Annotated in this window: 156 protein-coding genes and 3 pseudogenes (1 of these 159 only partly in view); 83 read left to right on the forward strand and 76 right to left on the reverse strand. The window is 70.3% G+C overall.

Annotated features, from left to right (window positions below; genetic code table 11):
• Positions 1–1,456, forward strand: the 3' portion of a protein-coding gene (locus IFU11_RS09175) for a carboxylesterase/lipase family protein (protein ID WP_192018749.1). Its footprint begins 62 nt before the window's first position; the window shows 1,456 of its 1,518 coding nt (coding positions 63–1,518); its start codon lies off the left edge, out of view; it ends in the stop codon at positions 1,454–1,456.
• 14 nt (positions 1,457–1,470) lie between these two features.
• Here IFU11_RS09175 and IFU11_RS09180 read toward each other — a convergent pair.
• Positions 1,471–3,843, reverse strand: a pseudogene (locus tag IFU11_RS09180) (DEAD/DEAH box helicase); the annotation flags it as partial.
• Between the two features lie 244 nt (positions 3,844–4,087).
• Here IFU11_RS09180 and IFU11_RS09185 point away from each other — a divergent pair.
• Positions 4,088–5,944 (forward strand): glycoside hydrolase family 15 protein, encoded by a 1,857-nt coding sequence (locus IFU11_RS09185; RefSeq protein ID WP_256430764.1) that lies wholly within the window; start codon positions 4,088–4,090, stop codon positions 5,942–5,944.
• A gap of 54 nt (positions 5,945–5,998) precedes the next feature.
• Here the strand turns inward: IFU11_RS09185 and IFU11_RS09190 are convergent, their stop codons facing one another.
• Positions 5,999–6,484, reverse strand: coding sequence for an NUDIX hydrolase (locus IFU11_RS09190; RefSeq protein ID WP_071262396.1), 486 nt, complete (start codon positions 6,482–6,484; stop codon positions 5,999–6,001).
• A gap of 65 nt (positions 6,485–6,549) precedes the next feature.
• Between IFU11_RS09190 and IFU11_RS09195 the strand changes: the two genes are divergently transcribed.
• Positions 6,550–7,164: an antibiotic biosynthesis monooxygenase gene (locus tag IFU11_RS09195; RefSeq protein WP_191940512.1), complete on the forward strand. Its 615-nt coding sequence runs from the start codon at positions 6,550–6,552 to the stop codon at positions 7,162–7,164.
• A 26-nt stretch (positions 7,165–7,190) separates the two neighbouring features.
• Here IFU11_RS09195 and IFU11_RS09200 read toward each other — a convergent pair whose 3' ends face one another.
• On the reverse strand, positions 7,191–8,159 hold the full coding sequence (locus IFU11_RS09200; RefSeq protein WP_192018751.1) for an AraC family transcriptional regulator: 969 nt from the start codon (positions 8,157–8,159) through the stop codon (positions 7,191–7,193).
• A 99-nt stretch (positions 8,160–8,258) separates the two neighbouring features.
• Here IFU11_RS09200 and IFU11_RS09205 point away from each other — a divergent pair, with 99 nt between their 5' ends.
• Positions 8,259–8,741, forward strand: a complete 483-nt coding sequence (locus tag IFU11_RS09205; protein WP_064294230.1) for a hypothetical protein — start codon at positions 8,259–8,261, stop codon at positions 8,739–8,741.
• Between the two features lie 50 nt (positions 8,742–8,791).
• On the opposite strand, the gene IFU11_RS09210 is transcribed toward IFU11_RS09205, so the two are convergent.
• Positions 8,792–9,547: an IclR family transcriptional regulator gene (locus IFU11_RS09210; RefSeq protein ID WP_191940510.1), complete on the reverse strand. Its 756-nt coding sequence runs from the start codon at positions 9,545–9,547 to the stop codon at positions 8,792–8,794.
• A 114-nt stretch (positions 9,548–9,661) separates the two neighbouring features.
• On the opposite strand from IFU11_RS09210, the gene hutH reads away from it, so the two are divergent.
• A complete protein-coding gene (gene hutH / locus IFU11_RS09215; protein ID WP_192018752.1) occupies positions 9,662–11,278 on the forward strand; it encodes a histidine ammonia-lyase in 1,617 nt (538 codons plus the stop codon).
• A 107-nt stretch (positions 11,279–11,385) separates the two neighbouring features.
• Here the strand turns inward: hutH and IFU11_RS09220 are convergent, their stop codons facing one another.
• Both IFU11_RS09220 and yczR read right to left on the reverse strand, forming a co-directional pair.
• Complete coding sequence (locus IFU11_RS09220; protein WP_192018753.1) at positions 11,386–15,297, reverse strand: efflux RND transporter permease subunit; 3,912 nt, start codon at positions 15,295–15,297, stop codon at positions 11,386–11,388.
• Positions 15,298–15,441: 144 nt separating this feature from the next.
• Positions 15,442–16,884, reverse strand: coding sequence for a MocR-like transcription factor YczR (gene yczR, locus IFU11_RS09225; RefSeq protein ID WP_079001483.1), 1,443 nt, complete (start codon positions 16,882–16,884; stop codon positions 15,442–15,444).
• Between the two features lie 63 nt (positions 16,885–16,947).
• Between yczR and yczE the strand changes: the two genes are divergently transcribed.
• Positions 16,948–17,613: a membrane protein YczE gene (gene yczE, locus IFU11_RS09230; protein WP_192018754.1), complete on the forward strand. Its 666-nt coding sequence runs from the start codon at positions 16,948–16,950 to the stop codon at positions 17,611–17,613.
• Between the two features lie 108 nt (positions 17,614–17,721).
• Here the strand turns inward: yczE and IFU11_RS09235 are convergent, their stop codons facing one another.
• Positions 17,722–19,044: a cation:dicarboxylate symporter family transporter gene (locus IFU11_RS09235; protein ID WP_086474609.1), complete on the reverse strand. Its 1,323-nt coding sequence runs from the start codon at positions 19,042–19,044 to the stop codon at positions 17,722–17,724.
• Between the two features lie 199 nt (positions 19,045–19,243).
• Here IFU11_RS09235 and IFU11_RS09240 point away from each other — a divergent pair, with 199 nt between their 5' ends.
• Positions 19,244–20,902 carry an ATP-binding protein gene (locus IFU11_RS09240; RefSeq protein WP_192018755.1) on the forward strand — a complete coding sequence of 553 codons (1,659 nt, stop codon included), beginning with the start codon at positions 19,244–19,246 and terminating at the stop codon, positions 20,900–20,902.
• Entirely contained in the window at positions 20,899–21,606 is a 708-nt protein-coding gene (locus IFU11_RS09245) for a response regulator (protein WP_064294223.1), read from the forward strand. Before IFU11_RS09240 ends, IFU11_RS09245 begins: the two co-directional genes overlap by 4 nt.
• 228 nt (positions 21,607–21,834) lie before the next feature.
• Here IFU11_RS09245 and IFU11_RS09250 read toward each other — a convergent pair whose 3' ends face one another.
• From IFU11_RS09250 to IFU11_RS09260, 3 genes are read right to left on the reverse strand one after another with little or no spacing between them, the layout of a single operon-like run.
• Positions 21,835–23,487 carry a hypothetical protein gene (locus tag IFU11_RS09250; protein WP_192018756.1) on the reverse strand — a complete coding sequence of 551 codons (1,653 nt, stop codon included), beginning with the start codon at positions 23,485–23,487 and terminating at the stop codon, positions 21,835–21,837.
• Positions 23,484–23,879, reverse strand: a complete 396-nt coding sequence (locus IFU11_RS09255) for a hypothetical protein (protein ID WP_192018757.1) — start codon at positions 23,877–23,879, stop codon at positions 23,484–23,486. The genes IFU11_RS09250 and IFU11_RS09255 overlap by 4 nt, the downstream gene beginning before the upstream one ends.
• A complete protein-coding gene (locus IFU11_RS09260) occupies positions 23,876–24,151 on the reverse strand; it encodes a hypothetical protein (RefSeq protein WP_192018758.1) in 276 nt (91 codons plus the stop codon). The genes IFU11_RS09255 and IFU11_RS09260 overlap by 4 nt, the downstream gene beginning before the upstream one ends.
• Positions 24,152–24,356: 205 nt before the next feature.
• On the opposite strand from IFU11_RS09260, the gene IFU11_RS09265 reads away from it, so the two are divergent.
• From IFU11_RS09265 to IFU11_RS09275, 3 genes are all read left to right on the forward strand, one after another.
• On the forward strand, positions 24,357–24,971 hold the full coding sequence (locus IFU11_RS09265; RefSeq protein ID WP_192018759.1) for a hypothetical protein: 615 nt from the start codon (positions 24,357–24,359) through the stop codon (positions 24,969–24,971).
• A 170-nt stretch (positions 24,972–25,141) separates the two neighbouring features.
• Complete coding sequence (locus IFU11_RS09270) at positions 25,142–25,999, forward strand: DUF4097 family beta strand repeat-containing protein (protein ID WP_192018760.1); 858 nt, start codon at positions 25,142–25,144, stop codon at positions 25,997–25,999.
• Positions 25,996–26,628 (forward strand): PadR family transcriptional regulator, encoded by a 633-nt coding sequence (locus IFU11_RS09275; RefSeq protein WP_086474617.1) that lies wholly within the window; start codon positions 25,996–25,998, stop codon positions 26,626–26,628. Before IFU11_RS09270 ends, IFU11_RS09275 begins: the two co-directional genes overlap by 4 nt.
• Before the next feature lie 59 nt (positions 26,629–26,687).
• Here the strand turns inward: IFU11_RS09275 and IFU11_RS09280 are convergent, their stop codons facing one another.
• Together IFU11_RS09280 and IFU11_RS09285 are read right to left on the reverse strand one after the other, a co-directional pair.
• Positions 26,688–27,197, reverse strand: a complete 510-nt coding sequence (locus IFU11_RS09280) for a septum formation family protein (RefSeq protein ID WP_191940500.1) — start codon at positions 27,195–27,197, stop codon at positions 26,688–26,690.
• 182 nt (positions 27,198–27,379) lie between these two features.
• On the reverse strand, positions 27,380–27,886 hold the full coding sequence (locus IFU11_RS09285; protein WP_229940073.1) for a septum formation family protein: 507 nt from the start codon (positions 27,884–27,886) through the stop codon (positions 27,380–27,382).
• Positions 27,887–28,147: 261 nt separating this feature from the next.
• On the opposite strand from IFU11_RS09285, the gene IFU11_RS09290 reads away from it, so the two are divergent.
• Together IFU11_RS09290 and IFU11_RS09295 are read left to right on the forward strand one after the other, a co-directional pair.
• Complete coding sequence (locus tag IFU11_RS09290) at positions 28,148–30,151, forward strand: APC family permease (RefSeq protein WP_085511822.1); 2,004 nt, start codon at positions 28,148–28,150, stop codon at positions 30,149–30,151.
• A gap of 59 nt (positions 30,152–30,210) precedes the next feature.
• Complete coding sequence (locus tag IFU11_RS09295) at positions 30,211–30,501, forward strand: hypothetical protein (protein ID WP_079001460.1); 291 nt, start codon at positions 30,211–30,213, stop codon at positions 30,499–30,501.
• A gap of 69 nt (positions 30,502–30,570) precedes the next feature.
• Here the strand turns inward: IFU11_RS09295 and crcB are convergent, their stop codons facing one another.
• From crcB to IFU11_RS09315, 4 genes are read right to left on the reverse strand one after another with little or no spacing between them, the layout of a single operon-like run.
• Positions 30,571–30,951 (reverse strand): fluoride efflux transporter CrcB, encoded by a 381-nt coding sequence (gene crcB, locus IFU11_RS09300; RefSeq protein WP_192018761.1) that lies wholly within the window; start codon positions 30,949–30,951, stop codon positions 30,571–30,573.
• Entirely contained in the window at positions 30,948–31,325 is a 378-nt protein-coding gene (locus tag IFU11_RS09305; RefSeq protein WP_192018841.1) for a fluoride efflux transporter FluC, read from the reverse strand. The genes crcB and IFU11_RS09305 overlap by 4 nt, the downstream gene beginning before the upstream one ends.
• Before the next feature lie 53 nt (positions 31,326–31,378).
• A complete protein-coding gene (locus tag IFU11_RS09310) occupies positions 31,379–31,903 on the reverse strand; it encodes a universal stress protein (protein WP_192018762.1) in 525 nt (174 codons plus the stop codon).
• Between the two features lie 4 nt (positions 31,904–31,907).
• A complete protein-coding gene (locus tag IFU11_RS09315; protein WP_064294211.1) occupies positions 31,908–32,492 on the reverse strand; it encodes an HhH-GPD-type base excision DNA repair protein in 585 nt (194 codons plus the stop codon).
• 207 nt (positions 32,493–32,699) lie between these two features.
• Here IFU11_RS09315 and IFU11_RS09320 point away from each other — a divergent pair, with 207 nt between their 5' ends.
• The gene (locus IFU11_RS09320) at positions 32,700–32,915 is read left to right on the forward strand and encodes a DUF3073 domain-containing protein (protein ID WP_064294210.1); all 216 of its coding nucleotides are present in this window, start codon (positions 32,700–32,702) and stop codon (positions 32,913–32,915) included.
• Positions 32,916–33,049: 134 nt separating this feature from the next.
• Positions 33,050–34,219, forward strand: coding sequence for a 2TM domain-containing protein (locus tag IFU11_RS09325; protein ID WP_192018763.1), 1,170 nt, complete (start codon positions 33,050–33,052; stop codon positions 34,217–34,219).
• 3 nt (positions 34,220–34,222) lie between these two features.
• On the opposite strand, the pseudogene purF reads toward IFU11_RS09325, so the two are convergent.
• The 3 genes and pseudogenes from purF to IFU11_RS09340 form a co-directional block, all read right to left on the reverse strand.
• Positions 34,223–35,675: pseudogene (gene purF / locus IFU11_RS09330) on the reverse strand (amidophosphoribosyltransferase); the annotation flags it as partial.
• A gap of 71 nt (positions 35,676–35,746) precedes the next feature.
• Positions 35,747–36,859 carry a phosphoribosylformylglycinamidine cyclo-ligase gene (gene purM, locus IFU11_RS09335; RefSeq protein ID WP_192018764.1) on the reverse strand — a complete coding sequence of 371 codons (1,113 nt, stop codon included), beginning with the start codon at positions 36,857–36,859 and terminating at the stop codon, positions 35,747–35,749.
• Positions 36,856–37,335: a DUF2273 domain-containing protein gene (locus tag IFU11_RS09340; protein ID WP_192018765.1), complete on the reverse strand. Its 480-nt coding sequence runs from the start codon at positions 37,333–37,335 to the stop codon at positions 36,856–36,858. The genes purM and IFU11_RS09340 overlap by 4 nt, the downstream gene beginning before the upstream one ends.
• 84 nt (positions 37,336–37,419) lie before the next feature.
• On the opposite strand from IFU11_RS09340, the gene zapE reads away from it, so the two are divergent.
• Positions 37,420–38,565, forward strand: coding sequence for an AFG1/ZapE family ATPase (zapE, locus tag IFU11_RS09345; RefSeq protein ID WP_192018766.1), 1,146 nt, complete (start codon positions 37,420–37,422; stop codon positions 38,563–38,565).
• Positions 38,566–38,571: 6 nt separating this feature from the next.
• On the opposite strand, the gene IFU11_RS09350 is transcribed toward zapE, so the two are convergent.
• The 3 genes from IFU11_RS09350 to IFU11_RS09360 form a co-directional block, all read right to left on the reverse strand.
• A complete protein-coding gene (locus IFU11_RS09350; protein WP_137242320.1) occupies positions 38,572–39,576 on the reverse strand; it encodes an NAD-dependent epimerase/dehydratase family protein in 1,005 nt (334 codons plus the stop codon).
• Between the two features lie 90 nt (positions 39,577–39,666).
• On the reverse strand, positions 39,667–40,668 hold the full coding sequence (locus tag IFU11_RS09355; protein WP_229940067.1) for a glycosyltransferase family 2 protein: 1,002 nt from the start codon (positions 40,666–40,668) through the stop codon (positions 39,667–39,669).
• Positions 40,669–40,689: 21 nt separating this feature from the next.
• Positions 40,690–41,055 (reverse strand): sterol carrier family protein, encoded by a 366-nt coding sequence (locus IFU11_RS09360; RefSeq protein ID WP_064294203.1) that lies wholly within the window; start codon positions 41,053–41,055, stop codon positions 40,690–40,692.
• Positions 41,056–41,093: 38 nt separating this feature from the next.
• Between IFU11_RS09360 and purD the strand changes: the two genes are divergently transcribed.
• Genes purD through IFU11_RS09375 form a run of 3 tightly spaced genes read left to right on the forward strand, consistent with a single transcriptional unit; the run spans position 41,094 to position 43,750 of the window.
• Positions 41,094–42,359, forward strand: coding sequence for a phosphoribosylamine--glycine ligase (gene purD, locus IFU11_RS09365; RefSeq protein ID WP_192018767.1), 1,266 nt, complete (start codon positions 41,094–41,096; stop codon positions 42,357–42,359).
• A gap of 11 nt (positions 42,360–42,370) precedes the next feature.
• Positions 42,371–43,249, forward strand: a complete 879-nt coding sequence (locus tag IFU11_RS09370; RefSeq protein WP_192018768.1) for an alpha/beta fold hydrolase — start codon at positions 42,371–42,373, stop codon at positions 43,247–43,249.
• Between the two features lie 3 nt (positions 43,250–43,252).
• Positions 43,253–43,750, forward strand: coding sequence for a 2'-5' RNA ligase family protein (locus tag IFU11_RS09375; protein ID WP_192004537.1), 498 nt, complete (start codon positions 43,253–43,255; stop codon positions 43,748–43,750).
• A gap of 30 nt (positions 43,751–43,780) precedes the next feature.
• Here the strand turns inward: IFU11_RS09375 and IFU11_RS09380 are convergent, their stop codons facing one another.
• Together IFU11_RS09380 and IFU11_RS09385 are read right to left on the reverse strand one after the other, a co-directional pair.
• Positions 43,781–45,361, reverse strand: coding sequence for a DHA2 family efflux MFS transporter permease subunit (locus tag IFU11_RS09380; RefSeq protein ID WP_192018769.1), 1,581 nt, complete (start codon positions 45,359–45,361; stop codon positions 43,781–43,783).
• Positions 45,362–45,449: 88 nt separating this feature from the next.
• A complete protein-coding gene (locus tag IFU11_RS09385) occupies positions 45,450–46,091 on the reverse strand; it encodes a PadR family transcriptional regulator (protein ID WP_192018770.1) in 642 nt (213 codons plus the stop codon).
• 94 nt (positions 46,092–46,185) lie between these two features.
• Here IFU11_RS09385 and IFU11_RS09390 point away from each other — a divergent pair, with 94 nt between their 5' ends.
• Entirely contained in the window at positions 46,186–47,124 is a 939-nt protein-coding gene (locus IFU11_RS09390; protein ID WP_192018771.1) for a phosphoribosylaminoimidazolesuccinocarboxamide synthase, read from the forward strand.
• A 12-nt stretch (positions 47,125–47,136) separates the two neighbouring features.
• Here IFU11_RS09390 and IFU11_RS09395 read toward each other — a convergent pair whose 3' ends face one another.
• The 7 genes from IFU11_RS09395 to IFU11_RS09425 all read right to left on the reverse strand — a co-directional run bounded on the left by IFU11_RS09395 (position 47,137) and on the right by IFU11_RS09425 (position 55,024).
• Positions 47,137–47,841 carry a hypothetical protein gene (locus tag IFU11_RS09395; protein ID WP_192018772.1) on the reverse strand — a complete coding sequence of 235 codons (705 nt, stop codon included), beginning with the start codon at positions 47,839–47,841 and terminating at the stop codon, positions 47,137–47,139.
• Positions 47,842–48,052: 211 nt separating this feature from the next.
• Complete coding sequence (locus tag IFU11_RS09400) at positions 48,053–49,180, reverse strand: zinc-binding dehydrogenase (protein WP_124768656.1); 1,128 nt, start codon at positions 49,178–49,180, stop codon at positions 48,053–48,055.
• Between the two features lie 19 nt (positions 49,181–49,199).
• On the reverse strand, positions 49,200–50,000 hold the full coding sequence (locus IFU11_RS09405) for an HAD family hydrolase (RefSeq protein ID WP_371742750.1): 801 nt from the start codon (positions 49,998–50,000) through the stop codon (positions 49,200–49,202).
• Positions 49,997–51,259: a TIGR03364 family FAD-dependent oxidoreductase gene (locus IFU11_RS09410; protein ID WP_371742751.1), complete on the reverse strand. Its 1,263-nt coding sequence runs from the start codon at positions 51,257–51,259 to the stop codon at positions 49,997–49,999. Before IFU11_RS09410 ends, IFU11_RS09405 begins: the two co-directional genes overlap by 4 nt.
• Positions 51,256–53,013, reverse strand: coding sequence for a phosphonate ABC transporter, permease protein PhnE (gene phnE, locus IFU11_RS09415; protein ID WP_192018773.1), 1,758 nt, complete (start codon positions 53,011–53,013; stop codon positions 51,256–51,258). Before phnE ends, IFU11_RS09410 begins: the two co-directional genes overlap by 4 nt.
• The gene (gene phnC / locus IFU11_RS09420; protein WP_192018774.1) at positions 53,013–54,008 is read right to left on the reverse strand and encodes a phosphonate ABC transporter ATP-binding protein; all 996 of its coding nucleotides are present in this window, start codon (positions 54,006–54,008) and stop codon (positions 53,013–53,015) included. Before phnC ends, phnE begins: the two co-directional genes overlap by 1 nt.
• Positions 54,009–54,103: 95 nt before the next feature.
• Positions 54,104–55,024, reverse strand: a complete 921-nt coding sequence (locus IFU11_RS09425; RefSeq protein WP_192018775.1) for a phosphate/phosphite/phosphonate ABC transporter substrate-binding protein — start codon at positions 55,022–55,024, stop codon at positions 54,104–54,106.
• Between the two features lie 262 nt (positions 55,025–55,286).
• On the opposite strand from IFU11_RS09425, the gene IFU11_RS09430 reads away from it, so the two are divergent.
• Together IFU11_RS09430 and IFU11_RS09435 are read left to right on the forward strand one after the other, a co-directional pair.
• The gene (locus IFU11_RS09430; protein ID WP_342365646.1) at positions 55,287–56,432 is read left to right on the forward strand and encodes an alpha/beta hydrolase fold domain-containing protein; all 1,146 of its coding nucleotides are present in this window, start codon (positions 55,287–55,289) and stop codon (positions 56,430–56,432) included.
• A gap of 58 nt (positions 56,433–56,490) precedes the next feature.
• Complete coding sequence (locus tag IFU11_RS09435) at positions 56,491–57,921, forward strand: alanine--tRNA ligase-related protein (RefSeq protein WP_192018776.1); 1,431 nt, start codon at positions 56,491–56,493, stop codon at positions 57,919–57,921.
• Positions 57,922–57,935: 14 nt separating this feature from the next.
• Here the strand turns inward: IFU11_RS09435 and IFU11_RS09440 are convergent, their stop codons facing one another.
• Together IFU11_RS09440 and IFU11_RS09445 are read right to left on the reverse strand one after the other, a co-directional pair.
• Complete coding sequence (locus tag IFU11_RS09440) at positions 57,936–59,987, reverse strand: bifunctional lysylphosphatidylglycerol flippase/synthetase MprF (protein ID WP_192018777.1); 2,052 nt, start codon at positions 59,985–59,987, stop codon at positions 57,936–57,938.
• A 54-nt stretch (positions 59,988–60,041) separates the two neighbouring features.
• Positions 60,042–61,637, reverse strand: coding sequence for a PucR family transcriptional regulator (locus IFU11_RS09445; RefSeq protein WP_192018778.1), 1,596 nt, complete (start codon positions 61,635–61,637; stop codon positions 60,042–60,044).
• Between the two features lie 156 nt (positions 61,638–61,793).
• Between IFU11_RS09445 and gabT the strand changes: the two genes are divergently transcribed.
• The 11 genes from gabT (at position 61,794) to IFU11_RS09500 (ending at position 75,564) form a co-directional block, all read left to right on the forward strand.
• Positions 61,794–63,158 carry a 4-aminobutyrate--2-oxoglutarate transaminase gene (gene gabT, locus IFU11_RS09450; protein ID WP_192018779.1) on the forward strand — a complete coding sequence of 455 codons (1,365 nt, stop codon included), beginning with the start codon at positions 61,794–61,796 and terminating at the stop codon, positions 63,156–63,158.
• A 115-nt stretch (positions 63,159–63,273) separates the two neighbouring features.
• Entirely contained in the window at positions 63,274–64,740 is a 1,467-nt protein-coding gene (locus IFU11_RS09455) for an NAD-dependent succinate-semialdehyde dehydrogenase (RefSeq protein WP_192018780.1), read from the forward strand.
• A gap of 225 nt (positions 64,741–64,965) precedes the next feature.
• Positions 64,966–66,324, forward strand: a complete 1,359-nt coding sequence (locus tag IFU11_RS09460; RefSeq protein ID WP_192018781.1) for a flavin monoamine oxidase family protein — start codon at positions 64,966–64,968, stop codon at positions 66,322–66,324.
• 215 nt (positions 66,325–66,539) lie between these two features.
• Positions 66,540–67,436 (forward strand): universal stress protein, encoded by an 897-nt coding sequence (locus IFU11_RS09465; RefSeq protein ID WP_192018782.1) that lies wholly within the window; start codon positions 66,540–66,542, stop codon positions 67,434–67,436.
• Positions 67,433–69,010, forward strand: coding sequence for an APC family permease (locus tag IFU11_RS09470; protein ID WP_079705048.1), 1,578 nt, complete (start codon positions 67,433–67,435; stop codon positions 69,008–69,010). The genes IFU11_RS09465 and IFU11_RS09470 overlap by 4 nt, the downstream gene beginning before the upstream one ends.
• Positions 69,011–69,115: 105 nt before the next feature.
• Positions 69,116–69,376, forward strand: coding sequence for a phosphoribosylformylglycinamidine synthase subunit PurS (purS, locus tag IFU11_RS09475; protein WP_064294182.1), 261 nt, complete (start codon positions 69,116–69,118; stop codon positions 69,374–69,376).
• Entirely contained in the window at positions 69,373–70,074 is a 702-nt protein-coding gene (gene purQ, locus IFU11_RS09480) for a phosphoribosylformylglycinamidine synthase subunit PurQ (RefSeq protein ID WP_137242334.1), read from the forward strand. The genes purS and purQ overlap by 4 nt, the downstream gene beginning before the upstream one ends.
• A gap of 256 nt (positions 70,075–70,330) precedes the next feature.
• A complete protein-coding gene (locus IFU11_RS09485) occupies positions 70,331–71,038 on the forward strand; it encodes a FadR/GntR family transcriptional regulator (protein WP_192018783.1) in 708 nt (235 codons plus the stop codon).
• 475 nt (positions 71,039–71,513) lie between these two features.
• Positions 71,514–72,785, forward strand: a complete 1,272-nt coding sequence (locus tag IFU11_RS09490) for an HNH endonuclease signature motif containing protein (protein WP_192018784.1) — start codon at positions 71,514–71,516, stop codon at positions 72,783–72,785.
• Between the two features lie 513 nt (positions 72,786–73,298).
• On the forward strand, positions 73,299–74,207 hold the full coding sequence (locus IFU11_RS09495; RefSeq protein ID WP_192018785.1) for an NAD(P)-dependent oxidoreductase: 909 nt from the start codon (positions 73,299–73,301) through the stop codon (positions 74,205–74,207).
• Between the two features lie 103 nt (positions 74,208–74,310).
• Positions 74,311–75,564: a four-carbon acid sugar kinase family protein gene (locus IFU11_RS09500; protein ID WP_192018786.1), complete on the forward strand. Its 1,254-nt coding sequence runs from the start codon at positions 74,311–74,313 to the stop codon at positions 75,562–75,564.
• Here the strand turns inward: IFU11_RS09500 and IFU11_RS09505 are convergent.
• Entirely contained in the window at positions 75,561–75,932 is a 372-nt protein-coding gene (locus tag IFU11_RS09505; protein ID WP_064294176.1) for a winged helix-turn-helix transcriptional regulator, read from the reverse strand. The two genes, IFU11_RS09500 and IFU11_RS09505, sit on opposite strands and share 4 nt — an antisense overlap.
• A gap of 116 nt (positions 75,933–76,048) precedes the next feature.
• Here IFU11_RS09505 and IFU11_RS09510 point away from each other — a divergent pair, with 116 nt between their 5' ends.
• From IFU11_RS09510 to IFU11_RS09530, 5 genes are all read left to right on the forward strand, one after another.
• Positions 76,049–76,906: an SDR family oxidoreductase gene (locus IFU11_RS09510; protein ID WP_192018787.1), complete on the forward strand. Its 858-nt coding sequence runs from the start codon at positions 76,049–76,051 to the stop codon at positions 76,904–76,906.
• A gap of 214 nt (positions 76,907–77,120) precedes the next feature.
• The gene (locus tag IFU11_RS09515; protein WP_192018788.1) at positions 77,121–78,824 is read left to right on the forward strand and encodes an amidohydrolase; all 1,704 of its coding nucleotides are present in this window, start codon (positions 77,121–77,123) and stop codon (positions 78,822–78,824) included.
• 1 nt (position 78,825) lies between these two features.
• Positions 78,826–79,719, forward strand: coding sequence for an ABC transporter substrate-binding protein (locus tag IFU11_RS09520; protein WP_192018789.1), 894 nt, complete (start codon positions 78,826–78,828; stop codon positions 79,717–79,719).
• A gap of 2 nt (positions 79,720–79,721) precedes the next feature.
• Positions 79,722–80,693 carry an amino acid ABC transporter permease gene (locus tag IFU11_RS09525; RefSeq protein ID WP_079705041.1) on the forward strand — a complete coding sequence of 324 codons (972 nt, stop codon included), beginning with the start codon at positions 79,722–79,724 and terminating at the stop codon, positions 80,691–80,693.
• On the forward strand, positions 80,690–81,466 hold the full coding sequence (locus IFU11_RS09530; protein WP_274598595.1) for an amino acid ABC transporter ATP-binding protein: 777 nt from the start codon (positions 80,690–80,692) through the stop codon (positions 81,464–81,466). The genes IFU11_RS09525 and IFU11_RS09530 overlap by 4 nt, the downstream gene beginning before the upstream one ends.
• Before the next feature lie 75 nt (positions 81,467–81,541).
• On the opposite strand, the gene IFU11_RS09535 is transcribed toward IFU11_RS09530, so the two are convergent.
• From IFU11_RS09535 to IFU11_RS09560, 6 genes are all read right to left on the reverse strand, one after another.
• A complete protein-coding gene (locus tag IFU11_RS09535) occupies positions 81,542–81,760 on the reverse strand; it encodes a hypothetical protein (protein ID WP_064294172.1) in 219 nt (72 codons plus the stop codon).
• 151 nt (positions 81,761–81,911) lie between these two features.
• Complete coding sequence (locus tag IFU11_RS09540) at positions 81,912–82,535, reverse strand: hypothetical protein (protein WP_192018790.1); 624 nt, start codon at positions 82,533–82,535, stop codon at positions 81,912–81,914.
• Positions 82,532–83,140, reverse strand: coding sequence for a DUF6286 domain-containing protein (locus IFU11_RS09545; RefSeq protein ID WP_192018791.1), 609 nt, complete (start codon positions 83,138–83,140; stop codon positions 82,532–82,534). Before IFU11_RS09545 ends, IFU11_RS09540 begins: the two co-directional genes overlap by 4 nt.
• Positions 83,137–83,550: a hypothetical protein gene (locus tag IFU11_RS09550; protein WP_192018792.1), complete on the reverse strand. Its 414-nt coding sequence runs from the start codon at positions 83,548–83,550 to the stop codon at positions 83,137–83,139. The genes IFU11_RS09545 and IFU11_RS09550 overlap by 4 nt, the downstream gene beginning before the upstream one ends.
• Positions 83,547–83,738: a DUF2273 domain-containing protein gene (locus IFU11_RS09555; protein ID WP_056008790.1), complete on the reverse strand. Its 192-nt coding sequence runs from the start codon at positions 83,736–83,738 to the stop codon at positions 83,547–83,549. The genes IFU11_RS09550 and IFU11_RS09555 overlap by 4 nt, the downstream gene beginning before the upstream one ends.
• Entirely contained in the window at positions 83,735–84,193 is a 459-nt protein-coding gene (locus IFU11_RS09560; RefSeq protein ID WP_079001390.1) for an Asp23/Gls24 family envelope stress response protein, read from the reverse strand. The genes IFU11_RS09555 and IFU11_RS09560 overlap by 4 nt, the downstream gene beginning before the upstream one ends.
• A gap of 241 nt (positions 84,194–84,434) precedes the next feature.
• Between IFU11_RS09560 and purL the strand changes: the two genes are divergently transcribed.
• Positions 84,435–86,768: a phosphoribosylformylglycinamidine synthase subunit PurL gene (gene purL / locus IFU11_RS09565; RefSeq protein ID WP_192018793.1), complete on the forward strand. Its 2,334-nt coding sequence runs from the start codon at positions 84,435–84,437 to the stop codon at positions 86,766–86,768.
• 263 nt (positions 86,769–87,031) lie between these two features.
• Here the strand turns inward: purL and IFU11_RS09570 are convergent, their stop codons facing one another.
• Complete coding sequence (locus tag IFU11_RS09570) at positions 87,032–87,472, reverse strand: FCD domain-containing protein (RefSeq protein ID WP_159877654.1); 441 nt, start codon at positions 87,470–87,472, stop codon at positions 87,032–87,034.
• Positions 87,473–87,654: 182 nt separating this feature from the next.
• On the opposite strand from IFU11_RS09570, the gene IFU11_RS09575 reads away from it, so the two are divergent.
• Both IFU11_RS09575 and pnuC read left to right on the forward strand, forming a co-directional pair.
• Entirely contained in the window at positions 87,655–88,341 is a 687-nt protein-coding gene (locus IFU11_RS09575; RefSeq protein ID WP_064294165.1) for a GntR family transcriptional regulator, read from the forward strand.
• Between the two features lie 137 nt (positions 88,342–88,478).
• The gene (gene pnuC / locus IFU11_RS09580; protein WP_192018794.1) at positions 88,479–89,144 is read left to right on the forward strand and encodes a nicotinamide riboside transporter PnuC; all 666 of its coding nucleotides are present in this window, start codon (positions 88,479–88,481) and stop codon (positions 89,142–89,144) included.
• Here the strand turns inward: pnuC and IFU11_RS09585 are convergent.
• Positions 89,075–90,409, reverse strand: a complete 1,335-nt coding sequence (locus IFU11_RS09585) for a sensor histidine kinase (RefSeq protein ID WP_192018795.1) — start codon at positions 90,407–90,409, stop codon at positions 89,075–89,077. The two genes, pnuC and IFU11_RS09585, sit on opposite strands and share 70 nt — an antisense overlap.
• Positions 90,409–91,071 carry a response regulator transcription factor gene (locus IFU11_RS09590; protein ID WP_192018796.1) on the reverse strand — a complete coding sequence of 221 codons (663 nt, stop codon included), beginning with the start codon at positions 91,069–91,071 and terminating at the stop codon, positions 90,409–90,411. Before IFU11_RS09590 ends, IFU11_RS09585 begins: the two co-directional genes overlap by 1 nt.
• Before the next feature lie 190 nt (positions 91,072–91,261).
• On the opposite strand from IFU11_RS09590, the gene IFU11_RS09595 reads away from it, so the two are divergent.
• The 5 genes from IFU11_RS09595 (at position 91,262) to IFU11_RS09615 (ending at position 95,328) form a co-directional block, all read left to right on the forward strand.
• A complete protein-coding gene (locus tag IFU11_RS09595; RefSeq protein WP_137242347.1) occupies positions 91,262–91,789 on the forward strand; it encodes a hypothetical protein in 528 nt (175 codons plus the stop codon).
• The gene (locus tag IFU11_RS09600; protein ID WP_192004510.1) at positions 91,786–92,850 is read left to right on the forward strand and encodes a peptidoglycan-binding protein; all 1,065 of its coding nucleotides are present in this window, start codon (positions 91,786–91,788) and stop codon (positions 92,848–92,850) included. The genes IFU11_RS09595 and IFU11_RS09600 overlap by 4 nt, the downstream gene beginning before the upstream one ends.
• On the forward strand, positions 92,847–93,578 hold the full coding sequence (locus tag IFU11_RS09605) for an ABC transporter ATP-binding protein (RefSeq protein ID WP_192004509.1): 732 nt from the start codon (positions 92,847–92,849) through the stop codon (positions 93,576–93,578). Before IFU11_RS09600 ends, IFU11_RS09605 begins: the two co-directional genes overlap by 4 nt.
• Positions 93,575–94,786, forward strand: a complete 1,212-nt coding sequence (locus tag IFU11_RS09610) for an ABC transporter permease (protein WP_244631726.1) — start codon at positions 93,575–93,577, stop codon at positions 94,784–94,786. The genes IFU11_RS09605 and IFU11_RS09610 overlap by 4 nt, the downstream gene beginning before the upstream one ends.
• An 86-nt stretch (positions 94,787–94,872) precedes the next feature.
• A complete protein-coding gene (locus IFU11_RS09615) occupies positions 94,873–95,328 on the forward strand; it encodes a VOC family protein (protein WP_192004508.1) in 456 nt (151 codons plus the stop codon).
• Between the two features lie 2 nt (positions 95,329–95,330).
• Here IFU11_RS09615 and IFU11_RS09620 read toward each other — a convergent pair whose 3' ends face one another.
• Positions 95,331–96,017, reverse strand: coding sequence for a TetR/AcrR family transcriptional regulator (locus IFU11_RS09620; RefSeq protein WP_124768631.1), 687 nt, complete (start codon positions 96,015–96,017; stop codon positions 95,331–95,333).
• A gap of 151 nt (positions 96,018–96,168) precedes the next feature.
• Here IFU11_RS09620 and IFU11_RS09625 point away from each other — a divergent pair, with 151 nt between their 5' ends.
• Genes IFU11_RS09625 through IFU11_RS09635 form a run of 3 tightly spaced genes read left to right on the forward strand, consistent with a single transcriptional unit; the run spans position 96,169 to position 101,367 of the window.
• Complete coding sequence (locus IFU11_RS09625; protein ID WP_192018797.1) at positions 96,169–99,081, forward strand: MMPL family transporter; 2,913 nt, start codon at positions 96,169–96,171, stop codon at positions 99,079–99,081.
• A complete protein-coding gene (locus IFU11_RS09630; protein ID WP_192018798.1) occupies positions 99,078–101,192 on the forward strand; it encodes a YhgE/Pip domain-containing protein in 2,115 nt (704 codons plus the stop codon). The genes IFU11_RS09625 and IFU11_RS09630 overlap by 4 nt, the downstream gene beginning before the upstream one ends.
• A 34-nt stretch (positions 101,193–101,226) precedes the next feature.
• Positions 101,227–101,367 carry a hypothetical protein gene (locus IFU11_RS09635; RefSeq protein WP_192018799.1) on the forward strand — a complete coding sequence of 47 codons (141 nt, stop codon included), beginning with the start codon at positions 101,227–101,229 and terminating at the stop codon, positions 101,365–101,367.
• Between the two features lie 194 nt (positions 101,368–101,561).
• Here the strand turns inward: IFU11_RS09635 and IFU11_RS09640 are convergent, their stop codons facing one another.
• The 5 genes from IFU11_RS09640 to IFU11_RS09660 form a co-directional block, all read right to left on the reverse strand.
• Positions 101,562–102,554 (reverse strand): NADP-dependent oxidoreductase, encoded by a 993-nt coding sequence (locus tag IFU11_RS09640; protein WP_192018800.1) that lies wholly within the window; start codon positions 102,552–102,554, stop codon positions 101,562–101,564.
• 146 nt (positions 102,555–102,700) lie between these two features.
• Positions 102,701–103,537 (reverse strand): carbohydrate ABC transporter permease, encoded by an 837-nt coding sequence (locus IFU11_RS09645; protein ID WP_192004504.1) that lies wholly within the window; start codon positions 103,535–103,537, stop codon positions 102,701–102,703.
• Positions 103,534–104,514 (reverse strand): carbohydrate ABC transporter permease, encoded by a 981-nt coding sequence (locus tag IFU11_RS09650; RefSeq protein ID WP_192018801.1) that lies wholly within the window; start codon positions 104,512–104,514, stop codon positions 103,534–103,536. The genes IFU11_RS09645 and IFU11_RS09650 overlap by 4 nt, the downstream gene beginning before the upstream one ends.
• 6 nt (positions 104,515–104,520) lie before the next feature.
• Positions 104,521–105,819, reverse strand: a complete 1,299-nt coding sequence (locus IFU11_RS09655) for an ABC transporter substrate-binding protein (protein ID WP_064294151.1) — start codon at positions 105,817–105,819, stop codon at positions 104,521–104,523.
• Between the two features lie 112 nt (positions 105,820–105,931).
• Complete coding sequence (locus IFU11_RS09660; protein WP_192004501.1) at positions 105,932–107,164, reverse strand: aminotransferase class V-fold PLP-dependent enzyme; 1,233 nt, start codon at positions 107,162–107,164, stop codon at positions 105,932–105,934.
• Positions 107,165–107,401: 237 nt separating this feature from the next.
• Between IFU11_RS09660 and IFU11_RS09665 the strand changes: the two genes are divergently transcribed.
• Positions 107,402–108,094 (forward strand): FadR/GntR family transcriptional regulator, encoded by a 693-nt coding sequence (locus tag IFU11_RS09665; protein ID WP_079705021.1) that lies wholly within the window; start codon positions 107,402–107,404, stop codon positions 108,092–108,094.
• A gap of 185 nt (positions 108,095–108,279) precedes the next feature.
• Here the strand turns inward: IFU11_RS09665 and IFU11_RS09670 are convergent, their stop codons facing one another.
• The 3 genes from IFU11_RS09670 to aztA all read right to left on the reverse strand — a co-directional run bounded on the left by IFU11_RS09670 (position 108,280) and on the right by aztA (position 110,579).
• A complete protein-coding gene (locus tag IFU11_RS09670; RefSeq protein WP_192018802.1) occupies positions 108,280–109,221 on the reverse strand; it encodes an SDR family NAD(P)-dependent oxidoreductase in 942 nt (313 codons plus the stop codon).
• A 258-nt stretch (positions 109,222–109,479) separates the two neighbouring features.
• Complete coding sequence (locus IFU11_RS09675; protein WP_064296108.1) at positions 109,480–109,824, reverse strand: chorismate mutase; 345 nt, start codon at positions 109,822–109,824, stop codon at positions 109,480–109,482.
• Positions 109,825–109,886: 62 nt separating this feature from the next.
• Positions 109,887–110,579: a zinc ABC transporter ATP-binding protein AztA gene (aztA, locus tag IFU11_RS09680; protein WP_199862236.1), complete on the reverse strand. Its 693-nt coding sequence runs from the start codon at positions 110,577–110,579 to the stop codon at positions 109,887–109,889.
• 50 nt (positions 110,580–110,629) lie between these two features.
• Between aztA and aztB the strand changes: the two genes are divergently transcribed.
• From aztB to aztD, 4 genes are read left to right on the forward strand one after another with little or no spacing between them, the layout of a single operon-like run.
• Entirely contained in the window at positions 110,630–111,628 is a 999-nt protein-coding gene (gene aztB, locus IFU11_RS09685; protein ID WP_192018803.1) for a zinc ABC transporter permease AztB, read from the forward strand.
• Positions 111,520–112,845 carry a hypothetical protein gene (locus tag IFU11_RS09690; protein ID WP_229940342.1) on the forward strand — a complete coding sequence of 442 codons (1,326 nt, stop codon included), beginning with the start codon at positions 111,520–111,522 and terminating at the stop codon, positions 112,843–112,845. Before aztB ends, IFU11_RS09690 begins: the two co-directional genes overlap by 109 nt.
• 2 nt (positions 112,846–112,847) lie before the next feature.
• Entirely contained in the window at positions 112,848–113,780 is a 933-nt protein-coding gene (aztC, locus tag IFU11_RS09695) for a zinc ABC transporter substrate-binding protein AztC (protein WP_192018804.1), read from the forward strand.
• A gap of 28 nt (positions 113,781–113,808) precedes the next feature.
• Positions 113,809–115,056, forward strand: a complete 1,248-nt coding sequence (gene aztD, locus IFU11_RS09700; RefSeq protein WP_244631727.1) for a zinc metallochaperone AztD — start codon at positions 113,809–113,811, stop codon at positions 115,054–115,056.
• A gap of 85 nt (positions 115,057–115,141) precedes the next feature.
• Here the strand turns inward: aztD and IFU11_RS09705 are convergent, their stop codons facing one another.
• From IFU11_RS09705 to IFU11_RS09715, 3 genes and pseudogenes are all read right to left on the reverse strand, one after another.
• The gene (locus IFU11_RS09705; RefSeq protein WP_371742753.1) at positions 115,142–116,536 is read right to left on the reverse strand and encodes an FtsX-like permease family protein; all 1,395 of its coding nucleotides are present in this window, start codon (positions 116,534–116,536) and stop codon (positions 115,142–115,144) included.
• A gap of 245 nt (positions 116,537–116,781) precedes the next feature.
• Positions 116,782–117,459 (reverse strand): annotated as a pseudogene (locus IFU11_RS09710) (ABC transporter ATP-binding protein); the annotation flags it as partial.
• Between the two features lie 102 nt (positions 117,460–117,561).
• Positions 117,562–117,876, reverse strand: coding sequence for a hypothetical protein (locus IFU11_RS09715; RefSeq protein WP_086474678.1), 315 nt, complete (start codon positions 117,874–117,876; stop codon positions 117,562–117,564).
• A gap of 127 nt (positions 117,877–118,003) precedes the next feature.
• Here IFU11_RS09715 and IFU11_RS09720 point away from each other — a divergent pair, with 127 nt between their 5' ends.
• Positions 118,004–119,158 carry an AI-2E family transporter gene (locus tag IFU11_RS09720; protein WP_124768621.1) on the forward strand — a complete coding sequence of 385 codons (1,155 nt, stop codon included), beginning with the start codon at positions 118,004–118,006 and terminating at the stop codon, positions 119,156–119,158.
• Between the two features lie 6 nt (positions 119,159–119,164).
• Here IFU11_RS09720 and IFU11_RS09725 read toward each other — a convergent pair whose 3' ends face one another.
• From IFU11_RS09725 to IFU11_RS09760, 8 genes are all read right to left on the reverse strand, one after another.
• Positions 119,165–120,262 (reverse strand): ABC transporter ATP-binding protein, encoded by a 1,098-nt coding sequence (locus IFU11_RS09725; RefSeq protein WP_192018805.1) that lies wholly within the window; start codon positions 120,260–120,262, stop codon positions 119,165–119,167.
• Entirely contained in the window at positions 120,259–121,071 is an 813-nt protein-coding gene (locus IFU11_RS09730; protein ID WP_085512186.1) for an ABC transporter permease, read from the reverse strand. The genes IFU11_RS09725 and IFU11_RS09730 overlap by 4 nt, the downstream gene beginning before the upstream one ends.
• On the reverse strand, positions 121,068–122,030 hold the full coding sequence (locus IFU11_RS09735) for an ABC transporter permease (protein ID WP_244631728.1): 963 nt from the start codon (positions 122,028–122,030) through the stop codon (positions 121,068–121,070). Before IFU11_RS09735 ends, IFU11_RS09730 begins: the two co-directional genes overlap by 4 nt.
• Positions 122,030–123,139: an ABC transporter substrate-binding protein gene (locus IFU11_RS09740; RefSeq protein WP_137242365.1), complete on the reverse strand. Its 1,110-nt coding sequence runs from the start codon at positions 123,137–123,139 to the stop codon at positions 122,030–122,032. Before IFU11_RS09740 ends, IFU11_RS09735 begins: the two co-directional genes overlap by 1 nt.
• Before the next feature lie 272 nt (positions 123,140–123,411).
• Positions 123,412–124,044 carry a GNAT family N-acetyltransferase gene (locus IFU11_RS09745; RefSeq protein WP_192018806.1) on the reverse strand — a complete coding sequence of 211 codons (633 nt, stop codon included), beginning with the start codon at positions 124,042–124,044 and terminating at the stop codon, positions 123,412–123,414.
• Between the two features lie 49 nt (positions 124,045–124,093).
• Entirely contained in the window at positions 124,094–125,209 is a 1,116-nt protein-coding gene (locus IFU11_RS09750; protein WP_192018807.1) for a lactonase family protein, read from the reverse strand.
• A gap of 42 nt (positions 125,210–125,251) precedes the next feature.
• Entirely contained in the window at positions 125,252–125,545 is a 294-nt protein-coding gene (locus IFU11_RS09755) for a winged helix-turn-helix transcriptional regulator (protein ID WP_079705009.1), read from the reverse strand.
• Between the two features lie 33 nt (positions 125,546–125,578).
• A complete protein-coding gene (locus IFU11_RS09760; protein WP_064295554.1) occupies positions 125,579–126,865 on the reverse strand; it encodes an adenylosuccinate synthase in 1,287 nt (428 codons plus the stop codon).
• 252 nt (positions 126,866–127,117) lie between these two features.
• Here IFU11_RS09760 and IFU11_RS09765 point away from each other — a divergent pair, with 252 nt between their 5' ends.
• Positions 127,118–127,870, forward strand: coding sequence for an HAD-IIB family hydrolase (locus IFU11_RS09765; protein ID WP_064295553.1), 753 nt, complete (start codon positions 127,118–127,120; stop codon positions 127,868–127,870).
• 122 nt (positions 127,871–127,992) lie between these two features.
• Here the strand turns inward: IFU11_RS09765 and IFU11_RS09770 are convergent, their stop codons facing one another.
• Positions 127,993–128,469: a DUF3151 domain-containing protein gene (locus tag IFU11_RS09770; protein WP_064295552.1), complete on the reverse strand. Its 477-nt coding sequence runs from the start codon at positions 128,467–128,469 to the stop codon at positions 127,993–127,995.
• Between the two features lie 125 nt (positions 128,470–128,594).
• Between IFU11_RS09770 and IFU11_RS09775 the strand changes: the two genes are divergently transcribed.
• The 3 genes from IFU11_RS09775 to IFU11_RS09785 all read left to right on the forward strand — a co-directional run bounded on the left by IFU11_RS09775 (position 128,595) and on the right by IFU11_RS09785 (position 131,890).
• Positions 128,595–129,296: a TetR/AcrR family transcriptional regulator gene (locus IFU11_RS09775; RefSeq protein WP_192018809.1), complete on the forward strand. Its 702-nt coding sequence runs from the start codon at positions 128,595–128,597 to the stop codon at positions 129,294–129,296.
• Entirely contained in the window at positions 129,286–129,942 is a 657-nt protein-coding gene (locus IFU11_RS09780; protein ID WP_191940444.1) for a hypothetical protein, read from the forward strand. The genes IFU11_RS09775 and IFU11_RS09780 overlap by 11 nt, the downstream gene beginning before the upstream one ends.
• 70 nt (positions 129,943–130,012) lie before the next feature.
• The gene (locus IFU11_RS09785; protein ID WP_192018810.1) at positions 130,013–131,890 is read left to right on the forward strand and encodes a YhgE/Pip family protein; all 1,878 of its coding nucleotides are present in this window, start codon (positions 130,013–130,015) and stop codon (positions 131,888–131,890) included.
• 430 nt (positions 131,891–132,320) lie between these two features.
• Here the strand turns inward: IFU11_RS09785 and IFU11_RS09790 are convergent, their stop codons facing one another.
• Together IFU11_RS09790 and IFU11_RS09795 are read right to left on the reverse strand one after the other, a co-directional pair.
• Positions 132,321–132,641: a hypothetical protein gene (locus tag IFU11_RS09790; RefSeq protein ID WP_192018811.1), complete on the reverse strand. Its 321-nt coding sequence runs from the start codon at positions 132,639–132,641 to the stop codon at positions 132,321–132,323.
• Positions 132,642–132,888: 247 nt separating this feature from the next.
• Positions 132,889–133,494 carry a TrmH family RNA methyltransferase gene (locus IFU11_RS09795; protein WP_124770109.1) on the reverse strand — a complete coding sequence of 202 codons (606 nt, stop codon included), beginning with the start codon at positions 133,492–133,494 and terminating at the stop codon, positions 132,889–132,891.
• 170 nt (positions 133,495–133,664) lie between these two features.
• Between IFU11_RS09795 and IFU11_RS09800 the strand changes: the two genes are divergently transcribed.
• Positions 133,665–134,462: an HAD-IIA family hydrolase gene (locus tag IFU11_RS09800; RefSeq protein WP_192018812.1), complete on the forward strand. Its 798-nt coding sequence runs from the start codon at positions 133,665–133,667 to the stop codon at positions 134,460–134,462.
• Between the two features lie 62 nt (positions 134,463–134,524).
• Positions 134,525–135,565, forward strand: a complete 1,041-nt coding sequence (locus tag IFU11_RS09805; RefSeq protein WP_192018813.1) for a zinc-dependent alcohol dehydrogenase family protein — start codon at positions 134,525–134,527, stop codon at positions 135,563–135,565.
• Between the two features lie 24 nt (positions 135,566–135,589).
• Here the strand turns inward: IFU11_RS09805 and IFU11_RS09810 are convergent, their stop codons facing one another.
• The 3 genes from IFU11_RS09810 to IFU11_RS09820 all read right to left on the reverse strand — a co-directional run bounded on the left by IFU11_RS09810 (position 135,590) and on the right by IFU11_RS09820 (position 141,503).
• A complete protein-coding gene (locus tag IFU11_RS09810) occupies positions 135,590–139,237 on the reverse strand; it encodes a hypothetical protein (RefSeq protein ID WP_192018814.1) in 3,648 nt (1,215 codons plus the stop codon).
• Positions 139,237–139,785 (reverse strand): orotate phosphoribosyltransferase, encoded by a 549-nt coding sequence (gene pyrE / locus IFU11_RS09815; RefSeq protein ID WP_175116436.1) that lies wholly within the window; start codon positions 139,783–139,785, stop codon positions 139,237–139,239. Before pyrE ends, IFU11_RS09810 begins: the two co-directional genes overlap by 1 nt.
• 161 nt (positions 139,786–139,946) lie before the next feature.
• Positions 139,947–141,503 (reverse strand): amino acid permease, encoded by a 1,557-nt coding sequence (locus IFU11_RS09820; protein ID WP_192018815.1) that lies wholly within the window; start codon positions 141,501–141,503, stop codon positions 139,947–139,949.
• 239 nt (positions 141,504–141,742) lie between these two features.
• Here IFU11_RS09820 and IFU11_RS09825 point away from each other — a divergent pair, with 239 nt between their 5' ends.
• The 5 genes from IFU11_RS09825 (at position 141,743) to IFU11_RS09845 (ending at position 147,048) form a co-directional block, all read left to right on the forward strand.
• Positions 141,743–143,110, forward strand: coding sequence for a glutamine synthetase family protein (locus IFU11_RS09825; RefSeq protein ID WP_079704999.1), 1,368 nt, complete (start codon positions 141,743–141,745; stop codon positions 143,108–143,110).
• A complete protein-coding gene (locus IFU11_RS09830) occupies positions 143,097–143,933 on the forward strand; it encodes a gamma-glutamyl-gamma-aminobutyrate hydrolase family protein (RefSeq protein WP_191940441.1) in 837 nt (278 codons plus the stop codon). Before IFU11_RS09825 ends, IFU11_RS09830 begins: the two co-directional genes overlap by 14 nt.
• On the forward strand, positions 143,930–145,294 hold the full coding sequence (locus tag IFU11_RS09835; protein ID WP_137242375.1) for an aldehyde dehydrogenase family protein: 1,365 nt from the start codon (positions 143,930–143,932) through the stop codon (positions 145,292–145,294). The genes IFU11_RS09830 and IFU11_RS09835 overlap by 4 nt, the downstream gene beginning before the upstream one ends.
• Positions 145,295–145,441: 147 nt before the next feature.
• Positions 145,442–146,230 carry a 3-oxoacyl-ACP reductase gene (locus IFU11_RS09840; RefSeq protein ID WP_194718745.1) on the forward strand — a complete coding sequence of 263 codons (789 nt, stop codon included), beginning with the start codon at positions 145,442–145,444 and terminating at the stop codon, positions 146,228–146,230.
• A 53-nt stretch (positions 146,231–146,283) separates the two neighbouring features.
• Positions 146,284–147,048 (forward strand): FadR/GntR family transcriptional regulator, encoded by a 765-nt coding sequence (locus IFU11_RS09845; RefSeq protein ID WP_124768611.1) that lies wholly within the window; start codon positions 146,284–146,286, stop codon positions 147,046–147,048.
• 90 nt (positions 147,049–147,138) lie between these two features.
• Here IFU11_RS09845 and IFU11_RS20535 read toward each other — a convergent pair whose 3' ends face one another.
• Complete coding sequence (locus IFU11_RS20535) at positions 147,139–147,261, reverse strand: hypothetical protein (RefSeq protein WP_255376692.1); 123 nt, start codon at positions 147,259–147,261, stop codon at positions 147,139–147,141.
• Between the two features lie 71 nt (positions 147,262–147,332).
• Here IFU11_RS20535 and IFU11_RS09850 point away from each other — a divergent pair, with 71 nt between their 5' ends.
• Positions 147,333–148,283 (forward strand): LysR family transcriptional regulator, encoded by a 951-nt coding sequence (locus tag IFU11_RS09850; RefSeq protein WP_079704995.1) that lies wholly within the window; start codon positions 147,333–147,335, stop codon positions 148,281–148,283.
• 93 nt (positions 148,284–148,376) lie between these two features.
• Here IFU11_RS09850 and IFU11_RS09855 read toward each other — a convergent pair whose 3' ends face one another.
• A complete protein-coding gene (locus IFU11_RS09855; protein ID WP_192018816.1) occupies positions 148,377–149,075 on the reverse strand; it encodes a DedA family protein in 699 nt (232 codons plus the stop codon).
• Between the two features lie 171 nt (positions 149,076–149,246).
• On the opposite strand from IFU11_RS09855, the gene IFU11_RS09860 reads away from it, so the two are divergent.
• Positions 149,247–150,122 carry an exodeoxyribonuclease III gene (locus tag IFU11_RS09860; protein WP_192018817.1) on the forward strand — a complete coding sequence of 292 codons (876 nt, stop codon included), beginning with the start codon at positions 149,247–149,249 and terminating at the stop codon, positions 150,120–150,122.
• Positions 150,123–150,148: 26 nt separating this feature from the next.
• On the opposite strand, the gene IFU11_RS09865 is transcribed toward IFU11_RS09860, so the two are convergent.
• The 3 genes from IFU11_RS09865 to IFU11_RS09875 all read right to left on the reverse strand — a co-directional run bounded on the left by IFU11_RS09865 (position 150,149) and on the right by IFU11_RS09875 (position 154,562).
• Complete coding sequence (locus IFU11_RS09865; RefSeq protein ID WP_192018818.1) at positions 150,149–151,729, reverse strand: DUF4832 domain-containing protein; 1,581 nt, start codon at positions 151,727–151,729, stop codon at positions 150,149–150,151.
• A 159-nt stretch (positions 151,730–151,888) separates the two neighbouring features.
• Positions 151,889–153,481 (reverse strand): amino acid permease, encoded by a 1,593-nt coding sequence (locus tag IFU11_RS09870; protein ID WP_192018819.1) that lies wholly within the window; start codon positions 153,479–153,481, stop codon positions 151,889–151,891.
• A gap of 160 nt (positions 153,482–153,641) precedes the next feature.
• Positions 153,642–154,562 (reverse strand): AEC family transporter, encoded by a 921-nt coding sequence (locus IFU11_RS09875; RefSeq protein WP_192018820.1) that lies wholly within the window; start codon positions 154,560–154,562, stop codon positions 153,642–153,644.
• 164 nt (positions 154,563–154,726) lie between these two features.
• Between IFU11_RS09875 and IFU11_RS09880 the strand changes: the two genes are divergently transcribed.
• A complete protein-coding gene (locus IFU11_RS09880) occupies positions 154,727–155,824 on the forward strand; it encodes a Glu/Leu/Phe/Val dehydrogenase family protein (protein WP_244631729.1) in 1,098 nt (365 codons plus the stop codon).
• 79 nt (positions 155,825–155,903) lie between these two features.
• On the opposite strand, the gene IFU11_RS09885 is transcribed toward IFU11_RS09880, so the two are convergent.
• Positions 155,904–156,917, reverse strand: a complete 1,014-nt coding sequence (locus IFU11_RS09885; RefSeq protein ID WP_192018821.1) for an NADP-dependent oxidoreductase — start codon at positions 156,915–156,917, stop codon at positions 155,904–155,906.
• 91 nt (positions 156,918–157,008) lie between these two features.
• Positions 157,009–157,395: a DUF1304 domain-containing protein gene (locus tag IFU11_RS09890; RefSeq protein WP_079003829.1), complete on the reverse strand. Its 387-nt coding sequence runs from the start codon at positions 157,393–157,395 to the stop codon at positions 157,009–157,011.
• A 132-nt stretch (positions 157,396–157,527) separates the two neighbouring features.
• Here IFU11_RS09890 and IFU11_RS09895 point away from each other — a divergent pair, with 132 nt between their 5' ends.
• From IFU11_RS09895 to IFU11_RS09960, 14 genes are all read left to right on the forward strand, one after another.
• Positions 157,528–158,109 carry a TetR/AcrR family transcriptional regulator gene (locus tag IFU11_RS09895; protein WP_192018822.1) on the forward strand — a complete coding sequence of 194 codons (582 nt, stop codon included), beginning with the start codon at positions 157,528–157,530 and terminating at the stop codon, positions 158,107–158,109.
• Between the two features lie 131 nt (positions 158,110–158,240).
• Positions 158,241–159,149: an ABC transporter ATP-binding protein gene (locus IFU11_RS09900; RefSeq protein ID WP_192018823.1), complete on the forward strand. Its 909-nt coding sequence runs from the start codon at positions 158,241–158,243 to the stop codon at positions 159,147–159,149.
• Between the two features lie 54 nt (positions 159,150–159,203).
• The gene (locus tag IFU11_RS09905; RefSeq protein WP_192018824.1) at positions 159,204–160,265 is read left to right on the forward strand and encodes an aliphatic sulfonate ABC transporter substrate-binding protein; all 1,062 of its coding nucleotides are present in this window, start codon (positions 159,204–159,206) and stop codon (positions 160,263–160,265) included.
• A gap of 45 nt (positions 160,266–160,310) precedes the next feature.
• The gene (locus IFU11_RS09910) at positions 160,311–161,174 is read left to right on the forward strand and encodes an ABC transporter permease (RefSeq protein ID WP_192018825.1); all 864 of its coding nucleotides are present in this window, start codon (positions 160,311–160,313) and stop codon (positions 161,172–161,174) included.
• A gap of 160 nt (positions 161,175–161,334) precedes the next feature.
• On the forward strand, positions 161,335–162,768 hold the full coding sequence (locus tag IFU11_RS09915) for a DUF6421 family protein (RefSeq protein WP_192018826.1): 1,434 nt from the start codon (positions 161,335–161,337) through the stop codon (positions 162,766–162,768).
• Positions 162,769–162,902: 134 nt separating this feature from the next.
• Positions 162,903–164,306 (forward strand): sensor histidine kinase, encoded by a 1,404-nt coding sequence (locus tag IFU11_RS09920; protein WP_192018827.1) that lies wholly within the window; start codon positions 162,903–162,905, stop codon positions 164,304–164,306.
• Positions 164,303–165,010, forward strand: a complete 708-nt coding sequence (locus IFU11_RS09925) for a response regulator (protein WP_192018828.1) — start codon at positions 164,303–164,305, stop codon at positions 165,008–165,010. Before IFU11_RS09920 ends, IFU11_RS09925 begins: the two co-directional genes overlap by 4 nt.
• 63 nt (positions 165,011–165,073) lie before the next feature.
• Positions 165,074–166,078, forward strand: coding sequence for an aldo/keto reductase family protein (locus IFU11_RS09930; protein WP_064295523.1), 1,005 nt, complete (start codon positions 165,074–165,076; stop codon positions 166,076–166,078).
• Between the two features lie 187 nt (positions 166,079–166,265).
• A complete protein-coding gene (locus IFU11_RS09935) occupies positions 166,266–167,150 on the forward strand; it encodes an ABC transporter ATP-binding protein (protein ID WP_192018829.1) in 885 nt (294 codons plus the stop codon).
• Positions 167,147–168,298 carry an ABC transporter permease gene (locus tag IFU11_RS09940; protein WP_371742754.1) on the forward strand — a complete coding sequence of 384 codons (1,152 nt, stop codon included), beginning with the start codon at positions 167,147–167,149 and terminating at the stop codon, positions 168,296–168,298. The genes IFU11_RS09935 and IFU11_RS09940 overlap by 4 nt, the downstream gene beginning before the upstream one ends.
• Positions 168,295–168,732 carry a hypothetical protein gene (locus tag IFU11_RS09945; protein WP_079704981.1) on the forward strand — a complete coding sequence of 146 codons (438 nt, stop codon included), beginning with the start codon at positions 168,295–168,297 and terminating at the stop codon, positions 168,730–168,732. Before IFU11_RS09940 ends, IFU11_RS09945 begins: the two co-directional genes overlap by 4 nt.
• 161 nt (positions 168,733–168,893) lie before the next feature.
• Positions 168,894–170,003, forward strand: coding sequence for a threonine aldolase family protein (locus tag IFU11_RS09950; RefSeq protein WP_192018830.1), 1,110 nt, complete (start codon positions 168,894–168,896; stop codon positions 170,001–170,003).
• Positions 170,004–170,095: 92 nt separating this feature from the next.
• The gene (thrC, locus tag IFU11_RS09955) at positions 170,096–171,541 is read left to right on the forward strand and encodes a threonine synthase (protein ID WP_192018831.1); all 1,446 of its coding nucleotides are present in this window, start codon (positions 170,096–170,098) and stop codon (positions 171,539–171,541) included.
• A gap of 159 nt (positions 171,542–171,700) precedes the next feature.
• Positions 171,701–172,045 (forward strand): hypothetical protein, encoded by a 345-nt coding sequence (locus IFU11_RS09960; protein WP_192018832.1) that lies wholly within the window; start codon positions 171,701–171,703, stop codon positions 172,043–172,045.
• The last annotated feature ends 151 nt before the right edge of the window (positions 172,046–172,196 follow it).

The following is a 172,196-nucleotide window of genomic DNA, read 5'->3' on the forward strand; positions in this document are numbered from 1 at the left end:
GCCGGTCACCGTCACCATCGGCAGCGGCCCGATCACCGGGGTCACCGAAGCGGGTGTCTCCCGATTCCTCGGTGTCCCCTACGCGGCAGCACCGTTCGGCGACGACCGCTTCCGACTCCCCCAGCCGGTCGTCCCCTGGGAGGACGCCCGCGATGCGACCCGCCCCGGCGCGACCGCCCCGCAGCCGCCCTACACCGGCGCGGTCGGCGAACTGCTCGCCACGGTGACGGTGCCGGGCAACGAGATCCTGAACCTCAACGTCTGGACCCCGGCCGAGCGGTCGGACACCCCGCTCCCGGTCATGGTGTGGATCCACGGTGGCTCGCTCGTGCACGGCTCCAACGCGCTCGACTCGTACGACGGCACCGCGTTCGCTCGCGACGGCGTCGTCCTCGTCTCCATCAACTACCGCCTCGGGTCCGAGGGGTTCTCGGTGCTCGACGACGTCCCGCTGAACCTCGGTCTCGCCGACCAACTCGCGGCGTTGACGTGGGTGCAGGACGAGATCGCCCGCTTCGGCGGTGACCCCGACAACGTCACCGTCTTCGGCGAATCCGCGGGCGGGGCCTCGGTCGCGGCACTCCTCGCGCACCCGGACGCCTCGTCCGTGATGCGACGGGCGATCATCCAGAGCGGCCCGCTGCGCTCGGAACCCCGAGAGCGCTCCGGCCGGATCTCGAAGCTCATGGCCAAGGACCTCGGCGTGCCGGCCACCAGGGCCGGCTTCCGCCGTGTGCCGCCCGAGGGACTCGTCGGGGCCCAGGAACGGGTGATGGGCGGAGGCAACCCGCTGACCGGCGGTCCGGGATTCTCGATCACGACGTCGTCGCCACTCGCGCCGCTGAGTCCGCTGGACGCCCTGGTGTCGGGCGGCTCCGCCGACATACCCGTGCTCATCGGGACGACGACGGAGGAGCACCGACTGTTCCTCGTCCCGACCGGCATCGCCCGGCGGATCACGCGCCTCCAACTGTTCGCGGCGCGACTGCGCTTCGGAGTCAGTGCGTCGGCCGTGCGGACCTTCCGCCGCAGCCGTCCGAAAGCGAAGTCCGGCGAGATCCTCGGGGCGATCGCCACCGACATCCTGCTCCGCGTCCCACTCAATCAACTGGCGGACGCACGCGCCGACAACGGCTCGGACACCTGGGTGTACGAGTTCGCCTGGCGGAGCCCGGTCGGCGGGGACGGCGAGGGAGAGCTCGGTGCGGCCCACGCGATGGAGATCGGCTTCGTCTTCGACCACCTCGACTCCCCGGAGGCGGTCCGCATGGCGGGCCCGTCCGCCCCGCAGTCGCTCGCGACCGCGATGCACGACGCCTGGGTCGCGTTCGCGAAGACAGGGGACCCGGGCTGGCAGCGTTGGGACGCCACCCGTCCGGTCCGGACCTTCGACGGGGTCGACGACGCCGTCATCCCCGCGCCGCGCGACGACGAGCGGGCTGCCCTCACCCCCTGACACGCGAGAACGCNCGCGGTGGCGATGTCCTCGACGAGCTGGTCGCCGGGGGCGGCGTCGTCGAACGCGGCCTCGATCTCAGCGCGGTCGAGCAGTTCGGTCATCCGGCGGCGACGGGCCTTGGGGATGATCGTGACGACGCGACCGATCTTGCCGGCACGACCGGTGCGGCCGGCACGGTGCAGGTACGTCTTGTACTCGTCCGGGGCGTCGGCCTGCACGACGAGCGTGATGTCGTCGACGTGGATGCCGCGGGCGGCGACGTCGGTGGCGACGAGCACGTTGACCCGACCCGAGGTGAGCTTCTCCAGGTTGCGCGTGCGGCGCGCCTGGTTGAGGTCGCCGTGGAGCGAGACGGCGGGGATGCCCGCCATGCCGAGCTGCTCCGCGAGACGCTCGGCGTAGGCCCGGGTGCGAGCGAACACGAGGGTCTTCTCGGTGCGGTTGACGAGCTCCTCGATGAGGCGGTCCTTGCCCTTGTGCTCCACCACCAGCACGCGGTGATCGATCGTGGAGGACGCCTGGTCCTCACCGGCGACCTCGTGCACCGACGGGTTCGGGAGGAACTCGTTGACGAGGGCTGCGACACCCTTGTCGAGGGTGGCGGAGAAGAGGAGCTTCTGGCCATCGGGCGCGGTGCGACGCAGGATGCGCTGCACGGGCTCGAGGAAGCCGAGGTCGCACATGTGGTCGGCCTCGTCGAGGACGGTCACCGTGACCTGCGAGAGGTCGAGGCGACCCTGCTCGATGAGGTCCTCGATGCGACCGGGCGTGCCGACGATGATGTCGACGCCGCGCTGCAGTGCGCCGACCTGGCGACCCTGCGGGACACCGCCGTAGATCTGGGTGGTGAAGAGGCCGACGGCGCGCGCGATGGGCTGCACGGTGCGGTCGATCTGCAGGGCGAGCTCACGCGTCGGGGCGAGGATGAGGGCGCGGGGCTTGCGACCCGGCTTGCGGTTCTTGCCGCCGCCGTTCTCCATGAGCTTCTCGACGAGCGGGGCACCGAAGGCGATGGTCTTGCCGGAGCCGGTGCGGCCACGGCCGAGCACGTCGCGGCCCGCGATGACATCCGGAATGGTCGCCGCCTGGATCGGGAACGGGCTGTCGGCGCCGAGCTCGGCCAGTGCACGGACGATGTTGCCGCCGAGGCCGAGGCTCTCGAAGGTCACACCCTCGACGTCGCCGGCCTGGATCGCGTCGGCCTCGAGGCGCTCGAGCACCACATCGTCCTGGGGCGTGTAGGAGCCGGCGTCGCGCTTCGGGTAGTAGTCGCTGCCACGGCCGGCGTCGGACGCGCCGCGGTCGTCGAACGAGCGCTTCGGGCGGTCGTCGAAGGACCGCTTGGGGCGGTCGTCGTACGAACGCGCCGGGCGCTCCTCGAAGGAACGCTTCGGACGGTCGTCGTAGGAACGCGCGGGGCGGTCGGTGCGGTTCGCCTGACGCGGGTCACCCTGACGGGCCGGGCGGTCACCGTAGGAGGGACGCTCGGTGCGGTCACCGTAGGAGGGACGCTCGGACCGCTCGCCACGGTTGTACGCGGGACGCTCGGTGCGGTCACCGTACGAGGGACGCTCCGTGCGCTCACCCCGGTTGTAGGCCGGGCGCTCGTTGCGGTCGCCACCACGGTTGTTCGCGGGACGGTCGTTCCGGTCGCCGTAGGAGGGACGCTCGGACCGCTCGCCACGGTTGTACGCCGGACGCTCGGTGCGGTCGCCACCACGGTTCGAGGCCGGGCGGTCGTTCCGGTCGCCGTACGAGGGACGCTCGGACCGCTCACCACGGTTGTACGCAGGACGCTCGTTCCGGTCACCGTAGGAGGGACGCTCGGACCGCTCGCCACGGTTGTACGCAGGACGCTCGTTCCGGTCACCGTAGGACGGACGCTCGGACCGCTCGCCACGGTTGTAGGACGGGCGCTCGTTCCGGTCGCCACCGCGGTTGTACGCAGGACGCTCGTTCCGGTCACCGTACGAAGGACGCTCAGTCCTCTCGCCACGGTTGTAGGCGGGGCGCTCGTTGCGGTCGCCACCACGGTTGTACGCGGGACGCTCGTTCCGGTCGCCACCACGGCTGTACGCGGGACGCTCGTTCCGGTCGCCACCACGGTTGTACGCAGGACGCTCATTGCGGTCGCCGCGGGGTGCGCGGTCGCCGCGCTCCTCCGACTCGAAGCGGGCGGCGCGCTCGGCACGCTCGTCTGCGTTCCAGCGTGACTTCTGCGGCGCTCCACCGGCGTCGGGACGGTAGCCGCGGTGGCCTTCGCTCTTGCTGCCGGACTTCGCGCCTGGGCGTGAGCCGAAAGGCCGCTTGTTCTCGCCGTACTTGGACTTGGGGTCGAAGTTCTTGGCCGGGCGTTTGCCGGCGGGGGTGTTGTTCTTGGGCATGGAGAAATGCTTTCCGGGTTATAACTCGTTCGCATGAACAACCTGCATGACTCACACAGCGCCATCCGAAACCTCGGCTGCGCTGCGGCATGCTCATACCCGGGCGATCACTGGCCGGGGCCGTCCACATCATGTGTGTGTTCGCGGAGTGCTCTCCGACGAAACCGGCCCACCAGACTGACATAACCCTCCGCGGTACAAACGCGGTGTCTAGAGCCGACTCACCTACGTTACCCGATCCACCCTGAGAAGTCACGGAGCATCACTCCCAGGCAGGCGCGCGGCGGCGTGGCAGCATGGGTGCATGCCCAGCCCCATCGAGGATTACGCCCTCATCGGTGATTGCCACACCGCCGCGCTCGTGTCGTCGGAAGGCAGCATCGACTGGCTGTGCCTCCCCCGGTTCGACTCGCCCTCGATGTTCGGTGCGCTGCTCGGCACCGAGGACCACGGCTGTTGGACGGTCCGGCCCGCCGACGCTCAGGCGACGGCGAGCCGCGCCTACCTCGACGACACCTTCGTCCTCGAGACCGTCTGGACGACCCCCGACGGCCAGGTGCGCGTGACCGACCTCATGCCCCACGGCGACCGCCGGGCGGATGTGGTCCGCCGGGTCGAGGGGCTCAGCGGCACCGTCGCGGTCGACGTCGAGGTTCGCCTCCGCTTCGGGTACGCCGACGCGATCCCGTGGGTGCGGCAGCTCCCGGACGGCTCCGGGATCGTCGCGGTCGCCGGCCCCGACGCCGTCGTGGTCCGCGGTGTGCACCTGACGGCGTCCGATCACGCCCACTCGGCGACCGTCGAGGTCTCCGCGGGCGAGACCGTCGATCTCACCCTCACCTGGTACCCCTCGCACCGCGAGGTGCCGGACCCGGTCGACGTCGGCCCGCGCATCGACCACACGATCGCCTGGTGGCGCGACTGGGCGTCCCGCTGCGATCCCGCCGACGAGTACGAGGAGTCGGTCGTGCGGTCGCTCCTCGTCCTCCGCGCCCTCACGCACGAGGACACCGGGGGTATCGTCGCCGCCGCGACCACGAGCCTGCCGGAGTCGTTCGGGGGCGTCCGCAACTGGGACTACCGCTACGTCTGGCTGCGCGACGCCTCGCTGACCCTCGAAGCCCTCATGCAGCACGGCTTCACTGAGGAGGCGCACGACTGGCGCAGGTGGCTCCTCCGGGCGATCGCCGGTGATCCGAACGACCTGCAGATCATGTACGGCCTCGCGGGCGAACGCCACCTCGTGGAGGAGGAGCTCGACAGCCTCCCCGGCTACCTCGGTGCCGCCCCCGTGCGCGTCGGCAACGGCGCCTACACGCAATACCAGGGCGACGTCTTCGGGTCCGTGATGATCGCCCTCGACGAGGCGCGCTCGGTCGGTCTCGCGGACGACGACTTCTCGTGGAGCCTCCAGCGCGCGCTGCTCGGCGTCCTCGAGGAGCACTGGAACCGTCCCGACCGCGGCATCTGGGAGGTGCGGGGCGACGAGCAGCACTTCACCCACTCGCGCGCCATGATCTGGGCGGCGCTCGACCGCGGCGTCCGAGCGGTCCGCGAGCACGGCATGGACGGGCCCGTCGAACGTTGGGAGGCCCTGCGCGAGACCCTCCGCGAGACGATCGAGCGCGAGAACGTCGACCACGCACGCGGGTGCTACGTCCAGCATGCCGGGACGACCGAGGTCGACGCGTCGCTGCTCGTCCTCGCGCAGATCGGCTACGTGGCGCCCGACGACCCGCGCATGCTCGCGACGGTGGCCGCGATCGAGGAGGACCTCCTCCAGGACGGTCTGCTCCTGCGCTACCGCACCACGAGCGGGGTCGACGGCTTGCCGGGCGACGAGCACCCGTTCCTCGCGTGCTCGTTCTGGCTCGTGCAGCAGTACGCGGCCTCGGGCCGACTCGACGACGCCCGCGAGCTGATGGACCGGCTGCTGTCCTTCCGCAACGACCTGGGCCTGCTGTCCGAGGAGTACGACGTGCAGCAGGCGCGGCAGGTCGGCAACACCCCGCAGGCGCTCTCGCACCTCACCCTCGTCCGAGCCGCCGACGCCATCGCCGCAGCCACCCCCTCCAGCCCGCGAACTGTCACCAAACGCTAGTCACAGGCCCCGGAACGAGCCTCAAGTGACAGTTCGCGGGCAGGTGGAGGGACGTCAGCGGGTGAAGCGGGCCTCGCGCTCGTCGGAGGCGGCGAGCGCGATGCGCGTACGGAAGTTCTGCGAGACCTGCTCGGGCAGGGCGTCGAGCGGGAACCACCGCGCCTCGGAGTTCTCGCCGTCCGCCGGATAGGGCTCGCCCGACTCGTAGCGGCATCGGAACACGAGGTCGATGTACTGCGTGATGTCGCCGTTGTCGTAGACGTTCTGCGGGAGCACCTGCACCTGGGCGAGACGCTCGGCGACCGCGACCACGGCAGCCTCCTCGAGGACCTCGCGCTCCGCCGCCACCGCGGGCTCCTCACCCGGGTCGATGATGCCCGTGACCGGCGTCCACGCCCCGTTGTCCTGGCGCCGGACGAGCAGGACCTCGGCCTCGGGTGTCCCGAGACCGCGCAGGACCACCGCGGTCACCCCCGTCAACCAGAGGGGCGCGTGCCCGATCCGCTCGCGGAGGGCCAGTACGAAGTCAGGAGTCGCCATGCCTCGACTCTACGGGGGCGGCACCGGGACACGAGATCGAAACACGAGTGCGGTCTACTGGGCGTATGGAACACGATCCCATCACCGTCTCGATCGAGCGACGCGTCAACCCGGCGTCGATCTCCGAGGCCACCATCTGGGTCCAGGCGGGCATCAACCTGGCGAACCGGTACCCCGGCTTCCTCGGCTCCGGCTGGGTGCGCGCGGGTGCCGAGAGCGACGTCTGGTACATGCTGTACCGCTTCGCGGACGAACAGACGCTGACCGACTGGGAGGAGTCGAAGGAACGCGCCTGGTGGCTGTCGAGCGGCCGCGAGTTCATGGAGCAGTCCCGCGTCGAGCGGCGCAGCGGGATCGAAGGGTGGTTCGACGCACCGGACGGCATCCTCCGCGTCGAGGAGGCCGAGCTCTCCGGCGACCCGGATCCGATCCCGCCCGCGCCGCCGCGCTGGAAGCAGGCGGTGAGCATCTGGTTGGGCTTCTTCCCGCTCAACCTCGTCTTCACCCTCCTCGTCACGGCGCTCGTGCCCGGTTGGGAGCCGCTCGGTGTGTTCCTCCATGTGCTCATCTCGACGCTCGTCCTGACGCCGATCATGACCTACTGGCTCCTGCCGCTCGTCACGAGGCTGCTGCGGCCCTGGTTGACGGCTCCGCGACGAAGCGGGCGCACCGCAGGCTGATCCGGCGGCCTGACGACGCTGCGACGTCAGGCGTCCTCCGCCTTCGTCTGCTCCCGGAACTGGCTCGGGCTGAGACCGGTGTGCGCGACGACCGCTCGACGGAGGTGCGCCTGCGAGTGGTAGCCGCATCGGGTCGCGACCTCGGCGATCGACAGGCCCCGGTGATCGGGGTCCGAGAGGAGGGCGAGCGCGAGCTGCACCCGCCGCTCGGCGATCTCGCCCGCGGCGCTCGTGCCCGAGCCCTCGAACACCCGTTGCAGAGACCTCGTCGACATGTTGAAGCGACGCGCCAGCGTCTCCGGTCGCAACTCCCGCTCGGCGAAGGACGCGGCGATGTGCTCGATGATCCGGAGCCGGAGTGGAACGCGTCCGGCTTCACCCTCGGCCCGGAACAGGTCGTTCTCCGCGTAGAGGGTCGCGAGCATCGTGTCGATCACCCGGCAGAGCCTGAGCTGCGCGGCGCCGCCGATCGGTTCGAACGCGGAGATGACCTCCACGAGGAATGCGGCGCTCCCCCGCAGCAGCGGCGACGGCGCCAGCGGGCCGAGGGCACTCGTCGGGGTGATGCCGAGGCGGCGGAGCGCACGCATCGGAACGAACACGTACAGATAGGTCGCGTGGTCGTGGATCGTCGTCCGGTACGTCTCGGCACCCTCCGTGAGCGTCCCGGTCCCGGGGAGCAGGTCGAGTTGCTGTCGGCCGTGGACCAGGCTGGCGGCGCCCTCGATGAGCATCACGATCGTCGCGACCGGCTCATCGAGCCCGTAGGCGTCGGCGACGAGGTCGAACGTCCCGGGGCCGACGGTGTTGCGATGGACGACGTACTCGCCGAGCATGACCGAGTCGACGGTCATCGAGAACCGATCGGGGTCCACGTCCACGAATCGGAGCGCGCCCGACACCTCGTGCATCCCGGTCGCACCCTCGAACCGTCGTGTGGTGACGCGGCCGCGCGCAGGGAAGCGACCGGAGAGGCCATCATCAGGTGCGGGCATCATCGGACCCTTCGAAGAGATCCTCCACCCTCGCACAGGGTTCCGCCCGAATCGAGGGGTTGCCAGCCGCATCGCACAGTGGTCGGCGATACTGGACTGATGATCTCCGCTGACCTCGCCCGAGCGCTCCGCACCGCCGGCCTGCGCTGGACTCCCGAACCCGGCGACCGCTTCACCATCGACGGCGGTGAGCTCGCCGGCGACGTGTTCACGGTGAGCGAGATGACCGTCGAGGTGCACGAGCACCCGGGTGGCCGCAGTTTCGGCTTCAACGGCACGACCGAGTGGGCGTTGGACTCCGTCGATCAGGAGGAGACGCTCTGGCTGCCGTCGGAACACCAGCTGCGTGCCCTGCTGCGCGGCTCGTTCCGGTCGCTCGAACGCGCGGTGTCCCCGGCTGCGCCGACCGACGGCGAGCCGACACTCGACGACGAACTCGACGTCCTCCTGTCGTTGGGCGACGCCGAGGCGTACACCGTCGTGGTCGAGCTCGGCGGCGAACTGCGACGGTTCAGCGCCGCGACGGCGCCCGACGCTTACGCGACCGCCCTGCTCGAGCTCATCCTGCGCTCGGTCGCCTGACCACGGTTCCGGAGCCGCCGCACCGCCCGCCCGCCCGCTCCGCCGAGCGCTCAGCGACCCCGGATCCGCCGCGACAGCTCGGCCGCCGCCGGGTGGATCTCGCGGGCCAACCACGCCGGATCGAGCCCGGCATCGGCGTCGTAGGTGACCGCGATCGCCGCCGCCGGCCACCCCGTGTGGTCGCGGACGACCACCCCGACACTCGCGAGACCGAGCGTCACCCCGCCGGCCTCGCGCGCATAGCCGTCCTGGGTCGTCTGGGCCAGGACCTGACGGAGCTCCCGGTACCGCTTCGGCCCGTGGCCGGTGCGGTCGACGAACGCCGCCTGGTCAGGGAACAGGGCGCGTAGCTGGCCGGCCGGGAGCGCGGCGAGGATCGCGCAGCCGCTGGCGGTCAGGTGAGCAGGGAGGCGCACGCCGACATCGGTGACGAGGTGCGGCCGACGCGGGGCGCGCTCATCCACGATGTAGAGCACGTCCCGGCCGTGCAGCACGGCGAGATGCGCGCTCTCACCCACCCGGTCGACCAGCTCGGCGAGCAACGGGCGCCCGAGCATGCTGAGCGGCTCCTGGCGCGCGTATCCACCGGAGAGTTCGAAGGCGGCGACGCCGAGCCCGTAGCGACGGGCTTCGGGCAGGTGGACCACGAAGCCGTGCTCCTGCAGCACGCTGAGGAGGTGGTAGACCGTCGATCTCGGCAGGTCGAGTGCCGAGGCGATCGCCGCGGCCGGAAGCGGGCCGCGGGCGCCGGCGAGATGGCTCAGCACGCGCAGGGTGGCGTCGGCTGCCGGGACCTGACTCACCATTGACCTCGTCTCCGCGGCTCGAACACGGCCGCCTGGTCGTCCATGTCTGTCATCCCAGACACGGACGACTCTACGCGCACCGCCGCGGTGGGCGCCCGGGTGTTCCATCGGAATATGGACATCCAGCCCGGCGCGACCCCGACCACTAGCGACCCGACGACCTCCGGTCGCCCGCATCCCGAGCCCGCCGAACCGGCCTCGGTCGTCCTGGGCGCCGGGCCGCTGTCGATCGACGAGGTCGTCGCCGTCGCCCGACACGGCGCACGGATCGACCTCGACGACGAGGCCCTCGACGGTGTCGCCGCATCCCGTCGGATCATCGAGGCGCTCGCCTCCGACCCCGAGCCCCACTACGGGATCTCGACCGGGTTCGGTGCGCTCGCGACCACGTTCATCGAGCCGACGCGCCGCGCGCAGCTGCAGGCGAGTCTCGTCCGCTCGCACGCCGCCGGCAGCGGCGAGGTCGTCGAGCGGGAGGTCGTGCGGTCCCTGATGACGCTGCGCCTCTCGACGCTCATGACGGGCCGCACCGGTGTGCGGGTGGAGACGGTCCGCGCCTACGCGGCGATGCTGAACGCCGACATCACCCCGGTCGTGCGCGAGTACGGGTCGCTCGGATGCTCCGGCGACCTCGCGCCCCTCGCGCACTGCGCGCTGGCGGTGATGGGCGAGGGTGAGGTGACCGACATGTCCGGTCGCGTGCGCCCCGCGGCGGACGCGCTCGCGGATGCCGGCCTCCAGCCGGTCCAACTCGCCGAGAAGGAGGGACTCGCGCTCATCAACGGCACCGACGGCATGCTGGGGATGCTGGCGCTCGCCGTAAACGACCTGCGGATGCTCTTGCGCACCGCCGACGTCGCCGCGGCGATGAGCGTCGAGGGCCTGCTCGGCACGGACGCGGTGTTCGCCGCCGACCTGCAGGCCCTGCGCCCGCAGTCGGGTCAGGCCGAGAGCGCCGCGAACCTGCGGTTGCTGCTCGACGGCTCCCCGATCGTCGCCAGCCACCGGGGTCCCGAGTGCACCCGGGTGCAGGACGCCTACTCACTGCGCTGTGCCCCGCAGGTGCACGGTGCCGCCAGGGACACGGTCGACCACGCCGCGATGGTCGCCGCGCGGGAGCTCGCGAGTGCCGTCGACAACCCGGTCCTCACGCCGGACGGGCGGGTCGAGTCAAACGGGAACTTCCACGGTGCCCCGGTCGCCTACGTGCTCGACTTCCTCGCGATCGCCGTCGCCGACGTCGCGTCCATGTCGGAGCGCCGCACCGACCGCTTCCTGGACCGGAGCCGGAGCAACGGCCTCCCGCCGTTCCTCGCGCACGAGGTCGGGGTCGACTCGGGCCTCATGATCGCTCAGTACACGGCGGCCGGCATCGTGAGCGAACTGAAACGCCTGGCACACCCGGCGTCCGTCGACTCGATCCCGTCCTCCGCGATGCAGGAGGACCACGTCTCGATGGGCTGGGCGGCGGCGCGGAAGCTCCGTCGGGCGATCGACGGTCTCAGCCGGGTGCTGGCGATCGAGGTCATGACGGCAGCCCGTGGCCTCGACCTGCGCAACCCGCTCGAGCCGGCCGTCGGCACCGGGGCGGTGCTCCGCCGGGTGCGTGAGCAGGTCACGGGTCCCGGTCCCGACCGGTTCCTCTCCCCCGAGATCGAGGCGGTCACCGCGCTGGTGCAGTCGGGCGAGATCGTGCGGGCGGTCATCGGCGCGGTCGGCGATCTCCGCTGAATCGGGCGTCACACGACGAAGCCCTCGGGCGCCGGTGACGGCGTTCCCGAGGGCTTCGTGTCGAACGGCTCGAGCCTCAGCTCAGCGTGCGAGCGGCAGGTGGTCGATCACGGCCACTGCGCGCGGCGACGCTTCGGCCGTTCAGCGCCCGATGACGGCTCGGCACCGGGTGCCGTATCGGCGTCGGGCTTCGGCTCAGCGTCAGGCATCGGCGCAGTGTCGCTCGTCGGGCTGGAGTCAGCAGGGAGCTCGGACTCCGGCGCCGGCTCCGTCTCCAGGACCGGCTCAGGCTCGGCGACCGGCTCAGCCTGAGCGACCGCATCAGCCTGCCCGTCCGGCTCAGGCTGCACCGCTGGGGCGGCGTGCTCGCCGGAATGCGCGACCTCGTCCGCAGGAGCGTCGGAGACCGCGTCGGGAAGGGTGATCGCCTCGGTGCGCGGCAGTTCGTCGCCCGTCGCCACATGCGCCCCGTGCACCTCGTGGGCTTCGTGCACCTCGTGCGCGGCGGGCCGCGTCATCGGTCGATCCACCGCCGGCTCACTCGGCGCAGCGACCTGCGGCTCGGGTGCCGCATCCGAGTCCGTGGGAGCCGCATCGGCAGGATCGGCGTCGGCAGGGACCGAATCGATCGGGGCCTCCTCCGCCGGTTCCGCGTCAGCGGGAGCGGCGGCATCTGGAGCCACGTCGACCGGAGTCACGTCCACAGAATCCGACGGAACGGATGCGTCAGGCGCGCTCGGCGCGGTTGCAGCGCTTCCGCCACCGGCGCCGACCATGGCCGGCTCCTCAGCGGGGACCGTCGCGGCCCGCGGCCCCTCGATCGCGGCGACCGTGCGCGGCGTCGGCTTCGGCTCGGCTGCAGCCCGCCGCTGCTCGCGACGTTCCCGGAACCCCTCGACGAGGTTGTAGAGGGTGGGGAGCACGACGAGCGTCAGGATGGTCGAGGAGACGAGCCCGCCGATGACGACGATCGCGAGCGGCTGGGAGATAAAGCCGCCGTGCCCGGTGACACCGAGTGCCATGGGGGTGAGCGCGAAGATCGTCGCGAGCGCCGTCATGAGGATCGGGCGAAGCCTGCGTGCGGCGCCGTGCTCGACGGCCTCGATGACCGTCATGCCGCGTCGCCGGTACTGGTTCACGAGGTCGACCAGCACGATCGCGTTCGTCACGACGATACCGATGAGCATCAGCACGCCGATGAGCGACGGGACGCCGAGCGGCACACCGGTGATGATCTGGAGCCCGATCGCGCCGGTCGCGGCGAACGGCACCGACACGAGCAGCAGGAGCGGCTGCCGCAGCGAACGGAACGTCGCGACCATGATGACGTACACGATGAGGATCGCCGCGAGGAGCGCGAGGCCCAGCTGTCCGAACGCGTCGCTCTGCGATGCCGTGACACCTCCGAGGGTCGCCGTGGTGCCGGCGGGCAGCTTGACGTCGTCGATCGCCGTCTGCACCTCGGCGCTGGCGGTACCGAGGTTGTCGCTGCCCGGCGTCGCGCTGATCGTGGCCGAGCGCAGCCCCTTGACGGTCGAGATCGTCGCGGGTCCGTCGACCTGCGAGACCGTCGCGAGGGCGTCGAGGCGTCGCGGACCGGTGGCGGTCGGGACCTCCGTCGCAGCGAGGGCGTCGACGGTGGTCGGCGGGTCCTGGGCGTCGACGTAGATGGTGAGCGTGGTGTCGTCGATGACGATGGAGCCCACCGTCGTCGGCTGCATGAGCTGCGAGACGTACGCCCCGAGCGCGACCTCGCTGAACCCTGCAGCGGCAGCGGCGTCGCGGTCGACGGCCACCTGGACGTAGGGTCGCGATTCGCTGAGGTTGCTCGTGACCTGGTCGATGCCGTCGAGGCCGGTGACGGCCTGCTGGATCGCGTCGGCGGCCGTCGCGAGATCGCTCTGCCGGGCTGAGGTGATGTCGATCTCGATGTCGCTCGACCCGCCGAAGCCCGCGGACGCGGCGACCTCGATCTCGCCGACGTCGTCGAGCCCGGACAGGTCCTTGCGGACCGTCTTCTGGAGTGCCGTCTGGTCGGCGTCTTCGCTCGTCGTGATCGAGTAGGTGATGGCTCCGCCACCGCCGCCCGAGAACGCGTCGCGCAAGGAGCTTCCGCTCGACCCGATCGAGAGCTGGACGGTGTCGATGCCGTCGATGTCGCGCAGCTTCGTCTCGACCTGCTTCGCCGCCGCGTCCTGAGCGTCGAGGCTCGTGCCGACCGGCAGGGTCTGCGTGACCGTGAGGGTGTTCTGGCCGGAGTCACCGAGGAAGTTGGTCTTCATGAACGGCGTGAGCGCAAAGGTGCCGACGAGCACGAGCACCGACAGCAGCAGCGTGGTGACCGAATGCTTAAGAGTCCAGTGGATGATCGGGAGGTACGCCTTCTGGAGCCGTGACGGCTTCTCGAGGTCGTCTTCGTCCTGCACGCTGACCCGGCGCTCGCGGCGGCTCCGGACCGGTCCGGTCGTCGCGTCGGACGGCGCTTCCTCCGCTGCGGCTGCAGCTGCGAGCCGCTGGGCCTTCGGGGCGCGGAGGAACCAGTAGGCGAGCACGGGGACGATGGTGAGCGCGACGAGGAGCGACGCGAGCAGCGCGATCGTGACGGTGAGGGCGAAGGGTCGGAAGAGTTCTCCGGTGACGTCGCCGACGAACGCGATGGGCAGGAACACGGCCACCGTGGTGATGGTCGAGGCGGTGATCGCGCCCGCGACCTCCTGGACGGCGCTCAGGATCGACCCGGCACGCTGCGCACCGGTGCGGTTGTCGCCGAACGAGAGATGCCGCTTGATGTTCTCGATGACGACGATCGAGTCGTCGACCACGCGCCCGATGGCGATCGTCAGCGCGCCCAGCGTGAGGATGTTGAGTGAGTACTCGGCGACCTGGAGGCCGATGAAGGTGATGAGCACCGAGGTCGGGATGGAGATCGCCGTGACCAGCGTGGCCCGGACGTCGAGGAGGAACACGAGGATGATCAGCACCGCGAAGACGAGGCCGAGCAGCCCCTCCGTCGTCAGGGCCTCGATGGACTGCTCGATGTAGGGCGCCTGATCGAAGACGACGGTGAGCTTGGCGTCGGACCCGATGGTGCGCTCGAGCTCGGGGAGGATGTCGCGCACGCCCTGTGACACCTCGACGGTGTTCGCCGCGGGCAGTTTCGTGACGGCGATGGTGAGCGCCGGCTCGCCGTCGACGCGCGAGATCGACGTGATCGGGTCGTCGCTCAGGGCGACCGTCGCGACGTCGCCGATGGTCAGGACGGAGCCGTCGGCGGCGAAGGCGCCGGTGATCGGCAGGGCGGCGATGTCGTCGACCGAGGTGAGCTTCGTGCCCGTCTGCACGGAGAACGTCTTGTCGCCTTCGGTGATGTCGCCCGCGGGCTGCAGGGAGCCGTTCTGCTGGAGCGTCGTCCCGATGACCCGGCTGGTCTGCCCCGCGAGGGCCAGTTTGGCGTCGTCGGGGGTGATCGTGACCCGCTTGCCCACCTCGCCGACGATCGCCGCGTCGCGGACGCCGTCGACGTCCTTGATGTCGGGGACCACGGAGCTCGAGAGCACCTCGGCCAGGGAGTCCTGGTCGGCCGCACCGGACACGGCGATCTGGATGACCGGGAGGTCGTCGATGCTGCCGCTGACCACCTGCGGGTCGACGGTGTCGGGCAGGGTCGATTTGATGCGGTTGATCGCCTGGGTGATCTTCTGCTCGGCGGTCGCGAGGTCCGTGCCGTAGGTGAAGGTCGCGCTGATGAGGCTCGAGTTCGTGCTCGACGTCGCCGAGGTGGACTCGATACCGGGCACGCCCTGGATCGCGGTCTCGATCGGGGTCGAGACGTCGTCGTTGACGACCTCGGGTGCCGCACCCGGGTAGCTCGTGATGATCGCGAGCTGCGGGAACTGGACCGACGGGATGAGCTCCTGCTTGAGGCCGCCCACCGCCAGGACGCCGAACACGGCTGCCACGATGGTGACGAGCGCGATCAACGCGCGGTTCTTCATGCTGAGGACGGAGAGCAGGTGCACGGAGCCGCTTTCGGTTGTTGCGAGAGGTGCGGACGCTGTAATTATGTCACCGCACACCCGTCCGACGGCGGTCTCGCGCGGAGGCTGGACACGGCACGCACAAGCACTGCGTGTGGAGCGGTGTCACACTCGTCGGCGACGAGGTCAGACGACGTCTTCGAGGTAGTCCAGGGCCGGCACGTGCCCGAACATCGCGGAGTGCCACGTCTGCGTCAGCAGCTCGACCGCCTGCTCCGTCTGGGCCCACGGATAGCTGATCGGGATGCGCAGGTAGCGCTCGAACGCACCGTCGATGCCGAACCGCGGCCCCGCGACGATCACGAGCCCGTGACTCCGCGCCGCGAGCGAGAGCTGCGATGACGCTGCTTCGCCGAGGTTCACCCAGGTGGCGATCCCACCGTCGACCCGCGGCACGGTCCACTCGGGGAGGCGGTCGGCCAGGAGGTCGACGAGCCGGTCGCGGGTCTCGCCGAGCGCGACCCCGCGCCGGGCGACGATGCCGTCCATCGCCGGCATCAACTGCTGGACGGTCAGCTGGTCGAGGATCGGCGTGCCGAGGTCGCCCAGCGAGCGTGCCGAGACGAGCTTCCTGATCGTGCCGCGCTCGGCCCGGATCCACCCGATGCGGAGCCCGCCCCAGATCGTCTTGCCCACCGAACCGATCGTGATGATCGACGCCGGCGCACCCTCGAGAGCGGCGAACGGCGTGCCGTCGAGCCCCTGGTCCGTCGGCCGGTCGATATCGAGTTCCGCCGTGGTCTCGTCGATCACGAGCACCGTCCCGTGCCGCTCGGCGGCTGCGGCGACCCGTCGGCGGGTCTCGAGCGGCATCGACGCCCCGGTCGGGTTGTGGAAGTCCGGCATGAGGTACGCCATCGCGGGGCTCGTGCGCTCGAACCACTGCTCGAGTTCGCGGACGTCCCAGCCGGTCTCCGAGGAGACGGTCGCCGCGCCGAGCCTGGCCCCGGCCGCCCGGAGTGCCTCGTAGGCGTGGGGATAGCTCGGCATCTCGACGAGGACGCGGTCACCTCGGCTGAGCAGGGTGCGGGCGATGAGCGCGATCGCGTGCTGAGCCCCCACGGTCACCATGATCTCGTCGGGGTCGGTGGGCAGCCCGCGCGCGGTGTAGCGGTCGGCGATGGCCTGCCGCAGCTCGGGCATGCCGACCAGGTCGTAGTCGAAGTCGTGCATGTACCGCGGCAGTTCTGCGGCGGCGGTGGACACGGCGTCGATGATCTCGGGGCACGGCGGGACGGCGGCCTTGCTGAAGTCGAGGAACCCGCCCTGTGGCACGGGAGCCAGCGCAGTGGGTGCCGACGGCAGGAGGGTGACGCTGCCAGAACCGCGGATGCTGCGGAGGTAGCCCGCCTCGCGCAGTTCGCGGTACGCCGCGGTGACCGTGGTGCGGCTCAGCGCGAGCCGATCGGCCAGTTCCCGCTCGGCCGGCAGACGGGTACCGACCGGGATGCGTCCGTCGAGGACGAGGAGTCGGATTCGGTCGGCGAGACCGCGGTATGCGGGCGCAGCGGTCTTCCACTGCCCGAGCAGGGCGGCGAGCGATCGGGCACTCAGGGTGATGGAAGCCATTGAACCACGATACCCAGATTGGCCTCTAGCGCCAAAGCCAATCGTGCAATTGGATTGTCCACCATGACCCGTCGTGTGCTCCAACTCCTCATCGGCCTCTTCCTGTACGGCATCGCCATCGCGATGATCGTGCGCGGTGCCGTCGGGGTCGCCCCGTGGGACGTCCTCACCCAGGGACTCAACCTGCGGACCGGCCTGAGCTTCGGACTCATCACGATCATCGTCGGCGGGCTCGTGCTCCTCGCCTGGATCCCGCTCAAGCAGCGGCCGGGTGTCGGCACCGTCCTGAACGTCCTCCTCGTGGGGCCATCGGCCGACATCGGGCTGGCGTTCATCCCCGCGGACCTCGACCTCTGGGCGCGCATCCTGCTGTTCGCCGGCGGACTGCTCCTCCTCGGCGTCGCCTCCGGCCTCTACATCGGCGGCAACTTCGGCCCCGGCCCGCGGGACGGCCTCATGACCGGCATCCACCGTGTCACCGGGTGGCCGATCTGGGTCGGGCGCACGGGCGTGGAGCTCGTCGTCCTCGGCATCGGGTGGCTGCTCGGCGGGAACGTCGGCATCGGAACGGTGGTCTTCGCCGTGCTCATCGGCCCGATCTGCGGCTACACGATCCCGTTGTTCCGGATCGCTCCGCGGACGGAGCACTCGACCCCCGCCGTGGACGAGGCGGTGCTCGAGGGCGACACCCCGCCGTCGAAGCCGATCGTCGACTCCCCGGCCAATTGAGCACCCTTCGACAGGCTCAGGGTCCGGGAGCGACAGGCTCAGGGTCCGGGAGCGACAGGCTGAGGGACCGGGTTGTCCGGTCCCTCAGCCTGTCGACGTGCCGATGCCTCAGGGCTTCGCCACCGCCACCGCACCTGTGTGGTCGTCGACGCTCATCGTCGCCTCGTCGAACCGCGAGCGACCGGAGAGGACCTCGCCGACCTGCACCCGGTCGACCTCCTTCACCCACGTGCCGATGATGATCGTGGCGACCGCGTTGCCGGTGAAGTTCGTGAGCGCACGCGCCTCCGACATGAAGCGGTCGATGCCGACGATGAGGCCGACCCCGTCGACGAGGTCGGGTCGGTTGGCCTGCAGGCCGCCGGCGAGGGTCGCGAGACCGGCGCCGGTGACGCCCGCGGCGCCCTTCGACGCGATGATCATGAACACGAGGAGCGAGATCTGCTCCCCGAGGTTCATCGGGACACCCATGACGTCGGCGATGAAGATCGACGCCATGGTGAGGTAGATCGCGGTGCCGTCGAGGTTGAAGGAGTAGCCCGTCGGGACGGTGATGCCGACGACCGGCTTGGAGACACCGAGGTGCTCCATCTTCGCGATGAGTCGCGGCAGCGCCGCCTCGGAGGAGGAGGTGCCGACGATGAGGAGGTACTCACGGCCGAGGTACTTCATGAGCTTGAAGATGTTGAAGCCCGTCGCGAGGCGCAGCACGCCGCCGAGCACGACGACGATGAACAACGCGCAGGTGATGTAGAACGCGATCATGAGCGTGGCGAGCCCGACGAGCGCGCTCGCACCGGCGGACCCGGTCACGGCGGCGATCGCGCCGAAGGCACCGATGGGTGCGATCCACATGATCATTGCGAGCACCCGGAACACGAGCGCCTGGATGAGCTTGATGCCGCGCAGGATCGGTTCGCCCGTCGTCCCCATCTTCTGCAGGCCGAAGCCGACGAGCAGGGCGACGAAGAGGACCTGCAGGATGTTGCCGCCGGTCAGCGAGGACACGAGCGTCGTGGGGATGATGCCGAGGATGAACTCGGTCGTGCTCTTGGCCTCCCCCTCCACCTGGTAGCTCGTCTCGGCGAGGTTCAAGCCGGCGCCCGGCTGGATGAGGTTGCCGACGACGAGGCCGATCGCGAGGGCGAAGGTCGACATCACGATGAAGTACAGCAGCGCGAGCCCGCCGACCTTGCCGACGGTCGCGGCCTTCGCGATCGACCCGACGCCGATCACGATGGTGCAGAAGATGACCGGGGCGATCATCATCTTGATCAGCGCCACGAAGGCGTCGCCGATGGGTTTGAGTCCCTTCGCGAACTCCGGGGCGGCGAGGCCGACGACGATGCCGGCGAGCACCGCGACGATCACCGCGAGGTAGAGGTAGTGGGTCTTGTCCAGCCGTTTCAGGGAGGAGAGCGTCATTGCCATTCCGGATCCGTTTCGTCGGCCGCGTCAGTGCGGCAGCGGGTGGTCGATCGCCCCATGCTGCGACCACCCCGCCGGATCGAGCGGGTTGTGGTCGTAGTGACCGCTTGTGGTCGTACTGGTCGCGGTCGGCGACGCCTGAGGCCGTCGTCACCACCGATACTTGAGGGGTCGACGCGACGGAGCAGACGGAGGTGACGCGATGGCCGGTCGGTCCAGGAGCATCGCCTCGCGGCTCTTCCTCGTGCAGCTCGTCGCGGTCGTCGCGATGACGCTCGTCGCCGGCGTCCTGCTCTGGTTCCAGGCCCGCACCGAGACCGAGGACCGCGCGGTCGCGAAGTGCCTCGACGTCGCGAACGGCGTCGCGGACAACCCTTACGTCGTCGCGCAGCTCGGCTCGGATCGCCCGTCGGACGCGCTCCAGCCCTACGCCGAGGCGCTCATGCGCGACACCGGCGTCGACTTCGTGACGATCATGGCTCCGGATCGCACCCGGTACACGCACCGCGAGCGCGACCAGATCGGCAAGCCGTTCATCGGCACGATCGGACCGGCGCTCGAGGGACGGACCTTCACCGAGACGTACACGGGCACGCTCGGCCCCTCGGTCCGCGCCGTCGCACCGATCCGTGACGACGCCGGCGAGGTCGTCGCCCTCGTCGCCGCGGGGGTCACGGTCAGCAACGTGTCCGAGACCTTCGAGACCCGGGTGCCGTGGTTGCTCGGGACGGCCCTGCTCGTGCTCGTCATCGGCGCGATCGGCTCCTGGACGCTCCGCCGCTACCTCGCTCGGGTCACCGGTTCGCGCGGACCGGAGGACCTCGCCAGGATGTTCGACTACTACGAATCGGTGCTCCACTCCGTACGCGAGGGGCTCGTCCTCGTGGACCGCCACCGCCGTCTCGTGCTCGTCAACGACCAGGCGGCCGAACTGCTGGGGCTGCCCTTCGGCGAGCGTTCCCCGGGAGCGGTACCGGTCGACGAGCTGCCGATCGACGCGGGGCTACGGGAGCTCCTCGCGAGCGGACGCCAGGCCGTCGACGAGATCCACCTCACGCGCGACCACGTGCTCGTCGTGAACCAGGAGTCGGCGGTCGGTCCGGGCGAGACGGCGGGACCGCACCCGCGTGGGTGGGTGATGACGCTGCGCGACCACACCGAGATCGAACACCTGAGCGGCGAGCTGGCCTCGATGCGGACGATGAGTGACGCCCTGCGCTCGCAGACCCACGAGTTCGCGAACCGGCTGCACACGATCGTCTCGCTCATCGAGCTCGACCGGCGGGAGGAAGCGCTCGACCTCGCGGCGCAGGGACTCGGAGCGAGTCAGCGGTTGACCGACCGCGTACTTGCGGCGGAGCAGGAGCCGGTGATCTCGGCGCTGCTGCTCGGTAAGACGGCGCAGGCGGCCGAGCAGGGGGTCGAGCTGCACCTCGAGAGCGACCCGGCGCTCGGACGCGTGCGCGTCGACCCGGCCGTGATCGTCACCATCCTCGGCAACCTCATCGACAACGCGATCGACGCGGCGTCCGGTGATCGCCCCTGGGTGGAGGTCTACCTCGGGCAGGGGCTGCCGGACGAACTCGGCGCCGGGCGGTCCGCCGACGCCGAGACGACGGAGCTCGTGATCCAGGTGACCGACAGCGGACCGGGCCTGCCCCCGGAGGCGCTCGACCTCGCGTTCGTGCGCGGCTGGTCGACGAAGGAGCCCGGCCGCTACGGCCGGGGGTTCGGTCTCGCGTTGGTCCAGCAGGCCGTGACACGGCTCGGCGGCACGATCGAGGTCGTCCGCGAGCCGTCCTCGGCGTTCGTCGTGACGCTGCCGGCCGCGGTCGGGGTCCGGGACGAGGCAGGCACATGAGCGAGCGCATCCGGGTCCTGGTCGTCGAGGACGAACCGATCGCCCAACAGGCCCACGCGTCCTACCTGCGCCGCGTCGAGGGCTTCGAACTCGCCGCCGTGGCGGGCGATGCGGCCACCGCGATGCAGGCGCTGCGGGCAGCTGCGGCCCACCGCTCCCCCGACGACCGGATCGACCTCGTCCTGCTCGACCTCAACCTGCCGGACGCGCACGGTCTCGAGCTCTGCCGACGCATCCGGACGGCGGGTATCGACGTCGACGTCATCGCCATCACCGCGGCCCGTGATCTCCGGATCGTCCGAGCGGCGGTCTCGGCGGGCATTGTCCAGTACCTCATCAAGCCGTTCGCGTTCCCCGCGTTCGCCGACAAGCTGGAGGCGTACCGCTCCTTCCGGCGCACGATGTCGGCGGAGGGCTCGGTGGCGAGCCAGCACGAGGTGGACCTCACCCTCGCCACGCTGCGAGCGCCGTCCTCCCGTCCGCAGTTGGCGAAGGGCCTCTCGGAGGACACCCTCCGCCTGGTCTCGGACCTCCTCCGGCAGGCGGCCGGACCGCTCTCCGCGAGCGAGGCGGCAGCCGCCGGGTCCCTGTCGCGGGTGACGGCCAGGCGCTACCTCGAGTACCTCGCCGAGACGGGCGCCGTCGAGCGGTCGCCGCGCTACGGCACCCCGGGGCGCCCGGAGCTCGAGTACCGCTGGCGCTGAGCGGACGTCGCTCTCCACCGCCCCGGCCCCTGAGCCGCCCCTGCCTCCAGTCCCCGAGCAACCCCACGCGGTCCCCGACCCCCCCTCCGGTCCCCGAGCCGCCCCGGGCATCCGGTCCCTGAGTAACCCCACCCGGTCCCCGAGCCATCCCGAAGCCCCTGGTCCCCGAGCCACCCCCTGCTTCCGATCCCCGACCAACCCCACGCGGTCCCTGAGCTTGTCGAAGGGTCAGCTCGGGTTCACGACGGCGTAGATCTGGTTCCAGTTCGCGAAGCCGGTGACCGGGTCGTCCGAGCCGTTCAGCATGATGTCCTCATCCACGGAGTTCGTCTCGCCGGTCGACGGATCGTAGATCTCGTAGTCGCCGTCGTGGAAGCCGATGATGAGCACGTAGTGCTGCGGGATGGTGTTGTCGCTCGGGCCGACGAGGAGCGGGACGGGCGTCCCGTCGTTCGCCGCCGCCGCGGCCTCGGTGAGTGCCGCCCCTCGGCCCGAGTCACCACCCAGGGCGTTGGTCCAGTCGATGTGGTAGTCGGTACCGGTGCGGTCCGACTCGTCGACCGCGCCACCGGGCGCCGTGCCCGCGACGTTCGGGTAGTCGATCGGGCCGGGGAACAGGTCGTTCGCACGGTCCTGGACGGCCTGCTGCAGGAACGTCATCCGATCCTCGGTGTCCAGACCGGCCGCGTCGGCGAGGTCGAGTCTCCGGAGGTAGTCGGGCACGTGGCCGTCGAGGAACTCGCCGGTCTGCAGCCAGTAGGCGAGGAACGGGTCCGACTGGGCGGCGAGGGTGATGAGCGTCGTCGATCCGCAGGTCTTGTTGTTGTACTGGTCGAAGGTCTCGCCGTTCACCGTGGCGTCACCGTTGTCGCCGACGCCGAGGTTCGTGAGCTCGTCGATCATGCGCTGGCGTTCGCCGGGCGGAGCGTTCTTGATCGCGTCGGCGAGGGCGAGCACGGAGGAACTGCCGGCGCCGGTGGCGATCGCACTCATGAGGAGGGCGCTGACGGCGGGATCGCCGGACTCCTCCATCGCCGCGAGGATGCGTTCGCGTTCGTCGTCGCTCATCGCGTTCCAGTTCTGGACGTAGTTCGCCCATTCCGTCTCGGAGAGGACCGAACCGTCGGGGTCGCCGTTCGGGAACTGCGTCCGCGAGACGAGGACGTCCAGCCGCGTCTGACCCACGGGCACCTCGACGCCCGCGAGCACGGCGTAGCCCTCGGAGTCCGACAGTGCCCGCTGCAGCGCCTCACCGGCCGCCCATGCGTCGTCGTAGGCGTCGTGGCAGACGGACACTCCGTCGAGGATCTGGCCGGCCCCGCGGACGAGGTCCGAGAGCACACCGGCGACCTCTCCGGCTCCGGTGATCGGGTTCGTCATCGCCCATGGGTTCACGGAGATGTTCCCGATGGTCCGCTGACCGTCGCGGATGGTGTCCGCACCCGGATGGTGGGCGGCGCGGGCCGCGGTGATGGCGTCCGCGTAGTCACGCAGACCGGTGGCCCCGGTCCGGAGCCCCTCGATCTCGCTGTCGACGAGGGTGTCGACGGACGCCAAGACTTGTGCCGCGCTCGCGCCGGTCACCCCGACGAGGGCGTCCGGCAGGCTCGACGCGGTGACGGTGGAGAGCGTGGTCTGGATCGTCTCGGCGGCGAGTGCAGCGTTCTCGTACTGCTCCGCGAGCCCGTCGATGGTGGCCGGATCACCCGGCGGTGGGGTGTCCGCAAACGTGGAGGATCTGGGGATGAGCCCGACCGCGCGTTCGACGAACGAACCGATCGAGGTGATGAAGCTCATCGGGTCACCGCTCAGCGAGCCGATGAAGGTGGCGAGCACGTCGATCTCGGCTGAGCTCTTGGTGCGGAGGTCGGAGAGGTTCATGGTCGGTCCCCGGTCCCGGCGGCGCGCGTGGTCGTGGCGAGTCCGGAGAGGAGCTGCAGCACGACGGTCTGCAGCCTGGCGACCCCGCGCAATTCGGCGGCGGTCTCCGCGCTGTCGGCTCCTCGACGACGCGCGTCGATGAGGGCGTCGAGCAGGACGACCCCCGCCTGCTCGTCTGTCAGCATGCCGGCACCGAGGCCGATCACGGCGTCGAGACCGGCCGTGCGGACCACACTCGCGACCTGCTCGGTGACGCCGGCGGGGACACCGGCCCCGCGGAGTTCCGCGGCGAGCGACGCGACCCGTGCGCCGGTCGCGGCCCGCTCGGCCGCGTCACGGCGATCGGACGGGACCGCCGTGGGTGGCGGAGCCTGCGGCGACGGCGCGGTCATGAGGCGTCCTCGGCGAGGGCCGCGTCCGTGCCGGCCATGGTGTCCGCGACGTGCTGCATCCATCGTGCGAAGTCGTCGAGCGTCTTGCCCGCCTCCGTCATCTCGGTCCGCCACGTCAGCTCGAAGGCGGCGGCGTTCGCAGCCACCTGCTCGTCGAGGAACGACGTGTCGAGGCAGGTCGAGAAGATCCCCGTCGCGCTCGTGGCCGCGCCACCCACCGCTTGTACGACCGCCGCCAGGCCCGCGTCGTCCACCTGCATCGTGCCACTCATGGGTCCCCGCTCTCCGGTGCTGTTCGCGCTGCCCGGTCGATCCCGGTGAGGCGCCTGATCCGATGGTTCCACCTTGTCCCCGCCGGCTCCGGAAGACGATGGGCAGCACTCCCCATCACCCGTCGGGCGTCGGACGTGGCGCACGCCGGGGTGTCGGTTACGGTGAGGGTGACGCGTCCGCTCGGGCGCCGCGGAGGGAACCGTCATGCAGCAGATCCATCGTCGCCTCGCGACCGTGTCGCTGACGATCCTCGTTGCCGCGCTCGCTTGTACGGGATGCGGCCTGTCGGCGACACCCGTCGTGGCCGACGAGACCGACCACGCCCGGCTCACCGCGTTGGCCGATGATCCGCTCTTCACGGACGGCAGCGTCACCGGGCCACGGGTTCCGGACACCTCTGCCAACGTCAGCGTGCAACGCGGGGCGATCACGGTCGAGGACCTCTGGCCGTCGGACGTGACCGCGGAACCAGGAGCGAGCGGACCCGCCTGGCCTGCCGCCACCGCCATGTTGGCCCAGCTGCGCGACGCAGGGTGGCGACCGGTGGCCGTCTCCTGCGAGCTGGATCCGTCGTCGGGGTTGGAGGGCGCGACGGTGTACGCCACGAAGGAGTTCGACGACTTCACCGCTGCGCTCGAGGCCGAGGTGAGGCCTCCATCCTCGAAGCTCGTCGGGTACGTGCCCTTCCATTTGGAGGCCGACGACCCGTGGTCGGCGCACTCGGAGGTCCCGGCGGGATCCAGTTGCCTCGACGGCAGTGGGCCACCGAGCGACGAGGGGTCCGTCCCCGACGACCTGGCCATCGCTCCCTGGTACTGAGCCTCCGCCGCTGCAGACCGACGTGCGCCGCGACGACCGTCCGGCCGCCGATCCCAGGGTCGACTCAGGGTGATCCCGGAGGTTCCGGGGGTTGCCACGCACCGAGACGCGATATATCGTGAATTCCAGTTCAACGCGATATATCGCGATCACTCGGAAGGAACCGCACCATGGCACAGGAGAAGTGGATCATCGCTCCCGGCGAGAGCCGCATCATCGACCTCGAACTCGTGAGACGACTCAAGGTCGGCCTCATCGGCGGCCAGGTCGACATCATCGGACACGACGAACCCGGCGCCCGCATCGAGGTGGGGGCCGTCACCGGCAAGGACCTCAAGATCACCATCGACGGCGACGTCGCCGAGATCGACCACCCGCAGCTGCGCTGGGACAACTTCCTCGAAGTGTTCTCGAACTTCGGCGCCAATCGCGCCACGGCCCAGGTCAGCGTCCTCGTCCCCCGCGACATCGCCCTGACGTTCGGCGTCGTCAGCGCCAGCGGACTGGTCGCAGGCCTCACCGCAGACGCCAAGCTCAACACGGTGTCCGGCGACCTCGTGGCCGACCGGATGACTGGACGGCTCGACCTCAACTCCGTGAGCGGCGAGCTCACGGTCCAGAACCACTCGGGTCGCATCCAGGCGCACACGGTCTCGGGCGACGTCACCGTCTCCGGCGACATCACGCGCGCCTCGATCGACGGCGTCTCCTCCGACCTGCTCCTCGACATCCACGGTGCGTGCGAGCAGCTCGACCTGAACACCGTGAGCGGCGCGATCACGGTCCGTCTCGACGAGGAACTCGCCGCACGCTACACGGCGAACTCGGTCGGCGGCCGCCTGGCGATCGACGGCGTCGTCCTCAAGGGACTGCGCGGTGGCGGGTACAACTCGCACACCGGCGCCCTGTCCGGACAGTTCGCCGAGGTGCGCATGAACACCGTCGGCGGCGCGGTGACCGTCCTCCGCCGCCCGGCTGCCGAGCCCGCGAGCGCGGCCACCACCGCGGGGAGCGAGGCAGGCGCATGAGCCCCGTCTTCGCCCACGGCAGCCTGCGGCTGTACCTCCTGAGCCTGCTCGACGAGTCGCCGAAGCACGGCTACGAACTCATCCAGGCACTGACCGACCGGAGCGGCGGCACCTACAGCCCGAGCGCCGGCACCATCTACCCGCGCCTTGCGAAGCTCGAGGAGGAGGGACTCGTCACGAAGACGAGTGACGGCCGGAAGACCGTCTACGAGATCACCGAGGCGGGCCGGGCCGAGCTCGCAGCACGGGCGGGCGAGCTCGACGGCATCGAGGACCAGCTCACCGATTCCGTCCGCCGTATCGCCGACGAGGTCCGCAGCGGGGTCACGGCGGCTATGAAGAGCCTCCGGGCCGATCTCGCCTCAGCCGCGCGCGAGGCGAAGCAGTCCGCGAAGCCCGGTCCGAGCTGGACGTCGACCGCCGAGGAGAGCGCCGATCAGAAGGTGCAGGGTCGCCTGGCGCTCCACGAGACCGACGTGTCGATCAACGAGTTCCGCCAGGCGGTCCGAGCCGAACTCCGCGAGCACGTCGCCCGTGGAGGCGCGCTCGACGACGACACCGTGTCGGCCCTGCGTGCCGACCTCGTCGCCGTCCGCGACCGCCTGCGGGAGCGGCTCAGCGGCTCCTGACGATCGACGACGACGTGCCCGCCTTCCCGTCTGGAGGCGGGCACGTCGTCGTCGCCGCGTCAGCGGGCGGCGCCGGAGAGCGACCCGGCCGTCGGCGCGGTGTCGAAGATCAGACAGCTGACGAGCCGATCATCCAGCTGGTCCCAGCTCTCCTCGGTCGGCCAGTAGAAGCTGTAGTCGAGTGCCGACTCCTCGAACGGGATACCGACGAAGCGCTCGAACTGCGCCAGGCACCCGGCGTCCGCCTCCGAGGTGACGGCCTCGTCGCCCGGCCATTCGTCGCCCTCCAGCTCGAAGTCGGCGTAGACCTCGAGGTCGTGATCCGCGGAGCACGGCACGGTCGGTACTTCGGTGAGTTCGTCGGCGGTCGACGAGTCGTCCAGGCAGTCGCCGACCGCGATGGTGAACACGTCGGTCGCGCCGCCCTCGAGGATCTCTCCGGACTGCGGGTCGCGCGTCTCCGCCGGCTTGGGGAGGATGCCCTCGATAGCACTGCAGCCGGAGAGGGTCAGTACTGCGGCGACCGCCATGGAGACGGTGATGGCAGGGAGGAAGCGATGGGAGGTCATGGGAGGTCCTTGTCCGGAGGGAACGTGAATGGCGCTCGGCAGCGCTCAGGCCGAAGCAATCCAGTATATGACATATGAGTTGTCATGAATTGTGCGTAGCCCCCGGATTCAGGGCCGAGAAACGGGACCACCCGACCCCACTCTGGAGTCGGGCGGTCCCGTCGGTGCTGCGCGCGGTCGACCTACCGTGCCGCGCCGGCCAGCGAGCCCGTGGTCGCCGCGGAGTCGTAGATCACGCAGGTGACGAGCCGGTCGTCCACCCCGTTCCAGCTGGCCTCGGTCGGCGTGTAGTAGTTGAACTCGAGGCTGGAGTCCTCGTAGACGATCCCGACGAACGCCTGGAACTGCGCGTAGCAACCGTCGTCGGCCTGCTGCGTGACGGCTTCCTCGCCGGGCCACTCGTCGCCGGTCAGCGTGACCTCGCCGTACACCTCGTACTGGTGCGGCTCGGAACAGGGCACGGTCGGCACCTCCGTGACCTCGTCGGACGACGACTCGTCGTTCAGGCAGTCGCCGACCGAGAGGGTGAAGACGTCCGTCGTGCCTCCACCGACGATCTCACCGGACTGCGCGTCCCGGGTCTCGGCTGGCTTCGGGAGGATGCCCTCCACGACACTGCAACCGGAGAGCGTCAGGGCCGCGGCGAGGGCGGCGAGGGCGAGCGGGAGGAGACGACGGCGAGCGGTCACGATGAGGGTCCTTGAGGTGGGTGGTCGATCACGAGCGACTGTCCGGGCTCACAGCCAAGCAACAGCCGTCGATCAGGATATTGGTCGACCATCCTGGTCCGCCACTCCCCCGCTCGATGAACACTGCGTCACGGTCGGGTGACGATGCCTGTCCATCCAGCTCATCCCCGCTTGACTCCGGTTCCCGAAGGAGTAATATCGCCGCTCGTGACAACTGAGGGTCGAGAGCCCGGGACAGAACCACGATCGGCAAAACGCTGGTTGATCGGGGACCCGCTGCCGACCGAGAACCTGGAGGGCCAGCTCCTCCCCAAACGGCTCGCGCTGCCGATCTTCGCGAGCGACGCACTGTCGAGTGTGGCGTACGCGCCGCAGGAACTCCTCATGATCCTCACGCTCGGCGGGCTCGCCTTCCTGAGCTTCGCGCCGTGGGTCGCGGCGTGCGTCGTGATCCTGCTCGTCGTGGTCGTCGCGAGCTACCGGCAGCTCATCAAGGCGTACCCGTCGGGTGGTGGCGACTACGAGGTCGCCCACCGGAACCTCGGCGAGAAGGCCGGCCTCGTGGTCGCCTCCGCTCTCCTGGTGGACTACGTCCTCACGGTCGCCGTGTCGGTGGCCTCGGGCGTCGACAACATCATCTCCGCGATCCCCGGGCTGAACCCGTGGCGCGTCGAGCTGGCCGTCGGATTCGTCCTCGTCCTCATGGCCGTGAACCTCCGTGGCGTGCGGGAGTCGAGCAAGGCCTTCGCGATCCCCACCTACTTCTTCATCGCGAGCGTGCTCGTCATGATCGTCGCCGGACTCGCCCGCACGTTCATGGGCGACGCCCCGGTCGCGTCGAGCGCCGAGTTCACCGTGCAGGGCGAGAGCCTCACCCAGGCGGCGTTCATCCTGCTCCTCCTCCGCGCCTTCTCCTCCGGTTGTTCAGCACTCACCGGTGTCGAAGCCGTCTCGAACGGCGTCCCGGCGTTCCGCCGCCCGCAGATCAAGAACGCCCAGAAGACGCTGGTCCTCATGGGCGGCACCGCGATCGTGCTGTTCGTCGGCCTCACCGCGCTCGCCCTCATCTCACGCGTGCACTACGCCGAGAACGCCTGTCACCTCGAAGGGTTCGCGGACTGCGCGACGACGCCGCAGCCGAGCCTCATGGCCCAGGTCGCGACCGCGGTCTTCGGCGCGAACAGCATCCCGTTCTTCCTCATCCAGGCGGCGACCGCGTGCGTCCTGCTCCTCGCGGCCAACACCGCGTTCAACGGCTTCCCGCTGCTCGGCGCCGTCCTCGCGCGCGACTCCTACGCCCCCAAGTCGCTCAACACCCGTGGCGACCGCCTCGTGTTCTCGAACGGCATGATCATCCTGGGCCTCGCCGCGTGCGCGATCCTCGTCGTCTACCAGGCGAACCTCACCCAGCTCATCCAGCTGTACATCATCGGGGTGTTCGTGTCGTTCACGCTGGGCCAGACAGGCATGGTGAAGCACTGGCTGCGGATGCTGCGGGAGGGCTGCGACAACCGCGGCTCCGTCTACCGCGGCCTCGCGATCAACGCGTTCGGCGCCCTGCTCACCGCGAGCGTCCTCATCGTCGTGACGATCACGAAGTTCACCCACGGCGCCTGGCTCGTCTTCGTGCTCATGCCGATCCTCTTCGTCCTCATGCTCGGCGTGAACCGCTACTACCGCGACGTCGAGAAGGAGGTCGAAGTCGACCCGACCACGACCTTCGGCGCGACCGGCGACCACGCGATCGTCCTCGTCGGCAAGATGCAGAAGCCGATCCTCAAGGCGCTGGACTACGCGATCGCCGCCAAGCACGACAGCCTCGAAGCGGTCCACATGTCGATCGATCCGGAGGCCACGAAACTGCTCGAGCAGCAGTGGATCGAACAGAACATCCACGTGCCGCTCGTCATCCTCGAGTCGCCGTACCGCGAGTTCGCGATGCCGCTCGCGAAGTACATCAAGGCGCACCGTGCTGAGCACGGCGCCGAGGTCGTGACGGTCTACATGCCGCAGTACATCGTCGGGCACTGGTGGGAGAGCCTCCTCCACAACCGGCGGGCATCGCGGATCCGCAACCAGATCATGCTCGTCCACGGCGTGACCGTCGCCCTCGTGCCCTGGCTGCTCGACTCCTCGGAGCTCATCTACGGACGTCGGTCACGGCCGCTGCCCGGCCAGGAACGACGTGGCGAGATCGTCCGCGTCAAGAAGCCGATCGAGCGGAAGCCGCACATCGACCGCAACACGGGGCAGCCCCGCTCCTGATCGGCCACGCGCTCCGGCGACGGCGTGAGGGAGTTGTCGCAGACTGACAGACTGGGGACATGTTCACCTGGGGTCTCTCGCTGCTGTTCCTCGCGGCCGTCTTCGGGACGCTGTCGATGGTCCGTCTCATCGCCGCGAACCCCGACTCGCCGCTGCCGATGTGGCAGGGCCGCCCGCAGCGACTCCCGCAGTTCACGATCATCCTGCGCGGGCTGTCGGGCGGACTCGGCGTCTTCGGCGTCTTCCTGCTGTGGTCGGAGATCGGCTTCTGGAGCATCCTGCTGCTCGTCGTCGCCCTCGGGATCCCGATCGTGCTGAACCTCCGGCACAACCGCCGCTTCGAGGCATAGCCGCCGTGTTCGTTCGCCCATCTTCGGGCGAACGAACGCTCATTCGCCCGTATTTGGGCGAACGGGCGGTCAGGCGAGGAGCGAACCGAGCCCGTAGCCGACCAGGGCTGCGACGACCGACGCGACGAGCATGCCCAACGCGTTCGTCAATCCGGCCCGGGAACGTCCGTCGTGGAGCAGCCGGACGGTCTCGATGCTCGCGGTGCTGAACGTCGTGTACCCACCGAGCAGGCCACCCCCGAGGACGAGCCGCCACGCCTCGTCGACGACCCCGCCGAGGGCCAGCGACGTGACGAGGCCGAGCAGGAGCGACCCGCTGACGTTGATGACGGTCGTCCCCCAGGGGTACGCACCACCCACGCGGGAGCGGACCAGGCCGTCGACGACGAAGCGGGCCGCGGCACCGACACCGCCGGCCGCCGCGATCACGAGGAAGAGCCACGGCGTCACGAGTGGCCACCGCCGATCCGTCGGGCGAGGACGATGCCGCTCCAGCTCGCCAGGACGCCCAGCACGACGCTCCCCACCGCGTACAGCACTCCCACGAGCGCGCTCCCCTCGATGAGGAGGACACTGCTGTCGGCCGCGAGCGCGCTGTACGTCGTGAAGCCGCCGAGGACGCCGGTGCCGAAGAACAGGCGGAGATCGCGTCGACGGCCTACGTCGGGCCCGCTTCGGAGCAGCGACTCGAGGAGGAGACCGAGCAGGAAGGCGCCGACGACGTTGATGCCGAGGATGGCCACCGGGACACCACCGATCGGCGGGACCGCTAGGGAGATCGCCTCGCGGGCGCCCGTCCCGATCGCGCCACCGAGCGCGACCATCGCGATCGTGGCGGGTTGGAGGTGCGGAGCCCGTGTCCCCGTCGGAGCGGCCGTCACCGCAGGTCGCCGGCGGAGGCGTCCCAGAGTGGTTCGTCGGTGGCGCTCGGCGCGAGTGGGACCACGATCACCGGACGCGCCTGCCGATGGGCCAGCGTCGCGGCGACGGAACCGTTGAAGAACTCGAGGATGCCCTTCCGGAGGCCCCGCTCCCGGGTCCCGACGATGATCGCCCGGGCGGACACCGAATCGGCGAGTCGACCGAGGGCACGAGCCGGGTCACCGGCGAGCTGGGTCAGCTCCCACACGACGCCGGTGTCGTCGAGGAGACGGTGCGCCGTCGCCTCCAGGCCGGGATCGGCGGGCTCCGGGTCGAAGTCGTGCAGATCGGCGTCGAACGGGAGCGAGGTGACCGTGCCGTCGACGTTCTCGACCACGACGAAGCGGCTCGCATCGACGTGGGCGAGGACGAGCCGGCAGGCGAAGGCCTGCGCGAACGACGCCGCCTCGACGAGCACGGTGTCGGGCTGCCCCGGCGTGACACCGACCACGATCGCGGTGGCCCGCTGCTCGTCGCTCATGTCGTCACTCCCCCTTCGCGCGCTTCGCGGCGGCCTTGGCCGCCTGCTTCGCCGCCCGCACCTGCGCGAGCGACTCCGGGTCGACGATGTCGGCGACGGACCGGAGGCTGCCGTCCTCGCCGTAGGGCGCCGACGCTTCCCGCCAGTCGGCCGCGTCGAGCCCGTACTGCTTGCCGAGGAGCGCGAGGAAGATCTTCGCCTTCTGCTCACCGAACCCCGGCAGGGCGAGCAGGCGCTTCAGGATCTCCGGGCCGTCGGGCGCGTCGCGCGTCCAGATCGCCTCCGCGTCGCCGTCCCAGTCGTCGACGATCGCGGCGCAGAGCCCCTGCACCCGGCCGGCCATGGAACCCGGGAACCGGTGCACGGCGGGACTCGTCTTGAAGAGGGAGGCGAACGCCTCGGGTTCTTCCCGCGCGATCGTGGCCGCGTCGAAGGAACCGAGGCGGTCGCTGATCTTCAGCGGGCCGGCGAACGCGGTCTCCATCGGCACCTGCTGATCGAGCAGCATGCCGACGAGCAGGGCGAGCGGGTCGGTCGACAACAGGCGGTCGGCGTCCGCATCTCCGGTGATGTGCAGGGTTCCGGTCATGGGTCCATCGTCCCACCACTCGACGTCCTGGCCCAGCCCCGTTCCGTCGCGGTGTCGGCATCGGTGCCCGGCAGACCGTCTCCGTACGAGCGCCCCGTCCACGGGCGGCATGGTAAGCTCAACGCTAGTCTTTATCGTTCCCTGGTAGGCGAAAGCCCCGGACGCCCCGCAAGCGCGGCCGGTCAGAAAATCATGAGGGGGTCTCGCATGGGTCGTGGCCGTCAAAAGGCAAAGCACACGAAGATCGCTCGTGAGCTCAAGTCGTTCAGCCCGGACGTGAACTACAACGCGCTCGAGCGCGAGCTCACGGGGCACTCCGTCGACCACCCGGGCACGGGCGTCGACGAGAGCTACGACGACGAGATCGCCAAGTGGGCTGAATACGCCGAGAAGTACGCCGACGGTGAGGCGAAGGGCGCGTAGGCGCGCCCTTCCCACCGTTCCGGCGCGCGCCTGCATCGGCGGTTCGCCGTCGCTCCAGCACCTCACGGCTGGGTGATCTCTCAGACGAGTGTCGGCAAATGGAGTTCTCGCTGGGCGGAGACTAGCCTGGACGGATGAACACCGACGAACTCCGCGTTGCCGCCAAGAAGCGCCTGAAGGCGCAGCACGATTTCAAGCAGTTTCTCGCCGTCTGGGGTGCGGTCTCCGTCCTCCTGATCGTCATCTGGCTCCTCACCGGTGCCTGGGGATACTTCTGGCCGATCTGGCCGATCTTCGTGATGGGCATCGCCCTGGTCTTCGTCGGACTCGACGCCTACGGTCCGTCCAAGCACATCACCGAGGACGCCATCGACGCCGAAGTCGCGCGCCTCGTGAACCAGCAGCAGCAGCGCGCTGCCGCTCGCGAGGCCGCCTCGCAGCCGAACCACGCGCAGGCACCGTACGCCGGTCAGAGCGGTTACGAGCAGCACCCGTACCAGGCGGGTCAGACCGGCCAGGCGCCGGTGTACGACCCCGCACAGTACGGACAGACGGCCGCCTACGACACCTCGCAGTACGCGGGTGGCCAGACCGGCGGCTACGGCACGCAGCCGACCCAGGGCGCCCAGGCCACGCAGCAGTACGGCGCCTACCAGGCCCCGTCGGCCGAGGCTCCGGCCTCCGAGGCTCCTGCGGCGGAGCCCACCTCGGACTGGGTGCGCGCCGCCGAGCCCACCCCGACCGAGCAGTTCGCCGCGGTCTTCTCCGGCACCGACCGCGCGCCCGAGGCCGCAGCCGCGCCGAACACGTCCGCCGAACCGGCCGAGTCGATCGTCCTGGAGTCGACGTCCACCGGCGACGCCGAGACCGTCGCAGCCGCCGCCGACGAGACCGAGGCGCGCCTCGCGAGCGACGAGACCGGACGCGACGAGACCGTGTCGGCCGCCGCACCGGCCGCGGCCGTGAGCGCGCCCCGCACCTCGACCAGCCGGTCGACGACGGCGCGTTCGACGACGGCCCGGAAGCCCGCCGCCAAGACGACCACGGCGGCGACGGCCGCGGGCACCACCGTCCGCAAGACGAGTTCGACGCGCGCCACCACCGGTTCGACGACGCCGAAGGCCGCAGGAGCCAAGACCACGACGCCGAAGGCCGCAGCCACGAAGGCACCGACGACGAAGACGACGGGCGCCGCAGCGAAGCCGGCCACCGCGAAGGCACCGGCGAAGCCGCGCACGACGAAGCCGAAGGCGGCCCCCGCGGCCGCGCCGGCGCCGCTCGAGCAGCCAGGTACGCCGGAGTAGCANAGAGCTGTGAGCGCTCCACCCACTCGAGGTACTCCTCGGAGACGGTACCGGTGACGTACTCGCCGGTGAAGCAGCTCATCTCGAGGTCGCTGATGCCCGAGCCCTCGAGGATGGCGGCCTTCATGTCGGCGACCTCCTGATAGATGAGGTTGTCGGCACCCAGCTCGCGGGCGATGTCGGGGATCTTCTTGCCGTGTGCGACGAGCTCCTGGCGGGACGGCATGTTGATGCCGTACACGTGGGGGTAGCGGACCGGCGGTGCGGCGGAGGTGAAGGTCACCTTGTTGGCACCGGCGAGACGCGCCATGTCGACGATCTCCTTCGACGTCGTCCCGCGGACGATCGAGTCGTCGACGATGAGGATGTTCTTGCCCTTGAACTCCGAGCCCATCGCGTTGAGCTTCTGACGGACGCTCTTCTTGCGCTGCGCCTGGCCCGGCATGATGAAGGTGCGCCCCACGTACCGGTTCTTGTAGAAGCCCTCGCGGTACTCGATGCCGAGCTTCTGGGCGACCTGCATGGCCGCTGGGCGGGAGGAGTCCGGGATCGGCATGACGACGTCGATGTCACCCATCGGCGTGTACTCGGCGATGGTGTCGGCGAGCCGGTTGCCGAGACGCAGTCGGGCCTCGTAGACCGAGATGCCGTTCATGACGGAGTCGGGGCGAGCGAGGTAGACGTACTCGAAGGAGCACGGCACGAGCCGCGGGTTCTTCGCGCACTGCCGCGAGTACAGCTCACCCGAAGCGGTGATGAAGACGGCCTCGCCCGGGGCGATCTCGCGGACGATCTCGTAGCCGCCGGCTTCGAGGACGAGCGACTCCGAGGCGACCACCCAGTCGTTGCCGACCAGGCCCGTCTGGCGCTTGCCGAGGATGAGCGGGCGGATGCCGAACGGGTCGCGGAAGGCGAGCAGGCCGTGACCCGCGATGAGGGCGATCGTCGCGTAGGAGCCCTCGACCCGCTCGTGCACGTTCTCGACGGCGTTGAACACCTGGTCGGGATCGAGGTCGAGGCCGCTGATTTGTCCCTGCAGCTCCGTCGCGAGGACGTTGAGCAGCAGCTCGGTGTCGCTCGTGGAGTTCACGTGGCGGCGGTCGACGTGGAACAGGTCCTTGCTGAGCTCGCGGGTGTTCGTGAGGTTGCCGTTGTGGATGAGCGTGATGCCGTAGGGCGCGTTCACGTAGAACGGCTGCGCCTCGCTCTCGTTGGCGGCGTCGCCCTTCGTCGCGTAGCGCACGTGGCCGAGGCCCATGTTGCCGAGGAGCGAGCGCATGTCGCGGGTGCGGAAGGCTTCACGCACCTGTCCCTTGGCCTTGACCATGTGGAAGGTGCTGCCGTCGGCGGTGGCGATGCCGGTGGAGTCCTGACCGCGGTGCTGGAGGAGCAGGAGGCTGTCGTAGACCTGCTGGTTGGCAGGCTCGGTTGAGACGATGCCGACGATGCCGCACATGCGTGGGGACTCCTTGGGGTTCGTGCTGGGCGAGTGGCGGAACGGAGGAACAGTGGGCCGGATCGGTGCGACTAGTCGCGGTAGGCGCCGACGAGGCGGACGGCACCGCCGTCGACCCCCTTGGCACCCTGTTCGAACGCGCTGAGGTCTGCGGCGGCGTCGCCGAGGTGCACGGTGCCGACCTGCCAGGTCGCGATCCCGTCGGCCTCGAGGGCGGCCGTGACGCCGTCGGCGACCGCCGGCGAGACGACGGCGAAGAATCCGACGCCCAGGTTCCAGGTGCCCTCGCTCGATTCGAGCGAGGATCCGGCCAGCTCGCTCAGCGTCCGGAACACCGGCGACGGGCTCCAGGTGGAGCGGTCGACCTCGGCCCAGGACCCCTTGGGCAGGACGCGCGCGAGGTTGGCGGCGATCCCGCCTCCGGTGACGTGGCTGAGCGAGTGGACGCCGCCCGCGAAGGCCGGGTCGTCGAGCAGCCGCAGGAGGGGCAGGGTGTAGAGCCGTGTCGGCTCGAGGAGGGCCTCGCCGAAGGTCGTGCCGAGCTCGTCGCTGTGGTCGGCGTAGCCGACGCCCGCCTGGGCGAGGATGTGCCGCACGAGGGAGAAGCCGTTCGAGTGCAGGCCCGAGGACGCGAGTGCGAGGACGACGTCGCCGTCCTCGACGCGGTGCTCACCGAGGATGGCGTCCGCCTCGACCGCACCGGTGCAGGCGCCGGCGACGTCGTAGTCGTCGACCCCGAGGAGTCCGGGGTGCTCCGCCGTCTCGCCGCCGATGAGCGCCGTCCCGGTGTCGGAGCAGGCCTGGGCGATGCCCGAGACGATCGAAGCGATGCGCTCCGGGTGGACCTTGCCGCAGGCGATGTAGTCGGTCATGAAGAGCGGCTTCGCCCCGACCACGACGATGTCGTCGACGACCATGCCGACGAGGTCCTGGCCGATGGTGTCGTGCTTGTCGATGGCCTGGGCGATCGCGACCTTCGTGCCGACACCGTCGGTCGACGTGGCGAGCAGGGGCCGACGGAAGGCGGTGAGCGCTGAGGCGTCGAACAGGCCGGCGAACCCGCCGAAGCCGCCGAAGACCTCCGGGCCGTGCGTCTTCGCGACGGCGGCCTTCATGAGCTCGACGGCGCGGTCACCGGCTGCCGTGTCGACACCGGCCTCCCGGTAGCTGGTGGATGAGGTCATGACCGTCCTGAACCTTCTGCGATGGGTGGATTCGGGGGGCCGGACTCACCTGGCTCGGCACTGACGGAACCGGCAGGTTCCGCGTCGGCCGCGGGGGTCCCGGCTGGATGCACGTCAACTCTATCCGCTGCGACGATCCGCGTCCGTCGCGCCATGGAGCGGTCGATGAGGAGACCGATGACGAGGGCGATCGCGCCGAAGACGACGACGCACACGAGCAGGAGGAAGCCGAACACCTGGGTGAGCGAGTAGTCGGCGCTCCCCGGGAACGCGAAGGTGAGGATGAGCGCGGCGATGATCCCCACGAAGGCACCGATGACGAGGAACCGCCAGTAGCGGGGCGACCGCCGCACGGAGACCGAACCGGAGGAGTACACGGTCGCGACCTCGGTGTCGGGCTCGGTCGGCGTCGCGGGGCCGGTCGGTTCGGATGGGTGCTGAGCTTCCGGCGCTGGCTGCCCGGTGGCGTCTGTCATGCCTCCATTCTCCCCCACGATCCTGGGCATCGTGAACCGATGGTGAACGGCCGCGGTCGACGTGCCGGCAGGTACGATCGAGCGGTGGACACGACGGGGACCGAGACGACCGATCCCGTTCCGATCCCTCCCGACGACACCCTGCTCTCGGCGGTCGAGTCCGCCGCCGCCGTCGCCGGGTTCACGCTCGAGCCGGAGCAGCTGGAGGTGGCGAGGCGCCTGGCATCACTCCGGATCGCCGAGGATCGACCCGCGCACCTGTACCTGTGGGGTGCGGCCGGGCGGGGCAAGACCTGGCTCCTCGACGCGTTCTTCGCAGCGCTCCCGACGCATCGGAGGCGTCGCGTCCACTTCCACTCCTTCTTCCGCGGGCTGCACGCCGCGATCCACCGGGTCCGCACGGAGGCCGCCGACGCCGCTCGAGCGACGGGCGAGCCGGGCGCCGGGTCCCGCGCGGCGGCCGGAGCGGTGACGAACGCGGTCGAGCAAGCCGTCGACGAACTGCTCGACGAGGTGGACGTCGTGCTGTTCGACGAGTTCCAGGTGCACGATCCCGGCGACGGCGCGCTCATGATCCGGCTGCTCGACGCGCTCTTCGCCCGACAGGTGACCCTGTTGACGAGCTCGAACTCCGCGCCGCAGGATCTGCTGCCGGACCCGGGGTACCACCACATCTTCGAGCCCGGAATCGCCCTGATCGAGGCGAACATGCAGGTGCTCGAACTCGCCGGCTCGACCGACCACCGTCGCAGCTCCCCGGTCAGGCACCGCGACGGCTTCGCCCGTGGCAGCTGGTCCATCGCCGGCGAGTCCGCGGACGCCCACCTCGCGGTCCTCGGCCTCCACCGTCCGGGGCCAGGCGAGGCGACGGCGCTGACGATCAGTGGCCACACGTTCCAGGCAGCCGCCGCGCGCGACGGCGTCCTCTGGTTCGCCAGCGCCGAACTCATCGAGCGTCCGACCTCGGTCGGCGACTACCTCGCCTGGGCGGCGGACTACGACCGGTGGGTCCTCGACGCCCTGCCCGAGTCCCACGCCCTCACCCGGGAGGCGCGCGCCCGGTTTGTCCACCTCGTCGACGCCCTGTGCGATCTCGGCGTCGAACTCCACGTCGTGGCCACCACCGACCGGGACACCTTCATGACCGATCCCGCCCTCGGACCGGATGGGTTCGCCCGCGACGCGGTGAGGACGCGCAGCCGGCTCGCCCTCCTCCGCGAGATCCGCTGACGGCCGTCAGCTCCCGGCGAGCACGGCCCGCTCGACGGCGCGGTCCAGCCCGACGACGGGCCGGTCCGGACGCTGCGGCGCCACACCACCGAGAGCCTGCAGCCAACCCCAGGTGTCGGCGACGGTCTCGGCGAGCGGACGACGACGGAGACCCGCCGCGACCGCACGCGAGACGTCACCGTGATGCATCGCGTCGGCGTCCGGTCCGGTGGGGAGCCAGACGGGCAGTTGGGTCCAGGGCTGGATCCCGGCCGCGAGCACCCGCTCCTGATCCACCCAACGGAGGGTCGCAGCTGACCCGGTCGCGGCGACGCAGGCGTCGAGCAGCTCCCCCAACGTCGTCGCCCGCGGCTCGCTCACGACGTTGAACGCACCACTCGCGCCCGTCGAACCGGCCGTGAGGAGGAAGGCCGCGAGATCCCGCGCATCGATGTACTGGATGGGGTCGGAAGCGGCGCCGGGAGCGAGCACCTCGCCGCCCTCGGCGATCCGCGCCAGCCACCAGGGCAGTCGCCCGATGTTCTCGTGCGGGCCGAGGATGAGGCCGGCTCGCGCCAGGACCGCACGGTCGCCGAACGCCTGCACGGCGGCCAGCTCACCGCCGCGCTTGGCACGGGCGTAGTCAGCGAAGCCGTCGTCATGCGCCGACCCGTCGACGACCGGTGCATCCTCCGACGCGCCGGCGGGGAGCGGGTCGGCGTAAACCGAACGGCTCGAGACGTACACGTAGCTCCCGGCCCGGTCGGCCAGCAGCGCGGCCGCGTCACGCACGGCGACCGGAGCCCACGACCAGGTGTCGACGACGACGTCCCACGACCCGACCCGGAGCGCGTCGAGTCCACCGGGCATCGTCCGGTCGCCGTGCAGCACGGTGACCGCGTCCGACGGCGCGGCGCGGTTCGTGCCGCGGTGGAAGACGGTGACCTCCCAGCCGGCGGCGACCGCTTCGTCGACGACTGCTCGCCCGACGAACTCCGTCCCACCCAGGACCAACAGCCGTTTCGTGCTCATGCCTCCATCACAGCGCAGGAGGCGACGGCGCACCACCCCGGTTCGCTGGGAGCAGCGAGCAGCGCGCCGGAGCGGAGCGCCGTCAGCGGACTACTTGCGGCTGTGCTCCAGCGATCCGGCTCGCATGGCGGCCTCGTCGTTCAGGTCGACGCGGGAGGCCACGTAGTAGCTGCTCCACTTCGCCGCGTGGTACGCGGGGTTCATGACGAACCAGTATGCCCGGCGCTTCCAGCCGTACTCCTTGTCGCGGACGATCCGCTTCGCGTCGCGGATCGCACCGACGACGGTGTAGCCGATCTGACGCGACCGTCGGAGCCGCGCGATCGGTTTGCCGATACGGCGCAGCGCGGTCGTCTCGTCGAAGATGCGTTTGCGGTACTCGTCGAGGGTGAGGTCGTTGGAGTGGATGACCCAACCCCGCGGTGCGTAGGCCTTCCGCAGTCCGGCCGCGATGATGTCGGCACCGAACGCCATGTCCTCGGAGTACGGGAGGTCGCGGTAGGGGATGTCGCCCAGCAGGAGCTCGCGTCGCGTGGCCGAGTTGACGTCGGAGTAGAAGCCGAGGGCGTCGAGCAGCCCACCGTTCCCGTCGGCGAACCCGTCGTTCGCGAACACCGTCGTGCCGAAGTCCGGCCCGAAGTTGCGGAAGACGTCGTGGATCTCGTACTTCATCAGCGGGAAGCAGGTCGGTCGGGCGATCTGCTTGCCCATGACCGCGACGACGTCCATGCCGTCCGGGTCCAAGGGCGTGGTCAGCTCGTGCAACCAGCGGGAGTCGCCCGGGATCGCATCGTGCGTGAGGTAGGCGACGTACTTGCCCCTGGCGAGGCGCGCGGCGAGCTGGCGGGTCCGGCCGTGGCCGAACTCGCTGTTCGGGATGACGTGCAGCCGGACGTCGGGGTGGGCGGCGACGATGTCGAGCGTCCGGTCGGTGGAGCCGGAATCGATGACGAGGGTCTCGAACGTGCCGTCGTAGTCCTGGCCCTCGATCGCCGAGAGGATCTGTTCGAGGTACATCTCGCCGTTGTAGGTGGGGATGACGATCGTCGCGTCGAGCGTCGTCTCAGCTGGGGCTTCGAGGTCAGAGGTCACCGCACCAATGTACCCGGAACGTCAGCGCGGCAGCAGCAGTGGCACGAGGCCCGTGAGGTCCGCCCGCTGGCCGGACGCGTGCACCGTGCCGCCGGCCATCGCCGTGGTCCAGTCGATGCGGCCGGAAGCGAGGGCGAGCCAGGTCGGCGCGTCCATCTCGATCACGTTCGGTGGCGTGCCGCGGGTGTGGCGGGGGCCCTCGATGCACTGAACCGCACCGAACGGCGGCACCCGCACTTCGACGGTGTTGCCGGGTGCCCGCTCGACGAGGAGCTCCAACAGGTAGCGGACCGCGGTCGCCGTGTCCGTGCGCGACGCCGGTGCGTCCCCGAGTGCCTGCTCCAGGGCAGCGCGACCGACGGCGTCCGTGATCCTGGGTCTGGCCATGCATTCGAGGCTAGGCCATTGCGCCTTAAGCTAGACGGGTGAAGATCCTCGTCCTCGGTTCCGGTGCTCGCGAGCACGCCATCATCAAGGCTCTCCTCTCCGAAGAGGCCGGGCACCACATCATCGCCGCCCCCGGCAACGCGGGCATCGCGGGCGACGTGACCGTGGTCGGCATCGACCAGGAGAACCCCTCGATCGTGCGCGACTTCGCCCGGGACGAAGCGGTCGACCTCGTCGTCATCGGGCCTGAGGCCCCGCTCGTCGCCGGCGTGGCCGACAAGCTGCGCGCCGCCGGCATCCCGGTCTTCGGCCCCAACCGCTCGGCGGCCGCGCTCGAGGGCTCGAAGTCCTTCGCGAAGCGGATCATGGACGAAGCCGGCGTGCCCACCGGTCGCGCGGTCCGCGCCGAGGACCTCGACGCAGCGGTCGCCGCGCTCGACGACTTCGGTGCCCCGTACGTCGTCAAGGCCGACGGCCTCGCGGCGGGCAAGGGCGTCCTCGTCACCCACGACCGCGATGCGGCCATCCAGCACGCCACCAACTGGCTCGGCTACGGCGGCGTCCTCGTCGAGGAGTTCCTCGACGGCCAGGAGGTCTCCCTCTTCTTCATCACCGACGGCGAGACGGTGCTCCCGCTCTCCCCCGCACAGGACTACAAGCGACTGCTCGACGGCGACGCCGGCCCGAACACGGGCGGCATGGGCGCCTACTCCCCGCTGCCCTGGCTCGACAACCGCTTCGGCAGCGAGACGGCCTTCGTCGACGAGGTCCTCGAGACGGTCGCCGTCCCCGTCGTGCGACAGCTGGCGTCGGAGGGCAACCCGTTCCAGGGCCTCCTCTACGCCGGACTCATCCTCACCGAACGCGGGATCCGCGTGATCGAGTTCAACGCGCGCTTCGGCGACCCGGAGACGCAGGTCGTCCTCCCCCGGCTCGTCACCCCGCTGTCGGCGCTCCTGCTCGGCTCGGCCACCGGAACGCTCGGCGAGCAGCCGCGACCCGCGTTCGCCGATGCGAGCGCGGTGACCGTGGTGCTCGCGAGCCAGAACTACCCCGAGACGCCCGTCACCGGCCGGAGCATCACCGGCCTCGACGCCGCCGTCGCCGTCGAGGGGGTCCACCTCGTCCACGCCGCGACGGCCGACGTCGACGGTGGCCTGGTCGCCACCGGCGGCCGCGTCCTCAACGTCGTGGCCCTCGGATCCACGTTCCCGGAGGCACGCGGACGTGCGTACGAGGCGCTGTCGCGCATCGAACTCGAGGGCGGTCAGTACCGCACCGACATCGCCGCACGCGTCTCCTGATCGCGGCCCGGATGAGCGCAGCAGCGGGAACCGGGTCGTCGGCAGTCGTCAAGAGTCACGACGGCACCAGACTGCACGTGGACGTGATCGGCGACGACGCCCTGCCGCCGCTCGTCGTCCTCGCCGGCGGTCCGGCGCGTCACCCGGTCTACCTCGGTGATCTCGGCGGCCTGAGCACCAGGCGTCGCCTCATCGTGCTGCACCAGCGCGGGGTCGGACGGTCCGAGAGCGGATCGTCGACCGCTGCGGCGAGCTGGCCGGAACTCGCCGAGGACGTCGAGGCCGTGCGTCGCTGGTTGGACGTCGACCGTCTCGAACTCCTCGGGCACTCCGCCGGTACCCGCGTCGCCGTGAGCTACGCCGCACGCTACCCGCACCGGCTCGACCGCCTGTGCCTCATCACGCCACCCGCCACCTGGCTCGTCGACACGGACGACGACAGCGCGGAGATCATCGCCCGGCACGCGGCGGAGGACTGGTACCCCGGCTTCCTCGAGGCGCTGCCCGCGCTGCTCGCGGCGCCGGACTCCGCGTCGGGGAACCGCTTGTTCCCGGCGGTGGCGCCCATCGCCTGGGGCGAGTGGGACGACACCGCCCGCGAACACGAGCGTCTGGGCGCCTGGCACCCGGCCGCGCAGGACGCGTTCGTGCACACGCCCACGATCGACGAGGTCGAGGACATCCGCGACGCCCTGCGCACCGTGACGGCTCCCGTCCTCGTGGTCGCAGGCTCTGAGGACGGCCTGACGGGACTCGCGCCCGTCGTCGACCTCGCGAAGCGGTTCCCGCTCGGCCAGGCCATCGTGCTCGACGGGTGCGGACACTACCCCTGGGTGGAGCAGCCGCGATCCTTCGCCGCCGCCGTCCACGGCTTCTTCCCGATCGGCTGACCGGTGCGCAGCGTCGATCTGACGTTCGACGAGGCCCTCGAGGCCGCCGTCCGCGACCGCTGGCAAGCGCTCCTCGACCTCGGTATCAGTAGTCTCGCCACGCATCGCGGTGCGAGCAACCGTCCGCACGTCACGCTGTCGGCCGGCGAGGACCTCGAGCTCACCGGGCGGCCGGCCTTCGCGCCGTTCGCCGTCCGGCTCGGGGCTCCGCTGTTGTTCCCGCGTCGCTCGGGCGCCGTCCTCGCGCTCACGGTGATCCCCACGCACGAGCTGCTGGAGCTGCACGGACGTGTGGCCGGCGGCGTCACCGGTTCGTTCGAGCACACCCGGCCTGACGCCTGGACACCCCACGTCACACTCTCCCGACGCGTCGCCGGCGAACAGACCGCGGCGGCACTCGACGGGCTCCGGTCGCTCGGCGACCTCCCGTCCGGGCTCGTCACCGGGCTCCGGTTCTGGAACGGCGACACCAGGACGGTCACGGACCTCCTCGGCCCGTGACCGTCCCGTGCCGCCGTGTCGGTTGAGCCGCTACTCGGCTTCGGCCCGGGCGGTGGCGGCAGCTGCGGCGACCGCGGCGGCCTGTCCGTGCTGGGTCTCCGGGGTCGACCAGGCGGCCGCCTTCGGCTTCTGGAAGAACAGGACCACGACCGCGCCCACGAGCGCGAGGCCGGCCGGAAGGAGCAACGACTGGGCCATGGCGGTGGTGAACCCGGCGTGCAGGAACTCCGGCAGCTCACCACCCGTCACCTCGCTCACGCCGCCGGCAGCACCACCAGGTGCCGCGGGCAGCTCGGCCGCGAGGCGTCCCTGGATGAGCGCGGCGATGGCCGCGCTGCCGAGGACGGCTCCGATCTGACGCGTCGTGTTGAACACGCCTGAGCCGGCGCCGGCCTGGTGCTGCGGGAGGCCCCGAGTGGTGAGGTTGGAGACCGGGCCCCACATGAAGCCGTTGGCGAGGCCGAGGACGGCACTCGGGAGGAGCAGCATGAGGATCGGCTGCTCGGGCGTGAGCAGGATCGAGTACCAGCCGAGCGCGAGGGCCAGCAGGAGGAGCCCCGCGAGGGCGAACCACTTCGGGTTCACGCGGTCGATCGCCCGCCCGACCACGGGCGCGAGCCCGGCGGAGAGCACGGCCATCGGCACGAGCATGAGCGCGGACTGCGTCGGGGTCAAGCCGCGGACGGTCTGGTAGAAGAAGACGAGCGGCAGCGACATGCTCGTTATCGTGAACCCGATCGTCGAGATCGCGAGGTTGCCGACCGAGAAGTTGCGGTCGCGGAACAGCGCCAGCGGGAGCAGCGGCTCACCCTTCATGACGGCCTGCCACAGGACGAACAGGCCGAGGACGACGACACCGGCGATGATGAGACTCCACACGGTGATCGGACCGGTGATCGTACCCCAGTCGTAGCTCTGGCCCTCCTGGATGCCGAACACGAGGAGGAACATCCCGAGCCCGCTCAGGACGACCCCGAGCACGTCGAACTTGTGCGGATGCGTGGCGAGCGCGGGGACGTTCCGCCAGACCATGATGAAGCCGATGACACCGACGGGCACGTTGATGAAGAAGATCCACTCCCACCCGAAGCCGTCGACGAGCACCCCACCGAGGATCGGGCCGACGAGTGTCGCGACACCAGCGGTCGCTCCCCAGAGGCCCATGGCCGCACCGCGGCGGTCCGGCGGGAAGATGCGGGTGATGACGGCCATCGTCTGCGGGGTCATGAGCGCGGCGCCGAGACCCTGCACGACGCGGGCGACGATGAGCATCTCGATGGAGCCCGACAGGCCGCACCAGAGTGAGGCGAGCGTGAAGACGACGAGGCCGATGAGGTAGAGGTTCTTCGGGCCGAAGCGGTCGCCGAGGCGGCCGGTGATGAGCAGCGGCACGGCGTAGGCGAGCAGGTAGGCGCTCGTCACCCAGATGACGTTGTTGATGCCGGTGTCGAGGCCGCGCATGATCGCGGGGTTGGCCACGGACACGATGGTCGTGTCGATGAGGATCATGAAGAATCCGATGACGAGCGACCAGAGCGCAGGCCAGGGGCGCACGGCCCCGGGCGTCGTGCCTGCGGCGCCCTGGGGCGGCGTGGACGGGGTGGTGGACATGAGGTCCCTTTCTGCATGGAGGACGATTCGCGTTCGGGACGCGAGGCTGAGCGGGAACGCGACCGGACGGGTCGTCGGTCCCGAAGGATCAGGTGGAGGGTGTCGTCCGAGTGGACACCGGCGGGGTCGCCGCCTGCTCGTGGAGTGGCGCACGGGTCCCCGGCACGTGCCAGGCGAGTGCACCGTCGGCGATCTCGGCGAGGAGCGATTCGAGGTGGGAGATCTCGGCGCGCAGCATGGCGGCCGAGTAGGGGACGTTGATCCAGTACACGCGCGGGATCCCTCGCTCGCGCGCCCACGTCATGCGGCGATCGAGGTCGGCGAGCTCGGCCTGTTGCCGGAGGATACGGGTCTCGAGCAGCATCCGCACCTCCTCGGCGCCCAGCTCGTGCGCCTCGGACAGCGCGAGCCCGAGCTCCGGGTACTCGTTCGTGGGGGTGCTGAGCAGCTCGCGCAACCGCTCCCCCAGCAGGTGCCGGCCGAGGTCGGTGATCTCGAAGGTGGTGCGCTCGGGCCGGGCTCCCTCGCGGTCGGTCCCGGAGGCGAGCACGAGGCCGTCGGCCTCGAGTCCGTAGACGGCGCGGTAGAGCGAGCCGGGGCTCACCTTGACGACCCGGTCCTCCTGACGATGGAGCGCGAGTTGGTACATCTCGTAGGGGTGCATGGGGCGCTCGGCCAGGTATCCGAGCGCGGCGACGGCGAGCAGGCCGAGCGGCTTGATCTTGCCCATGACCCTCCCATCACTCCACGCGAACTATTCCACGTGGAATATACGCGTACCGCCCCGAGGTCGCAAGCCCCGGCGACCGACCCGGCCACCGCCGATGCACGATAATGAACGAGTGAGCGCACCCTCGGAGACCAACGCCTGGAACCACGTCTACTCGGGCAAGGTCCGCGACCTGTACGAGCCGGCCGCCGGGCCCGACGACCTGTTGCTCGTCGTCGCGAGCGACCGGGTGAGCGCGTTCGACCACGTGCTCGAGCCGGGCATCCCCGGCAAGGGCGATCTCCTCACCAGCCTGAGCCTCTGGTGGTTCGACCAGCTCCGCGACGTGCCGAACCACCTCGTGCCCGATCACGAGCTCGACGCCGCGGGCGTCGCGGTGTCCAGCATCCCGGTGGAGTTCGCCGGTCGCGCGATGCTCGTCCGGAAGCTCGACATGTTCCCCGTCGAGTGCGTCGTCCGCGGCTACCTCACCGGCTCCGGCTGGAAGGAGTACGTCGCGAACCGCACCGTCTGCGGCATCCCGCTGCCCGACGGCCTGCGCGACGGCGATCGTCTGCCCGAGCCGCTGTTCACCCCCGCGTACAAGGCGCCGCTCGGCGAGCACGACGAGAACATCTCGTTCTCCCGCATGATCGAGCTCATCGGCGAGGACGACGCAGTCGCACTGAAGGACCTGTCACTCGGCATCTACGAGACGGCATCACTCACGGCGGAGCGCCACGGGGTCATCCTCGCCGACACGAAGTTCGAGTTCGGCCGCAACCCCTCGACCGGTGTCATCACGCTCGGCGACGAAGTGCTCACCTCCGACTCCAGCCGGTACTGGGACCGCGACGTCTACCTGACGAGCGACGACCCCACCGCACGGATGGCGAGCTTCGACAAGCAGATCGTCCGCAACTGGCTGGCCCACAACTGGGACCAGGACGACGCCTCGACACCCACACCACCGACGCTGCCTGCCGAGATCGTCACGCAGACGGCCGCTCGCTACCGCGAACTCCTCGAGCGCCTCACCGGCACCGGTCGCTGACCGAGGTGCCGGTCAGCTCGTCTTCCGACGGGCACGAAGCCGAGCACTGTCGGCCAGGATGGCCTGCGCATCGGGCAGCGGCCCCTCCGGCACGATGACACCCATGAGCGTGGCCGTCTTCTCGAGTGCGTCGCGTGCATCGTCTGCCGCGAGCCGCGCCTCGACCAGATCGCACTGAGCGTCACTGCCCACCTCGCCGAGGGCTGCGCTGCGTTCCACCAGCTCACGCTGCAGCCGCTCCGCGGTGGCGTACATGCGCGTGAGCGTCCAGAGCGAGGTCCACGGGAGGTCGTCGCTCAGCCCGATGAGGTGGTCGTTGAGCGGGTCGATCCACCGCGACGGCTGGTGCCCGCCGTCCAGGCGACGACGACGGTTGCGTCGTTCGGCCGACACGAGCAGGAAGACGGCGACGAGGATCGCACCGAGCAAGGCGCCGACGACGTCGAGTCCGGGCGCCCAATCCGGGTCGAAGCCGGGGAGCGACACGGACGAGCGTTCGTCGTGGACGATCGACCACTCGACGAGTACGCCCACCGTCGCGCCGATGACGAAGCCCGCGAGCAGGAGGAAGGCACCGAGCAGGAGCGTGATCCTCCGCCGCAGCTGGTGGCCGCGCTGCTGATCCTCGGTGAGCTCACCTCGTTCCGCGAACGGATCCACGACCATGAGGCGACCACCGACACGGACCACACCAGGGTGGCGAGTCGTGACCGTCATGGCCCGAGGATACCCCACAAGGTGGGTCATGCGGCAGGATTCACGAGTCGAGATCGGCGGAAATCCGCGGTGGATCGGCCGTCGTGACCCCCGGAATGGGGGCGCTCGAAGGGGTCACGCCGCCCCAGGGAGCCGTCGCCGAGCCGTCGACGGAACCCAGCCAGGCTCACCGGACGATCTGCGCCAGGTCGAAGCGCACCCCGTGGTCCGTTCAGGGCCGGACACCGACGCGCGGGAAGGCGCCCGATGCAGCTGCGACGAGCGCCTCGTCGACGTCCTGCAAGGGGAACTCCGGACCCACGAGTTCGGCGAACGGATACCGACGCCACGCACCGGTCAGGAAGTCGACCGCGCGTGCCAGATCCCGCGGTCGGTAGTTGTGTGCGCCACGCACCGTGAGGAGGCGTCGGACGATGCGTTCGGCGTCGATGCCGAGCGGCGCACCGGGCGACACGCTGCCGACGAGGACCGCCGTCCCGCCGATCGACAGCGACGCGATGGCGGCGTCGACGGCACGGGCGTCGCCGGACATCTCGATGGCCACCGGGAAGCCCTCCACGCCCGCCGCCAGGTGCGCGGCGTCGAGGTGCTCGGCGGCACCGATCGTGGGGTCGACCGTCGCGATGGCGCCGAAGCGACCGGCGAGCAGCCGGCGGGCTGGGTCCGGATCGCTCACGACGACGCGCGCGCCGGCGTCGGTCGCGATGGCCGCGACCGTCAGCCCGAGCATCCCGGCGCCGGTCACGAGCACCGCCGTGCCGGGCAGGTCGTGCCCGGCCGCATCCAGTGCGGCGATCGCGGTGGCCGTCGCGCAGGACGCCGGCGCGAAGACGGCGGCGGGCGGCGTCTCCCCCACGATGACGATGGCCGTGCCCTCGAGGAGTTCGACGTGGGTCGCGAACCCACCGCTCAACTCCCACCCGCGGTGCACCCGGTCGTGACCGTACTTCGCGAGCCGGCGGCACTTCTGCTCCAGGCCGGCGGAGCAGCGGTCGCAGACGCCGCAGCTCACGACGACCGACCACACGACCCGCATCCCCGCGACGAGGACGGTCCCGTCCACCGCCGTGACCGGTCCCCCGACCGCCACGACGCGTCCCACCTGTTCGTGCCCGAGGACGAGCGGTGTGGCGGCGTCACGGTGCCCGAGGACGGTGTGCACGTCGGAGCCGCACACGGTCGCCAGTTCCACCTCGACGAGGACGTCCCCCGGCCCGAGCGTCACCCCGGGCACCGCCATCGCCTGGTGCGGGTGCCCCGGCCCCTGCCAGACCATCGCGATCGGCGACGGTCTGATGAAGACGTCGTTGCCCTCGTGCGCGGTGAGCGTCGTGTGCATGGTTCCCCCGGTCGGTCGTTCAGTCGAGACCGAGCAGCGCGGGCAACTCGGCGATGCTCGTGATGATCTCGTCGGCGCCCGCCTCGAGCAGCGTCTCCTCGTCGTGCGCTCCGGTGAGCACCCCGACGACGAGCCCGGCGCCGGCATTCACCCCGGACAGCATGTCGCTGGCCGTGTCGCCGACGACGACCATGGTGTCGACGGCGCTCGCACCGAACCGGAGGAGCGCCGTCAGCGGCAGGTCCGGCGCTGGACGCCCTCGACCGGCGTCGGCGGGCGACAGGGCGTCGTCGGCGAGTTCGGACCACCCGAGGCTCGCGAGGAGCGCGTCGCGCGTGGCGGGGGCGAACCCGGTGGTGAACACGACACCCACGCCGAGCTCGCGAAGCCGCTGCACCGTGTCCTCGGCTCCGGGGATCGCCTCGACGCGACCCTCGCCGACGAGGCGCTCGTAGGCCTCTTCGAAGGTGGCGTTGCCGGAAGCGGCTCGAGCCTCGTCGCCGTCGGTCAGCATGAGGAACACGTCGAGCTTCGACTGGCCCATCGTGTCGCGGACGAGCTCGATGGCCGCGTCGAGCGCGTCCTCGCTGTCGATGCCGATCGTCTCGGCGGCGACGCGGAAGGCGTCTTCGACGACGCCGTCGTCCGAGACCGTCGTCCCGGCGAGGTCGAGGACCACCAGTTCGAGCAGGAGGTCGTCCTCGTGCGCGTCGTCGAACCCGTCCTCCAGCTCGTCGAGGTCGTCGAGGTCGGTCTCCACGTCGTCGTTGAGGTCGGGCGCCGCGGTGCTGTCCTGCTGGGGTCGATCGATGCTGGTCACGAGAGGCCTTTCTGAAGGTGGGCTGATGCGGCACGGATGCTGGTCGGCTGCGCCGGCGAGAAGGTCGGGCCGAGGTGCTCGGCGACGGCCAGCTCGCCGAGTGCGGGTCCGGTGGTCATCCCGATGCCCGTCGTCGCGGCGACCACACGGACGCCCGGGGTCGGTTCGTCGATGAGCAACTCCTCCGGGGCGGTGGCGTAGACGCCCTGCCAGCGTTCGAGGACGTCGAGCCTCGTCCCGAACAGCGCGTTTCCTGCCCGCAGGAGTTCGTCGAAGGCGTGCTCGGACTGGAACGGGGAGACCGCCTCGCCGCGGCTGTGGGTGTCGCCGAGGATGATCGAGCCGTCCGGCAACTGGGTCGCCATGAGGTTGACGTCGAGCGAGGCGAGCCCGGGGTGATCCTGCTGCAGTCGCTCCCGGAGGGCCGGGATGGCGGGCGAGTCGGCGAATCCCGCGTAGCGCAGGAGTGACCATCCGGTCAGGAGTGGCGCCGGCATCGGCTTCGGCAGCTCGGCGCGCACCCGGACCATGTCGAGCGCGCATCGACGGACGACCGCCCGCTCGGCCAGCTCGGGGAGGAGGGTGTCGATGTCGTGGTTCACCGCGACCACGGTGAGGCCTGCGGCGATGACGCCGCGGCTGGTGTCGACGAAGCCGGAGCGCAGTCCCGTCACGGTCGTCCGGCGTCGGAACTCGACACCGCGGCGTTCCAGGTACGCCGTGACGGCGCCCAGGGCCTGACGCGGGTTCACCTGGAGGTCGCGTGGCAGCCAGGCGCCGCCCACCACGTCGGCGGCGCTGACCGGCACCTGCTGCAGGAACTCGGCCGCGTCGTACAGGCGGACGTCGGCCGCGGCTCCCGCCTGGGCACGGGACGCCGCGAAGTCCTCGAGGACGCGCAACTCGTCGAGGTGCCGGGCGACCACGTGCGTGCCCGAGCGCCGGACCCACAATCCCGCGTCCTGCTCGAGTCGCTGCCAGATCTCGGCCGAACGCGCGGCGAGGCGAGCTGCGAGCCCGGCCTGCGGCGTCGCGGCCAGATGGCCGAAGTTGCGGACCGACGCACCCTGGGCTTCGGCCGAGCGTTCGACGACCACGACCTCGGCACCGGCGTCCACGGCGGCGAGCGCCGCCGACAGCCCGACGATGCCGGCTCCGACGATCACGACGTCCGCGCGATCAGCCGAGGCACCGAGCGAGCCGACACCGAGGCCGACCCGCGCCGCCGACACCCCGCCGCTCATCCGTCGTCCGTTCACGAGAACACCCTCCGCATCCACATGGCGATGCCCTCGACGACGAGGACGACCGCGAGGATCATCAGCACGATGGCCGTGACCTGGTCGTAGTTCCCGCCCTGGTCCGCCTGGATCAGGTAGTAGCCGATGCCGCCTCCGCCGACGATGCCGAGCATGGTCGCGGCGCGGATGTTCGTGTCGAGCGTGTAGAAGGTGTGCCCGACCAGTGCGCGGGCACCCTGCGGGAGCGTCGCGGCGGCGTAGACCTGCGGTCGCGTCGCACCGACGGCGGTCAGCGCGCGTTCCGGTCCGGGCGCGACCTCCTCGAAGGAGTCCGCGATGAGCTTGCCGAGGAGGCCGATCCCGCAGATGCCGAGCGCGAGCGTCCCCGCCTGGGCACCGAGCCCGGTGACGACGATGAGGAGGATCGCGAGGATGAGCTCCGGGATGCCGCGGATGCCGACGAGCGCGAACCGGGCGCCGGTGCGGACACCGCGGTTCGGGGCGACGTTCCGAGCGGCGAGGGACCCGATGACGATCGAGCAGACGAGGGCGATGAGGGTCGCCGCGAAGGCGATTGCGACGGTCTCGAACATCGCCTCGACCATCTGCTCCGTCGTGCGCATGCCGAACGACGGCGGCCAGAGTCGGACGAGGACGTCGGGGGCCTTCGCCCAGAACGTCACGAGGTCGCCCCATTGGATGTCGGACACGACGACGCCCCAGACCACGACCGCCACGGCGAGCCAGGCACCGACGGTGTCGCGGACGCGGGCCGGCGTCCAGGGGCGCTTCGCTGCAGCGGCGATCCGGGATTCGGCGCTCGGAGTGGCGGCCGTCCGGCTGCTCCCGCTCGCCACGCGACGTGCCTCCCGGCCCGCGGCCACCCGACGCACGACGCGGTCACCGAGTCCGCGTCCGGTCGGCTGCACCCCGAGCATCACGGTCCGCACGGTGCTCGACACGATCTCCATGACGACGCACAGCGCGAAGATGACGATCGCGAGTCCGATGCCGAGCGAGTAGTCGAGCGATTTGAACGCGAGCGACAGTTCACGGCCGAGGCCGAGGACGCCGACGTAGCCGAGCAGGACCGAACCGCGCAGGTTGATGTCGCCGCGGTGGAGGACCGTTGCCACCCAGGACGGCAGGACCTGCGGCAGGACACCCGAGGTGAACTCCTGCAGCTTCGAGCCGCCGGCCGCCCGGATCGCGAGTCGCGGCCCCTCGTCGACCTGCTCGATCGCGTCAGCGAAGAGCTTCGAGATCATGCCGACGGAGTGCAGCCCGATCGCGATGATGCCGGGCAGCGAGCCGAGCGAGAACATGAGCACGAGGATCATCGCGATGACGACGTCCGGCACGGCACGGCTGAGCACGCCGACGAACCGACCGACCGCGCGCCACGCCGGTCCTGGGGTCGTGTTGGCGGCTGCGAGGTACGCGACCGGGATCGACAGCACCGCAGCGAGGACGGTGCCGGAGATGACGATCCCGAGGGTCAGGGCGGTGAGCGACAGCAGTTCCCCGGGCGGCGGGAACGTGATCGTGCCCACCCGGTTGAAGAAGTTGACCGCGTTGCCCCAGCTCGCCACCATGTTCGGGATCGAGATCCCGACCTCGAGGAGCGAGTAGACCGAGAACGCGAGCAGCGCGACGAGCGTGAGCACGGCGGCGATCGTCTGCGGGCGGAGCCGACCGACCGGGACGGGTCCGGAGAGTTTTGGTGGGCGGCCGGCGGGCGGTGCCGTCTTCGCGGGCGCGGTGACGACCATCAGCGGGTCCTGCCAGGTCGACGGAGCTCGTCGGGCTCGCGGCCGTCGACATCGGCGTCGAACTCCCACTCCGGGTCGTCGGGCAGTTCGTCCTCGCCCACGCGCTCCTCGACGCCGAGCAGGCCGCGGAGGTCGTCGTCGGGGTCGCCGAGCAGCTCATCGGTCTCCAACTCAACCGCGATCGCCTGCAGCTCACGGGTGCTCGTCGCGACCCGGCCGTAGATCTCCATCACCTCGGTCTTCGACAGGCCGTCGGTCGTGGTGTCGAGGACCACCTCGCCGTGGCGGAGGCCGACGATGCGGTCGCCCCAGGAGAGCGCGAGGTCGACCTGGTGCAGGCTGCACACGACGGTGAGTCCGCGGTCGATCGCGATCTCGCGGATGAGGGCCATCACCTGCTCGCTCGACTCCGGGTCGAGGGAGGCGACGGGCTCGTCGGCGAGGAGGATCTCGGGGTCCTGCATGAGCGCTCTGGCGATGGCGACGCGCTGCTGCTGACCGCCGGAGAGGGTGTCGGCGCGCTGGTAGGCGCGCTCGAGGAGCCCGACGCGGTCGAGGTGGCCGAGGGCCTTGAGTTTCAGGGTGCGGCCGTAGCCGAAGATGCCGAGACGCGGTCCGCGGACGCCCGCCAGCGAACCGGTCAGGACGTTCTCGAGGACGGTGAGCGACGGGACCAGCTCGAACTGCTGGAAGACGAACCCGACGCGGGCGCGGAGCCGGCGCAGGGCGCGCTGCCCGAGGGCCGGCACCTCGTCGCCGAGGACAGAGACGGACCCGGCGGTGGGCCGCTCGAGACCGTCCAGGTGACGGAGGAGCGTCGACTTGCCGGAGCCCGACAGACCGAGCAGGACGACGATCTCACCACGACGGATGTCGAGGTCGACGCGCTGCAGGGCGACCGTCCGGTCGAAGCGCTTCGTGACCCCGCGGAGACGCACGAGCGGTTCCGCTCCGTCGGGTGCGGTGCGACGCGCCTGCTGCTCGGTGACGCTCATGACTGCTGCCTCTCGTGGATTGCGGATCATCAACGGCTGTTCCCTGAGCTTGTCGAAGGGCGGTCCTTCGACAAGCTCAGGGACTGGCGCTCAGGTCAGGCCTGGCACTGCTTGGCGTTGGTCTTCTTGCAGATGTCGCGGATGGTGTCGTAGTACGCGTCGTCGACCGGCGAGGTGCCGTAGAAGGTCGCGCGGAAGGCGTCGCTGTCGGCGCTCTTCACGCCGGAGTCGATGATCTGGTCGATCGTGACCTCGGACAGGGCCTTCTCGAGCTTCTCCTTCACGTCGGCGGGCAGCGAGTCGGACTCGACGATCGGCGCACCGGGGACCATCGTGCGGTCGATGACCTTCACGCCGTCGTTCTTCTCGACCTCGGAGTCCTCGGCGAAGCCCGCCTCGCACTCGACGCCCTCGGCGGTCTTCGTCACCGAGACGTCGTGCTTGCCGGCGAAGACCGGGGTGATGTCCTTCTCGGGGTCGATGCCGGCCTCGAGCAGGTTGTAGCTCGGGAAGAGGTACCCGGACGTCGAGGACGGGTCGACGAAGCAGACCTTCTTGCCCTTGAACTCCTCGATCTTCGTGATCGACGAGTCCTTCGGGACGATCGCCTCGGAGTAGTAGCCCGGCTCCTGCCCCTTGTCGGTGATGATCGACGAGATCGGCGTGATCTTGGCCCCGTTGTTGAGCGCGGTCACGTAGGTGAAGCCGGAGAAGGAGGCGACGTCGATCTTGCCGGCGACGGCCGCCTCGATGAGGGCCGCGTAGTCGGTCGACTCGTGGTACTCGACCTTCTTGCCGGTCTCCTGGGCGATGTAGTCCATGAGCGGCTGGTAGTTGGTCTGCGTGTCGACCGAGTCGGGGACGACGCCGAAGACCAGGGTCTGGTCGTCGACCGCGAAGGTCCCGGCCGCGGCGGAACCGGTGTCGCTGGCGCTGGCGCTCGAGCAGGCGGCCAGGCCGATCGAGAGGAGGGCGGCGGCGCCGAGCGCAGCGACGCGGGTGAGGGAGAGCTTCATGTGCTGGGACGTACCTTTCAGAAGGACCGATGCACCCGCCCGCTCCGCGCGTGGCTCCGGTGGAGCGGAACCGCGAGTGACCGACGCGGGCACTGCTGTGTGCCGTACGTGTGATCACGCTACGAGCGGCACCCGAACAGGGCCGGGCCTCCCGGTGAACAGGAGGTGAAGCCGCGCGGAAGGATCGATCAGGCAAGCCACGGTCGTCGTCTGCCGAGCCCGCCTAGACTGCTGGAATCCGCCCATCCGAGCAGCAAGGCAGGTGAGTCGTTTGCCCCTCGACCCGATCTTCGTCGAACGAGCGCGGACGCACCGCGCCTACCTCATCTCGACCGCACTCGAGCAGGCGAAGGCCTTCTTCCTGCGGCCGAAGACGACCACCGTCGCGCGCCCGAAGCCCGCTCCCGCGGCGGACCCGAAGGCGACATCCCCGAAGGCCGCCGGACCGAAGGCGAAGCCCTCGAGCCCGACGGCGAAGGCAACCACCGCCGCACCCCGCCGCAAGAAGACGCGCGCACAGCACCGCAAGGCGGCGCGGAACTGGGACAAGAAGGAGCTCGCGACCGTCGGCGTCCCGGGCCCGGAGCTACGCATCGAGGAGCACACGATCCCGGTCGCCGGCTTCCCCGACGTCCGCATCCGGCTCTACCACCCGCCGACGGCCGAGGGCGACCAGGCGGTGCCCGCGGTCCTGTCCTTCTTCGGTGGGGCGTTCCGCATCGGCGGGATCGACTACCCGACGACCGACGCGGGGTTCCGTCGTCGGGCGGCCGACGCCGGCGTGGTCGTCGCCGCCGTCGACTACGCGCTCGCTCCCGAGCACCGGTACCCGACGCAGCTGGAGCAGGCCCATGCGGCGCTCGAGTGGCTGTTCGCCGAGGCCGCGACGCTCGGGATCGACTCGGGGCGGATCGCCGTCGCCGGGGTGTCCGCCGGCGGCAGCATCGCGGCGGCGCTGACGCTCGTGAACCGCGAACGCGGCCGGCTGCCCATCCGACTCCAGCTACTCGAGGTGCCGGTCACGGACCTCACCGGCGGCCACATCGACCTCCGTCCCGTGCGGGAGATGGGCATCCCGAGGATCTTCGCGATCAAGGAGCTGCGTTCCGTCGCGAAGACCTACCTCCTCGATCGACGTCAGGCGAAGGAGCCGCACGCATCGCCCCTCCTCGCCCGTTCGCACGCGGACCTCCCCCGCGCCGTGATCCTCACGGCCGAGTACGACCCCCTCCGCGGCGACGGCGCGGCCTACCTCGCCGCGCTCCGGGCCGACGGCGTCGACGCGAGCGGGACGATGTACCTGGGCGCGACGCACGACACCCCGATCTTCGGCGGCGTACTCCCTGCGGCCCGCCGCTGGCACGACGACGTCGTGACCGCCCTGCGGTCACTCCACGACGCGGACTGAGTCGGGCCGCCGCGCCCACCGGCTTCCCCTCGGGCCGGAAAGCTGGAATCGTGTCGGCATGGACGCCCACGAGATCCGGAACGCCTACCTCGACTTCCTCGAGCGGAACGGCCACGCGCTGATCACGCGGGCGCCGCTCGTCCCGCGGGGCGACACGAGCACCCTGTTCAACGGCAGCGGGATGCAGGCACTCCTGCCGTACCTCCTCGGTGAGGATCACCCCGACGGACGGCGGCTGACCGACAGCCAGCCGTGCGTCCGGGCCCAGGACATCGAGGACGTCGGCGACAACCGGCACACCACCTTCTTCGAGATGCTCGGCAACTGGTCGCTCGGCGACTACTTCAAGGAGACGCAGATCCGGCAGTTCTTCACCTTCCTGGTCGACATCGTCGGGCTGGACCCGGAGCGGATCTCCGTCACCTGCTTCATCGGCGATCCCGCGAACGGCATCCCGCGCGACGACGAGGCCGCGTCGATCTGGGCATCCGTGTTCGCCGAACGCGGGGTCTCCAACGGGATCGCGGAGATCGGCTCCCAGGCCGACGGCGACGCCCGCGGGGTGCGGCCCGGAGAGCGGATCTTCTTCTACGACGGTGGCGAGAACTGGTGGTCCCGCGGCGGGTCACTCGAGGGCACACCGATCGGTGACCCGTGCGGCCCCGACAGTGAGGTGTTCTACGACTTCGGCCCCGAGTACCAGGATCCGTCCTTCGGCCTCGCGCATCCCGCGAGCGACGGCGGACGGTTCATGGAGATCGGCAACCAGGTGTTCATGCAGTACCGCCGACGCGAGGACGGCTCGTTCGAGGAACTCGCCAGACGCAACGTGGACTTCGGCGGCGGCCTCGAACGCATCGCCGCCGCGTCGATCGACTCCGACGACGTCTTCCGCATCTCGCTCCTGTGGCCCATCGTCGAGCGACTCCAGGAGCTCACCGGGAAACGCTACGAGGACGAGACCGCCGCGATGCGCATCATCGCCGACCACCTGCGCGGGGCGACGTTCCTGGCCGTGGACGGGGTGCGTCCGTCGAACAAGGAGCAGGGCTACGTCATGCGGCGACTGCTCCGACGGGCGATCCGGCTCGCGCTCTCGCTCGACCTCCACGAGAACTTCTTCGGCGAGATCGTGCCCGTCATCGCCGGGCTGTACGCCGACGACTACCCGGAGGTGGCCGCCGCCCGCGACGAGGTCGTCGCCGTCCTCGTCAAGGAGGAGCAGTCGTTCCGACGCACGCTGGGCGCTGGCCTCCAGATGGTCCAGGGGTACGCCGGGCGGGTCATGACGGGACACGACGTGTTCCGGCTGTCGGACACGAACGGCTTCCCGAAGGAGCTGACCATCGAGGAGGCCGGGCGCCTCGGCATCGAGGTCGCTTCCGACTGGGAGGCGGAGTTCGCGGCAGCCCTCGCCGAGCAGCGCGCGCGGTCCCGCGGGGCGACGCACCTCGGCGCCGCCGGCCTCCCGGGCGGCGACACCGCCTGAGGGTCGGCCTCCGCTCAGTCGCGCTTGAGCATGTCGATGCCGGCGCCGGCGAACTGCCGAAGCGTCGCGTCCGGCAGGAACGCGCGGGTGAGCGCGGCGGCGATCCGAGTGAGGTCGCCCTCGTCGCGGTACAAGAGGTAGATCGGCTCCGATCGCGGGTTGAACTTCTGCTTGAACCGGTGGAGGGACGAGAAGCCGTACACGGGCTCCAGGATGCCGCTGAGCTGACCCAGCAGGTGCGCGATGCGGCCCTCGTCGTCCTCCACCCGGTGCGCCAGCGGCGCACCCGAGAGCGAGAGGATCTGAGCGCCCTCCTCGGCGAAGCCTTTGGCCGAGGAGGCGATGAGGAACTCCATGACCGATCCGAAGCCCTCCTCGCGTCGCCGCATGAGGTCGAGCGTCCACCCGCGGTGCTCGCTGTCGGGGCCGAATACCGGGAGCCAGCTGAGGAATCCGTCGACGTCGCCGTCGGGTGAGATCGCGAGTGCCAGACGGACCTCCGGGTCGTCGGCCTCCTGCAGGGTCCCGAGGGTGAACCGCATCTCGGGCAGACCCTTGTCGCCGACCCAGCCTTCGGAGATGGCGCGGATCTGCTGTCGGACGCCCCAGGTCTCGGCGGCGTAGGTGCTCATCCGGAAGACCATCCCCTCGCGCTCGGCCTTGTTGAGCGCCGTGCGGATGTTCGACCAGGCCTTGCCGGTGAACGCGAGGCCCGGGAGGTCGACGATCGTGTCGTCGGCGATGATGAGGTCGCGCCATCCCTCGGGCATCGCGTCCTTCGTCGCCTGGCTGGAACTGAAGAAGCACGGGATGAGGGAGTCACGCTCGGCCGCCTGGACGAACTCCTCGACGCTGGCCTGGAGGTGCTCCGGCGGGCCGAGCGGGTCGGCGAGCACGATCGCGACGCCGGCGTGCTTCTGGTAGGGCACGAGGCCCACCGAGGTGCGGAAGTACTCCATGCCGTCCCATGTGGCCATCCAGGAGAGCGAGCCGCCGCCCTCGGTCCGGATGAGCGCGCGGGCGTCGTCCGCCGAGGGCAGATCCTGCTGCTGCTTCCGCCCGACGCCGAGCTGTCGGCGTCGGTGGGACGAGAACGCGCTGCGGGTCGCGACGAGGTAGACGAGGAAGGCGAGCCAGAGCACCGACGTCGCCAGGAACACGTCGGTGTCGCCCCAGTCGATCGGGAGGTCGGCGGGATCGAGCGGCGACAGCGCCAGGTACAGGACCGCGACCAGGACGTTGAGGATCGCCCAGACGACGCTCAGCACCCATGCCCAGCGGCGACCGAGCCGCAGGCCGTTGGCGACCAGGATGATCACGACCGTGTCGAGCGCGACGTCCAGCCACGGCCCCTCCGCCGGAGCGGTCGGACCGAACGGACCGTTGGTCGGCACGAGCAGGGCGACGATCTGGACGACACCGAGGGCCACGCTCGTCGTGAACGCGAGTAGTCGGCGCTCGCGGACGCTGGCCCGCTGGATGCGGAAGGAACGGTTCACCGCGAGGACGAAGAGCACCGCGAAGGCGTGCTCGAGGTCCGCGAGCGAGCCGATGAAGAGGACCCCGATCGCGGCGTAGGACGCGACGATGATCCAGCCCCGCTGCCGCCACGGTGAGGCGAAGAGCGACACACACGCGGCGAAGCACGCCATCGTCCCGCCGGAGGGACCGACGTCGAGCATCCCGGCGAGGCTCGTCGCCCACGGCCAGGGCAGCTGACTGGCGGCCCAGAGGAATCCGGCGGTGGCGAGGACGGCGACGAGCTGACCGGCGGCGAAGGTGATGAGCGCCACCTTCGATCCCCGCCACCACTCCAGCAGGCCGACCCAGGCGAACCCGATCACCGCGAACACGTAGGCCCACGGCTCCACGACGAGGAACGTCCCGGTGACAGGAGTCCACCAGCGTCCCGCCTCGAAGGCGGGCAAGCCGTAGGCGACCGCGTCCCACCATGGTTGCGCCGTCGTCGACTCCCAGAGGCCACGCCCGACGACGCCCACAACGAGGATGACCAGCACCAGGGCGATCGTGACCGGCACCCGGGCGACCACCGTTCGGATCCTCATGCGCGCTGCCCCCTTCGTGGTTCCACGGAGCACACGCGCGCCGTGCGGTCGAGGCTACAGAACGGCCGCGCGCGAACGCAACGCATCGCCGTCCGACAGGCTGACCAGTGCGAGCCAGAGTTCGGCCCGAGCGGCGAAGGTGTCGAGCGGTCGCCCGAGCACCTGCTCCACCCGGGTGATGCGGTTGCGGAGCGTGTGTCGATGGATCCCGAGTCGCCGTGCTGCGGGCTCCCACTGACCATTCGCCTCGAGCCAGCCGCGCAGGCTCGGCACGAGGTCGGAGCCCTCCTCGCGGTCGACGCGGAGCACGGGCTCGAGCAGTTCCTCGGCCACGGCGGCGGCACGCAAGGGGTCGAGCAACCCGGCCATCCCCGCCGCGGCGAGCGCCCCGAACCGCACGACGGCCTCGCCGGCGGAGACGGCGTGCTCGTGTGCGGAGACCGCCTGCTCGATCCCCGTCGTCAGTTCGGCGAGCGCGACGGCTCGGGAGAGGCCGAGCCGCCGAGCGGGGGCCGCCGCGATCACCGCCTCGACCGCCCGGTCAACGGCCGTCTCGGTGTCCCCCTCGGCCGCTGCGAGGAGGAGGACGGGCCGTCCGTCCTGTTCGGCGACGAAGAGCGAACCCGGACTGAGCGTCTCGGCCCGTTCCAGCTCGGTGAGGAGCGCCTCGCGCCCTTCGGTCGGCCCGGAGCAGACGCCGACACGAACCGCTCCGGTCGGCAACGGCGTACCGAGCTGTTCGGCGACCTCGCGCGCCGCGGGGGTCTGTCCGGCGCGGAGCAGCTGCCAGACACCGGTGCGCAGCGAGCGCCCCGCCCGTCCGAGCGCGCCGCCCTGCTCGAGGGTGAGCCCGGCGATGGCGACGACGGAGGTCACGACGCTCTGGGCCGCGGCGTCCAACGGGCCGTCGGTCCCGGCGATGGCGAGCACGCCCCGGAGGTCCCCGCGCCGGCCGAGGGTCTGCAGCGAGACCGTGCGGGTGCGGCTCGCGAGCGTCGCACCCGACCGCTGTCCGCGGCTCAGAAGCATGGTGGCCTCGCCGGCCACCCGCTCCAGGAGGCGCTCGGTCTCGGGACCGGCGGTGGGCCCGTCGCCCGCGATCGCCACCGGCGTCGCATGCGCGTCGAAGAGCACGACCCAGGCACCGAGGGACCGCGCGAGTTCGGTGACGACGGCGGCCGTCGCGTCGGGGCGGAGCGCGGCGAACGCGATGGCGCGCTGGGCGCCCAGGGCCCAGGCGTCCCTCGCCCGTGCCGCCTCGGTCAGCAGGTCGGCCGCGTACCGGATGACGGCGATGAACGGCGTGCGGTACGGAACCTCGATGAGCGGCATCCCGTGCGCCGCGCAGGCCTCCGCGAGTTCCGGCGGCGTCCCGGCCGTGATCACCTCAGTACCGAACCCCAGTCCGGCGACACCGGCGTCGGCGAGACGGGCGACGTACGCCTCGACCTGCGTCGTCGACACCGCGGTCCCGAACTGCGTGCCCGTCGTGAGCAGCACCTGATCGGCGAGGAGGAACGGCGTGGGGTCCGGGAGGTCGGATCCGGAGACCCAGGCGACCTGCCGGTCGAGCGCGCCCTCGGACCCCGCCACCACGAGCTTCAGGCCGAGCGCACGGTGGTCGAGAAGGTCCTGCAGCGTCGGTGCCATGGCGTGAGTCTACGCACGGATGCCGGATCGTCCAACTGATGCCAGGTGCATGGACAGACTGTCGACTGCCTCGACGCGAGCCGCTGCCTAGCCTGGGTGCACTGCTCGCGGACGACCTCGGCGCCCCCGCCGGACGCGGCAGCCGAAGGAGTACCGATGACGAGCAGCACCGCAGCCCCCGCGCCCTCCATCCTCGGCGGACCCTCGCTCCCCCAGGAACGTCGCCTCGTCACCGCCATCCCCGGACCGATCTCCGAGGAACTCATGGCCCGGAAGCACGCCGCGGTCGCGTCCGGCGTCGGCACCACGATGCCGGTGTTCGCGGCCGGCGCGGGCGGTGGGGTCCTCGTCGACGTCGACGGCAACTCCCTGATCGACCTCGGGTCCGGCATCGCCGTGACCGGCGTGGGCAACAGCAACCCGCGCGTCGTGGAGGCCGTCACCCGACAGCTGCAGGAGTTCACCCACACCTGCTTCACCATCACCCCCTACGACTCCTACGTCGAGGTCGCCGAGGCGCTCAACCGCCTCACCCCCGGCGACCACACCAAGCGCACGGCGCTGTTCAACTCAGGCGCCGAAGCGGTCGAGAACGCGGTGAAGATCGCCCGCAGCCACACGAAGAAGCAGGCGGTCGTCGCCTTCGACCACGCGTACCACGGCCGCACGAATCTGACCATGGCCCTCACCGCCAAGTCCATGCCGTACAAGAGCGGCTTCGGCCCCTTCGCCTCCGAGGTGTATCGCGCACCGCTGTCCTACCCCTTCCGCGACGGCGGACTGACCGGCCGCGAGGCGGCACAACGCGCGATCACCCAGATCGAGAAGCAGATCGGCGCAGACAACCTCGCGGCGATCATCATCGAACCCATCCAGGGCGAGGGCGGCTTCATCGTCCCGGCGGACGGCTTCCTGCCGACACTGCTCGACTGGGCCCGCGCGAACGACGTCGTCTTCATCGCCGACGAGGTGCAGACCGGCTTCGCCCGTACGGGTGCGATGTTCGCGTCCGAGCACTTCGACATCGTGCCCGACCTCATCATCACCGCCAAGGGCATCGCGGGCGGCCTGCCGCTCTCCGCCGTCACCGGACGCGCGGACATCATGGACGCCCCGCACGCCGGCGGCCTCGGCGGCACCTACGGCGGCAACCCACTCGCCTGTGTCGCTGCCCTTGCGGCGATCGAAGCGTACGAGGAGGAGGACCTCGCAGCCTCGGCCCGGGCGATCGAAACCCGCATCGTCGACCGCTTCACCGCGGCGCAGGCCTCCGACCCCCGCATCGGCGACATCCGCGGGCGCGGCGCCATGATGGCGGTCGAGTTCGTCGACCCAGCGACCGGCGAGCCCGACGCCGCCCTCACGGCACGCGTCGCCAAGGCCGCCCACCAGGCCGGCGTCATCGTCCTCACCTGCGGCACCTACGGCAACGTGGTCCGCTTCCTCCCGCCGCTGACCATCCCCCTCGAGCTGCTCGACGAGGGACTCGACGTCGTCCTCGAGGCGCTCGCCGCGAACTGACGCCACGCCCTTCGACAAGCTCAGGGACCGATGTAGTCGTCCCCGAGCTTGTCGAGGGGCATGCACGCTGAAACACTGTGACCGACGGCACCGACACCACCAAGGAGCTCCACCCATGACCGACGCACGTGAAACCGATCTGCTCGCCAAGGTCCCGAACGGCCTGTTCATCGGAGGCGTCTGGCGCGACGCAACGGACGGCGGGACGCTCGACGTGAGCGACCCGTCCACAGGCGACGTCATCAAGACGATCGCGGACGCCTCGGTCGCCGACGGCACGGCGGCCCTCGACGCCGCGGTCGCAGCACAGGACGAGTGGGCGGCGACCGCTCCCCGCACCCGCTCCAACATCCTCCGGAAGGCCTTCGACCTCCTCCAGGAGCGCCGCGAGGAGTTCGCCCTCCTCATGACGCTCGAGATGGGCAAGCCCCTCGCCGAGGCGAACGGCGAGGTCACCTACGGCGGTGAGTTCCTCCGCTGGTTCTCCGAGGAGGCCGTCCGCATCTCCGGACGCTACGGGTCGAACCCCGAGGGCACCGGCATGATGACCGTCTCGCAGCACCCCGTCGGTCCGTGCTTCCTCATCACCCCGTGGAACTTCCCCCTCGCGATGGCGACCCGCAAGATCGCCCCGGCGCTCGCCGCCGGCTGCACGGTCGTCGTCAAGCCCGCCGAGCTCACCCCGCTCACGACCCTGTACTTCGTGAAGCTGCTCGAGGACGCCGGGCTCCCCGCCGGCGTCGTGAACGTGATCACCACCTCCAGCTCCTCCGCAGTCTCCGGCCCGATCATCGCCGATCCGCGGCTCCGCAAACTGAGCTTCACGGGTTCGACGGCCGTCGGTCAGAAGCTCATCGAGCAGTCCGCGAAGAACGTCCTCCGCACCTCGATGGAGCTCGGCGGCAACGCCCCGTTCGTGGTGTTCGAGGACGCCGACCTCGACAAGGCCGTGGAGGGCGCGATGGCCGCCAAGTTCCGCAACATCGGACAGGCGTGCACGGCGGCGAACCGCTTCATCGTCCACCGCGACGTCGCGGACGAGTTCGCGAAGCGCGTCACCGAGAAGGTCAACGCGTTCCGCATCGGTCGTGGCACCGAGGACGGCGTGACGATCGGCCCGCTCATCGACGACCGCGCGGTCACGAAGGCGAAGACCCTCGTGGGCGACGCCGTCGAGCGCGGCGCCGAGGTCCTCACCGGCGGCGAGGCCGTCGACGGCCCGGGCACCTTCTTCCAGCCGACGGTCGTCACCGGGGTCGTGCCGGGGTCCGACATCCTCCGCGAGGAGATCTTCGGCCCGGTCCTCGCGATCGTGCCGTTCGACGACGAGGACGAGGCCGTGCGGCTCGCGAACGACACCGAGTACGGGCTCGTCTCCTACGTGTTCACCACCGACCTCGCCCGCGGACAGCGCATGATCGGCCGTCTACAGACCGGCATGATGGGCCTCAATGTCGGCGTCATCTCGAACGCCGCAGCACCGTTCGGTGGCATCAAGCAGTCGGGTATCGGACGCGAGGGCGGGCTCGAGGGCATCCACGAGTACCTGTACACGAAGTACACCATGACGCCCATCGGCTGACACGCGTCGGTCGAAGCGACGGAAACCGTCGCTGATCGTCGTTTCGACCGGCGACCTCGCCATCCTCGGTTCCATCCGACGGCCGGATCCGCCATACTCGACTATCGACGCCGGTGCCGAGCACCGCCCGACACCCGCACCACCCGGCCCCGAGCACCACCCGGTCACCCGAGCACCACCCCGGTCCCTGAGCTTGTCGAAGGGCCACGAACAGGAAGACACCTCATGAGCGCTATCGAACGCGACGTCGTCATCATCGGCGCCGGGGCCTCCGGGCTCACGGCCGCCACCAAGCTCCGCGCGGCGGGCCTGTCCGTCGCCGTCCTCGAGGCGCGTGACCGGGTCGGTGGTCGCCTCTGGACGAACCACATCGACGGAGCCATGCTCGAGCTGGGCGGCCAGTGGGTCTCCCCCGACCAGACCGCGCTGCTCGCCACGCTCGCGGAGCTCGGGCTCGACACCTACTCCCGCTACCGCGAGGGCGACAGCGTCTACGTCGACGCCGAGGGCGTGCGCACCCGCTTCACGGGCGACATCTTCCCCGTCGCCGAGTCGACCGCGGCCGAGATGGAGCGACTCATCACCCTCCTCGACGAGCTCGTCGAGGAGGTCGGCGTCACCGAGCCGTGGGCGCACGCCCGGGCGAAGGAGTACGACCGCATCTCGTGGAGCGCCTGGCTCGCCGACCAGACGGACGACGTCGAGGCGCGCGACAACATCGCCCTCTTCATCGCCGCCGCGATGCTCACGAAGCCCTCCCACTCCTTCTCGCTCCTGCAGGCGCTCCTCATGGCGGCGTCCGCCGGCAGCTTCACCCACCTCGTCGAGGCCGACTTCATCCTCGACAAGCGCGTCGTCGGCGGCCTGCAGCAGGTTCCGATCAAGCTCGCCGAGGCCCTCGGCGACGACGTCCACCTGTCCTCGCCCGTGCGTCGCCTCGAGTGGTCCGACGCCGGCGTCTCGGCCGAGGCGGACAGCGTGACGGTCAACGCGCGGTACGCGATCGTCGCCGTCCCGCCGAACCTCTACTCCCGCATCGACTTCCAGCCGCCGCTGCCGCGCCTCAGCCACCAGATGCACCAGCACATGTCGCTCGGGCTCGTCATCAAGGTCCACGCCGTGTACGAGACGCCGTTCTGGCGCGAGGACGGCCTGTCGGCCACCGCGTTCAGCCCGTACGAGCTCGTCCACGAGGCCTACGACAACACGAACCACGAGGACCCGCGCGGCACGCTCGTCGGGTTCGTCTCGGACGAGCGCGCCGACGAGGTCTTCAAGCTGAGCGCCGAGGAGCGCCGCGAGCGGATCCTCACCTCGCTGTCCCACTACTACGGCGAGCAGGCCCTCTCCCCCGTCGTCTACTACGAGAGCGACTGGGGTAGCGAGGAGTGGACGCGAGGCGCGTACGCGGCGAGCTTCGACCTCGGTGGACTCTCGCGCTACGGCGCCATGCAGTCGACGCCGGTCGGTCCGATCTTCTGGTCGACGAGCGACCTCGCCGCCGAGGGCTACCAGCACGTTGACGGCGCGATCCGCAAGGGCGCCGACACCGCTGAGGCGATCATCGCCCGCCACCAGGCGTAAGCGTCTCCCGGTTCCTGAGCCTGTCGAAGGGCCTCGGTCCCTGCCCTTCGACAAGCTCAGGAACCGCGTGTCGAAGGGCGCTCCGCTCCTCGCCCACCGCCTCCGGTCCCTGAGCTTGTCGAAGGGCCACCCCCGTCGATACCCTGCACCAACGAAACACCCGCACACCGCCGTGCAGTCCGGCACCTTCGCACCCGATCGAAAGCGAACACCAGATGAGATACATCGTTGGCTACACCGATACGCCGGCAGGACGCGACGCGCTCGCGCTCGGCATCCGGATCGCTCGGACCACCGGAGCCCGGCTCGACATCGTCCTCGTGCTCGCGAACGAGGAACGCCCGACGATCACCCCGGCCGATCCCGGGTACGAGCGGTTCCTCCGTGAGACGGCCGAACGCTGGCTCGCCGAGGCGCTCGACGCGGTCCCAGCCGACATCACGGCCAAGACGCACCTCGTGTACGACGAGTCGTTCGCGGAGGGCCTCTTGGAGGCCTCCCGCATCCTCGAGGGCGGGCTCATCATCATCGGTGCGGCGCGCGGCGGACTCCTCGGCCGGTTCACGCTCGGCAGCGTCGCGAACACGCTCCTGCACTCGGCGGTCGTCCCGGTCGCCCTCGCTCCGGTCGGCAGCCGCGACCTCCTCGAAGCGCAGCCCACCGGCGGCACGGTCAGCCGGATCACCTGCGCGATCGGCACCCGTGCCGGCGCGCACCAGCTACTGGACGCGGCGATCGTCGTCGCCAAGAACGCGGTCATCCCGCTCCGCCTGGTCTCGCTCGTCGCGCTCGACCAGCCCGAGGGCGCCGAGCACCCCGAGGCGACCGCCCGGGCCGAGTCGCACGCGGCGGAAGTCCTCGCCTACGCGACCGAGCATCTGCCGAAGGACATCGACGTGACCACCGAGATCGCCTCGGGCACCCGCATCGAGGACGCCGTCTCGCACCTCGAGTGGAAGCCCGCGGAGATCGTGCTCGTCGGTTCCAGCCGACTCGCCACCCCGAAGCACCTCTTCCTCGGCTCCACGGCAGCGAAGATGCTGCGTGAGCTCCCCGTACCCATGGTGGTCGTGCCCCGCGACTCCGTGCTGACCCTCGGAGACCCGACATGACTCCTCCCGAAACCACTCCCCCGCGCGACGTCGCCCACCCCGAGACCACCGCGACGGGCGCCCTCTCCAAGAAGGGCCTCGGCGCCGGCACCGTCGGCCTCGTCGGCGCGATCGTCATCGGCATCTCGTGCATCGCCCCGGCGTACACGCTGACCGGCGCCCTCGGTCCGACCGTCGCGGAGGTCGGCACCCACGTGCCGGCCATCTTCCTCGTCGGCTTCATCCCGATGCTGCTCGTCGCCTTCGGCTACCGGGAGCTCAACAGCCGCATGCCGGACTCCGGCACCTCGTTCACCTGGGCGACGCGCGCGTTCGGCCCGTGGGTCGGTTGGATGGCCGGTTGGGGCCTCATCGCCGCGACCATCGTCGTGCTCTCGAACCTCGCGGGCATCGCGGTCGACTTCTTCTACCTGATGCTGTCGCAGATCTTCCAGAACCCCGACATCGCCGGCCTCACGTCGAACCCGTTCATCAACGTCATCACCTGTCTGGCGTTCATGCTCGGGGCGACGCTCATCTCCTACCGCGACATGCAGACGACGCAGAAGCTGCAGTACGTGCTCGTGGGCTTCCAGTTGCTCGTGATGGTGCTGTTCGGCATCGTCGCCTTCGCGCACGTCGCGGGCGGTGACGCGTTCGACGCCCTCCCGATCTCGCTCGACTGGTTCAACCCGTTCGCCGTCGGGTCGTTCAGCGCCTTCGCCGCCGGCCTCTCGCTCTCCATCTTCATCTTCTGGGGTTGGGACGTCACGCTGACGATGAGCGAGGAGACGAAGGGGTCGAGCTCGACGCCAGGCAAGGCCGCCACGGCCACGGTCGTCATCATCGTCGTCCTCTACCTGTTCCTGTCGGTCGCGCTCATCAACTACGCGGGCGTCGGCGACGGCGAGTTCGGGCTCGGCAACGAGGACATCCAGGGCAACGTGTTCTTCTCGCTCGCGGGGCCCATCCTCGGTCCGCTCGCGATCCTCGTGTCGATCGCGGTGCTGTCGTCCTCGGCCGCCTCGCTGCAGTCGACGTTCGTCTCCCCCGCTCGGACCCTGCTCGCGATGGGGCACTACGGCGCGCTGTCGCCGAAGTTCTCGAAGGTGCACCCGAAGTTCTTCACGCCCGGCTACGCGACGATCGTCTCGAGTGTCGTCGCGTCGGTGTTCTACGCGGTCATGCGCTTCATCTCCGAGGACGTGCTCTGGGACACGATCACGACCCTCGGCATGATGATCTGCTTCTACTACGGCCTGACGGCGTTCGCGTGCGTCTGGTACTTCCGGAAGCAGTGGTTCTCGAGCGCACGGAACTTCTTCTTCCAGTTCTTCTCCCCGCTCGTCGGCGGTCTCATCCTGGGCGTGCTCTTCTTCACCACGATCATCGAGAGCGCGGACCCCGACTACGGCAGCGGCTCGAACATCGGCGGTGTCGGGCTCGTGTTCATCCTCGGCATGATCATCATCGTGGCGGGCATCGTCATCATGCTCATCCAGGCGAAGCTCCGACCGGACTTCTTCCGCAACAAGACGCTCGCCCGCGGCATCGCCGGCGACGCGAACGAAGCGGACGCCGCCCTCCCCGAATGACCCGATGACCTCGACGCCCGTCCGACGCACCGCCGTCGGACGGGCGTCGTGCGCTCGGCGCTAGACTGTTCGCATCCCCGCCGCGTCGCAACGAAAGAGACCTCCGTGCCGACCATCGTCGTAGAAGTCATGCCGAAAGCCGAACTGCTGGACCCCCAGGGCAAGGCCGTCGCCGGCGCCCTCGCGCGTCTCGGCAAGAGCGAGTTCACCGATGTCCGCATCGGCAAGCGCTTCGAGCTCACGGTCGACGGCCCCATCACCGACGCCACGCGCGCCACGGTGCAGCAGATCGCCGACGACATCCTCTCGAACGCCGTGATCGAGGACGTCGTGGCCATCCACTACCCCGAGGGCTCCGAGGCATGACGACCCGTATCGGTGTCATCACCTTCCCCGGTTCGCTCGACGACCGCGACGCCCAGCGCGCGGTCCGCATGGCGGGTGCCGAGGCCGTCGCGCTCTGGCACGGCGACCACGACCTCCAGGGTGTCGACGCCGTCATCCTGCCGGGTGGCTTCAGCTATGGCGACTACCTCCGCGCCGGCGCGATCGCCGCGGTCTCGCCGATCATGACCGAGCTGAAGGACGCCGCCGGCAAGGGCATGCCGATCCTCGGGATCTGCAACGGCTTCCAGATGCTCGTCGAGGCGCACCTGCTGCCCGGCGGCCTCATCCGGAACGCCCACCAGCAGTTCATCCGTCGCGACCAGCTGCTCACGGTCGAGAACGCCGACACCGCCTGGACCCACCAGTTCTCGAAGGGGCAGGAGATCACCATCCCGCTCAAGAACGCCGACGGCGGCTACATCGCCGACGCCGAGACTCTGGCACGCGTCGAGGGCGAGGGCCTGGTCGCCTTCCGCTACGCGGGCGTGAACCCGAACGGTTCGCTCGACGACATCGCCGGCCTCACGAACCCCGCTGGCAACGTCGTCGGGCTCATGCCGCACCCCGAGCACGCGATCGAGCCGGGCTTCGGTCCCGACACCCCGCTCGCCATGCGCTCCGGTGTCGACGGTCTCGCCTTCTTCACGAGCGCCGTGCAGGCGCTCCAGGCGGTCTAGCCAACACACCTCGTCTCCACGCCCGTCCCGATCCGTCGGGGCGGGCGTGTTGCGTCGGTGGAGGGATCCCGAAGCGCCGCCCAGGTCCCTGAGTGCCGCCCGGTCCCTGAGCCCCACCCCGGTCCCTGATCCCTACCACCCCGGTCCCCGAGCCCCAATCCGGTCCCCGAGCCCCAATCCGGTCCCTGAGCTTGTCGAAGGGCGGCCCGCACCACCGGCTACCATCGACACTGGTCGGACCAATCGAGGGGGCAGCATGGCGGAGCCGCTCGAGGCGCTCGTGGCGAGGCTCGTCGAACTGGCCACGCCGGAGCCCGGCACCACCGCGCGGCGCCTGCCTCCGGAACGCGAGCTCGGCGAGGCACTGCAGATGAGCCGCGGCGCCCTTCGCGAACAGCTCGCAGTCCTCGAACGGCTCGGCTTCCTCCACCGCACCCAGGGTCGGGGCACCTCCATCGACGCTCCGGGCGACGACTTCGTCCGCAGTTGGTTCACCATCTCCCGTCAGCTGGGCTACCTGTCCGACGACCAGTTCGCCCGCTCGCGCATGATGCTGGAGGAGACCGTCGCCGAGGCGGCGGCCGGGCTCGTCACCGACGAAGCGGTCGCGGTGCTGCGCGACGACGTCGACCGCATGATCGCCGCGACACTCGCCGGGGATCACGATGCGGCGCTCGAGGCCGACGTCGACTTCCACAGCCGACTGAACGCCATCGTCGACGACCCGATCTTCCGACTCATGCACGAGGGCTTCAGTCACGTGCTGCGCGAGACGATCCGGCAGCGTCGACTCCGCGCGATCGAGGTGGAGCAGCCGGACGAGCGAGGCGTCCGGCGGACCGACAGCGTGCACTACGCCGTCGTCGACGCCCTGGCAGCTCGAGACGCCGAGGCCGCCCGACGCGCGATGCGCCAGCACTTCGAGGACTGGTTGCAGCTCGAAGCCGACGACGGCGCGAACTGACTCGTCCCGGCCCCGACCCCGTCCGGGCAACCTCAACCGCTCCCTGAGCTTGTCGAGGGGCCCACGGAACGCCCGCCGAACCCGGCAATGCCCCTCCGGTCCCGGAGCCCGTCGACGGGCCCACGATGGAACCCCGCGAGCCCCGCAACGCACCTTCCGTTCCCTGAGCAACCCTCTCCGGTCCCTGAGCAACCCTCTCCGGTCCCTGAGCAACCCTCTTCGGTCCCTGAGCCTGTCGAAGGGCACTCATAGCACTTCGACAAGCTCAGTGACCGGAAGAGGTGCACCCGCACTCACTCCGGTCTCCGAGGGCCCCCCTCCGGTCCCTGAGCTTGTCGAAGGGCCCACGGGAGAACCCCGCGAATCCGGCATGTCTCCTCCGCTCCCTGAGCCTGTCGAAGGGCCCACGGGGACACTTCCACAACCGGGCCGACTCAGCATCTGGAATGTCAGTGGTCCATGGTGGACTGGTTCCATGACCGAGACCACCTCCGCCGCGATCCGCGCGAGCGACGAGTACGCCGCGCACCTTGCGGAGTTCTCGGACCATTACGCGGACATCCAGCGGCGGCGTGCTGCTTTGGACGCCGAGGAGGCCAGGCTGCTTGCTCGCTCTGCCGCTTACGCGGACGCCTTCGCAGACGTCACGGTTCCGGCGATCTTCCCGCCGGCTGAACGGCAGGCGCTCTCCCGCCGATCGACCTGCGCAGCCCTCGCGATGGCGACGCGCACCCCCGAGCTGACCGTTCAGCGGGCGACGAACGACGCGGAACGGCTCGTCAACGACGCACCGGCCGTGCTGGCCTCGCTCGAAGCCGGCCGCATCTCGGCGCGGCACGCGCAGACGATCATCGATCAACTCAGTGATGTGCCGACCGCAGGGCGGGCGGTGTTCCTCGCTGAGGTCCTGCCGGTTGCGGAAGAGTCCACCAACGCGAACCTCCGCAGGCGCGCCCGCGTCCTGCGCGAGCGCCTCCACCCGGAATCCATCACCGCCCGCGCGGTCCGCTCAGAGGCCGACCGCCGGGTGGAGTTCGAGCCCGCAGCCGACGGCATGGCGTGGGTGCACTTGTTCACGACGGCACCCATCGCGCAGGGCATCATCGAGCGCGTCGAGGCCGCGGCAGCGGAGTCGCGCAATGCGGGTGACACTCGCACGTGCGCCCAGCTGCAGGCGGACGCCCTGGCGGCGCTCGCGCTCACCGGCGTCACGCCGGAAGACGTGATTTCGAGCTCGGTCCTTCCGCACCCGATCGAGGTGCAGGAGCACATCAAGCCAACCGTGCAGATCACGGTCCCGGCGCTCACGATGGCCGGAGTCTCCGACGCACCCGGCATGCTCGATGGCTACGGTCCTATCGACCCCGAGACCGCTGCACGTATCGCAGTGAACGCACCCAGCTTCACCCGGATACTCGTCCAACCCGAGACCGGCACGATCTTGTCGGTCGGGCGGGGCCAGTACCGCGTTCCGGCCGACCTGCAACGGGCCGTGCGCCTCCGGGACGGCACATGTCGGGCACCGGGCTGCGGCAGGCGCGCCAGAGCATGTGACCTCGATCATTCGGTCGCCTGGGACGACGGCGGGACGACAGATGTCGGGAATCTCGCCTGCCTCTGTCGACATCACCACCGGATGAAGCACCTCCCCGGCTGGAACCTCGACCACCAGCCGGGCGGGGTACTCGAGTGGACGACACCTGACGGGAAACACCACCGGACCGAACCGGACCCCGCACCGTTCTAACCCCCGCCGGTCCCTGAGCCTGTCGAAGGGTTCTTCGTGGGCACTTCGACAAGCTCAGTGACCGGGAGAGGTGTACCCGGAACCGATTCGGTACCCGAGCCAGTCGATAGGTTCTTCGTGGGCACTTCGACAAGCTCAGTGACCGGGAGAGGTGTGCCTGGAACGATGAAGAGTCCCCGTGGGCACTTCGACAAGCTCAGTGACCGGCAGAAGTGTGCCCGAACCGTTTCGGCCCCTGAGCCTGTCGAAGGGCAGCCGAGCCGCCGCCACCTCGGTCAACGGGCCAGAGTCGCCCGAATCACCCTCGATCTCTGAGCTGCGCCGCACTGAGCTTGTCGACGTGTCGAAGGGTGCCTCCTGGGCACTTCGACAAGCTCAGTGACCGGAAGAGGCCTGCCCCGAATACCGCGGTCCCTGGGCCTCTCGACGAGCGACCGGGCGCCCACCACCGGGCGCTTGCCCGCGTCGACATCCGCGGTTACGATTGGTCCAACCAATCCACCGGAGGACGCCATGGCATCGACGCCACAGCCCGCACACACCATCACCTTCGTCGGCATCGGCGCGATCGGCCTGCCGATGGCCACCCAGCTCGCCGCGGCCGGCCACCGGGTCACGGGCGTCGACCCCTTCCCCGCCGCACGGGAACGCGCGGACGCCGCCGGCATCAGCGCGGTCGAGTCGATCACCGAGGCGCCGCAGGCCGACACCGTCGTGGTCATGGTCGCGACGCCCGACCAGCTCGCCGAACTCGTCACCCTCGCCCTCGCCGACACCGATCCCGCCGGCCAGACCTGGATCATCATGAGCACCGTCGGCCCCGCCTCCGTCGTCGAGCAGGCTGCCCGTCTCGAAGCCGCGGGAGCAGCGGTCGTCGACGCCCCGGTCACCGGCGGCGTGGCACGCGCCAGCACCGGCGAGCTCACCATGTTCGTTTCCGGATCCCCCGCCGCCACCGCGGCCGCAACGGAGCCGCTCGCCGCCCTCGGCACAGCCAGGATCGTCGGCGAAGCCATCGGCGACGGCCAGGCGATCAAGGTCGTCAACCAGCACCTCTGCGCGGTGCACATCGCCGCTGCCGCCGAAGCCCTCGCCCTCGCGTCCTCGCTCGGCCTCGACCCGGCGGCCGTCCTCCCCCTCGTCGAGTCCGGTGCAGCCGCGTCCTGGATGCTGTCCGACCGCGGACCCCGCATGCTGCAGGACACCGATGCCCCGGTGATGAGCCGCGTCGACATCTTCGTCAAGGACACCGGCCTCGTCGCCGATGCGGCGAGCGCCGCCGGAGCCGCGACCCCCGTCCTCGATGCGGCGCGCGAACGCTTCCTCACCGCTGCAGCGTCCGGCCTCGGCGCACGCGACGACTCGCGAGTGATCGAGACCTACCAGGATGCCGGCCACCCCCGCCAGGAGACCAACGCATGAAGACCCTCATCCTCGACGACGGCACGTCGCACCGCCCAGGAGCCCCACGCATGACGCCCCAGCCCCTCGGAGCCGCACGTTCCACCACCCAGGGGACCAACGCATGAAGACCCTCATCCTCGACGACGACCCCACCGGCACGCAGTCGGCCACGGGCGTCGACGTCCTACTGGAGTGGGACGCCGACCTCATCGAGCAGGCCCTCGGAGGAGCCGACGCGGTCTACCTGCTCACCAACACCCGCGCCGTCCCGGAGGACCAGGCCGTCGCGCTCCTGGAACGCACCCGCGAGCAGGCGGCGGAGGCCGGCCGTCGTCTCGGAGAACGCATCCACGTCGTCCTCCGAGGCGACTCGACCCTGCGCGGGCACGTGTTCCCCGAGACCGCCGTCTTCACCGGGGAGCGCAGCGTCATCGTGTTCGTCCCGGCTTTCCCGGAGGGCGGTCGGACGACGATCGACGGCACCCACTACGTCCGGATCGGTGACGAGACGCTGCCGGCCCACGAGACGGAGTACGCCCAGGACCCCGTGTTCCCGTTCCGCTCGGGACACCTGCCGGACTACGTGCGCGAACAGTCCGGGCGGGAGACCGCCCACTTCGGTCTGGCGGGTCTCCGCGACGGCGCCGCCGAGTTCCGTGCAGCTCTCCGCGATGCCGTTCCCGGAACCGTTCTCCTTCCGGACGCGGAGACGGGAGACGACGTCCGGATCATCGCGCAGGCCATCACGGCGGCCTGGGCCGACGGAGCCGACGTGGTCGTCCGGTCAGCGTCACCCCTCGCCGCGGCCATCGCGGGCGTCGAGAGCGACGGCCTCCTCCCCTCGCCGCTCGTCGCGAAGCCGGTCGCCGCGCTCCTCGTCTGCGGCTCCCACACCATCGGTGCGACGCGACAGCTCGCGCCCGTCGAGGCGGCGTTCGGCCCCGCCGAGATCGTCCCGACGAGCGACGCCCTCCAGGATGCCGCCGCCACCGGGCGGGCCGTGGCGGAGGCCGCTCGAGCGAGACTCACCGCGACGGGGTTCGCCGCGATCTCGTCCGAGCGGGAACGGGACGCCTCGCACAACACGCTCGACCACGGCGAGCGGGTGATGATCGCACTGACGTCGGCGACCGCTGCGCTCCGACGATCGGTGGAGGTCGTCGTGTCGAAGGGCGGCATCACCTCCGCCGAGGTCGCCCGGGTCGGACTCGGCGCCAGGCGCGCACGCGTCCTCGGGCAGGTGCTGCCAGGGGTCTCGGTGTGGAGCGTGGTGACACCCGAGGACGAGGAGAAGCTCTACGTGGTCGTCCCGGGGAACGTCGGCGACCCGTCGACGCTCGTGGACGTCCTTGCAGCGCTCGGCCGGACCGCCTAGCGCCCGAGGATCTCAGACGCGTTGTGGTCGATCCACGCCATCAAGGGCATCAGGTGCTCGTTGAGGTCGCGACCCCGGTCGCTCAGGCTGTACTCGACACGGGGCGGGATCTCGGGGTGCGCGACGCGGACGACGAGTCCGTCCTCCTCGAGCGTGCGGAGCGTCTGGGCCAGCATCTTCTCGCTGATGCCCTGGACCACGCGTCGCAGCTCACCCCAGCGATGAGTGCCGTCGGACAGCGCCAGGAGGACGAGGACGCCCCACTTGCTGGTCACGTGGTCGAGCACCGTGCGCGAGGGGCAGGCGGCAGGCAGGATGCCGTCGGTGAATCCGGGGCGTCTTCCCAGCTGCGTGTCTACGCTTGTCATGACTCATTCCTTACTTATCGGACAGTAGCTTACCTCAAAGTGGGTACTGCAGATCGGGAAGTAATGTGATCGGAAGCGGGTTCCTCCTCAGCGAACCCCATCGAAAGGACCCTCACATGTCTCTCGTCGTCACCGGAGCCACCGGCCAGCTCGGCCACCTCGTCGTCGAGCACCTGCTCGCCCGCGGCACCGACCCCGCCACCATCGTCGCCACCGGCCGCCGGACCGAGGCGCTCGCCGATCTCGCCGCACAGGGCGTCCGCACCGCGAAGGTCGACTTCGCCGACCCGGCCACCCTCGACGCCGCCCTCGAGTCCGGCGACACGGTCCTGCTCGTCTCCAGCAGCGAGGTCGGCCAGCGCGTCGCCCAGCACGCCGCGGTCATCGACGCCGCCAAGCGCGCCGGCGTCGCCCGCCTCGTCTACACGAGCGCGCTCCGGGCCGACACCTCCCCGCTGATCCTCGCCCCCGAGCACAAGGCAACCGAGGAGCTCATCCACGCGTCCGGCCTCCCGTTCACCATCCTCCGCAACGGCTGGTACACCGAGAACTACGGCCAGTCCGTCGACCAGGCCAAGGCGACCGGATCGTTCGTCGGGAGCGTCGGCGACGGTCTCGTGTCGAGCGCGTCGCGCACCGACTACGCGGAGGCGGCCGCCGTCGTCCTCACCACCGAGGGCCACGAGGGCAAGGCCTACGAGCTCGCCGGCGACGTCGCGTGGTCGCACCCCGAGCTGGCGCAGGCGATCGGCGAGGTCGTCGGCCGCGAGGTCGTGTACCAGGACCTCTCCCCTGAGGACCACCTGAAGGCGCTGCTGGCCGCCGGTCTCGACGAGGGCACCGCGGGATTCGTCGTCGCCCTCGACGGCAACACCCGTGACGGGCTCCTCGCCGACACGAGCGGCGACCTCGGTCGCCTCATCGGGCGTCCGACGACGCCCCTGGTCGACGGGCTGCGCACGCTCGTCGCCTGAGCCGCCGTCCACACCTCCTGCAATCAGCCGGGCCCGGAGCGCTTGCTTCGGGCCCGTTCGCGTGCGCTGAGGCTCCGACTGAAGGATTCCGTTGCAGAAACGCGATCAGACGCACGAATCCGTCACCTCGATCCGGGTTATGCTCTCGATACCGCTAGCGCGCCGAGGATGACGCGCCGGCCAGACGGCACCACCGACGCTTCGAGCAGGTGATATGACGAGCAACGCGGACACGGTCTTCACCGGAGGCACCGTCTTCCGGAACGCCCTGCTCACGCCGCAGACCGGAGCCGTCGCCGTCTCCGACGGCCGGATCGTCGCCCTCGACGCCGATGCACACGCGGCGATCGGTCCCGACACCGAGATCGTGGACCTCCGAGGCGGTCTCCTGCTCCCCGGCTTCGTCGACGCGCACGTCCACCCCGTCGAGGCCGGACTCGAACAGCTCGCGTGCGACCTGTCGGCCGAGCGCACACCCGAGGGGTACCTCGCCACGATCGCCGCCTACGCCGAGGCCCACCCCGAGCGCCCGTGGATCGTCGGCGGCGGCTGGCAACAGGCCGCCTTCCCCGGCGGCACCCCGCTCGCCGCGGACCTCGACCGAGTGGTGCCGGACCGGCCCGTCTTCCTCCAGAACCGCGACCACCACGGAGCCTGGGTGAACACCGAGGCACTCCGTCTCGCCGGCATCGACCACACCACACCGGACCCCGCCGACGGCCGGATCGAGCGGGACGCGAACGGCACCCCGAACGGCATGCTCCACGAGGGTGCCCGCTCGCTCGTGTCCCGGTTCGTCCCCGTCGACACCGACGAGGACGTCGCGGCCGCCCTCGTCGCAGCCCAGCAGACCCTCCACAGCTTCGGCGTCACCGGCTGGCAGGACGCGATCGTCGGCGACTATGGCAGCCACACCGACACGAGCGACGCCTACCTGCAGGCGATGGCGGACGGGTCGCTCACCAGCGACGTCGTGGGGGCGCTCTGGTGGGACCGGGATAGTGGGCTCGAGCAGATCGACGACCTCGTTGCACGCCGCGCCGCGATCGCACGCCGCGCCGCAGCCCTCGGGACGACGACCGGGCGCTTCACCGCGGGCACCGTCAAGATCATGCAGGACGGCATCCCCGAGAACCGCACCGCGGCGATGATCGACCCCTACCTCCGCACCTGCCACTGCGGTGACACCGCGCCCGAGCACGGCATCTCCTTCCTGGAGCCCGCCATCCTCATCGAGGCGGTCACGAGACTCGACGCCGCGGGGTTCCAGGTCCACTTCCACGCGATCGGCGACCGGGCGGTCCGCGAGTGCCTCGACGCCCTGGAGGCAGCGCGGGAGCGCAACGGCGAGAGCGACAACCGGCATCACATCGCGCACGTGCAGATCGTCCATCCCGACGACCTGCCGCGGTTCGCCCGACTCGGCGTCACGATGAACATGCAGGCGCTCTGGGCCACGTGGGAGCCTCAGATGCTCGAGCTGAACCTGCCCCTGCTCGGCGACGAACGCGCCTCCTGGCAGTATCCGTTCGGCGATGCGGCACGACTCGGCACCCTGCTCTGCGCCGGATCGGACTGGCCCGTCACGACCCCCGACCCGTGGCAGGCCCTGCATGTGGCCGTCAACCGGACGCTCCCGGCCGACGATCCCGACCACCACCCCGAACCACTGAACCCCGGCCAGTCGCTGACGCTCGGAGCGGCGATCGGCGCGTACACGCACGGGTCCAACCGGATCGACCACCGCGACGACACCGGAGTGATCGAGGTCGGCGCCGTCGCAGACCTCGTCCTCGTCGATCGTGACCCGTTCGCCGGCCCCACCACCGAGATCGCGCACACCAGGACCGTCGGGACCTGGATCGCCGGACGCCGCGTCTTCACCTCCACCACCACATCAACCGAGCAAGGAACCTGACATGAAGAACCGATACCTGCTCCCGGCCGCACTCACGGCCGCCGCCGCGCTGCTGCTCACCGGCTGCGTCAACAACGAGGTCGCCACACCGGACGCCACCGGCTCAGCGGCCGCGGTGACCGTAGACAAGGCCGCCGAGGCCCTGCTCCCCGACGACATCCGTCAGGCCGGCAAGCTCATCCTCGGCACCGACGCGACCTACGCGCCCAACGAGTTCAAGGACGCGAACGGCGACCCGATCGGGTGGGAGATCGAGCTCGCCGACGCGATGGCCGGCAAGCTCGGCCTCACCACCGACTACCAGGTGGCGAAGTTCGACAACATCATCCCGAGCATCACCGGTGGCAAGTACGACGTCGGGCTGTCGTCCTTCTTCGACACCAAGGAGCGCCAGCAGCAGGTCGACATGGTCGACTACTTCACGGCCGGGATCCAGTGGGCGACCCTCGCGGGCAAGTCCGTCGACCCCGACAACGCCTGTGGGCTGAAGGTCGCCGTCCAGAACGGCACGACGGAGGCCCTCGACGACGTCCCCGCCAAGTCGCAGGCCTGCACGGACGCCGGCAAGCCCGCGATCGAGGCCCTCGGCTACGACACGCAGGACGAGGCGACGGCAGCGGTCACGCTCGGCCGCGCCGACGCGATGACCGCCGACTCCCCGGTCGTGCAGTACGCCGTGCAGCAGAGCGACGGGAAGCTCGAACTCTCCGGCGACGTCTACTCCACGTTCCTCTACGGCATGCCGATCGCGAAGGACCGCGGCGACCTCGGCAAGGCCCTCCAGGCCGCCCTGCAGTCCCTCATGGACGACGGCACCTACGGCTCGATCCTGAGCAAGTGGGGCGTCGAGTCCGGCGCCATCGACAAGATCGACATCAACGGCGCGACGAGCTGACCGTGAGCGACTCCAGAACCACCGGAACGGCGTCCGCGCCCCCGGTGCCGTTGAAGGTCGTCAAGCTCCGCCATCCCTGGCGGAACGTGTTCGCCGTCATCATCGTGCTCTTGCTCGTCGCCTTCGTGGTCGACGCGGCGACGCGACCGGCGTACGACTGGCCGGCCGTCGGCAAGTACGTCTTCGACCGGCGGATCACCATGGCAGCGCTCATCACGCTGCAGCTGACGGTGTACTCGATGATCGGCGCCATCGTCCTCGGCGTCGTGCTCGCGATCATGCGACTGTCACCGAATCCGGTGCTCAAGGCCATCGCATGGGGCTTCGTCTGGCTGTTCCGCGGGACGCCGGTCTACGTGCAGCTGGTCTTCTGGGGCCTGCTCGCGACGATCTACCCGACGCTCAACATCGGCCTGCCGTTCCTCCCGCCGATCGCGCAGCTGCCGACGGACGCTGCGCTGAACACCTTCTGGATCGCCGTCATCGGGCTGGCACTCAACGAGGCCGCCTACATGTCGGAGATCGTGCGCGCCGGTCTGCTGTCAGTGGACCGCGGACAGGAGGAGGCGTCGACGGCGCTCGGGATGAGCTGGGCGCAGACGATGCGGCGGGTCATCCTGCCGCAGTCGATGCGGATCATCATCCCGCCGACCGGCAACGAGGTGATCTCGATGCTCAAGACCACCTCGCTCGTGACGGCCGTCCCGTTCACGCAGGAGCTCTACACGAGGTCGCGGGACATCTCGTCCGAGACGTTCAACCCGATCCCGTTGCTCATCGTCGCGTCGCTCTGGTACCTGCTGTTCACCTCGATCCTGATGGTGGGTCAGTACTTCCTGGAGAAGCGGTTCGCGCGCGGGCTCACCCGGATCGACGCGGGGGCACCGGTCACGACCGAGGCCATCCAGGTCCAGGAGGCGGAGGCGCGCGCGAAACAGAGCCCCGCCGACGGCGAGAGCGGAGAACGACGATGACGATCACGGACACGACCGACATGGTCCGCGCCGAGGGCGTGGTGAAGTCCTTCGGCTCGAACACGGTGCTCAAGGACATCTCCCTGACGGTGCGACGTGGCGAGGTGATGTGCCTGGTCGGGCCGTCGGGCTCCGGTAAGTCGACCTTCCTGCGCTGCATCAACCACCTGGAGCGGGTCGACGGCGGACGGTTGCTCGTCGAGGGTGACCTCATCGGATACCGCGAGCGGGGCGACAAGCTCTACGAGTTGAAGCCCAAGGAGGCGGCGAAGCAGCGGCGCGACATCGGCATGGTGTTCCAGCGGTTCAACCTGTTCCCCCACATGACGGCGCTCGAGAACATCATCGAGGCGCCCATGCAGGTGAAGGGCCAACGGCGAGCGGTCGCCGAGCAGCGCGGCCGGGAACTCCTGGACCGGGTCGGTCTGAGCGACAAAGCGGCTGCGTACCCCGGCCACCTGTCGGGTGGTCAGCAGCAGCGGGTCGCGATCGCGCGGGCCCTCGCGATGGATCCGAAGCTCATGCTGTTCGACGAGCCGACCTCGGCGCTCGATCCGGAGCTGGTCGGCGAGGTCCTCGACGTCATGAAGGGGCTCGCGAAGGACGGCATGACCATGATCGTCGTGACGCACGAGATGGGGTTCGCCCGAGAGGTGGCCGACTCGCTCGTGTTCATGGACGGCGGCGTCGTCGTGGAGACGGGAGCGCCCCGCGAGGTGCTCGCCAATCCGCAGCACGCCAGGACACGCGCATTCCTGTCGAAGGTGTTGTGAGCACGAACGCCGCCCGCTCTCCCAGACTGGGGCGAGCGGGCGGCGTTCCACCCGAGGACGGGCGGGCGAAGGGGCTCAGTGGAGCTTCTTCTGGACTTCCTTCTGGGCCTTCGCCGTGGCCTTCTTCGCGTTCTTCACGGCCTTCTTGCGCGCCTTCTCGACGCGAGGGTCGTTCCAGAACTCTTCTGCGGCGTGCTTGATCTCGCGGTACCGGGTGCGTCCGGCCTTCGCGCCGAGCGTGTAGGCACCGAAGGCGATGAGGCCGACGATGATGAGGAGGATCTTCTTACCCATGGTGTTGCTCCCTCTCCCACGGATCGCCGTGGGGCGTTGATGTGTCCCGATGGTTCATCCCGCGACACTGGCATTCTGCGACGCGCGGCTGCGGATCAGCCGATTCGGACGGGGGCTTGCAATTGCACCGGCACGTCCGGATCAGTGACGGTCACTGGAGGACGCGCTTCGGCTTGGCGGCGCGGAAGCCGCCACCGACCTCCACGAGGACGGGGAGCTCGACGCCGAGCAGGCGGTCGAGCGACTCCACCGCCGTGCTGACGGTCTCCACCGCCGTGCGGGGCGAGACGCCGCGCCGGCAGGTGACGGCGACCTTGAGCGCCTGCGCCCGGTTCACGTCCCAGGCGGAGACCCGGACCGACGAGAACGCTTCGGTGTCGTCGAGCGCATCGCCGAGCGCGTTGGCCGCCACGTCCGTCTCGAGCACGATGTCGCCGTGCTCGACGGTCGCGCGATGCACGACGCCGGAACGGCCACGCCCCTGGCGCAGGACGAACGAGAGGAGCAGGGCCGCGACGAGCACGAGCAACACGATCCCGGCGATCGGGACGAGGATCGGGGCCGCCTGTCCGGCGTCCGCGCCTGGCGCAGCGGCGAACGGGTTCCAGGCGAACCAGCCGTCGATCGTGTCGAGCACGGCGGCACGGTTGTCGCGCCACCAGTCGGCGACGACGGGCACGGTGACGACGGCGAGCGCCGCCGCCCCGAGCACGACGAACACGAGTCCGATGAGGAGGATGAGCAGACGGTTCAGTCCGCGGTTGGTGGAGTTCACTGTCCGACCTTCCCGTTCGACGAGATGGAGGTGGTCGCCCGGAGCGACGGCTGCAGGCCGAACGCGTCGAGGTCTGCGGCGACGGCGCGGTCAACCTCGGACCGGTCGACGGGCATGCCGCTGGCGGGGGTGATCCGGATCGCGGCGCTCCGCCGGCCGACGGCCACGGAGGTGCCGTCAGGATGCGTGGCAGCCGTCGTCGAAGCGCGCTGCGCGAGGGCCGACGCGATGACCTCGTCGTCGACGACCGCGAGCACGCGCCCGGTCGACAACAGGTGGCGGTGCCGACGTCCCGGTCCGAGCGCGATCCCGATGAGGACCACCCCGAGCAGGAGCACGAGTGCCCCCGCGACACCGAGGATGACGGGTTGCGTCGTCGGCAGGCTGGCCGCGGCTCCCGGGATCTCACCCGGGGCGACGAGGAGCGCCCGGACGCCGATGAGGGCGAGCACCGTCTCCACGGCGATCCAGAGCGCGACGAGCACGAGCAGGACCGCGAGGAGGATCGCAGCGGTCGAGCGCGGCGAGTGCAGTTCGCGGCGAGCCAGGCGCCGGAGCACCCGCGTCGGACCGGCGACCGGGGTCGTGGCTGCGGTGGCGGTCATGAGACCCGTCCTTCCTGGTCGATCTCGAGTCCGCTCACGCGGATGGAGACGCGCGAGACGCTCGAACCGGACAACTGCTCGACGCGAGCAGCGATGGCACCGGTGGCGGCCGACACGCGCTCGACGATGGAGCCCCCGGAGCGCTGGAGCGCGTCGGGGGTGGCCGAGACGCGTGACAGTGGGATCGCACGCATCGGCGAGGTGACGATGAGCGCGAGTGCGCCCCGGTCGTCGGCGAGCTCGACCTTCACGCGTCCCGCCGGGACCCCGAGCGACTCGGCCGCGATGTTCACGGCGACGTGCTCGAGGGCCTTCGCGGTGATCCGCGTCCGGCCCGGCCCGCCGTGCGGGTGCACGACGGGAGCTTCGGCGACCGAGGGGACACCCCGGTCGAGGACGGCGGTGGTCATGACGAGACGCGCTTCCCGCGGACGGCGTCGACGATCGCGTTCAGGTCGGTCTGGCCGGTGACGATGCGGGCCACGAGGGCGCCGATCCCCATCGCGACCGCGACGAACACGAACGCCCAGAACCCGAAGGCCACCCAGCTGAGTGCGAGGACGGCACCGATCAGGATGCCGGTGTTGGTGGCGGTCACTGGACTCGCGCCTCGGCGTTCTGGTCCTCGTCGTCGGACGGGATGAAGACGTCGCTGACGGTCACGTTGACCTCGGTGACCTCCATGCCGACGAACTGCTCGATCGCGCGGATGATGGAGGCGCGGACCTCGCTCGCGACGGCCTGCAGGTCCACCGGGTAGTCGGCGACGATCACGACGTCGACGGCGACCTGGGTCTCGCCGACCTCGACGCGGATGCCCTGCGACAGGTCGGAGGAGCCGATGGCGTCGCGGATGGCACCGAAGGCACGGGCTGCGCCACCACCGAGGGCGTGCACGCCGCGGACCTCGCGGGCCGCGATGCCGGCGATCTTCGCGACCACGCCGTTGTCGATGACCGTCTTGCCGTGGGTGTTCGTCTGCGTGGCGGCGTTGTTCTCGCCGACGACACCCTTCGTGACGGTGGGCTTCGGGGAGTTGGTGGTGTTCGACATGGTGTTGCCCTTCCTGGTTCGTCTCGAGCGAGCGGTTGATCGCTTCGTTGGTGATAGGACGCAACCATCGCGCCGATCGTCACGGTCGATCTCGAAGCTCGTGAAGAGACCTCGAATCCGGCACCGCACCGTGACGAATCGGCGTCGGCCTCCGACGCCCATCCGAGGATCTGTTCGTCGCCGCGCGCCGCTAAGATTGGTGGGTCCGGCATCCCACCACTTCCTTTGGAGTCCTGCCCTCGTGACGACCACCACCCCCACCAGCTCCGCCGTCGCCGACACCGTCGAGAACGCCGTCGCGACACCGGACCGCGAGCAGCCCTACGGCGCCCTCGGCCTGAAGGCCGACGAGTACGCGAAGATCCGCGAGATCCTCGGCCGTCGTCCCACGAGCGGCGAGCTCGCCATGTACTCGGTCATGTGGAGCGAGCACTGCTCCTACAAGTCCAGCAAGATCTACCTGCGCCAGTTCGGCCAGAAGGTCACCGACGACATGAAGAAGAACCTCATGGTCGGCATGGGCGAGAACGCCGGCGTCATCGACGTCGGCGAGGGCTGGGCCGTGACCTTCAAGGTCGAGAGCCACAACCACCCCTCCTACATCGAGCCCTTCCAGGGTGCGGCCACGGGCGTCGGCGGCATCGTCCGCGACATCATCTCGATGGGCGCCCGACCGGTCGCCATCATGGACCAGCTCCGCTTCGGCGACATCGACCACCCCGACACCGCGCGCGTCGTGCACGGCGTCACCGCCGGCATCTCCTCCTACGGCAACTGCCTGGGCCTGCCGAACATCGGCGGCGAGACCTACTTCGACAAGGTGTACCAGGGCAACCCGCTCGTCAACGCCCTGTCGGTCGGCGTCCTGCGTCACGAGGACCTCCGCCTCGCCAACGCCTCGGGCGTCGGCAACAAGATCGTCCTCTTCGGTGCCCGCACCGGTGGCGACGGCATCGGTGGCGCCTCCATCCTCGCGTCCGACTCCTTCGACGCGAACGGCCCGACGAAGCGTCCGGCCGTCCAGGTCGGCGACCCGTTCGCCGAGAAGGTGCTCATCGAGTGCTGCCTCGAGCTCTACCGCGACAGCCTCGTCGAGGGCATCCAGGACCTCGGTGCCGCCGGCATCTCCTGCGCCACGAGTGAGCTCGCGGCCAACGGCGACGGCGGCATGTTCGTCGAGCTGTCGCACGTGCTGCTGCGCGACCCTTCGCTGACACCCGAGGAGATCCTCATGTCGGAGTCGCAGGAGCGCATGATGGCCGTCGTCGAGCCGGGCAAGCTCGACGCTTTCCTCGCCGTCACCGACAAGTGGGACGTCGAGACCTCGGTGCTCGGTGAGGTCACCGACACCGGTCGCCTCGTCATCAACTGGCACGGCGAGGAGATCGTGAACGTCGACCCCTCGACCGTCGCGGTCGACGGCCCGGTCTACGAGCGCCCGGTCGCCTACCCCACCTGGATCGACGCCCTGCAGGCCGACTCCGCGTCGGCCCTCCCCCGCACGGACGCCCCTGCCGAGCTGGAGCAGCAGTTCCGCTCCCTCCTCGGCTCGGCGAACCTCGCCGACAAGAGCTGGATCACCAACCAGTACGACTACTACGTCATGGGCAACACGGCGCTGTCCTTCCCCGACGACGGCGGCATGATCCGCGTCGATGAGGAGTCCGGCCTCGGCTTCGCCATCGCGACCGACGCGAACGGCCGCTACTGCCAGCTCGACCCCCGCCAGGGTGCGCAGCTCGCGCTCGCGGAGGCCTACCGCAACGTCGCCGTCACGGGTGCCGTTCCGGCCGCCGTCACCGACTGCCTGAACTTCGGCTCACCGGAGAACCCCGAGGTCATGTGGCAGTTCTCCGAGGCCGTCGCCGGCCTGTCGGACGCCTGCCTCGAGCTCGGCGTGCCGGTCACCGGCGGCAACGTGTCGTTCTACAACCAGACGGGCGACGTCCCGATCTTCCCGACCCCCGTCGTCGGCGTGCTCGGCGTGATCGACGACGTCGCGCGCCGCATCCCGAGCGGATGGCAGGACGAGGGCGACAACCTCTACCTCCTCGGCACCACCGCACTCGAGCTCGACGGCTCCGCCTGGGCCGGGACGATCCACGACCACCTCGGTGGCCTGCCACCCAAGGTCGACCTCGCCGGCGAGAAGACGCTGGCCGAGCTGCTGCACGCCGCGGCCAAGGAGGGTCTCGTGTCCTCCGCCCACGACCTCTCCGACGGTGGTCTCGCCCAGGCACTGGCGGAGAGCGTCATGCGCTTCGGCGTCGGCGCCCGGGTGTTCCTCGGCGAGCTGCTCACCCGCGACGGCGTCGACCTCACGACGGCGCTCTTCTCCGAGTCCACCGGACGCGTCATCGTCTCGGTGCCGCGCGAAGACGACGTCAAGTTCCAGGGTCTGTGCGAGGGCCGCGGCTACCCGGTGCTCCGCATCGGCGTGACCGACGCCTCGGCTGTCGGCGACGCGACCGAGCCCGCCCTCGAGATCCAGGACGTCTTGACCATCCCGGTCTCCGAACTGCGTCGGGTGTCGAAGAGCGTGCTCCCCGAGCGGTTCGGCCCGGTCATCGGCTGAGCGACCCGCCTCCACACAGCCCCTGCGCCCGACGGCGTGGGGGCTGTGCTGTGTCAGGAGAGGCGTGCGCGGCACCGACGCGTGAGCTGCATCGAGGTGACCGCTCCGTCGCTAGAGGATCAGACGCCGGGTGGGCGGATACCCGAAACCCACCCACCCGACTCACCACCGGGCGCTCAGGCCAGGAACCCGAATGTCCTGACCGGCGTCTCCGGCAGTGGTGTCGCAAGCGACGACTTCAGCATATCAGCATTTGGAATGCTTCACGGAAGCGTCGCGGCCATGCCCCAGAGTCGTTCTACGGCCAGTTCCGCGGCGATCGCGTCCCCCTCCGCGACCGCGTCCCGGAGGATCGGGAAGTCCACCGCGAGTGACGGCCAATCGAGCCAGTCGGTGTCGGCGGTGACCTCGAGTTGCGGCGACAGCAGCGCGAGGGCATCGCGAGCGGTCGTGACCAGGATGCGATTCGGGCAGAGAGCGACGAGATGGTCCATGAGCGGCCACGAGAGCTCGGCGTAGGCGACCGGGTCCTGCAAGCCGATCACGCGCGACACCTCGTCCAGCTCGGCGACGAGCGCCGCTCGGTCGGCGTCCTCGAGGACGGGCACGGTCACCCGCGTCACACCGCCCAGCAGCGCCCCGAGCGTCTGGAACAGATGGATCCGCCGATGGCGGGGCCTGCTGGCCGTCGAGTCCGTCGACATGCGTCCCACCTTCCTGCCGCTCCGGCGTATGCCGGTGCGCGCCAGGATAGCAAGGCTCGGCGCACCCGCCTGCACCTGTGCATCCGGCATGTTCACCAACACATGAGGCACAAAACTATCCAACACACCTTGGATATCGGTATTCTGAACTGGTCATATCCCAGCTCGACGATCGGAGTCCCATGCCTGTTCCCAAAACCGTCGAGACGAGCCCTCGGAAGCTCCTGCGCGACATCGTCTTCGAGCAGCTCCTGACCGCCATCGAGGACGGAACCCTCGAGCCCGGCGAGCGCCTCAACGATGAAGAGCTCGAGAAGTGGCTCGGCGTCTCGAGGACCCCGATCCGCGAAGCGATCAGCAAGCTCGCCGACATCGGACTGGTCGAGACCGCGCCCCAGCGGTACACCCGCGTCGCGAAGCCCACCGCCGAGCAGTACGCCGAAGCACTGCGCCTGCTGAACGGCTTCCACGAGCTCAGCGCGCGGTGGAGCATCCCGCAGTTCACCGACGAGGACGTCGCGGCGTTCCGCGAACTCGGCGACGCCGTGCTCGCGGACATCGAAGCGCGTGACAAGCACGTCCTCCGGTCGTCCTCCGCCTTCGCCGACTTCATGGTCGAGCGTTCGGGCAACTCGCTGCTGCAGCAGGTCGCCCGTCAGATGAACACCCGGGTGACCTACACCTCGCTGCCGACGATCGACTTCTTCCAGTGGGACATCTTCGCCGCCTACGTCACCGGGCTGGTCGCGGCCGCCGAGGCACGCAGCGCCGAGGACGCCGAGCGCGTCATGCGCAAGCAGGCCGAGGCCACCGACGCCTTCCTCGAGCAGGTCATCGCCGCCGGTGGAGGACTGCCCGCCGCGAGCTAGTCGGTGAACAGGACCTTCGAGCCGCAGATCGTCACAGAGCCGCCTCCCGATCGGGAGGCGGCTCTGCACGTTGTACGGTGGACCGTCGGTCGCGTGACCGCGCATCATCTGGCCACGGACCCGATCGGAGCACTGCAGTGGGGATCCTCCTCTGGCTCTTCGACGCGACGTTCAGGGTCGGCGACCAGGTGGTCCTCTGGCGGGAGGTCGTCGGCAACCTGTTCGGCCTGGCGAGCGCCCTCGGCGGCATGCGTCGCCGCGCCTGGGCCTGGCCCGTCGGCATCATCGGCAACGCGCTCCTCCTGACCGTCTTCCTCGGCGCGGTCTTCCACACGCCGAACCCGACCAACCTCCTGGGGCAGGCGGGCCGCCAGCTCATGTTCATCGTCGTGTCGATCTACGGCTGGGTGCAGTGGCGTCGGGTCGAGCGGGTCGAAGCGACGACCGGTCCGGTCGCCGTGATCCGGCCCCGCTGGGCCGGCTGGCGGGTGCGGCTCGTCCTCGTCGGCCTCCTGCTCGGCGGCACGCTGCTCCTGATCCCCGTGTTCCGGGCACTCGGCTCCTACGAGCCGGTCTGGGCCGACGCGTGGATCTTCATGGGCTCCCTGCTCGCGACCTGGGGGATGGCGAAACGCTGGGTGGAGTTCTGGCTCGTCTGGGTCGCGGTCGACCTCGTCGGCGTGCCGCTCCTGTTCGGCGCCGGGTACTGGGTCTCGGCCTCGATGTACCTGTTCTACGGGGCGTTCACCCTTGCCGGCTTCTTCGTGTGGGCTCGCGGCGAGCGCGTCGCCACGGCGCGCTGAGCTGACGCCTCGGTGCCGGCGTCCGGTCCGCTCGGCGGGAACGTGACCGTCACCACCAGCCCACCCTCCGACCGCACGGCGAGCTCGAGCGCAGCCCCATGCACCTCGGCGATGCTCTCCACGATGGCGAGTCCGAGCCCGCGTGACCGCTCCGGACCCCGCGCGACCCGGCCGCCGGCGCGGTAGAACGGTTCGGTGAGCCTCGCGACCACGTCCACCGGGATCGACTCCCCGGAGTTCTCGACCCGGAGGACCACCGCGCCGCCCGCCGGACCGCCCGACCGGCGCAGCGAGACCCGCACGAAACCACCGTCGACGTTGTGCCGGACGGCGTTCTGCAGGAGGTTCCCGCACAGCTGGTGCAGCATGGCCTCGTCGCCCCAGACCGCGAGGTCCTGCACCTCGGCCGTGCAGTCGATCCCGCGCGCTCGAGCCGCGGAGGCTGCGGCGACGCATGCCTCGGAAGCCAGCTCTCCGAGTGCCACGTTCTCACCCCGCAGCTCCGAGTGCTCGAGGTCGGCGAGGTCGAGCACGGCCTCGACGGTCTGGATGCTGCGCGTGTTCGTCTCACGGAGCCGGGCGATGAGTCCCCTGACGGTGTCGTCGTCGAGGTCGTCGCTGGTCGCGGCGACGTCGAGCATCGCCTGGGTCGTCGCGAGCGGGGTGCGCAGCTCGTGCGAGGCGTTCGCCGCGAACCGTTGGTGGGCGCGGAACGACCGGTCGAGCCGCTCGAGCATGTGGTCGAAGGTGTCGGAGAGGTCGGTGATCTCGTCCCGCGGGCCGGCGAGGGCGACCCGATGGTCGAAGGATCCCGTCGCCGCCCGCTGCGCGGCCACGTTGATCGCGTGCAGCGGGCGCAGCAGCCGGCCCGACAGGATCCAGCCAGCCCACGCGCTCGCCGCCGCGAGGACGACGAGCACGATGAGCGACCAGACGAGGAGCGTGTTCAGGATGTCGCTCTGGTCCGAGACGACGAGGGCCGCAGTACCGTTCGCCGAGGTCAGCCCCTCGGCCGGCTGATAGGTGGCCGCCCCGGCGACCTCGGTCGGCGCGGTCGACCGCCAACGGGTCGCGCCGTCCATGGCCTCGTCGGCCCGCACCGCGGTGATCGCGTACGTCGGGACGTACCGCATGAAGGCGTAGATGAGCGCGAGCATGATCGAGCCGGCGACGGTGAACAGCAGCGCGTACGTCAGCGTCAAGCGCAGACGCACCGTCAAGCGGTTCGGGCGGCTGAGCAACCCCGCTGCGCCGGAACGCGGCATCAGTCGCCCTCGATCCGGTAGCCCGCCCCCGGGACGGTCGTGATCACCCACGGTGAGCCGAGGCGTCGGCGGAGGTTCGAGATGGTCACGCGGATGGTGTTCGTGAACGGGTCGACGTTCTCGTCCCAGGCCTTCTCGAGGAGGGTCTCGGCGCTCACGACCCCTCCGTCGGCGAGCAGCAGCTGCTCGAGGACCGCGAACTCCTTGCGTGCCAGCTTCACGTACACGCCGTCGCGGAAGACCTCCCGCCGGAACGGGTCGACTCGCACTCCGGCACGCTCGAGGACCGGAGGGCGCGACTCCGCCGTGCGCCGGGCGAGCGCGCGGAGCCTGGCCACGAGCTCCGGGAACTCGAACGGCTTCACCAGGTAGTCGTCGGCCCCGAGGCCGAGGCCGGACACGGTGTCGTCGAGTCGGCGTGCCGCCGTCAGCATCATGACGCGGACACCGGGATGCTCGGCGACCACCGTTCGGCACACCTCGTCGCCGTGGGTGCCAGGCAGGTCCCGGTCGAGGAGCAGGACGTCGTAGTCGTTGATCGTGAGCGCCTCGAGCGCTGCGTCGCCGTCGTGCACGACGTCCGCGGCGATCGCCGCCTGCCGCAGACCGGCTCGGGCCCCCCCGGCGAGGTAGGCCTCGTCCTCGGCAACCAGGACGCGCATGATGTTCCTCTCGAAAGGGTGTGGGGACTCCGGGATCGTACGGACGCTGATCGAGCAACCCCCGAGTGTCGGTTATCTACCGTGCCGTTCGAGACGTTCAGAGAACGTCAACGTTTTCCTTGACGCCCCGACAACGCGCCGCCGAGTGGACTGGTCGTCACCAGTCAGCCCCACCCACTGAGGAGAGCAGATGTCCGACATCACCATCACCCGTTCCGTCCGCCGTCCGGCCGGCAGACTCGCCGCATTCATCGCGATCCCGTTCCTCATCGGATCGTTGGCGGCCTGCAGCTCGGGCTCGCCCGACTCGAGCAGCCAGACCCCGAAGGCGGTGCAATCGTTCGACGACTGGCAGGTCGCCTTCGCCTCCTGCATGCGCGATGAGGGGGTCGACATGCCCGACCCCGAGCAGAACGGCTCTGGCGGTGCGTCCGTGACCCTCGGCGACGGAGACCAGGATGCCTTCCAGGACGCCTCCGCGACCTGCATCGACCGTCTCGGGACGCCTCCGGTACCCGCCGGAGGAAACCCCGCGGTCGCCGACGCCTTCGAGCAGCAGCTCGAGATGGCCGAGTGCTTCCGCGAACAGGGATACGAGATGGCCGACCCGGTGGAAGGGCAGGCCATGCAGATCCCCTCCGACGTCACGGAAGAGGTGATGGAAGCCTGCGGTCTCTCGTCCGACTCGAGCGCGCCGCTCGGCTCCACCGACCGATGAGCAACCGACGACGAGGGGTCGTCGTGGCCGTCTGCGTCGGCGCCGTCCTGCTTGCAGGCGGCGCCGCCGCGGCGGTCACGCTGGCACCGACGCAGGGGCCGAACCAGGAAGAGCCGGTCAGCAGCATCCGCACCGGCACCGCACCGATCACCGCCGGCGACCTCGCGGGCACGACGCAGGCGAGCGGCACCCTCGACTACGCGGACCAGCGCACCATCGGCGGTGGAGCCGGGATCGTCACGGCGGTGCCCGTTCCCGGCAGCACGGTCTCGCTCGGCGGCACCCTCTACGCCCTCGACAACGTCCCGGTCATGCTCCTCCACGGACCGCTCCCGACCTGGCGGGCGTTCGAGTCCGGTATGACCGACGGACCGGACGTCCGGCAACTCGAGATGAGCCTCGCGGCCCTCGGCTACTTCGACCGTGAACCGGACGACGAGTTCGCCGCGTCGACCGTGCGTGCCATCGAGCGGTGGCAGAAAGCCCTCGGCGTCGAGGAGACCGGACGCCTGGAGCTCGGATCGGTCGTCTTCATGACGGGCGACGTGCGGATCGCATCGGTCGACGCCGCGGTCGGCACCACCGCCTCGGACAAGATCGTCACCGTCTCGTCCCTCGTGAAGCGCATCGACGTCCCGCTGAAGCTCGCCGATCAGCGGCTCGGCGTCGTCGGGACGAAGGTCGACGTCAACCTCCCCGGCGGACAGCGGACGACCGGCACGGTCACCGATGTCGGCGTCCCCACCGAGTCGGATGCGGACGGACAGAAGAAGGTCACGATCCCGGTCGGCATCACGCTCGACGATCCGGCGGCCGCAGCCGATCTGCAGCGCGCGACCGTGACGGTCGGCTTCCCGACGGAACGACGTGAGAACGTCCTCTCCGTCCCGGTGGAAGGGCTCATCGCGATCGATGACACGACGTTCGGCGTCGAGGTCGTCGAGGGGAACGGGAAGCGCCGTCAGGTCCCGGTCACGACCGGTCTGTTCGCCGATGGTCGGGTCGAGGTCTCAGGCGACGGCATCCGCGAAGGTCTCGACGTCGTGGTGCCGGTCTCATGACGGACACCACGACGGCATCGGCAGCCGCACTCACGCAGCCGGCCGGACCACCGATCATCCACCTCGACGGGGTCACCCGGGAGTACGGCGAGCCACCCACGCTCGCCCTCGCGGGTGTCGACCTCACGGTCGAGGAGGGCGAGTTCGTCGCCATCGTCGGACCGAGCGGCTCCGGGAAGTCGACGATGCTCAACCTCATCGGGACCCTCGACCGACCGACCGGTGGGACCGCCCGCATCGCGGGTTCGGACGTCGGACGCCTCTCCGACGCGAAGCTCTCGGCCCTCCGCGCGTACCGCATCGGCTTCGTCTTCCAGCAGTTCCACCTCGCCGACGGCTCGACCACGGTCGACAACGTCGCCGACGGCCTCATCTACGCCGGGGTCCCCCGGGCCGAGCGCCGTCGTCGCGCGGTCGTCGCCCTCGAACGCGTCGGCCTCGGCCACCGTCTCGGCCACCGCCCGACCCAGCTCTCCGGCGGTGAGCGCCAGCGGGTCGCGATCGCACGCGCCGTGGTCGGTGACCCGCCGTTGCTCCTCGCCGACGAACCCACCGGCAACCTGGACTCCGTGTCCGGAGCGAGCATCGTCGAGCTGCTGCACGAACTCCACGAGGCCGGCACGACCATCGTCGTGATCACGCACGACGCCGAACTCGCTGCGCGACTCCCCCGCCAGGTGGCGATCCGCGACGGCCGGATCGTGAACGATTCGGGGCTGGCCGCATGAACGAGGAGCACATGAACCCCGACCACGATCGACGGTCGCGGCTCCTCGGTCGCGACGTCCTCCGGCTCGGGACGACGGGTCTGCGGGCACGGCCGACGCGCGCTGTCCTGTCCGCCCTCGGGATCGCGATCGGCATCGCGGCGATGATCGCGGTCGTCGGCATCTCCTCATCCAGTCAGGCCAAACTGCAGGCGCAGCTCTCCGCTCTCGGGACGAACCTGCTGACCGTCCAACCGGGCCAGAACCTCTTCGGTGAGGCAGCGACCCTGCCCACGAACACCGTCGGCAAGGTGGGACTGGTCGACGGTGTGGAACGGGCCGGCTCCGCCGCAGTGCTGAACGGCGTCCTCGTCTACCGCAGCAGCCTCATCGACCGGGCGTCGAGTGGGGGCCTCGGCGCAGCGGCGGTGACGGAGAGCCTGTTGGACGTCGTGGGCGGTACCCTCGCCACCGGTGAGTGGCTGAACCGGGCGACGGCGAGCTACCCCACGGTCGTCCTGGGGTCGAAAGCCGCGGAACGGCTGGGTATCGCTACGGTCGGCTCGATGATCCAGCTCGGCGACCAGTACTTCACGGTGGTGGGCATCCTGGATCCGCTCGACCTCGCCCCGGAACTCGACACCACGGTGATGATCGGTGAGACCGTCGCCGCCGAACGCTTCGGGTACGACGGCAAACCGACCACGGTCTACGAACGGTCCTCCGACGAACGCGTCGAGGCCGTCCGCGAGCTCCTCCCCCGCACCGTGAACCCTGCTGCACCCGAGGAGGTCGAGGTCTCCAGGCCGTCGGACGCCCTCGCCGCCAAGCAGGCTGCCGATCAAGCCTTCACCGGTCTCCTCCTCGGCCTCGGCTCGGTCGCGCTGCTCGTCGGCGGCATCGGGGTGGCGAACACGATGGTCATCTCGGTCCTGGAACGCCGACGCGAGATCGGCCTCCGTCGCGCCCTCGGGGCCACGCGGGGCCACATCCGGTCCCAGTTCCTCACCGAGGCACTCCTCCTCTCCGCGCTCGGCGGGGTCGCGGGCGCCGCGATCGGTACCGGCGTCACGAGCGTCGTCGCCGCGGTGAACGACTGGCCGACCGCCGTACCGGCGGAGGTGCTGCTCGCGGGCGTCGGCGCGACCCTGGTGATCGGGGCGATCGCCGGCCTCTACCCGGCGATCCGAGCCGCCAGGACACCACCGACCTCGGCCCTCAGCGGCTGAGTCGGAGCCGCCGCCGGACTGCTCCGACGCGGGCCCGCTCCAGGAGACCCTGGATCGGGCCCGCGCCGCCGGGTAGCGTGCAGCCCATGGACATCAGACTCGAGAACGTCGGGATCGCGGTCCGCGACCTCGAGGCGACGATCGCCTTCTTCACCGACCTCGGCCTCACCGTACTCGGCCGCGACACGGTGAGCGGCGAGTGGGCCGACACGGCCGTGGGCCTCGACGGTAACCACGCCAGGATCGCGATGTTGCAGACGCCGGACGGTCACGGACGCCTCGAACTCTTCGAGTACCTCCACCCGGACGCGATCGAGACCGAACCCACGCTGCCGAACGAGATCGGCATGCACCGCGTCGCGTTCGCCGTCGACGACATCGACGAGGCGCTCGCGATCGCCGCCAGACACGGCTGCCACCCGCTCCGCGGGGTCGCGGATTATCAGGGCGTCTACAAGCTCAGCTACGTGCGCGGGCCGAGCGGCATCATCGTCATGCTGGCCCAGGCGCTGCAGCCGGATCGATCCGGCGAGTCCGCCTGACGTCAGTCGGTGACCGACTCGGTCAGGGCGCGGACGATGGCCGGGAGCGTGCGCATCGCGAGCTCGCGCGGTGAGCCCTCATCGCCGTCCGGGTCCATGAGCACGGCCGTCTGGATGGCCGACTCGTAGAGGGCGACGACGATGTTCGCGATGTCGGGCGTCGGGATCGTGAACCGGACGTGTGCGAGTCCGGCCGCTTGGTCGAGCCACGCGGCGAGCTGGCGGCCAGCGCTCTCCTGGTGCTGCAGGTAGCGGGCTGCGACGTCGGCGTCGCGCATCGCCAGCATCCGGAACTCCGACTGCACGAGGCACCAGCGGCGGTCATCGGGCTGGAGTTCGAGGAAGGCACGGATCAGGGCCTCGAGCGAACCCTCGGTGTAGCGGCCCGCTGCGTCGAGGAGCGACGGACTGACCGCCTGCAGTCCGGCCTCCAGGCGATCGAGTCGGAGCTGGTTCTCTCGTGACTCGAGAGCGAAGAACAACTCCTCCTTCGAATCGAAGTTGGAGTAGAAGGCGCCACGGGTGAAGCCCGCGCGCTCACTGATCTGCTCGACGGACGCCGCGTGGACGCCGAACTCGGCGAAGACCTCGTAGGCGGCGTCGACGAGCCGCTCGCGCGTCCGCTGCCGACGCGCGGACTCGACGGGTGCCTCGTCGCTCGGGGACTCGACCGCTTCGTGCACGCGCATCCTGACACCTTACTGACAGCTCGACCGACTTCTTGCCGATACACCACTGTATCCAATACAGTCGTGTATCGGATACACCGATGTATCGATCCTGTTCGAATTTCTCCGTCGGCTCGCCTGCAAGCAGCGCCGACCTCCCTAGGAGCGACGCGTGTCCTCACTGCTCTACACCCTCGGCCGCTGGGCGTTCGGCGCCCGCAAGCTCGTGCTGATCCTCTGGATCGCCGTGCTCGCCCTCGCGGGTGGAGGCGCGCTGCTCTTCAACCAGGGAACCGACAACGCCTTCTCCATCCCCGGCACGGAGTCGCAGGAGGCGCTCGACTCGCTCGACCACACCTTCCCGCAGGTGGCCGGCGCCTCGGCGCAGATCATCGTCGTCGCGCCGAAGGGCGACACCGTCGAGGACGCCGGGGTCCGGTCGGCGATCGACGACGCCGTCACCGCCCTGGGCGACATCGGGCAGGTCGAGCAGGCGGTCTCACCCTTCGACGAGAACGTGACGGGGGCGGTCTCGGAGGATCAGCGGGCGGCGCTCATCTCGATCCAGTTCGACAGCGCGCAGACCGACATCACCGCCGCGACGATCAGCGACGTCGAGGACGCGGAGGCGAGCCTCGCGAAGGCCCTCCCGGCCGGTGCCGAGTCGTCCCTCGGCGGGCAGCTCTTCAGCAACAGCCTGCCGACGCTGAGCATCATCGAGCTCGTCGGCGTGGTCGTCGCGCTCGTCGTCCTCATCCTCACATTCGGCTCCTTCCTCGCCGCGGGCATGCCGCTCGTCACCGCACTGCTCGGGGTCGGCATCTCGATGGCGCTCATCTTCGTGGCGACGGTCTTCGGGCCGATCTCCTCCACGACGCCGATGCTCGCGCTCATGCTCGGCCTGGCCGTCGGCATCGACTACGCGCTGTTCATCATCTCGAGACACCAGGACGGCCTGCGCAGCGGGCTCGACCCGGCCGAATCAGCCGCCCGTGCGACCGCGACGGCCGGTTCCGCCGTCATCTTCGCGGGCCTCACGGTCATCATCGCCCTCCTCGGGCTCGCGGTCGCGAACATCCCGTTCCTCACGACGATGGGTGTCGCCGCGGCGGTCGGCGTCGCGATCGCGGTCGTCATCTCGCTCACCCTCATCCCGGCCATGCTCGGCTTCGCCGGCGAACGCCTCCGGCCCAAGGCGAAGCGGGCCAGGAAGCGCGCGGCGACCCGGGGCGCTGCTGCTGAGCCGGTCGACGGCCCACAGGACGCGGTCCCTGAGCACCACAGCCCGGTCCCTGAGCCCCGTACCGCGGCCCCTAAGCACCACAACGCGGTCCCTGAGCCCCACAACGCGGTCCCTGAGCCCCACAACGCGGTCCCTGAGCCTGTCGAAGGGCACCCCAACCGCTTCTTCCTCGGCTGGGTGCGCGGCGTGACGCGACTCCCCATCGTCACGATCGTCGCCGTCGTCGCCGTCCTGGGCGCCCTCGCCATCCCCGCCCTGTCACTCCGACTCGCGCTCCCCGACGCCGGTTCCCTGCCGGAGGGCGACGGAGCCCGCACGACGTACGACCTCGTCTCCGAGCACTTCGGTGAGGGCTTCAACGGGCCACTCATCGTCACCGGCGGCATCGTCGGCAGTACCGACCCGCTCGGACTCATGGCCGACCTCAAGCAGGAGATCGAGGGACTCGACGGCGTCGCCGCCGTCCCGCTCGCCACCCCCAACGCGACGGCCGACACCGGGATCATCCAGGTCATCCCGAGCGGCAGTCCCGACTCCCAGGCGACGAAGGACCTCGTCGCCGAGATCCGAGGACTGCACCAGTACTTCCAGGACGAGTACGACGTCGACCTCCAGGTCACCGGGTTCACGGCCATCGGCATCGACATCTCCGACCGCCTCGGCGGCGCCCTCCTCCCCTTCGGTCTGATCGTCGTCGGCCTGTCGCTCGTGCTCCTGACGATGGTCTTCCGCTCCATCTGGGTACCGATCAAGGCGACCCTCGGCTACCTGCTGTCGGTCGCCGCGTCGTTCGGCGTCGTGGCCCTCGTCTTCGAGCACGGCGTGTTCGCCGAGGCCCTCCACGTCGCGAGGACCGGTCCGGTGATCAGCTTCATGCCGATCATCCTCATGGGTGTCCTGTTCGGACTCGCGATGGACTACGAGGTCTTCCTCGTCTCCCGGATGCGCGAGGACTTCGTCCATTCGGGACTCGCGAGGCGATCCGTCGAGACCGGCTTCCTCGGCTCGGCGAAGGTCGTCACCGCCGCCGCCGTCATCATGTTCGCGGTCTTCGCCGCCTTCGTGCCGGAGGGCGACACGAACATCAAACCCATCGCCCTCGGGCTCGCGGTCGGCGTCTTCGTCGACGCGTTCATCGTGCGCATGACCCTCGTGCCGGCGGTGCTCGCGCTCCTCGGCGACCACGCCTGGTACCTGCCGAAGTGGCTCGACCGCATCCTGCCGTCCTTCGACGTCGAGGGCGAGGGCCTGCAGCGCGAACTCGAGCTGCGCGAGTGGCGCAACGGTGACGAGGTCGCCATCGCCGCCGCCGGGGTCACCCTGGCCGGCGCGGACGGCCCGCTGTACGAGGACGTCGACACGACGGTCGCGGTCGGTGGCGTGCTCGCGGTGCAGGGCGCGCGCCCGGTTTCGGTCACCGCCCTCCTGCTGACGCTGGCCGGTCGCCTCGAACCCGACCACGGTCGACTCAAGGTCGCCGGTCTGGTCCTGCCGGTCCGCGCCGGGGCCGTCCGGTCCCGCGTCGCGTACGTCCGTCTCGACCACGGCGAACCCGTCGGGACGCTCGCTTCGGCGCTGGCCGAACGCCCGGCCGTCATCGTCCTCGACGGGGTCGACACCGTGCCGGACGACGACACGAGACGCGGACTGTACGAGCACCTCCTGACGGCGACCAGAGCCGCGGAACGCTCGCGTCGGCCGCTCACGATCGTCGTCGGCACCGCGGACGCGACCTCGCTCGCCGACGTCCTGCCGACCACGGCGCCGGAGGTACTCGACCTCGACCGCGCCGCCACCTCCTCAACTCCCACCGCCATCGCTGAATCGAAGGTCGACGCATGAGCACCATCCTGAACCGCCTCGAACGGGCCCGCTCCGGCAAGGGCATCACGGTCGTCTCGATCATCGGCCTCATCCTCGTGCCGCTCGTCATCGCCGGCGGACTCGTCTGGGCGCTGTGGAACCCGGCGGAACGACTCGGTCAGGTGACCGCCGCCATCGTGAACGACGACAAGCCGGTGACCGTCAACGGCCAGACCGTGCCGCTCGGACGCCAGCTCTCCGCGGGCCTCGTCGACGGCGACCAGAAGACCAACTACACCTGGGTCATCACCGACGCGTCCGATGCGAAGGCGGGCCTCGCCGACGGTTCGTACACGGCCGTCGTGACGATCCCGGAGAACTTCTCGAAGGCGGCGACCTCGTTCTCCGGCGACGCCGCCAACGCCGAGCGCGCCCGCCTCGACGTGACGACGAGCGACCGCAGCAAGCTCGTCGACGACGCCATCTCCCAGACGATCACGCAGACCGCGGCCTCGCTCCTCGGTCGGCAGCTCACCACTACCTACCTCGAGAACGTCTACGTCGGGTTCAACACCCTCCACGACCAGCTCGGCGAGGCCGCCGACGGCGCGAAGCAGCTGTCGACGGGCGGACTCTCGCTCGCGCAGGGTGCGCAGCAACTCGCGAACGGCACCACGCAGCTCGCCACAGGCGCGACGCAGTTGTCGTCGGGTGCGACGCAGCTGAGTGACGGCGTGGATGCGCTGGCCGACGGCGCCACGCAACTGTCCTCCGGTGCGACGCAGCTGAGCGGCGGAGCGAGCCAGCTCGCCGGTGGTGCCGCGACACTGAACGCCGGGGCGCAGGGTGACGGGACGACCGAGAACCCGGGGCTGGTCGGTGGAGCGGCGGGGATCGCCGGCGGCGCGAACGACGTGTCCGCGGGGCTCGCCGACCTGTCGGCCGGCGCCCAGGGTACCAAGCAGCTCACGGCCGCGGTGGCCGCGCAACTCGCGTCGCTTACCGCCGAGTGCGCTGCGTCCGGAGCTTCCGCGACGTACTGCGCTGACGTCGCGGCGGCGAGTGGACTCGCCACCACGGTCGCGAGCGGCGGACCCGTCGGCGCGGCCACGGACTACCCGGGCACCGCATCACTGGCGGACAGCACCGCCGAGGCCGCCGGTGGTGCGGCCGGTTTGGCGGCAGGAGCGACGCAGTTCTCCTCCAAGATGCCCGCCCTCGTCGAGGGCATTGCGCAGCTCAACGCGGCGGCGGCCCAGATCGCCGCTGGTGCGTCCGGGCTCGCCGACGGCGCCTCCCAGGCCGCCAGCGGCACGGCGCAGTTGCAGACGGGTGCGTCCGCCCTCGCCGACGGTGCCGGTCAAGCGGCCACGGGTACGACCCAGCTCGCCGACGCGTCGAACCAGCTCGCTTCGGGCGCCGGAACGTTGTCCGGCGGGATCACCTCGCTCGCGTCCGGTCTGCAGAGCGCGGTCGACAGTCTCCCGACCTACACGAGCTCCGACCGGCAGACGCTCGCGGACGTCGTCGCCGACCCGGTCTCGGCCGGCGATTCGGCGACCGTGTCCTTCGGCACGAACAGCGCTCCCTTCTACGCGGTCCTCGCGCTGTGGCTCGGCGCGCTCGCGAGCTTCCTCGTGCTGCGACCGGTGCCCACGCGGGCGTTCGGATCCACCCGCTCCTCGCTGCGGCTCGCGCTCGGGGCCTTCGTCCCGGCCGGCGCGATCGGGATGCTGCAGGGCCTGCTCGTCGCCGTCATCACCGCACCGCTGCTCGACCTCGACGCGGGCGGCTGGCTCGCCTTCGCCGGGATCGCCGTCCTCGCGGGACTCGTGTTCGCCGCCGCCAACCAGGCGCTCAACGCCCTGTTCGGCGGTGCGGGCCGGTTCGTCTCGATGATCGTCGCGCTCGTCGGTCTGGCGACCGGGATCATCGCGACCGCTCCGGAGGTGCTGGACCAGATCCTCGCGTTCCTGCCGATCGCACCCGCGCTCGGTGGTCTGCAGGCGATCGCGATCGGTGACACGGGAGCAGCGGCCGGCGTCGTCGGCCTCGTCCTCTGGCTCCTCGGGTCGCTCGCCGCGACGACGTTCGCGATCGCGCGGGCGAGGATCACCTCGGTGAAGGCCCTCGTCCCGGCCGTCGCCTGATGCCCGGCGAGAACCCCGCCGGTAGGCTGGGACGATGAGTGACAGCGAAGACCGGGAACTGGCCGAATGGGGCGAGCAGCGCAAGCGTCGTCAGCGGCTCATCGCCTGGGTCCTCGTCGTCGCACTCGTCCTCGGTGGAGGCGGCGCGACCGTCCTCGGCTTCATCTTCAACTAGCCCCCGCCCTCCCTACCCGGTCGCCAGCGCGGTGCGCTGACGCGGGCGCGCCCCACACGCGCGAGCGCGGGTCTCCGGAGGGTCGCGCTCACGCCCCGGACCCGCGCCCACGCCGGAACCGAGCATCTCGGGTCAGCGCACCGCGCTGGCGCCGGAACCCGACGTCTCGGGTCAGCGCGCCGCGCTGACCGTCGTCAGGGTCTTGCGTCGTGCAGGTCCCGCTGCTTGACGATGCGCTCCGGGTTCGCCGGACGCATACCGACGATGATCTTGCCCCGCGCGTGCAACCGCTCGAGATCCTCGAACGCGTCGATGATCAGGTCGAACGGGTAGAACGCCGAGACGACGACCTTCAACGCGTGGTCGGCGGCGTACTCCGCGAGACGTTGCAGCTGCTTCGTGGCGTGCGCGGAGAACTCCTCGTCCGGCTCGAGTGCGGCGAGCTCGATGGTCTTCCGATCCTCGCTCGACCGGTACTTCTCCGGCGGGACGCCGAGTTCGAACGCGAGCTCCTGGCCGTCCTGACCGAAGTTGTCGATGAACGCCGTCACGCCCTCTGGCGCGAGCTTGCGGATCCGATCCGCCATGCCCTCGCCGTAGACGACCGGCTTGACGCCCTGTTCACGGAGGAAGTCGTGATTGCGCTCACCACACGTGCCGATGACCCGGACCCCCGCGAACTTCGCCAACTGCGCCTCGATGTTCCCGACGCCACCGGCCGCCGCCGAGATGACGAGGGTGTCGCCCTGCTTGAGGTGCAGCCCGTCGAGCGTGTCGAGCGCCGTCAGTCCAGCGAGGTAGAGCCCGCCGGCCTCCTCCCAGCTCACGCGCTTCGGCTTGCGGACGAGGGATGACGCCGGGACGACGACCTGGGTGGCGTGCGCGCCGCGGACGGCGTGACCGATCACCTCGTCGCCCCGTTTCCAGCCCTCGACCCCGGTTCCGACCTCGCGGACCAATCCGGCGAAGTCGCTCCCCTGCCCCGTCGGCAGCTCGATCGGCACCGTCTCGGCGAGGTGCCCCTCGCGGACGAACGCCTCGATGTGGTTGATGCCGCTCGCGAGGACGTCGACCACGACCTCGCCCCATCTGGGATGCGGCATCTCGGACTCGATGAACTCGAGTACGTCGGGCCCGCCGTAGCGGGCGTAGCGGAGTGACCTCGTCGTCTGCTTCGAACCGAACATGGTTCATCTTCCACCTGTCGGTCGCTAGCCGATCGAACTATCAGCTGGCTTACAGGTTCACCGGACGGCTGCTCATGACGACGCCCGCTCGCCCAGGAATGGGCGAACGGGCGTCGGCTCGCCCATTTTTGGGCGAATGAGAGGGCTCAGCCCTTCACCGCTCCCGCGGTCAGGCCCTGCACGATGTACCGGCTCGCGAACGCGAACAGCACCATCGTCGGGATGATCGTCAGCACGGCGGCCGCCGACATGGAGCCCCAGTCGATGTTGTAGCTCGTGATGAAGCCGTTGAGCGCCGTCGGGATCGTCTTGTTCGCGTCACTGTTGATGAGCGTCACCGAGAGGAACAGCTCGTTCCAACAGTTCACGAAGTTGAAGATGAACGCCGCCACGATCCCGGGCTTCAGCACCGGGACGAGCACCCGGAAGAGCGCGCCGAACCGCGAGCAGCCGTCGATCATGGCCGCCTCCTCGAGGGCGTCGGGGATGTTCTCGAAGAATCCACGCAGCATGACGGTGCAGAACGGGATGCACACCGCGATGTAGATGAGGATGAGACCGAACCGGTTGTCGACGAGCTTGAGCTGCGTCATCAGCAGGTAGAGCGGGCCGAGCGCGATGAACGACGGGATCATCTGCGTGGCGAGGAACGCCAGCAGGATCGCCCCCTTGCTCCGGAACTCGAACCGCGCCAGCACGTACGCCGACAGCATCGAGATGAACGTCGCGACGACGGCTGCGATCGTCGCCACGATGAGGCTGTTGACGACGTAGGTGCCGAACTGCGCCTTGCTGAACAGGCCGAGGTAGTTCTCGACCGAGAACACCTCCGGCCAGTACGTCAGCGGGTAGGAGAAGATCGCGCCCGGCTTCTTGAACGAGGTGACGACGATCCAGTACAGCGGGAACACCGTGATGACGAGCCAGAGCCCGAGGAAGAGGAACTTGACGACCTTCGCGGTCCGGGTCTCCTGGTCGATCATGCCTTCACCTTCTTCTCACGCATGGACAGCAGGTAGAACGCGGTGAACACCAGCAGGATCGCGACGACGATGAGGCCGATCGCGGAGGCCCGGCCGTAGTCTCCGCGCTGGGTGGTCGCGATCATCCAGGTCGTCAGGATGTGGGTCTGGTTCGCCGGACCACCGCCCGTCATGCCGTAGATGATGTCGGGGAAGTTGAAGATCCAGATGACCCGGAGCAGCACCGTGAGGGCGAGCGTCGTGCGGATGTACGGGATCGTGATCTGGAAGAGCATGCGCGCCTTGCCCGCGCCGTCGAGCGCTGCGGCCTCGAAGAGGTCCTCCGGCACCGACTGCAGGGCGGCGAGGATCATGATCGCGAAGAACGTGACGCCGTACCAGACGTTCGCGACGATGACGGCGAACATCGCGGTGTTCGGGTCCGCCAGCCACGGGATCGGGGTGTCGATCAGCCCCACCTTCTGGAGCAGGTCGTTGATCACGCCGAACTCGCTGTTGAACATCCAGCGGAACAGGATGCCGATGAGGAAGCCCGAGATGGCCCACGGGAAGAAGATCATCGCCTGGTAGAGGCCGCGGAACCGGAACTTCCGGCGCAGCCACAGGGCGATGCCGAAGCCGATGACGAACTGCGGGACGATCGAGGCCACCACCCAGAGCACGGTGTTCGCGACGACCTTGCCGAAGGCGGGGTCGGCGAAGACGGCCAGGAAGTTGGCGAAGCCCACCCACGAGGTGTCGGTGAGGTTGGCGAGGTTCCAGTTGCGGAACGCCATCTGCGAGCCGGCGATCATCGGGTAGTAGATGAAGATCGCCACGAAGATGAACGCGGGGGCGAGGAAGGCGAGGAGGCCGAAGCCGGGGCGCGCCGTGAAGGTGCGCCGCCGACGCCCGCCGGCGGTCCGCGAGGGACCGGCCGGGGGTGTCGGGGTCGCCCGCTGCTGCGTGCGACCCGCTTCGTCAGTGGTGGTCGTCATGGACGGTTACTCGCTCTTCCACTTCTCGGTCCAGTACTCGTCCCAGCCCGCGAGGAGCTTCTCCGGCGTGAGCTGGCCGATGAGGACCTGCTGGATCTCCGAGTCGGACTTCTGGATCCACTCGGTCCACCAGGAGGAGCCGCGCGGCTGCGTGACGCTCAGGTAGGTGTCCGGGTTCTCGTTCATCGTGACGTAGCTGGCCCACGGGCCGGTCTTGTAGAAGTCGCTGTCCGCCGCGCTCTTGACGATCGGGACGAGGCTGTTCTCCTGGGCGAAGGTGGTGGCCTGCTTGTCCTCGGAGAGGAACTCGATGAGCTTCGCGGCCTCGGCCTTGTGCTCGCTCGACGCCGCCGTGCCCCAGCCCGCAGTCGCCATGGGCTGTGCGGCCTTGCCGGTCGGGCCCGTCAACAGCGGAGCGGTGCTCCACTGCTCGGCCGTGATCGCCTCGGACTGCTCGACGGTCGCGATGACCTCCGGGTCCTGCAGGAGGAACGCGGTCGAACCGTTCGAGAAGCCTTCGACCATCTCGGGGTAGCCCCACGCGACGGACGACGGCGGCGAAGCCTCCTTGAAGAGGTCGAAGTAGGTGTTGACGGCGTCGAGCGCCTCCGGTGCGGAGAAGATCGTGTCGCCGTTGGTCAGCTTGAACGCGTTCTCGGTGTCGAGGTCGTCGGCGACGTAGGCCTCGATGGCCGCGACGACGTTGCTGTTCGCGTTGGTGCCGCCACGGAAGGCGTAGCCGAACTGGTTCTTCGAGGGGTCCTGGATCGCGGAGGCCTGCTCGAGGAGGTCGTCCCAGCTCGTCGGGGGCCCGTCGAAACCGGCCTCCTTGATGAGGTCGGTGCGGTAGAACAGGCTCAGGCCGTAGAAGCCGTAGGGCACGTAGTAGACCTTGCCGTCCTCGCCCTTCGCGTACTTCGTCGCGTTGTCGGTGAGGTCGTCCCAGCCCTTCCAGTCCTCGAGCTCGCCACTCATGTCGTCGAGCCAGCCGTTGGTGGAGAACGGGCCGACGGTGATGTCCCGGACCTCGAGCACGTCGACGCCCGAGCCGGACTGCAGCATCTGGGTGATCTTCTGGTCGGCCTGATCGGTCGGCGGCGAGATGAGCTCGACCTTGATCTTCGGGTTGTCGGCCTCGAAATCCGCGATGAGCGACTTCAGGACCTCGGTCCGGGCGGGGTTGGTCAGGCTCTCGACCATCTGCAGGGTGACGGTGCCGTCGCTCGCGCCGCCGGCACAGGCCGACAGGGCGAGGCCGGTGACGACGGACAGGCCGATGGCTGCCGTTGCGCGTGACTTCCTCATGCTCGCTTCTCCTTTGAGTGGTGCTGGTGGGGGTGCTGCGGGGGTGGGTGCTGTGGTGCCGGTGCGGTGCGGTGATACGGGTGTGGTGATGTCGGGTCGGGCGGTTCCGCGCTCAGCTCGTGGCCGCGCGCTCCTCCTCGGCCCATCGCGCGAGGACCGGGACGGCGTGCTCGGCGAAGTGTTCGAAGTCCTCGGGGGTGTTGTAGACGTGGGTGGAGAGTCGGACGTAGCCGATCCCGTCGAGGCTCGTGAACGCGCCCTCGACACCGAGCTCGGCGGAGACGCGGTCGCGGAGACCGTCGGCGGTCGCGTGGGTCGTCGCGAGGCCGGTCGGGAGCTTGACGAGCCGGAGGGCGTTGACCGGCATGCCCACGTCGACGTGGCTGTCCTCGCCGGTGATGGCGGTCACGGCGTCGGCGACCACCTCGACGGCGTAGTCGGCGAGCTCGGTCATGTAGTCCCGGGCGGCCGACCAGCCCCACATGTCCTCGATGAACCCGAGCGAGGTCGCCGCGGCGAGGTAGCTCGTGACGTCGACCGTGCCCTGGGTGTCGAATCGCTGCGGGAACGGGTACGGCGAACCCCAGGAGTCGATGAGCGGGTAGAGCTCCTGCGCGAGCGGGCTGCGGGCGACGAGGACGGCGGCACCGCGAGGGGCGCACCCGAACTTGTGCAGGTTGCCGACCCAGAAGTCGCAGTCGAGGTCGCGCATGGGGTCGGCGTAGAGGCCGGGGACGTGGGCGGCGTCGACAAGCGTGGGGATGCCGGCGGCACGGGCCGTGGCGGCGATCTGCTGGACCGGCAGGAGTCTGGCGGTCGGCGAGGTGATCTGGTCCATCACGATGAGGGCCGTGCGGTCGCTGAACTCGGCGACGACGGCGTCGTGGGCGGTCTGCGCGTCGGCGTCGAGCGGGATGCGGGCGGTCCGGACGGTGCCGCCCCAGCGACGCGCGAGCCGCTCGGCCCCCATCGTGACGGCGCCGTAGCCGTGGTCGGTGACGATGATCTCGAGGCCAGGCTGCACGGGGAGGCTGGAGAAGACGACGCTCGCGCCGGCGCTCGCGTTCGGAACCATGGCGAGCTGGTCGACCGAGGCCCCGAGGAAGTCGGCGATCCCGACACGGGCCGCGCCGACCTTGGCCGGGAGGGCCGGGAACCAGGTGAGGGGCGCCGCCTCCATTTCACGGCGGAGGGCCTGCTGATGCTCCTGCGCGACGATCGGGACAGCCCCGAAGGATCCGTGGTTGATGTGACGCTTGGTCGGATCCAGCGTCCACCCGGCCGTTGCCGGTCGGCCGTCGCCGAGCGTGAGCGGCGCTGGCCGTGCGATGGTGCGAGTGTCCACAGTGACGTTCCTCCGAGTCGATTATGCAGTGGATTGTCCGATAACCATAGAGGCAACGTTTGATGACTTGGGTTTCTGTCGTGTTACAAGTGATCGCTCAGGTCATTTCGGGATCGATTCATCGGATGACTTGACGTTCCAGCGTGGAGTCATCGGACGTCTGACGCTCCGCGGCGGCTCGCGGGCCACCGGTGAGGGGCCGCTACGATGGCGGGACGACCCCTGAGGAGGAGCCGCATGTCCGCAGTCGACACCGCGTTCCACGGCCTGCGACACATGATCGCGTCGGGACGGCTCGTGGCGGGGCAGCGGTTCCCGGCCGAGAACGAGCTCTGCGACGAACTCGGCGTGTCCCGCGGGTCCCTGCGGGAGGCCGTCCGCATGCTGGCCGCCCTCGGGATCATCGAGTCCCGGCACGGCTCGGGCACCTACGTGTCGATGCTCCGGCCCGAGGAGATCATCGGCAGCCTGTCGCTCACGGTCGACCTCCTCCCCCTCGACGGCCTCCTGCAGATGTACGAGCTGCGGCGGGTGCTCGAGACCCACGCCACCTCGCAGGCGGCGGCTCGCGCGAGCGACGAGGTGCGCGCCGAACTCGCCGAACTCGTGGAGGCGATGGAACGCACGACGGACCCCGCCGAGTCGAGCGAGCTGGACCACCGGTTCCACGAACTCATCGCGCGGACGGCCGGGAACGCCACGCTGACGGCCCTGTTGCAGGTCTTCCGGTCGCGCTCGCGTGCCTACGACGTCTTCAGCCTGCCCGCCGGCGACGAGCTGCGTCGGGTCAGTAACCGCGGCCACCGGGCGATGACCGAGGCGATCCTCTCGCGCGACCCCGTCGGGGCGGCCGGGGCGGCGTCAGCGCACGTCGCGCAGACCGAGGAGTGGTTGCGCGTCCTCCAGCCGCCGGCGACCCCCGCCGACTGAGGTCTGGTTGCGCCAGCGCGGTGCGCTGACGTCAGCGCGGGTCTGTGGCGCGAGCGCGGGTCTCCGGAGGGGTGCGCTCAGCGCCATGCCCTGCGGTCACGCCGGTTGAGGCGCAGTCACCCGAGCGCACCGCGCTGGGGCCGATTCCCCGCGCTCGTGTCAGCGCGGTGCGCTGACGTCTGTGCTCAGGAGGTCGGGAGGATGGGCGTGCCGATGAGCCGCTCGAGGTCCGTCCAGAGCGCCGCCGCGACGTCCCGGTCGGTCGTGATCGCGGCAGGGGTCTGCCGGACAGCGTCGCCCTTCGTGAGCCACCGGGGACCGTAGAACCAACCACCGTCGGCCGCCTCGTCGGTGATCGCCCGGAGCGTCGGCTCGGCACCCCGCTGCTTGCTCTGCGCGTAGACGGACTGCAGGGTGTCGGAGAAGCGGCGCCCGCGGGTCGGCTCGTTGACCCCGGGGACGCGACGGTCGAGTCCGTTGACCGAGTAGCCGGGGTGCGCGACGAGTGCCCGGACGGTGCTGTGCGACGCCGCGAGCCGACGGTCGAGCTCGAAGCCGAGCGACGAGAGGGCGATCTTGGACTGGGCGTACGCCTGCCAGCCGCTGTACCCGTCGCGGAGTTGCAGGTCGTCGCCGTGGAACCGGACGAGCAGGGTGGAGAGGCTTCCGAGGAGCACGACGCGCGGCGCGGAATCGTACGCATCCGCCGTGCGCTGCAACACCGGCAGGGCCTCGGCGAGCAGGGCGGCGTGGCCGACGACGTTCGTCGCGAAGACCAGCTCGATGCCGTCGGCCGTCTCCTGCCGCTCCTTCGGCATGTGCACCATGCCGGCGTTCGCGACGAGGGCGTCGAGGCGGTCGAGGTCCGCGAGTCGCTCGCCCGCCGCGCGCACCGAGTCGAGCGAGGAGGTGTCGAAGGGGAGGTGACTGAGTCGGGCATCGGGCACCTTCACCCGGATCGCCCGCATCGCCGCCTGCGTCTTCGTCGCACTCCGTGACGCGAGAATGACCTCCGCGCCCGCTCGCGCGAGCCCGAGGCTCGTCCAGAAGCCGAGGCCGGCGTTCGCTCCGGTGACGAGGACGACGCGTCCGGTCTGATCGGGCAGGGAGTCGGCGTTCCAGGTCATGGACTCATGATGGCGCAGGACGCTGGACACCGCCCGAAGAAGCGTCACTCCTTGCCCTGGCTCACCCGAGGTGCCAGCGCGGTGCGCCGACGTGACCGCGCGCGAATCGGGCCGACCGTGGACGAACGGGCCTGACCGCACACGAACGGGCGTGACCGCGGGCCACACGCGTGGGCGCGGCCCTCCGGAGACCCGCGCTCACGCCACAGACCCGCGCTCGCGTCAGCGCACCGCGCTGGCGGAACGCAACACGAAGGATCAGTGCTGGTTGGCGAGACGCTCGTGGTGGTGGATGACCTCGGCGACGACGAAGTTGAACCACTTCTCGGCGAAGGCCGGATCGAGGTGCGACTCCTCGGCGAGCGCCCGGAGACGGGTGATCTGCCGCTGTTCGCGCGCCGGGTCGCTCGCGGGCATGTCGTGCTCGGCCTTCAGGCGACCGACCTCCTGCGTGCACTTGAACCGCTCGGCCAGCAGGTGGACGAGCGCCGCGTCGATGTTGTCGATGCTGCTCCGCAGGCGGCCCAATCGCTCGGTGGCCGCCTGGGCGTCCGCCGCAGCGGCGCCGGTCGTGGGTTCGGGTTGCTGCTCGGCCTGGCTCATGCGAAAACTCTAGCAACGCGCCAGGGGCCGGAGACGGGTCGCCGGGCGATCCCCCAGCCGGTTCACCGCGGATCCTCGACGAGACATCCCGCCTCGAGGTGCACCCGCGCGTCGGCCTCCGCGACCGCGACCGGATCATGCGTCACCTCCACCACCGTCGCGCCACGGTCGGCCTCCGCCCGGAGCACCTCGCGGATCGCCAGCCCAGCAGCACGGTCGAGGCCGACGGTCGGCTCGTCGAGCAGCAGCAGGTCGGCCTCACGCGCGAGCGCCTGCGCGACGAGGACCCGCTGGCGCTGCCCGCCCGACAGCTCACCGAAGGAGCGTCCGGCGAGGTGCAGGACGTCGAGGCGGGCGAGGCTCTCGTCGACGATGCGTCGGTCCCCAGCCCCGAGTCGACCCCACCAGCGACGCAGCGTCGGCCAGCGTCCCATCGACGCGACGTCGCGCACCGTGACCGGGAAGCGCTCAGGCACGGCACTGCGTTGCGGGACGTACGCGGCCGACCGACCGTCGAGGCCGTCGACGCCGCCCGAGGTCGGTCGGTGGAGGCCCGCGATCACCGCGAGCAGCGTCGACTTCCCCGCGCCGTTCGCCCCGGTGACGACGGTGATGGCGGCCGCCCCGACCTCGGCTGAGATCCCGTGCAGGACGCGCGCGCCGTCGTACTCGGCCGACACGTCGTGGAGTCGGATGCCGGACACGACGGGCCGTCCCGCCATTGGAGGGCGAGGGGTGCTCGTCGCAGATCGCATGTCATCACCCTATCAATACTGAGAATCATTTTCATGTAGGGTGCTCAACCATGACCTGGATCGCCGAGCCGTTCACCGCGGCCTTCCTCCTGCGCGCCCTCGTCGGCGGCCTGCTGGTGGCGGCCGTCTGCGGTGTCGTGGGCACCTGGGTCGTCCTCCGCGGCCTCGCGTTCCTCGGGGAGGCGATGGCCCACGGCATGCTGCCCGGCGTCGCCACCGCGGCACTCCTCGGCCTGCCACCGGTCGCCGGCGCGGCCGTCAGCGCGGTCGTCATGACCGCCGGCGTCAGCCTCGTCTCGCGGCGCGGCAGGCTGTCCCACGACACCTCGATCGGTCTCCTCTTCGTCGGCATGCTGGCCCTCGGGGTCATCATCGTGTCGTCGAGCAGATCGTTCGCCACCGACCTCACGGCGATCCTCTTCGGCGACATCCTCGCCATCCGGCCCGCGGACCTGGTGGGCCTCGCCATCGCCCTCCTCGTCACCGTGGGCGTCGCGGTCGCCTTCCACCGCCCGTTCGTCGCGCTCGCCTTCGACCGCCGGGTCGCCCAGACCATGGGCCTCCGGCCGCGACTCGCCCACGCGATGCTCGTCGGCCTCGTGACCCTCGCAGTCGTCGCCTCGTACAGCGCCGTCGGCACCCTGCTCGTCGTGGCGCTCCTCCTCGGGCCGGCCGTCGCCGCGGCCCACTGGGCGCGTCGCATCCCGCTCATCATGCTGCTCGCCACGGGTTTCGGCGGCCTCGCCGTGCTGCTCGGCCTGCTCCTCTCCTGGTACGGCGACACCGCGGCCGGAGCGTCCATCGCCGCCTGTTCGATCCTGCTCGCCACGGTGTCGTGGGGCGCGCGGGCGCTCGTCGGACGGCTCCGGCGGCCCATCGACCGACACCTCGACCACCCCGACGACCACCTCACCGAACCGACCCACCTGGAAAGCGCACCGTGCACCGACTCCTCCGACCGACCATCCGACCAGGCGGCATCCGCCCGACCGACGACCGGCTCCCCCGCGCCACACGCACCGCGCTCGCTCTCGGCGCCCTCGCACTGACGCTCAGCGCCTGCGCGCCGCAGGGGTCGGCATCACCCACCGCGACGGCCTCGGACGAACCGCGCGGACACGGCTACGTCGAGGGCGCGAGCGAGCTCCCCGAACCGCAGCTGCACCTCGCGACCGCCGACGTCGACGGCACCGTCGAGCTGACCGACCTGCTCAGCGAGGAGCGGACGACGCTCGCCGAGCTCGGCCCGATCTCGGCGCTCACGGGCGACGGCCGGTTCGTCGCCGCGCAGTCCGAGCCCGCCGGCACCGTGACGATCATCGACACCGGCGTGTGGACGGTCGACCACGAAGACCACCAGCACTACTACCGGGCCGAGGCGCGGGTCGTCGGCGAGATCGAGGGCGACGGACCAGCGACGATCACCGCCGGTTCGACGACCACCGCCGTGCGGTTCGCCGATTCGGGCGAGACACTCCTCCTCGACACCGCCGCACTCGGCACGGGCGAGATCACGCAGTCCGGTCGGATCCGGACCTCGCCGGGTGCTCCCGGACTCACCGTGCCGATCGGCGAGACGGTCCTCGCGACCGACGGGAGCGGGAGGCTGCATCTCCATGGCGTCGACGGCGACCTCCTCGACCCTTCGTCGGCATCCGTGACCGCTGCCGACGCCGTGCTCGCCGGGTGCACCGATCCGGCCGGCAGCATCACGACCAACGTCGGCGTCGTCATCGGCTGCGCGGAGGGCGCGCTCCTCGCCGTCGTCGACCGCAGCTCGAGCGAGGCCGACCCGGTCCCCACGTTCGAGGCGATCCCCTATCCGCAGGCTGTCGCCGCCGCCGACCGCGCGACGTCCTTCCACGCGCGTCCCGGCCGTCCGACGGTCGCCGCCGTCGCCGGCACCTCCGGCGCATGGCTGCTCGACACCCGCGAGCGCAGCTGGGCGCTGCTGCCGACCCCCGCACCCCTGCAGCTGGTCACCGCCGTCGACGACCGCGACCAGCACGTCGTCGGCCTCACGACGACCGGCGACCTCCTCGTCCTCGACGGTGCCACCGGCGCCGTGACGGGGACCGCGGCGGCACTCGTCGGTGCAGCCGACCTCGCCACGGGCGTCCAGCTGGAGGTCGACCAGAACCGCGCCTACCTGAACACCCCGGGCACGCGCACCGTCTCCGAGATCGACTACGGCGACGCCGCGCGGATCGCCCGCACCTTCACCTTCGACACGGCACCGGCGTTCCTCGCCGAGACGGGACGCTGACCATGCGAGCGACCATCCCCCGCACGACCGCCCTCCTGCGCACGACCGCCGTCCTCGCGGCCGGCCTCGTGCTCGGAACCGGCCTGACGAGCTGTGCGGCGAGCGCCGACGACCGCCCGCTCGTCGTCGTGACCACGAACATCCTCGGCGACGTCGTCGGTGAACTCGTCGGTGACCAGGCCGAGGTCATGACCCTCATGCCGCCCGACGCCGATCCGCACTCCTTCGAGATCTCCGCACGGCAGGCGGCGCGCATCACCGGTGCGCAGCTGCTCGTGTCGAACGGCCTGGGACTCGAGGAGGGACTCACCCAGCACCTGGAGACCGCGGCCGACGAGGGGGTGCCGATCGTCGAGGCCGGCTCGCTCGTCGACGTCCTCGAGACCGCGTCGGGCGCGACCGATCCGCACTTCTGGACCGACCCGACGCAGATGACGTCGGTCGTGGACGGGGTCACCGAGGCGTTGCTCGAGGAGATACCCACGCTCGACGCGGCCGAGCTGCAGGCGAACGCCGCCACGTACGCGGCCGAGCTCGAGGCGCTCGACGCCGAGATGGCCGAGGCGTTCGCCGCCATCCCGGCCGAGCAGCGGAAGCTCGTCACCAACCATCACGTGTTCGGGTACCTCGCCGCCCGCTACGACTTCCAGGTCATCGGCGCCGTCATCCCGAGCGGCACCACGCTCGCGGCCCCCAGCGCCTCGGACCTCGACGAACTGTCGACCGCGATCGAGGAGGCCGGCGTCCGGACGATCTTCGCCGACTCCTCGCAACCCGACCGGCTCGTGCAGGTGCTCGCCGACGAGGCGGACGTCGACGTCACCGTCGTCCCGTTGTTCACCGAGTCGTTGACCGCCGAGTCGGGCGACGCCCCCACCTACCTCACCATGATGCGCGCGAACACCGAGCGCATCGCCACCGGACTCTCGCCCTGAGCGGGCGTCCACGAACCGATAGGAAACCATGCAGCAGCACCACCGCAGTCCCCTGGCATCGCGCCTGAAGCGCGGCCGGGTCCCGTTCCTCGTCGTCGGCACCGCCGCGGCCCTCCTCCTCACCGGGTGCTCGACCGCGAGCGGCTCCGCGCCCGACGCGACTGCGTCGACCTCCGCCGACCCGCAGAGTCGGATCACCCTGACCTACGACGGCGGCCTCCTCGTCCTCGACGCCGCATCCCTCGAGGTGGTCGGCGACCTCCCCCTCGACGGCTTCAACCGGGTGAACGCCGCCGGCGACGGGCGGCACGTGCTCGTCACCACGACGAAGGGCTTCCAGGTCCTCGACACCGGGACGTGGACGGACGAGGACGGCACCTCGAAGCAGGCCGACCCGGTCCTGACCGACCTCGTCTTCCCCGCCGACACCGCAGGCCACGTCGTCCGTCACGCCGACAAGACCATCCTCTTCGCCGACGGCTCCGGCGACACGACGATCTTCGACAGCGCTGACCTCCTCGAGGCCACCGACGAGCTGCCCGAGACCGAGACCATCCCGTCGGAGGCCGCGCACCACGGTGTCGCCATCGAGCTCGAGGACGGCACCGTGCTGTCCACGATCGGCACCTCGGACGCCCGGACCGGTGTCCGGGTGCTCGACGACTCGCGCACCGAGATCGCCCGCAACGAGCAGTGCCCGTCGGTGCACGGTGAAGGCACCGTCAAGGACGAGGTCGTCGTGTTCGGCTGCAGCGACGGCGTGCTCGTCTACGACAGCGGCGTCTTCACGAAGATCCAGGCGCCGGACGCCTACGGGCGCACGGGCAACCAGTACGTCAGCGAGACGTCCTCCATCGCGGTCGGCGACTACAACAGCGACCCCGACGCCGAGGGCTACGACCTCCGCCAGCTCGCGTTCACCGACACGGTCGCGAAGACGACGAAGATCGTCGACCTGCCGGAGGGCGTCGGCTACACCTGGCGCGACGTCGCGCGAGGGCCGAGCGACGAGGTCATCGTGCTCGGCAACGACGGTTCGCTGCACATCCTCGACGAGCAGACGGGTGCCGTCACCGACACGATCAAGGTCATCGACGCCTGGGAGCCGCCGGCCGAGTGGCAGGACGCCCACCCGGCGCTCGTCGTCCAGGACGGTGTCGCCTACGTGACCGACCCGGCGACGAAGTCGATCCACGCCGTGGATCTCGCGTCGGGCGACATCACGACGGGTGAACTGCCCGGCGTCCCGAACGAGATCGCGGTCGTCACGGGCTGACCCGACCTCCCCGAGAGCGCCCGTTCCGTCCTCCCCGCGTCATGCAGGGGACGGAACGGGCGCTCTCGTCGTGCGGGCCCGGCGGTCAGACGCGCTCGGGCGCTCGGACCACCCCGGAGACGACCGGACTGGTCGCGCGAAGGGCCGCCCACACGAGCCCGATGCCACCGGCGAAGCACCCGACGATGACGAGGACCGACAGCGGGGCGAGGATGACACTGATGCTGGCCATCGGCAGGACGAGCAGGACGCCGAGTCCGGCCGAGCCCAGCGCGACCACCCGCAGGGGCAGCATGACCGCGCGACCGCGAGCCCGTTCCATGACGTCCCGCGGCACCCCCAGGCGGTCGAGGCTGACGTACAGGTCTCGCCGGTCGAGGACCGCCGACGCCTGGTTCACCCCGACGGAGCATGCGACCATGAGGAACGACGCGACGAGCGTGATGATCACGCCGGTGCGGATGTCGTCGATGAGGATGGCGCTCTCACGGTCGAGGTCGGAACCTCCGGCGGCGTCCATGAGCGCCACCCCGGTCCCGGCGACGACGGCGACGAAGCTCGTCATCGCGACGCCACTGACCTGACGCCACGCCGCCTTCGGCGACTCCAGGATCGTGCGGGCAGCGAGGAGCCGCTCCGGCGTCTTGGCGCGCTTGGCCGATCCCCGGCCGATCACCCCGACGACCCAGGGGCCGATCAACCCGAGTACCCCGACACCGGCGGCGAACCCCACGCCCAGGACGGCGATCATGACGGCGACCTCCTGCAACCCCGCCACGACGGAGAGCATGCCGTAGGCGAGGATCACGACGACGACCCCGACGACGATGCGCAGCCAGTGCACGGTCGGCGCCTGCTGCTTCGTGCGGACGCCGAGCGGGCTCACGTTCACCGCGCGGAGACCGATGGCTGCACTCGCGGCTGCGAGCAGCACGACACCGAGGACCACCGCGGCGATGATCGGGACACCGACCCAGACGCCCTCGACCCCGATCGGGGAACCGCCGAACGGGATGAACCCGACGAGCGGCAGCATGCCGAGGTACAGCAGGATCCCCGCGAACGCTCCGAGGAGGGCGACCCCGGCCGATTCGAGAACGGTCATCGCCGTGACCGTGCCGGGTGTCGCGCCGAGGAGTCGGAGGGTGGCGAGTCGGTCGTCGCGGCGCCGGGCGGAGAGCCGCGCGGCCGCCCCACCGAGCGAGCCGAGCGGGACGAGCAGCAGGGCCAGTGCCAGCACACTGAGCACCTGGTAGATGAAGGCCGTCTCACCGGTCCACCGCCAGAACATCAGGGCGCCACCCAGCACGGTGAGCACGAGTGCGGTGGTCACGGCGAACGCGACCGCCGGGAGCACGATCGTCGCAGGGCTCTGCGCGCCCGGGCGGGCGAGCATCCAGGTGAGACGGACGACGGGACTGCGACCGCTGCCGGCGGGGACCGGGATCCGGGTCGGTGCGACCCCGACTGCGGCGGTCACGGTCGGGCTCCGTTCGGGACGACGCCGGTCGCCTGACCCGGGTGGGCCTGCGGCGGGTACGGCTGCGCAGCGGGCTGGGCGTACGGCTGCGGCGGGAACGGCTGCCCGGCGGGCTGCTGCTGGTACGGGGGCTGCTGCTGGTACGGGAGCTGCTGCGGCGGGTACGGCTGCTGCACCTGCTGCGGCACGGGTGCCTGCCCGGTCGCGAACTGCTGCGGCGGGGTCGGCGCGCCGACCCCGCCCGGCTGCCCGACGATCCGACCGTCGGCCAGGCGGATGGTCCGCGAGCACCGCGCGGCGACCGTCTCGTCGTGCGTCACGAGGACGAGCGTGCGTCCCTGCCCGGTCGTCGCGTGGAGCAGGGCTCCCATGACGTCGGCTGAGGTCCGGGAGTCGAGCGCGCCGGTCGGCTCGTCGGCGAAGACGATGGGGGCACCGGTCACCTGGGCGCGGGCGATCGCGACGCGCTGCGCCTGACCACCGCTCAGTTCGCCGATCCGTCGGGTCTCCATGCCGGCCAGTCCGAGGGCGGCGAGCCACGCCGCCGCGCTCGTTTCAGCGGCGATGCGCGGTGTCCCGCCGAGCATCAGCGCGATGGCGACGTTCTCGACGGCGGTCAGCTCGGGGATGAGCAGGCCCTGCTGGAAGACGAAGCCGAAGGACTCGCGCCGCAGCTGCGACCGGTGCCGTTCGTCGAGCTGGTCGACGCGGACGACGCCCGTCGGGGTGCTGAAGGCGATCGAGCCGGTGTCGGGGGTGACGATCCCGGCGAGCGCATGCATGAGCGTGGTCTTGCCGGAGCCGGAGGCACCCATGATGGCGACCGACTCACCGGGGAGGATGTCGAGGTCGACGCCGGCGAGGGCGACGGTCGGCCCGTACTGTTTCGTGAGTCCGCGTGCGGAGAGGATCGAAGTGTTCATGCTCCCATCGTCGGCGGCAGGTGTCCCTCGGCGCGTCGGCCGGGCGATGCAAGCTCCGCCGCCCGGGTCATCCGCGAGGTGGACCCGGCGTGGACCTCGCGGTCAGTTGCCGCGGCGGCGGTACTGGGCGAAGACCGCCGCGTCGGCTGCCCAGCCCGCACCGAGGAACCGGAGGCCTGTTCCGGCGTCGGTCCCGTCGGTTCCGGCCGCGGGCGCTTGCGTCGGCTCGACCGAGGCGGTGAGGTCGACCCCGGCAGCGCCGGCGGCGACGTGTGCCGTAGCGCTGACGCGCTCGGCGACCACTCCCTGCTCCGCGGCCTCGTCGCGCCGGCTCGGCATCGGCTCCGTCAGCGGGACCGCCCGCAGCGGTGCGGTGACCCGGGTGTGGACGGCGTGCGAACGGGTGATCGATGACATGTTCCCATCGTCCTGAACCCGAGCACCCGGCACATCCCGCAGTCGGGTGATCCTGCAGGGCCCGGTCTCATCCTCCGGTACCACGACAGCTGTCGGGCAAACGGGCGGTGGGCAATACGCTTGCGGCATGACGAGTGCACCCCATCGCCACCAGCCGCTGCGTCCGGCGGCACGTCAGCAGCGGGTCCGGTTCCGCGCCCATCGCCCGGCCGAGGTGACGACCACCGTCAGGACGACCCTCCAGCGCCCATTCGCGATCGGCTTCGTCGGAGCACTCGGTGCCCTCGCGGCCATCCTGCTCGTCCTCACCCTCGGCTCACTGTCGACCATCCTCGTGTCCATCGCCGTCGGCCTCTTCATCGCGCTCGGCCTCGATCCGGTCGTCGTCCGGCTCGAGGCACGCGGCATCAAGCGCCCGTTCGCGATCGCGATCGTCTTCGCCGTCTTCGCCGTCCTGCTCGCGCTCCTCCTGGCCCTCGTCATCCCCGTCGTCACCCGGCAGGCCGTCGAACTCGTGAGCAACGCCCCGACCTTCCTGACCGGCATCCAGGACCAGGAGTGGTTCCGGTCCCTGAGCGACTACCTCGGTCCGGGCGTCGACCTCCAGGGCGCGCTCGACTGGCTCTACGGGGTGGCCGCCGACCCGAAGACGTGGGTCGTCCTGGCCGGCGGCGCCCTCAACCTCGGCGTCGGCATCGCGAACGGCTTCTTCGGCGGCTTCATCGCCCTCGTCCTCGCGCTCTACTTCCTCGCGTCCATGCAGGCGATGAAGAACGCGTTCTACTCCTTGGTGCCCCGTCGCTCCCGGCCGCGCGTCGTGTCGATCACCGACCAGATCACCGCCTCGATCGGCGGATACGTGAGCGGCATGGTGGTGCTGGCCGGGATCAACGCCGTCCTCGGGCTCATCATGATGCTCATCGTCGGGGTGCCGTACGCCGGGATCCTCGCCGTCGTCATCTTCTTCGTGACGCTCATCCCGCTCGTCGGCTCGATCATCGCGACCGTCGTCGTCGCGACCGTCGGGCTGTTCGACTCACCGACGACGGCACTCATCGTCATCGTCTACTACCTGGTCTACATGCAGATCGAGTCGTACGTGCTGACGCCGCGGGTCATGAACAAGGCGGTCGCGGTGCCCGGCGCCCTCGTCGTCATCGGCGCGATGGTGGGTGGTTCGCTCATCGGGCTGCTCGGCGCCCTCGTCTCCATCCCGGTGACGGCGTCGATCCTGCTGATCATCAAGCAGGTCGTCGTGCCACGGCAGAACGCGAAGGCGTAGCGCCCCTCAGGCCGCCTGCACCGGGACGGGACGACCGGCGAAGCGGATGCGGACGGATTCCCCCGCTTCCAGTCGTTCCGTCGCGCCGTGCTGCACCGCGACCAGCGTGCCGTCCGGCAGCTCGACGGTCGTCCGACGCACCGGGCCGAGGAAGCTGGACGTGAGCACGACCACAGCGGACCCGACCGCGGGCTCCGTCGCGTCGGTGAACACGACGTCCTCAGGCCGGACGAGCGCGACGACGGCCCCGTCCCCCGGCTGCTCGCCGATCACCGGCAGCACCTGCCCGAGCACCTCGACGCCACCGGGCACGAGCTCCCCCGGGATCCGGTTGCTCAGGCCGATGAACTCCGCGACGAACGGCGACGACGGCCGCGAGTAGAGCTCCTCCGGCGTCCCGATCTGCTCGATGACGCCGGCACGCATGACGGCGACCCGGTCGGCGACGGCGAGCGCCTCCTCCTGGTCGTGCGTGACGAAGAGGGTCGTGATCTGCAGCTCCGACTGGATCCGACGGATCTCGTCGCGCAGCTGGACGCGCACCTTGGCGTCGAGGGCGCTGAGCGGCTCGTCGAGGAGGAGGACCCGAGGACGCGTGACCAACGCCCGGGCGAGGGCGACGCGCTGCTGCTGCCCGCCCGACAGCTGGTGGGCGTAGCGGGCGGCGAGGTGGCCGAGGCCGACGAGGTCGAGGCTCTCGGCGGCACGCGTCCGTCGCTCGGCCGCGGGCACCTTCCGCATGCGCAGGCCGAACTCGACGTTCTCGAGCACCGTGAGGTGTGGGAACAGCGAGTACGACTGGAACACCATGCCGAGGTCGCGCCGGTTGGTGGGCACGGACACGACGTCGACGCCGTCGATGAGCACGCTCCCCGAGGTGATGTCCTCGAGTCCCGCCAGGCTGCGGAGCGCGGTCGTCTTCCCGCACCCCGACGGCCCCAGCAGCGCGACGAACTCACCGGGCGCGAGGTCGAGGCTCACGCCGTCGAGGGCGCGGGCACCCGAGCCGTAGTCCTTCACGACGCGATCGAACCGCACCGCTGCGCCGGCCGGGTGTCCGTCTCCAGGCGTCGCTGCGGGTGCCGACTGGTCGATGGTGGTCATGGTGTCTCCCTGATGCGTCGGATCGATCCGACGCGGCCGATGATGAACAGCAGGACGAAGGCGAAGGCGAGCGCCAGCAGGGCGAAGGCCACCGCGACGAAGGGGTCGCTCTTCGACACCTGCACGAGCGAGGTCTGCAGCGTGTTGCGTCCGAGGAGCGAGGCGATCGTGTACTCACCGAGGACGACGGCGACCGAGATGACCGACGCCGTCAGCACGCCGCGACGCAGGTTGGGCAGCAGGACGCGGACGAGGACGGTCCCCCAGCCGGCGCCGAGCGTGCGCGCGGCCTCGGCGAGGGTACCGACGTCGACCGACTGCAGGTTCGCGGCGATCGCCCGGTAGGCGTACGGCAGCACCGTGATCCCGTAGGCGAACGCGAGCGTCCACGGCGCACTGCCGAGCAGCCTGGCGACGACCGAGTAGACCGGTGCGAGTCCGACGACGAGCACGATGGCCGGGACGGTGATCGGGATGATGCAGACGAACTCGAGGACGCGCTGCAGCTTCGGGAAGCGGAGCTTCACGAGGATCATCGTCGGCAGCAGGAGCACCACGACGATCAGCACGGTCACCGCGGCGAGCACGACGGAGTTGCCGATGCCCTGGAAGAGCACCCGGTACTTCCGCGAGTTCTCCGGGTCGAGGATCGCGGCCCAGTGGCCGAGGTCGTGGCCGCCGTCGATCCCGGCGCGCAGGGTGAACTCGACCATCGACAGGATCGGGACGGCGAACACCACCGCGACGACGACGAGGATGATGCGGCTCGTGAGCTTCGACGGCGTGGCCGAGTCGCGGACGGCGCTCATCGCTGCCACCGTTCCGTCCGCGCCTGCAGGGCGGAGTAGGCCGTCATCATGACGACCATCACGACGATCATCCCGATCGCGAGCGAACCGGCGAGGTTCTCCCGGCCGAGGACGGTCTCGCTGATGAGGGCACCGCGGATCTGGAGCGGCACGATCTGCGCCCCCTGGCTGATGAGCGCGGCGGCGGTCGCATAGCTCGAGAACGCGTTCGCGAACAACAGCAGGAGCGACCCGAGGAAGGAGGGGGCGAGGATCGGCATCGCGATCCGGGTCCAGTAGGTGAAGCGGGTGCCGCCGAGGGTCGCGTTCGCCTCGGACCAGGTCCGCTTCAACCCCTCCATCGCCGGCATGAAGGTGATGACCATGAGCGGCACCTGGAAGTACAGGTACGGCAGGAGGAGCCCGGGGACCTGGTAGAGCCAGACGCCGTCGGCGAAGAGGTCGACCCCGAGGCGGTCTTTGAGGAACACCGTCACGAGGCCCTGGATGCCGATGGTCGCGATGAAGGCGAAGGCGAGCATGACGCCGCCGAACTGGGCGAGGACACTCGAGGCCGCGTCGACGAAGGTGCGGATGATTCCGTCGGGCCGGACCGCGAGGAGCGCGTAACAGACGAGGGCTCCGATGACGGCTCCGGCGACCGCGGTGACGGCGGAGACCCAGAAGGAGCTGGCGAAGGCCCCGAGGACCGCCGGCTCGGCGAGCGCCGTGAGGTTGTCGAACGTGAACGCGCCGTCGCCGTCGAAGAAGCCGGTGGCGAGGGCGAGGAACGTCGGGACCGCGAGGAAGAGCAGGGTGTACAGCGCGAACGGCGTCAGGCCGAGGAGCGCCCAGCGCGGACGGCGGCGGGGCCGCGCCGCGGCGGGTTCGGCCGAGGATGCGTCGGTCGGCGGGAGCGAGACGGCGGGGCCGGCGTGTGCCGACCCCGCCTCACTCCGCCGGGTGGCGGAGGCATTCATCAGGAGATCGCTGCCGCCCACTTCTCGGCGAGCAGCGAGGTGGCCTGCTCGGTCTGCTCGGGCGTGAACTGCACGAGGTCGGCGGGCATCTCGCCCACGGCGTCGAGGGCCTTCTGGTCGACGGTGTCGGCCTCGACCATCGCGGCGAGGGTCGACGGGTACGCGCCGGCGGCGAGGTACAGGTTCTGCGCCTCGGGGCTGAAGATGAACTCCTGCCAGAGTCGCGCGGCCGCGGGGTGCGGGGCGTCCACGTTGATGGCCTGGTTGTAGTAGCTGCCGACGGCCGAGCCCGGGAGGACGGTGGTCTTCCAGTTGCGCTGGCCCTCGTTCTCGGTCGCCGCAGCGAGGTTGTTGTAGCTCCAGTCGATCACGACGGGGGTCTCACCCGAGGCGATGGTCGCGGGGGTCGGGTCGAGGGGCAGGAAGTTGCCCGCCTGGTTGAGCTTCTGGAAGAAGTCGACACCAGGCTGGATGTCGTCGGCCGAACCACCGGACTGCAGGGCGGCGAGGTAGACGCCGGCTGCGGCGGCACCGGCCTGGGTCGGGTCGCCGTTCAGCGCGACCTTGCCCGCGAACTCGGAGCCGAGGAGGTCGTCGAGCGACTTCGGTGCCGGGACGGCGTCCGCGTCGTAGCCGATGGAGACGAGGCCGGTGTAGTCGTAGACCCACAGGCCGGTCTTCTCCTTCGAGCCCTCCGGGATGTCGTCCCAGTTGGCGACCTGGTAGGGCGCGAACTGGTCGAGGTTGTCGAGGGCGACGGCGGAGCCGAGGTCGAAGACGTCGGGAGCGGTGTCCTGGCCCTTCTGGTTCTTCGCGGCCGTGATCTCCTCGGCGCTCGAGACGTCGGGGTCGGCCGAGTTGACGGTGATGTCGTACTTGTCCTCGAACGCGGAGATGATCTTCCCGTAGTTCGCCCAGGTGTCGGGGAGGGCGATGACGTTGAGCTGGCCTTCGGCCTTCGCCGCCTCGACGAGCGCGTCCATCCCGCCGAAGTCCTCGGCGGAGGTCGCCTTCTTGGCGTCGACGTCGGAGCCGGCTCCGGTGTCCGCTCCGGCGGAGCATGCGGTGAGCGCGGTCGCTGCGAGCGCGACGATGGCGAGGGCGGTCATACGCCTGGTGTTCACGGTTCCTCCAGTGACGTCGGCGGCCGCCCGTGCTGTCGGGCCGTCGGATACCGCGTCCGTCGTCTGGAGGACAAGCTAGGGTCGCGACGTAGCGCGATCGGGGCCTGCCGGTGTCGCGCAGGTGAACAGTGCCCTTCGACAAGCTCAGGGACCGGGCGGGGGGGGCTCAGGGACCTGGCGGGGGGCTCAGGGACCGGGCGGGGGGCTCAGGGACCGGGCGGGGGGGCTGAGGAACCGGGCGGGGGCTCGCGGCCGCGTCAGCCGCGGAGGGCCACGGGGCCGGGGCTCCTGGCGAGGCGCTCCTCGAGACCGGACCGGACCTCCGGCCACTCCTCGGCGAGCACGGAGAACAGTGCGGTGGTCCGCCACGTGCCGTCGGCCCGCTGCTTGTCGCGGCGGATGAGCCCCTCGAACGTGGCCCCGAGGCGCAGGATCGCGGTGCGTGAGCGCTCATTGCGCTCGTCGGCCTGGATCTTCACCCGGCCGAAGCCTGCGTCGAAGGCGAGTCCGAGGAGCAGCAGCTTCGTCTCGGCGTTGACGGCGGTGCCCCAGACGCGCGGGTCGTACGCGGTCCAACCGAGGTGGGCGGCCTCCCCCGGCTCGTCGAAGTCGCCGAGCGTGGACGTGCCGACGAGGAGCCCGTCGTGTTCGCCGCCGACGAGCCGGATGACGTAGGTGTTGCGCACGCCGGTCGTGAAGTAGCCGTCCGCGAAGGCGTCGAACTCGGCCTGCGTCGTCGGCAACCCCGCAGGTCCGCCGCCGTAGCCGCCGGCGAAGACCTCCGGGTGCGCGATCGCCGTGAACAGCTCCGGATAGTGCGCGCTTTCCAGCGGTTCGAGGCGGATGGTCCGGCCGTCGATGGGACGGGGCTCAGGGCGTCGTGCGGTCACCGTTCCACCGTATCCGGTGGCGGGCGTCGCGCGAGGACCGGTCTCGCGGTCAGGCGAGGATGAGGCAGGTGGGCGAACCGGCGTCGAGCGTCCCGAGGAGCGTCGTCGGGACCCCCGTGCGCTCGTCGAGCCGGAAGCTCGCGATGGAGTTCGACAGCTGGTTCGCGACGTGCAGGAAGCGACCCGACTCCCGGTGGTGGCGCGGCATCGTCCCGCCGCACTCGACGTCGGCCACGGCCTCGACCCGCGAACCGTCGCCGGTGACGCGCAAGGTGGCGATGCGGTCGCTCCCGCGGACGCCGACGTGCAGCTGCTCCCGCGAGGCGGCGAGGCTGATCTCAGCGCCCGTGTCGCCCTCGGACACGCCCTCCGAGGCCGCGACGGTCGCCGCGAGGATGTGCCAGTGCCCGTCGGTGCCGTCGACACCGAGCGTGAAGACCTCGACCGAGTATTCGGTGATGACGTGGAGGTGGCCGCTCGGGTGGACGACGAGGTGTCGCGGACCCGTGCCGCGCGGGAACACGACGGTGTGGTCGAGCACCAACCGCGACCCACGGAGCTGCCAGATGCGGACCGTGTCGTGGCCGAGGTCGGTGGTCGCGATGCGGCCGTCCGGGAGGAGCGCCGAGGCGTGCGCGCGCGACGGTCGGGACGGCAGGGCCTCGCCGACAGCGGCCTCCAGCGCGAGCAGCGTGAGCGCGTCCTCGCCCGCGTCCGCGGACTCCGCAGCGAGCGCGGTGGGCGACGCCCAGGGGTCGACGGACGCCTCGCCGAGACACGGGTCGCCGGCGAACGCCGCGTTCTCCGCGAGCGGGACGGTCACGACCCGACCGTCGCCGTAGCAACTCGCGATGAGCATGTCAGCACCGGGGACCGTCGCGACGTGGCACACCGAGTCGCCGGCTTCGATGGGCTTGCCGAACGGGGCGAGCCCGAACTCTCCGGAACGTTTGAACGCTTCGACGGCGCCGGTCGACTCGCTCGCCGCATAGACGATCGGCAGCGTCGGGTGCAGGGTCAGGAACGAGGGCGACTGCGCCTCCGACGACTGCACGAGGCGGAGGGTGCCCGCCTCGTCCTGGCGCAGCAGGCTGATGCCGGCACCGGTGCCGTCGGCCTCCGAGGTGTAGGAACCGAGCAGGAGGTAGGGGTTGTCGTCGCTCACCCCCACAGTCTCCCACCTGCGCCGTCTCGCACCGGCGCCCGCTCAGGAGATGCGGCGGGCGCGGACGCCGGCCGCGTACTCCTTCGGGGTCATGCCGATCGCCTCACGCACGATCCGGATGAGCGTCGCGCGGGTGATCCCGAGCGCGTTCGCGAGGGTGACCAACGAGAGGTCGGGATCGTCGTCGAGGGTCGCCAGAGCGCGCCGGACCCGCGGGTCGAGCGCACCGGCGTCGCGCTGGGCACGCACCGCCGGCCGAGGCCTGACCTCACCGCTCGTGAGCTCCTCGACCGGTGGCAGCCCGGGCAGGGACGGCTGACTGGATTCGTCCACCATGGCGCGTTCGACGCTCGTCGTTCGCTACTCGGATCAGTCGACGAGGTCGTGACGCACGACGATCGCGTCGCGCCCGGGACCCACGCCGATCGCGGAGATGCGCGAACCGCTCATCGCCTCGAGCGCCAGCACGTAGTCCTGGGCGTTCTTCGGGAGGTCCTCGAAGCGGCGGACACCGGTGATGTCTTCCTGCCAGCCGGGGAACTCCTCGTAGATCGGGACGGCGTGGTGGAAGTCGGTCTGCGAGACCGGCACCTCGTCGACCCGGACGCCGTCGACCTCGTAGGCGACGCACACCGGGATGGTGGCGAGGTCGTCGAGGATGTCGAGCTTCGTCAGGACGAAGTCGGTGACGCCGTTGATGCGCGCCGCGTACCGGGCGATCGGGGCGTCGTACCAGCCGACGCGACGCGGACGACCGGTCGTCGTGCCGAACTCGAAGCCCTTCGAGCGGAGGTAGTCGCCGGACTCGTCGAACAGCTCGGTCGGGAACGGGCCGGCGCCGACGCGGGTCGTGTAGGCCTTGACGATGCCGATGACGCGGTCGAGGCGGTTCGGTGCGACACCGGAGCCGGTCGCGGCACCACCCGAGGTCGCGTTGGAGGAGGTGACGAAGGGATAGGTGCCGTGGTCGACGTCGAGCATCGTGGCCTGGCCACCCTCGAAGAGGACGATCTTGCCGTCGTCGAGCGCCTCGTTCAGCACGAGCGCGGTGTCCGCCACCATCGGGCGGAGTCGCTCGGCGTAGGCGAGGAGGTCGGCCACGATCTCGTCGACCGTGATGGCGCGGCGGTTGAAGACCTTGACCAGCAGGTGGTTCTTCTGGTCGAGGGCGCCCTCGACCTTCTGGCGCAGGATGTTCTCGTCGAAGAGGTCCTGGATGCGGATGCCGACGCGGTTGATCTTGTCGGCGTAGGCCGGGCCGATGCCACGGCCGGTGGTGCCGATCTGACGCTTGCCGAGGAAGCGCTCCGTCACCTTGTCGATGGTGCGGTGGTACTGGGTGATGACGTGCGCGTTGGCGCTCACGAGGAGGCGCGAGACGTCGATGCCGCGGGCCTGGAGTGCCTCGAGCTCGTGGAACAGCACCTCGATGTCGATGACGACACCGTTGGAGATGACGGGGACGACGCCGCTCGTCAGGATGCCGGACGGCAGGAGGTGGAGCGCGTACTTCTCGTCACCGATGACGACCGTGTGCCCCGCGTTGTTGCCGCCGTTGAACTTCACGACGTAGTCGATGCGGTCACCGAGCAGGTCGGTGGCCTTCCCCTTGCCTTCGTCGCCCCACTGGGCGCCGACGATCACGATTGCTGGCATCTGGATGCCGCCCCTTCCGGATTCTCGTGTGCCCGGCGGATCCGCTGGGGAACCACGCCCTGACAGGCCGGACGCCCACCCTCTGCGGGCGGGCGTCTCGTGCACGCACCCCTCCATCGTACCGGAGGAGGGTCACGGGCACCGAGTCCCAGGCTGCGCTCGATACCATGAGGGGATGTTCAGGCCTCGGGCGGCCGTCCTGCCTGCCGATCGCCCTCGACGACCGTCCTCTCGACCGACCGAACGGAACCCATGACCTCCTTGCCGCGCCTCGTCGCCTTCGACCTCGACGACACCCTCGCCCCGTCGAAGTCCGCGCTCGACCCTCGCATGGCCGAACTGTTCGTTGCGCTCCTCGAACGCACCTCGGTGTGCATCATCTCGGGCGGCCAGATCGTGCAGTTCCAGAACCAGGTGCTCGACCGGCTCGGAGCCGCGTCGCCCGAGGCCCTCGGCCGACTGCACCTCATGCCCACCTGCGGCACCCGGTACGACCGCTTCGACGGCACCGCGTGGGTCACCGTCTACAAGCACGACCTCACCGACGACCAGAAGGCCCGCGCCATGGGCGCTCTCGAGACCGAGGCCAAGCGACTCGGCCTCTGGGCCGACGAGACCTGGGGACCGATCCTCGAGGACCGCGGCTCGCAGATCACCTTCTCCGCCCTCGGGCAGGCCGCGCCGGTCGCCGAGAAGACCGCCTGGGACCCCGACGGCGCGAAGAAGGAGTCGCTGCGCGCCGCCGTGCAGGCGCTGCTCCCCGACCTCGAGGTCCGATCCGGCGGCTCGACCTCCGTCGACATCACCATGGCGGGCGTCGACAAGGCGTTCGGCATGACGCGGCTCGCCGAGCACACGGGCATCCCGCTGGAGGAGATGGTCTTCGTCGGCGACCGCCTCGACGAGGGCGGCAACGACTACCCGGTCCTCGCGCTCGGGGTGCCGTCGGTGGCCGTGCACGGCTGGCAGGACACGGCGGCGTACCTGGAATCGCTCGGCCTGTAGGGCGTCGGTCCGGCCCTTCGACAGGCTCAGGAACCGGGGACGCGGCCTGCCCTTCGACAGGCTCAGGGACCGGGGAGGGAGCTCAGGAACCGGGACCGACAGGCTCAGGGACCGGGGAAGGGCTAGTCGGAGCCGAGGATGACGATCGCGGAGGTCGGCGGGGCCGCCGCCGCGACGAGGTACTCGATCTCTTCGGACGCAGTGGGGTCGGCCTCGCGCAGGAAGGTGTCGAGACGCTCGACCTCCTCGGTCTCGCCGATCGCCTTCGCGGAGCGGCGGAGCGCGTAGAGCGAGCGCAGCACCCCGCGGTTCGGCGCGTGCGACCACGGGATCGGGCCCTGACCGCGCCAACCGGCAGCACGGAGCGAGTCCAAGCCGCGGTGATACCCGACCCGTGCGGCCGCGTAGCCGGGGATCGGCGACTGCGGGTCGTGGACCGCGTCGGCGAGGAGTGCCCAGCCGAGCGAGGAGCGGGGGTGGGCCGCGAGGAGGTCCGCCAGCGCCTCGATCGAACCGACGGCCGCGTGGAACTCGGCATCGGTGGCGCTGTCGTCCGGCAGCAGTGTCGGAGGGGTTGCCATCAGATTCTCACCGGTCATCGTTCAACCATAGCTCCGTTCCCCGGGCCCGGCGTGGGAGGAACCTGGCAGCCCTCGCTGAGAGCTCGCCGCATCCACGAACGTCGATATTGCACACCGCTGTGCAAGATAGTACGATCGCTGTCATGACCACCACCCAAGCGCCCGCGAGCGGGTCGCGCGCCCCTCGTCGCGACGCCGCCGAGAACCGCGTCGCGCTGCTCGAAGCCGCCCGCCTGGCGCTCCGCAGCGACCCCGACGCCAGCCTCGAGACCATCGCGGCGGCCGCCGGCCTCACCCGCCGCTCGGTGTACGGACACTTCGCCACGCGCGACGAGCTCGTGAACGCCGTCGTCGTGGCGGGGGCCGAGCGCGTCGCCTCGTCGATCACGGCCGTCCAGGGCGACGACCCGCTCACCACCATCGCGCTCATCGGCGACGTCCTGTGGGCCCAGGTGGACCACGTCCGGATCATGGCGCCGCTCGCCGTCCGCGGGCCGCTCCGCGCCGTCACGGCGGCCGCCCTCGAACCCGTCAGGACCCTCCTCCTCCGCACCGTCGAGGCGGGCGTCGCGGACGGCTCCATCCGCCCCGACATCGACGCAGGCGTGCTCGCCCGACTCGTCGAGAGCACGGCCGTCGGGGTACTCGAGGAGGCGATCCGATCCGGCCTCTCGACGAGCGCCGGCCGCCGACTCGTCATGCTCGCCACCCTCGGGGCGGTCGGTCTGTCGTGGCAGGACGCCACGGCGGTCGCCGACCGCGCCGACACCGAACACGCAGACACCCACCGCCACACCACCGGCACCGGCACCGGCACGAACGAGGAGTCCTCCCATGCGCGTTGAACTCGACGGCGTCTCCAAGGGCAAGGGCGGCATCGTCCTCGAGCCGACCTCCCTCTCCTTCCGGACGGGCGAGGCGACCTTCGCCCGCGCCGAGACCGAGCAGCGGCCGACCGTCCTCGGCCTCATCGCCTCCGGCCGGATGATGCCCGACACCGGCACCGTCCTCGTCGACGGGGCGACCGACCGCAAGACGATGCGCCGCGTGATCGCCCTCATCGACGCCCCCGACGTCTCCGAACCGGCCAGCGGCGTCGCGGTCTCCGGCGTCGTCGCCGAGGAGCTCATGTTCGCCGGCCGGGCGAGCCACCCCTTCGCCGTCGCGCGGTTCCTCGAGTCGCTCGACCTCGCGCACCTCGCGAAGCAGCCGATCTCGACCGTCGCACCGACCGACCGCGTGCGGCTCCTCACCGAGCTCGCGGTCCTCCGGGAGGACGTCACCGCGCTCGTCCTCGTCTCCCCCGACCGCCACGGCGGCGACCCGCTCGAGTGGTGGAACCTCGCCCGCAAGCTCGCCGCCCGTGGCTACGGCGTCCTCGTGATCGCCGGCGACGCCTCGGCGACCGCCATCAACGCCACCGCCGACGCCCCGGTGTCCGAGAACGCCACGGACGAACTCGTCCCCCTCTTCCAGCAGGACTGGTCGTGACGCACACCGTGCACCACGACCGTCCAGCCCTCCCCTCATCCCGCACCACCCGTCCCCAGAAGGACCTCCTGTGAAGATCTTCGCGATGATCCGCGCCGAACTGTCCCGCCTGTGGGCCACGCCCATGTCGCGGCTCGCCCTCGTCGCCCTCATGTGCGTCCCGTTGCTCTACGGCGGCCTGTACCTCTGGGCGAACCAGGACCCGTACGCCAAGCTCGACCAGGTTCCCGTGGCGCTCGTCGTCGAGGACACCGGTGCGCCGGCGACCGACGACACGACCGGCGATGCGACAGGCGAGACGGAGAACTACGGCGACGACATCGCCGACCAGCTCATCGAGGACGGATCGTTCGCCTGGCACGAGGTCAGCGCGGCCGACGCCGCCCGGGGCGTGAACGACGGCACCTTCGACTTCAGCGTCACGATCCCCGCCGACTTCTCGACCTCCCTCACCTCCGCGTCGGGCGACGCCCCGCAGCAGGCGACGGTCCAGCTCACGACGAACGACGCCAACAGCTACCTGGCGACGACGATCGGTGAGCAGGCGGTCAAGCAGATCAAGGCGACCATCGTGCAGACGGTGAACCGCCAGGCCGCCGGCCGGTTCCTCATCGCGCTCGACACGATCAAGACGAAGCTCGTCGACGCAACCTCGGGCGCGACGCAGCTGGCCGACGGCGCACAGCAGGCCTTCGACGGCGCCGGGACCGCCCAGGCCGGTGCGGCGACCCTCGCCTCCGGCACCGCGCAGATCGCCTCGGGGACGGCCAGCCTGCCCGCCCAGACCGACCAGCTGGCCTCGGGCGCCGAGCAGGTGGCGTCCGGGACGTCGACCCTCGCCGGCAAGGGCGACGAGGTCGGCGCGGCCGCCCAGCGACTCGTGGACTCGATCCCCACGGCCCGTGCGCAGATCTCCCAGACCCTCGCGGAGAACGGCTTCACCCCCGAGCAGATCGCCCAGGTGCTGGCACTGCTCGACCCGGTGGCCGCCGACGCCACGACGGCGAACGAGCGCGTCCAGACCGTCGTCTCGCAGGTCGACCAGCTCAACAGCGGTGCCCAGCAGGTCGCCGGGGGCGCCCGGACGCTGAGCGACGCCATGCCCGCGCTCGCCTCGGGGACGCAGCAGGCCGCCGACGGTGCCGCATCGCTGCAGACCGGCCTCACGACCCTGCAGACGGGCCTCGGCACCCTCCGCGACGGCATCGTCACCCTCCGCGACGGTCTGCAGTCCGGCGCGGACGCCATCCCCGCGACCACCGCGGACTCCCGCGAACTCCAGGCCAAGACGATCGCCGATCCGGTCAAACTGACCAACTCCTCGGTGACGAGCGCGGGCACCTACGGGGCAGGACTCGCTCCGTTCTTCGTCAGCCTCGCCGCCTGGATCGGCATCTACGCGCTCTTCCTCATCGTCAAGCCGGTCTCGCGGCGCGCCATCACCGCGCTCCACAGCCCCATCAAGGTGACCGTCGCCGGCTGGCTCACGCCGGGCCTCCTCGGGACGATCCAGATGGTCGCGCTGTTCGGCATCCTCGCCGGCGCCCTGCACTTCGAGGTCCACAACCCGCTCGCGACCTACGGGATGATGGCGCTCGCGTCCCTCACCTTCGCGGCGATCATCCTGACGCTCAACGTGTGGTTCGGCAGCGTCGGGCAGTTCCTCGGCCTCGTGCTCATGGTCGCCCAGCTCGTCACCGCCGGCGGGACGTTCCCGTGGCAGACCCTCCCGGCGCCGCTCGCGGCACTGCACCACGTGCTCCCGATGTCCTACGCGGTCGACGGCATGCGCCAGTTGATGTATGGAGGGCGGATGGACGCCGCCCTGCAGGACGCCGGGGTCCTGCTCGCCTGGCTGGCGATCGCGCTGAGCCTCTCGGCGATCGGCGTGACGCGGATGACGCACGCCAGGACGCTCCGCGACCTCCGGCCGAGCCTCATCGGCTAGGCACCGGTCGAGCGCGCAGGCGCCCGCGCAGGAGCGTCGTCCTCGGGTGGGACGACGCTCCGGCGCGTGTGGTCCGCCTGCTGCGTGCGACGCCCTTTCGGGTCGGGCATCGTTCGACGTCGGCGTCTGAGCGCCGCGTCGATCCGGGTTCGGGTCCGCCCGACAGCGTTGCACTCCCTTGAGTGATCGACCGGAGGCGCGATCATGACGCGGAACGCGGCAGATTCTCTGGAACGTCGTCGAGCCAGCGGACGGACCGGCCGTCGTCCGTGGCGGAGACCCCGCCGTCGTACCCCGGAAACACCGGAGGCCGCCGGGAGTGGGGGGACTCCCGGCGGCCACCGGTGCGACGGAACGGGCGCGTTCCGTCTAGAGCAGCTGAGCGACGTGGTTCGGGCCACGGCGATCAGCTGCGGGTGCAGCGCGCTGATCAGCTGGAGAGCAGCGACGCCTCCTCGCGCTGTTCGGCGAGCATCCGACGACGAGTCGCGAACGCGGCTCCGGCTCCCCAGATGAGGAGCGACGCGAACAACGCACCGGCCGGAGCGATGAGCTCGCTCGAACCGGTCTGTGTTGCACTGATCGAGCTCGACGCCTCGTCGACCCGGGCGTCGGCCTGAGCCGGCGCGGCGACGCCGACGATGAGGGCGACCGCGAGGGCTGCCGGGACGGCGAGCGCGGCGATGCCACGGACCTTGGACGGGTGGGTTCCTCGTTCGGGCGAGGCTCCCAGGGCAGAACGGTGCGTCATCTTCGATTCATCCTTCGGGTGACCGCCGATTCGCACCGCACGGATTCGGGTCCGTGCGGTGGCCCTCGGTGGCTTCGGGTGCCGGAGGGATTCGGGTTCAGCGGTGGAGTGTTGCTCCGCTAGACAGTATGCCGGGCGGTGTCGGCACTTTGGGGGACCGCGGGGTCAATTGAGGGAATCTTGAGGTGTTCCTGAGGTAGGCGCAGCGCTGCCGTTGGAAACCACCCGCGGACGGGGGCCAACCCGATCAGGATGCGTCGAAGGAGACGTGCTGCATGACCCAGGCGTGCATCGCGACGGCCGCTGCCGCGGACGCGTTGATCGATCTCGTCGACCCGAACTGGGTGATCTCGAGCACCGCATCGGCCGCGGCGAGCGCCTCCGGTGAGAGCCCCGGCCCCTCCTGTCCGAAGAGGAGGAGGCACCGCTCGGGAAGCCTGAACGTCTCGATCGGAACCGATCCCGGCACGTTGTCGATCGCGATGATCGGCAGCTCGGCCGCCGACGCCCAGGCGACGAGCGCCGCGACGTCGACGTGGTGCTCGACGTGCTGGTAGCGGTCGGTCACCATGGCTCCACGTTTGTTCCAGCGACGGCGTCCGACGATGTGGACGGTGTCGGCGGCGAACGCGTTGGCGGTGCGCACGATCGACCCGATGTTCATGTCGTGCTGCCAGTTCTCGATGGCGACGTGGAACGGGTGGCGGTGGTCGTCGATGTCGGCGACGATGGCCTCCATCGACCAGTACCGGTAGCGGTCGACGACGTTCCGGGTGTCGCCGTCGCGCAGCAGCGCGGGGTCGTACCACGGGTCGTCCGGCCACTCCCCCTGCCACGGACCGACGCCAGCCATCGGGCTCTCGGCCTGATCGGGACCGGCGACCGGGTCGTCCGGGTGGAGCGGGGTCTCTGGCACCAGCCAACCCTACCCGCGCCGTGCCACACTGGAGGTCCGGGCCCGACGCCGCGCCACCCCCGCGGCGCAGCGCTCGCGCAGCCCGCACGGAGCACCTGGAGGAACGCATGTCACGACGCGACGAGGTCGAATGCTGGCTCACCGACATGGACGGCGTGCTCGTCCATGAGAACCACGCCCTCCCTGGTGCCGCTGCGCTCCTGCAGCAGTGGCAGGACCAGCGGACGCCCTTCCTGGTACTCACCAACAACTCGATCTTCACCCCGCGCGACCTGAGCGCCCGACTGCGTGCCTCCGGGCTCGACGTGCCCGAGGAGTTCATCTGGACTTCCGCACTCGCGACGGCCGCCTTCCTGGCCGAGCAGGAGCCGGGCGGCTCGGCGTTCGTCATCGGGGAGGCCGGGATCACCACGGCCATCCACGAGGCCGGCTTCACCATGACGGAGACGAACCCCGACTACGTGGTCGTCGGCGAGACCCGCAACTACTCGTTCGAGGCCATCACGAAGGCGATCCGTCTCATCGCCGGCGGCGCGCGCTTCATCGTGACCAACCCGGACGCGACCGGACCGAGCAAGGACGGCCCGCTTCCGGCGACCGGCGCCATCGCGGCCCTCATCACGAAGGCCACCGGCATGGAGCCGTACGTCGTCGGCAAGCCGAACCCGATGATGTTCCGATCGGCGCTCAACAAGATCGGCGCCCACTCGGAGAACACCGGCATGATCGGCGACCGCATGGACACCGACATCGTCGCGGGCATCGAGGCCGGTCTCCACACGATCCTCGTGCTCACGGGCATCAGCGACGAGGCCGAGATCAACCGCTACCCGTTCCGTCCGAACGAGATCCTGAGTGGCGTCATCGACCTCGTGAAGGCCGAGCCCGTCGAGGTCGAGATCTAGGCCCCCCCCGCCACCACCAGCCACACCGATCCACTCCGCCCCGCCACGCACCGAGGACTTCCATGCGCGCCGTCGTCTACGACCAGTTCACCGCCGAGCCCGAGGTCCGCGACGTCGCGGATCCGGTGCCGTCCGACGCCGGCGTCGTGGTGCGTGTGGAGACCACGGGGCTCTGCCGGAGCGATGCGCACGGCTGGCTCGGGCACGATGACGGCATCGCCCTCCCCCACGTGCCCGGTCACGAACTCGTCGGGCGCATCCACGCCGTCGGCCCCGCCGTCGAGCGGTTCCGCGTGGGCGACCGCGTCACGGTGCCCTTCGTGTGCGCGTGCGGACGCTGCGCCCAGTGCCTCGCCGGGAACGGGCAGGTCTGCCCGAACCAGACGCAGCCGGGCTTCACCCACTGGGGGTCCTACGCGGAGCTCGTCGCCCTGCACGACGCCGACGTCAACCTCATCCCGGTGCCCGAGTCCCTCGACGCCGGCGCCGCCGCCCTCCTCGGGTGCCGCTTCGCGACGGCCTTCCGCGGGCTCGTCCACCGCGCCGGGCTCCGCAGCGGGGAGCGCCTGCTCGTCGTCGGCTGCGGCGGCGTGGGGCTGAGCGCGGCCATGATCGGCGTCGCGCTCGGTGCCGAGGTCATCGGCGTCGACATCGACGCCTCTGCCCTGGCGCGCGCGACGTCGATCGGCGTCACGCACACGATCGACTCGAGCGGGCTCGACGAGGACGCCGTCCTCACGCGCATCGCCGAAGCCGCGCCGGCGGGCGTGCAGGTGTCGGTCGAAGCCCTCGGGCGTGAGTCCACGATGCGCCTCAGCCTCCTGGCACTGGCGCCGATGGGCCGTCAGGTGCAGATCGGGCTGTTCTCGAGCGAACCGACACTCCCGCTGCCGCGCATCATCTCGCAGGAGCTGTCACTCCACGGCAGCCACGGCATGCCGGCGTCCGACTACTCGGAGCTGCTCGACCTCGTCGCGAGCGGTGCGCTGCGCCCGCAGGACCTCATCGAACACCGCATCGGCCTCGACGAGGCACCGGCAGCACTCGTCGCCCTGGCGTCCGGCGACCGCTCGACGGGCGTGACCGTCATCGACGTCGCCTGACCCGCGACCGCGTCAGGTGCGTCGTCAGACGGTGTCCGGGGCTCCGGCCGTCGACCACCCTGCGGACACGCTCGGCATCGTGGCGTCTGCAGCCGCACCGGCCGCGTTCGCGGCACCGACGAGCGTTCCGAAGTAGAACGCGAGCAGGAGCAGGACCGCGGCACCCAGGCCGACGACCGCCCAGAGCAGCGCCTTCGGGATGCCCTGATCCGCATGCTCTCCGCGGTATTCGGGGAGATCGCGGTCGGGAGCGGACTGCGTGGCCTGAGGCGGCAAGGTGGCGCCGACGATGCCCGCAGCCGCGGCCGGGGTCGTGAGCGCGCTCGCGCCGTCGAGTTCCGGGAACGCGACCGTCTCGCCGGGCAGTGCGGCCGGGGCCGACTGCGGCACGTTCGCGACCGGCCCCTGCGAGGGGACGGCTGCGGCGTGTGCGCCGAAGACGGACACCGAAGCGGGGACCACGGGTGTGGGCGCGGTGTTCGAGGCGACATCAGGCTCGGCCACCGTGGAGGTGTGCGGAGCACTGTCGTCGGCTCCGGCAGCGTGGGCGCCGTTTCGTCGTGACCCGCCGATGTCGTCGTCGGGGTCAGTATCGTCGACATCGGTACCGTCGGCGGCGACGAGGCCTGGGATGGGGGCGAGCGGGAGATCGGGGTCGGCGATCGCGTCGGCCTGGAGCGACCAGCCGCCCTCGGCGGCGAAGGCGTCGGCGAGTGACCGTGCCGAGGCCGCCTCCGCCGTGGCGGTGGCGTCCGGCTGATCGGACGGCTCGGACGGGGCGACCGTGGCCGTGCCGTCGGCCTGCTCGGTGTCGGCGAGCGGCGTGGCAGCCGGCTCACCGTCGGTCGCGGCGTCATCGGCCGGGGCGACCTGGACCGCATCCGTCTCGGGTCCGAGGTCGAACAGCGACTCGAGCCGCAGCTCCTCGCTGACCGGCTCGGGCTCGCCGACCGGCTCAGGGTCGATCGAGCCCTCGTCAGCGAGTGGGGCATCCGACGCGGCCGCATCCGTGGCGGGATCGGTCGCGTCGTCGGCGACGGCCCCGTTCGGCACGAACGACGGAAGCGGTGTGACGCCCGCCGCAGCGAGTGGGACGGCGTCGAACTCGACGATCTCCTCGTCGAACTCGTCGTCGAGCTCCTCCGGGTCGACGGCGAACGCCGGGGTCTCTGGAGCAGGAGTATCGATGACGGGGGTCGGTGCCGTCTCGGGAGCGGAGTCGGCGTCGCGGTCGGCCGAGGTCTCCGTGTCGTCGGAGTCGGCGCCCGAGCCGAGGCCGGAAGCGGCACCGGCAGCGGTTGCGGCCCCTGCGGCGGCGAGGCCACCGGCCGCGACGGCTGCGTCGAACCCACCGAGCGACAGCGTCGGGAAGAGGTCGACCGTGTCGTTCGCGGCGGGGACGATCGGTGCGGCGTCCGGCGCGGAGCTGTCGGTGTCGGTCGCGTCGTCGGTCCAGCTGGCGAACTCGTCGCCGGGTCCGTCGACGAGCGGGCGACCGAGCGTGACGGCGGCGAGGCCCGGAGCGAAGGGCTGGACGTCGCCGGCGATGAACGCGGCATCGGGCACCTCGCCCTCGAGCGCGAGCTCCGAGGGGGACTCCGCACTCACGGCTGACGACTCGGCGCCCTCCCACTCCACCGGCGGAACCGGGATGGGCTGGGTCGTGGGAGCCGCGTGTACGAGCGGGTCGAGGGCGTCGTTCGGCGCGAGGTCCCACACGAATGGCGCGGTGCCGAAGGGGCTGACGGTGGGCTCGGGTTGCACGCCGTCGAGGGAGATGAGCTCCGTGATGGAACGCTCGGCCTTCGGGGTCGGCGGGCCGAAGGCCGGGGGGACGTCGGCGGTGTCGGTCGCGTCGTCGTCGGCCGGCGCATCGTCACGGCCGGGCTCGGCGTCGGTGTCGGGTGTCGGCGCCGGAGGAACGGCTGCTGCTGCGGCTGCGGCACCCGCCAGGGCCGAGAAGCCCGGACCGCCGAGGCTGTCGAACGGCCGCGTCTCATCGAGCGGCTCGGCATCGTCGTCGGGGACCGTCTCGGGCCACGGGACGTCGGCTGGTGAGGTCGGCTCCGCTGCGCTCGCGGGCGACGCCGCTGCGACCGTGTCCCAGCGGAACGGTGCCGCGGGGGTGATCGGCTCGGAGGCGACGACGCCGTCGGACGCGGACTCGGGGTCCGACTCGGCGGTCGGCTGGACCGGCTCGCTCGCGGTCGGAGACGTCGCCTCATCGGTGGTGGCGACGGCGACGGACTCCTCGGCGGTGTCGAACTGCTGGGGCGCCTCGTCGACCGGCTCCGCGTGCGGTTCCTCGGACGGCTGCTCCTCCGGTGCCGCCGGCGCGGCGCCGAACGTCGCACCGAACGGTTCCGTCAACCAGGCCAGCGGATCCGTGCGCGGTGCGGAGGCCTCGGCAGTCGCCGGCTCGGCGGTCCAGACGTCGTCGGTAGCTGCTTCGTCGTCCGGGGCTTCGTCGAGTGCGGTGTCGGCGGGCGCCGAAGCATCGATCGTCGTGTCACGGACCTCGACGGTCTCGCCACCGAGGACGTCGTCGCCGAACGTCTCGGAGAGACTCCAGGAGCCCTCCGGGAGATCGTCGTCCTGCGCCTCGGTGTCGGGCGTCGTCGCGGGACCGGACGGCACATCGTGGTCCGCCGCAGTGGGCGTCGGCGTCACCGGCGGGGCGGTGGGCGGCAGCGGTGCGGCGGGCGTGCCTCCGGCGGGCGTCGAGGTGGAGGTCGTCGCGGCGGTCTCTTCCGCTTCGACCGCGGCCCAGGCCGCCGGGTCGTCGGCTGCGAGTGCTCGGGCCGTGGGCAGGACGGCCGTCGAGACGTCCTCCGGGGCCACTGGAGCGGCGTCGGTGTCGTCGCTGCCGCCGAGGCTCCAGGGCTCGTCGTCGACTGGTGGCAGGACGACCGGGTTCGTGGGCGCGGGCCGGAAGGTGCCGGCGGGCGCGTGCTGGAGGACGGAGTCGGTGTCGACCGTCAGCTCGTTGCGGGCGGGCGGGACCGGCGATGCCGGGGCAGGGGTCGGCGGGACGACCGGGAGCTCGAGGGCGTTCGGGTGCCGCAGACCCTCCGACCGGACGGGAGCTTCCTCGGGCATCGGGTCGGCCGGGGCTGCAGGCGTGGTGGGTGCGGCGGGCTCCGCGCTGGGTGCATCCGGCGTCTGCGGTGCGGGGACCGGTGTCGGGTCGTCGGCCGGGTTCGGCACCTGGCTCTGCCACCAGGCGAGGAGTTCGGCCTCGCTCGCGAACTCACCGGGAGCGGTGGCCGGGGCGGCGGGGGTCGGCTCGGCGGCAGCGGGCGTCTGCTCGACGGGAGCGGGCACCGGCTCGACCGGAGCAGGCGTCGGCTCAGCGGCCGTCGGGGTCGCGGGCGCATCCGGCACGGAGGGCACGGACCACTGGGGTTCGGCCGGGACCGGCGTGGGCACGGGTGAAGCAGCGGCCTGGGCATCGGTGTCGCCGACGACCGGGAGGACGCGCGTCCGGTCGTCGTCGTCAGCGGGCACTGGAGCGACGGCTGCCGATGGCTGCTCGTCGACCGCGTCGGTGGTGGGCTGCGTCTCGATCGCCTCCGTGTCGTCGGCGTCGAGCTGCGAGAGCAGCCAGTCGGTTCCGTCCGCGGGTTCGTCCGGCAGCCCGGCCCCGCCGCGTCCGGTTCCGTCGCTGGACATCAGACGAGTCCCAGGTCTTCCAGGCCGATCGCGGCCAGGTACTGGTAGCCCGCGGCCTCGATGATCTCGCGGGCGCCGGTCGCGCGGTCGACGACGACGGCGACGGCGACCACCTCGGCTCCCACCTTCTCGAGCGCTTCGGCCGCCTTGAGCGGCGACCCACCGGTGGTCGAGGTGTCCTCGAGCACGATCACACGCTTGCCCTGGAGGTCGGGGCCCTCGACCTGCTTGCCGCGGCCGTGGTCCTTCGGCTCCTTGCGGACGACGAACGCGTCGTAGGTGAGTCCGCGCGCGGCACCCTGGTGCAGGATCGCGGCGGCCACCGGGTCGGCACCCATGGTGAGGCCACCGACCGCGAAGACGTCGGGGACGTCGGCGATGAGGTCGATCATGACCTGCCCGATGAGGGGCGCGACGCGGTGGTCGAGACTCACCTTGCGGAGGTCGACGTAGTACGTCGCCTTCTTGCCGCTCGTCAGGGTGAAGTCACCGTGGAACACGGCTTCCGCCGAGATGTGGTCAATGAGCTGAGCTCGTGCGTCCGTCACGCCGACGAGTCTACAAGCTGTGACCCCCATCGCCGCAGTCGCCCGGATGGGGGCGGTCCGCGTCACCGAGGCAGGAGAGCCCCGGCGTGTCGGGCACGACTCGCCGGGGCTCGGGACGCGACGCCGCCACCGGTCTGCGTCGGGGCGGCTGCGTCCGGGGGTCAACGCGCGGTGCCGGAGCCCGGGTCCTCGGGACGGTCGGCTGCGAGCAACTCCGCCTCGGTGGCGCCGCCGTAGCCCTCCGTCTCCGGGTCGCCGTGCAGGCCGCCCGAGACCGCGTACTCCTCCTCCGGTGACATGACGAGCCGGTGGCGACCCCAGACCGCGAAGGCGACCAGCATGACGACGTAGACGACGACGATCGCGATGATCGCCGGGAGGAACGTCGGGTTGAGCAGGAAGCCGACGAAGATGAGCGCGGCGATGACGGCTGCGATGACCGCCCCCGGCACACCCCACGGGCTGACGTAGGGCCGCTTGGCGTTCGGGAACTTCTTCCGCAGCAGCAGGAACGCGATCATCTGCATGAGATACGCGAGCACCGCGCCCCAGACAGCGATGTTCAGCACGATCGCCCCGGCGACGCCGCCTGATCCGCCGGCCGCGTCGACGATGAGCAACGCGATGAACCCGATGATCGCCCCGGCCACGAGGGCCACCCACGGCGTCTGCCGCTTGCCGGTGAGCGAGAGGAACCGCGGGTAGTACCCGGCGCGGGACAGCGAGTACATGTTGCGACCGTAGGCGAACATGATGCCCTGCAACGAGGCGAGGAGCCCGATGAGGGCGAAGAGGGCGAGCACCGCCGCCGCGCCGTCACCGACGATGGCCCGGAAGCCGTCGAGCAGGGGCTCCCCTGCCGTCCCGGTCGCCTCGGCACCGATGACGCCGGTGTTGAGGAAGAGGACGAGGAGGCCGGTCACGATGAGCGTGCCACGAGCCCAGAACCCGGCCTTCGGGATGTCGCGCACCGGGTTGTGGGACTCCTCCGCCGCGAGCGGCAGCTCCTCGATGCCGAGGAAGAACCACATCGCGAAGGGCAGGGCGAACAGGATGGGGAGGACGCCGTGCGGCAGGAACTCGGTCTGGCCCGCGTCGGGGGCGATGTCGAACAGGTTGGCCCAGGCGAACTGTCCGGAGAAGATCGCCATCGCGGAGAAGACGAGCAGGATGCCGATGGAGATGATCGAGACCACGATGGCGAAGCGGAAGGAGATGCTCGCTCCCGCGGAGTTCAGCGCGATGAACGCGACGTACAGGATCGCCCACCACACGGGCGACGGCATGGAGAAGCCGAGCAGCTCGCTCGTGATGGCGTCGGCGTAGGAGGCCGAGAAGTACACGATCACGGCCGTGGTCGCGAGGTACTCGATGGTCTCCGCGAGGCCGGTCACGAACCCGCCGAGTGGTCCCATCGCCGCTCTCGCGAAGGAGTAGGCCCCGCCGGTGTGCGGCATCGCCGCGGCCATCTCCCCGATCGAGAAGATCATGCCGTAGTACATCGCGACGAGGATGACGAAGGCGATGAGCATGCCGCCGAACCCGGCGAAGTCGATGCCGAAGTTCCAGCCGGAGAAGTCGCCGGAGATGACCGCCGCGACGGCGAGACCCCAGAGGCCCCACACCCCGGCGGACCGCTTCAGGCTGCGTTTCTCGAAGTACCCCTCGCCGGCCGCGGTGTAGGTCACCCCGGAGATCTTGCGCGTGTCGTCAGCCATCGATGCGTCCTGTCGCTCGGGTTGCGCGCTCGTCGGGCTCGCACAACGTCCTCAGATTCGGTTGGCCCGACTCTAGGACCTGCAATGGTCGCGTGTACATACCTTTGTGGGGAAATCCATCTCGGAAATGCTTCGATCCGCTGGAGGTGCTGTGATGTAATGGTCGGGTTCGCGACCTTTCAGTTCTCCATCGAGGCAGAACGCCGACGACGGGTCCCCCGGATCAACGAGGAGCTGCCATGCACCCACGCTCAGGAAACCTGACGCTCGAGGAGCTCACGACGGCCGTCGCCGCGCGCGAGATCGACACCGTGATCCTCGCGTTCACCGACATGCAGGGCCGACTCGTCGGCAAGCGCGTCTCGGCCCGCCTCTTCGTCGAGGACGTCGCCGAGCACGGGGCGGAGTGCTGCAACTACCTGCTCGCGGTCGACGTCGAGATGAACACGGTCGACGGCTACGCGATGTCGAGTTGGGAGCGCGGCTACGGCGACATGGCGATGATCCCCGACTTCTCCACGCTCCGCCGCGTGCCCTGGCTGCCGGGCACGGCCCTCGTCACCGCCGACCTCCAGTGGCTCGACGACGCCCCGGTGGTCGCTTCGCCCCGCCAGATCCTCATCGCCCAGCTCGAGCGGCTCGCCGAACGCGGCCTCGTCCCGTTCGTCGGCACGGAGCTCGAGTTCCTCGTCTTCGACGACACCTTCCGGGAGGCCTGGGCGAAGGACTACACGAAGCTGACCCCCGCCACCGACTACAACATCGACTACGCGATCCTCGCCTCGACCCGCATGGAGCCTCTGCTGCGCGACATCCGCAACGCCATGGACGGCGCCGGTATGTACTGCGAGGGCGTCAAGGGCGAATGCAACCTCGGGCAGCAGGAGATCGCGTTCCGCTACGACCACGCCCTCGTCACCTGCGACAACCACTCGATCTACAAGAACGGGGCGAAGGAGATCGCCGACGCCCACGGCAAGAGCCTCACCTTCATGGCGAAGTTCGACGAGCGCGAGGGCAACAGCTGCCACATCCACATCAGCCTTCGCGGCGAGGACGGTTCGGCCGTGTTCGCGGACCCCGACGCGCCCGACGGCATGTCGAAGCTCTTCCGGCACTTCCTGGCCGGGCAGCTCGCCGCGATGCGCGAGCTGACGATGTTCTTCGCCCCGAACATCAACTCCTACAAGCGCTACGTCGACGGCAGCTTCGCCCCGACGGCCGTCGCCTGGGGACACGACAACCGCACCTGTTCACTCCGGGTCGTCGGCCGGGGGCTCGGCATGCGCGTCGAGAACCGGGTGCCGGGCGGCGACGTCAACCAGTACCTCGCCGTCGCCGCGCTCATCGCCGCCGGACTGCACGGCATCGAGAACGAACTGGAGCTCGAGGACCCGACCAGCGGCAACGCCTACACGGGCGGTGCGCCCCGCGTCCCGACGTCGCTCCGGGAGGCGGCCGAGCTCTTCTCGCAGTCGACGATCGCCCGCGAGGCCTTCGGTGACGAGGTCGTCGACCACTACCTGAACTTCGCGAAGGTGGAACTCGCCGCCTTCGACGCCGCGGTGACGGACTGGGAGCGGGTGCGCGGCTTTGAACGCCTCTGACCCGAACGTCCCAGCGACCGACCCGCCCGTCTCGAGCGCTCCACTCATCGGCATCACGACCTACCTCGAACAGGCCCAGACCGGGGTGTGGGACGTCCCGGCGTCCTTCCTCCCCAAGGTGTACCTCGACGCCGTGACGGATGCGGGTGGGATCGCGGTCCTCCTCCCACCCCAGCCCGTCACCCGTGCCGTGGCCGCATCCGTGCTGGCCCGCCTCGACGGCCTCATCGTCTCGGGTGGCGCCGACGTCGACCCCGGCCTGTACGGTCAGGTCGCCCACCCGCGCACGGGTCGGCCACGGACCGACCGGGACGCCTGGGAGGAGGCGCTGCTCACGGCGGCGATCGACGCCGAGCTGCCGTTCCTCGGCATCTGCCGTGGCGCGCAACTGCTGAACGTCGCGCTCGGCGGGACGCTCGTCCAGCACCTCCCCGACCTCGTCGGCGACGACTCCTTCCAGCCCGGCGAGGGCGTCTTCGGGCCGAAGACCGTCGCGATCGACGCCGACTCGCGACTGGCCGCGCTGCTCCGGCAGGACGACGACGAGCTCGACGTGCACGTCTACCACCACCAGTCGATCGACCGCGTCGCCGACGGGCTCGTCGTCACCGCTCGCACCGAGGAGGGCGTCATCGAGGCGGTCGAGCTGCCGACGGTCCCCTTCGGTCTCGCCGTGCAGTGGCACCCCGAGGAGGAGACGGCCGACCGGCGTCTCTTCGCCGGGCTCGTGGACGCCGCGCGTCGACACCGCGACGCCGGGACCACCGCAGGACGCAGCACCAGCACCACACCCGGCACCGAGAGCAGGAGCACCACACCGTGAGCTACACGATCCTCAATCCGGCGAACGAACACGTCGTCACGACCGTCGAGCACCTCGACCTCGCCGAGACGGACGCCGCCATCGCCCGCGCCGCCGTCGCCCAGCGGTCCTGGGCGGCCGTCAGCCCCGCCGACCGCGCCCAGGCGCTCCGCCGCTTCGCCGCATCGGTCGACGCCGACCGCGAGCACCTCGCGAGCCTCGAGGTCGTCAATTCGGGCCACCCCATCACCCAGGCGCGGTGGGAGGCCGGTCACGTCCGCGACGTGCTCGAGTACTACTCGGCGTCACCCGAACGGCTCTTCGGTCAGCAGATCCCCGTCGCGGGCGGCATCGACCTCACCTTCCACGAACCGCTCGGCGTCGTCGGCATCATCACCCCGTGGAACTTCCCGATGACGATCGCCGCCTGGGGGTTCGCGCCGGCGCTCGCGGCGGGGAACGCCGTGGTCCTGAAGCCCGCGGAGTGGACGCCGCTGACGAGCATCCGCCTCGGGGAACTCGCCCTCGAATCCGGCCTGCCCGAGGGCCTGTTCCAGGTGTTGCCGGGCCGCGGATCGGTCGTCGGCGAGCGCTTCGTCACGAACGAGACCGTCCGGAAGGTCGTCTTCACCGGGTCGACCGCCGTCGGCAAGCGCATCATGGCCGGCGCAGCCGAGCAGGTGAAGCGGGTCACCCTCGAACTCGGCGGCAAGAGCGCCAACATCGTGTTCGCAGACGCCGACCTCGAACGCGCGGCCGCCGCCGCCCCCTACGGCGTCTTCGAGAACGCTGGCCAGGACTGCTGCGCCCGGAGCCGGATCCTCGTGCAGCGGAGCGTGTACGAGCGGTTCATGGAGCTGTTGGAGCCGGCCGTGCAGGGTGTGGTCGTCGGCGATCCGAACGACGAGGCCACCGAGATGGGGCCGCTCGTCTCCGCTCCGCATCTGGCCGCCGTGCGCTCGTACGTGCCCGAGGGCGCGCCGGTCGCCTTCACCGGGAGCGCCCCGGACGGCCCGGGGTACTGGTTCGCGCCGACCGTGCTGACGCCCGGTCGCGACGATCGCACCGTCCGAGAGGAGATCTTCGGTCCCGTCGTCGCCGTGCTGCCCTTCGAGGACGAGGCCGACGCCCTCACCCTCGCGAACGACACGGAGTACGGCCTCTCCGGCTCGATCTGGACCCGCGACATCGGCCGTGCGATGCGGGCAGCTCGAGCAGTGGAGTCGGGCAACCTGTCGGTCAACTCCCATTCCTCCGTCCGCTACTCCACCCCCTTCGGCGGGTTCAAGCAGTCGGGTCTCGGGCGCGAGCTCGGTCCCGACGCCCCGCTCGCCTTCACCGAGACGAAGAACGTCTTCCTCGCCGTCGACCCCGGTCCCTGAGCTTGTCGAAGGGCCGCACCACCCCGGTACCCGAGCACCACCCCGGTCCGTGAGCACCACCCCGGTCCCTGAGCAACACCCCGGTCCCTGAGCACCACCCCGGTCCCTGAGCTTGTCGAAGGGCGGGGCAGAGAGAAAGAGCACCACATGACCATCACCCCCATCGACCTCACCCAGCGACTCGCCGGGAAGGTCGCCGTGATCACCGGCGGCGCGAGCGGCATCGGCCTCGCCACCGCGAAGCGCTTCGCCGCGGAGGGCGCGACCGTCGTCATCGGCGACCTCGACCCCACGACCGGCCAGGCGGCGGCCGAGCTCGTCGGTGGGCTCTTCGTCCAGGTCGACGTGACCGACCAGGCGCAGGTCGACCACCTGTTCGACACGGCGGCCGAGACCTACGGCTCGGTCGACATCGCCTTCAACAACGCCGGCATCTCCCCACCCGACGACGACTCGATCGAGACGACCGAGCTCCCGGCCTGGGAGCGCGTGCAGGACGTGAACCTCAAGTCGGTCTACCTGTGCTCGCGCGCCGCCATCCGCCACATGGTGCGGCAGGGGAAGGGCTCGATCATCAACACGGCGTCGTTCGTCGCCGTCCTCGGTTCGGCCACCTCGCAGATCTCGTACACGGCGTCCAAGGGCGGGGTGCTCGCGATGAGCCGCGAGCTCGGCGTGCAGTTCGCGCGGCAGGGCATCCGTGTCAACGCCCTGTGCCCGGGTCCCGTCAACACCGCGCTGCTGCAGGAGCTCTTCGCGAAGGACCCGGTGCGCGCGCAGCGGCGACTCGTGCACATCCCCCTCGGTCGGTTCGCGGAGCCCGAGGAGTTGGCCGCCTCCGTCGCCTTCCTCGCGAGCGACGACTCGTCCTTCATCACCGGGTCGACGTTCCTCGTCGACGGCGGCATCTCCTCCGCCTACGTGACACCGGAATGAGCTGACGACATGCCCGGGCGGGGGACGCGACCCCGGGGAAATAGACTGATCCGATGAGCGAGACGCGGAAGGGCGACGAGGCGACCGAGGTGCTCAGCGCCGAGCTCCTCCTGCGTCCGGGCCGCGCCGGGAACGCCTTCGAGGAGACCGTCCAGCGGCTCCTGCAGTCAATCCGCCTCGGGCTCATCGAGCCGGGCGGCCGTCTACCGGCCGAGCGCGAACTCGCGACGATGCAGGGGGTCAGCCGCGACACCGTGCGGGATGCGATCGCCGCGCTCACCGAGGCCGGTTACCTGACCTCGCGGCGCGGGCGCTACGGCGGGACGTTCGTCATGGACGAGCTGCCCGACGACGAAGCGATCAACGCGGCCGACTCCCCCGAGGTCGGCAGGGTCACGATCTCGGCGGCGGAGATCGAGGACACGCTCACGCTCCGCAGCATCCTCGAGGTCGGTGCGGCGCGCGAAGCGGCGCAGTGCAAGCTGTCCGGCGCCGACCGCGAACGACTCTGGCAGGCACTCGGAGACTGCCGGGACGCGGCGCCCGCCGACTACCGCCGCCACGACTCCCGCCTCCACCTGCTCATCGCCGAGCTCGTGGGTGCCCCCAGCCTGCTGCCGCTCGTCGCCGAGTCGCGCATGCGGGTCAACGAACTCCTCAACGGCATCCCGCTGCTGGCGGTCAACATCGCGCACTCCGACGAGCAGCACGAGCGCATCGTCAAGGCGATCCTGCGCGGTCACCCCGAGGAGGCGGCGCAGGCGATGGCCGAGCACGTCGCCGGCTCCGAGGCGCTCCTCCGCGGCTTCCTCGCCTGAGCGCCTGTCGCGGCGCGGACATGGAACGACCTCCCGGCGACGAGTCGCGAGGAGGTCGGATGCGCCGGTCGGGCCGGCGGGTGCGAGGTCCTAGAAGGACTTCGGGTAGGTGCGGGCCGGGATGGCACGGTAGCCGTCGCGCTTGACGACGACGACCGATCCGACGGCTGCACTCGCAGCGAGGAGGGCGATGATGCCGAGATAGATGGTCATGGTTCTATGAAACGCCTGTTGGCCGTGAAGGACAAGCGAACAATACTGACATCACTCGGTAGCATCGCTACATGGACGTCCGCCGACTCGACCTGCTCCGCGAACTCGCCGAGCGCGGCACCGTGCACGCCGTCGCGGAGGCCACGCACCGCACCCCGTCCGCGGTCTCCCAACAACTCAAGGTCCTCGAGCGCGAGGCCGGCCTGCCGCTCACCGAACGACGTGGCCGCGGGCTCGTCCTCACCGACGCCGGCCGGGCACTCGCGGCCAGCGCCACGGACGTCGCCGTCGCGATCGAACGGGCGACGAGTGTGTGGGACGAGTACCGCAACCGTCCGATCGGCACCGTCACGGTCGCGACCTTCCCCACCTTCGGGCAGATGGTCGTCCCCGCCGTGCTCCGCACGCTCGAAGCGGTACCCGGCCTGCGGGTCGTCGTGAGCGACCGAGACCCCGACCTCGAGGACTTCCCCGATCTGGCGGCCGACTTCGACATCGTCATCGCGCAGGCGATCAGCGGCGAGCGCAACTGGGTCCGTCGCGGTCTCCGCATCACGCAGCTGCTCTCCGAGCCGCTCGACGTCGTGCTGCCGGTCGGGCATCGCCTCAGCGGACAGACCGTCCTGACCCCGGCGGACCTCGCGGACGAGTCCTGGATCGGCGTGCCGGTCGGCTATCCGCTCGACCGCCTGCTCCGCAGCATCGAGGCCGAATCGGGCGGCGAGCTCCGAGTGGTGCAGCGGGTGAGCGACAACCGCATCGCGGAGGCGATGGTCGCGGCGGGCCTCGGTATCGGCCTCCTCCCGCGATACACGGCGAGCGGGCCGGAGCGCGGCATCGTCCTCCGTCCGCTCGCGGGGCTCGACGCGACGCGACGGATCGTCGCGCTGTCGCGTCCCGACCGCGCCGAACGCCTGGCGGTGCGGACCGTCCTCGACGCGATCCGCGTGGAGGCGCAGTCGGTCGCCGCTTCGCACACCGCGCCGGAGCCCGAGGAACTCACCACGCCCCGCTGGGTGTGAGCCGCAGGACCGCGCTCAGGAGTCCGTCGGTGCGCCGGTAGCGGCGACCGCGGACACACCGCAAGAGTCCTGAGAACGGTCCCGGCGCGACGGTCAGCCCTCGGCCCGACCGGCGCCGCTGCGCTCCCGGCGATACCGTTTCACGCCCTTCCAGACCGCGACGCCGACGGCGATCACGACGCCCGCGATGACCACCTTCTGCAGGATGCCCGCGTACTCCTCGACGATGTGCCACTGCTCGCCGAGGAAGAACCCGGCGAGCACGAAGATGGTGTTCCAGATGGCACTGCCCGCGAAGGTGAGCAGCGTGAACCGCAGGACCGGCATCCGTTCGACACCGGCGGGGACGGAGATGAGGCTCCGGAAGATCGGCAGCATCCGACCGAAGAACACCGCCTTCGAGCCGTGCTTCTGGAACCAGGCCTCCACGCGGTCGACGTCCTCGACGTGGACGAGCGGGACCCGCTCGGCGAGGCGGCGCATGCGGTCACGTCCGAGGACGGCGCCGATCGCGTAGAGGGCCAGCGCGCCGATCACGGAACCGGCCGTCGTCCAGATGAGGACCTCGACGAGACCGAGCTTGCCCTGACTGGCGGCGAATCCGGCGAGCGGCAGGATGATCTCACTCGGCAGCGGCGGGAAGAGGTTCTCGAGGGCGATGGCGAGCCCGGCTCCCGGACCACCCAACGTCTCCATGAGGTCGACCGCCCAGTCGGCGACCCCTCCGAGGGCACTGTCCCCTCCGGTCGAGGCGGCGGACAGGCTGAACGTGGCGGCGGTGGACGTCGTCATGCCCTCGACGCTACGCGACACCCGCTCGCCATCCCTGGGAACCTCCGCTCAATCCCCCACCCGTCGGTTCCACCGAACCGGCCGTTTCTCAGGACCTCTCCGGCGTGGCGAGCCTTCCCCGGGGCGACACGCCGGAGGTCTCCTGAGAAAGGAAACCGATAGCGTTGGGGCATGCGCATCGCCACCTGGAACGTCAACTCGATCCGTACCCGCGTCGGCCGCGTGGTCGACTGGCTCGTCCGCGAGGACGTCGACGTCCTCGCCATGCAGGAGCTCAAGTGCAAGCCCGAGCAGTTCCCGATGGAGGCCTTCACGAAGGCCGGCTACCAGGTGGAGCTCCACGGGCTCAGCCAGTGGAACGGCGTCGGCATCGCCAGCCGCCTTCCGATGGAGGACGTGCAGATCGGCTTCCCCGACATGCCCGGCTTCGGCAAGCCACCGGCGAGCCTCGCGCTGGGCGGTCCCGGCTTCGACGCCGACGGCCTGCCGCTCGAAGCGCGAGCCATCGGCGCGACGGTCGACGGCGTCCGCCTCTGGAGCCTGTACGTCCCGAACGGCCGCGCGGTCGGCGACCCGCACTACGACTACAAGCTCCGCTGGCTCGCCGCGCTCGAAGCCGACACCCGCTCCTGGCTCGCCGAGAACCCCGAGCTGCCGCTCGCACTCATGGGCGACTGGAACGTCGCGCCGCTCGACTCCGACGTCGGCGACCCGAGCTTCGGCCCTGGCTCGACCCACATCTCCGCGCCGGAGCGCGCCGCCCTCGCGGCCTTCGTCGACGCGGGACTCCAGGACACCGTCCGACCGTTCGTCCCCGAGGGCTACACCTTCTGGGACTACAAGCAGCTCCGGTTCCCCCGGAACGAGGGCCTCCGGATCGACTTCATCTACGGCTCACAGGCGTTCGCGGACCACGTCGTCGAGGCATCGATCCACCGCAACGAGCGCAAGGGCGACAGTCCGAGCGACCACGTTCCCGTCGTCGTCGACCTCGACTTCACCCTCTCCGAGGAAGAGGACGACGACTCGCCGATGATCTTCGGCTGAGCCGGCGCCCCCTCACTCGAGTCCGGTCAGGCGTTCCGACGCCGGCGGGCGAGCAGGAGCGCGAGGGCTCCGAGTGCCACCACGCCACCGCCGAGGACCGCGGGAGCGAGCGACGAGACGCCCGTGTCGGGCAGTCTGGCCGCAGCACCGGCCACCGGTTCGGCCATGACGACCCCGTCGGCGCCGACGGTCACCTGACGCTGCAGGCTGTTCACGCCGGTCACCGCGTCCCAGGTGCCGACGTTCGCCGTCTGGACGGCGTAGAGCGGGTTCGCCGCGACCGACTCGTGCGCGGCCGGCAGCGACAGCGCCGTGTCGTAGCGACCGGCCGGGACGTCGGCGAGTGACGCCTGGAGTGTGACAGTCTCCCCCGCACCCCAGGTGCGGGCGTCCGAACCGAACGGGACGCGCACCGTGCGCTCGGCGTTCGACAGCACGAGGTAGGCAGGCCGGCTGTTGTACGGAGCCGCCCAGCCGTCGTTCCGGACCGTGAGCGAGAGCGTGCCGTCCACGACCGAGCTCTCCGTCATCACGAAGCGGTAGCCGAGTCGCTTCGCGGTGGTGTCGAGGTTCTCCTGGCCCCAGGACTGCAGGACGTCCTGCAGGTAGTCCCAGTTGAGGTAGCTGAAGTTGTACCGCTCCATCTCGGCCGAGGCGGTCGCCCACTCCGACCGCGGCGGGTTCACGTTGCAGGTCTCACCACCGACCGGCACCCACTCGCTCTCCTGCGCGAGGTAGTCCTGATCGAGCGAGATCGGGTCCGACAGGTACGTGTCCCAGTCGTCGGGTGCCGCGAGGAAGCAGTCGTTGTGGTGACCGATGCGCGAGATGGCGCTGCCGTCGAACGCCTGCGCCTCGGTGATGGCCCCAGCGGTCCCGGACGGCACCCCGAGGATGTTCTGCTTCATGTTCATGGTCCGCACCTGGATGGAGCGGTCGGCGGGCACCGCCTCGAGGAGCGCCTCGACGACCGCGCGACGCTTCGCCCAGTCCTCGTCCGTGAGGACACCGGGATTCGCCGGGTCCGCGGCGAAGTGGTCCGTGTAGTAGCCCTCACCCCAGAGGCCGACGAAGCCGGCCTGGACGACGGAGATGACGTCGGCGTTGTCCTGGAAGATCGGCGCGAGCTGCTCGATGTGGGTGAGCACGATGTCGAGCGGTGCGTCGCCATACGGCGGCGTGTACGGGAAGTCGCCACCGGCGAGGTACGCGAAGCGGGGGATGATCGAGATGCCGGCGGTGCGAGCCGCGTCGAAGTCAGCCTGGACGAGCGCGAGCCAGGCTGGGTCGAGGGTCGGCTCGGCCACGAATCGTTCCATGTAGAAGACGCGGACGAGTTCGGTGATGCCCTCCTCGCGGTAGGCCGCCAGGGTGGCGACGTCGAGCGGCGTGTACCCCGGCCCGCCCTCGGTCCCCTCGGGGTAGTAGTGGGTGTTGTTCGTGTGGTCGAAGCCGCGCTCGGGATTCGCGATGATCGCATCGCTCGGCTCGTAGGCGACCGTGTCGGCTGGGATCGCGGCAGGTGCTTGCGCCGCAGCGCTCAGCGGAGTGGCGACGACGATGCCGCACGCGGCGAGCACGGCGACGAGACGGAGACGACGGTTCACGGGAACTCCAGCGGGGTCCGGTGGTGCACGGAAGAGGTTGCCCACATCCTGCTGAACCGGCACCCGAGGTGCAAGGGAATGCTCGAAACCGACCCGAAGTGATCACTATCGCTTAGCGATTCACCCCGAACGACGGACCCGCCGGCGTCCGCGCTCCCGCTATGACCGCGGTGCGCCCCCGCGCTTCCGCTTGTTCGCATCGATGGCGGGACGCTCGGCCACCACCGGCCAGGTACCCGTGTGCCCCTCTCGTGCGGCCGCAGCGGCGAGGATCCGCGGCTTGGCGGCGAACCATCCGACGATGAGCAGCGGGATGAGGACGACGAGGGAGGCGAGGACCCAGCGGCCGGTCTCCGAGAAGCCCATGGTCACGAGGACGAAGGCGAGGAAGGCCAAGGTCAGATACGACGTGAACGGCGCCCCGAACAGGCGGAACGACGGCCGCTCGACCTTGCCCTGCTTCGCCCAGCGTTGCAGCTGGATCTGGCAGAGGATGATCGTCGCCCACCCGCCGATGATGCCGATCGCCGAGATCTCGAGCACGATCTCGAACGCCTTCGACGGCACCAGCGCATTGAGGCCGACACCCAGCAGGGTGAGGGCCGCCGTGAGCAGGATCCCACCGAACGGGACGCCGTTCTTGCTCATCTTGCCCGTGAACGCGGGGGCCGAACCGTTGACGGCCATCGAGCGGAGGATGCGACCGGTCGAGTAGAGGCCCGCGTTGAGGCTCGACAGCGCCGCGGTCAGGACCACGAAGTTCATGACCGACGCCGAGACCGCCCCAGCCTGCTCGGACCCGATGTGCGAGAAGAAGGTGACGAACGGGCTCTCGCCGGCCTCGTAGGCCGTGTAGGGCAGCAGGAGCGAGAGGAGCAGCACCGAGCCGACGTAGAAGATCGCGATGCGGAAGATGACCGTGTTGACGGCCTTCGGCATGATCTTCTTCGGCTCGGCCGTCTCACCTGCGGCGGTCCCGACGAGTTCGATCGCCGCGTAGGCGAACACCACACCGGAGATCGCGATCATCGGCGCGAACGCCCCGACGGGGAACAGCCCGCCGTTGTCGCCGATGACCGAGAATCCGACCGGGCCGATGTCGGTGCGGCCACCGAAAACGATGAAGCAGACGCCGACGATGAGGAAGATCACGAGCGCCGACACCTTGATGAGCGCGAACCAGAACTCCATCTCGCCGAACAGCTTCACCGACACGAGGTTGAGCGACAGGACGATCACGAGGGCGACCAGCGCGAACACCCACTGCGGGAAGTCCTCGAGCTCCTTCCAGCCGAACAGCTTGCCGAAGGTCTTGACGTAGAGCGCGGCCGCCGTGACGTCGACGATCGACGTCATCGCCCAGTTGAGGAAGTACAGCCACCCCGCGCCGAACGCCATCTTCTCGCCGTAGAACTCACGCGCGTAGGAGATGAACGAGCCCGAGGACGGGCGGTGGAGGACGAGTTCACCCAGAGCGCGCAGGATGAGAAACGCGAAGAACCCGCAGAGCGCGTACACGAGGATGAGCGCCGGGCCGGAGCTGTTCAGGCGCCCGCCCGCACCGAGGAAGAGCCCGGTACCGATCGCGCCGCCGATCGCGATCATCTGGATCTGCCGCGGCTTGAGGGTCTTGTGGTACCCCTCCTCCTCACCGGAGAAGTCCTGCACGGCGAGCATCTCGTCGCCGACGGTCTCGCGGGATTCGGCCCAGTCTCCGGAACGTTCGTGTCGTGGGGTCGTGCCTTCGGTCATGTCGTCCCATCGGGTCGGGTCCGACGGCGCTCCGCCGGACTGGACGGTGGTATATCTCAGTCGTGCCCGCCCAAGAGTAGTCGCGAACGTTCGGCATTTCCGGCCATCGCTGTCCATTCTTCGGAGGACAGAGGCGCTCCGGACGGACCAGTTCCGGGGGTCAGGCGAGCAGGGCGGCGACGACGACGAGGACCGGCACGGAGAGGATGGTCGTCAGCAGGACGGTGTCGCGGGCGAGCGTGACACCCTGCTCGTATCGGCTGGCGAAGTTGTAGACGTTCTGGGCCGCGGGGAGGGCGGCGAGGACGACGGAGGCGAACAACGGTGTGCCGCTCAGCCCGAACCCGAAGTGGGCGACGAGGTAGGCGAACCCGGGCATCACGACCGATTTGATCGTCGTCGCCACGAAGATCTCCAGACGTCCGCTGCCGGCCTGCAACGGCCGCATGCCGTGTAGCGACATCCCGAACGCCATGAGGATGAGCGGCACGGCTGCGCCGCCGAGGAGCTCGAACGGAGCCATGACGGGCTCGGGGAGCCGGACGCCGAACAGGTTGAGCACGACGCCGATGATCGACGCGACGATCATCGGGTTGCGGAAGGGTTGCGTCACGATGCCGAGGAAGGAGACGGAGCCGCGCTGTCTGACATCGAGGATGGTGAGCGCGATCGGGGCGAAGACGAGCAGCTGCAGCAGGATGACCGGGGCGACGTACCCGGCCTCGCCCAGGACGTAGACCGCCACCGGGATGCCGATGTTGTTGGCGTTGACGTAGCCCGAGCCGAGCGCACCGATCGTCGCGACGGAGAGGTCCTTGCGCAGCCACACGGCGTTCAGCAGCACGAAGAGTGCGGCGGCCGACAGGGCACTCGCGAGGGCGACCCAGATGAAACTGCTGAACACCTCGTGCAGGTCGGCCGTGGCGAGCACGGTGAACAGCAGCGCCGGGTTGGTGACGAAGAACGCCACCCGGTTGAGCACATGCCCGGTCGTCGGGCCCCCGACCTCGAGACGCCCGGCGAGGTAGCCGACGAGGATGACGGTGCCGATGATCGCGAACCCCGTCAGCACTCCACCCATGCCGTCCAGCCTAGGTGCAGCCCGTCCGGCGGCCCGGTCGAGCCGACGGTTGTGGAGCGGGCGGTCGGCGTGGAGAATCTGGGGAGGAGAGCCGGGCACCACCAACGCCCCGTGATCCGCTCCCACCAGGAGCCCGCACCAATCACCCACGAGGAGATCCGACGATGACGTCATTCGACCCGGTCGCGTCCAGCGACGCGATGCACAGCACCACCCTCCCCCACGAACGCCTCTCCATCACCCGCGGACCGCGCTCCGGGCTGACCATCAGCGTCGCCCTGCACTCCACCGCCCTGGGACCGGCCCTCGGCGGCGCGCGACTCTGGCGGTACGGGTCCTGGCTCGAGGCCGTCGACGACTCCCTCCGCCTCGCCGCGGGGATGACGATGAAGAACGCGGCCGCCGGTCTCGCGCACGGCGGCGGCAAGTCCGTCATCCACCTGCCCGTCGGCACGACCCTCGACCCCGCGGAGCGTCGCGCCGCGATGCTCGACCTCGGCGACGCGGTCGAAGCGCTCGGCGGCGCCTATCGCACCGCGGAGGACGTCGGCACGACCGCCGAGGACATGGCCGTCGTCGCCGAGCGGACCGACCACGTCAGCGGGCTGCCGGCGGACCGCGGAGGTGTCGGCGAACCGAGCGAGGCGACGGCGGCCGGCGTGCACGCGGCCATCACCGCGACACTCGAGACGGTCTTCGGCACCCCGCTCGTCGCGGGCCACCGGGCGACGATCTCCGGGCTCGGCCAGGTCGGCGGCCGTCTGGCCCGGCGGCTCGCGGCCGAGGGTGCTCGCCTCATCGTCACCGACGTCGACCCACGGAAGCGCGCCCTCGCCGAGGAGATCGGCGCCAGCTGGATCGAACCGGGCGACGAGCACCTCGTCGAGACGGACCTCTTCGTGCCGTGCGGTGTCGGCGGTGCCCTGAACGGCCGGGTGATCGGGCAGCTGCGGTGTCGCGCCGTGGTCGGGGCGGCGAACAACCAGCTCGCCTCCCGCGCCGACGCGGTGGCCCTCGAGGAGCGCGGCATCCTGTGGGCGCCGGACTTCGTCGCGAACGCGGGCGGCGTGATCTACCTCGCCATGGCATCAGAACCGGGCGCCGACGCCGCGGCCATCGAACAGCGGGTGTCGGCGATCGGGCGGACCGTGCAGTCGATCTACCGGGACGCCGCAGCGGAGGGCGTCACGACGCTCGTCGCCGCCGAGCGCCTCGCGATGGCCCGCATCGATGCGGCCGGCGGGATCCTCGCAGTGGTCTGACGACGACGAACGGCCCGTCCACCCGGAGCGGGTGGACGGGCCGTCGATCGCCACTGTCAGGCGAGGTCGAGGGATCGCGTCAGAGCTTGACGACCATCTTCCCGGTGTTGGCGCCGCGCATGAGCGCGAGGAACGCGTCGAGCGTGTGGTCGAGGCCCTCGTAGACGGTCTCGTCGAAGACGACGTCACCGTTCTGCAACCAGGCACCCATCTCACCGGAGAACGCCGGGAAGTGCTGCGTGTAGTTGCCGACGGTGAAGCCCGTGAGGGTGAGCCCGCGGGTCACGATGTTCGACAGGTTGCGCGGGCCCTCGGCACGCTCGGTGTCGTTGATCTGCGAGATGACGCCGCAGAGCGCTGCGCGTCCGCCGTCGTTGAAGGCGTCGATCGCCGCTTCGAGGTGCTCGCCGCCGACGTTGTCGAAGTACACGTCGATGCCGTCGGGTGCCGCGGCCGCGAGCTGCTCGGTGACGGGGCCGTCCTTGTAGTTGAACGCGGCGTCGTAGCCGTACTTCTCCGTCAGCAGGGCGACCTTCTCAGCCGATCCGGCCGAACCGATGACGCGCTTCGCGCCCTTGAGACGGGCGATCTGGCCGACCATCGTGCCGACGGCACCTGCAGCACCGGAGACGAACACCGTGTCGCCCTCCCGGAACTTGGCGACCTCGAGCAGACCGACGTACGCGGTGAGGGCCGTCATGCCGAGGACGCCGAGGTAGGCGGACAGCGGGACGCCGGGGAGCTCAGGGACGACGCGGAACCCGCTGGCGTCCTCCTGGACGAGGTCGCGCCAGCCGAACTGGTGCAGGACGACGTCGCCGACGGAGAAGCCCTCGGCGGCAGACTCGACGACCCGGCCGACGGCTCCGCCGGTCATCGTCTCACCGAGCTGGTACGGCGCGACGTAGGAGCGGGCGTCGTTCATGCGACCGCGCATGTAGGGGTCGACGGAGAGGAAGAGGTTCTGGACCCGGAGCTGGCCGGGCGCGAGCTCCGGGAGTTCGACGGACACGGTCCGGAAGTCGGACTCGGTCGGCCAGCCCACCGGTCGCGAGACGAGCTGGATCTGGGTGCTGAGCGCGGGGGTGTTCATGTGGTGCCTTTCCTTGGTGCGATGATTCGGTGGGCGGGCGCAGCGCGTCGTCGGGTTGCGGACGGGTGACGCCTGGGGCGTCGCGGAGGTGTCAGACGGCCAGTGCGATGACGAGCGCGATGAGTCCGAGCAACGGGGTGGTCCCCTGGACGATCGCGGCGCGGGCCTTCGTGCGGTCCGAGGTGATGAGGACGAGCGAGGCGAGGAGCATGGAGCCGGCCGAGGCGAAGACGAGGGCCGCGCCGATACCGGTCGAGCCGGTGATGAGGAAGACGATGCCGACGATCGTGCCGATCGCGAGGAACAGGTTGTAGAACCCCTGGTTGTACGCCATCCCGCGGGTGGTCTCGGCCTCGAGCTCGGAGGTGCCGAAGGTCTTGCGGGTGGCCGGCTCGGTCCAGCGCAGCGACTCGAGCACGAAGATGTAGACGTGCAGGAGGGCGGCGATGCCGACGAGGACGAGACTGACGACGAGCATGGGACGGGCCTTCCGGGAGATCGGCGTCGAGTCGTCCGGACGGAGCGACATTCTGTACCGATGGGTCTACTATAATAGTAGAACGCTCGGTCCACAACCCCGTCACGGATGCCGAGCGAGGAGGAGGCGCCCATGGGACGCACGCAGGAGTTCGACACCGTCGCCGTCGTCCAGGCGGCGCGCGACGTCTTCTGGGACCGCGGGTACGAGGCGACCTCGCTCGCCGACCTCGAAGCGGCCACCGGCCTGCGGCGGTCGAGCCTCTACCACGCCTTCGACAGCAAGCGCGGGCTGTTCGACGCCGCCGTGCAGGACTACCTCGACACCGTCATCCGACCGCGCCTCGCGGTCCTCGCGCTGGCGACGGACGGCAGAGCCGGGCTCACCACCTACTTCTCCGGCGTGCAGACGGTCATCGCGACCCTGCCCGACGACTCCCCCCGCCGCGGTTGCCTCCTCCTCAACAGCGCGGCCGGCCTCGCGGCCCACGACGACGCACTGCGCGAGGTCGTCGACGGCTACCGGGCCGAGCTCACCACCGCCGTCTCGGACGCCCTGGCCCTCGCACGTCCCGAGGTGGACGCGGGCGAATTGGCCGCGGCCGCACGGCAGCTCACGTCGTTGTCGGTCAGCGCGCTGCTGCTCGCCCGGGTCAACCGGGAGGAGGCCGTCGCCATCCTCGACGTCGCCCTCGCGCAGGTCGGCAGCTGGTAGCGGACGCATAACACCGGAACCCTCCGGATGTCACCGGCGGACGCCAATGTGACGCTCTGTTTCGGCGACCGAGAGGGGTCCGTCGCCCTCGCGTAGCATGGCGGGCACCCCACCCCTGGAGCCCGAGACCCATGACGAACGCTGCCCCAAGCCCGCTCGCCGCGGGCTCGCCGGTCACCCGCGACGCCGTTCCCGTCGGCTCGGCGGATCGTGCCTCCACGGTCGCGTTCGCCGGGGTCGGCCGCACCTTCGCGAGCGGTGCCGGCAAACGCACCGACGTCCCGCGGCCCGTGCTGCGCGACGTCACGATCACCGCCGAGGCCGGCGAGGTCGTGGCGATCCTCGGCACGAGCGGCTGCGGCAAGTCCACCCTGCTGCGCATCGCGGCCGGTCTCGACCACCCGACCGCCGGCTCCGTGCTCATCGACGGCACACCCGTCGCCGGCATCGACCCGCGCACGGCCTTCGGCTTCCAGGAGCCTCGACTGCTCCCCTGGCGCACCATCGCGGCGAACGTCGCACTCGGTCTGCCCAAGCGGACACCCGCAACCGAAGGACGTGCCCGCGTCGCCGAGCTGCTCGAACTCGTCGGGCTCGCGGACTTCGCCGAGCACCGCCCACGGGAGGTCTCCGGCGGCATGGCGCAACGCGCCTCACTCGCCAGGGCCCTCGCCCGCCGGCCGGGCGTCCTGCTCCTCGACGAACCGTTCGGCGCCCTCGACGCCCTCACCCGGCTGAAGATGCAGGACCTGCTGCTCGCCATCCACCTCGCCGCCCCCACCACCATCCTGCTCGTGACGCACGACGTCGACGAGGCCCTCCAGCTCGCCGACCGGGTCATCCTCCTGGGTCGCGAGGAGGGACAGCCCGGTTCGACCATCGCGCAGACCGTGACCGTCCCCGGCAACCGCCCGCGCGACCGCGGGTCGGCAGAACTCGCCGAGCTGCGCGGCCGCCTCCTCGACGGACTCGGCATCGACCGCCACGGTCTCGCCCGCGGCGACCAACGACTGCCGTCCATCCCGCACTTCCCGTACTGAGCCACCCACCACCTCCGCCGTCATCCCGCACCGATCCACAGCAAGGACCAACGCATGACCTCACGACGCCGCTTCACCACCTCCCGCGCCGGGCGCGCGGCCATCGTCGCCGCGACCGCCGCCGCAGCGCTCCTCCTCAGCGGCTGCGTCGCGGGCGAGAACGCTCCTGCGGCCGGCGGCGACAGCACCGCCGGCACCACCGAGGGCGGCACGCTCGACATCGACTTCGCGACCTACAACCCGCTCTCCCTCATCATCAAGGACCAGGGCTGGCTCGAGGACGCACTCGACGACCAGGACATCACCGTCAACTGGGTCCAGTCGGCCGGCTCCAATAAGGCGAACGAGGCACTGCGGGCCGACGCGATCGACGTCGGGTCCACCGCCGGGTCCGCCGCACTCCTGAACCGGGCGAACGGATCGGCCATCCAGGCGATCGACGTCTTCTCGCAGCCCGAGTGGTCGGCGATCGTCGTCGGCCAGGGCTCGACGATCACGGACGTCGCCGAGCTCAAGGGCAAGAAGGTCGCCGCGACGAAGGGCACCGACCCCTACTTCTTCCTCCTGCAGGCGCTGGAGGAGGCCGGCCTGTCCGCCTCGGACGTCACGATCGAGAACCTCCAGCACGCCGACGGCTGGGCTGCCCTGCAGAACGGTTCCGTCGACGCGTGGGCCGGTCTCGACCCGATCATGGCCGGCGCCGAGGAGGCGGGCGCGAAGCTCATCTACCGCAACGTCGACTTCAACAGCTACGGCATCCTGGCCGCGACCGAGTCCTTCATCGACGAGCGCCCGGACGTCGCGCAGACCGTCGTGAACGCCTATGAGCACGCTCGTGAATGGGCTGCGTCGAACCCCGACGAGACGGCGCAGATCCTCGCGGACGCCGCTGGCCTCGACCTCGCCGTGGCGACGAAGGTGATCACGGAGCGCTCGAACCTCGACGTCGACCCGGCCCCGGGCAAGGCGCAGGAGCAGGTCCTGTCGATCATCGGCCCGATCTTCGTGGAGTCCGGCGACGTGTCGTCGCAGGACAAGGTCGACGACGCCCTGGCCGACCTCTTCAACCCGAGCTTCGTGGACGACGCGGACCCATCCGTCATCGGCGCGAAGTAGTCCGGCACCTTCCCAACCTCGGTCCCTGAGCCTGTCGAAGGGCCCATGACCCCGTCCCGAGAGGCTCCCGTGAGCGACCAACCCGGTCTCGGCACCACCGCAGCCGCGGGTGCCCAGGCGACCCAGTCCGGCCGCGACGCGCGCGCCGTTCTCGGGTCCCGCAGGATCGTCGTCGTCCTCGGCGGCTTCCTCGTCCCCGTCGTCATCCTCGGGGCCTGGCAGCTCGTCACCGCGTTCGGCCTCGTCCCCGCCTCGCAACTCCCGGCACCCGCCGAGGTCTGGGCGGCCGGCGTGGATCTCGCGCAGCGCGGCTGGCTGCAGCAGGACGTCGCCATCTCGGTGCAGCGCGTGCTCATCGGGTTCCTCATCGGCGCTGTCCTCGGCCTCGTCCTCGGCGCGGTCGTGGGGCTCTCGCGCCTCGGCGACATCCTGCTGTCGACGACCTTCGCGGCGATCCGTGCCGTCCCGTCGCTCGCGTGGGTCCCGCTGCTCATCCTCTGGCTGAAGATCGGTGAGGAGTCGAAGATCACGCTCATCGCGATCGGCGCGTTCTTCCCGGTGTACACGACGGTCTCCGCCGCGCTCCGCCACGTGGACAAGCACCTGGTCGAGGCCGGCCGCGCGTTCGGGCTGAACGGTGTCGCGTTGTTCCGGACGGTGCAGCTGCCCGCCGTGACGCCCTCGGTCGTCTCCGGCCTCCGGCTCGCGCTGGCGCAGTCGTGGCTGTTCCTCGTGGCGGCGGAGCTCATCGCCTCGTCCATGGGACTCGGATTCCGCCTGGTGGACTCGCAGAACAACGGCCGGGTCGACCGCATCTTCTTCGTCATCATCGTGCTCGCCCTGCTCGGCGCGATCACCGATGCGCTCGTCGGTGTACTCGACCGCTGGATCAAGCGCCGCTGGGGGTAGGGGCCTGCCGCCGCCGGCCGTGCAGTTCCCCAGCGCGAACGGCCGAATGTTGCAGCGAAGTCGCTCCTGACGCAAGAAATCCGCACCCCCTCCGCCCCTACGCTCGAAGGAATCGTCGCCCACCCCGGGCGACGCCTGCGCACGCGGAAGGAGGTTCACCATGTCGAACGTCGCCACCACCCACACGAAGAGCATCGTCGGAGAGCCGGAGGTCGTCGAAGACGCCGCCGCACTCGTCGGGCACCCGGCCTGGACGGACCTCAAGGCCGCCGCGACCGCGCTGCAGGCCGTCCAGGTGAAGGACGGCTCGATCCCCGAGGCGAGCGACCACGGGCCGGCGGCAGGGCACGTCGCCACGATCGTCGCGAGCGTCCGCACCCTCGCTCCGAACTTCCCGCACGACGCCGAGTACCTCGACGCCCTCGTCGCCGACTTCGACCGCTGGGAGCGCGACGGCTTCGGCGCCCCGGACTTCCTCGACTCGCTCGTCGCCTTCCACCCCGAGCGGCACCGCGTGGACGGCCTGGGACACCTCGTCGTGTTCCCGATGGTCACGCAGAACGGTTCGACCGACCGCCACATCGAGGCCGTGCTCGTCGAGGTCATCTGGCCCGAGTTCATCGCCGCGCTCGAGGCCGGCGACTACACGAACGCGCTCTTCGTGCCGATCCGCTTCCTCGACTTCACGCCGGGGTACGACACGAACTCGGCGGTCCTCTTCCCCGAGACGGTCGCGATGCGCGCGATCCCGGCGTTCACCTGGGGCGCGATCTTCCAGGACCGCGAGGCGGCCCGGTACCGTCGGGTCGTCCGAGCCGCTTCCGAGATCACCAAGCTCGAGCTCCCGGCCGACGCCGCGTCCCTCCTGGACGACCAGCAGCTGGCCGAGGAGACCTTCGTCATGTGGGACCTCATCCACGACCGCACGCACATGCGTGGTGACCTCCCGTTCGACCCGTTCATGATCAAGCAGCGGATGCCGTTCTTCCTGTACTCGCTCGAGGAGCTGCGCTGCGATCTCACGGCGTTCCGCGAATCGGTCCGGCTGGAGCGCACGCTGACGACCCGCGCGGAGACCGAGACGCTCGACGCGGCGGACGTGGCGATCCTCGAGCACGCGAAGCTCGTCCAGTACGCGATCATCTTCGACCGCATCTTCCGGTTCGCCATCACCGGCTCACGCGTCCGGAACTACGACGGCGTCGGCGGCCAGCTGCTGTTCGCGTGGATGCACCAGCACGGCGTGCTGCACTGGACCGACACCAGGCTCACGATCGACTGGGACGAGGTGCCCGACGTGGTCGTGCGGCTCGGCGAGAGCATCGACGAGCTGTACTGGCGATCGATCGACCGTCCGAAGACCGCGCACTGGCTCGCCGCGTACGAGCTCGTCCGGACGACGCTGACGCCGCACCCCGCGTCGCAGTGGGCGCGTGGGCTGTCCGACGAGATCCTGAGCGGACCGCCGCGCGGGCTCACCGACGCGGTCCTCGACGACGAGTTCCCCCTGTCGATGTTCTATGAGGCGCTCGGCAAGAAGATGGCGGACGTCATCACGTCGACCGCCGGGATCACGGGGCGATCCGCGGCCTGACCCGACCGTGCCGCGGAGGAGCCCGGAGCAGCACTCTCCTGAGTGCCGCTCCGGGCTCTTGTTCGAACGCCGGACCGCCGCGCTCCGTCGCTCGACGGATGTCCCAGGCGGGGCGTCGCGCTAGCGTGGACGGCATGAGCGAGCCCGCCGTCGACCAGCAGGAGGAACGCCCGGTCGACCCCTACGACGCCGAGTGGCGGCGTCCGGCCGCGACGCCGTCGGAACAGCGATCCGACATCATCCTCGCCGTCGCCCTCGGCGTCGGTACCCTCCTCAGCCTGACGCTGTACACGATCGCCGGGTTCTACCCCGAGCCCGCACCGATGTGGGCGTCCGTCCTCTGGGCGGTCGGCATCACCGCGCCGCTCGCGTTCCGCCGCCGCTTCCCGTGCTCCGTCTCGATCGTCGTCGCCGTCATGTTCATCGTGGGCGGCACGGTGCTCGTACCCGAGGTCCTCTTCACGAACATCGCCCTGTTCCTCGCGATCTACACGGTCGGGGCATGGGTTCCGAACCGACGTCGCGCTGCGCTCGTCCGCGTGCTCATCATCGTCGCCATGTTCGTCTGGCTGCTCGTCTCCATGTTCATCCAGGCGACCGACCCCGACGCCTTGCCCAGTCTCTCCCGGGTGGGGCTCTTCTCACCCCTCGTGGCGTTCATCCTCATCCAGATCCTGACGAACATCCTCTACTTCGGAGCCGCGTACTTCTTCGGCGAGCGCGTGTACCAGTCCTCCCGGGAGCGGGCGGCGCTCGAGCAGCGCACGGCCGAGCTCGAGGCGGAGCGCGCCCGTTCCGCCCGGCAGGCGGTCGCCCTCGAGCGGGTGCGGATCGCGCGCGAGCTGCACGACGTCGTCGCCCACCACGTCTCGGTCATGGGGGTCCAGGCAGGCGCCGCGCGCACCGTGCTCGATGCGGACCCGGCCGCCGCGCGGGATGCGCTCACGAACGTCGAGCTCGGCGCACGGAGCGCGATCGACGAGCTGCGCAAGATGCTCGGCACCCTCCGCGCGCACGGAGAACCGACCGACGAGGAGAGCAGTCCGTCGACCGTCGGCGTCGGCCAGCTGGGCCGGCTCGCCGACGAGTCGACGGCGAACGGGCTGCCGACGAGGTTCGAACTCGTGGGCACACCGGTCGCGATCCCGGCCGTCGTGTCGTTCAACCTGTATCGGATCGCGCAGGAGGCGCTCACGAACGCCCGTAAGTACGGCGGCACCACGGCGACGGCCGAACTCAGGCTCCGCTATCTGGACGACGCGGTCGAGCTCGAGGTCACGAACACGGGGACCGTCCCGACGGTGGCCCGGCGCGGCGGGCTCGGGCTCATCGGGATGCGGGAGCGCGTGGCGTCGTCCGGAGGCGTCCTCGAGGTCGGGGCCCGCGCCCGCGGCGGCTTCCTCGTGCGGGCCGCCATCCCGCTCGGCCGGCCGTGCGACCAGGCGATGGAGCCCGTCGCCGCGTCCATCGCCGACGCCCGCCTCGCCTCCTCCGCCGCAGGACGACCCCACACCACCACGACGAAGGACCAGGCATGACCGAGCAGCCCACCCGCATCCTTCTCGTCGACGACCAGGAGCTGCTGCGCGCCGGCTTCCGCATCATCCTGGGCTCCCAGCCCGGGATCGAGATCGTCGGTGAGGCGTCGGACGGCGCCGAGGCCGTCGCGCTGGCGACGACGCTCGCGCCGGACGTGATCTGCATGGACGTCCAGATGCCGGGCATGGACGGCCTCGAGGCCACCCGTCGGATCGTCGCGGATCCGGACACCAACGCCGCCGTCCTCATCCTCACCACCTTCGACCGCGACGACTACCTGGCCGAGGCGCTCCGGGCCGGTGCGAGCGGGTTCCTCCTGAAGAACTCCTCGCCGGAAGAACTCGTCGCAGCGGTCTCGGTGATCGCGGGCGGGGAGGCGCTCCTCTCTCCGGCGGTCACCCGCCGGGTCATCGAGGGGTTCACCCGGCAGGCCCCCGCCGTCGAGGACGCCGTGGAGGATCACACCGTCCCGGCCGGGCCGACGACCGGCGCCGACTACGACCAGCTGACGGAGCGCGAGCGGGAGGTCCTGCAGCTGGTCGCCCAGGGCCTGTCCAACCAGGAGATCGCGACCACGCTCTTCGTCGGCGAGGCGACCGTGAAGTCGCACGTCTCGAAGGTGCTGCAGAAGCTCGCCCTCCGTGATCGCATCCAGGCGGTCATCTATACCTACGAGCACGGGCTGGCGTCGCCGCGCAGCTGAGGGTTCGCTCCGTCTCCGCGCAACCCCGTCGGCCGGTCGGATGCGAGGAGTAGCGTGACGACCATGGAATTTCGATACCTCGGCAACAGCGGACTCAAGATCTCAGAGATCATCTTCGGCAACTGGCTGACCCACGCCTCGCAGGTGGAGAACGACGTCGCCACGGCGAGCGTTCGCGCCGCCCTCGACGCCGGCATCACCACCTTCGACACGGCCGACGCCTACGCGAACACGGCGGCTGAGCAGGTGCTCGGCGACGCCCTCAAGGACGAACGACGCGCGAGCCTGGAGATCTTCACGAAGGTCTACTGGCCCACCGGCCCGAAGGGGCACAACGACGTCGGGCTGTCGCGCAAGCACATCATGGAGTCGATCGACGGGTCGCTCACGCGTCTCGGCACCGACTACGTCGACCTGTACCAGGCCCACCGCTACGACAGCGAGACGCCCCTCGAGGAGACGATGCAGGCCTTCGCCGACGTCGTCCGGGCGGGCAAGGCGCTCTACATCGGCGTGAGCGAGTGGAACGCCGAGCAGCTGCGCGCCGGCCACGCCCTGTCCAAGGAGCTGGGCTTCCAGCTCATCTCGAACCAGCCGCAGTACTCGATGCTGTGGCGGGTCATCGAGGAGGAGGTCGTCCCCACCTCACGCGAACTCGGCATCTCCCAGATCGTCTGGTCGCCGGTGGCGCAGGGCGTCCTCAGCGGCAAGTACCTCCCGGGCGCAGAGCTCCCGCAGGGCAGCCGGGCCACCGACGAGAAGGGCGGCGCCGACACCATCAAGCGCTTCCTCGACGACGAGGTGCTCACGGCCGTCCAGCAGCTGAAGCCCATCGCCGACGAGCTCGACCTCACCATGGCGCAGCTGGCGCTCGCGTGGGTGCTGCACAACGACAACATCGCCGGTGCGATCGTCGGGGCTTCGCGTCCCGAGCAGGTCACCGCGAACGCCGCCGCGGCCGGTGTGAAGCTCGACGACGCGGTCATCGCCCGCATCGACGAGGCCATCGGCTCCGTCGCCGAGACCGACCCCTCGAAGACGGTCTCCCCGGAGTCCCGCCCCGCCTGATCCAGCGCTCGGCTGGTCCACGACGCCCGGTATCCCCCACTCGACGGAGAAGGGGACCGGGCGTCGTCGCGTCAACCCGTCCTACGGCGGATGCCGGTGGCACACCACGCCGCGTAGCGTGATCGCCATACCGGGAGAACCCGACGCAGGACACTCGGTCCAGCACGCAGATCACAGGAGGCGGCCGATGCTCGAACTCAGCCACATCGACAAGTCGTACGGCGAGCGGAAGGTGCTCGACGACGTCAGCTTCCAGGTCGCCCCCGGCCGCATGACGGGGTTCGTCGGCGGGAACGGCGCCGGCAAGACGACGACGATGCGCATCCTGCTCGGTGTCCTCGCCGCGAACGCCGGAACCGTCACCCTCGACGGCACCCCGCTCACCCCGGAAGACCGCCGCCGGTTCGGCTACATGCCGGAGGAGCGCGGCCTCTACCCGAAGATGCGGGTCGAGGAACAGCTCGTCTACCTGGCCCGCCTCCACGGGTTCACGACCCACGCCGCCAAGCGCAACGCCGGCGAACTGCTCGAGCGCCTCGGCCTCGGCGAGCGCCGGAACGACGCCCTCGAGAGCCTGTCGCTCGGCAACCAGCAGCGGGCACAGATCGCCGCGGCGCTCGTCCACGACCCCGACGTCCTCGTCCTCGACGAGCCGTTCTCCGGTCTCGACCCGATGGCGGTCGACGTGGTCGTCGGGGTGCTCAGCGAGTTCGCCGCAGACGGCTCCCCCGTCCTGTTCTCCAGTCACCAGCTCGACATCGTGGAGCGCCTCTGCGACGACCTCGTGATCATCGCCGGTGGCAGGATCCGCGCCTCCGGCTCGCGCGAGTCGCTCCGCGAAGCCCACGCCGGCAACCGCTACGAGCTGCTCAGCGCGGCCGACACCGGCTGGCTGCGCGAGCGTCCGGGGATCTCCGTCGTCGACTTCGACGGTGGCTACGCCCTCTTCGACGCCGACGACGCCCAGGCGGCGCAGGCCGTGCTCCGTGAGGCGCTGACCCAGGGCGACGTCACGAGCTTCGCCCCCCTCCGACCCACCCTCGCCCAGATCTTCAAGGAGGTCATCCAGTGACCACGGCAACCGAGTCCCCGATCCAGCCCGCCGGTCGTCGTCGCTCCGGCCCGGCCTCCCCCAGCCTCGTGCAGAGCATCGGTCTCGTCGCCGAGCGCGAGGTCAAGATGCGTCTGCGCAGCAAGACCTTCCTCATCTCGACGGGCATCCTGCTCCTCGTGATCCTCGCCGGTATCGTCGTCGGTGGGTTCCTCGCGAAGAACACCGCCTCGGAGACCACGAAGGTCGCGGTCGTCGGGAACGCGGGTGCGGGACTCGTCGACGGCAAGACCTTCGACGTGACCGAGGCGACCGACGTCGCCGCAGCTGAGGCCCTGGTGAAGTCGGGCGACGTCGAGGCGGCGATCGCACCGGCCTCCGACGACAACCCCACCGGCGTCCAGGTGATCTTCGACTCCGAGGCCTCCAACACGCTCATCATGCAACTGAGCGCGCAGCCGCAGGTCACCATCCTCGATCCCGACGCGGACGGCTCCGCGGGCTTCCTGCTCTACATCGTGTCGCTCGGGTTCGGTCTCGTGTTCTTCGTCTCCGCCACCACCTTCGGGGCGTCGATCGCGCAGAGCGTCGTCGAGGAGAAGCAGACCCGCGTCGTCGAGATCCTCATGTCCGCCATCCCCGTGAAGGCGCTCCTCGCCGGCAAGGTGCTCGGCAACAGCATCCTGGCGTTCGGGCAGATCCTGGCGATCGCGGCGCTGTCGGTGATCGGGCTGACGGTGACGGGCCAGACCGAGCTGCTCGCCGGCCTCGGGACCCCGGTCGTCTGGTTCGTGGTGTTCTTCGTGCTCGGCTTCATCCTGCTGGCCGCACTGTTCGCCGCTGCCGGATCGCTGGTCTCACGTCAAGAGGACATCGGTTCGACGACGACCCCGATTACGATGCTGATCATGATCCCGTACTTCGCCGTCATCTTCTTCAACGACAACCCGGTGGTGATGACGATCATGTCCTACGTGCCGTTCTCGGCAGCCGTGGGCATGCCCGTCCGTCTCTTCGTCGGCTCGGCGCAGTGGTGGGAGCCGATCCTGTCCCTGCTGATCCTCGGGGTCACCGCGGCGCTCGTCATCCTCGTCGGCTCGCGGATCTACGAGAACTCGCTGCTGAAAATGGGTGGCCGGGTCAAGCTCTCGGAAGCGCTCAAGGCATGAGCGGGCTCGGCGGGATCGACGAGGTCTTCAACCCCGGTGCCTTCGAGGCCAAGCAGTTCCTCGACGCCGAGCAGCGCCTCCCCGCGCCGGCCCCGCTCGCGGGCGATCCGGCCGGCGACATCTACGGCGACGAGCCCATCGTGCTCGACCTCGTGGACGAGGATGAGGAGGACCAGGACGCCCGGCTGACGCCCGAGCAGGCCGCCGCGCTGGCGGCCGAACAGCCGGCTCAGCCCTCCGCCGAAGACGAGCAGCAGGCCGCCGTCGCCTCCTCGATCGCCGTGCACGCGCTCGCCTACGAGCACGCGCTCGCACAGGAGACCCCGGACGCGGAGCCGGAGCCCGGTGCGCACGCCGACGTCGACGCCGCGATCGACGCCGTGCCCGAGGAGGTCGTCCCCTCCTCCGACGGCCCCCGTCACGCCGCCGACTGACCCCGTCTCTCGGTTCACAATTCAGGAGCGCCTCGGCGCGTCCCCACCGACACGCACGGTGCGGGCGCACCACGCCCGGGCGCTCCTGAATTGTGAACATGCCCGACGGCGACCCGAGCACGCAGGAAGTCGGCCCGCGATGCACGGAAGCTGCGTGTGGCATGCGCGAGGATGGATCAGTGACCGACTCTCTGCATGACACCAGCATCCGTGGCTTCGCCTCCGACAACTACTCCGGCGTCCACCCCGAGATCCTCGATGCACTCGCGGCGGCCAACGGCGGCCACCAGATCGCGTACGGCGAGGACGACTACACCCGCCGGCTGCACGAGGTCTTCGCCGATCACTTCGGCCGCGACGTCGCCGTGTTCCCCGTCTTCAACGGCACCGGCGCGAACGTCGTCGGTCTGCAGTCCATGCTCCCGCGCTGGGGTGCCGTCATCTCGGCGTCGACCGCGCACATCAACTCCGACGAGGGCGGCGCGCCGGAGCGGGTCGGTGGCATCAAGCTCCTGACGGTCGACGCCCCCGACGGCAAGCTCACGCCCGACCTCATCGACCGCGAAGCGTGGGGCTGGGGCGACGAGCACCGTGCACAGCCGCTCGTCGTCTCGATCACGCAGACCACCGAGCTCGGCACCCTGTACACGCCCGAGGAGATCCGCGCGATCGCCGACCACGCGCACGGTCACGGCATGAAGCTGCACCTCGACGGCGCCCGCATCGCCAACGCCGCAGCAGCCCTCGGCGTCCCACTGCGCGCGTTCACCGCCGATGCCGGCGTCGACGTGCTGTCCTTCGGTGGGACGAAGAACGGACTCATGTTCGGCGAGGCCATCGTCGTGCTCGAACCGTCGGCATCGGAGGGCCTCGTCTACCTGCGGAAGCTCAACATGCAGCTGGCGTCGAAGATGCGCTTCGGTGCGGCGCAGCTCATCGCCCTGCTCGAGCCGGCGGCCGACGGTGGCGACGGGCTCTGGCTCCGCTCCGCGACCCACGCCAATGCGATGGCCGCGCGCCTCCGCACCTCCCTCGAGGCCCTCATCGCCGCCGGCGAGGCACCGGGACTCGGCTTCAGCCAGCCGACCCAGGCCAACGCGGTGTTCGCGACCCTGCCAGCGGGCGTCCCCGACCGCTTGCGCGAACGCTTCCGCTTCTACGACTGGGACGCGGCGAAGGGCGAGGTGCGCTGGATGTGCTCGTTCGACACCACGGAGGGCGACATCGACGCGTTCGTCGCCGCGATCCGCGAGGAACTCGCCCGCGCGTAGCGGCCGGTCACGATGACGGCGGGCCTCTGCGCGTCGACCCCCGATATGGCAAGGTTGGAGATCGGGCTTCCAACCGGATGAGAGAGACGGTCATGCACTATCAGTCGACGCGGGGCCACGATCTGCCCCAGCACTTCTCGGACATCCTCCTCGGCGGGCTCGCCCCGGACGGCGGCCTGTACCTCCCGGCGGAGTACCCGCAGCTGACCGCTGAGGAGCTCGAGTCGTGGCGCGAGCTGTCCTATGCCGACCTCGCGTTCGCCGTGCTGTCGAAGTTCGCCGACGACATCCCCGCCGCCGAGCTTCAGGACATCACCCGTCGCACCTACACCGCCGAGGTCTACTCGAACGGCCGCGCCGGCGACGACGCCTCGCTCATCACCCCGCTGCGCACCCTCGGCGAGGAGGGCCGCACCGAGCTGCAGCTCCTCGGCCTCTCGAACGGCCCGACGCTCGCCTTCAAGGACATGGCGATGCAGTTGCTCGGCAACCTCTTCGAGTACACGCTCGCGAAGAGCGGCGACGAGCTCAACATCCTCGGCGCGACGTCCGGCGACACCGGGAGCGCGGCCGAGCACGCCATGCGCGGCAAGACCGGCATCCGGGTCATCATGCTGAGCCCGCACGGCCGCATGAGCAGCTTCCAGCGCGCGCAGATGTTCAGCCTCCAGGACGACAACATCGTGAACCTCGCCGTCGAGGGGAACTTCGACGACTGCCAGGACATCGTGAAGGCCGTCTCGAAGGACGCTCCGTTCAAAGCACTCCACGCCGTCGGTACGGTCAACTCGATCAACTGGGCCCGCGTCGTCGCGCAGGTCGTGTACTACGTGCACGGCTGGCTGCTCGCGACCGACGGTCCGGGCCAGAAGGTGTCGTTCTCGGTGCCGTCCGGCAACTTCGGCAACGTCTGCGCCGGGCACATCGCCCGCTCCATGGGGCTCCCGATCGACCAGCTCGTCGTCGCGACGAACGAGAACGACGTCCTCGACGAGTTCTTCCGCACGGGCGTGTACCGCCCGCGCTCGGCGGCCGAGACGCACCACACCTCCAGCCCGAGCATGGACATCTCGAAGGCGTCGAACTTCGAGCGCTTCCTCTACGACCTCGTCGGTCAGGACGCGACCCGCCTCGGTGAGCTGTTCCGGTCCCTCGACGAGGAGGGCGGGTTCGACCTCTCCGGGACACCCGAGTTCGAGCGGATCAGCGAGTTCGGCTTCGTCTCCGGTCGCAGCACGCACGCCGACCGCGTCGCCACCATCCGCGACGTGCACGAGCGCTACGGCGTCACGATCGACCCGCACACCGCCGACGGCGTCACGGTCGCCCGTCGCCACCTGCGCGAGGGCGTCCCGATGCTCGTGCTCGAGACCGCACTGCCGGCGAAGTTCGCCGAGATCGTCCGCGAGGCGCTCGGCGAGGAGCCGGAGCGTCCCGAGGCGTTCGAGGGCATCGAGGGGCTCGAGCAGCGCTTCGAGATCGTGCCGGCCGACGTCGACCGCATCAAGGCGATCATCGTGGAGCACACCGGCCGCTGACCCTCCCCGGTCCCTGAGCCTGCCCCGGTCCCTGAGCCTGTCGAAGGGCACCACGCTGTCGACACCGCGTCGGGTCCGGCGGGGAGCACGGAGGATAGGCGTCCGGCGTCCCTGAGCCAAGCCCCCGCGACGTCTCGGCGTCCGGCCTACGCTGCCGTCATGAGCAATCCCATGGATCCAGCAGCAGCAGACGCCCAACGCGACGCCCTCGCCCACGGCGGCCCGGGTGCCCAGGCACACGTGCCCGGTGAGGACCATACCGACAGCTCGGTCGGCGGTGTCGTGCCCGACGGCGGTGCGGTCGACCGCTCGGCCGACGACGCGGCCCCCGGTGACGGCGGCCTGAGCAACGCCGGTGACGGCGTCGGTGGTGACGACGTCGTCGGCGATGCGGGTCTGGACGACGACTCGGACACCGAGGACGCCGTCGAGGACCTCGACGACCAGGACGACCTGGCGGACCGCGCTCCCGTCGGCGACAGCTTCGGCGAGGGCCCGGAGTAGCGCCCCGGTCCCTGAGCCTGTCGAAGGGCGCTCGCGCTCAAGTCACCCCGGTCCCCGAGCCTGTACGAAGGGCACTCCCGCCCCAGCCACCCCCGGTCCCTGAGCCTGTCGAAGGGCACTCCCGCCCGACCCCCCCCCCCCCCCCCGGGGC

The organism is Plantibacter sp. CFBP 8804 (assembly GCF_014841225.1).
Taxonomy (GTDB): Bacteria; Actinomycetota; Actinomycetes; order Actinomycetales; family Microbacteriaceae; genus Plantibacter; species Plantibacter auratus.

Coding starts and splice junctions, on each gene's coding strand:
- IFU11_RS09190 (WP_071262396.1), bottom strand. CDS start 6,484: ATGGCGACTCCTGACTTCGTACTGGCCCTCCGCGAGCGGATCGGGCAC.
- IFU11_RS09195 (WP_191940512.1), top strand. CDS start 6,550: ATGGAACACGATCCCATCACCGTCTCGATCGAGCGACGCGTCAACCCG.
- IFU11_RS09200 (WP_192018751.1), bottom strand. CDS start 8,159: ATGCCCGCACCTGATGATGGCCTCTCCGGTCGCTTCCCTGCGCGCGGC.
- IFU11_RS09205 (WP_064294230.1), top strand. CDS start 8,259: ATGATCTCCGCTGACCTCGCCCGAGCGCTCCGCACCGCCGGCCTGCGC.
- IFU11_RS09210 (WP_191940510.1), bottom strand. CDS start 9,547: ATGGTGAGTCAGGTCCCGGCAGCCGACGCCACCCTGCGCGTGCTGAGC.
- hutH (WP_192018752.1), top strand. CDS start 9,662: ATGGACATCCAGCCCGGCGCGACCCCGACCACTAGCGACCCGACGACC.
- yczR (WP_079001483.1), bottom strand. CDS start 16,884: ATGGCTTCCATCACCCTGAGTGCCCGATCGCTCGCCGCCCTGCTCGGG.
- yczE (WP_192018754.1), top strand. CDS start 16,948: ATGACCCGTCGTGTGCTCCAACTCCTCATCGGCCTCTTCCTGTACGGC.
- IFU11_RS09235 (WP_086474609.1), bottom strand. CDS start 19,044: ATGGCAATGACGCTCTCCTCCCTGAAACGGCTGGACAAGACCCACTAC.
- IFU11_RS09240 (WP_192018755.1), top strand. CDS start 19,244: ATGGCCGGTCGGTCCAGGAGCATCGCCTCGCGGCTCTTCCTCGTGCAG.
- IFU11_RS09245 (WP_064294223.1), top strand. CDS start 20,899: ATGAGCGAGCGCATCCGGGTCCTGGTCGTCGAGGACGAACCGATCGCC.
- IFU11_RS09250 (WP_192018756.1), bottom strand. CDS start 23,487: ATGAACCTCTCCGACCTCCGCACCAAGAGCTCAGCCGAGATCGACGTG.
- IFU11_RS09255 (WP_192018757.1), bottom strand. CDS start 23,879: ATGACCGCGCCGTCGCCGCAGGCTCCGCCACCCACGGCGGTCCCGTCC.
- IFU11_RS09260 (WP_192018758.1), bottom strand. CDS start 24,151: ATGAGTGGCACGATGCAGGTGGACGACGCGGGCCTGGCGGCGGTCGTA.
- IFU11_RS09265 (WP_192018759.1), top strand. CDS start 24,357: ATGCAGCAGATCCATCGTCGCCTCGCGACCGTGTCGCTGACGATCCTC.
- IFU11_RS09270 (WP_192018760.1), top strand. CDS start 25,142: ATGGCACAGGAGAAGTGGATCATCGCTCCCGGCGAGAGCCGCATCATC.
- IFU11_RS09275 (WP_086474617.1), top strand. CDS start 25,996: ATGAGCCCCGTCTTCGCCCACGGCAGCCTGCGGCTGTACCTCCTGAGC.
- IFU11_RS09280 (WP_191940500.1), bottom strand. CDS start 27,197: ATGACCTCCCATCGCTTCCTCCCTGCCATCACCGTCTCCATGGCGGTC.
- IFU11_RS09295 (WP_079001460.1), top strand. CDS start 30,211: ATGTTCACCTGGGGTCTCTCGCTGCTGTTCCTCGCGGCCGTCTTCGGG.
- IFU11_RS09305 (WP_192018841.1), bottom strand. CDS start 31,325: ATGGTCGCGCTCGGTGGCGCGATCGGGACGGGCGCCCGCGAGGCGATC.
- IFU11_RS09310 (WP_192018762.1), bottom strand. CDS start 31,903: ATGAGCGACGAGCAGCGGGCCACCGCGATCGTGGTCGGTGTCACGCCG.
- IFU11_RS09315 (WP_064294211.1), bottom strand. CDS start 32,492: ATGACCGGAACCCTGCACATCACCGGAGATGCGGACGCCGACCGCCTG.
- IFU11_RS09320 (WP_064294210.1), top strand. CDS start 32,700: ATGGGTCGTGGCCGTCAAAAGGCAAAGCACACGAAGATCGCTCGTGAG.
- IFU11_RS09325 (WP_192018763.1), top strand. CDS start 33,050: ATGAACACCGACGAACTCCGCGTTGCCGCCAAGAAGCGCCTGAAGGCG.
- purM (WP_192018764.1), bottom strand. CDS start 36,859: ATGACCTCATCCACCAGCTACCGGGAGGCCGGTGTCGACACGGCAGCC.
- IFU11_RS09340 (WP_192018765.1), bottom strand. CDS start 37,335: ATGACAGACGCCACCGGGCAGCCAGCGCCGGAAGCTCAGCACCCATCC.
- IFU11_RS09350 (WP_137242320.1), bottom strand. CDS start 39,576: ATGAGCACGAAACGGCTGTTGGTCCTGGGTGGGACGGAGTTCGTCGGG.
- IFU11_RS09360 (WP_064294203.1), bottom strand. CDS start 41,055: ATGGCCAGACCCAGGATCACGGACGCCGTCGGTCGCGCTGCCCTGGAG.
- IFU11_RS09370 (WP_192018768.1), top strand. CDS start 42,371: ATGAGCGCAGCAGCGGGAACCGGGTCGTCGGCAGTCGTCAAGAGTCAC.
- IFU11_RS09380 (WP_192018769.1), bottom strand. CDS start 45,361: ATGTCCACCACCCCGTCCACGCCGCCCCAGGGCGCCGCAGGCACGACG.
- IFU11_RS09385 (WP_192018770.1), bottom strand. CDS start 46,091: ATGGGCAAGATCAAGCCGCTCGGCCTGCTCGCCGTCGCCGCGCTCGGA.
- IFU11_RS09390 (WP_192018771.1), top strand. CDS start 46,186: ATGCACGATAATGAACGAGTGAGCGCACCCTCGGAGACCAACGCCTGG.
- IFU11_RS09395 (WP_192018772.1), bottom strand. CDS start 47,841: ATGACGGTCACGACTCGCCACCCTGGTGTGGTCCGTGTCGGTGGTCGC.
- IFU11_RS09400 (WP_124768656.1), bottom strand. CDS start 49,180: ATGCACACGACGCTCACCGCGCACGAGGGCAACGACGTCTTCATCAGA.
- phnE (WP_192018773.1), bottom strand. CDS start 53,013: ATGGTCGTCACCGCGCCCGCGAAGACGGCACCGCCCGCCGGCCGCCCA.
- phnC (WP_192018774.1), bottom strand. CDS start 54,008: ATGAGCGTCACCGAGCAGCAGGCGCGTCGCACCGCACCCGACGGAGCG.
- IFU11_RS09425 (WP_192018775.1), bottom strand. CDS start 55,024: ATGAAGCTCTCCCTCACCCGCGTCGCTGCGCTCGGCGCCGCCGCCCTC.
- IFU11_RS09435 (WP_192018776.1), top strand. CDS start 56,491: ATGGACGCCCACGAGATCCGGAACGCCTACCTCGACTTCCTCGAGCGG.
- IFU11_RS09440 (WP_192018777.1), bottom strand. CDS start 59,987: ATGAGGATCCGAACGGTGGTCGCCCGGGTGCCGGTCACGATCGCCCTG.
- IFU11_RS09445 (WP_192018778.1), bottom strand. CDS start 61,637: ATGGCACCGACGCTGCAGGACCTTCTCGACCACCGTGCGCTCGGCCTG.
- gabT (WP_192018779.1), top strand. CDS start 61,794: ATGACGAGCAGCACCGCAGCCCCCGCGCCCTCCATCCTCGGCGGACCC.
- IFU11_RS09455 (WP_192018780.1), top strand. CDS start 63,274: ATGACCGACGCACGTGAAACCGATCTGCTCGCCAAGGTCCCGAACGGC.
- IFU11_RS09460 (WP_192018781.1), top strand. CDS start 64,966: ATGAGCGCTATCGAACGCGACGTCGTCATCATCGGCGCCGGGGCCTCC.
- IFU11_RS09465 (WP_192018782.1), top strand. CDS start 66,540: ATGAGATACATCGTTGGCTACACCGATACGCCGGCAGGACGCGACGCG.
- IFU11_RS09470 (WP_079705048.1), top strand. CDS start 67,433: ATGACTCCTCCCGAAACCACTCCCCCGCGCGACGTCGCCCACCCCGAG.
- purQ (WP_137242334.1), top strand. CDS start 69,373: ATGACGACCCGTATCGGTGTCATCACCTTCCCCGGTTCGCTCGACGAC.
- IFU11_RS09485 (WP_192018783.1), top strand. CDS start 70,331: ATGGCGGAGCCGCTCGAGGCGCTCGTGGCGAGGCTCGTCGAACTGGCC.
- IFU11_RS09490 (WP_192018784.1), top strand. CDS start 71,514: ATGACCGAGACCACCTCCGCCGCGATCCGCGCGAGCGACGAGTACGCC.
- IFU11_RS09495 (WP_192018785.1), top strand. CDS start 73,299: ATGGCATCGACGCCACAGCCCGCACACACCATCACCTTCGTCGGCATC.
- IFU11_RS09500 (WP_192018786.1), top strand. CDS start 74,311: ATGAAGACCCTCATCCTCGACGACGACCCCACCGGCACGCAGTCGGCC.
- IFU11_RS09505 (WP_064294176.1), bottom strand. CDS start 75,932: ATGACAAGCGTAGACACGCAGCTGGGAAGACGCCCCGGATTCACCGAC.
- IFU11_RS09510 (WP_192018787.1), top strand. CDS start 76,049: ATGTCTCTCGTCGTCACCGGAGCCACCGGCCAGCTCGGCCACCTCGTC.
- IFU11_RS09515 (WP_192018788.1), top strand. CDS start 77,121: ATGACGAGCAACGCGGACACGGTCTTCACCGGAGGCACCGTCTTCCGG.
- IFU11_RS09520 (WP_192018789.1), top strand. CDS start 78,826: ATGAAGAACCGATACCTGCTCCCGGCCGCACTCACGGCCGCCGCCGCG.
- IFU11_RS09530 (WP_274598595.1), top strand. CDS start 80,690: ATGACGATCACGGACACGACCGACATGGTCCGCGCCGAGGGCGTGGTG.
- IFU11_RS09535 (WP_064294172.1), bottom strand. CDS start 81,760: ATGGGTAAGAAGATCCTCCTCATCATCGTCGGCCTCATCGCCTTCGGT.
- IFU11_RS09545 (WP_192018791.1), bottom strand. CDS start 83,140: ATGACCGCCACCGCAGCCACGACCCCGGTCGCCGGTCCGACGCGGGTG.
- IFU11_RS09550 (WP_192018792.1), bottom strand. CDS start 83,550: ATGACCACCGCCGTCCTCGACCGGGGTGTCCCCTCGGTCGCCGAAGCT.
- IFU11_RS09560 (WP_079001390.1), bottom strand. CDS start 84,193: ATGTCGAACACCACCAACTCCCCGAAGCCCACCGTCACGAAGGGTGTC.
- IFU11_RS09570 (WP_159877654.1), bottom strand. CDS start 87,472: ATGTCGACGGACTCGACGGCCAGCAGGCCCCGCCATCGGCGGATCCAT.
- IFU11_RS09575 (WP_064294165.1), top strand. CDS start 87,655: ATGCCTGTTCCCAAAACCGTCGAGACGAGCCCTCGGAAGCTCCTGCGC.
- IFU11_RS09585 (WP_192018795.1), bottom strand. CDS start 90,409: ATGCCGCGTTCCGGCGCAGCGGGGTTGCTCAGCCGCCCGAACCGCTTG.
- IFU11_RS09590 (WP_192018796.1), bottom strand. CDS start 91,071: ATGCGCGTCCTGGTTGCCGAGGACGAGGCCTACCTCGCCGGGGGGGCC.
- IFU11_RS09595 (WP_137242347.1), top strand. CDS start 91,262: ATGTCCGACATCACCATCACCCGTTCCGTCCGCCGTCCGGCCGGCAGA.
- IFU11_RS09600 (WP_192004510.1), top strand. CDS start 91,786: ATGAGCAACCGACGACGAGGGGTCGTCGTGGCCGTCTGCGTCGGCGCC.
- IFU11_RS09605 (WP_192004509.1), top strand. CDS start 92,847: ATGACGGACACCACGACGGCATCGGCAGCCGCACTCACGCAGCCGGCC.
- IFU11_RS09610 (WP_244631726.1), top strand. CDS start 93,575: ATGAACGAGGAGCACATGAACCCCGACCACGATCGACGGTCGCGGCTC.
- IFU11_RS09615 (WP_192004508.1), top strand. CDS start 94,873: ATGGACATCAGACTCGAGAACGTCGGGATCGCGGTCCGCGACCTCGAG.
- IFU11_RS09620 (WP_124768631.1), bottom strand. CDS start 96,017: ATGCGCGTGCACGAAGCGGTCGAGTCCCCGAGCGACGAGGCACCCGTC.
- IFU11_RS09630 (WP_192018798.1), top strand. CDS start 99,078: ATGAGCACCATCCTGAACCGCCTCGAACGGGCCCGCTCCGGCAAGGGC.
- IFU11_RS09635 (WP_192018799.1), top strand. CDS start 101,227: ATGAGTGACAGCGAAGACCGGGAACTGGCCGAATGGGGCGAGCAGCGC.
- IFU11_RS09640 (WP_192018800.1), bottom strand. CDS start 102,554: ATGTTCGGTTCGAAGCAGACGACGAGGTCACTCCGCTACGCCCGCTAC.
- IFU11_RS09645 (WP_192004504.1), bottom strand. CDS start 103,537: ATGATCGACCAGGAGACCCGGACCGCGAAGGTCGTCAAGTTCCTCTTC.
- IFU11_RS09650 (WP_192018801.1), bottom strand. CDS start 104,514: ATGACGACCACCACTGACGAAGCGGGTCGCACGCAGCAGCGGGCGACC.
- IFU11_RS09655 (WP_064294151.1), bottom strand. CDS start 105,819: ATGAGGAAGTCACGCGCAACGGCAGCCATCGGCCTGTCCGTCGTCACC.
- IFU11_RS09665 (WP_079705021.1), top strand. CDS start 107,402: ATGTCCGCAGTCGACACCGCGTTCCACGGCCTGCGACACATGATCGCG.
- IFU11_RS09670 (WP_192018802.1), bottom strand. CDS start 109,221: ATGACCTGGAACGCCGACTCCCTGCCCGATCAGACCGGACGCGTCGTC.
- IFU11_RS09675 (WP_064296108.1), bottom strand. CDS start 109,824: ATGAGCCAGGCCGAGCAGCAACCCGAACCCACGACCGGCGCCGCTGCG.
- aztA (WP_199862236.1), bottom strand. CDS start 110,579: ATGCGATCTGCGACGAGCACCCCTCGCCCTCCAATGGCGGGACGGCCC.
- aztB (WP_192018803.1), top strand. CDS start 110,630: ATGACCTGGATCGCCGAGCCGTTCACCGCGGCCTTCCTCCTGCGCGCC.
- aztC (WP_192018804.1), top strand. CDS start 112,848: ATGCGAGCGACCATCCCCCGCACGACCGCCCTCCTGCGCACGACCGCC.
- aztD (WP_244631727.1), top strand. CDS start 113,809: ATGCAGCAGCACCACCGCAGTCCCCTGGCATCGCGCCTGAAGCGCGGC.
- IFU11_RS09715 (WP_086474678.1), bottom strand. CDS start 117,876: ATGTCATCGATCACCCGTTCGCACGCCGTCCACACCCGGGTCACCGCA.
- IFU11_RS09720 (WP_124768621.1), top strand. CDS start 118,004: ATGACGAGTGCACCCCATCGCCACCAGCCGCTGCGTCCGGCGGCACGT.
- IFU11_RS09725 (WP_192018805.1), bottom strand. CDS start 120,262: ATGACCACCATCGACCAGTCGGCACCCGCAGCGACGCCTGGAGACGGA.
- IFU11_RS09730 (WP_085512186.1), bottom strand. CDS start 121,071: ATGAGCGCCGTCCGCGACTCGGCCACGCCGTCGAAGCTCACGAGCCGC.
- IFU11_RS09735 (WP_244631728.1), bottom strand. CDS start 122,030: ATGAATGCCTCCGCCACCCGGCGGAGTGAGGCGGGGTCGGCACACGCC.
- IFU11_RS09740 (WP_137242365.1), bottom strand. CDS start 123,139: ATGACCGCCCTCGCCATCGTCGCGCTCGCAGCGACCGCGCTCACCGCA.
- IFU11_RS09755 (WP_079705009.1), bottom strand. CDS start 125,545: ATGGTGGACGAATCCAGTCAGCCGTCCCTGCCCGGGCTGCCACCGGTC.
- IFU11_RS09760 (WP_064295554.1), bottom strand. CDS start 126,865: ATGCCAGCAATCGTGATCGTCGGCGCCCAGTGGGGCGACGAAGGCAAG.
- IFU11_RS09765 (WP_064295553.1), top strand. CDS start 127,118: ATGACCTCCTTGCCGCGCCTCGTCGCCTTCGACCTCGACGACACCCTC.
- IFU11_RS09770 (WP_064295552.1), bottom strand. CDS start 128,469: ATGACCGGTGAGAATCTGATGGCAACCCCTCCGACACTGCTGCCGGAC.
- IFU11_RS09775 (WP_192018809.1), top strand. CDS start 128,595: ATGACCACCACCCAAGCGCCCGCGAGCGGGTCGCGCGCCCCTCGTCGC.
- IFU11_RS09780 (WP_191940444.1), top strand. CDS start 129,286: ATGCGCGTTGAACTCGACGGCGTCTCCAAGGGCAAGGGCGGCATCGTC.
- IFU11_RS09790 (WP_192018811.1), bottom strand. CDS start 132,641: ATGACGCACCGTTCTGCCCTGGGAGCCTCGCCCGAACGAGGAACCCAC.
- IFU11_RS09795 (WP_124770109.1), bottom strand. CDS start 133,494: ATGGCTGGCGTCGGTCCGTGGCAGGGGGAGTGGCCGGACGACCCGTGG.
- IFU11_RS09800 (WP_192018812.1), top strand. CDS start 133,665: ATGTCACGACGCGACGAGGTCGAATGCTGGCTCACCGACATGGACGGC.
- IFU11_RS09805 (WP_192018813.1), top strand. CDS start 134,525: ATGCGCGCCGTCGTCTACGACCAGTTCACCGCCGAGCCCGAGGTCCGC.
- IFU11_RS09810 (WP_192018814.1), bottom strand. CDS start 139,237: ATGTCCAGCGACGGAACCGGACGCGGCGGGGCCGGGCTGCCGGACGAA.
- IFU11_RS09820 (WP_192018815.1), bottom strand. CDS start 141,503: ATGGCTGACGACACGCGCAAGATCTCCGGGGTGACCTACACCGCGGCC.
- IFU11_RS09825 (WP_079704999.1), top strand. CDS start 141,743: ATGCACCCACGCTCAGGAAACCTGACGCTCGAGGAGCTCACGACGGCC.
- IFU11_RS09840 (WP_194718745.1), top strand. CDS start 145,442: ATGACCATCACCCCCATCGACCTCACCCAGCGACTCGCCGGGAAGGTC.
- IFU11_RS09845 (WP_124768611.1), top strand. CDS start 146,284: ATGAGCGAGACGCGGAAGGGCGACGAGGCGACCGAGGTGCTCAGCGCC.
- IFU11_RS20535 (WP_255376692.1), bottom strand. CDS start 147,261: ATGACCATCTATCTCGGCATCATCGCCCTCCTCGCTGCGAGTGCAGCC.
- IFU11_RS09850 (WP_079704995.1), top strand. CDS start 147,333: ATGGACGTCCGCCGACTCGACCTGCTCCGCGAACTCGCCGAGCGCGGC.
- IFU11_RS09855 (WP_192018816.1), bottom strand. CDS start 149,075: ATGACGACGTCCACCGCCGCCACGTTCAGCCTGTCCGCCGCCTCGACC.
- IFU11_RS09860 (WP_192018817.1), top strand. CDS start 149,247: ATGCGCATCGCCACCTGGAACGTCAACTCGATCCGTACCCGCGTCGGC.
- IFU11_RS09870 (WP_192018819.1), bottom strand. CDS start 153,481: ATGACCGAAGGCACGACCCCACGACACGAACGTTCCGGAGACTGGGCC.
- IFU11_RS09875 (WP_192018820.1), bottom strand. CDS start 154,562: ATGGGTGGAGTGCTGACGGGGTTCGCGATCATCGGCACCGTCATCCTC.
- IFU11_RS09880 (WP_244631729.1), top strand. CDS start 154,727: ATGACGTCATTCGACCCGGTCGCGTCCAGCGACGCGATGCACAGCACC.
- IFU11_RS09885 (WP_192018821.1), bottom strand. CDS start 156,917: ATGAACACCCCCGCGCTCAGCACCCAGATCCAGCTCGTCTCGCGACCG.
- IFU11_RS09890 (WP_079003829.1), bottom strand. CDS start 157,395: ATGCTCGTCGTCAGTCTCGTCCTCGTCGGCATCGCCGCCCTCCTGCAC.
- IFU11_RS09895 (WP_192018822.1), top strand. CDS start 157,528: ATGGGACGCACGCAGGAGTTCGACACCGTCGCCGTCGTCCAGGCGGCG.
- IFU11_RS09900 (WP_192018823.1), top strand. CDS start 158,241: ATGACGAACGCTGCCCCAAGCCCGCTCGCCGCGGGCTCGCCGGTCACC.
- IFU11_RS09905 (WP_192018824.1), top strand. CDS start 159,204: ATGACCTCACGACGCCGCTTCACCACCTCCCGCGCCGGGCGCGCGGCC.
- IFU11_RS09910 (WP_192018825.1), top strand. CDS start 160,311: ATGACCCCGTCCCGAGAGGCTCCCGTGAGCGACCAACCCGGTCTCGGC.
- IFU11_RS09915 (WP_192018826.1), top strand. CDS start 161,335: ATGTCGAACGTCGCCACCACCCACACGAAGAGCATCGTCGGAGAGCCG.
- IFU11_RS09920 (WP_192018827.1), top strand. CDS start 162,903: ATGAGCGAGCCCGCCGTCGACCAGCAGGAGGAACGCCCGGTCGACCCC.
- IFU11_RS09925 (WP_192018828.1), top strand. CDS start 164,303: ATGACCGAGCAGCCCACCCGCATCCTTCTCGTCGACGACCAGGAGCTG.
- IFU11_RS09930 (WP_064295523.1), top strand. CDS start 165,074: ATGGAATTTCGATACCTCGGCAACAGCGGACTCAAGATCTCAGAGATC.
- IFU11_RS09935 (WP_192018829.1), top strand. CDS start 166,266: ATGCTCGAACTCAGCCACATCGACAAGTCGTACGGCGAGCGGAAGGTG.
- IFU11_RS09945 (WP_079704981.1), top strand. CDS start 168,295: ATGAGCGGGCTCGGCGGGATCGACGAGGTCTTCAACCCCGGTGCCTTC.
- IFU11_RS09950 (WP_192018830.1), top strand. CDS start 168,894: ATGCGCGAGGATGGATCAGTGACCGACTCTCTGCATGACACCAGCATC.
- thrC (WP_192018831.1), top strand. CDS start 170,096: ATGCACTATCAGTCGACGCGGGGCCACGATCTGCCCCAGCACTTCTCG.
- IFU11_RS09960 (WP_192018832.1), top strand. CDS start 171,701: ATGAGCAATCCCATGGATCCAGCAGCAGCAGACGCCCAACGCGACGCC.